A 230686-nucleotide genomic window follows, 5' to 3' on the forward strand; every position below is an offset into this window, starting at 1 on the left:
TCTTTCTTACTTAAACCATCTATTAGGTTTTGTTTTAAAGTTTTGTTACTGTATTCGTTACCAATCATACTTACGACGACAATAGCAAAAAAGAACTTAAAATAAGAGGCGAAAAAGGTAGTGATATGCCAAATAATTGGAAAATTAAAAATACCTAACTCACCTAATTCGAGAGTGAAAAAGCCGAAAAAATTTATTTTAATGGATGATAAAATAAGTACTGTAAATGGTAAAATAAAGGAGATAAATATTAAAACAAGGCTGACTTTATTAAGCCAAAGTTTTTGAAATTCTATTTTTATAAGACGTAACATATTTGATTGGTTTTGCGCACTCTCAAATGATGAGAATTATGCTGTTCTTTGATTGGTTTATTGGTTGTCTGTGAGTTGTAAGAATTGCTCTTCCAAACTTTCTTTACGTTTTACGAGGTGTGATAGTAAAATACCTTTGTCAAACATTAATTTATTAAAATCGGAAGCCGACATTGGTTCGTTTAAGAAAGCAGTAATCAATTCTCCTTCAACTTTTATTTTACCAATATTTGAATGTAACTCTAATAGGCCTATAAGTTCTTGATGTTTTTCAGATTTTAATTCGAAAAAACCATGACTATTAATCATTTCATCTACACGACCTGCATATAATTTTTCTCCTTTACGAAGCACAACCACATGCGAGCATACTTTTTCAACTTCATCCAAAAGGTGAGAAGCCAAAAGAATAGTTGTACCATTGGCAGCAATATCTTTTATAATTTGTCGTATTTGATGGATTCCTTGTGGATCTAAACCGTTAGTAGGCTCATCTAGTATTAAAATTTCTGGGTCATTAAGTAGGGCAGAAGCGATAGCTAAACGCTGTTTCATCCCTAAAGAATAAGTTCTGAACTTATGATCTTTTCTATCTAGCAATCCGACGACAGCAAGTTTTTCTTCAATTTTACTTCGATCCACTCCTTTTATACGGCAAACTAATTTTAAATTTTGTTCAGCCGTCATGTACGGATAAAAGTTTGGACGCTCAATGATTGCACCAACTTGCTTTAAGGCATCGTGAGTTGAGGTATTGCCATCAAACCAATGAAAATCGCCATGTGTTTTGTTCACCACATTTAGAACGATACCTAAAGTTGTAGATTTACCACTTCCGTTAGGACCTAAAATGCCGTAGACATTGCCTTTGTTAATTGTAAAGCTTAGGTTTTTTACGGCAGTGAGATAACCGAATTTCTTTGTAAGATTATTGATAGTAAGGATTGGCTCCAAAATGACTGGTTTTTGAGATGCTGAAGTAAGTTCAGCAAAAGTTGGTTATGTTTATAAGACGATTAATGCTTTTATTTGTTACACGGATTTTTATTTTATAATAATTAATTGGTCAAAATTATTGATTTAATTCGTTTCTAGATCTTTGAAAGATAATTTAATCAAATTTAAAAGTAACTTTTATTATTCATTTTAAAACCCTTAAATTTATCACATGAGTGAGGATTTAAAAATATCAAAACGAAAACCAACATACCCTGTTTCTGAAAAATTGGATACGTATTTATCTAAATATAGAAGAAATATAGATTTACCTATTTTCTATTCTGATTTATTACGCTTTCAAGGTTCTGTGGTTGTTTATGACAAAGATGATGTTGATACGCTTTGGGTGCGCGTGTATTACAATGGATTTGAGCGCGAAGAAATTGATATTAGTTTAAAACAAGTATACTCAAATTTAATTTCAGATGGTGGTACTAGCATCTTAAAATACCTTAGTGTTGATGCCATTGATTTTTGCACATTCGGTAATTCTAAACCTTTCAGAATAAAAGTGAGAAATATTCTCAATGATAATTTTACTTATTTTTATGTCAAAACAGCTGATGCATCACGAGTTTATGGATTAGAATTAGAGCAGATGCTATCGCCATATCAAATTAATTTTTTGGTTTGTAAGGATACGTTGATTGAAGAGCATATTGCAGGTATTCCGGGGGATGAGTTTATAAAGAATATGTTACCCAATTGTAGTTCGTCTGAAAAAGCGCAAATAGCCAAAGAGTTTGTGAAGTTTAATGAACGTTGTTTAATTCGGCTTTTGGGAGACATGCGTTCTTATAATTATGTCATTGTTCCAACACACGATTTTGATCATGTCGTTTTTAAAATTAGAGCCATTGATTTTGATCAGCAATCGTATGAGGGTAATCTTAAGATTTATAGGCCGCAATTTTTTAAAGAGAACTTTAAGATGGTCGAATTGGTGCGTGAAAAAATTCAACACGAATCCATAGATCAGTATAAAATTGAGGAACGCTCTATAGTTGCCAAGCGAATGATTAGTTACCGCTCGCGATTAAAAGCATTATTAAATTGTATGGAAGCGGACGAAATATCGATCCCGAAACATATTGAAATACTAAAAGAAGATATTTACAACTACACCCTTGATATTAACTTTAAAAAAAGCAAAAACATGGGTGAAGTTTTAAAAAATGCACTTGATTTTGTAAAGCGCAACTATGAGGATGTTAATTTAAAGCGATTTAGTTAATTCCAATTTTCATCAAAGTCTAAATCACTGTAATCATCAATATCTAAGTCGTCTTCAAATTCATTATAGTCGTCATCATCTTCTTCAGCTTCAAACGTTTTTTCTGGAGCTTCATCAGGAATTTGACCATGAACAAACATTAGATTCGGGTAATCCGTACCTTCTGCTTCTTCGACGATTTCACCTAGTTCGACATAAAACGTCCACATATTCATAAAATCGTAAAGGTATATGAGACGTGTAGATGCTTCGTGAATAATAGAGTTGATAACCGTTTCGTTCATCATCTTTACTTCATTACCAGCTTCGCTCATGTCCATCATAGCGATTTCTTCACCTTGATTCCACTGCTCATCACTTACATAAAATGAAGCCATTTCCATACCATCAAACCCAAAAGATTGCGTAATGGTATTGTGTAAATCTTCCATAGTGTCATTTTCGCGTATTTCTATATCGCGGAACACATCATCTTCGGTATCGTTATCTAGGATAATTCTAAATCTATAAATCATGCTGCAAAGTTAAATCATTTTTAATTATTTCGTAAAGCGATGTAAGGTAAATGTCATAGCACTTAACAAAATAAATGCACCTACTTGATGCAGTACACCTAACCATACCGGAACTGCTAATAACAACGTAAAAACGCCTAATAAAAATTGAACACCTACCATTACTAAGAGTAAGTTAATCCCTTTCTTCTGAAAACCGGTAAGTGTCATTTTATTAGCTTTGTACCAAATGGCGAGTATAAAAATCACCACGACATAAGCCAAAGTTCTATGCACAAATTGAACACCACTTTTACCTTCTAAAAAGTTGAGGTAAGTTGGGGTGTGTTCAATATAAACGGTTTCGTGAATCCATTTGCCTTCACTCATTAATGGCCAATGGTTATGAATCCAACCAGCATCTAAACCAGCCACGAAAGCACCATATATAATTTGAAGGATAAGAACGGCTAAACCAATTCTAATAAAATTTCTAAATTTTTTATCGATGACTTTTTTCTTAGGAAACATTAAATCTAAAGCCACCCAAAACGTATAAGCAAAGGTTAAGAATGCGGTGGTTAAATGTGCTGCTAATCTAAAATGACTCACATTAGGCTCATCTACTAAACCAGATTTTACCATATACCAGCCCAAAAAGCCTTGAAAACCTCCTAAAAGAAGTAGCACAATTGATTTTTTTATAATAGATGCTGAAAGGCGTTTTTTGATTAAAAAGTAGATGAAAGGAATTATAAAAACTAAACCTATAAATCTCCCAATAACTCTATGAATCCATTCCCAAAAATAAATATCTTTAAACTCTTCTAAACCAAAGTGATTATGTAGTTTTTGATATTCAGGGTATTGTTTATAAAGTTCGAAAGCTTCATTCCATTCTACCTCATTCATTGGTGGAATGGTTCCTGAAATTAACTTGTAATTTGAAATAGATAAACCTGAATGTGTCAGTCTGGTGATACCGCCAACAATAACCATTATAAAAATTAAAGCACAACCTGTCAATAACCAGTATATAACTGCCTTATTTTCTTTTGTTTGATGAGCCATAAATACAAGAATTAATATTATTTTACTGCTTACTGCTTACTGCTTACTGCTTACTGCTTACTGCTTACTGCTTACTGCTTACTGCTTACTGCTTCAAGTCCTAGTTTTTTACCCTTCTCCAACATCAACTCAAAAGCGGCTTCATAGTCATTAGGAATCTCTCCTTCTAAAATGGCTTCTTTTATCGCCTCTTTTATGATTCCGATTTCTCTTGAAGGCTTTAAATTAAAGGTTTCCATAATTTCTTCTCCAGAAACTGGTGGTTGAAAATTACGAACTTGGTCGCGTTCTTCAACTTCAACAATTTTAGCTCTTACCTTCTGAAAGTTATTATGATATTTTTTGAATTTTTTTGGATTCTTTGTAGTGATATCAGCTTCACATAGCGTCATTAAATCTTCAACATTATCTCCTGCATCAAACACCAAACGTCTTACTGCGGCATCTGTTACTTCGGTAGCTAGTACTATTGGTCGCGAACTCATAAAAACCATTTTTTGAACAAATTTCATTTTGTCATTCAATGGCATTTTTAAACGTTTGAAAAGTTTATAGACCATTTTAGACCCTACAAATTCGTGAGCATGGAACGTCCAACCGATTTTTTTATGAAATTTTTTCGTTGGTGCTTTTCCTATATCGTGTAATAATGCAGCCCAACGCAACCAAAGATTATCAGTGGTTTTAGCAATATTATCAACGACTTCTAGGGTGTGATAAAAATTATCTTTATGCCGCTGGCCTTCAATTTCATCAATACCTTTTAAGGCTGTTAATTCTGGTAAAATATAATCTAATAATCCTGTTTTCTCTAAATGAATAAATCCGATAGAAGGTGTTTTACTCTCTAGAATTTTGTTGAGTTCAACCACAATACGCTCTTTAGTAATAATGGTTATACGCTCTTTATTATCGGTAATAGCTTTAAGAGATGCTTCTTCAATTTTAAAATTTAGCTGTGTTGCAAAACGAATCGCTCGCATCATGCGCAACGGATCATCACTATAGGTAATATTCGGATCTAAAGGAGTACGAATAATCTCTTGGTCTAAATCACTAAGACCATTAAAGGGATCTAGAAGCTCACCGAAATTGCCTTCATTCAAACTTAAAGCTAGAGCGTTAATGGTAAAATCGCGACGGTTTTGGTCATCTTCTAAAGTGCCGTTTTCAACCACCGGATTTCTACTGTCTTCATTATAGCTTTCCTTACGCGCACCAACAAATTCAATTTCAATATCCTCGTACTGTAACATGGCCGTTCCATAAGTTTTAAAAACTTGAACTTTTGGTTGATTCGGTAAGTTTTTAGCGACTTGTTTTGCTAATTCAATACCACTTCCAACAGCAACCACATCAATATCTTTTGCATTTCCACGTTCTAAAAAATAGTCGCGTACAAAGCCTCCAATAACGTAACTTTCTACCTGCAATTCTTCTGCAGATTGAGTGATATATTTAAAAATAGGGTGTTTTAATCCTTGTTTGTGATTCATAAGATAATTGAAACTACAGGTGCTCTATAAATGAATTAAAAAGTAACTGTATTTTTAGCTGTGCAAAGATACGACACGTGACTAATCTTTTAAAATGAATACTGCCCTTTTTGGGGTACACAAATTAATTTAAGATTTAGCGATGAAATAGGGGAGTGGAAAAAAACAATGCACTAAAACTTTAAATGTTTAATATCTTGTTGTGCTTTTTCAAAATCTTCAGGTTTTCCGATGTCTAACCAATAATTTAAAATCGGGTAATTGACAATTTTTTTATTCTTAGCCAATAAGATTTCAATTAAATCTGTAGCATCAAAAAAGTCGTTTTCCGGAATAAACTCGAAACACTCCTTTTTAAACATATAAATACCAGCGTTTGAATAATAGGTGTAAGATGGTTTTTCCTTTAAATCGGTAACAAAATCAGCTTTGGTTTCAACGACTCCATGTGGAATATTAACTTTATAAGGTATGGTTGCAATTAATGCATCTCCTTTTTTTGAAAGAAAATTATTGAAAACCGCTTCGAAATTGACGTTAGTGAGTAAATCTGCATTCATCACTAATATATAATCATTTGTAAAATGTTCTATAAGTTTTAAAGCACCAATAGTCCCTAAAGACTTTGATTCTTTTATGAAATTAAAATGAATTTTATGTTTATTGTTTTCTTTAAAATAAGTGATGATCTGATCACTTAAATAATTGACAGCGATGTTTATGTTCTTAATTCCGGAAGATGCGAGGTGATCTGTGTTATATTCAATTATGGGTTTATCGCCTATTTTTAAAAGCGGTTTTGGAGTGTTTAGGGTGAGTGGCATTAAACGTTCTCCTTTTCCACCAGCCATGATTACAACATCAATTTTGTTATGCATCAGTTACATTTTATGATCTAAATACTTACCTGTTTCCTTATGGTTAAAGTTCGGTAATATTTTATAAAATAATTGGGTTAAATCTTCTTTTGTCCAAGATTGTTTTATCTGTAGTTCTTTTATGCCATTTAAAAATGTATCGAGTTCTTTACTGTTATCGCTTACAAGTTTGTTTTCGATTATACCAATGGTATTAAAACGTTCTATGTCTATGGTATCTTGTTCTGTAAAGAATTCTTCAAATTGTTTTTCGCCTGTAGTATCACTTTTTGTCAATAAATAAGGCCATTGTCCTATTTGAGGTAAGGATTTGGAGAGTAACCTTGCTTCATTTTCGTTGTGGCATAAATAAGGGTCGTAACCAAGTCCCTTAATGTATTTTATAGCAATATCAGCGAAGCTAATTGAGTGTAAGTGTTCGTTAAGTTGTGGGAAAAATATTTCATTATTCTCGCCAAAAACACACGACATTAAACAAAGTTCACCAGATTCTTTTGGTGTTATAAAGTATCGTTTTATATCGTTTGGAGCTACAATAGGCTGTTGTTTTTTAATCCGTTGCTCAAAGCTATATAATAAAGACCCATCGGAACATGCCACATTTGCAAAACGCGCAGTAGAAATAATGATGTCTTTGCTTTTTTGCATTAGAAAAAGTTCCATAATGCGTTTTGACGCTCCCATCATATTTACAGGATTTGTAGCTTTATCTGTGGAGACACAGAAATATTTTTTTACGCCGTGAGCAATGGATTGTTCAATGGTTTTTTTAGTATTCAAGATATTAACATCAATCATGCGCATTAAAGTAAAAGCATCTTCTTCGCTTCGCACATGTTTTAATGCAGAAAGGTTTAATACATAATCATAATTACCGTCTGAAGCAATAAACGCATCATATGCCATAGAGCCAATATCTAAAGCGAAGGTTTTAAAATCACCATCAATATAACCATAAGAACTTCGGATATCCCTTACCAATTCAACCAAATTATTTTCACTAATATCTACGATGTGAAGTTTCTTCGGTTGACGGTTAAAAATTTCTTTAGTAATGGCTTGGCCAATTGTGCCTGCTCCACCAAGGACTAGGAATTTAGAGGAGGAAATAATGTTTTTTAATGCGTCAGTGTGCATCTCTACATCATGTGCAAATAATTCGTTCTTTCTACCGATAAGATCTAACAACTGCATTTAAAGTATTATTTATTGTAAATTTAAGATAATGATTTTATAATTTTAGGGAATAACATTAGGAGTTATTAAAACGCCTAGTTTTAAAGTAAAAATAGCGATTTCGATTTAACTTGTAAATACAGAATAGAATATAAAAATATGATTATTTTTGTCAATTAAAGTGACTTATAATAACACGTAAAACAAGTGATTAAACGGTTTAACTATCGTTGATTATACCTTTGTGAATAGAACAAAAAACATACACGATAATTTTAAGCAGCATGAAGCGTTTTTAGACGATATCATTACCAATTATGATATTAAAGGCGAAGATTATGGCAATCAAAAAAGAAATTCTTTAAAGCTTTTTAAACTCGAAGACAAAACACTCAACGTTAAGTCTTTTAGAATACCAAATGTCGTTAATCAGGTTGCTTATCGATTTTTACGAAAAAGTAAAGCGCAACGCTCTTTTGAATATGCAAAAGAACTTCAGAAATTGGATGTAGGAACTCCACAGCCTGTTGCGTATTATGAATATAAATCGCTCTTTCTGTTTAATAAGAGTTACTATATTTCAGAGCAATTAGAATGTGATTTAACCTACCGAGAGCTTCTTACAGATTTTAATTATCCCAATTACGAAGCTATATTACGAGCATTTACAAGGTTTACATTTCAGCTACATGAAAAAGGAATTATGTTTCTAGATCATTCTCCAGGTAATACCTTGATTACCGTTGATAATGATTCGTATGAGTTTTATCTTGTAGATTTAAACCGAATGAAATTTTTACCAATGGATTTTAGTGCGAGAATGAAAAATTTCGCAAGACTATCTAAGTACAAAAATATGGTGGAAATTATGAGTGATGAATATGCCAAATGTTATGGGAAACCATACGATGTTGTATTTCATGCAATGTGGGAAGAAGTACAAGAGTTTAGATCAAAAATAAGACGTAAAAAGAAGATGAAGAAGCTACTTAAGTTTTGGAAATAGATGTTGTTTTTCTTTTTTAAGTTCTCTTAATTTTGCATATTTTAAAAAGGTAAGATGACCAGTTTGATAGCAGATCATAAAACCATTAAATCCATCTAAGAACCCGAAGCGTAACACATACGCCTTAAAAAATGCCCAACTAGGATTCCATATTAATTTATAGAAAGGCGCTGTTTTACCAAGCTCGAAATAGGCATTTGCAGATATGGATGAAAAGGACTCCATCTTTAAATTAAATTCAGAATATGATTGGTAGGTAAGATGTAGTATATCTCCTTTAAGGTGTCCCGTTTTTCCCAGGGACTGAATAACAATCCTGTCATGTGGATTAATACCTTTCCATTGCGCTTTTCGTTTATCAAAAACGCGTAATTTTTTGTTAGGATACCAATCAGAATGTTTAATCCATTGTCCACAAAAATTATTAAAACGGTTGGCATAGTAACCGTCAAATATCCAATTCGATTTGAGGTCAATTATAGATTTTTGTAATGTTTCAGACAAGGATTCGTCACCATCTAATGATACTATATGGTCGTAGCTAGCTTGTGATAATGCAAAATTCTTTTGTTCTATATAACCTAAAAATTCTTGTTCAATAAACACAACATTATATTTGGTGCAGATGGCTTTCGTTTTGTCTGTTGAAAACGAATCAACAACTACAATTTCATCTGCAACATTTATAAGAGACTTGAGGCACTCTTCAATATACCGATCTTCGTTAAATGTTATAATGACAGCAGATAGTTTTATCATGGGTATTTTTTATTGCGTGTAAAATTAATGATTTTTATGGTTATGAAGTTGATGGTTTCATATCGTAAAAGGTTTCTCGTTTTTTTTATTATAATGCATTATTGTTTAATTGTATATGGCTTAGAATAACTCTTTAATGTAAAATAGCCCAGGCGTTTTCTAATTTTATACTTACGAATTAAATTGAGTGGTTTGTTTTTTAAATGACTTTTATCTTCGTGTAGAAAAGATATACAAGTTTCAACAACGCGTTTGCTAGATTTGCCATCAAAATACGGGTGTAATTGATTAATAAATGTATTAATATTTGTAATCAACTCTTCAGGATAATTTAGAGCTTCATCAAAAGCGCTTTCTATAGCATTTGCAGTTTCAATATTTATTAAATAGTCATGATTAAATGTATGTCTATAAGTCACTACAGGTTTTAGTTGAATTAAAAATTCTTGAATAGCAGACGTCGTATCTGCAAACATAATATCGGCTTTTTTTAACAGAGGAGCTAAATCGGTAGTGTTATAATAGGTGAAATGATTGCCGTTTAAATTTTCCCATTTATCTTTTATATCATTAGGCAACTTAGGGTGGAGTACCATGAGAAAATTATATTTTCCTGAGGCAGCTAATTGTTGAATGGTTTTAAAAACATCATCATGAAGTGCTAAACTCAACCGTTTGCTAAATGTAGAAGCAATCATTATCGTTGGCAAGCTGTTTTTTTCTTTTTCAACAATAGGGAACAAAGGGTCTACCTTGCTCCAACCTGTTTCTTTCACTTCGAAATATTGGTGTTTTTTTTGTAGTAATTTAAAAACAGAAGTTGTTGACGGTCCTTGCGTACAGTATAAATCGAAAAAACCACGTAATCTAAAATGGGCAAATTTATTATTTCCCTCTGGTCGTTTTTGAGCATTAAAGCCATGAAAAATTTGCACTTTCAAACCCGAAATAAAATCAGGAACATCATTGGTTGCCGCCAGTACAATATCAGGCTCATAATTTACGACACTTTTAATAGTATCTAAGACATTGTTTTTTCCTTGTAATGCCGTTTTACCATCGTCAAGGTCGCTAAACCACATCACGCTATCTCCTCTGCTTAAAATTTCTTTTTCCAAAGGAGTCCCTATAGGTAAAGCATAACTATAAGATATATATATTAAAAATTTATAATGCATTCTACTTTTATCTTTAATGCCGTAAGTGTTTAGCGCATACGCTTTTCTAACCAACCTAAAATATAATCTAAAATGTGTGGAGGACTACGATCTAAACTTTGAAGTCCTAAGAATAATTTCCCTTTAGACTTTACATTCAATTTGAATCGGTACCAATACAACGGTTTTTTATACGATCTAAAATACATGAGTTGTAAATCACTTTGGAAGTGACAGGTCTTATTTTTTATTTCTAAATGATTTGCTAAGCCTTGAGGTGTAAACTGAGTTGTTTTTCTAAAACGATGTTTAATGTTTTCTATAAGGACGTCCTCGTTGGCATTAAAATAGGTTTCAAATGTCGATTTTCTTAATGGATGCGGAGTGTGCTTAAAGTTATAATACTTGTTAAAGCCCGCTAATTTAGCTGCGTTTTGTTGAATAGATTTATGTCCAACTCTAGGTTTTTTAAATTTTTTATAGAAAATATCGTTATCAAACTTTAGCCATTTTCCTCTTAAAATAGGAAGGCCGTTTTTAAAGAAATCACTTGGTTTAGTCTCATTTATTAAAAAGAAGTCATCATTCATATAAATAAAGTGCTCTGCCAAATCTGGAATTCTGTACAAACAGGTTTCAATTGGTCTGCAATTAAAAGTAGGAAGGTATTCTTCATAACCTTTAAAGACGATCTTGTGATCTACTATAGAAACTTTTTTATAAGTCTCATTATTACTGTTTTTTAAAAAATCTGGTGTTTGATTATCTGTTATAATATGAATATTTCTAATATATGGCGCATACTTTAAAATAGAATCAATGGTGAACTTAATTTCATTGACGTGGTCATAACGTGTTCTAAATTTTTCAGAATTAATTTTAGTTTTATCTTCTAAAAAAGGTAGCATTTTAGCTTTATGGTGCTCGTCATTACCATCTACCCAAAGAATTACAGCATCAATAGCATGTTGGTCTACTTTTTTATTCGTCATAATTTAAGTTCGAATGTGCTAATTATTAGCTCTAAATATCTAAACGAAGTTAATCTATTTTAGTAATAGCTTGTTGTCCATCTTCTAATTTAGGGAGTATAATGTAATCTCCTATAATTTTATTGTATTCCTCTGGAATAAAATCTTTTCTTCCATCAGACGGATAAAACGTCATTTCTCCAAAAATGGTTTTGCCTTCTATAGAATAAAAATCAACACGAACAAAGGGGAAATTTGCCGCTAAAATTTCAGCAAATTTTATCATTTCTTCTAAATTGCTAGGTTTTTTTATATCCGAAGAAATACTCTTTTCAAGAGAGACATACCGATACGGTAAGGGTTTAAAATCGAAATCATAAAAACCTCTTTTATGATTGTCAGCTCTATCTAAGTGTACTTCTAAAAACTTAGCCGTTCCGCTAAAACAATAAAATTTATAATCGATAAGCGAATTCTCTTCATCGTTTTTTAAAAATTTCTCAACGATTAATCTTGGTGGTACATCTTTATAAGCCCATTCTTGCCCAATTCGGTAATATTGATTTTTATTCAGCCATTTACGAAATGACTTAAGTGCTTTTTCCTTATTTAGATTTGTTTTGTCTGTAACAATTAAATTATGACTGCTGGTATGTGTGGCTTTTACCACAAATTTAGCTGGAAACTCATCAAAAGGAATGTCTTCTGGTTTATCATAAACACCGTAAATATCGTTTAGATATTGAGCTCCAATTTTTTCTTCAACATATGCTCTTACAGCATATTTATCAACTAATTGAGTTAGGATTTTTGGGTGATAAAACACCTTCATCCATTGTAATTTTGCATTAAATTCAATAGGGTTTTCTAAATCTAATTTTTTACCAGTATAAAATTCATAAGATATAGGCGTGTAAATTTTGGGCGGTAAAGAACGCATTTTTCGCAAGTGCCTTAAGAAGAATCGACGTATTTTACTTGGCATTATAGTGATGATTAAATGTTAAAATTAAGATTCTTGTCTTTGTTTCCAAAGGTTAGACCAATTTAAATCCTTAAAACATGGTCCTGTAGTGGCTTCACTTAGTTTTATTCCATTATTAATTCCGTTGACCTCTATAACTTGAACTTTTTCTAAATTATCTACCGTTAAATCCCAACCCAAACAGCCCATAAAAGGAATGACACTGTGCATTTCGATAGCCTTATCGACACATTTACTGAAATGAGGAATCGTTTTTTGATGGAATGAAACATTGCTATCTGGATGTTTATCTACTTGAAGCCAATTCATATAACCTACTGAATGAAATTCACCAGTATTAATATCTATCGGAATACTTATAGCAGAGTTAGACATGATATGGGTATCTTTAGTACGACCAAATCTAATATAAGATGCTCTTGCAGAAATATTTCCTAGCTCGTCTGACACAGTTGTAATTCTAATTGTAGCCACAGAGTTATCTGCAAATTCAGAAAAGAAAGGATGCTGTTGTATAAATTTTTGAAAAACACCATTCCCACACTTGTTTGAAGTATAGATAGAAGGATCAAAATTATTCTTGTTAAGAATATAAACCCCTTTACCGCGTTTAGAATTCTCTAGTTTAAAAACTATTTTATCTTGCTTTTCAAAAAGGTAATCTTTAACGGCCATTGGGTCGATAATTTTACTATCTGGACTACAAAATTTACCATTAATAAAATAGGCGACGTCTAATGATTCCATGCTAGGAAGTAGAAATGGAGTTATAAAGTTTCTGTCTGCAACTTTTCCGTAATCTCCATTTAACTTTGGTACGACTTCTTTAGCATAATAATTGTCCGGAATCCATCCGTCTTCAAAACGATTCTGAATAGCAGAATACACATATAACCATGGAGCATAGGCTTTATTTCCTAATACTTCTATTGCATATTCGTCTGATAGTTTTCGGAATTTTGGACTAACCTTACCGTTATAGCTTTCAATTATTTTGAGCGCCTTTAATGCACGACCGTTTGATCTTTTAAGTTTAAAATGCCAATATATATCATGCTTAAGTTGCTCCATATTTAATTCGAATTATTTTGCTTTCAGATTTAAGAATCTCACTCTTATTTTACACGGCAACATCATACTCGCGCAATGCATCATTTAAAGATGTTTTCTTATTTGTACTTTCTTTACGCTTTCCAATAATTAAAGCACAAGGTACTTGAAATTCGCCAGCAGCAAACTTTTTAGTATAACTTCCAGGAATAACTACAGAACGCGCAGGTACAACACCTTTAGTTTCTACAGGTTCGTCTCCAGTAACGTCAATGATTTTTGTACTCATGGTTAAAACAACATTTGCACCTAAAACAGCTTCTTTTTCTACACGTACACCTTCAACAACTATACAACGACTGCCAATAAAAGCACCATCTTCAATAATAACAGGAGCGGCTTGTAACGGCTCTAAAACTCCACCGATACCTACGCCACCAGAAAGGTGAACGTTTTTACCTATTTGTGCACAACTACCAACAGTTGCCCATGTGTCTACCATTGTACCTTCATCTACATAAGCACCAATATTTACATAACTTGGCATTAAAATAGTACCAGCAGAAATATAAGCTCCGTGTCTTGCTACCGCATTCGGGACAACTCTAATTCCTTTAGACGCATAACCTCGCTTTAGGGGAATTTTATCATGATATTCAAAAATACCAACTTCAAAAGTTTCCATTTTCTGAATCGGAAAATATAAAACAACTGCTTTTTTTACCCATTCGTTTACTTGCCATCCATCAGCTGTTGGTTCCGCTACACGTAACGTTCCGGCATCAACAAGATCTATAACGCCTCTAATTGCATCGATAGTGACTTGGTTAGTTAATAAGGAACGGTCGTCCCATGCATTTTCTATTACAGATTGTAGTTGTTTCATGTGTTTGTGTTTATAGTTTTTAATATACGACAGCTGCTGTTAGCTATTAATCATTTTTTTAAATGATAATGCTTTTAACATGGTCATTTTATCTTTTCAATCAAATTTAGACATCAAAGATACTTTTATAATAACTGAAGCTAAAATACTTTTCAAAAAAAATGACCTTTTAATTAAGTTTGTCTTAATAATAATTAAAGCTTTGATATCACTCATAGATATCTTAGAATTTAATTAATAGCTAATTTCGAAAACTCCTCTCCCCACATATTGAGGAGTTTTCTTTTTTTTAGTTCTGATAAAATGTGACCAACAAAATATAGTTGTGTCTTAAGTATAATTATCACAGTGATTTATTTTTTAGAGGGAATATGTCATATGATTAGTTTGGGTTAAATTGATTTTTTTAAAAACGCTTCTTTTATTAAGAAGCGTTTTTTATTATATTATCTTTGTGGTTATGGGACGAATTTTAGCCATTGATTACGGCACAAAACGAACAGGACTAGCGGTTACTGACGAAATGCAAATTATTGCATCAGGACTTACAACTGTTAATACAAAGCAACTACTTGAGTATTTAACAACATATATTTCAACAGAAAATGTTGAAAAATTTGTAGTTGGCTTACCAAAGCAGATGGATAATACAGCATCTGAAAGTGAAGTTTATATTCAAAAATTCTTGAAAGAATTAACAAAAGCAATTCCGCAAATTCCTGTAGATCGTGTAGACGAACGTTTTACTTCTAAAATGGCGTTTCAAACGATGATTGATAGTGGGCTGAAGAAAAAGCAACGTCAAAATAAGGCTTTAGTTGATGAAATTAGTGCAACTCTTATTCTACAGAGCTATCTTTCTAGTCTTTAGTGTCTCTCAAAAAAAATGAAACTAAAATGTATCTGCCTGATAGATTTAGTTTTTGTATTTAGTTTTTGAAATTTGAAATATTATAATAGAATTTGGTACTTTTGCACCCGAAAATAAATGAATTATGATTTTACCTATCGTAGCCTATGGAGATGCTGTATTGAAGAAGGAGGCCAAGGAAATAGACAAAGATTACCCAAAATTAAAAGAGCTTATCGATAATATGTACGAAACCATGTATGGTGCGTACGGTGTTGGTTTGGCAGCTCCTCAAATTGGTTTGGCAATTCGGTTGTTTTTAGTGGATACAAGTCCTTTTGCAGACGATGAAGATCTTTCTGAAAAAGAGAGTGAACAAATGAAAGACTTCAAGAAGACATTCATTAATGCTCGTATTTTAGAAGAGGAAGGTGATGAATGGGCTTTTAATGAAGGCTGTTTAAGTATTCCTGATGTTAGAGAAGACGTTTTTAGAAAACCAAAGATTAAAATTCAATATCAAGATGAAAATTTTGATACACATGTTGAGGAATACGATGGCTTAATAGCTAGAGTAATTCAGCATGAATATGATCATATTGAAGGCATTTTATTTACAGATAAACTATCATCTTTTAAAAAGCGTCTTATTAAAGGACGACTGACAAATATTTCAAAAGGCAAAATAAAAATAGATTACAGAATGCGATTTCCTGCAATGAGCAAGAAACGTTAATATAAGATATATGAGCTTAGATAAAATTTTATCCATTTCTGGAAAACCAGGTTTATTTCAAATTGTAAAGCAAACAAGAACAGGTGCTGTTGTAGAGTCGTTAATCGACCAAAAACGTATCACGGTTGGTGCACACAGTAACATTAGTATTCTTAGTGAAATTGCTATTTATACCTTAGCCGAAGAAGTACCATTAAGAGATGTACTTAAAAAGGTAATGGAAAAAGAAGGAGGACAACCAACTTCGATTAGTCATAAAGACAGTAAAGATGTTTTAGAAGAGTTTTTCTTCGAAGTTTTACCAGATTATGATGAAGATCGTGTGTATCCTTCAGATATAAAGAAAGTTGTACAATGGTATAATTTACTTCAAAAAAACAATCTTTTAGCGTCACTTGAAGAGTCTAAAGATGACAAAAAAACTTCTGAGGAAGAAGAATAAAAATGTCTGATAAAGCAGCCCAATTAAAAGCCTTTGAGCGTTTGTTAACTATTATGGATGAGTTGCGAGAGCAATGTCCATGGGATAAAAAACAGACGATGGAATCCTTACGTCATCTCACCATTGAAGAGGTTTACGAACTTGGAGATGCTATTCTCGATAATGATTTAGACGAGGTTAAAAAGGAATTGGGAGATGTTTTGCTTCACATTGTGTTCTATTCTAAAATAGGAAGTGAAACCAATGATTTTGATATTGCAGATGTGTGTAACAGTATTTGTGATAAACTTATAAGCCGTCATCCTCATATCTATGGGGATGTCGTAGTTAAAGATGAAGAAGACGTAAAGCGCAATTGGGAACAGCTTAAACTTAAAGAGGGTAAAAGTAGTGTGCTCGAAGGAGTGCCAAAAAGTTTGCCTGCTGTTGTAAAAGCTAGTCGCATACAAGAAAAAGTAGCTGGTGTTGGATTTGATTGGGAACACCCAGAACAAGTTTTTGAGAAAGTAGAGGAGGAGATTGCCGAATTAAAAGCTGAAATCCTAAAAGGAGATCAAGATGCTATAGAAAGCGAATTTGGGGATGTCATGTTCTCTATGATTAATTATGCGCGTTTCCTTAAAGTAAATCCTGAAAATGCCTTAGAACGCACCAATAAAAAGTTTATAAAACGCTTTCAATATTTAGAATCTAAAGCTAAAGATTTAGATAAATCTTTAAAAGACATGACGCTTTCTGAAATGGATATCTTTTGGGAAGAGGCAAAATTACTGTAATGCTATAGCATTCCTGCAAAGGCAGGAATCCACTTTGAATGATGCTTTTAATTTTGCAATGAATTTTAAAAATTAAAAAGCTAAATATCAGAATTGTCTGTCAAAACTTGACACGAAAACTATAAGGAATTATTTCTGCTTAAAAATGAATTGCCTTTATTAAAGTGTCAACTCCCTTCTAAAGACGACACTGAAAACAAGCTATTTGTTAAAGTTTTCTAAAATTTACAATCCAAACATCCAAAAGTGCTTTCTGTGCGTAAATACTGTATATAAAAACAAAAGCGTTTTTATAATCTTAGTAGGAAATCTTAATTATTATTTTAAGCGGTTGTAATTAAGGTTAATTTAGTTTAGTTAGGGCAAAACCCACTTGTAAAGCACAGGTGGGTTTTGATATTTTAGAGATTGAATAAAAAAAAATAGTATTTACAAGAATTAAGCAATTCACGCAAATACTATTTTAATAGATTTTCTTAGTTTTATTTAGCTATACATACCACGTACCTTAGTCAACTTAGATTTCCAAGTGTCTAATTCTTTTTTGTGGTTGGCAATATTCTTATGTACATCTTTTACCAATGGATTATCTGATTTTACATTAGAGAAAAACTGTAAGTTATTTTCTAATTGATTGATTTCAGATTTAATTTCAGTAATTCTTTTTCGGATAAAGTTTTGCTCATTATCTAGTAATCGCGTGTCATCAGAATCGGCTAAGTTTTCGAGTTTGCTCTCAAACTTAATCATTTCTAATTTCGATTTATCCATTTTAAGCTTATCGAATTTATCATCAATCGCTTTGTAGAATTTACCATCGATATAACGTTTGTTTTGCGGTACATATCCAATGGTTTTCCACTCGGCAATTTTGTCTTGTAGTATTTTAATATCTGCTTTAGGATCTTCAGTAAGCTCAAGTGTTTTTAACTCGTCAAGAAGCTTTGCTTTCTTATCAAAAGCATCATAAAGGTGCTGATCTTGGGCTTTGCGCTCTGTATGCATTTTGTCAAAATAGTGATTACAAGCGGCTTTAAATTGCTTCCAGATTTTATCGCTATCGCGTCTTGGAACATGACCAATTTTTTTCCATTCATTCTGAATTTTCTTCATCAATGGAGTTACCGTTGCAAAGTCTTCACTGTCTTTATTGTCTTCTGCAATTTGAATTAAATCCTTTTTCTTTTTAAGATTATCGTATTGATCTTTCTTTAAATCTTTGTAAAAACTGTTTTTACCACGATTAAAAGTTCTAACTGCTCCTTTAAATTTTGCCCAAGTACTTTCATTAACTTTTAACGGCACTTTACCTGCCTTAAAAAAGGCATCTCTTAAAACTTCAATGTCTTTAATTTTTTTCTGCCATGCGCTATGTGAGTTGCCTTTGTCTTCTGCAACAGCCACTATTTGTGCAATGATTTCTTCCTTACGCTCAAGATTTTTTTCGTGAGCCTTATCCATATCAGCATAGTAAGATTGACGCTTATCATGGATTGCTTTTGTAGCATTGCTAAAACGTTCCCAAATGGCTTCTCTGTGCTCTTTACCAACAGGTCCAAGTTCTTCTTTCCAAAGTTTATGTAATACTTGTAGTTCTCTAAAAGAACGGTTTGTATTTTCATCTTCTGCTAACTCTTCTGCACGTTCTATGATTTTTAATTTCTGATCATAGTTATGCTTAAAGTCCATATCTCTCAAATCATTATTGAGATGTAAAAAGTCGTAAAAACGCTCTACATGATGATGGTATGTGTTCCAAGCATTATTGTATTTATCTCTTGGAATTGGTCCTGCATTACGCCATTTTTCCTGAAGCTCTTTGAAGGTTTTATAGGTTGTACCCATATTTTCTTCAACACTCAGTAAACCTTTGATATCTTCAATTATTTCTAATCTAGTGTCAAGATTTTGCTTAAGGTTTTGCTCACGTTCTTTATAATAAGCATTTATCGTTTGCTTGTATTCTTTATAATGTGTGTTGAATTGTTTTTTGGTGTCATTGGTATAATAGAAATCTATTTCGTTACCACCATCTTCAATAAATTCTTCCTTTTTTTCATCTAGAAGTTCACTGTATTTCGCATTGAATTCGCCTTTAATCTCATTAACATGTTTAGAGATGGTCTGAATTTTATGAGTTTTCAAGAGTCTACCGATTTCAGCAGTTAACTCATCCATAGTCATGGCATGATAATCTTTTTCTTCTACCTCATGACGTTCAGCATTAGATTCATCTTCAGCATCTTCAGCGTTTGAAGCTTCAATTTCGTCAACAAGTTCATCTTTAGGTGCTTTAGTTGTAGGAGTGTCCTCAACGTCATCGTCTTCAGATTTTACGTTGTCTACAGCTTCAGTTTCAACCGTTTTAATTTCAGAACCTTTTTCAAGATCATTATTTACTTCAGTATCAACGGCATTCGTTTCAATTTCAGTTGGTTGTGTTGGAGTAGTTTCTGTTGATTCTACTTCTTTTTTTCCATCTGCATCTTGCAGGTTATCATTCTCAGACATATGTCAAATATATTTTTATAGATGTTAAAGATACTAACAAGTGGTTTAACTACAAAGGAAATGCGTGTAGAGCTTGTATTTTAGGATTTATTCCAGATCTCCCAAGATTTTTTAGCCTGTAAACTTAACATTTCTAGGCCGTTAATGGTCGTTGCTCCCTTAAGTTGCCCACAGTGTAAGAATTTAGTTTGCTCAGGATTGTAGATAAGATCATATAAAATATGCTCTTTTGTGATGGCATCATACGGAATATCTGGACATGCGTTAACTTTTGGAAACGTGCCAATTGGGGTGCAATTGATAATAATGGTATAATCCGAAATAATTTTTTCTGATAAGTCGGAGTACAAAAAAGTAACGTTTTCTTTTCGAGATCGTGAGACAAAATCATATTTAATTTTTAGCTTCTTTAGCGCATAAGCAATGGCTTTAGAAGCCCCTCCTGTACCCAGAATTAAAGCTTTTTTGTGATGTGATTTTAAATGTGGTTTTATGGAATTTTTAAAACCATAAAAATCGGTATTATAACCTACGAGCTTTTTCTTTTTTGTAATCCGAATGGTGTTTACAGCTCCAATGTCTCTTGCTTTTTTGTTGAGTTTGTCTAGTAAAGGGATAACTTGTTCCTTATAAGGAATAGTGACGTTAAGACCTTTTAAGTTTGATGTCTTTTTTATGATTTCTGAAAGCTCATCTATAGATTGTAAATCGAAATTGACATAGGAATTCGGTAGGTTTTCAGAGTCGAATTTATCTTTAAAATACCCTCTAGAAAAAGAATATGAGATGTCTTTTCCTACGAGTCCGAATTTAAGCTTTGATTTGTCTTGTGCGTTTTCCATACCATTCTAATCCTAAAACTATAAGGATTCCAAGGGCAATATAAACAATTGCGATGTAAGTTTGGGTGCTCAATTCTGGTAAATACCGTTGGTAATTGGTAATGATTTGTTTTCCAGTGGAATCTAAAGTCGCTACGCCTTCTACATTCGTTTTGTATATCGTTTCTTTCCAAGGCCATACAACCCCTAATGAACCGATGATAAAGCCCATGATGGTCGCAAGCGTTATAAATTTATAGTTTTTTAGAATATAACTTAGCATATGAGAAAACGTCACTAAGCCTGTTACTGAACCCAAGGTAAACACCGCTAAGACTTTTAGCATGCGTATGCGATATGCGTTATTGATAAAATCAAAATTACCACTAAAAATATCGAACATAGTATCGTAAAGTGCATTTACAGAATCAACTAATAATAGTACATAATTACCCAGAAGAATAAGTATAAATGAGCCAGAAAAGCCAGGCAAGGTCATGCCTGAGACACTAATTATACCACAGAAGAAAACAAAAAAGAGGTTGTCATTTTCCGTTGCAGGATCTAAAAAACTAACACTAATTCCTGCTATGGCTCCTAGAACTAAAGCTAATAACGTAGTTCTGTTCCATTCTTTAAAATCTTTAGAAATATAATAGATGGATCCTAAAATCATTCCAAAAAAGGTACTCCATACATAGAGTTCATAATGCACAATGAGATAATCTAGTAATTTAGAAACACTAAAGTAACTCACTATCATACCCAAAAAAAGTAAGCTTAAAAATTTGCCGTTTATATAACGATAGAAGCTTTTAAAACGTGCATTAATTAAAAGCTTAAAAGCTGTTTTATTAACGCGTTGTAGTGAGTAGATGAATTCTTCATAAAAACCAGCAACAAAGGCAACAACTCCACCAGATACGCCAGGAACTTTATTAGCAGCTCCCATGGCTAAACCTTTAATGACCAAAAATAAACGATCGATTAGGGTTCTGGTACTTTGCATTACACCTTATTTTTTTGTTTTCCTAAGCCTTCTAATATAAGAATGACTGCAAACCCGATAACAATAAAAACAATTGCCATAACTAATTCATTATCTCCAATATACGTTGTTGGTGAAATACTTCGATCTAATAGCGTCACCACTTCTCCTTCAGAATTTATACGCGTTTTTATAATCTCTTTCCATGGCCAAATTTTATTTAGAGAGCCAATCATAAACCCTGTTAAGATGGCTAGTGTAAGATTCTTATGATGTTTAAACATCCAATTTAAAGCTTTTGAGAATACTTTAAGGCCAATGATAGCACCCACAGCAAGCAATACAAATTTTAAAAATGCATCTTTAAAGAGTTCCATGTTGCCGGTAAGTAAACCATCTCTTAAGTTATTAATGGTGTCAATTGCGGTTTGATACGCCCCTAGAATTAATAAAATGAATGCACCAGAAACTCCAGGTAGTATCATAGCAATAATAGCAATGAAACCACAAAATAATAAATAATATGGACTATCGGGGGAGGCAAAAGGTTCCGCTAAGGTGATATAAAACGATATAATTGTAGTTATAATTATTGCAATAACCAATTTTACAGACCAACCTTTAATTTGTTTAGCGATGTACAAAATACTAGCTAATACAAGTCCAAAAAAGAACGACCAAAGTAAAATAGGTTCGTTGTGTAATAGCCATTTTATGATTTTAGCTAAGGATAAGATACTGATGGCTATACCAGAAAAAAGCGCTAATAGAAAGTTGCCATTAAAGGAGTTCCAAGCGGCTTTAAAACCATCTTGTTTCCATACTTTAATAACACTGAGGTTAACCTTATCAATGCTTTCAATAAGTTCTTCGTAAATACCAGATATAAAAGCAATGGTTCCACCAGAAACACCAGGAACAACATCTGCTGCTCCCATTGCAATGCCTTTAAAAATAATCACTAAATAATCTATAAATCGTCTTTGCATTCTTTGATAAAATAAGAATGCTAAGGTATGATTTTTTTTAGTTTGATGTCTTTTTAGCTTCTGAAATTATAGCTTTAATCAAGGGCTTGTCTGTAAGTTGTGGAAATAATTCTGAAATAATAAAGTTGTAATCAATATTAAGTCGGGTTCCATTTTTAAGGTGAAAACGGCCTTCTTCAGGCTGATGAACTGTGAAATACAAACCTGCTAATCGGTATTCTACTTCGGCATTTTCCGGATAAAATTCTGAAGCCTGAAGTAAATTGAATATAGCTGCATCGTGGTTTCCTAATGTTATAAGCACATCAGTTCTGTTTAACCACGTATCCAATTCAAAATTACCTAATTCTAAGCTTTGTTTGTAGCCACGCTCTGCTTCTTCAAGGAAATTTAAACGTTTATTTACAGCCGCATATAACTTCCAATAGGTGGCATTGTCACCATCTATAATAACCGCTTTATTAATATAGTATAATGCCTTTTGGTAATTAAGACGCTTCATGTAGAACTTGGTAATTCCAATCCAAGCTTTGTCTAACAAAGCATCTTCATCTATTGCTTTTTTGAAGAACTGAACAGCTAAATCTTCCTCATCGAGTTTAGCATAGCACTGACCAATACGCAAAAGCGCAAAAGAGGTTGGGTCGTCTAAAGCCAAGGTGATTTTGTAATTTTCAATCGCCTCTTCATACTGTTTTAATTTCTCTAATACTTTTCCTTTTTCAAGATAAGCGCCTACAAAGGTATCATCCGAAATTATGGCAAAATCTAAAGCTGCATTTGCTTTTGTGTAATCTTTAATTGTAAAGTATTGGCGACCTAGTTGATGCCAGCCAACCTCACAATACGGATTGGTATTTAGAAATATGTTTAAATAGTCAATAGCTTCTGTATGTTGATTTAAAAAATCATAACAATACACAATATTATGTAGCGCAGAATAATCTGAAATATCGCTTTCTAAGCATTTTTTAAAATATATAATAGCACTTTCAAATTGATCTAAAAACAAATACTCCATGCCTACCAAAGCATATAAATCGGCATCATCTTCTGGTGTATTAGATAAATCTATGGCAATTAATAAAGTATCTATAGCTTGTTGATGTTTATCTTGCTTAGATAATACATTTGCTTTTTGAATAAAGATTTCTTCGTTTCTAGGTTCTATATTATGAAGTCTATCTAAAAGATTATTGGCCTCTTTAAACTTGTTTTCAATAACTAAAATTTCAACTTGAAATAATCTTAGATTAATCGAAGAAGGGTGTTGTTCTAAGCCTAATTTAATGGCACGTTTAGATAGCGCAATCTTACCATTCTCTAAATAGTGGTGAATAATGTTTTCAAAATCGTTTGAATCAAAGAACAAAATATTGTTGGTCTTTAACATCGATTCAAATCGAGTAATTGGAAAGTTTTCGTCCTCTTGACTGTAATGCATAAATGATTTAATATTTCGCTGAAATAAAATTACAGCTATCCTTTAGGATACATCGTTTTTAATGGTAATGTTCTTAACAAAATAATTAACATTCAAACCCTTGTTTATGTAGTGGGTCTTAGACGCTTGATGTTAAGTGTGTTGATAGGGTAGTGGTAGGGCTAAATTTCGTCTAGTATTGACGTTATTAAACGACATCCTTCTATTATTTCATCATTAGAAATGGTCATTGGAGGTGTAATTCGGATGGCTTTGGGTTCAAAAAGTAACCAAAACAAGATTAATCCTTGGTCTTGAGCTCGTAAAATTAGGGTACTTGTGAGTTCTGCACTTTCAGTAAAAGCGGCTAACATTAATCCGCGACCTCTAATCGCTTTGATGTGTTTATGCTGAAGATGTTTCCTAATTAATTGTTCCTTTTCTAAGGCTTCAGACATCAGATTTGACTCTGTAATTTCTTTTAAAGTAGCTAAAGCTGCAGCAGCGATTACAGGGTTCCCTCCAAAGGTTGTGATGTGTCCTAATTTTGGATTATCGCTTAAGCAATCCATCATGTGTTTTGAAGCTGTAAAGGCTCCAATAGGTAAACCGCCTCCTAAACCTTTGCCTGTAACCACGATATCTGGTTGGCAATTATAGTTTTCGAATCCGAATAATTTTCCTGTTCGTCCTATTCCTGGTTGGATTTCATCTAAAATAAACACAGCTCCAACCGCATTACAGCGTTGTTGTACTTTAGTTAAATAGTTGTTGATTGGTTCAATAAATCCGGCTCCTCCTTGAATGGTTTCGAGAATAACAGCAGCTGTTTTTTCGGTTATTTGATTTAAATCGTCTTCAGAATTAAATTCAATATGTTTTATATCTGGAATTAAAGGTAAAAAGGGCTGCTTGCGTTCTTCATAATCCATTAAGCTTAATGAGCCCATCGTATTACCGTGATACGCGTTTTTTGCAGCAATAATTTCTGAGCGCCCTGTAAAACGTCTTGCTAATTTAAGGCTGCCTTCAATTGCTTCGGTTCCTGAATTGACTAAGTACGTTGATTCTAATGGCTTAGGTAAATGTTTGGCTATTAACTTCGTTAATTCTAATGCTGGTTTTTGAATGTACTCTCCATACACCATAACATGAAGATATTTGTCTAACTGCTCCTTAACTGCATTTACAACTTTAGGATGCGAATGTCCTAAGCTACATGCTGAAACTCCTGCAACAAAATCGAGATAAGCTTTGCCTTTAGTATCGTAAATATAAGATCCTTTGGCATGACTTATTTCCATTGCCAAAGGGTGAGGAGTAGTTTGAGCCTGGTATTTTAAAAATGCGTCTTTCAATTATTCACCTTCTTTTTTAATAATCGTTTTTAAAGGTTTTGTCTTTGTAGAATCTGCTTTTTTGGTCGTAGATTCTAAAGGTTTTACCGCTGTTTTCTTAGGAAGGTTTCGGGCTGCTTTATTCTCTTTTTCTGGAGTTGCTTTTCCGGCGTCTTCTATACGTTGTGTAATTGCATCACCGATAAATGCTTCTGGTGGAACGTAGTCGTCTAAACCTTTAATTATTGGTAAGTCTAAAGGAGGATCGTCTTTGAATAAATCTTCAACAGATAGTGGTTGTTCTTCACCACGCCAATCGAAGTCTCTTAATTTTCTACCGCTTTTTGGAAAGTCAGATTCAGGAAAAATATTACCATCAATTTGGTTGATAAATCGGACTTCATCAATAGCCTGATCAATAATTTTAACATTAATACTTCCAGATTTTGACTTTTGAATACCTATCAATTCGCCATCATCATTTCTTAAATAACGAATGGTTTCAGCATTTTTAATGATGTCTACATTATAAAGTTCGTTGTCTCTAAACAATCCAATCAGCCGTTGTCCTTTTATTTGGTTAAAAGCATCTTCACTTATTGTATCCTTACTAATTAAAAAGGCGTTTTCAAATACTTTTAGAGAATCTAATTGTTCTGTTTTTGGATTAGAAATTAAGTGAATAGTATCTCCGGTCATTTGGTTGCCTATATTCCAAAGTACGGGTTTTCGTTTGGTAGCAAAAGCATCTGTAGAACTAAATCTATTAAGGTTAATCATTTGGGTAAGCCCTTCTTTATGATTAACGTGAATAGAATCGGATTTACCGGCCATATCACTTTTATATAATCGGGCATTATTATAAGCGCGCGTAATACGATTTTCGGGTTTACCAGTAACCATTAATGTATCTGCATGGATGTAAACAGAATCTTTTTCTTGAACCGTTATAGCCAAAGCACGTTTCGTAATATACATGGAGTCTTGCGCGCGCCAAACTTCTGCGTAATGACCTTTTACGATGCTTTTGTTTAAGGTGTCTGTAACCGTTATATTATTGGTCGCCGAAGCGAAACTTTTATTTCTATCAAAATATAAACTATCTCCTTCTACAGTGCGGTTGTCGTAATCGATTTTGGCATTACGTTGAAAATGTCCAGTGTTGTTGTTAGTGTCATAAAAGCCACGTTCGCTATATATTTTACTAGTTTCTCCAACGATTGTTGAAGGTCCGAAAAGATAAGCATGACCATTTTCTGTAAAGAAATCGAGACGTTCGGTGTTTAGGGTGTAATCAGGATTTACGAGAACGACATCTTGAATAAATTGGTATTTACTAGCATTCATATAATACCTACCGATTTGACTTGTAATTGTTCCTGAAGTATCTCTAACAACAGTGCCTCTTGCATTATAATAGGCTTCTTGCTTTATTCTGTCAAAATAAAGTGTATCGGTTTTTAATATAGATTGTGGTTCTGTTAAAACAACATCTCCTCTGGCAATAGCTAATTGCGATTTACCGCTATATTCTAAATATTTAGCCACCATATTTATGGAGTCACCTTGCTTCATTACAACGTTGCTAAAGGCTTCAATGAAATCTTGATCTTCGTAATAAATAGCTTTATCGCAAAAAAGATCTGCTCCTTTGTGAATAAAATGGACTTGCTGTGACTTGTTCCTTAGAAATACGATTGCTCCATCTTTAACGTCTGGTGACGTTGAAGTTCTACCAGAGTATTTGACAGTGATTTTTTGCTTTTCTTGTCCAAAGCTAAAAAAGACAGACAGGAGGCAAATAATAAATAGAAGCTGTTTAAATCGTTTCAAAGACATATATTTTTTACAAAATAACACTTATTAGATTTGCTTTAGTGTGTGTTAACGTTTTTTTTAACAGAACTGTGTAGCTTACTAAGCATTGTTGTAGATAAAAATATTGGTTTTTTTGAGAAACAGTTTAAAGCTTAGACGCTATGTCTTTACAGTAAATTTCACAAAAAAACCAATACTTTATTTAACGCTTATTATACCGTCTTACGAATAATCGTTTGTTTACGATCTGGTCCTACAGATACAATTGTAATAGGAATATTTAATTCTTTCTCTAAGAATTCAACATAACCATTTAAATTTTCTGGAAGTTGTGATGCTTCAGTCATTCCTGTTAAATCCGCAGCCCAACCTTTTAATTCAGTGTAAATAGGAGTGATGTTTTCCGCCTCGATATTATATGGTAAATGCGTAATAGTTTCACCTTTATATTTATAAGCGGTACAAACTTTCAAGGTTTTAAATCCAGAAAGTACATCACCTTTCATCATAATTAATTGGGTAACACCATTAACCTGACAAGCATAACGTAAAGCCACTAAGTCTAACCAACCACAACGTCTAGATCTTCCGGTTGTTGCGCCAAATTCGTTACCAACGCGGCCCATAGTTTCACCATCTTCATCAAATAATTCCGTTGGGAATGGTCCTGAACCAACACGTGTAGTATAAGCTTTAAAAATTCCGAATACTTCTCCAATTTGGTTTGGAGCAACTCCTAAACCTGTACATGCACCAGCTGCTGTAGTATTAGATGATGTTACGAAAGGATAGGTTCCGAAATCAATATCTAATAAAGAGCCTTGCGCACCTTCTGCTAATATAGATTTACCAGATTGTTGTGCTTGATAAATATATTCTTCAGAGTCAATAAATTTCAATGATTTTAAAGTGTCGATAGCTTCAAAGAAATCCGCTTCTAGTTCTTTTAAATCATATTGAATATCTACGTTGTAAAATTCAATCATTGCTTCGTGCTTATCTGCTAAAGCTCTGTATTTGTCTTTCCAATCGGCTAATTCAATATCACCAACTCTAATACCGTTTCTACCGGTTTTGTCCATATATGTTGGACCAATTCCTTTTAATGTAGAACCGATTTTTGCTTTTCCTTTTGACGCTTCACTTGCAGCATCTAATAAACGATGCGTAGGTAAAATAATATGTGCCTTACGTGAAATGCAAAGGGATTTTTTATAATCAACATTTTGCTCTTCTAACTTATCGAGCTCTTTCTTGAAAATAACAGGATCGATAACAACACCATTACCAACAAGATTCACTTTATTCTCGTGAAAAATACCTGATGGAATTGTATGTAATACATGTTTCTTGCCATTAAACACTAAAGTATGACCTGCATTTGGTCCTCCTTGAAAGCGTGCAATAATATCGTAGTTAGAGGTAAATACATCGACAATTTTTCCTTTGCCTTCATCTCCCCATTGTAATCCAAGTAGTAAATCTACTGCCATTTTAAAATTGAGTTAGTCGTCTTTTTTACGATTACCGTAAAAATATAATGAATGATTAGTTATCTGAATATCAAAAACCTCTTCTATGGTTTTTTTTATGGATTGAATGCGAGGGTCACAAAACTCTATGACTTCACCTGTATCTGTGAGAATCACATGATCGTGGTTTTTATCAAAATACGATTTTTCGTAATGTGCCTGACTTTGCCCAAATTGATGCTTGCGGACCAAAGCACACTCCAGAAGTAATTCAATGGTGTTATATAGCGTCGCCCTACTTACACGATAGTTTTTGTTTTTCATTTTGATATATAAAGACTCAATATCAAAATGTTCTTTGCTATCGTAAATTTCTTGAAGTATAGCGTAACGCTCAGGTGTTTTTCTATGACCTTTATCTTCAAGGAATTGTGTAAATACACGTTTTACAATTTCCTGATTACTTTCTTCTGTGGTTGCATTCATAATTAAGAAGCAAATTTAAGGAAATTTTATAGGATATGAATTATAAATTTAGGTATTAAAACTGAAAGAAATGAACAAGTTTAAAATAATAGTTAATAACATTTATACGCGCGTCACTTTGTCAATTCCATTAATTTTTTTAAGCTTGTCAATTAGCTTTTTAAGCATGGCCTGATTCTTAACCTGAACCGTTATTTTACCAGTAAATACACCATCATCACTAGAAAAGCTAATACTCTTCATGTTAACATGCATATTTTCTGAAATGAGTCTTGTGATATCATTTACAAGGCCTAAGTTATCTATACCAGACAAAATAATCTGTGAAGTATATACTTGTTGAGAGGAATCTATCCATTTGGCCTGCATAATTCTGTAGGCATAATTAGATTGTAAACTTACAGCATTAGGACAGTTTGTTTTATGAACTTTTAAGCCATCGTTAATTGTTAAGAAACCGAAAACTTTATCTCCAGGAATCGGATTGCAGCAATTAGCTAAGGTATAATTAAGTTTTTCTTCTTCTTTACCAAAAACCAACATATCATATTTAGACGTGATTTCTTCTTTATGAATGTCTTTTGGAACAGATGGTTTGTAAATCTTGTTTTTAAAATAACTGACAAAGGCATTACTTCGCGACGATGCAAAGGCTTTTAATTTTGTGTTATCGATACTGCCAATACCAACACGATAGAATAAATCTAAAGAGGTGTTTAGTTTAAAATAACTCACCAATTCATTAATAGAATTTTCATTCAGATTGATTTTAAGTTGTTTTAATTTCCGTCTTAAAATCTCTTTGCCTTCTTCTGCTATTAGTTTAGTATCTTCGTTTAATGCCGATTTTATTTTACTGCGCGCTCTTGCTGTTGTAGCATAATCTAACCAGTTCGCATTAGGTTTGGCATTCTCAGACGTCATGATTTCTACACGATCACCACTTTGTAGCACATGACTCAAAGGCATTAATTTACCATTGACTTTAGCACCACGTGTTTTCATGCCAACTTCGGTATGGATACTAAAAGCGAAGTCGAGAGGAGTAGCTCCTTTAGGAAGCGATTTTAAATCGCCTTTAGGTGAAAAGACAAAAATTTCTTTAGAATATAAATTGAGCTTAAACTGTTCTACAAAATCTACAGCATCTGCTTCATGATTTTCTAAGGCTTCTTGTAAACGGTTAATCCATAAATCGAGATTATCTTCTTTAGCATCTGCATTTTTGTATTTGTAATGCGCCGCATAGCCTTTCTCTGCAATCTCATTCATGCGGGCACTTCTAATCTGAACTTCTACCCAGCGGCTTTTTGGACCCACAACTGTAATGTGAAGGGCTTCATATCCTGTGGATTTAGGAGACGAAATCCAATCTCGAAGTCGAATAGGATTAGGTGTAAAATGATCCGTTACGATAGAATATATTTTCCAAGCTAAGAATTTCTCGTTAGCCAAATCAGAGTTGTATACAATACGAACCGCAAACTTATCATAGACTTCATCAAAAGAAACCCCTTGTTTTACCATTTTTCTACGAATACTAAAAATCGATTTTGGACGACCTTTAATTTCGTAGTTTAAACCTTCGGTATTTAAAGAGTCTTCAATTACTTTAGAAAACGCTTTAATATAAGCATCTTGATCTTCTTTACTATCTTGTATTTTGGCCAGAATATCGTTATAAACTTCTGGTTCGGTATATTTTAATCCTAAATCTTCAAGCTCTGTTTTTATGTTATAAAGTCCAATTCTATGCGCTAACGGAGCGTAGATGTACAAGGTTTCAGAGGCAATTTTAACTTGCTTGTCTGCACGCATGGAGTCCATGGTCTGCATATTGTGCAAACGGTCTGCTATTTTTATAATGATAACTCTAACATCATCATTTAAGGTAAGTAGCATTTTTCTAAAGTTCTCAGCTTGTAAAGACACATCCATGTCCTTTTTTAGCGAAGAGATTTTGGTGAGCCCATCTACAATTCTAGCGACTGTCTCGCCAAATAACTGTTCTATATCATCTATAGTGTAATCAGGATTGTCTTCAACAACATCATGAAGTAAAGCAGCAGCAATAGATGTGGCATCCATACCTATTTCTTGCGCCACAATTCTAGCTACAGCAATCGGATGAAAAATATAGGCTTCACCAGACTTACGTCGCTGATCTTTATGTGCATCCACAGCAACCTCAAAAGCATGACGAATTAATTTTTTATCATCATCAGTTAAAGTTTGGTAGCTTACTTTTAATAATTCTTTGTAAGCTTTGGCGATTGCCTTATTCTCTTTTTCTATCGCTTCCTCAGTCATAGAACTAATGTAATAAAACCATTGGTAATGAGCACTATTTTTTTTGTGGGAATTTTATTTTTTTTTGATCTAATTTAGTATTTGGAAACGTTTTTAGATGATATGAATCATTTTAAGATATTAAAGATTCTTCATTTTTCTAAAAGTTAATAATGCGATTAATTCTTTTTAGTTAGCAGTTCTCCAAGTTCAATGCCGCAACCCCAAGCTACCGTAAATCCGGCACCGCCATGACCATAATTGTGGAAAATATTGCGGAAAGTATCATCAAATTCAAATCGAACACAACGTCGTTTTGGTCGTAAGCCTACAATCTCTTCTAGTATTTCTGGAGGATTCTCATTATAACCAATGGTGTTAAGTCGATTTAAAATTAAGGTAGTGTCAGAGGCCTCTACATTTCTATTCCAATCGTTTTCGTAATCTGTTCCGCCAATTACACAGTCGTTACTTCTATTAATAATATAGCTAAGAGCTCCTTTTTTGGTGGAATCGGCAAAAGAAGGAGTATTCATTTTTTTACAACGTAAAATTTGACCTCGCATCGGTTGTAAATCCTCATCGTTACATAGGTTTTTTGCGCCTAGTCCGGTACAATTAATAACTAAAGTATTTAGTGCTGCTAGTTCTTTAAGGTCTTTAATTTCACGTTCCTCAAAGTGACCTCCGTTTTTAATGAATTTTTCAAATAAATAAGGTAAATATAATCGGGGTTCTGCTAACGGAACTATGGATATGAATGCCGTTTTTATACCTTTAGGAAGCTCTGAAGGTTTCGCTTTTCTAACAGTTTCTTTAGGTAATGTTTGAGTCCAATCATTATTACTGTAGTTGTTATAAGCTGTTAAAAAAGGAATGAAAGCAACTCCGTTTTTAGGTTCTAGGTCATTTTGATAACGCTCATATGCAAGTGATGCCCATGTATTGGTTTTTTCTTTAGGTTCAATTTCAAATGGAAACCAAATGGCTCCAACTTTACTCGATAATGTGTCGTCAAAGCGCTCCTTTGCAACTATAGTGACTTCAAGTCCTTTTTCTTGAAGTATAATTGCGGACGTTAACCCCACAATCCCTGATCCTACAACAGTAACTGATGGCATGCTGATTTTTGTTCTTTGTGCTGGAATTCCTAAAAAATGAAAACCCAATAGCGTTATAATGCAATGAAGTTCGTCTTTTTATTTTAAATAATCAAACGTCTCATATTTGTGTGTATTACTGAAATTTCGAATAGTTTAGAAATAACAAAACCCACAATTAATGTAGGTTTTGTTATTTTGATGTTTAAAACTGAATTACGGATTAGTAGACCATAACGATGCATTTGCCATCATAGCGCGTCGTGGTAATTTTAAACCAGACACAATTAATTCTGCAAAATCTTCGGGTTGTAAAACGCTGTCTTCAGAATCTTTGCTCGCAATACCTAATTCTATAGACATATCTGAAGCAATCGTACTTGGAGTTAAAGTACACACTCTAATATTGTTTTTACGGACTTCTTTCATTAAAGATTGCGACATGCCGATAACTGCAAATTTTGAAGCTGAATATGCTGATGTTGTCGCATTACCGCTTAATCCAGCAGTAGACGATACATTAATAATATCACCTTCATTTTGAGCTATTAAATGTGGTAAAACCTCTTTGGTGACATAATACATTCCCATAACATTGGTTTGTATAATTTGACTCCATTGGCTCACGTCCATATCATTTAATGATCCAAAAGCAGCAATACCAGCATTGTTTACCAAAATATCAATAGATCCTAAAGTTTCAATTAAGGTTTTAATGCTTGCTTGTACTTCCTCGTAGTTGCTAACATCAAATGCCGCGTAAGTAGCGTTTACACCAAATGCCTTTAATTCTGAAACGGTTTCTTTTAAAACGGCTTCATTTCTACCAGTAATAGCGACATCAATGCCTTCTTTAGCAAAAGCTATAGCCGTTGCTTTTCCTAAACCTCTTCCGCCTCCTGTAATTATTGCTTTTCTATTTTTTAAATCTGTCATTATATTATGTTTCTTTTTATTCAAAGTTATAAAAATTGGGTGTCTTTACTGTTATAATAATGTGAAGTTACTGCCTTAAATATTTAATACGTTCTAAAAGTGTGAGATGCTTAATTTTGATGATTATTGGATATCAGTAAATGTTATTTACCATGTTTTTTCCAATAGGATTTGCCGTAGCTACAAAATACTTCTTCACCGTAGTCTATGTTTTTTATAGCTTTAATACAGACATTATTATCATCGTCTAAAGTAATTGCAGCATTGTTTTTAAAATTACTTTGCGATAAGCCTTCTGCATCATTAGCATATTTAGCGTAGCAATCGGTATGCATACTATCCATAATAGTACCATCTAGCAAATTAATAAAGTACCTGTCTTGGTGTTGTTCTGCTCTTAGTGCCGCTTCGTTGTTATCGATAATTTCGCCTTTAAACAACGAGATAATTTCATCTTCATAAATGTCAACTGCCGTAAATAAACCTTGTCCTGCCTGTTTAATTTGTGAAGGTTGAATAAACAAGTAGTCTGATTCTGGAGCTTCAATGGTATTTGTGCTTATATAATGGTCTTCTGTATTGGAGTCGCTCAAGGTTGATGAGATTTATTAACGATGTTAGTTAGTAAAATTTAAAGCGCTTTTATTTTTTCAAATTCTTAACGCGTTCCAAAAGCGTAGGATGCGAATAATGCATAAATACATAGGCTTTATGAGGTGTTAAATTGCTCAAGCTGTTTTTAGATAATTTCTTTAAAGACGTAATTAATGGTTCAGCTTTATAAGTGTTTTTGGCATAATCGTCTGCTTGATATTCAAAAACGCGTGAAACGTAATTCATTATTAAACCTGTAATTTCTGAAATAGGAGAGTAGAGTAATCCAAAAGTAATCAGACCAACATGGAAACTTGGAATTTCAACGCCAATGGCATTCGATAATAACGGATTTGAAATAAAGATGGATAAAATAAAAAGCGTTAATCCCGTAAGTAGAATAGAGGTCACTAAATTAAAAATGATGTGCTTCTTTTTATAATGCCCTACTTCGTGTGCTAAAACAGCAACAATTTCTTCATCGTCTAAATCGTTGACTAAAGTATCATAAAGTGTAACCCGTTTTTCACTTCCAAAGCCCGAAAAATAAGCATTGGCTTTAGTACTTCGTTTTGAACCATCGATGATAAATATCTTTTCGAGATTAAAACCAACGGATTCCGCATACGTTGAAATTTTAGTTCTCAATTCTCCATCTTCTAATGGGGTTTGTTTGTTGAATAATGGCACAATAAGTTTAGAATAAAACATATTCATAAACACGGTGAATACAGTTACAATTCCCCAAGCATATAACCAAAATTGATTTCCTGTTACCTGATAAAACCAAACAATAAGAGCAATGAGACCACCGCCTAAAAGTGCCATCATAACTAAACCTTTCAATTTGTCTAAGATGAATAGTTTCTTGGTGGTTTTGTTAAACCCAAATTTTTCTTCAATTACAAAGGTTTTATAGTAGCCAAAGGGTGTCGTAATAATATCGCTCGCTATCATGATGATACCGAAGAAAATTAAAGCGATGATTATTGGATTGTCTGAATAACTTCGTGCTATGTTATCGACGTATTCAAAACCATCTAAAAGTAAGAAGCCAAGAGTTAAAGCCAATGAAAACACGGACGTTACAAGTCCAAATTTATAATTCACAGTTTTGTAAGCTTGTGATTTTTTATATTCCTCAGCATCATACACATCGTTTAATACTTCAGGAATTGGATCGCTATAATGTTTTGCGTTTATAGCATCGAGCACTTTATCAATTATAAAGTTGATGACGATAATAGCTATGATAATATAGAATAAGGTTTGTGCTGTCATAAAGAATAAAATTCCAATTTTGATAATTTCAAATTCCAAGTTCTAATCAGTAACGTTTTAGAATTTGCGTTTTAGTATTGAGATTCGCGAATTTTCTCAAAGAAAATTCCGCTGTCGTTTCGCTTCAAAAATAAGGATTCCTGCAGCGACAGAAACATTCATCGAGTCAATTTCACCTTGCATTGGTATGCTTATGTTTTTTGTAGCAGCTTCTCTCCATTCTTCTGATAAACCTGTGGCTTCTGTTCCAACCACAATGGCTGTTGGCAAGGTGTAATCTTGTGAATGATACGGTTCTGATTCCTGTAAAATAGCAGAAAATATATTGAAATTATATTTTTTCAGAAACGCAATAGCTTCATCAGAACTCGCCATAGCAATTTCAGTCGTAAATACACAACCTACACTAGAGCGAATAATATTAGGATTGTATAAATCCGATTTTGGATTCGCAATAATCACCGCATCTACATTTGCCGCATCTGCCGTGCGTAAAATAGCTCCAATATTGCCAGGTTTCTCCGGTGCTTCGGCGACTAAAATCAGTGGGTTTTTAGATTCAAATTTTAAATCTTCTAGCGTATGCTTTTTTGAATTCACAACAGCAATCACACCTTCTGTAGTATCGCGATGCGCTAATTTCTGAAACACATCTTTTGATATTTCAATAATCTCAATATTGTATTGTGACATCGCTTGAGCTTCGCTTTCAGAAAATAATTCAGGATAAAATAGTAAGGTGTCAATATTATAGCCACCCTTTATAGCTAATGATAATTCCCGCTTCCCTTCAATTAAAAATTGTCTTGTTTTTTTACGTTGTCTCGATTTTTCTTTGAGCAGAACAAGTTGTTTTATGAATGGATTTTGAACGCTAGAGATGGATTTACTCATTACTATATTATTTAATCTATATTTGAGAGATACAAATTTAACCTATTATGAAACAAAAACTACTTTCCCTATTTCTATTCTTAACAATCAGTACAATTTCATTTGCTCAGGTGGCTAATCAACCAAATGATTACGTGGTTTGCGATGATGACAATGATGGTTTTGCTTTATTCGATTTAACTTATGCAGATGCCCAAGTTTTAGGAAGTCAACAAAGTGCCGTAGATTATACGGTAACGTATCACGAAACAATGAGTGATGCAATCAATGGAATTTATGCGATTAATTATCCTTATGTTAATATTACCAATTGGTTACAAATCATATATGTGCGATTAGAAGCTAATGCTACTGGGAATTATGCTCTAACTGAATTAGCCTTAGTTGTAAATCCAACACCTATTGTAACTGTAGCAACATCTATGATGTTATGTGATGATGATGCCGATGAGACCGCTGTATTTGATTTAACAGTAAACAATTTAGAAATCACACAAGGTAATACTGATTGGACAGTAGCGTATTATGAAACGCAATCGGATGCTCAGGCTCAGATGAATATGATATCTAATTCAATAGCTTATACAAATACCTCAAATCCGCAGACATTATTTGCAGCAGTTACGGATACCAATACGGGGTGTGTAGGTATAACTCCATTAACCATACGTGTATTACCAAATCCTTCTGGTGCTATGGGCACTCCAAGTGATATTATGCTATGCGATGATAATAATGATGGTATAGCAACGTTTGACTTAACTGTAAATGAAAGTGTTATTAATCCGTCAGGTGAGCCTTTTACACTATCTTATTTTATAAATGAAGCTGATGCCTTAGGTAATTTTGCTCCAATTTTAGATCCAACTAATTTTACAAACGTAAGTAATCCACAAACTATTTATGTTAGAGCTGAAACTCTAGACGGCTGCTATGCACTTACTAATTTTGATATTTCTGTTAATCCTTTTCCCGAAATATATTTGGAAAGTAATTATAGCTTTTGCACAGGCAGCACTTTGGTATTGGAAACAGGATTGTCTGTTTTTGATTATTATTTTGAATGGGATCTTAATGGAAATACGATACAAGGCGCAAACCAATCATCACTCACCGTAACAGAACCTGGTGGATATGACGTTGTATTGTATTCTTTAGATTTTGGGTGTTCTAGCAGTACCTATATAATTGTAGAAGAAGTTAGTTGTACAGATACTGATGACGATGGAGTCATTGATAGTGATGAGGATATAAATGGCAATGGTAATTTAGAAGATGATGATACCGATGGTGATGACATTCCAAATTATTTAGACGATGACGACGATGGAGATGGTGTTGCTACTAATTTTGAAATTAATATTGTTTTAGGAAGAAATGTTTCTCATGTCTTTGTAGATACAGACAATGACCTAGTTGAAAACTATTTAGATGACGACGATGATGGTGATGGCGTTCTTACTATTGATGAAGATTATAATAATAACGGAGATCCGACGGATGATGATACCAATTTTAATGGTATCCCAGATTATTTAGAGAATTCAGTAGCGTTGAGCGTTAAGACATTTAATACGGTTGAATTTAGTATGTATCCTAACCCAACAATAAACGTGGTAACTATTAATTTAAAAACGTCTGAGATCGAAAACCTAAAAATTACCATTTATGACGTTCAAGGTAAACGTGTTGCTATTTCTAAACATCAAAATTTAAGTATTATTAATTTAAATACATCTCATCTTAGTTCAGGTTTATATTTTGTAGAACTTGAAAGTAATTCGAATAGAAGTATTCAAAAACTGATTAAAGAGTAATAATTTAAGCTTTATATCCTTAAAAAAGCTTCAGCTAATTCTTGAAGCTTTTTTGTAATGCTTCAAATTTAATTTCGTCAAAGACTTCAACTTAAAACTATATTATGAAAAAAACAATTTACGTATTACTATTAGCTATTTCAATAACTGCTTGTAAAAACGAATCAAAGCAAGAGCCATCTAAAGCTGCAGAAGCTGTAGAGGCAGAAACTATGACAACTAGCATTTACCCCGAAGCTATAACTAAAGTTTTCAATGCACATGGTGGTATTGATACTTGGAATAAAATGCAATCGCTTTCTTTTTCTATTGCAAAACCTACAGGAATAGAAAAGACGACGAAAAATTTAATAACTAGAGCAGAATTAATTGATACACCAACCTATACACAGGGATTTGATGGTGAAATACTTTGGGTTAATGAAAAAGATGGTAATGCATATAGAGGAAAGCCTAAATTTTATAAAGGTTTAATGTTTTACTTCTATGGAATGCCTTTTGTTTTTGGTGATGACGGTGTGGATTATAAAGAAACAGAACCTTTAGTTTTTGAAGGAAAAACATACCCTGGAATTCTAATTTCTTACGAAGCTGGCGTTGGTGAATCTTCAGATGATCAGTATAAGATTTTTTATGATGCCGAAACAGGACAAATGGAATGGTTAGCATACACCGTAACTTTTGGGAAATCTGAGGGAAGTCCAGATTTTCATTTTATAAGGTATAATAATTGGCAAACTGTTAATGGTTTGGTATTACCGAAAAGTGTAGATTGGTATAACTATGAAAATAATTTACCAACAGAAAAGCGAAACACAGTTGAGTTTACAGATGTTATGCTTTCTGAAAAAGCTCCTGATCAGGCAATGTTTACAATGCCAGAAGGGGCAAAAGTGATTGATTAATTAGGAATTTAATTAGAGTAAAAAAAAGCGAGCCATTTGGCTCGCTTTTTTTTTGTATTAAGACGTTACGTAAACGTGCTGATGTAATTTAATAGTAACTTTACTTTGAAAGTAAAAACACCCGATAAGTCTCCTCAAGGGGACATTCCGCCCAAGTTTATTTTTTGGATTGTCCCCTTGAGGGGACTTGAGGGGTGTAAATTAATAATTATTAATCTTCTTGACTAGGTTTCTCAGAAAACCGTTTCCAAAGTTCCGTTTGGTGTGTTTCTAAGCTTAAACGTCTACCATCAATAAAAGCGTGTGTCAATTGATTGGTTCGCATATCTAAAGCATCTCCTTCGCTAATAAACAGAGTAGCGCTTTTGCCAACTTCAAGCGAACCGTACATATTGTCTATACCCATAATCTTCGCAGGATTCTGCGTAATTAACTGTAAAGCTTGTGCTTTTGTTAAGCCATGAGCAACTGTTGTGCCAGCATAAAATGGAAGGTTACGAGAATTCATACGCTCCATTTGTCCGCTTGGTTCTAAAGCAACTAAAACACCAGCATCAACTAATATTTTGGCTTGTTTAAAGGTGTAGTCGTAATCGTCATCTTCTAATTCTGGTCTAGAATGCACACGTCTTAAGAATACAGAGACATCATTTTGTTTTAAGAAGCTTGCGATATTTCCGGCTTGATAAGCACCAACAATAGTAATTTTAGAAACTCCTTGTGACTTTGCTAAATTTACAGCATCGGTAATTCCTTTTTCATCATCTACTGTAATATATAAACGCTTCGAGCCATCAAAGACGCCAGCTAAAGCTTCATACGGTAAGTGACGTTCAGTAGAACTTCCCATACTATAACTTTTAGATTCATTAAAATAATCGCCTAATTCCTTAACTTGAGTGGCATAGTTTTTATTGGGTTTCAATCCTGGATCTTCACCTAACCACCAACGTCCACGGCTAAAACTACTTGGCCAATTCACGTGAATTCCATTATCCTTTTTTATAGTGGCATCTTCCCAATTCCAGGCGTCATATTGTACTACAGATGAGGTTCCTGAGATACGTCCACCTCTTGGTACCACTTGGCCTAGTAATACACCGTTAGGTCGCATCGATTCTGTAATTTTAGATTCTGTGTTATAGGCTATAATACTTCTAATATGTGGATTAAAAGTTCCCAATTCTTCAAGATCATCAGAGGCTTTTACAGCGTCTACTTCAACCAATCCTAAAGTCCCATTAGCCACAATAAATCCTGGATAGACATCTTTGCCTTTTCCATCAATGATGTCCATAGCTTGTCTGGTCAGTGGAGTAGAAGCTTCTGGTCCAATAGTTGTGATTTTTCCATTACTTACTACTATAACACTGTTTTCAATTACGGTGCCATCTCCAATATGTGCGGTTGCACCAACAATAGCAAAATCTTTAGTTTGCTTTGGTGCGGGTGTTTGTTGTGCGAATCCAATAGTGATACACAACATCAATAACACACTATTTATTTTATATAAATTTTTCATTTGTAACTATTTTTAGTTGTGTAAATCCATTGAATCACAATGCATTAATTTTTCCTCTTTCTTCTTAACAGGTTGTGTTTTTAATCCCTTGTTTTTATCTTGAAGCATTAAATTAATGAGTTCGCTTTTCTCTTTTTTGATTGCTTCTCTCATTTCTTTGTCTCGCGCTAAATCGAAATACGTAACACCTTCGATAATGGTTTTTTCAGCTTTAGCATAAATGGATAACGGATGATCTGTCCATAATACCACATCAGCATCTTTACCTACTTTTAGACTTCCAACACGTTTGTCTAGATGTAATAATTTAGCCGGATTTAAGGTGACAAATTTCCAAGCCTCTTCTTCACTAACTCCACCATATTTTACGGATTTAGCAGCTTCTTGGTTTAAACGACGCGACATTTCAGCATCATCACTATTAATAGCTACTGTAACTCCAGCGTTGTGCATAATAGCAGCGTTATACGGAATAGCATCATTGACTTCGTATTTATAACCCCACCAATCGCTAAAGGTCGAGCCACCAACTCCGTGAGCTTTCATTTTATCAGCAACTTTATAGCCTTCAAGAATATGTGTGAAAGTATTTATTTTAAAGTCGAATTGATCTGCAACCTTCATCAGCATATTAATTTCACTTTGCACATACGAATGGCAAGAAATAAAACGCTCTCCGTTTAAAATTTCAGCAAGTGTTTCCATTTCTGCATCATGTCTAAATGGTTTACCACTTTTTTTTGCGTCATCATAAGCTTTTGCTCTAGTAAAATAATCTATAAACACTTGTTCCACTCCCATTCGCGATTGTGGGAAACGTGAATTAGTTCTACTTCGCGATTGTTTAACATTTTCACCTAAAGCGAATTTGATAAACTTTGGAGAATTTTCATAGATTAAATGATCTGCCGCTTCTCCCCATTTTAATTTAATGATGGCCGAACGACCACCAATAGGATTTGCAGAGCCATGTAATATTTGAATCGACGTCACTCCACCAGCTAAATTGCGGTAGATATCAATAGCTTCATCATTTAAAACATCTTCAATAGTAACTTCTGCTGAAGAGTTTTGACCTCCTTCATTTATAGAAGAGGCAGCGATATGTGAATGCTCGTCAATAATACCAGCGGTAATATGTTTTCCCGTGGCATCTATTACTTTCGCGTTTTTACTAGAAAGGTCTTTTCCTATTTTTGAGATTTTACCATCCTTAATTAGAACGTCTGTTTCCTCTAAAACACCTTCGCTTTCATTGGTCCAGACTGTTGCGTTTTTAAATAATAGCGTTTCTGATTTTGGCTTTTCGGTGAAACCGTATGCTAAGTTGGGGTAGGTAATAGGACTCATAAATGGAGTATCAGCATCGTCCTTATCTTTCTTTTTGTCACCCTTCTTTTCGGAATCTTCTTTTTCTAGTTTATTAGCAAAAAAGGATAGCTCATTACCATTTGGTAAAATAGCTTTTCCATTAAGACTACTGTTGCTTGTTGAATTGGCAACAATCCTTATGTATTCTTTTTTAGTACTATCTGCCGTTTTAATTGTAAGGTTTAACCAATCCTCTGTATAACTCGCTTTAGTCCCTAAATTTTTAGCGTTGCTCTCAATTTTAGCATCAGTTTTACTCGTACTGTTTGAGATGGTTAATTTATAGTCGTCACCCGCAAGTTTAAAATCGTAATTACCATCAATATCTTTAGTAGTCATGTTTTCGATAACATGCGCTGAACCTTGAACCCAATTTTCGTAGAGTTTTGTTTTCTTTTCAAAAATGTCTCCATCGGTAATTAAAAAATTAGCATAGCTTCCTGTTTTTAAAGTTCCTAAAACATTTGATTTTCCTAATAAAGAAGCAGGAACTGTAGTTAAAGCTTCTAATGCTCTTTGCTTAGACAATCCATTTTCAATAGCCTTCATTAAATTTGAAGAAAATGTTTTATTCGATTTTAAACCATGTGTTGTTAAGGCGAATTTAATGCCGTTTTCCGCTAGTAATCTTGGGTTGTGTGGTTGTTGATTCCATGATCGCATATCACTTAAAGACAATGTGCTTGCCAAGAATGGATCATCAACATCATACGCCAATTGAAAATCTATTGGCAAAATAATTGTAGCGTTTGTTCCTTTTATTTCATCAATACGTTCGTATTCATCACCACCTCCAACTATAGTATATTGAATGTTAAACGCGTCACCAACTTTATCAGCACGCATTAAATTAGCTCTGCTACCAGCTTCAAAAATTTGAAGTAAGTTCTTGTTTTTATTTAAGGCTTCAAGCGATAAATCTTTAGTGTCAATATTTCCAGCTTCATACCATTTTGCATCATCATACATTTGGCGTAATAGTGCCATGCTTCCCATAATAGAAGATGGATACGATTGGCGAGACGTCACACTTTTACTAAATGATAAATGTTGTGTGGTTTCTCCATCCATAACACGCATAGAATTGTCAGCGTTATTGTTTAGTGCAATTAAAGCACCTGTACCACGAACAACACCATCTGGCATATGTGTATTAACAACACCAAAACCTAATTTATGAAGATCAGAAGCCGATTTAGCGTCGTATTTAAAACTTGCCATAACATCTTGCTCTGGCATAATATGGTCGTTCCAATAATAGCCACTTCGACTCGCACCATATTGTGGACCATTGCCACCGCGCTTTGGTTTTTCTACTCCAAAAGTGGTGTACATGTCAATAAAAGACGGGTAAATGGTTTTTCCGGTAAGATCAATTTTTGTGGTGTTCTTCGGAATGTTTACGGATTTGCCAACACTAACAACTTTACCATCTTTTATTAAGAGTGTAGCATTGTTTATGGTTTCTGTTGGAGATACATGGATCGTAGCATTTGTAAATGCGGTGTAGTTAGAGTTGTTTGCGATGACTCCAGAATTGCTAGGGAAGTAATCTTGTGCAAATACTGAAAAACTGCACATAAAAATGAGCAGTCGTAAATGGACTTTAATCATATGTTTTGGTTAGTTAGATTGAATTCTAAAGATAGGAATTATAGCTAAATGGCTGTGTTTAATGTTAATATTTTAACATTTTCTAAGCAGGAAAAAGGGAGTCTAACTAACCTTATAAAGGTTGATTTTCATAATAATTAACTAAGAGCGCAACGACATAGCTGTAGCTTTTCATGCCAGCGGACTGATTATTTGCTTTTAGAAAATTATCAAAAGTTTTTTCGAAAATAGGTTCTATTGGGTTTTCGTAGGCATCCCAAAATTCTCGAACGTCTTGGTAGTTTTTTAGTATGCCTGTATTCACAGTTAGAATTACAGTGTCATAAAGTTCTGGGTCGCGCTTAAAGAGTTCACCTAAACAATACCGAAGAGCAAATGTATAGCCAGAATATTTAAAATAAACATCATCATTGTGGATAGCAGCTAAACTTCCAATGAAATTAGCTTCGTTTTCTGCGGCATAGCCCAGTTGGTGAGCTGCTTCGTGACACGCTGTTGTTGGAAATTTATAGGTCGAAATCAAGCCGTTGACTTGAGCTTCATTGGTGAAGGGATTTAAATAACCCGAAAAGCCCATATAAGTTAAAGGTAAACTGTATATAGATTTTTTGATGCTCTTTGGATGATATTCAAGGTGCGGATATACTTCTGAGAGTGTTTGGTATCCATCTGTTACCTTGGTTAAAATTTCAGACTTGGTATAAGGTATTTCAACTTTTAAAGTGTCATTTTTTGTCAATTGAAATTGTAAAGCATTCGATTTTTGAATCAGTTGTTCTGTAAATGAAACCAGTTGTTCTGTGGTATAATCGGCTTCAAGGTTTAACGATTTATAAAGTGGTTGTCTGTAATAATTAAAAGCCCAAAGCATATGAAATGCAAAATACGCAACTGATAGGGTGGCTCCGATATCAAGTAACCAATTCACAGTATCTTTAATAATACGTGTTCTGTTTACAATAAGCCATCTGATGAGATAGATTCCTGCTAAAGTGTAAAATATATCTCCAGCTGAAAAGGGTATCCAGCCAAACGTATAGCGCATTAATTTTGAAATAAAAACGTAAAGTCCATTGCTGTAAAATTGCTCAACAAATTCAGGATAGTATTTTAATTGAGATAATAGTAGCAATTGAATTCCGAAGAACACAACAAGAATTAGTTTTTTGTTTTTGCGCATGATTCAAAAATAGGGAAAAGTTTGGATTGCGTTTTTTATTTTTTAATCAAGAGAACAGTGGTTTACTAGAAAGCTTTAGGTTCTAACGAATCCGAAACTATGCAATCACTTTCTTCTTTGCGGTAAGTATTGTGCGAATGTGAAATTTAGATTCTTATTTGTTTCTTATTAATTGTTCATTTTCGTGTTAATAACGAAAATGAACAATTAAATATTAGGGTTGATTTTATACTTAGTTAAGTACCAAATTACAACGTTTCCCTATTTACTTTTTAAATGAATCGTTTGAACAGCTTTAGGTGCAATTTGAGCTGTATAAGTTTTCGTTTCTAATTTGATTGATAGCTCATGTGCTTCTTCATTATTGTTATAAACAACAACTGCGATTGAGCCATCAGGATTTTTAGCCGCTGTATAAATTAGTCCGTTTACATTATCACCTTTTAAAGCAATTCGACGTGCGTCTGGGCGGATAAACTTGCTGAAATGGCTTAGTAAATAATAAAGTGGTGTGTAAATCACTTCGTCAGTGGTTGGATTGATAAGTACTGGAGCACTATTAAAATTATTATAAGGATTTGGTTGTCCTTTGTGGCTCAAAATACTGCACCATTCAATGTAGCCTTGAGTGCCGTGGTTTAAATCTGTAATGATGTCGTTAACGTACGTTTCAAAAGGTACAAACGTACCTGCGTAATCCGTACTTGCTCTCCAATATTGACCAATAGGATCCTTAGCATCAATATCTATGCTCGATTCCGTATGAATCATCCCTTTGTTTGGCCAGTTTTTTTGTAATTCGGCTAATTCTTTAGCATACCAGTTGTTATCTTTTAACTCAGAATTTGTGTACCAATGAAAAGCAGTTCCCCAAGCATACTTAGAAGCTTCAGGATCTTCATACGTTTTTTGAACATAGTCGTTCATCGTAGATTTGTTATGGTCATAAATCAAGACACGTAATCCAGATTCTAAATCATCAAGATTTAAATGACCATCTTTAACAAGTTGCGGACCAAGGTGATCTCTTAAAAAGTCACGACCTTGTTCTGGAGTAAATCCGTTACTATCCCAATGTGCATCATGGGCATGTAATGGTTCGTTTTGTGGTGTAATACCCCAAAGGTTAATGCCCTGTTCTTTGTATGCCGTCACATATTTTGACATGTATTCTGCCCAAAGTCCATAATATTCAGGACGTAAACTACCATTCGTCATTGTAGATGTTTCACCGGTTTTCATCCAAGATGGTGGACTCCATGGAGACGCGATAATTTTAAAGTCTGCACCAGGAATTTTAGAAGCTTCTAAAATCATAGGAATAATATCATAACTAGGTTCTACGAGTTCAATGCCACGAACTTGCTCGTTTTCATCACCACTGAATCCTTTCATGTCTTCATGAATACTAAAAGTTGAAAGATCTTTGTCACCTTCTTCAATATAGGTATAATGATTGTTTGAATAATCGCTACTGTTAATATGTGTTCGAGTAAGCGTGAAACCAGCTCCTTCGGTTGGACTAAAAAGTTTGGTTAAAACTTGTTTGCGAGATTCAACAGGAATTGTAGCCAAATTCCATGCTGAGGACTCAGTAAATGAAGCACCGAAACCATAATATTTTTGAAACTCTTCATTAGGAAGTATTTCTAAAGTTACTTTCTTAATATCATTGGAAGTTGCTTTAGTATCAGCACTAGACAATAATTTGAGGTTGTCCCCCGCTTGAGATGTTTGGTAAACATCCGAAACATAATCGTCGTAAGCGCTTTTTTTTGTTTTGTTAGATGTACAACCAACAAACACTAAAGCTATAACTAAGGCGTATAACCCTGTGGCTTTTGAAATGTGAATTTCGCGGTTTTTTTTAGTCATTATTGCTTTCATTCTTTTAGAGATTTTACTATTAGTTTAGACTGATAAAGATACATAATGAATTTGTAAATTTCCTACAAGATTACAGAAAAGTAGAGCTAAAGATGAGTAACGTATGCGTAACAAATTGAATTCAGTATGACCTGATTTTTGATTCTGAAACAAGTTAAGAATGTCAATAAAGTGATAATCGTATTTTGTACCTTTGCAAATCTAAAAACAAGATTTATGAGTTCAGAAATAAGAGCCTTAGAGCCAAAACAACTATGGAATAAATTCGCAGATTTAAATGCTGTGCCACGACCTTCAAAAAAAGAAGAACGTGTGATTCAATTTATGAAAGATTTCGGGAAAAATTTAGGTTTAGAAACGATAGAAGACGAAGTTGGTAATGTCATTATCCGTAAACCAGCATCGAAAGGCATGGAAGATCGTAAGCCAATTGTAATGCAATCGCATTTAGATATGGTACATCAAAAAAACAACGATACCGTTTTTAATTTTGATGAACAAGGTATTGAAATGCATATTGAAGGGGATTGGGTAAAAGCAAAGGGCACAACGCTTGGCGCTGATAACGGTTTAGGAGTTGCCACTATTATGGCGATTTTAGAAAGTGATACTATTGCGCATCCTGCGTTAGAAGCTTTGTTTACAATTGATGAAGAAACAGGGATGACAGGTGCCAAAGGTTTAAAAGGAGGTTTACTTAACGGTGCTATTCTTTTAAATTTAGATACTGAAGAAGATGATGAAATCGGAGTTGGTTGTGCTGGTGGAGTAGATGTTACTGCAAGACGCGAGTATAAAGAAGAAGAAACTCCTGAATTTAAAATTGGTTATACCATTACTGTAAAAGGATTACAAGGAGGTCACTCTGGAATGCAAATTCATGAAGGTTTAGGAAATGCCAATAAATTAATGAACCGTATTTTATTTGATGGTTTTGAAAATTTTGGACTGCGTATTTCTGAAATTGATGGTGGAAGCTTAAGAAATGCTATTCCAAGGGAAAGTAATGCAATCGTTGTTATTGATGCCATACATGAGGAGGCTTTTGAAGCTGAAATGGTAGAGTTTGCAGAGACTTTGAAAGTTGAGTTTAAAACTATGGAACCAGATTTAGAAATTGTTGTTTCTAAAACGGAGACCCCAGAGAACATCATGGATTTAGGTGTGCAAGAAGGCTTAACAAGAGCTTTGCATGCGGCTTGGAACGGAGTATATCGTATGAGTCCAGATATTAAGGACTTGGTAGAAACGTCTAATAATATCGCTAGAGTTATTGTGAAAGATGGTGCTATTAAAATTGGTTGCTTAACACGTAGTTCTGTAGAAAGTACAAAACTAGATTTAGCTAATACATTACGTTCTGTTTTTGAATTAACGGGATGCGAAGTAGAGTTTTCTGGTGATTATCCTGGTTGGGCACCAAATATGGATTCTGCCATTTTAAAAGTAATGGTTCCTATTTACGAACGCTTAAACAATGGCGAGAAACCACATGTTGCAGCTTGCCATGCAGGTTTAGAATGTGGTATTTTAGGAACTAACTATCCAGATATGGATATGATTAGTTTTGGACCAAATATTAAAGGAGCGCACTCACCAGATGAACGTGCTCAGATTTCTTCTGCTCAGAAGTATTGGAAATTTGTTCTAGAAGTTTTAGAAAATATTCCTAAAGCTTAATTTGCATAAAAAAAAGACCTGTTAGGTTTTGAAAATCTAACAGGTCTAAATACATTAAAAAAAAGCAGCTCTCTAGCTGCTTTTTTTTATGTCTTATTGTAGGTGTTACCTATTTCTTAATGCTTGCCAATTCAATGTCAAAAACTAAGTTGGCGCTTGGTGGAATTACAGGAGGGTTTCCTCTTTCTCCGTAGCCTAAATAATAAGGTATGAATACTCTCGCTTTGTCCCCAATTTTCATATGAAGCATAGCTTCTCTAAATCCTGCGATTAACCCAGCAGTTTCGTTGTAAGGCATATCAAAAGAACTGTAACGACCAGCTTTATCAGTACGCTCGTCGTATTTGCCATTTTTTTCAGCGACATCTTTCCAAGTGGTCCAGAACAACTCTCCGTTTTCTAAATAACCAGCACATTCTATATTTACACGATCTGTAGCCTTAGGTGTCACACCTTTGCTTTCGTGGGTGAAGATCATTGCCATTCCTGTTGGAGATTCAATTTTACGACCTTTTAACTCATCGTTCTTTTTTAAGAACGCAACTTTTGCTGCATCTGCTTTTGCTTTAGCTTCAATTTTAGCTTCTTCGGCTTTCTTTTCTGCGTCAAGTTTAGCTTGCGCTATACGTTCTTTAATTTTTGGAAGTTCTTCTGTAAATACTTTAGGCGCATCAAATTTCTTTGCAGCTGAACCTATGCGAATAATATTTAATTTTTTAATGATGACATCTTCAAGTGGTTTGTTAGTTCTTGGTGCCACTTTTACATTCGATATCGTATCTAGGATATTTAAACCTTTTACTAATTCACCAAATACAGAATGACAAGCGACTCTAGGGTTTTCACAATCTCTTAAAACACCGTTTTCGTCATAACCATCTAGCCATGGAGTGACTTTTTCTGTGATAAAAAATTGACTTCCATTAGAATTGGGACCACTATTAGCCATAGATAATATACCAGGCTTATCATGTTTATATTCTGCTACAAGTTCGTCTTCAAATTTATATCCAGGATCACCAGTTCCTGTAGCTGTTGGGTCACCTCCTTGTACCATAAAATTATTCATTACACGGTGAAACGTTAATCCATCATAAAAAGGCTTTCCTTTTAATTCTTCTTTAACTAACGGGTGATTACCTTCTGCTAATGCTACAAAGTTTGCAACTGTAACAGGTGCTTTTTCATAAAATAGTTTAGCAACCATGGTGTCTTTAGAGGTTACAAATTCGGCATAAATACCTTCTTCTAAATCAGGGTAGCGTTCTTGGCAAGACGTGTTTGATAATACTAATAGTGCAACGAATGCTGTAAGTGCTTGTTTAATCATTTTTTTGAGTTATAGTGTTTAAAGTTACTTCACAAATTAAAGGAACATTGGTTCCGATTTTATGTTCATCTCCATAATATCCAAATGCTTTTTGGGATGGGAAAATAAACGTTGCTGTCTCGCTTGGTTTTAAAAGTTTTAAGCCTTCGCGCAAACCCGTGAACAATTCTTCTTTGTCCATAATATAGGTTTTAGTAGTGTTGGCATAAATTTCGGTGCCTTCAATATCAGAGACATCGAAAGTGAAATTAACAACATCACCAAATTGTGGTTGAATGGTATCCATTTCAACTTTAGTATTGTAATAATACCAAAAGCCACTTTCTGAAGCGATATAATTGTTATTTGGATTGCTTTTAATAATGTCAAGAATTTGTTGCTGCTCTAATTCATTAAGCTTTTTGTTGCGCTCTGCAGATGCTTTTAAAAATGAGCCAGATTGTACAGATTCTGGTAGGCGTGCTTCAGGAGGTTTACAACTGAAACACAGTAATACTACAGTAGAGAGTATGAGTAGGTTTTTCATGTGTTTATATTTATTGCTTTTTAACGGTCACATGCTGTTCGCTATTAATCATCTTTTTGAATGATTGGATTTTAAATATGCTCGTTTCATGTGTTTGTATTTATTGTTTTTTAACGGTCACATGCTGTTTGCTATTAATCATCTTTTTGAGTGATAATATATTAAACATGCTCGTTTCATATTATAATCGTTACCAATTTAGGGGTTTCATTGGTGCAAATCTTGTTTATACTGTGGTAATATACTAATAAATTTATTTAGTGTTGTTTGCATATCATCGTCGCTACGTCCTCCTGCTGCATTTGTATGGCCTCCTCCATTAAAATACGCTCGCGAAAATTCGTTTACCGAGAACTCTCCTTTACTACGTAATGATATCTTTATAATCTGATCTTGTTGACTTTCTATAAAGATGGCAGCAAAAATAATATCTTTTAATGATAATGCATAATTTACAAATCCTTCGGTATCTCCTTTTTTAAAGTTGAATTCATCTAATTCCGCCTGAGATAAGGTCATATAAGCTGTTCTTAATTCAGGAATAACTTTAAGGTTTTGCATGGCTCTACCTAATAATTGTAAACGATTATAACTATTAGTATCGTATATGTTATTATGAATTTGAGAGTTATCGGCTCCTTTTTCAATTAAATTTCCAATAACTTGATGTGTTCGGCTTGTGGTTGCAGGGAAACGGAAAGAACCCGTATCTGTCATAATCCCAACATAAAGGCACGTTGCTATCGTAGCATCAATTTTATCATCATCGCCAAGCATTTCTATGAAATTATAAACCATTTCGCAAGTCGAAGACATACTTATATCCGAGTACATATATTTAGCGTAATCGTCTGGTTGCTGATGGTGATCTATCATTACTTTAATAGCAGTAGATGGCTCTAAAACTTCAGCCATTGCGTGTCCTGCGCGATGAAAAGCATTAAAATCTAAAGTGAAAATAAGATCAGCATTATTAATAAGTGTTGTGCTTTCTTCTTGTTGTGTTTCAAATTTTAAAACGGTATCATCTCCTGGTAGCCATTTTAAAAAATCGGGATAATCATTTGGTGCCATAACGATGGCATTATGATTGTGCAATTTTAGATAATGATACAACGCTAAAGTTGAACCCATAGCATCTCCGTCTGGGTTTCTATGTGGAACAATTACAATGTTCTTAGGGACACTTAAGAGTGCTTTTACTTGTGGAATTTGTGCTTTAATCATAGATGGCGAAGATACGTTTTTTAGCTATTTTGAAGATGGCTTTTAATATGAATTATAAGATTGTTTGAGTTCTAAAATGTATGGCGATGCAAAATTAATGGAAAATCAATTTTACAGGAACAGATAGCGAAACTAAAAATGTGAAATTTTCTCAATGTGATTGCTGTTTATAATTGAATTTGAAAGACGCTTATTTGGTAACATTAATTTAATAAAAACTGCTCTTGATTAATTAAAGAAATACATTACTTTTGCACCTCATTAAAAAAAAATACATGGCAACTAACAGAACATTTACAATGTTAAAGCCTGATGCTGTTGAAAAAGGACACATTGGCGCAATATTAGAGAAAATTTCGGCTTCAGGATTTAGAATCGTAGCGATGAAATTAACACAAATGACTACAGCAGATGCTGAGGAATTTTATGCAATACACAACGAACGTCCATTTTTTGGAGAGTTAGTAGAATATATGACTCGTGGTCCTATCGTAGCAGCTGTTTTAGAAAAAGAAAATGCAGTTGAAGATTTTAGAACTTTAATTGGAGCAACTAATCCTGCTGATGCAGCAGAAGGAACTATCCGTAAATTATATGCAGCTTCTATTGGAGAAAATGCAGCTCACGGAAGTGATAGTGATGAAAATGCAGCTATTGAAAGTGCTTTTCATTTTGCTGGTAGAGATATGTTTTAATACACATTTCAACTTATAATATTATAAAAAGGCTGTCTTTAGGGATGGTCTTTTTTTGTTTTTAAGAGTCGCATTATTCATAGTAATTTGGTTAATTCTTAATGAAAAAATATTTTAATTTTCAAAGTAGGTAATAACAAGCTATTATTTATAGCCATTGTTGGCAGCCATTATTTAATTTTCGTCAAAATTTAATTTTTGGTTTTCCATGTCATTCTTCCAATTATAAGGGAAAATTCCATTTTCGTCTTCTGTTATATTTTTCATTATAAGTTGAACGTTGTCTTGAATTACTTTCGGTAGTTGATAATACGACTCATCTACTTGAGTGTTTCTCTCGAAATCCAGAGTTCCGTTTTGGTGTCTAATCGCGCTCTTTTTTCCCTTATGATACACCAAAATTTTAATTCGCCCATCACTTGTTCCATTCATAGCAAAAGTTCCATACACTATTATCGGGTCAATGAATCCATCGTTGTCATGGTCATTTAACTCAAAATATTTTGTCCAAATAGAAATTGAATATTCCTCTGAAACTTCATTTCCTTTTGGAAGAATAAAGTCAGTCAAATTCCATTCGAGATCGTATTGTCCGTTTTTATATAGAAAGCAAAATACCTTTATAGCGTCAAAACAGTCTTTTCTTTCATCACATTTTACTTTGTTTTCGGTCATAACAATAAAGTGCTTTCCGCCTTTATCATTATACTCATACGCCCTATAAACAGAATAATTGATTTCAAGTTTGGTCTTTAATGAATCTGTGAAAATTGAATTAATTTCATGTTCAGTTAATGGGTTACTTGAAAGGATCGTATTTTGACTAAATCCGATAGTTGAGACTATAAATGTTACGAGTATTGTTACTATGGTTCTCATTGTTTCTTAAAAGGCTGAGGTCGTCTGTGTGACTAATTGTGCGGTTAGGCGAGTAAGTTAGCAAATAAATCACAGATAGAATAGTCCGCAGGAATGTTCGTAAGTCGGCAGTGAACCAAGCAATTAATTATACACGGCTTAAGTTTACAATTCATTAAATTTAAGTATAAATCAGAAAATGAGAAACTTATTATTTATGTGCAGTTTTTATTCAGCTATTCTATTCTTCAAATCCATTCTTTCGTGCAATATTCTCGTTATTTCAACATAATTTTCGTTCAAATTTCTGTAGAATATTATATGTCGATTTGCACTCATTCCGAGAAGCTGCTTTGATATTCCATCGTAGAGTTTTCCTATGTCTGGGTTTTCTGCAATTTCTTGACAATTAGAAATCAGATCACCGTAATATTTGTCAGCTTGTTTTTCCGACCAAATCTCAAATGTATAATCCCAAATCTTTGATAAATCCTCAACAGCTTTATTGGTCAGCTTAAATTGAGCCATTCGAATGCTTTTTCGCTTTTAGAGATTCAAGATGTTTTTTGGGGTCAAAGTCGTGAGCTATTCCACTGTCAACTCCTTCTTGAATTGCTTTTTTCAATGCAATGACTTTACTTTCTTCTTCTTCTAAAAGTCTTAATCCTGCACGAATAACTTCGCTAACGTTTTTAAATCTTCCTTCACTTATGCTACTTTGCACAAATTGGTCGAAATGATTTCCAAGTGATATTGATGTGTTTTTATTCATTTGAGTACTAAATTGAATCAAATATACCAAAAATTGGTATAGTTAACAAATTCCCCAAGTTGCACACAACGTTTATGTATAAGGAAAGTTGCGTGTTTGTGGGCGAGGATTTTCCGCAAGAAAAATCAGACGTAACAAACACGCAACGACCTTTGATTAAGCATTAAACCGCAATTATTTTTATACGGTGTTGTGATGCGTTATTATTTTATTTTCCAATTTTTTAGAATTTTTTCCAATTTCAGTTTGGATAAACCCATTGTGTCAATTTCTAAATCATACATTCCTGTTCCGCATTTCCAATAACCCAATTTATAAAGACTATCAGACTCTAGTTTTTCCTTTTTAATTTTATATTCAGTTTCTAGAGTATCTAATTTAGAGAACCATTTTTTAGTTTCAAAATCATATTGAGTATATAGTTCTTCGTATTCTAATTTTGATATTGGGTTCTGAAAATAATCACTTTCCATTACTATCTTATTTTTCCAAATCCAAAAACTTTTTTGGTAATATATTTCCTTGATTTTATGAAATGCATTGGCAGTGTCTGAATTCTTATTTGACCAAATTTGAAGATAAATATCATTTTCAAATATTGAATTCGATTTAGTGGCTTTATTGTAATCATTCTTTAGAGAACATATACTGTCTAGTTTCCAATTTTCATTTAGATTCAATAACCCTAATTCAGTTCTTTTAGAATTCATTTTTAATCCATAATTATCAGAAAATTTTTCAGGTATAATATTTATTGTAATTAAATATATAATTCCAATTCCTATAATAAGATATATTATGTTTTTTCTTTTCAAATTATATTTCCGATTTTATTTCGAGTGAGCAATGCATCACAACGTGTTTCTTTAGTTTGTATTAAATATCTTTATATAGAAAAAGAGGAGAACTATAACGTGTTTTAGATTAGTGATCCCTTACACGTACGTATATGGTTTGTTGCGAGAAGCCATCAATAAATTATATACGGTGTTGTAAACAATTTTTAATTCAAATATGTAATTATAGCTTCATTATTTTCAGATGCTTTTTTATAAAATTCTTTAAATTCCTTAAAACTGTCAATTAGAAATTCGTGAGATTCTGATTCAGTCCAAACTTCAGGATAAATTCCAATTTCGTTCATTTCAGAACCATTAATTTTACTTTTTAAAACGTCATCTGTTATTTTTTCCAATTCAGAATATGTTTCTTTTACTTGATTCGGATTTAGGTATTGAGCTGGTCCATAACCAAGGTCTTGTCCTTCGTCAATAATCTGAAAACTAAAAAGTGCTCTTTGTAATTCATTCGGTTCGTTTTCAAGTCCTCCAATTATTTCTCCAGTCAGAATATAATTAATTCCGTCCCAAGATTTATCCAAATCAAGAAACCATTCAGCCTCATAACTTTCGTCTGCATAAATTTTATTTTCAAGAGTTTCAGAGTTATTCAAAAAGCCATTCAATTCCTCTTGAGATACTCTGATAACATTTCCAATCATTCCCATATTTCTATTTTGTTTTAGGTTGGTCTAAATTGTTTACAACTCGTTATATAGTAACTTCCATCACCAATACCCCATATTAATGTCGGGATAAGTATAGCTTCTAGTACTACTTATCAGTTAATAAAATTACTGAATAATTTCAACTTTTATATTCGTAAAGTCACGTATGCATTAATCTTCTAGTTTTCGTTTGGCCACAAACGTCCCATTGGGCTGAATAAATTTTACTTCATTAATACTTTTGTCATCACTTGCAAGAAACTCAATCTTAAAGCCTTCGAGTGTTTTAAAATTAAATTTGTGTGTTGCCGTTGGGATTAGAGCATATTCTGGTTGTCCGGGTACAAAAACATAAAGTACATTTTCGTCTTTAATGTAGGCTTTAATTTCTGTGCCCATTAAATCGTATTTACCAACATACTGCTCTAAGGTTTTAGCATCTACATCGATGGTGTTTGGTGTACGTTTAAAAGCAATAGGATCTAATAAGCCTTCAATAGCGATGCGTCCATAATCGATATCTCCTGCAATGTTGGTGCTAAAGTTTATTTTAATTGAGTTACCAGTGTCCGTGGTGTCTACTTTTCCATTTTTAATCTCAAGAAGTTCAAATGTGTCGTAATGAAAATGATTTAAGAATATTTTTTTTCCATTCAGTTTAGAAAATAAGGAATCGTTTTCTATTTCAATTTCAAACTTACCATAGCCTTTCTCTTCATAAGTACCTGTGTAATCTAATTTTGTATGTGATGGTCTCGTGTTTTTTACATTAGATGTTTCCTTCTCGTCTTTAGCTTCTTTCATAGCGTCTAAGGACTTGTCTAAATCTTCCTTGTATTTTTTCGCCCATTCTGTTTTGTCAACATTCAGCATATAATCTGCCGTGATATTTCTAATAAGTCTTGGCACTGGTGAGCCATTTTGATTCGTTAAAACCACAATTCCCAAACTATCTGAAGGATATAAGGCAACACTCGCTGAAAAACCATCAATATTACCACCGTGTTCTACCATGTAATGACCTTTATACGAATGCAAAAACCAGCCATAGCCATAATTAGCGAATTGTGCATCTGGTAATTCTTTAGAAGGAAAGCCTGCAGCAACAACCATTTGAGAACTCATGGCTTCTTTTATGTAATTTTCAGGAATAATTTGTTGGTCTTTGTATTTTCCATCGTTAACCCATGTAATTAACCAGTTACCCATATCATTAACGCTACTGTTAATACTTCCTGCAGGAGACATACCTGAAATATCGTAATAATCCATTTTGGTGATATTTCTATCGGCATCTAACTCGTAACCAAAAGCGGCGTTAGAACTAGATTTCATGCCTGCAATGGTCGTTTTAGAACGAGCCATTCCCAATGGTTTAAAGAATTCGTTTTCAATATTTTCTTCCCACGTTTTCCCTGTAATTCTTTCGGTAATGACCCCTTGTAATAAAAAGCCAAAATTGTTATAGTACCAGTGTTCACGCACTCCGGTAAAAGGTTCATGGTATTTTAGTTTAGTGACTAAACTGTCTTTACTATGACTTGGGAAATAATACCAAGAACCATCGTGTCTTGGTAAACCTGTGCTATGACGCATTAAATCTTTAATGGTAATGGTGTTATCCATCTCATCATTGTAAAATTCTAATTCCGGAATGTGTTTTCTCGGACGATCGTTAAACGTTAGTTTGTCGTCTTCGCGATGTAAGCCTAAAAGAGCCGATGTAAATGCCTTGGTCGTAGAACCAATGGCAAATAGTGTGTTGGCATCTGCTGGGATTTTATTTTCGTAATCAGCATACCCAAAACCTTTGGCATAAATAATTTTATCTCCTTCTACAATAGCTACGGCAAAACCTGCAGCTTTTGTACTTTCTAAAACAGCGTTAAATTGTTTTTCTATACCTTTTAGACGTTTGTCAGTTTGCGAAAACACAAAAGTTGAAACGAGAGTGAACACAAGAAATAGGATGTGATTTTTCATTTTTTAGTTGGTTTTTAGTGATGGTTATAAAATGTTAGTAGGTATAAGCCTCTGTAAGTTACTGATTTTTGACAGAATTTTTGAAAATTACAATTCGTCATTAAAAAATAACATTTCAGTTATTTCAGTTTTTAAAACCAGAACTTGTAATCGATATTTGTATCAAACAAAACCATATACCATGAATATACTCATAAAAATGACTGTTATTGCTTTGATTAGCGTTATCAGTTTTCAGTTAGACGCCCAAGAAAAATATGCTATTACAGTCACTGTTGTAGAGGCTGATAATAATAAAGGGAAAATGTTTATAGCGCTTTATAATTCTGAAATTGATTTTTTAGAGACGTCTTATAAAGGTACCATGAGCAAAATAGAAAATAAAAAGTGTACGGTAACTTTTGATGACATTCCACAAGGAACTTATGCGGTTTCAATTTTTCACGATGAAAATGATAATGGTAAATTAGATACTAACTTTTTTGGTATCCCTACGGAAGATTATGGGTGTTCTAATGATGCCAAAGGATTTATGGGACCACCAAAATGGGCGGACGCTAAATTTGAATTAAAAGACGATAAAACACTAACTATAAAACTGTAATATGAAAACTATAATACTCACTGCTTTGCTAATAATTTCAGGATTTACACAAGCACAAACTAATTTTGAAAAAGGCATGACAAAAGCCTTCGAACTTTGGCAAGCTAATAAAACAGATGAAGCCGAAAATATGTTTGAGCGTATTGCTAAGGCGGAACCTAAAGAGTGGTTACCAAATTATTATATCGCACAGATTAATAGTCTAAAAAGTTGGACAGAAAAAGATGCGACAGTTTTAAAAGCACAATTAGACAAGGCACAAGAACATTTAGATGCTGCTATGTTGAAAAGTGAAAATAATACAGAATTGCTGGTTATGCAGGCTCAAGTTTTTACAAATTGGGTGGCGTTTGATGGTATGACCTACGGTATGAAGTATGGTGGTAAAATAGCGGAGCTTTATGAAAAAGCAACAGCTATTGACCCTTCTAACCCAAGAGCGGCTTTAGGTAAGGCAGAGTGGGCCATGGGAAGTGCAAAATATTTCGGAAAAGACACAGCTCCTTATTGCAAAGACATAGAAGCATCCATAGAACTTTTTAATACCTTTAAGCCAGAGAGTCAATTACACCCTAATTGGGGAAAAGAACGTGCAGAAGCGGTTTCTAAAGATTGTAAATCCTAATAAATTATGTTGAAGTCATTAAAAAAAATTAGTCTAACATTCGCCATTGGATGTGTGGTATTCGTAATAGGTAATCTTTTATCTGATGGTTTTAATTATGACTCATTTAATGACTTTATTATTCAATTTGGGTTTTACCAACTCTACGCCTTTGTTTTAGGGTATTCTAATATGGCGTTTTTCGATTATATGGAAAGACGGACATGGAGCAAAGGAGATTATATTAAACGCATACTTATAGGTATTATCGGGAGTACATTTATCTCTTTAGTAGGTCTCTTTCTTTTACGAGCAGGAACATCAGTATTTTATTATGGGACTGACTTTGATATGTTTATACAAAAGGAATCCTGGAAAGCCTATTCGTTTGGCATCTGGATAACACTAAGTATCGTATCTGTTTTTCATTTTGTTTATTTCTATAATCGCTATCAAAAAAACAAGATAAAGGAGCAGAAGGTAATTGCTGGCACAGCAAGTGCAAAGTTCGATGCTTTAAAGAATCAGTTAGATCCTCATTTTTTGTTTAACAGCTTAAATGTTTTAACGAGTTTAATTGAAGAGAATCCTGTAAATGCACAAAAATTTACCACCTCACTATCTAAAGTCTATCGTTATGTTTTAGAGCAGAAAAGTAAGGAATTAGTGACTGTAGATGAGGAATTGAATTTTGCAAGAACTTACATGTCGCTTTTAAAGATGCGCTTTGAGGATAGTATCATTTTTGAGATTCCGGATAAAGCGTCAAATCCAGAAAGTAAAGTGGTGCCATTGTCATTGCAATTGTTGTTAGAAAATGCGGTAAAGCATAATATGGTAACATCAAGTAAACCCTTGCATATCAAAATATATGAAGATGATAATTATTTAGTGGTGATGAATAATCTTCAACCCAAACAAATCGTAAAGAAGAGTAGTGGAGTGGGGTTAGAAAATATAAAACAACGCTATCAGCTTTTATCAAATAAAAAAGTACACATCAATCAACGAGAGAAGGATTTTGCAGTCGCAATTCCTATGCTCACAAAACAAGTATCAATCATGAGAACAGCACAAAGATCACAAGAGCGTCTTAACGACGATTATGTTAGAGCACGCAAGCGTGTCGAAGAATTAAAGGCGTTTTATTACAGTTTAATATCCTACATATTCGTCATACCGTTTTTAGTATTCATATGGTATACGTATTCTTCTATGACCATCCAATGGTTTTGGTTTCCTGCATTTGGTTGGGGATTGAGTTTAGTGTTTCAGGCATACAGAGTATTTGTAGATGATGGAGCGCTTGGAGCAGGATGGGAAAAACGAAAAATTGAAGAATATATGCGTAAGCAAGATGATAATACACGTTGGAATTAATCTATATAGCAATGGAAAAACAAGATTCTGAATTAAAATATTTAAGAGCGAAAACAAGAGTTGAAAAACTAAAAGCGTTTTATACACACCTTACGGTATATTTTGTAATAAATACAGTGATTACAGCGGTTAAGGTAATGAACAATATTCATAATGGAGAAACCTATAATGAAGCCTTTTTTGACTTTTCTACGGTTGCATCATGGTTAGTTTGGGGAGTCGGACTTGCTTTACATGCCTTTTCTGTATTTGGACTTCCTTTAATTTTGGGAGATGACTGGGAAGCACGTAAAATAGAAGAGTATATGAATGATGAGTTACAACAACATAAAAGCAGCAAATGATGGAGAAATATAGTATAGAACCTTATAGTGAAACAGAAGATACATCTGACTTTAGAAAAGAAGAAGCGTATTTAAGAGCCAAGAAAAAAGTAGATGCACTTGTGGGTTTTTATTGGCACTTGGCGAGTTATGTGATAGTCAATCTCTTTTTAATTATACTGATTGGAGTGAATTCTAATAATGGTTTTACACAATTCGGAACGTATGCCACTGCATTATTTTGGGGTATTGGTTTAGTCTTTCATTTTCTTGGTGTTTTTGGTCCAAATTTCTTTTTTGGAAACAATTGGGAAAAACGAAAAATTGAAGAGTTTATGAATAAAGAAGAGCAGAATTGGGAATAGGTTTTAGTTATGAGTTATGAGTAAAAAGTAAAAAGTAAAATTGAAGAGTACAACTATAAATAACATGAATAGCGACAAAAAAGAGCAATTACGAAAGGCTAAAGATCACCTTAGAAAAATTAAACTTTTCTATATTCATTTGGCCGGTTACATCGTTTTTGTAGCGCTTCTCTTGTATAACCTATATATTGTTGCAGGACCATACAAGAATAATATCATCAGCTTAAACCTCAGTTTAATTGTCGCTTGGACCGTTTTTATTGTTGTGCACGGCTTGAATGTTTTTAAAAGCAAACAGATCTTTAAGAAAAGTTGGGAAGACAAAAAAGCAGAAGAATTCTTAGAGGAAAAAGATAAGAAAACAACCTTTTGGGAATAACCCGTTTTATAAATTTAAGAATCAAAATATATAAATTATAAGTCATGAATGTAATCATAATAGAAGACGAAAAACCATCAGCAAGGCGATTACAACGTATGTTAAAAGTTGTAGATCTAAATGCAGAAACCATGTTACATTCGGTTGAAGAGTCTATAGAATGGTTTCAAAATAATGAGCATCCAGATTTGATATTTTTAGATATTCAGTTGAGTGATGGCTTGTCTTTTGAAATCTTTGAAGCTATTGATATAAAGTCCGCTGTGATTTTTACAACAGCTTATGATGAATATGCCTTAAAAGCCTTCAAGCTAAATAGTATTGATTACTTATTAAAACCCATTGATGATGAGGATCTAAAAACAGCTGTGGAAAAATACAAAGGCAGATTACCTCAAAAACAATCTGTCACCTTAGATTTTAATGATATTAAAAATTTATTGGTGAATCCGATTGAGCGCGAGTACAAAAAACGCTTCTCGGTAAAAGTTGGTCAGCATTTAAAGCTTATTAATATTGAAGATATCGAATGCATTTACAGTGAAAACAAAGGCACTTATGCATTTACCACCGAAGGCCGTAATTATCTTTTAGACGCGACTTTAGATGAGCTAGAAGCGGATTTAGAACCTGATGTGTTCTTCAGAATTAGTAGAAAATTCTACGTGAATATTAATGCGATAAAAGATATGGTGAGTTATACCAACTCACGACTTCAAATAAAACTCAACCGTTTTAACGAGCAAGATATTATAGTAGCTAGAGAACGTGTTAAGGATTTTAAAAATTGGTTAGAATAATATCGGATAGGTTTAAAATTATATGTAACCGATAAAAGTTGTATCTTTGTGATATGTGGGACGTTAATACAGCATATCGCAACGATTTAGAGGCTACATTTAGTAGGTTGTTAGACAAGGTTAAGGTTTTAAATGCAGCCAGACCATTGCCCAATATTGTATTGCAAAATATTAAAGAATCACTCCTTATAGAGTGGACTTATAATAGTAACAGTATAGAAGGTAATACGCTTAGTTTAAGAGAAACTCAAATGGTATTACAAGAAGGTATTACCATAAAAGGAAAATCACTACGAGAGCATTTTGAAGCTAAAAATCACGAAACGGCTATATATAAGTTGTATTCTTTCGTTAAGAGCAATTATGTTTTAAATGCTAAAGATGTTTTAGAGCTTCATGGTTTGGTATTGCGTTCTATAGAAGATGATTATGCAGGGCGTTTACGAAACGCTGCTGTTCGTATTTCTGGTGCTAATTTTATACCTCCAAACGCTCGTAAAGTTTCAGAATACTTAGATACATTAATAAACTATATTAATACAAACCCACAAGGGCTTAATCCTATTGAGTTAGCCACGGTTTTTCATCATAAATTTGTATGGATTCATCCATTTTTTGATGGTAATGGTCGTACCATTCGGCTTGCCATGAATTTATTACTGATGGGCTACGGTTTTCCGCCAGCCATCATTCTTACTAATGACAGAGTTAAATATTACGCAGCCTTAAATCAAGCTAATAAAGGAAATTACAGCAAACTTATGCTATTAATGGCTCAGGCTTGTGAGCGCTCAATAAATATCTATATGAGTGCTATTCCGGGTTCAGATAACGATTATCGGGCAATCTCTAATATTGTTGAAGAACCAGAGGTGCCATATAGCCAAGAGTATGTGAGTTTATTGGCGCGCCAAGGTAAAATAGATGCTCATAAAGAAGGTCGTAATTGGTATACGACTAAAGAGGCCGTTCTTAATTATATTAATGCTAAAGGAAAATAAAGTTGATGTTTTGAATGACAACAGGGATAGCTAATTGTAGTATTAATCGACCTCGCGGTTTTTATATAATTCAATAGCTTTTACATAATCTATAGCACCTTTCATACTTAGGTCGTGAATGAACCCATCCATCTCAGGGTGGTTAATCTTAATCCAATTGGCAAGAGCGTTCACTTCCTTTTGCCATACGGTCCAATCAACATCATTACAATCTAGCTCTTTAATCCTTGATATTTTTCCTGTTGTAAATTGAAACTGATAGCGACAGGTCATTGGGTTATTCTTTAAAAATTCAAGTTTTAAAGAACGCATAGAAACAGTAGCAACAAGTTGTCCGTCCTCATGGTTTAAATCAACTAATTTATAATCGGGTTTAAAGATGGAGTCCCATTTAAATTGTTCGTAATAACTCTGATGTGAATACGTTGTGGTATAGTCTCCAAAGACTGTAGTAAGACTGTCCGCTAATACATTTTTTATCAGGTTGTAATCCGAATTCTTATAACCTTTGTAGAATACTTTTATTTGCTCAGATTCGGTATGTTGTTTTTCAGCACAACTTGTAAATACTATGATTATTAAAAGGAATAAGATGTGCTTCATAATTTGGAGTTTCTTTCAGCAAACTCATACTAAACTTAATCCTTATCGTCTATTCTATTATCATCAAAGGCTGAAGGTAATAACTTAGGAATAAACTTGATAAACAACGGCAAAAGCAACATACCTCCTGGTAACATAAAGATAGCCAAACTTGGTATCGATTTAAAGATATCTATCAGTTGGGTTTGAATTTTTTTCTGTTCCTCGTCCGTCAGATTTCGTTGTGTCGATTGGGTTAATAGGTATAACGCTTCTTTGCTTTCAGATAATTCTTTAATTAAACGTTTACTGTTTCGATTGATAAGCTTTGAAACGACTTTACTACTATTATCATAAAAACTTTGTGCTAAATTCTTAGAGCTTAAAAATGCAACGTCTTCTTTATGCTCATCATAAAACAAGTTAATGTCATTTATTGATCTTACAATAACCGTATTATCGACACCTAAATCGGTTTTTAATTGATTTAAAAAGCTTTTTTCTTCGTTGTCTATAATCTTGTCAGTCCAAGATGCCATACATACTAAATCTATGACGTACAGCTTTTCTAAAGGTTCATTTATAATTGAAATAGCATCATTATAGGTTAGAAGCTCAGGGTTTTTATAGCGAATAGAACCTTCAAACAATTTAATGAGGTTTTCATCGTATTCAGATTTTAAGGTCTTATTCTCAATAACTGAGAATACAATGGTTTCTAATGCAGATTCGAGATTTCCAACATAGTCTTTAACATTGTTTTCATCTTTCAAAAAACGTTGATAACCTAAAACGTCAACGAATAAAAGGGCGTTAATTAAAAAATAATTAAAACTTTTTGAAATAAAATTATCATCAATATGTATACGCTTATGAATGATTTTCTCCAATAAACTATCAGGTGATTTATCGCTAAATAAATCTTCAAAAAACGATCGCTTTTGGTCGGTGATAGACTTGTAATATCTAATGAGACTTTCTGTGAATTTTTCCTCTGGATTTTCCTTGTTGTAAATATAATAGAAGGTAAGAAGTAAGTTAGTCTTACAGCGTTCCTCCTCACTAAGTTCAAAGGGTTTAACAATATCTAATACCACTTTAATATTACTACCATATATAAACCCAGCACGTTTTAAATTAATATAAAACGCATCAGTCTCAGTCTGAGAATACATGGTTTCAGAAACGAGATTAAGTAATTTTTTTATCCAGCCGTTAGCCGATGGATTCATAATATATAATTTGAAGGGTCAAAGTTAATTTTTTATGCCGAGAAATCCTCAATTTATTTCATTAACAAAATTTTAACAAAACCGCTATTTGTATTTTTTCGTAGGTAGAACAGAGACATTAAAACTAACAAAATCTCAAAAATTATGAAAAAAACAAAAATTTTAATCGCAACTGCAATCTTAGGTATTGCAACATTCGTTGCTATTGCAGCAGATCATATCGATGCTCCTGCAGTGCAAGGTGGTACAAGTGATATCACAGACTTTTATGCCTTTAGGGGTGAAAACACATCTAACTTAGTGTTGGTTGCCAACGTGCAAGGACTTTTAACCCCTAGTAATACGGGAGCTGCATCTTTTGATGAGCGTGTATTATTAGAATTCAATATTGATACTGATGGAGATTACATTGAAGATCTCGTAATCCAAGCAACTCCAAGAGATGGTAAAATGTATTTCTTCGGACCTACTGCACCAACATCAACGGGTTTAAACAGTACAATTGTATCAACAACAGCTAATGCAGGTGTTGTAGATATTACAAATTATGGTGAAACTGCTATGATAGAAGAATTTGCAGGTATGAAATTCTTTGCAGGACCAAGAGATGATCCTTTCTTTTTCGATTTTAACAAGTATACAGAAATTATTGCAGGAGATGCAAGCGGATTCGCTAGTCCTGGTGATGACACCTTTAAAGGTTCTAACGTATTATCCATAGTTGTTGAAGTTCCAAAATCTATGATTGGTGGATCTGGTACAATTAACACGTGGGTAGAATCTAAAAGAAAGCAATAATTTAAAATAAATAGTCATGCTGAAACTTTAAGACTTCAGGTTGAACACTAATGTATTCAACATCAAAAGGTTTCCAATGATATTAATTAACACTAAAATTTAAATAACATGAAATTCAATAATATAAAACTATTTGCAGTTGCAATTTTAGCGTCAATGACGGCTATCAACTGTAATAACGACGACGATAATGTAACTGGTCCTACAGGTCCAAACTTTACAGGAACTTATGTTCAGGAAGACCAAATGGGACGCCCAGCAATTAATACGGTTTTTGTAAACGACGGTATGAAAGATGCTTTTAATACCACAATCCCTTCAAATATGGGAGCTGCGTTTCAAGCTGCATTTCAAACTAAATTAGAAACGTTGAGTCCTGCTTACGATCCGGCATCGCCAACGGATGCTAATGCTTTAGGCTTTACAGCGGCACAATTTACAGGTGTTTTAGCTACAGATGTATTAACGGTGTCTTTAGATGCACCAACAACATTTTTTGATGGTACAAATATCTTAACAGGTAGAAACTTATCTGATGATGTTATCGATGTAGAATTGATATTAATTTTCGGTGGTGAAGCAGGTTTAACAGACCCAGAATACCCTGGATTATCAAGTGATAATGTCGCTTCTAATGATAAAGAATTTTTGATGTCTTTCCCTTACTTAGCGTCTCCTTGGTAAGCGATTGATTAGTAACCTAAAATGGGGTCGAAAGATCTCATTTTAGATTATTAATATGGGCTTGCACAAGAATTAACCAAACTCAAAAAACAAATTATTATGAAACTCAAAAACATACTTCCCATTTTTATAACGCTAATAATGCTTAGTTGTAATTCTAATAAAGTTACCGATGAAGCTGATTATAGCCAATACCTATCCACAAAAATAGACCAAACTAAACTTTTAGAAGATGTCGATTTTTGGACTAATAGAATAGAGAATAGTTCTAGTTCTTATACCTATTTAATCAGTCGTGCTAATGCCAATTCAGAGGTGTTTAACGTTACAGGAGAGATTGATTATTTAATTAAAGCCGAAAAGGATCTACTTGAAGCTAATAAAATAGTTAAGGATAGTGACGCCGGACTCTTAAAAAATATAGCTACAAATTACATTTCACAACACCGCTTTAAAGAAGCTCTAGTCTTACTTAAAAAAGCAGAAGCTAATGGTGCAAAACTTAATGGGACTAAAAAAATGCTTTTCGATGTGCATTTAGAGCTAGGGAATTACATCTATGCAGAAGCCTATTTAAAAGACTTAAAAAACAAATCTAGTTTTGATTATTTGATTCGTTTGTCAAAATTAGAAGATCATAAAGGGAATTTAGATGGTGCTATTGAAAACATGGAAAAAGCCATGGCAATCGCAGAATCTTCTAATTTAAAAGGTATGAAACTTTGGTCTTATACTAATATTGCAGATTTTTATGGTCATGCTGGTGACATAGATAAGTCTTACGCTTATTTCTTAAAAGCGTTAGAATTAGATCCTAATAATGCTTATGCTAAAAAAGGAATTGCATGGATTGTGTATTCGCACGAGAAGAATCCAGCGGAAGCTTTAAACATCTTAAACCACGTAACGTCATATCACAATACTCCAGATTACGATTTATTAAAAGCAGAGATTGCAGAATACAATAACGATTCAAAATTAAAAGCAGAATCCTTAAGAAATTACCAAACGGCAGTTAAAAATGAATTGTACGGAGACATGTATAATCAATACAACGTTATGGTTTTTTCGGAAGATTTATTAATGCCAGAGCGTGCTTTAGAAATCGCAATGCAAGAAGTTGAAAATAGACCAACACCACAATCGTATAACTTATTGGCTTGGAGTTATTTTAGAACGGGGAACATTGAGAAAGCAAATGAAATTATGGAAGAGTTTGTAGAAGGTAAAACCTATGAACCAGCCGTAATATACCACATTGCAGAAATTTATAAAGCTGCAGGTAAAACAGCCAAAGTTCAACCTTTAAAAGCTGAACTTTTAGCTAGTATTTATGAATTAGGACCGACTATGGTTTCAAAGATAAATCAGCTATAATTCCTACAAATTTATAACAGATTATTTATGTTTGTTATCCTGTAATTTATAAATTAATTCTCAAAAATTCCCGAATGAAACAGATTAGTATATTGACTCTTATTATCAATTGTTTTGCTTTAACGGCTTACAGTCAAAACGTAAAAGGGCGCGTTGTAAATGAGTTAAATCAACCCTTGGAAGCTGCTTATGTTTATAACCAAACTTCCGAAAGTCATGCACATTCATCAGAAAATGGTGTGTTTGTTATTGCCAATACCAAATTAGGAGATTCTTTAAAAATTGGATTATTAGGTTATAAAACCAGAATTATAGCCTTAGAATCCATTGAGAATCTAAATTTTATTCTAGAAGAAAAAGCCTTTCAATTAGATGAAATGGTAATTACCGAAGAGTTAAATACGGTAAGTACAATTTCGAGATTAGATTTAAATGTCACTCCGGTAAATTCCACACAAGAAGTCTTACGAAAAGTGCCTGGTTTATTTATAGGTCAGCATGCTGGTGGAGGTAAAGCCGAACAATTATTTTTACGTGGTTTTGATATCGATCATGGTACTGATGTGTCAATTTCCGTAGATGGAATGCCTGTAAATATGGTATCTCACGCCCATGGTCAAGGGTATAGCGATTTGCATTTTGTAATTCCTGAAACGGTAAACAAAATTGATTTTGGTAAAGGTGGTTACTATGCGCAAGAAGGTGATTTTAATACAGCTGGTTACGTTAATTTTAAAACAAAAGATTACTTAAAAGAAAGTGAGGTTTCGTTTTCTGTGGGGCAATTTAATACCATGAGAACGGTTGGTTTATTCAATCTTTTAGAAGATACTAAAAACCAAAATGCTTATGTGGCTTTAGAATATATTAATACCGATGGTCCTTTTGAATCTCCACAGAACTTTAACCGTTTAAACCTATTTGGAAAGTACGTTATGTTTTCTCCTGAAAACGACAAACTAACCTTAACCGCTTCACATTTTACAAGCCGTTGGGATGCTTCTGGGCAGATTCCACAGCGCGAAATAGATAATGGAAATATTTCTCGTTTTGGGGCCATTGATGATACGGAAGGAGGACAAACAGAACGTACCAACCTTAATGTGACTTTCGATAAGTATATTGATGATCATACCAGTTTAAGTGCTAATGCCTTTTATTCGCATTATGCTTTTGAGTTGTATTCTAATTTCACCTTCTTTTTAGAAGATCCTATTAATGGAGATCAAATTTATCAGAAAGAAGATCGAAATATTTTTGGTGCAAATACAGCCATTACACACACCACATTTTTAGGTGATACAGAATTGACGCTGACGTCTGGCATTGGCTTAAGACATGATATTTCTGATGATGTAGAATTATCCCGAACCTTAAACAGATCCACAACTTTAGAAAATATTCAATTAGGAGATATCAACCAAACAAATATTGATGCTTTTGTAAATGCAGAATTTGAATTTGGAAAATTTAAAGTGGCACCAGCACTACGTTTAGACTATTTCAAGTTTATGTATAATGATGCTTTGCAGTCTAATTACCAAACTTTAGCAGAAACTAAAACGATTGTAAGTCCGAAGTTGAATTTCTATTACAATGCACAAGATAATCTGCAATTGTATTTAAAATCGGGGTTAGGATTTCACTCTAACGATACTAGAGTGGTGGTTGCTAATGGAGGCGAAGATATTTTACCACGTTCTTACGGAGCCGATTTAGGGTCTGTATGGAAGCCATTTCCAAAGCTAGTAGTAAACTCTGCGTTATGGTATTTGTTTTTAGAACAAGAATTCGTTTACGTTGGGGATGCAGGTATTGTAGAACCAAGTGGAAAAACGAGACGTTTCGGATTAGATCTAGGCTTGCGTTACCAGTTAACCGATTGGTTGTTTTTAGATACCGATGCAACACTGACCAATGCCAGAAGTGTAGATGATCCGGATGGTGAAAACTACATTCCTTTAGCACCAGATTTTACGCTAATTGGAGGTTTATCTGTGGATGATCTTAATGGGTTTTCTGGAGGTTTACGTTTTAGATATTTAGATGATAGAGCTGCAAACGAAGACAATTCAATTGTAGCAGAAGGGTATATGGTTACGGATTTTAATGTGAATTATAAACTGAATAACATCACACTTGGTTTTGCGATAGAAAACTTATTTGATGTGGATTGGAATGAAACACAATTTGCTACCGAATCGCGTTTACAAAACGAAGCACAATCTGTTGAAGAAATACATTTTACACCTGGTACACCTTTCTTTCTAAAAGGAACGGTAAGCTATAGGTTTTAATAAGCTTTCAGCCACTTAATTTGTGGGGAAGCAAATTAAGTTAAGTTGATTGATTGCTAGCAAAAAAGATTAATCTTAAGGGATAAAAAAAGATTAATCGTATTGTGAGTTTCTCATGATGTTTTTTGAGTTTTTTTGTTAGTGATGGCACCCGCTCGAAAGAGTGGGTGTTTTTTTTTAATGATTTACGGCGATTGTGAAGCTGAAATATTATCGGAATTACCAGTCATCGTTTAAAGTATGTAATGTTTGTGAATCAAAATTGAATGACACAAGATTATTACCATACAGTATGCTATTGTAGTTTTTGTTTTTAATTTCGTTAGCTTACTGTATCCAACAAAAATATTATGAATCATTCAGATCAAAACATTTCAGATTTCGAGTTTACACTTTTTTTAGAAATAGAAGGTAATATTGTCGCTAATAGGCATGAGCTTTCTATCGGTGGGCTTACCATGATAAAAAACGATAAAACGTATGTTATTGACTTTAATCAATCGTATACAACATATATTGAAGATAGCGATACTACTATAATTGAGTGCCATTCGCCTCAGCAACATTTTGAAACATTGAAAGACGGCACAAGATATCATGAAGATTTTCCTGATTGCAAATTTGATTTACCGGTTACAGAACTGCCTAATGCTGATAACGTCTTATGGTTAGATGGTGAATTGGAGGCAGAGATAAAGCGTATGACGCTTAAAGGACAACTTAATGACACATATTCATTTTCATCAAAGGTGATAGAATGGAGTGACTATGAATCTTAAAAAAAAGGCTTCATTTTCAAACACCCGATGTTGTATAGTGGAATGATTGCGCAGTTCATTTTAGGGAATAGAACTAAAACAGCTATTATGTTAGTCGTTTTAACAGGCGGTTTTGAACGCTTTTCAAGGGCAAGTGAATTGTGTAGTTATGCAGGTCTAACTCCAATGATTAGACAAAGTGGAAGTAGTGTAAAGGGGAGACCAAGAATTAGTAAAATGGGCAATCAAAACCTTCGGAATTTATTATTTATGTGCAGTTTTACAGCTTGCAAATACAACAAAGCATGTAGAGATCTTTATGAGAGAATAGTGGCCAAAGGAAAGAGTAAAAAATTAGCATTAATCGCAGTGTGTAATAAGCTCCTAAAACAGGCCTTTGCTATAGCTAAATCGGGATTAATATATGATGGAAAGTATAAAAGTACTATAGTAAAAAATTAATGAGGTTTTACTTGTTTTTTGCCACAGTACTTTGTTGGCAAACGTTTATACTTTAATGAATTTAATGGTATTTCCATTTTCAAGAGCTAGTAGGTAAAAACCATTTGCCAAGTTTTCTATATTAATCTTTTTATTATTAGAAAGAGTTCCATTTAATATTTCAATTCCATTAGCACCATAGATTTTATAATTTTGTGAGTTGATTAATCCTGAAACTTGAATATTAGTTTTTGAAGGATTCGGGTATAGTCTAATTTTGAAATTTGATGAATAATCTATTGTTGAAAGTGTTGCATTCTCAAGTTTAGAAATTTTGTTTCCGGCTCTTTCAGAAAAAAATAGGTCATTCCCAAAAAAAATTAAATCAATTGGTTCATTTAATCCAGTGAGAACATCTACTAAATTAGGAGTTACATCGGTAATGTTAATTTTAGAAATTTTGTTTCCCATACCTTCAGCTATGAATAACTCATTATTATCTAATGCTAAAGCCACTGGTCTACTCAAACCAGTGATAACTTCTATTGCAGTTGGAGTAGTTTGACTAATGTCTATTTTAGAAATTTTGTTTCCAGTCCATTCAGCAATGTATAAATCATTTCCATTAAGAACCATTCCATTTGGTTGGTCTAATCCGGTAATAACATCTTCTAAAATGGGTGTGGGATCAGTAATGTCAATTTTGGAAATTTTGCCGGCAGTAGTTTGACTAAAGTATAATTCATTTCCGTTTAGAACAAATTTATTCGGGAAACTTAACCCTGTAAGAATATCTTCTAAAATGGGTGTGGGATCAGTAATGTCAATTTTAGAAATTTTACCATCTAGAGTTTGGCTAATATATAAATCATTTCCATTAAAAATTAGCCCAAATCCATTTGGTTCATTTAAGCCGGTGATTACATCAGTAACTGGGGGTGTTCCTAGAGTAATATCTATTTTAGAAATTCTACCTTCTTGGACAAAGTATAATTCGTTTCCACTAATATCGATTCTAGAGGGTGCATCTAGCCCAGTTACTATCTCAACAGGTTGCGCATTAGTGTTTTGAACCAACATCAATATAAATGCAGTAATAATAAAAGTGTAATGGTTTCTCATCTGTAAATTGATTTATTTTTTTAAAAATAATGTTTGCCAACGGTTTTGTGTATGATTAGTGGCGTGTTTTAAGCACCTAATTTAGCAAGTAAAAACGGAATAAAAAATCCGCGAGGATTTTCGTAAGTAGGCTAGAACAAGCAATAAATTATATACGGTATTGGTAGCAGTACATATTTATTCTTTTATGAATTTAATATTATATTTTTTATCATTGATATATATGTTTAAGATATAAATTCCAGATTGAAATGACTCAACGTTTACTTTAGACAAATGTTGAGTAGTTTCAAAAACTATTTTGCCCAAAACATTAGTTATAATTATTTTTTCAATATTAATTCCATTTGAAATATTAATATAATCATTCGTTGGATTTGGAAAAACTGAAATGCTTTTATATTGTACGTTATTTAGGCCTAGAGATGTGCAATTTACTTGAGTAAGATTTGTTTTATCTGTGGTAGTTCCATCACCTAGTTGACCACTAATATTATTACCAGAAGTCCATAAATTACCATCAGTATTTACAGCTAAAGTAAATAAATCTCCACAAGTAATTGTTTGCCAATTTGCCAAATTATTTATTTGAGTAGGTGGATATGTATGAGTATTTGTTCCGTGTGCTAATTGTCCATAAGAACCGCTTCCCCAAGACCATAAAGTGTTATTCAATTTGAGTGCTATTGCGTGATATTGACCTGTTTTAATTGATTTCCAGTCATTATCTGTTCCAATTTGTGTCGGAATATATAAGTAATCAACTCCGTTATTTACAAAAAAAGCAGGATTGTTCCAACCCCAAGCCCATAATGTTCCATTTGATTTTATTGCTAACGAATGGTAGTCTTCGGCATCAATACTTTGCCAATCCGAACTTAATCCAATTTGAATTGGTAAAAGACTATCTGTAGAGTTGCCATTTCCTAATTGTCCTGCAAAATTTGAACCCCAAGCCCATAATGTTCCATTTGATTTTAATGCAATACTATGGGCATAACCAGCACCAATTGATTGCCAATTTGAATCATTACCAACTTGGTATGGAATATTGCCGTTAATAGTGTTTCCGTTTCCAAGTTGTCCAGAGTTATTTCTACCCCAAGCCCATAATTGACCATTAGAATTTATTGCAAGACTATGATGATCTCCTGCAATAATAGTTGACCAATTTGATGAATTTCCAATTTGTATTGGAATTAATCTATTTATATTTGTTCCATCACCTAATTGACCATAATAATTACTTCCCCAACTCCATAAGGTTCCATTTGATTTTATTGCTAAATTATGATAATCGCCAGCTGCTAACTTTACCCAATCATTATCCATCCCGATTTGAACTGGAAGTGATTTGTTAATTGTTGAGTCATCACCTATTTGACCTGCGAAATTTCCACCCCAAGCCCATAAAGTTCCATCAGATTTAATGGCAATAGTATGATAATATCCAGCAGAAATTGATTGCCAACATTGAGCATACATTGAATGACTTGCAATTAAAAAAAATAAAAGTAATATTAAGTTTTTTTTCATTGATATATTCTTTTCAAACTCATTCGTTATTTTTTCACGAGCAGTATTGCTGCCGTTTATGTATAAGAATAGTTGCGGTTTTGTGTGCGAGGAATTTCTGAAGGAAATTCAGACGTTACAAACACGCAACGACCTTTGATTAAGCCTAAAATAGCAATTATTTTAATACTGTGTTGTACGTAGTGTTTTATAATCCATCAAATACTTTGTCAACCGCATCACTTATAATTTTTTCTTGACTTATCATATTTATATAAGTTTTATCCGATTTCAATTTCAATGTTTTTTCTATATTCGAAAAAGTCCAATCGTAAGTACCGTTAAAAATTTTATTTGTTAATTCCAATTCAGAGTTTGAGTGATTAGAGTTGATTTTTAGTTTTCCTTTCTCAAAAGTGAATTCCGTTTTTAAATGCTCTGATTCAAATCCAGGAAGGGTTATAGTTGAGTCAGACACCTTAAAAGTTATACTTTCAGAATTTTCATATCCAGCATAAATAATTCGGATTGTTTGATTCAGAGTTTTTGGATATACACTTTCGCTATCGTAAGTCATTTCAGTTATTATCCAATTTCCGTCAAGTTCAATTTGGTTATTTGAATCACAAGACAAAAAAGTCAAAAACATTAATAAAAGAAGGAAGTTTCTCATTTTGTTCACATTACGTACAACGGTCGCGGCTATGAGTAGTTGCGTAGTTTAGCGGTTATCTTTACAAGTACACACCAAGTTTGAAATTTCGCAGGAATTTCCAAAGTAGGCGATAACAAGCAATTACATATAGCCATTGTTGGGCATAGGTTTTATATTTTAATTAATTTTCTATTTGTTTCTGTTCGTTCTGTTTTAATTTTAATGAAATAGACACCTGTTGATAAATCGTTTATTTCATAATTTTCAGAGATTGAGAACTCTTTTAGTTTTTTACCAGAAATATTATATAATTCTATTGTTTTAATGTTTGAGCTGCTTAAGTTTTCAATTTTGAAATAATCTGCTGTAGGATTTGGATAAATCTTTATATCAGGTAAATTGAACACATCTATACTTAAATTTTCTTGAATGACAGTGGTTTCATTATTCGTAATAATTGGCGCATTATAATCAAAATAAATATTTGCTTGGTTACTAAAACTATCTCCAACGCTCAAAGTCGGTAATGTTTTTATTTTAAATAGAATATAACCATTATTGTTGTTGCTGTCAGAAGGTAATTGAATGTTCTCAAAAATAAATTCCAACGCATTTCCGTTTCTAATTCTTGTATAAAAATCGTGACTTGCATTGAGTGGAAGCAAAGTAGATATATCATATTTAGATACATCAATCACATCTTTTACTACTATGTTTACAGCACTAGTGCTTCCTGTATTTTCAAATCTTATTAAATAATGAACGTATTTTCCAACTTGGTGTAGTGTTACCGCTTCACCCTCTAAACAGGTTATGTCATTTGGGTCATAAGAATTTACTGCTTCTTGATTTAGATTTGTTGTATTATCATCAGGTGTTTCATCAGAAACGACTGGATTAATTGTCGCAGAATAATTTAAAAAATCACCACTATTTAATGGAAAGTTAGCATCAGCGGGTGTGTTCAAGGTCATTGTGAGGCTAACCTCTCTTATTTCAAATGGTTGTAAGTTGGCATAATTCCATACTAAATTACCAATGGTTTGAGAATCTGCCATTGGATTTGAGGATAGTAAATTCATATAATTATCATCAAAAGTAAAGTCTATACTACCAGATAATGTTGTGTTGCCTTTATTTTTAAAAATAATTTTATAATCTGTGTCAAAACCTGGTCGTGCAGCCTCAATAGGAACAATCATAATTTCTAAATCGTTATAAACTCCGCTTGGTGCAATACAGACATCTTGAATATAAGGGCTTGGGTTTGATGGGAAACTTAAATCAATACTTGATGGCGTAATTGTCCAATAATCAGATTCAACTAGCTGACTGCTTACTGTGTGATTTCCTTCTGGTAGTGTGTAATAATACTCGTTTAAATTATTTACATAAAAAATATCTGAATTGTTATTATCTGTTACGGTAAATTGTAAATCAAAAATTGAACCCGTGGTATATGGTAGACATCCAGTGCCTAAATCGACCAAAATATTACCAGTTATTTCATAATATTCTCCTCCCAAAACAAAAGTACAATAAGGATGTATGACTACAGATGAATTATCATTTTGGTATCCGTTCTCAACTACACTTAACTCATCGATATCTACACATATGAATTGAATATCAGTATCGTAATTGCTGTAAAATTGTTGCAATATATTGCCGTTTTTCAAATTAAGTTCAGTAAGATTACTAGATGATAAAGAAATGCGCTCTGATTTGACTGTAGATAAGTCTAACGGATTGTTAGTTGATACACTCTGAAATGTTAGAAATCTTAAACCTTCAATATTTGTTAAATTTATCTCGTCGGAATTTATATTGCCTACAAAAAGGGAAGCATCTAAAGAACTGTCTATGTAAGTGAAATTACTATTATTAATATTCAACGATTCATTAATATTCCATAATTCCAAATCTCCAATTGCAGCGTTATTGTTACTTAATGAAAAAGAATTAACGCCCCGAATTTCAATATCTGTTAATGCTTGATTATTAAAAACCAAATCTAAATTAGATGGAATGTTATTGTAATATCCATCTTGAATAAAATCTATTTTTTCTAAATAGGCAGATGCATCACTTCCCAGTATTGAGTTTAGATTGTCTGTATATCTAAAGATGAATTCTTCAAGCAAGGTGTTATTTGAAATATCGATGCTAGCGCCAACAAACTCATCAATAGTAAGATACTTTAAAGCAGGCATTCCTGATAAATTTAATGAAGAATACGTGCCAGCAAAAATACGAAGCTCTTCAAGGTTATTGTGAGTGCCAAAAACTAAATTTTCTGTTAAATGAGAGCTTTGAATTTTTACATATTCTAAACTTGGTAAATTTGTTAAATCGAATAAGGGATTGTTAAAACCAACATTTTGTAGCTCGAAATGAGTTAATGAAGGATTGTTAAATGTAAAACTATCAATACTAGAAGATAGTTTTAGTGTTTGTAAAGATTGCCAAATACTAAAATCTAAATAGTTAACATCTATGGTTGTTACTTCCAAAAATATTAGATTACTAAAATTTTCAAAACCTCCTAAACTTTGAATATTATGTGCTAGACTATTAAATTTAAAATGAGTGACTTGATTAGCTTCGCTTAATTGGATTTGATTATCATTGTTGAAATCGGCAGTAGAGTCAAAAACGCCATCTCCATCAGTATCTACACACAATTTAGTTGTTAAATAGGTAAGTAAATCTGAATCGTTAAATGTGATATTTTGACTGAATCCAAATACTGAACATAGTAGTAAAAAATATGTAATTTTATTCATACAATTTATTTTTAGTATTATTCAAATTTTATTTATTTCCTTTTTTTGGTCAACTTATGCCCAACGTTTATGTATAAGAATAGTGCGGTTTTGTGTGCGAGGATTTTCCGCAGGAAAATCAGACGTAGCAAAATTGCACTAACCTTTGATTAAGCACTTACTACCACATTATTTTTATACGGTGTTGTAGGGCGTTTTTTCTATCAGTTGATATATTATTTCAATATTATTTTTCATTTCCGCTACATTCTTTTTTCCGATTCGATATGGTAAATAGGTCAGAAAATAAGCAAATACAGTCAAAATTATTGGTCCGAGTAACATACTGCTGTCGATGTATTTCGCATCTGACGAAAATAACATTAGTAACATTTCAAGTATCGCAACAAACATTAATAAAGCATATATAATAAATAACATTCCAATGATTAAAAATGGTATAATTTCCATTCCTAAAATTTCGGTTTTAACTTTCAGAATATTTTTTTCCGATTTATATTCCGCTTTTATTTTAGATGTATTTATTCCGCCAAAACTTTCAAAATCATACCTTTCTCTAATTTGAAATTTATTTTTATTAATATCTCCAATGTACTTTTTTGTTCTTGAACTAAAAACATCAAATATTCCTAAAATCGGTGAACAATATCCTTTTTCAGTCATTAGCTCAAATTCATTAATAAATACTTCTTTTTCAACATTCAATTCAGTCTCAAATGTTTTAATCAGATTGTATTTTTCTAAAATTTCATTGATTCCCATTAGGTAGGTTTGTTCAAATGCCTTACAACTCGTTATATAAATCAAAACACATTTTTTTATTCCATCCTATTTTATGGATATCAGTAGCTTATATGTTTTGTTAGGTTTTAAAATTACCCAAAATTAATTAATCCTATATATGTAAAGTCACGTATTTTTCTTTCATAAAAAATAAATAGTATCAGTAATTCAATGGCGCTAATAAACTTAGGCTGTTCAAGTTTATAAAAAACTTAATAATAACACTGTTTTAACATATTAGTAGTTTTAAATCGCGCTTAAAATTCAGTATTTTTATGGCCATATTCAAAACAATAAACATGAAGAAAATTTCCCTTACAATTATTGCCTTTATTATTTCTTTTTCGTCTGTAATGGCGAATGAAGGTATGTGGTTTCTAATGCATATAGAGCGTTTAAATCATCGCGACATGCAAAAAATGGGTTTACAATTAACTCCCGAAGAAATCTACAGTGTTAACAACCAAAGTTTAAAAGATGCTATTGTGCAATTCAATGGTGGGTGTACAGCTAGTATCGTTTCAGATAGTGGACTGGTCTTAACAAATCACCATTGTGGTTATGATGCTATTGCAGAATTATCTACAGCAGAACAAAACCATTTAAAAAATGGCTATTGGGCAGGTTCTTTGGCAGAAGAAATGAAGCCAGAAAGTTTATATGTTCGCTTTTTTGTAAGAATGGACGACGTGTCTAAACGTATGTTAGCGCAAGTCAATGATAGCATGAGCGAAAAAGAACGTAGCGCAGCACTTAACAAAGAAATTGCTAAAATAGAACAAGAAAATAGCGAAGGCGGTAAATACACCGTTTCTGTGCGTTCGTTCTATCAAGGTAATGAGTTTTACTACTTTGTTTACGAAGATTATAAAGATGTACGTTTAGTAGGAACACCTCCAGAAAATGTAGGTAAGTTTGGTGGTGACACTGATAACTGGGAATGGCCAAGACATACTGGTGATTTTTCATTATTCAGAGTCTATGCTGATGCGGAAGGACAACCAGCTGATTATTCTACAGACAATGTGCCGTTAAAAGCAAAATACCATTTACCTGTTAATATTGATGGAGTAGAGGAAAACGACTTCGCCATGATCTTAGGCTATCCTGGTCGTACTAACCGTTGGATGCCAGCGCAAGGTGTAGAGCAAAATGTGAAATTCGCTTATCCTGCTTGGGTTGAAGGTTCAAAATTAAGCATGGATGTGATGAAAAAATACATGGATGCAGACGAATCTGTAAACCTTATGTACGCTTCTGGTTATGCAGGTATTGCTAACTATTGGAAAAATAGAGCAGGAATGATTGAAGCCTTAACGCAGCACAAAACCGTAGCGAAAAAGAGTAAAACCGAAGCTAAATTTGATAAGTGGGCAAATAAAAAAGCTAACAAATCCATGTATGGAGATGTTATTTCAAATATTAATACCTACTATAGCTTAACAAACGAAAAAGCAAAACAAACTAATTATTTATTAGGCATTTTACGTTCTAGTAAATTTGCAGTTTTACCTTATAGAGTAGGATCGGCTTTAAAGCAGTATGTTGGTGCTAATGAAGCAGAACGTGCAAACCTTTTACCAAGATTAGAAGCGTTTATAGAGAGTTCTTATCAAGGTTATCACTTGCCTTTAGAAAAAGAAATTTTAGCGAAACAATTAGGATTGTTGGCTTCTAAATCTAATTATTCTTTACCAGAATTGGTAGCTGAATTAGGACAGAAAAATGACAATGATTTTACAGCCTACACTAATGCTATTTTTGATTTAAGTTTATTTTCTTCTAAAGAAGGAGCTTTAGCCTTTTTACAATATCCTGATGAAGCCATTTTAGAGAATGACCCAATGTTTAAATTATCTAATCAATTATTAGATAAGTATAGAGAAAGTCCGGAAGCATTAGAGCAGCCAGAAAATGATTTTGAAGCGTCTTTCCGATTATTAGTAAAAGGTTTACGCGAATCTGGATTAAGTGATATTCAATATCCTGATGCGAATTCTACGTTGAGATTATCTTACGGAAAAGTGAGAGCGTTACCAGCAGATAAAAGAAACGATGCTAAAGTGAACAATTATACTACATTTAAAGGCATGATTAAAAAGTACAAGCCGAATGATAGTGAGTTTGATTTAGACCAAAGCATGTTAGATATCTATGAAAAGAAAGATTACGGTCGTTATGCTAATGAGCGTGGTGAATTGTCTGTAAACTTCTTAACCGATAATGATATTACAGGTGGAAATTCTGGTTCACCAGTAGTAAATGGAAAAGGAGAATTAATTGGTTTAGCGTTTGATGGTAACATTGAAGCGATGGCTGGTGATGTTATCTTTGATAAAGATTTGCAACGTACCATTAATGTGGATATTAGATATGTACTTTGGTTAATTGATAAGTACTCTAATGCCAAACATATTGTAGATGAGTTAACTATTATTACCACTAAGTAATACAAGAAACCATAAATAATAAAAAAAGCGATCTGAAATTCAGGTCGCTTTTTTTGTGGTAAATTTTAGCCAACTATATTGAGGCTTGTTTTGTATTTAAAAAGAACTTTCGTGTTGTTAAAACAAAGACTCTACTTCTTAATGCTGAAGATTAAATATTTTCAACGGTTAAAATTTCTAGTTTTCTTTCTCCATTCTTAAAAGGCCAATCGATAATATCGCCTACTTGTCTACCAATTGTGGCAACAGCAACATCACATAAAATAGATAATTTTCCTTTTTTATTGTTTGTTTTAGTGGTCGCCACAAACGTATATTCTTTTTCTTTGTTTTCCGTATAATCTTTAATTTTTACACGTCTATTTACCGTAACAACATCACTTGGCAAGTCGCGTCTAAGGACTTGTTTGGCGTCTTTTAATTCTAGAAGTAATAGTTCTTCTTCTTGTTTAGTTACTTTTTTTCTTCGAACATGATCTTTAATCATATCGTATATTCCGGTTGTTAAAATTACATTTTTTGACATACTATTATTTTTTGAATTTCCGTCTTAAAACTATGTCGTTGTGACTCAGTCATTCAAAATAGTGCGTCATATATTGAGCTCCTGTTTTGAGTGCTAACGTCGTGTTAAGAAGAAAATAAGATTAAAATTTAAGAATAATAAAGTGTAGCCCTGTTTTGAGTCGTAACAGGGATTAATTAATGAATTCTTTAGAATTTTTCAAAAAGATATCGTCATGCAAATAAGATAATGACCGCGCGATCCCTAAAGTTTCTTTTTCAATGTATAGAAAGTGAAATGCAGTCATTTGTATTAAAATTAACGAGTTACAAAGCTAATGATTATATTCAATACTTACAATTTTAAATCTGCTTAGGTAAATTAAAAAGCGAGTCTTTAAAAGATTTAATAGAAGGTATCATGTTTTTAAAATCAAACGATTTTTATAGATTACTGATAACTCGTTATCTAAATATAAAACATCGTGTCATCACACCATATATCGGGATAAAATTTTTTGTGTAAAAACGATTTAAAAATTCAGATCACTTTTTTTTATAGGCCATTTTATTGAATGGTGTTGAGGTTTGCTTTGTTGTAATGGTGTTGTTTTATTCAGATTCTTTGTTTTTCTTAAACTTTGATTCTGTAATGAAGACTAATACTACTGATGCTGAAATAATAAATGAAGATAAAATCAACGACCAATAATGCTTTGGTTCTGAAATATTAGAAAAATCAATAGTTAGAAGACTCATAATACAGGATATTATTATTAAAATAGATATAAGGTTTCTTTTAATCATTTTTCTGTGTTTTTATTCGAGTATGTTCTAATGATAAATGTCAAAGTGTTAATGTCGGATTCGTTACGGAATTTAAGCCCTTAATTTAATACATAAAAACCGTATATAAAATAGGTGAATTATGGTCTGAAACGATAAAGAGCAAACAATGACTTATAGTCCTTGTTTGCTCTGCGTATTCTTATTTAGCTCTATTTTGGTAGTCCTGTTTAATTTTTAAGAAACTTAAATGTACTATAAGACTCTATATTTATAAAATAGGTGCCTTTAACTAAGTTGCTAATATCAACACGATTTTGATTTTTAGACTGTCCTTTCATCACTTCTTTACCCGTAATATCAAAAATAGAATATTCAAACTCCTCTGACATGCCGTTCACTTGAATAAAGTCCGTTGATGGATTAGGATATACTTTAATTTGTTGTGTAGGTTCTTCAATAGTAACTATACTCAAAGTTTCATTTCTTGCTTGGATATTATCGATATCTAATGTAGCTTCAATAGGATCTCCATCCCAACTAGGTGTGTCATTATGAAGAATACGGAAGCCTTTAACGTCATCGAAAGTACTATTGTAACCAAGACCAGAGGTCGTAATATTGGTTAATGAGTTTTCATCAATCGGGAATACAATGGTTTGCCATCCTTGTCCTGGGATAACAGCAATAGGGTTGGTAGAACTCCATCTTCGACTAGTCGAAAATCCTTCAAAAGCCAATCTTAATATAATTATAGATGAGCCAGAATTTCTAACATCCATAGAAATATAAGTCACGCCAGCAGCATTATAATCTCCTTCCCATTGTGCATTATTAAATGTGACTAATTTAGAATCTGCATCGTTTCCTCCATTAGATTGTACTCTTAGAAAGTTATCGTCTGCACCATCAGGACCATCGGTTAAAATGTTTTGATTTGGTAATGTTGAGTTATCTCCTTTAGTCCAGTTCTCAGTAGTAACACCTTCAAAATCATCAATTAAATTTAAGGATATTTTAGGCTCACCTAAATCAGCTAAGCCCATATCATCGTTCCTTGCCTGCATATTATCGATGTCCAATATTGCCTCAATAGGATCTCCATCCCAACTTGGTACGTCATTGTGAAGAATACGAAATTCTCTAACATCATCGAAGGTACTATTGTAACCAAGGCCCGAAGTGGTAATATTAGTTAATGAATTTGCATCAATTGGGAATACAATGGTTTGCCAGCCTTGTCCTGGTATAACAGCAATGGGATTGGTAGAACTATATCGTCTACTGGTTGAAAATCCTTCAAAAGCCAATCGTAATAACATGATTTCTGAACCCGAATTTCTAACATCCATAGAAATATAAGTCACTCCAGCAGCATTATAATCCCCTCGCCATTGTGCATTATTAAATGTTACTAATTTAGAATCTGCGCCATTTCCTCCATTTGATTCTACTCTTAAAAAATTATCATCTACGCCATCAGGACCATCAGTTAAAATGTTTTGATTTGGTAGTGTTGAATTATCTCCTTTTGTCCAGTTCTCAGTAGTAACACCTTCAAAATCATCAATTAGATTTAAAGCTATTTTAGGCTCACCTAGGTCTGCTAAACCCATATCATCGTTCCTTGCAGTAATATTATCGATGTCTAATAGCGCTTCAATAGGATCTCCGTCCCAACTTGGTACGTCATTGTGAAGAATACGGAATTCTCTAACATCATCGAAGGTACTATTGTAACCAAGGCCCGAAGTGGTAATATTAGTTAATGAATTTGCATCAATTGGGAATACTATGGTTTGCCAACCTTGTCCTGGTATAACAGCAATGGGATTGGTAGAACTATACCGTCTACTAGTCGAAAATCCTTCAAAAGCTAAACGTAATAAAATGATTTCAGAACCCGAATTTCTAACATCCATAGAAATATAAGTCACACCAGCAGCATTATAATCCCCTTGCCATTGTGCATTATTGAATGTTACTAGTTTAGAATCTGCCCCGTTTCCACCATTTGATTGTACTCTTAGAAATTTATCATCTGTGCCATCAGGACCATCGGTTAAAATGTTTTGATTTGGTAATACTGAATTATCTCCTTTTGTCCAGTTCTTAGTCGTGTAATCTTCAAAATTATCGGTTTGATTCAGTGTTATTTGAGATAAAGCAAAGAATGGTAAGAGTAATAAGATGATACATGTAGATGTTTTCATTTTTAATAAGTTTGTGATTGATAGATTTGGTTATGGTATGTTTCGTCTGCGCATTGCGCTAGGGCGTTGCGAGATTAAGCACGAAAGTTAGTAAATATAAACTTAATAGAAAATCCATTAGGGTTTTCGTAAGTAGACTAGGACAAGCAATTACTTCTAAACGGCTTAAGTTTAAAACTTATTAAATTTAAGTATAAAGCGGAAATTGAGAAATGTATTATTTATGTTCGGTTTCTCTGTTTGGGAATAAATAACTTATACCGAGATTTTTACAAGCGAATTGTAGTCAATAGAAAGTGCGAAAAATTAACATTAATAGCGATCTGTAATAAACTATAAAAATGCTACAGCTAAATCGGGATTAATAGTTGAAAGAAGCTATAAGGGGGACTTTAGAGAAGAGTTAATTAGCTTTTACGTGTTTTTTACTAAAGTAGGTTGTTAGGCAACGTTTTTTATTCACTCTCTTTTTCAAAATAATTCCACACTTCATTTCCGAGTTTTTCTCCATACTCTGAATTGGTAAAAAGAATATAACCCCATTTTTTTTCTGTTTCAATAAGATAAAAGCACGTAAATCCGGCGTTGTCTCCTCCGTGAAAATAGGTGTTACTATAAACTTTATCAGCTGTTAAAAAGCCTAAAGCATAATAGACACTAATTCCAGTTGACGATGTAGATATTTTTGAATGTTGTTTTAGCAATTCTGAATAACTTTCTTTAGATAAGATTTTTTTATTCATTAGTCCAATCATCCATTTTGAAAAATCTATTGGTTCGGTTTGCAGTGAAGAAGGTGCGACGAATTTGCCTTTATCTTTTTTAAACCAATAATCATTTTTTAAATCAATCCATTCACCTTGATTGTTATAAGGTTCTGCTTTGTTTTTTTCTGTATAAGATGTTGGTATAAATACCGTATGTTTCATTTTCAATGGTTTTGCTACTTTCTTTTGAAAAAGAGTTTCTAAACCGTCCCAATCCGTATTCTCTATTTTTTTCAAAACCATAGCAAGATATTGATATCCCTCCCCAGAGTATTCATAAGCTGTTCCGGGGTTGAACTTAATTTTAAGTTTTCTGTCATCTTCATTTTCTCTCCAATTTGGAAATCCTGACCTATGGCTTAAAACCATTCTTGCTGTTATTTTCTTATATCTTTCATCATTGGCAATGTCTTCATATGGTAAATATTCGTACAAGGGTTTATCTAAATCTAATTTACCTTCCTCAACAAATTGCATTACAAAAAAAGCAAATACTGATTTCGATATTGATGCAGCTTCGAAAATGGTTTTGTTGGTAACTGGTAATTTTTTTTCTGCGTTGGCAAATCCAAAAGTTTTGTGATAAGCTACTTTACTATCATTTATAACTGCAATCGAAAGTCCGGGAATATTTAATGAATCCATTCTCGATTTGAGAAAAGCATTTATTGAGTCCGTTGAAACTTCAATACCTACCAGGTTTTTGATTTTCTTCTGAGAATGACAACTCGTACATGAGATTGTTAAAACCAAGAATATAGATATTGTCAACAAATTTTCTTTCATTCGATAGTGTTTGTTAAATGTTGTCTAATGGTGTTTTATGTAGCTTGTAGCGTGTGAGTTAGCGATAATTTTTCGGTTAATCATGAGCCAACTTTTTTAATTTTCGTATTACCTTTTCTTTTCGATAAACCAAATTAAAAAAATTGTAGGACTTACAAATATGTATTACCTTAGAGTGGTCCACTATTTTTCTGTGAGCGACGTACGTTATTGTGCTCAGTTATTTTTTCTTAAGTGTCGGGATTATTCTGTCTTGTAAAACGCTATAAGTTGACTTTTGTGGTTCATCATTTATATTCCAACCATTAAAAATGATTATTAAATTGTCTTCAGGTGCCATCATTAAATACTGGCCTCCATATCCGTTGGCGGAATAAATATTGGTTTTGCCATTGTCCGTATATTTAGGAATCCACCATTGATACCCGTATCCCGTAACATTTCGCCATTGGGGTTTTACGTTTTTAAGTAAAGGGCTTGTGGATGTTGTGACCCAACTTTCAGATACAATTTGCTTACCGTTCCATTTCCCTTTATTCAAAAGCAACGAACCAATTTTAGCCAAGTCTTCTGCCTTAAGATATAAACCTCCTTCTGTATCAATTTCTCCATCAGGTGTTTCTTTCCAATAATAGTCTGTAATACCGAGTGGCTCAAATAATTTTTCTTCTGCCCAATGGTCAATGCGCTTGTTTGTAATAGTTCTAATGATTTTACCTAAAAGAACTGTTCCTCCACCATTATACACAAATGTTGTTCCTGGTATGGTATCCATAGGCTTGCTCAAAACATAGTCTATCCAGTTATCGCTTGATTCTAGCCTATAACAGTCATTTGTAGTGTCATTATGGTCAGTCTCTTCATTCCATTGTAATCCACTTCTCATCGTTAATAAATCTTCAATGGATATATTTTGTTTTCTTTTATCTTTAGGGGTAATGTGAGTATCATTTAACAAAGGCATTGCTTTGTTACTAACATTATAGTCTTTGTTTAAAACCAAGGCAATACCAACAAGAATCGAGGTAATACTTTTGGTTACAGATTGAAGTGTATGCAATTCAGTCTCCTTGTAGTAAGGATGCCAATCCGTACTATTGAAATTGTATTGATGATTGGTTGTGTCATATTTTTTAAATATAGATTCATAGTCTTGACCATATTTAAAATCTGCTAATAACTCGTCATTTTTAATAACCATAAAACGGTCAATTAATCCATAATATCCGTTATTTATATCTGAATGAATAGAGTCAATCACAGCTGAAAGGGCATTTTGGGAAGTTGCTTTTTGTGTGTCTTTAATAGACTCTTTGTTTTTTGAATTACAACCAATTAAAGTAATGATGAACAAAGTTAAAAATGATAGCGTTTTAATCATATTTATTAATGTTTTCATGATTTTTGTGTTAGTTAGGTGTAATGGTATTGTGTATGAGTTAGTTGCGTGGTGTGGCAACTAAGTTAGTAAAGATTTCTAACTCTTGAAAATCTCATAGTTATTTTTGTAAGTGGTCTGTAGTCAGTTGATTAATTGTATGCAGCTTAAGTTTACAATTCTTTAAATTTAAGGATAAAACAGAAACTGAGAAACTTATTATTTATGTGCAGTTTTAATGCTTGTAAGCAAAACAAGGCTTGCCGAGATCTCTATGAGCGAATAGTAGCCAAAGGAAAGCGTAAAGAATTAGCATTAATTGCCGTGTGTAATAAACTACTAAAACAGGCTTTTGCACTAGCTAAATCGGGATTAATATATGATGGAAATTATAAAAGTACCATAGTGAAAAATTAATGAGGTTTTACTTGTTTTTTGCCACTGTACTTTGTTATATGCTGGCCTTTATCAGTTCAATTAGTTCATTTTCACTTGGTCTTGGTGCATTTTCGTCAATAATTTTACCATCTTTTCCAAAAAGTAAATATCTAGGAATAGTTTTAATATTATAATTTTTATAAAGATTAGATTTTTCCCAATTTGATATTATATAATTATCTATTTCATTTGACAGATTCTCTAATTTTGATGCTCTTAACCAAGCTGAATAGTCCTTATCAATTGAAATTTCAATAATTTTAAGTTCTGTTTCATTGAACTTTAATTTTAAATCTTTTAAAAATGGCATTTCTTTTCGACAGGGTGCACACCAACTTGCCCAAAAATCTACTAAAACAATTTTCCCTTTATGCTTTGCAAGTACTTGCTCAAAGGTCAATTCATCGTCATTAACAAGATTAGTCAAAATTCCGACAGTTCTATTAGCTGTATTTAGTTTATTTGAATTCGTCTTTTCTTTGTCAACAATAGAATTCCATTTGTTTTTAATTTTATCATTATTGCAAGCAGATTGAAACTTTGTCAGATACTTGTTAAATTTTGGTTTTTCAACGAAGAAAATATTTTTAAGATAAGAGTCCAATAAAACCTCCTTTGCAGATTCGTTCAAAAATGTTTCTTGTTCATTGACAAAGTCGAATAAAACAGAATTCTTAACTCGCTTATCTTCTTTAAAATATTTGTATAAAATCAATGCTCTCAAGAAACTTACATATTCTTTATTGTCAAGTAATTCTTCTTCATTAAGTTTTACACCTAAACTCTCAATTTCTAATACTAGATTTTTATTTTTGGCTTCTCTTATTTTGGAAGTGGCAAACTTTATTTTTTGATTAATTTTAGTTGTTGAATAAAAATTATCTGAAACGCTTTTATTTGACTTTAGGCTATCCAATAATATAATTGAGTTTTTGTATGTTTTTTCTAAATCATACTTGTTATTTTGAAATTTATTTTCATCGATTACTATTGCTTTGCTTTTTAAATTGTAATTGTATAAAAGATAATTGAAGTTTGTTTCACTCCAATTTTTATCGCTATTCAATAATGTAAATATCGGATATTCAATTTGTTTCGATTGGTTAATGACTATGTTTTCAGTTCCTATTAGAAGGCTGTCTCCTTTTTCAAGCTGCAATTCATAGAAAAATGAAAAGAATGGGTCTCCACCAATTATTTTGATTGAATTTTGCGTTGGTATTGTTACTGTTGTTTTATTTTCTTTCTGTCCAAGATATAACATATCAGGTTTGTCCTGCATTTCATCCACGAAAAGGTTTGTGAAAAATGAACTTATAGTATCATTTACGCTAATTACAACTTCATTTTTTTTCTCAATTTTCTTTTCTGTTGTAATTTTAGATCTAATTTCTTTCTTTTTTTCTTGACAGCTAAATACTGTTAGAATTAAAAATGTAAGTAGGATGTTTTTCATAGGCTTGCATATAACGTTTATGTATAAGAATAGTTGCGGGTTTGTATGCGAGGATTTTCCGCAGGAAAATCAGACGTTACAAACACGCAACGACCTTTTAATTAAGCACTAAACCGCAATTATTTTTATACTGTGTTGTGTGTAGTGCTTTTCTGCTACCATATTTTCCAAAATGCTTTTTTACTCTTATCCTCAATATTATCTTTTTCTGGTTTATGGTACTTTTCGATAATCTCAAATACTCGTCCATAATTGTAATCGATATTGTCAACTGTTTTTTTCCAATTGATATTTATGATTTCAATTCGTGTGTCGATTGAACCATTCCATTTAGTTTTAAATCCATTATCTGTTAAAACACTAACAATTTTTTCGGCAACTTCTTTCGCAAGTTCATCATCACGATTATAACTGTCAAAACCTATAAAGAGCATCTTTTCTTCCGCAATTGCTCTTTCTAAATCCTGTGTATGATAATAGCAATATCCTTTAGTACTAAATCCGATTTCTTTCAGTTCGGTAATAATTTCAGAACAATCTTCTTCTCCGTCGCTTTTCGTATAACCAGATCTGTGAAGAGAAACGATTTTATTTTTATTCAGTTCATCAAAGGATTTTACCAATCTATCAAAATCGGTTGGTTTTTCCCATTTTAGACTTTCAGTTTGATGTTTTTTTAATCTAATGTCGATTTCTTTTTTTAACCACTTTTCATCGAAATCACTTTCGTCATAAAACATTTCACTTATACTTTCAAGTAAATCATCTCCATTTTCAAACCCAAAAAGTATATCCTTTTCAAGTTGTTCAATTGCTTCGTCTTTGATTTCTTGTTTCATAATTTATCGCAGTTCGTCGGTTTTTTGCATTACACACAACTAGTATTATAACCCCAAAAGTTACTATTATCCCATTTTAATTTTAGGATAAGAATACTATTAAGCTTATTTACGTTTATAAAAATAACCAAAACAAATTAAACTTCTATACGTAAAGTCACGTCTGATTTTACACAAAAAACCACCAAGTTTTCACAAGGTGGCTTTTATATGTTATGTGTAAAAATACTTTGATTTAAGGCGCACTCGCCACAACACCAAGTGTGTAAAGTTGTTCCATTGTAGGACCATCGCTTCCACCTTCGGGTTCTAAAGTAATACCAAAGGCCTGGCTTTCGTTAGCATTGGCTATGGTAAATATTTTATTGTCGTCGGTATTAAAATCGTCTATGGTTCCTAAACTCGTAGGTGTTAACGGATTTAAGGTTAGCGACCATACTTGCCAAACTTTTCCTTCTGGTGCATTAGGTAGACCTTCTGCATCTAAATAAATAGTATTGTCGGCTTTATTCCAATAAACTTTTGCAAAGCTAGAGGCAAAATCACCTTGGCCACCAAGTGGTACAGCAATAATGTCTTTATCTCTTATTACATTTAATAGGTTTTTAGTGGCTGCCAAATCGGTTCTGGCATCTTCTATCTGTGTTTCGAGATACTGGTTTTCTATATCTGCGGTTTGTAATTGTTGTTCTAAATCGGTGTTCTGATTTAAAGTCCAAAATAAACCTGCGGCTAATAGAATTGAGGCTGCCCAACCTGTATAACTTATCCAATTAGTTTGTCTAGGTGGCAGTTGTACAACTTTAGTGTTTTCGGCATCTAATCTGGCCTTAATAGACTCAAAACCTTTTGCTCTTGGCGATACTGCTGCTGTTAATTTAAGGACAGCTCCTTCTATCTCTAAAACTTCTTGTAACAGTTTTGGGTGCTGTTGTAAAAGTTCATAGATCTCCTGATTTTCTGTTTCAGAAAGTTTCCCAGCTACGTATAGCTCTAAAATACCTGACTCTATGTATGCGTTTATATCCATATTACAATACCATATCTCTTAATTGTTGTATACAGTTCCGGTTTCTCGTTTTAATAGTACCAATTGGCATTTGTAATTCTTCCGAAGCTTCTTTTTGAGTAAATCCTTTAAAATAAAGGAGCTCAATTACTGCTTTGCATTTTTCGCCTAATTGCGTTACAAATTTCTTAATACCAATGGCATCCGTACTGTCGTCTAAATTATCATGGCTGGCTATGATATCTACGAAATAATCAGTGTTTAGGTTTTGTTTGGATTGTTTAAACGCTTTAGAACGTGTCTTATCTATAGCTGCATTGCGCGCTATATTAAGAATCCACGTAAAAAAGCGTCCTTTTTTTGAAGAGTAAGTTTCCGATTTATGCCATGCTTTTATAAAGACATCTTGCATAAGCTCGTCTGCAATAGCAGTATCTTTAACAATATTGTAAACGACTCCATGTATGCTTTTGTGGTACATGCCATAAAGCGTTTCAAAAGCGGCGTGATTTTTATCTTGAAACTGTTTTACCAGTAATTCTAATTCCATGTATTAGCGATTTTTTATTTAGAATCTTTCGCAGTAATGGGGAAGAAGAATCGCCGCAATTATTCTAACAATTTAATGTTATGTATGTATTATGAGGTTATTCAATAATTCCTGCACAACCAACACGTGCACCAGCGGCACCAGTAGGTTGCGTTGTTAAATCATCGACTCCAATATGTACGATAACTGCTTTTCCTAAAATATCTTTGGTCTCGTCTCCACAACCAATACACCACTCATCTGTAGTTTTCGTAATTGTAGCACGTCCGTTAACATTGGCAGTAAGATTACCAATATCACCTTTGTGATAACCAGTCTCTGCTCCCCAAGCACCATGTGGCTGACCTGTAGGATTCCAATGTCCACCAGACGATGTGCCATCTTCTGCAGAACAATCTGCTTTTTCATGGATATGGATGGCATGTTCACCTTCTTCTAAACCGGTAACAGTACCAACCATGGTTACAAAACCATTTTTTTCACTAAAGTTAATAGTACCTTCTACGCTACTACCACTTTTTGGGTATAGTGAAACGGATAAATTTTTCTCAGTAGCATCTTCGTTTACGATTTCTTCAAAATCAGTTTCAACAGTAGTTTCTGTTTCTTTTTTTGTCTCTTTACACGAGGTTGCAAATACTACAGTGCACGCAAGTGCAAATAATCTTATATTTTTCATTGGTTAGTGTTTTGTTAATTAGATATAAAAGTAGTTAGATATTAATAAGAAACCAAATAAGACTAATAGATGTGTTAAAGATATTAGGTATTGAGTTAACAATATGTAATTTTAAGTTTGTAGTACTACAACTAAGGGTTTGTTGGTTAGTATGTTGAAAGTTGAAACTATTATTTATTTTAAACAATAAAAATCTAATATGATAAAAATCATATTTTAAGAGTAGGCTTACTAGTAATTTTGACTTTGAATAAAAAGCTATGTGTCAATCGTTAATTACTAAATATAATGTTTCAGGTCCTCGTTATACGAGTTATCCAACGGTTCCGTATTGGGATTTAGACTCCTTTTCTTTAATCCAATGGAAAGCATCTTTAAAGCGTTCTTTTGAAGAAAGTAATACGTCTGAAGGCTTAAGTTTATACATTCATTTACCATTTTGCGAAAGCTTATGCACCTTTTGTGGTTGCCATAAACGCATTACAAAACGACACGAAGTAGAGTCTCCATACATAAAAGCGGTTTTAAAAGAATGGAGTTTGTATTTGGAGCTATTAGGAAGCAAACCAAAGATTAAAGAATTACATCTCGGTGGAGGCACACCGACATTTTTTTCGCCAGAACATCTTCATTATTTAATTTCTGAATTATTAAAGGATGCTGAATTGGCAGAACACTATGAGTTTAGTTTTGAAGGTCACCCTAATAATACCACAGAAGCACATTTACAAACCTTATATGATTTAGGCTTTAGACGTGTTAGTTATGGAGTTCAGGATTATAATCTTAACATTCAAAAAGCAATTAACCGTATTCAACCGTTCGAAAACGTAAAACGTGCTACAGATTTGGCGCGTAAAATTGGTTATACTTCTGTGGGGCATGATATTATTTTTGGATTGCCATTTCAAACAGAAACCGATGTTATTGCAACCATAAATAAAACAAAATCCTTAATGCCAGACCGTATTGCATTTTATAGTTATGCGCATGTGCCATGGATAAAAGGAAATGGTCAACGCGGATTTAGTGATGCAGATTTACCAACACCAGATTCTAAGCGTCAGCAATACGAAACAGGAAAACAGTATTTTGAAGCAGCAGGTTATGTAGAAATAGGAATGGATCATTTTGCTTTAAAAACGGATTCGCTTTATAAAGCCATAAAAACGGGCACTTTGCATCGTAATTTTATGGGGTACACAGCTTCTAAAACACAAGCTATGATTGGTTTGGGAGTGTCATCAATTAGTGATAGTTGGTATGGGTTTGCTCAAAATGTTAAATCTAATGAGGAGTATTACCATTTGTTAGAGCACAATATTATTCCGGTGTTTAAAGGCCATATTCTAAACGACGAAGATTTAGTGATTAGAAAACACATCCTTAATCTAATGTGTCATTTTAAAACAGATTGGGAGGATCAATCGTTAGTGTTTAAAGAATTACCAGAAGTACTTGTTAAATTAAAAGAATTTGAATTGGACGGTTTACTGCAATTTGAATATAAACAAGTCATTGTAACCGAGAAAGGAAAAGCTTTTATAAGGAATATATGTATGGCTTTCGATTTGCTATTACAGCGCAAAAAACCAGAAACACAGTTGTTTTCAATGACTATTTAATATTAAAAAATGGAACACGCCTATTCAAAATTTAATTATCTTAAGGGGTAATTAATAGCGAACAGCATGTGACAATTAAAAAATAAAAAAACATGAAAAAAATAATTGTACCAGTAGATTTTTCAGAACATTCCGAATTTGCGCTCGAAGCTGCAGCTAGCTTAGCTCAAAAGTATGGATCTGAACTTATTGTATTACACATGTTAGAGTTGTCTAATGCAATTATTTCGTCTGCAAGCGAAGCTTTAAATCAAGAAGCTGTTTTTTATTTAAAACTTGCGGAGCAAAAATTTGAAAGCTTTTTAGATAAACCCTATTTAGAAGGTATTACACTTACACCAATAGTGAAACATTTTAAAGTGTGGAGTGAAGTGAATATGGTGGCTGCTGACCACCATGCAGATTTAATAATTATGGGCTCTCAGGGAGCAAGTGGTTTTAAAGAAGTGTTTGTAGGTTCTAATACCGAAAAAGTAGTACGGCATTCTGATATTCCTGTGTTGGTTATTAAACACAATCCGATTTTAATGGATTTTGAAAATGCAGTATTTGCTTGCGACTTCTCTGAAGAAACTGTGGCGCCTTACTTAAAAGCCAAAGCGATTTTTGACTTGCTTGGTACAAAATTACACTTGGTATATGTGAATTCACCTGATGGGAATTTTAAAAGTTCTTCTGAAATAGATAAACGTGTATCTCACTTTTTAGGAAAAGCAGAAGGAAATTTAGACAACTTAAGCCAAGTTAATATTGTGTCAGATTATTCTATAGAGAAAGGAATTCTCAATTTTTCTAATGTTATTGGTGCAGATCTTATAGCTGTGGCAACACATGGTAGAAAAGGTTTATCGCATTTATTTGAAGGTAGTGTTTCTGAAGATATTGCAAATCATTCCACCTTGCCAGTTATGACCTTTAAAATATAATTGATGATGTTATTATAATAGTTAGTGTTATTAACCATCGTCCTAAAAACGCCATTGATTTCTTCTTTGGCGTTTTTTTATTTAATGATATAAAATGGATTGAAATACTTAAGTCTTTTGAATCTAAAAACGATAGCCAAGTCTTAAATGTAGATTTAATGCGAAATCATTCTTATTGTTTATATAGACATTTTTTTCTTTAATATAATGTATGTATCCTATTCCGATGCCTGTTTCATAAGTGAAATGCTTACCAATATTACGTCTAATTCCCCAAGTTGGTGTGATTGAAATATCACTAATAAAATTAATGTTATCAGCGATAGAGCCTATTACGATATCGGGATGGTAGGTGGTTTTTATTGAAATAAAATTACCACTGTTTCCATCTATGCGTCGCGATTTAGAAACTCTTTTGTTAAGATTGTAATACCAACGTGGTTCTAATGTAATTGCAGGAACCAGAATAAAGCCACGGCTACCGACAAAGCTGTTGCTGAAAAAGCCTGAGTCTAATCCAAGTTCACTTCGTAATGCTATGGAGTTTGAGAGTTTAGATTCATTGTGTCCCCAAATACCAAGAAAACCAGTTTGTACGCCGTAAGTGGATTGTTCTACGCTAGCATCTTGTGCGGTTAATGTTGTGATTGAGAGACTGAAAATGAATAAAAAGAATAGATTTTTCATGGTTTTGATGGATTGATGATGTTGATTTATAGAGAGCTAATATATCAATTATCATTCCACGTTGTAAGAATTTATTTGTGTTTTAATGGCATTCTATAGCACTAACGGCTGTTTCTACAACCGGAGCAGGTGAGAGGTAAGGAATGCCTAAGCCTAGTCCACGAAGAATAAATAATAAACCAATAACCACCACAAAAACAGGAATTGCTTTTTGAATGCGTTGTTTGATAGTTGAATTTAGAAACTTTCCTAAATAGATAGCTGTGGTCATTAAGGGAATTGTACCAAGCCCAAATAAAACCATATACAAACTACCTTCTGATAAACTGCCTGTAGCTACAGCACCAAAAACGGCCATATAAACTAAGCCACAGGGTAAAAAACCATTAAGAAAACCGATAGTTAAAAATGTATCTGCAGTTTTCTTTTTTAAAGCTTTCCCTAAAGACGTTTTTACTTTAGATATGAGTTTGTAAAGTGGTTTTGTAAGGTTGTATTTACCAAAAGCTCTTTGAGGAAGAAGTATGACAACAATCATTAATATTCCTATAATTATTGAAAGCTGTTGTTGAATGCCAAAGATGTAAAGGCTTTTTCCAACAAGACCAAACACCAAACCGATAATGCTATAAGCCATTAGACGACCAAAATGGTATAGGCCAATCTGGCTTATTTTTCTAAATGAATTAGACCGATCTACAGGTAGCATAAAGGCAATTGGTCCACACATACCAACGCAGTGTAAACTCCCTAATAAGCCTAATATGAGCGCCGAGACTAACATTTAATATGTGATTTCAGTTTTATAGATATAAGAATTTGTGTTATATTTCCAATCTACAGTAATGTTCCAACGACCACCTAATAAACGTTTGTCAGGTATGAGCAAATTGTGGTTTGATAGAGAAATTGGAATTTCAAAATCAAATTGTTTATCAGATGGTCTGTATAGGAACACTTTACCTTTAATCGTATTTATATCTAAGTCTTCAGGAAATATAAGGATAACGCCTTCGTCACTCTTTTTCCAAGTAATATTCGTTTTTAAGGTTTTAGAATGTTCTTCTTTATTTAAATCCTCTTGAAACTCTAGTTCTTGACCATAATAATCTTCTGTTACTAAATCAAAATCATACTTATCATCTGTACTCATAGTAATAATAAAGTACATGATAAAGCTAATGAAAGCTACAAACGCGATTACAATTCCTGTTCCCCAATTTATTTTCATAATCCAACTTCCTGCCAAAGCAGGAATCTCTTTTTAGTTAATACACTTCCTGCTATAGCAAGAATCTTTATTTTTTTATGCCTACAAGGTTTTAGAAACCTTGCAGGATTAATCGATTGAGAACTGCTAGGTTTTTATTACACTTCTGTCAAGACGAATCTTCCGCTTTTTTAGACAAGCAAAGTTTTAAAAACATCCCTAAAATTCCTTTAAGGGGACACTACTCATAACTAATTACTCTCATGGAACACCTAAATAATGTCGTGCTTCCAACGTCTCACTTCTAGCTCTTTTTTTAATTATAACTCCGAGGTCCTAAAAAGTTAACTGTTGTGGTCTCAATTAATTCATCCTTACTATAAACCTCAATAATTAATTTAATTCTATCGTCGGACAATTCACTTTTATTAATTTCAATAAATAAAGTACCTTGTTCTAATTCTTGAGCAGGAATTTTAAAATTTTCAGTTGTTGAAACCATCTTAACAGTGCCTTTAAATTTTCTAAGTTTAAAACTAATGTTATTGATGTCTTTTGTGGTTTTATTGACTAATTTGTATGTAAATACATTACTAATCATGTTATTTTCTTTGGTCTCATAAAGTTGACCAGGAAGCCTAAGTATAGTCGCTTCAACATCATTTCTAAGAAATAGTAAGCCAATAAAAATTCCGGTTAAAATGGTTAAAACGGCTATATAGCCTTTCATTCTAGGCGTTATTTTGAACTTTTCTTTTCTTTCAATTTCATCTTCACTAGCAAATCTAATCAGTCCTTTTGGGAGATTGATGCTTTCCATAATATGATCGCATTCATCAATACAAGCCGTACAGTTTACACATTCTAATTGTGTTCCGTTTCTAATATCGATACCTGTTGGACAGACATTAACACATTGCAAACAATCAATACAATCTCCGTGTCCTAAAGCCTCTCGATCTTCGTTTTTTCTGAATTTCTTTCTGCCGTTTTCCGCTTCTCCACGTTTGTGATCGTAAGCAACAACTATAGATTTATCATCTAATAATACACTTTGCAATCTACCATAAGGACAAGCAATAATACAGACTTGCTCTCTAAACCATGCAAACACAAAGTAGAAGACTGCTGTAAAAATGATTAGAGGAAAAAGTGTTCCTAAATGATCTAACGGATTGCCAGTGATGTATTTTATTAATTTATCACTTCCAATTAAATAGGCCAAAAACACATTTGCAATTAAAAACGAAATGATTAAAAAGATAAACCACTTAAATCCTTTCTTTCTTATTTTTTCAGCATTCCAGTCTTGCTTATCTAATTTTCGTTGTTTGTTTCTATCTCCTTCAATCCAGTATTCTATCCGTCTAAAAACCATTTCCATGAAAATGGTTTGTGGACAAATCCAACCACAAAACACACGCCCAAAACTGACCGTAAATAAAGCGATAAATACAATACCAATAAGCATTGATATTACCACTAAATAAAAATCTTGAGGCCAAAATGGTAAGCCAAAAACATTAAAGCGACGCTCTAAAATGTTGAATAATAAAAACTGGTTCCCGTTTATTTTTATAAATGGTGCAGCAAGTAAGAATATGAGTAAACCATAACTTACAAATTTGCGATATTTGTAAAGCTTACCACTTGGTTTTTTAGGATATACCCAAGCACGTTTACCATCTTCGGTTACTGTACCTATCGTATCTCTAAACGATTCGTGTTCTGATGGTTCCAATTTTTATTTGATTTTATTAATCTATTGTTTCTTCTTTCCAAACATCGCCTTCGGCAGGTTTAGGTTGTGCAGGTGTAGTGCCTTGAAATTGTAAAACATAGCTCGCAACTTGTGCTATTTCAGCAGGTTTTAAACTCTGTTTCCAGGCAATCATACCTTTTCCATCTCTACCACCTTCGGATACCGTTTTAAATACGTTTTTAATACCACCACCCAAAATCCAATGCTCATCTGCTAGGTTAGGGCCAATTCCACCACCACCATCAGCTTGATGACAGGCGATACAATTCACTTCAAAAATTTTCTGACCACTACTTAAGTCTGAAGCTTCTGTTAACAATTCAACCGTATTAAAATCTACAAGATCTTTAGCAGTTCTCTTGTATTCTTCGATAGCTATTTTTGCTTCAGCATATTCTGTTGCGAGTTCATCAATCTGACTATCTCCATCAAATACTTCATATTTAAACAAATAGATAACTGCAAAGATTATTGAGGCATAAAACCCATACAACCACCATGGCGGTAAGTCATTATCTAATTCTTTAATACCATCATAGTTATGGTCTAGAATAATTTCATGCTCTTCCTGAATAGGTTTTGATCCTAGTAATTTGATGTATTTTTCATTGATCCAAACAACTAGTTTAGATTCTTTTTGTTTGTTAGCATCATAACGTGCCTTACCTGCGTCGTCTAAACTTTGATAAAGGATATTAGTTAAAGAACTTGCAATAGCTTCAATACCTATTAATACTAAGAGGATTAATAATAGAAATAATAGTATTGCTGGCTGTTCCATAAATGCTGGTTGGTCACCAGATTCTACAAAATATTCTATTAGTAAGACAATGATAAAAAATACAACCGGTATTCTTAACCAGGATGGAATACTGTTTCTCATAGTTCTGTTTCGTTTTGGTTATCTAATTCTAATGGTAAATTACTGACGCGATTAATGTATTCTTTTTTTGCTGTGAAAACCCACCAAAATAGGATGACAAAAAAGCTAAAAAAGATGATTAAGGATATAATTGGGTAGATTTCTATTCCAGAAATACTATCCATATGGTTTTTTACAAATTTTAGCATAGCTTTATTCTTGAGTGGTTTCTAAATCTTTTACTTTTATATCAGTTCCTAAGCGCTGTAGGTAGGCAATTAACGCTGTGATTTCACGATTCTTAACTTCAATGAACTTTTTACCAGTGTCTTCAGCTTCTTTTTTACCGGCTGCAAATGATGTCGATAAATCAGAATCTTCATATAAATTTTGTTCAATTTCAGATCCCTGCTCTAACATATGTTGTTGAGCATTGGCAATGTCTTCATCGGTATATGGAACTCCAAGTGCTACCATGGTTTTCATTTTGGCTTCAGTTTGAGATTTATCTAATTCATCTCTAATTAACCATTGGTATGCTGGCATAATCGATCCACTTGAAACACCTTGAGGATCAAACATGTGCTTAAAGTGCCATGAATCTGGTCGTCCACCTGTCATTTTTCCTCCAACACCTTCTCTGGCTAAATCTGGTCCGGTTCGCTTACTTCCCCAAAGGAAAGGGTGATCGTATACAAATTCCCCGGCTTTAGAATATTCACCATAACGTTCTACTTCACTTCTAAACGGACGAATCATTTGTGAGTGACAGCCCACACAACCTTCTCTAATGTAAATATCTCTACCTTCTAATTCTAAAGGCGTATAAGGTTTTACGCTAGATAATGTTGGGATATTAGATTTTACCATAATTGTTGGTACAATCTGAACAATACCTCCAATTAATATCGCTATGGTAGCGAAGATGGTTAATTTTATTGGTTTACGTTCTAATACAGAATGCCATCCTTCTCCTGCAGTTCTGTGTTTTGAGACACGCTGTAAAGCTGGTGCTTCTGCTAATTCGTCTTCTACTGCGCTACCTTGTCTTATCGTAACATAAACGTTATATATAAGTATTAACATACCTGTAATGTATAGCGTTCCTCCAATAGCACGCATCCAATACATTGGCATAATTTCAGTAACTGTCTCTAAAAAGTTACCATACTTTAAGGTACCGTCTGGATTAAACTGCTTCCACATACTTGCTTGAGTGAATCCTGCAACATATAAGGGTAACGTATAGAATATAATACCTAAAGTTCCTATCCAAAAGTGAGCATTTGCTAATTTGGTTGAGTATAATTTAGTTTTTACTAATCTCGGAATTAACCAATAGATCATACCAAAGGCTAAGAAACCATTCCATGCTAAGGCACCAACGTGCACGTGTGCAATAATCCAATCGGTAAAGTGACCAATGGCATTAACGTTTTTAAGTGATAAAAGAGGGCCTTCAAAAGTAGCCATACCATAACCTGTAAGTGCTACTACCATGAATTTTAAAACAGGATCTGTTCGTACTTTATCCCATGCACCACGCAAGGTTAAAAGTCCGTTGATCATACCACCCCAAGAAGGCATTAATAACATTACTGAAAAAGCAACACCTAAGTTTTGAGCCCATTCTGGTAAGGCTGTGTATAATAAATGGTGAGGTCCTGCCCAGATATAAATAAATATTAAAGACCAAAAGTGAATGATAGATAGTCTATAAGAATATACAGGTCTGTTGGCTGCTTTTGGTACAAAGTAATACATCAATCCTAAAAACGGCGTAGTTAAGAAAAATGCCACAGCATTATGTCCATACCACCATTGTACTAAGGCATCTTGCACACCAGCGTAAACAGAATAACTCTTCATACCTGTTAAGCTTACAGGAAGTGATAAACTATTAAATATATGAAGTACGGCAACCGTAACAAATGTTGCTAAATAAAACCATATAGCAACATACATATGGCGTTGACGACGTTTTAAAATGGTACCGATTAAGTTCCAACCAAAAACAACCCATACCACTGCAATAGCAATATCAATAGGCCATTCTAGTTCGGCATATTCTTTAGAAGATGTGTAACCTAAAGGTAATGTAATTGCGGCAGCGACAATAATAGCTTGCCAACCCCAAAAATTAATTTTACTTAAGGTGTCGTTAAACATTCTGGCTTTTAGTAATCGTTGCGAGGAATAGTAAACACCAGCAAATATGGCATTACCTACAAAGGCAAAAATAACAGCATTGGTATGTAATGGTCTTAATCTACCAAAACTAAGCCATGACACACCATCGGTTAAGTTTGGGAAAACGAACATAAATGCTAGTAATAATCCTACCAACATGCCTATTACACCCCAAAATATAGTGGCATAAAGGAAATTTTTAACGATTTTGTTATCGTAATAAAATTGTTGTACATCCATAATAATTAATTGTTCTTAGTCGTTTTTATAGTTGGTTTTGGTTCTTCTTTTACGAGTTCGTCTTCAAAAAGCATACGAACAGATGGAGTATAGTCATCATCGTATTGCCCGGACTTTACTGCCATTATAAAAAAGACAAAGAAAATCACGCCAATAACAACGCTAACTGATAATAAAATATAAATAACACTCATACCTACTGAAGTTATGGCTCAAAAGTAATATTGAGGCCGGTTTGAAAATATGATAAAAATCATGTTTCCTTATTTTTAATCATTCTAACCGCTTTCCTAAAAGATTTGTAGCAATTGTTGTAAATATAACAATACTAATAGAGCTTAGAGGCATTAATATTGCTGCAACTACGGGTTCTAATTGTCCGGTTGTAGCAAAGTATAGTCCAATAACATTGTAAAAAAATGATAATACAAAGCTCCACTTAATAATTTTTATGGCTGATTTAGATGCTGAAATATAGTTATACAATTGCTTAAATTTTGAAGCATCTAATATGGCATCACAAGCAGGTGAGAAGACGTTTACATCTTCAGAGATAGCTATACCGACATTACTTTGTGCCAATGCACCAGCATCATTTAGACCATCACCAATCATTAAGACTTTGGCGCCTTCTGACTGATGATATTTAATAAACTCTAATTTATCTTCTGGTTTTTGATTGAAAATTAATTTGGTTTTAGCCGGTAATAATTTTTTTAAATTTTCAAGCTCACCTTCATTATCCCCAGAGAGAATAACCAAATCAAAATGTCGCTTTAGCTGATTAAATAATTTTGAAACCCCTTTTCGATAGCTGTTGTAAAAGGTGAATTTCCCCTTGTAAACATTATTGCTACTCACGTGAACGGTAGTATTTAAAATTGTACTTTGATTAGGATTTCCGACAAAACTAGCAGAACCAATTTTCATGTTTACAGCATTGTGCTTTGCTTCAATTCCCTTACCAATGTGTTCTTCAAAAGTATCAAGTGTAATGATATTATGTTCTTCTAAAATAGTATATAATGTTCTACTTAAGGGATGGTTGGATCCTCTGAGTGAATTTTTAAGAACTACATTTTCAGAATCTGAAAGCAAATCACCATCATATTCTGCATTACTATCTTTATTAGACGTAATGGTTCCTGTTTTATCAAAAATCACCATGTTTATTTGGGCTAATTGTTCAATTACAGTGGCATTTTTAACATAGAATTTTTGTTTACCAAAGATCCTTAATAAATTCCCAAAAGTAAAAGGTGCCGAAAGGGCAATGGCACAAGGACAGGCAATTATTAATACTGCTGTAAAGACATTCATAGCTTTACTAGGATCTACAAATAGCCAAAATGTAGTGGCAATAAAAGCAACAGTTAATATCGCTATTGTAAAATGTTTACTGATGGTGTTGGTGATATTTGTAAAACCGTCTTCTTTGTTTTTATTAAAAACATCGTTACTCCATAATTGTGTGAGATAACTTTGCTCAACAGACTTTAGCGCTTCCATTTCAATAACTCCATTGGTTTGTTTACCACCTGCAAATAATTTATCTCCAGATTGTTTGGAGACGGTTTGTGATTCACCAGTAACAAAACTGTAATCTATTTTTGCTTTTCCGTTAATAAGAATACCATCAACAGGAATTAACTCTTCATTCCGAATTAAAATACGGTCACCTTTTTCAATATCGTAAACCTGAATGGAATTCTCGTTACCTGATTTATCAATTTTAGTGATGGCAATCGGAAAGTATGATTTATAGTCGCGCTCAAAGGATAAGAAATTGTATGTTTTTTGCTGGAAGAATTTTCCGGTTAATAGAAAGAATATTAAACCAGCCAAACTATCAAAAAAGCCAGACCCTAAATCGAACATAATTTCAATAGTACTCCTAATGAAAAGCACAGAAACTCCAAGTGCGATTGGAACATCAATATTTAAAATCTTAGCCTTTAAGCCTTTATATGCCGAAATGAAATAATCTTGAGCAGAATAAAAAACAATGGGTAAAGACATGGCAAACATAAGCCATCTAAAGAGCGGTTTGTATTGCTCTAACCAAAACTCGTTGACTTCAAAATACTCTGGAAAAGACAAAAACATAATATTACCAAATCCAAAAGCTGCCACTCCAAGTTTATAGATTAAACTTCGGTTAATATCCTTTTTACCAGAGTTAAAATCTTCTAAACTGATATAAGGTTCGTAACCAATGGAACTTAATAATAATACCACAGATTTTAAATTGGTAGTGTCAGAATTATAGGTAACTCTGACGGTTTTCTTACCAAAATTAACTTGAGAATCAGAAATACCTGGATTAAGCTTGTTTAGATTTTCTAGAATCCAAATACAAGAACTACAGTGAATATGAGGAACGTAAAGCGTGGCAATCTCTAAAGCACCATCTCTAAACTCCGTGAGTTTTTCAATAATGTTTTCTTGAGAAAGAAAATCATATTTACCTTCTATTTCCTTTGGAGTAGCTCCAGGGGAATTTTGTAAATCGTAATAACAGGTTAAATCGTTCTCATTAAAAATCTCGAAAACAGTTTTACAACCGTTACAACAAAAAGACTTTTCTTGAAAAGAAATAACATGATTACCACAGCTATCACCACAGTGAAAACATGTTGCGTTTTCCATTTTTAATTTGCTCAATTATACCTGATACAAAAGTCATTAAACAAGTGAATATAAACTATGATATTTATCATGTTTTCATTAACTTTGACTTTAATAGTTATAGGGATGATAAAATGCGAACAATGTATCGTAAAACAATTTAATGCTTTGAAATCTTTAGAGAAAGATGATTTAATTCGTATCTCTGGTTGTAAGACTTCTAAATTTATAAAAAAAGGTGAAACTTTATTTAGAGAAGGTGAAAGTATAAACGGTGTTTACTGTATTAAGGAAGGAGTGTGTAAGCTAATTAAGTTGAGCGCTAACGGTAAAGATCAAATTGTGAAACTTGTCGTGAGAGGCGATTTATTAGGCCAACGTTCGTTAGTTACAGACGAAAAATCTAACCTTACCGCTATTGCCGTAAATGAGATGGAAATTTGTTTTATTCCTAAAAGTGAGATTCTAAATGATTTATCAAAAAATGCAAATTTTTCTTTAGATATGCTTCAAGATATGGCGAAGGAACTTAGAATTGCAGATAATGTCATTGTAGATATGGCTCAGAAATCGGTAAAACAACGTTTAGCTGATGTATTAGTTTATTTAAACACCACTTTCGATAACGATGAAAAGGGGTATTTAGGTGTAACGTTATCTAGAGAAGATTACGCTAATCTTGTAGGAACTGCAACGGAATCCGCCATTAGAATTTTATCTCAATTTAAAAAAGAAGGTTACATTTCTACGACTGGTAAACAGATAAAAATTTTAGATTTAGAAGGTTTAAAACGTATTGAATAAGGTTATTAATGCTATGATACGTTTCTAAGCGTATTGTTAATTTTGAAATATTTAATCTTCTCAATCCTTCTGTTTTAACACATCTACATAAGTTGATGTGTTCTATGCTGCTTTTATTTGTAATAATTTTGAATATTTCAACTCATTAAATGTGTCTAGTTAAGCTATGCCGTGTTTGAATAGTCTCTCTATTCCTCTAATTAAACCTTAGTTGTTTTTGAGTAATTAAAAAGCAAAAAGTGGAATCCATTTTCTAAAAGTGGAGTTAATGCTTTCGTAAAGGAGTTGGAAAAACATTATTTTTACATAGCTATGAAACGCGCATTCTCAAAATTTCATCACAGAAAGGCTGAGAATAGTAGCGAACTGCATGTGTCAGTTAAAAATTAATAAAGAGAAACACATGAAAGAAAAAACAAATAAATCGGGTTTCGTCTTTAAAACCTACGAAGCTCCGCATCAGTCTCCTTTCGAAAAACTCTTCGAAATTTTTAAGGAGCTTATTACACATACCTCAGGAGATTTTGATGAAGCTATTGAATGGTTACGTAGTCTTGATAAAGAGTATAAGTTAACGACCCCAGAGTATACCATTGATGATTTTATTGAAGACTTAAAGAGTAAAGGTTACATACGAGAAGAACTAGATCCTAACGGAACAGGTGAGGGCGGCATGACCATTACTGCGAAAACAGAACGCGCTATCCGCCAGCAAGCTTTAGATCAAATTTTCGGAAAGATTAAACGCAGTGGTTCGGGTAATCATAAAAGTAAAGGTGTTGGTCTAGGCGATGAACATACGGGGGATTTAAGAGCCTATCAATTTGGAGATGGTTTAGATAAAGTTTCTATGACAGAGAGTTTAAAAAACGCTCAAATCAATAATGGTATTGGAGATTTTAGTCTAACCGAAGATGATTTGGTCGTTGAAGAAACCCTTCATAAGAGCCAAATGAGTACGGTACTGATGATAGATATTAGTCACAGTATGATTCTTTATGGTGAAGATCGTATTACTCCAGCGAAGAAAGTAGCCATGGCTTTGGCGGAATTAATTACCACGCGTTATCCAAAAGATACTTTAGAAATATTAGTCTTTGGAAATGATGCTTGGCCAATTAAAATCAAAGAATTACCCTATTTAAAAGTAGGTCCATATCACACTAATACTGTTGCAGGTTTGCAATTAGCGATGGATATGTTGCGTAGAAAACGTAATACCAACAAGCAGATTTTTATGATAACCGATGGTAAACCCAGTTGTTTGCGTATGCCAGACGGCCAGTATTATAAAAACAGTAACGGCTTAGATCCGTTTATCACTAACAAATGTTATGCAATGGCACAACAAGCAAGGCGTTTACATATTCCGATAACAACTTTTATGATTGCTGAGGATCCATATTTGATGCAATTTATTAGAGAATTTACGCAAGCCAATAGAGGAAAAGCATTCTACACAGGTTTGAAAGGTCTGGGAGAAATGATTTTTGAAGATTACGAAAACAATAGGAAGAAGAGAATTAAAGGATAAATAATTAGCTGTTTGCCTTTAGGTGTTAGCCTTTAGCTTCTATGTATTTGAAGTTACTAACAGCGAAAAGCCAATGGCCAAAAGCTATAAAATGAAAACAGAAAACATAAGCACACTCGGAGAATTAAAAAAAGCAGGATATCAATCAAAGTCGATTAAAGATGAATTGAGGGATAATCTTATTGAAAATATAAAGAATAAAGTCAATACGTTTGAAGGCATTCATGGTTATGAAAATACCGTGATTCCAGAATTAGAACGTTCTATTCTTTCTAGACATAATATTAATTTATTAGGATTAAGAGGACAAGCAAAAACGCGTTTAGCAAGAATGATGGTGAATCTGTTAGATGAATACATTCCAGTCGTAGCAGGTTCTGAAATTAATGATGATCCCTTAGCTCCGATTTCTAGATTTGCGGTAGAATTGATTGCTAAAAAAAGAGATGATACTCCAATAACTTGGTTACATAGAAATGATCGTTTTGCTGAAAAATTAGCCACACCAGATGTAACCGTTGCCGATATTATTGGTGATGTCGATCCGATAAAAGCAGCCAATTTAAAATTGAGTTACGCTGATGATCGGGTCATTCACTACGGTATGATTCCAAGAGCGAACCGTTGCATTTTTGTTATAAACGAATTGCCAGATTTACAAGCACGAATTCAAGTGGCTTTATTTAATATTTTGCAAGAAGGAGATATTCAAATCAGAGGATTTAAATTACGTTTGCCTTTAGACATGCAGTTTGTGTTTACGGCAAACCCTGAAGATTATACCAATAGAGGAAGCATTGTGACTCCTTTAAAAGATAGAATTGGTTCTCAGATTTTAACGCATTATCCAGAATCTGTAGAAACAGCAAGAACCATTACAGCACAAGAGGCTAAGCTAGATTCAAGACAATCGGAATCTGTTTATGTCCCTGAATTAGCGAAAGATTTATTAGAGCAAATTAGTTTTGAAGCTAGAGATAGTGAATATGTAGATGTTAAAAGTGGAGTCAGTGCGCGTATGAGTATTACGGCTTTTGAGAATTTATTAAGCACCGCAGAGCGCAGAGCTTTAATTTCTGGAGATGATACAACTGCTGTACGTTTATCAGATTTTACAGGAGTCATTCCTGCAATTACAGGGAAGGTAGAGTTGGTTTACGAAGGTGAACAAGAAGGTGCTGATTTTGTGGCTAATGCTTTAATGGAATCTGCAGTAAAAACCTTATTTCCTAAATATTTCCCTAAAGTTGAAAAGTTAGAAAAGCAAGGTGATGAAACTCCTTATGATGACTTAATTTCATGGTTTTTCAATGGTGATGGTTTCGAATTGTTAAACGAATATGACGATAAAGCTTATAAAGCAAAATTAGATGAGGTCACTCCGTTAGATGCTCTAATTGCGGATTATCAACCAGAAATTGATCCAAAAGATGTCTATTTTGAAAAGGAATTTATTCTTTGGGGATTAACGCAATTTAAGAAATTGAGCAAGTATAGTTATTCCGAAGGTATGCAGTTTAAAGATCCTTATGGAAGTTATATTAGTGGGTTGTAGGTTATAAAATCTTAAAACACCCCTAAGGTCCCCTCGAGGGGACAATCCTTCAGATAATATTAGCTCTAGATAATATTAGAGCTACTGTCCCCTTGAGGAGACCTAGGGGTGTAATAGTTTATTTTTGAGCTTAATTATGTATAAGCTATAACTTACCAAATATCACGACTTTTAATATTAGCATCGCAGAGTTTAATAATCTCTGCGATTCTTTTTTGTTTTGTCGCTTCGCGTTTAGCTTGGTTTAACCAATACAAATAATGTTTTCTATAACTCGGTGCAAAGTTGAGGTAGTTCTCAAAAGCCTTTTCGTTAGTATCAAAGGCTTGTTGAAGATTACTAGGAATAATTCCATTTTCTACATCATCTAATGCTGTCCAACTGCCATTTTCCTTTGCAATTTGAATAGACTGATGTCCACTTTGGTGGATTAAGTTCGCTTTATGTAATTGCGCTATATGATTTTTGTTTACTGCACTCCAGACACTTTTGGGTTTTCTTGGACAAAAATATTGTCGGCGTTTTCCGTCTCCTAAACTTTTTACTGTGGAATCTATCCAGCCAAAACAAAGGGCCACTTTTACGGCTTCTTCCCAACGCATAGAGTCCTTTTTATGATCGACTTTGTAGAATATTAAATGAACACCTTTTACAGAATCGTGACAGTCTAGTAACCATTCGCGCCATTCCGTATCTGTTTTAAAATATAATTCTTGTAACTCCATGCTTACTTCCCGAGAAAGCGGGAATCTTTTGTTTTCAGACCTGTCAGGTTTTTAAAACCTGACAGGTCTTTTTATATTTTGTTTGAGTTAACGTAAAAATCACGATCAATGTTAAAACTATCCGATTTGATGTTTTTAGTCTGCCATTTTGCTTTTGGGAACAACCATTCGGATTTGCCATCAATGTCAACTTGAATAGGCATATCAAAATCCTCAACAATGTCTGTCCAACGGTATTTTAGTTCTCCCTTTTTTATTTCATATTCCAAAGTCGGAATTTTAATCGTTCTTAAATATTGATTAAAAAATTCAGTTAAATCAATACCTGAGTGCTCACTTAAGTAGTCTTCAATCTGCTTCGTTGTTACCGTTTGATGATAAAATTCTGAATTTAAACCTCTCAGCATTTGTCTCCATTTTTCGTCATCTTCAATGAGTTGACGAAGCGTATGCAACATATTGGCGCCTTTATAATACATGTCGCTAGAGCCTTCATTATTCACATTGTAAGTACCAATTAAAGGTTTGTCATTTTGAATATTAGCACGTGTGCCAATCACATAATCGGCAGACGCGTCTTTACCGTAATAGTAATCTAAAAATAAATTTTCAGAGTAGGAGGTGAAGCCTTCGTGAATCCACATATCAGCGATGTCTTTGTTAGTGATATTGTTAGCAAACCATTCGTGACCAGCTTCGTGGATAATAATGAAATCAAACTTTAAACCCCAACCTGTGCCAGATAAATCGCGACCTAAATAGCCTTGTTTGTATTGGTTTCCGTAGGTTACAGAACTTTGGTGCTCCATGCCTAAATAAGGCACTTCAACCAATTTAAAACTATCTTCATAAAATGGATACGGACCAAACCAATGCTCAAAGGCTTTCATCATTTTTGGAGCATCTTTAAAATGATCTTTGGCGATTTCTAAGTTCTCTTTTAGAACATAATAATTCATATCTAAATCGCCTTTCTCACCTTTAAAGACTTCAGAGAAATTGGTATAGTCGCCAATATTTACATTAACGCCATAATTGTTAATTGGGTTATTTACAAACCAGGTATATATGTTCGCTTTAGGGTGATCTTGAATATGTACTAACCGACCATTGGAAACAGGAATGAGATCTTTAGGCGCGGTAATCCTAATATGCATACTATCCACTTCATCGTACATGTGGTCTTTGTTGGGCCACCACACACTTGCTCCTAAACCTTGACAAGAGGTAGCAATAAAATCCTTGCCATTTTGGTCTTTCTTCCAAGAAAATCCTCCATCCCAAGGGGCGTTAATCGCCTCTTTTGGTTTCCCATCATAAGATACGTAAAGCGTATTAATTGTTCCTGTAGTTTGCGGTTTGATTAACGTTATAAAATGTGCACTTCCATCTCGAGTTACTTTTAGTTTTTTATTATCTTGGTAAACTGAGGTTATACGCATAGGCTCTTGTAAGTCTATTTGCATAACTTGAAAAGGTTTTAAAACGCGATATTGAATGGTGTTTGAACCTGAAATATATTTTTTTTTAGCTAGAACTTTTACATCTAAAAAGTAATAAGTTAAATCCCACCATGCACGCTCAGGAGTGATGCTTCCTCTTAAGGTATCTTGATGTGTGAATTTTTCTTTACCTTGAAGTAATCCTTGACTGTGACAAGTTGAAATTAAAAGTATAGCAGAAAATGCTAATAAAAAATTTTTCATTTTAGAATGGTTTATCGCATGATACTATTAGGAAACACAACAACACTTTCATGGCCATCTGCACTTACCGCTGCGACTCCAAAAAAGAAATTATCAATAACGATACCCTCTAAAGTAAATTCGGTAACACCTTCTACATAACGGCTGTGGTACCAAGTTGGCGATGTGGTATCTCTCCAATAGATTTTATAACCTTTGGCACCTTCGACATTATTCCATTGTAATTTAGCAGAGGCTTGCACAATGCCACCAATACTAACTTCGGTTGGAGACGGTGGAGCAGAAGCAAGGCTTGCCATAGTAATGGCGTTGACAGCGGTTAGTTTTTTGCAATACGGAAAGTTAACATGTTCAAAAGTGTCTCCATATGCAATCCCGTTTTCTGTACGAATATCTTGATGCTGCTGAGTATAATTTTCGTGAGCTTCCATAATTCGGATACCAGCAAAACCCGCATCATTAAAAGGTCTATGATGACCTCCACGTCCAAAACGATCTAAGCGATATACTAGCATTGGGTTCATCTCTGGCATGTAGGTTTTTGTTGTTTTGTATATGAATCGAGCCAATTGACGTGAAATACCATCAACTTCACCACCATAAAAACGTCTTGCTCTCGCTTGTTTTGCTAATGCTTCAGGATCTGTTTCCGACGTTGTAATTGGTTCTGAGAAAATTCGGAAAGTGCGATTATCAATCACACCATCCACTCCAGAGATATTTCCAATCATGTCATTATTTAAAACCCCAATAATATCCCAATTATTCTCTTTTGCATATTTTGCTAAACCTTGACCTCCAAACAAACCTTGTTCTTCACCCGAAAGTCCAACATAAATAATACTACTTTCAAATTGATATTTAGACAATACTCTAGCAGCTTCAATAGCACCTGCCATTCCTGTGGCATTGTCATTAGCACCTGGTGCATCTGAAGTAAAATCATTAGGGTCAGAGACTCTAGAATCGATATCACCACTCATTATAATAAAACGATTAGGATATTTTGTGCCACGTTGAATGGCGACCACATTAACGACCATCACATCTTTAACGATACGTTGATTTTCTCCTTTTTTTACTAAATCCTTTTGGTAGAAGACCTCTAAGCAATCGTTACAATCTTTAGAGATGGTTTCGAATTCAGATTTTATCCAACGACGCGCCGCTCCAATGCCTCTGGTTTTAGAAATGGTGTCGCTTAAGGTGTGTCGTGTTCCAAAATCGACTAAGGTTTGTACATCTTTTTTTAAGCGTTCTTCGGAAACAGCATCAATGATGTCATAAATGTTTTGGTCAGTTTGTGCACCTAGGACGATAGAAACCATTAGAAATACTGAGCTGATTGCGATTTTCATAGTATTGAAGTTGTTAATCGATTAATTGTAAAGTTCCGAAAATATTGGCATCAATCCAACCTCGATTTTTATCTTCACCTTCAACAGGAATCGAACCAATAAAGTTTTCACGTTCTAAACTATTGTCATTGTCACAGTAGGCAATGGCAAAACCTATTTTTTTATTGGCGCTTAAGTTTACAGGTGTATTTTCTCCATGATCATTGTATGAATCGTTGTATAGTGACATTTTTACTTCCCAAATAGTTGTGTTGCCTTCGGTTATGTTTTTAGATTCTATATGCGAATTATAAAGTTTACCTGTTTTTTCCGTAGACATATCAACCACATTGCCATCTAACGCAATATGATACGCAAAGGCATTGTGATTGTATTGGTGTTCGCCACCACTATTGTCTTCATCTATAAAAATTTCTAAGCAATCGTCATCCCACCATCTCACTAAAGGATCTTCTATTTTATCGATTAAAATATCGTCTTTTATTTCGGCTAAAACATAAAGCGCATCATCTGTCCAGCTTAATTTAAAACGTCCAGAATAATCATCTTCAGTTAGTGAATCGCCTAACCAAACTTGGTCTATTGGATACCAAGTGCTTTTTACCCAAGCAGAATCGTTAGCCACGCCATCAATAGTAATGGCGGTTTTGGATTTGTAAACCTGACGTAATTGCTTTTCAATTTTAGTTGATGCTATCTTTTGAGGTGTTTCTTTTAGAGAAGGTTCTTCTGCTTTTTTAGATGTTTCATTTTTACAATTGAAAACTAAAACTAAAAGAAGTAGGAGATAGGTTGCTTTTTTCATGGGTTATTTTTTGTAGTTGAATTTTACGGTTTCTGCAATGCCATCTTCATTTTTTATATCGACATAGATATTCATTTCATTGGATGAAATTTTCTCGAAAGTCATGCCCTCAAAAATAACTTTATTTTCTGTAATTTCTTTTAAAGGAAAGTCTACTGTTTCGTCCTTTGTTTCCCAGCCTTTAAGATCTGGACCGAAATGTTTTAGTTGAAGGATTAATGAATTTTCGACTTCTCTTATGACTTCTATTTCGTAGAAGACTACTTTTCCGTCGTTAATTAATTTAAACGTTGCCATCATGGAACCACCTGATGGTTCGCTCCAGATTTCTTCAGTAATGCCACCAAAAGCTTCACCATGCCATGTGCCAGCAATCCATTTGATGTTTTCTAGTTTAGGCTCTAATGGTTTTGTAAGCTGTGCATGAGATGTTGTAAATGTTAATAAGAAGATGATTAAATATTTCATAGAATGATTGATTTAAGGTGAATTAATCCTATTTCATAATAGCACTAAAGATATATTTTTTTAAACTGAATTTGGATAATTAAATTTTATTACTACATTTGTAGTATTAAAACTATAATTGTGGATATAAAACAACTAAATAAATCTGAGCTTCAAATTATGAAGTATTTATGGATGCTTGAAAAAGGATTTATGAAAGACATTGTCGAGAAATTTCCAGAACCAAGACCAGCTTATACAACGATTTCGACTTTATTGAAACGTATGACAGATAAGGATTATATAGGTTTTGAGCGTTTGGGTAGAGACAAACAATATTTTCCAATTCTTAAAAAGAACGATTATTTCACGAAACAAGTTAATGGAATGATTCAGCATTTTTTTAACGATTCTAAAGCACAATTTGCTTCGTTTTTTGCTAAAAATGCCGATTTATCGATGCAAGAGTTAGAAGAGCTTCAAGCGTTGTTAAAGCAGAAAATGGATCAAAAGAAAGCCAATGATTAGTTATTTTATTTATACCATTATTAGTTTAGGCTGTTCTTATGCGGTTTATGTTTTGTTACTCAGAAAGCAAAAGACATTTCAGTTTAATCGCTTTTTCTTAATAGGTTCTCTGCTTTTGTGTCTAGTCGCACCATTTATGGAAATTGAACTATTTAAGGCTGTGCCGAGTATTACTGAGATTCCTTTAGAGGAATTTACTGCTTCGGTAGTGGAAACTCAGCCTATAGAAGACGTAACTTTTGGTGAGGCTCAGCAAGTCGACCACTCTCAAAAAAGCCCTTTTTTCTATGTCTACATTATTATAGCATTGTTTTTAGTGTTTCGGTTTTTAAAGAATTTATCTAAGATTTATGGATTGACAAGAAACGAATATGAATATGATGGAAAACTTAAAGTGATAAAGAGTACGGACTCTGATATGGTGTCTAGTTTTTTTAATTATATGTTTATTCCTAAACAACACACGCTTTCTAGAGCGGACTACGAAAGCATTATTGCTCATGAAACCGTACATAGTGAAGAATTACATTCTGTAGATATTATCCTTTTAGAATTGCTCAGTTGCATCTTTTGGTTTAATCCATTTATCTGGTTGTATAAGAAAGCCACTTTGCAGAATCATGAATTTAGAGCAGATGAAAAGTCCGTCTTATCAGGCATTGATATCGAAAATTACTCAAATACTATAATAAACTTAGGACAAAAGGAATACCGCGTTCCTCTAACTAGCGGATTTAATTTCATTCAAATCAAAAATCGAATTATTATGTTACATCAATCAAAATCATCAGTATTCAAACGAACTTTAAACATTATATCTGTCAGCTTACTTCTTGCAGGCATCTTTGTATTAAGTTCTTACAAAGATTTAAAAGAACCGCTCGTAGTTGTTATAGATGCTGGACATGGAGGACATGATTCTGGTAATTTAGATGAGAAAAATATTGTTTTAAATATTTCTCATCAGTTATCTCTTTTGAGTAGTGATAATATCAGAATTATTACCACAAGAACTGAGGATACATTTTTTACATTACAAGAACGTGTTGAATTTATTAATACGCAAAATGCAGATCTAGTTGTAAGTTTGCATGCCAATGCACATTCAAATCCATTGACAAATGGAGTAGAGGCTTACTACAACGACAAAGACGAGTTTAAGGATAAATCTTATGCATTTGGCAAGATTTTATTAGAAAACCAGATGGAATTATTTTCAACCAATCGCGGACTTAAAACAGTGCCTATGTATATTTTTAGACATATCAATAGTCCTGGTGTATTATTAGAACTCGGATTTATTACGAATGAAGAGGATCATAAGGTTTTGATGAATGTGGATCGTCAAAAGCAAATAGCAGCTTCAATTTTTGAAGGATTAGAAGAAATTAGAAAGAGTAACTAAATTAAAAAAGCCAACACAACCGAAAATCATGAATCGGAAGTGTTGGCTTTTAACCATTCAACTTAACCTAAATTTTTAAAAGCAGTACTTATTCTCTGCTTTTACTTTTTCTGCGATCTCAATACGTAAATCTACGATATCTGGATAGTTTGCATATTTTGTAAAACGCTTAAGTCCCATTAATAACATACGTTGTTCGTCTCCTTCAGCAAAAGAAATAATACTTTCTTTCCCTTTTTCTTCAACGATATCTACAGCGTGATATAAATATAATTTCGCCATTGCGATTTGTGCAGATTGTTCTGCTTCGCTAGTACGCTTCACATTTTTCTCTGTTCTTAAAATTGCAGATTCTGCCATATAGATTTCAATTAAGATATCTGCAGCAGCAATTAACAATTGTTGGTGTTCTTCTAGTTGAGGTCCAAATTTTTGAACTGCTCCACCAGCAACCATTAAGAATGTTTTCTTAAGTTTTGCAATCATTTGCTTTTCTTCTGAAAATAATTCAGAATAATCAGGAGTTTCAAAAGAAGGAATACCCATTAATTCTTCTTGTACTTTAGAAGCCGGTCCTAATAAATCAACATGACCTTTCATCGCCTTTTTTACTAACATACCAACAGCTAACATTCTGTTGATTTCGTTAGTGCCTTCGTAAATACGAGCAATACGAGCATCTCTCCAAGCCGACTCCATTGGAGTTTCTTCAGAGAATCCCATACCACCAAAAATTTGGATACCTTCATCTGCAGCATTTTGTACATCTTCTGATACAGCCACTTTTAAGATAGAACACTCAATAGCATATTCTTCAACACCTTTTAGTTCTGCTTCTTGATGCGAATTACCTGCAGCTTCGCGCATAGCAATTCTGTCTTCAATATTTTTAGCAGCTCTATAGGTTGCAGATTCACCAGCATAAGCACTAGCAGCCATTTCAGCTAACTTTACTTTAATAGCTCCAAAGTCTGCAATAGGTGTTTTAAATTGTTTACGTTCTTGAGCATAATTTACAGCAGTCGTTAAAATACGACGTTGAGAATCTAAACAAGCCGCAGCCAGTTTAATACGACCAACATTAAGAGCGTTCATGGCGATTTTGAAACCTTCACCACGACCTGCTAACATATTTTCAACAGGTACTACAGTATCATTAAAAAATACTTGACGGGTAGAAGAGGCACGAATACCTAATTTGTGTTCTTCTTCACCTAGAACAATACCATTTGGATTTTCACCATTATATTCTACGATGAAACCTGTAATGTTTTTATCACCTTCAATACGTGCAAAAACAATCATCAAACTACAGAAACCTGCATTTGAGATCCACATTTTTTGTCCGTTAATTTTATAAGACTTACCGTCTTCTGAAAGTGTAGCCGTTGTTTTACCAGAATTGGCATCAGATCCTGCACCAGGTTCTGTTAAACAATACGCTCCAAACCACTCTCCAGAGGCTAATTTTGGTACGTATTTCTGTTTTTGTTCTTCAGTACCATATAAGGTAATTGGCATAGTACCAATTCCTGTGTGTGCACCAAAAGCAGTACTAAAAGAACCTGTTCCACTAGAGATATAATCACAAGTTAATACTGTAGAAACAAAACCCATTCCCATTCCGCCATAAGCTTCAGGAACAGCAACACTTAAAAATCCCATGTCACCAGCTTTACGCATAACGTCTTCAGTTAATGCATAATCTTTAGCTTCAAAACGTGCTTTATGAGGAATAATTTCACGATCATTAAATTCCATTACGGATTCCTTCATCATGGTTTGTTCTTCTGAAAAATCTTCAGGAGTAAACACATCGTCACAATTTGTTTCTTTTACTAAGAACTGACCTCCACGTAGGATGTCTTTTTCTGTATCTGCCATTTTTTTTGTTTTAAGAAAAGAGAAAATAGATAAAAGAGAATAGACTTTAACTGAGACTATTTTGAAACCCCATTGTCATTCTTTGGAATTCTTCTATTTTTTCTTCAAGTATTTTTAAATTGTTTTCGTTTATATAATTTCTATGTTTTGCTACTAAAAGTTGCGTTCCTAATTCGAAAGAAGAACCTAAAGAGATGTCTAAAAAATGACTAAAGGATTTATCTGTTCTAGCAGAACCTTCAGCAATATTACTTGGCATTGAAACCGAGCATCTACTAATCTGAGAACTTAAATCGAATCTTTCGTGCTTCGGAAAATTTAATAATAAGTCAGAAATATCATTGGTGATCTCTAAACCGAGTTTCCAAATTTTTAAATTCTTGTAATTATGTCTCTGTTTAGCACACATCAGTCTTCTCTCTTTGTTCTATGCTCTCTTTTCCCTTTTAATTAAGAAACTCAAATACCCCACAAGCACCTTGACCTGTACCAACACACATCGTAACAGCACCATATTTGCCTTGCATATTTTGCTTACGCATTTCATCAAATAACTGTACCGATAATTTTGCTCCAGTACATCCTAATGGGTGACCCAATGCAATGGCACCACCGTTGACGTTTATAATATCTGGATTAAGACCTAACTCTCTAATTACCGCTAAAGATTGTGATGCAAAAGCTTCGTTTAACTCAATTAAAGCTAAATCGTCTTGTTTTAAACCTGCTTGTTTTAAGGCTTTTGGAATCGCTTTTACTGGTCCGATACCCATAATACGAGGCTCAACACCTGCTGCAGCATAGTTTACCATTCTTGCAATTGGTTCTAAACCTAGTTCCTTTACCATGTCTTCACTCATAACCATTACAAAAGCAGCACCATCACTCATTTGTGATGAGTTACCAGCTGTAACACTTCCACCAGCAGCAAATACGGCTCTAAGTTTTGCTAAGGCTTCTTTACTTGTTCCAGCACGAGGGCCTTCATCTTTAGTTACGGTGTATGTTTTTGTTGCTTTCTTTCCGTTAGCATCAATGTACGTTTGTTCTACTTCAATAGGAACAATTTGATCCTGAAAACGGTTTTCAGCTTGCGCTCTTAATGCTTTCATGTGTGAATTGTAGGCGAATTCATCTTGGTCTTCACGAGATACGTTGAATTGTTTTGCAACAGCTTCAGCCGTATTTCCCATGCCCCAATAATAATCTTCATGACCTGCTTTTACAATAGCGTCGTAATTCAATTCTGGCTTAAAACCTGTCATTGGCACCGCACTCATGCTTTCTGCTCCACCAGCAATAATACAATCTGCCATCCCGGCTTGTATTTTTGCAGTTGCCATACCAATAGTTTCTACTCCAGAAGAGCAAAAACGGTTGACAGTTACTCCAGGAACATCAACAATCTCTAATCCCATTAAAGAGATTAACCGTGCCATATTTAATCCTTGAGAGCCTTCTGGCATTGCGTTACCAACAATAACATCGTCAATACGCTTTGGGTCTAAACCTGGCAATTCCTTCATCATATATTTGATGGTTTCTGCTGCCAATTCATCTGTTCTTTTAAAACGGAACACGCCTTTTGGTGCTTTACCAACTGCGGTTCTATATGCTTTTACTATATATGCTGTTTTCATAATTTTAGATTTTTAGATAATTAGATTTTTTGATATTTTAGATTTCTAAGAGTCTAGAAATCTGAGAATCTAAGTTGTCTAATTTCTTAACGGTTTTCCTTTGGTTAACATATGTTGAATACGCTCTAAAGTTTTACGTTCTGTACATAAACTTAAGAATGCCTCACGTTCAATATCTAGTAGATATTGTTCAGTTACTAAAGTTGGTTCAGATAAATCACCACCAGCCATAACGTAAGCTAATTTATTAGCGATTTTCATATCGTGTTCAGAAATGTAATTAGAGTCTTCCATAGAATCTGTTCCTACCATAAACATACCTAAGGCTTGTTTACCAAGAACTAAAACATCATTTCGTTTTACAGGTTGCGTATAACCAGCGTCTGCCATTAATTTAGCATGCTGTTTTGCGACTGCAATTTGACGGTCTTTATTAACTACTACAACATCTTTCCCTTTTTGAAGTAATCCTAAATCGAAAGCTTCGTAAGCAGAAGTTGATACTTTAGCCATACCAATAGTTAAGAAATACTCTTGTAAAACATTTAACTGTACATCTCCTTTATGGAAAATATCCGATGCTCTTAAAGCCATTTCTTTAGAGCCACCACCACCAGGAATTACACCAACACCAAACTCTACAAGTCCCATGTAAGTTTCTGCTGCTGCTACTACTTTATCTGCGTGTAATGATAATTCACATCCACCACCTAAAGCCATACCGTGAGGAGCAGAAATTGTTGGTATTGATGAATAACGCATACGCATCATGGTATCTTGGAAATATTTGATAGCCATGTTAAGCTCGTCATACTCTTGTTCTGCAGCCATCATAAAAATCATACCGATGTTTGCACCAACAGAGAAGTTGGCAGCTTGGTTACCAACCACTAAACCTGCGAAATCTTTTTCGGCTAAGTCGATGGCTTTATTTAATCCAGCGAGAACATCTCCACCAATGGTGTTCATTTTAGATTGGAATTCACAGTTAAGGATACCATCACCTAGATCTTCGATGACAACACCAGAGTTTTTAAAGACTTCTTTAGATTTTCTGATATTATCTAAAATAATGAAACTGTCTTGACCAGGAATTTTTTCTTGTGATTTTTTAGGAATGTCATAAGCATAAGTCGCTCCCTCTTTGACGGTGTAAAAAGATGTGCTTCCTGATGCTAACATGTCGTTTACCCATGCATTAGGCTCTAAACCTTCTGCTTTCATCATTTCGATTCCTTTTTCAACTCCGATAGCATCCCAAATTTGGAAAGGACCATGTTCCCATCCAAAACCTGCTTTCATAGCATCATCAATTTTATATAAATCGTCTGTGATTTCTGGAATTCTATTAGATACATAAGCAAATAAGGCAGCAAAACTCTTTCTGTAGAATTCACCAGCTTTGTCTTTTCCTTTTACTAATATTTTAAAACGATCTACAACTTTATCGACTGTTTTAGTCAATTCTAAAGTGGCAAACTTTGCTTTTTTAGAAGCTCTGTATTCTAATGTGTTTAGGTCTAATGATAAAATTTCAGAAGAACCGTCTTCTTTTTTTACCTTCTTGTAGAAACCTTGTCCAGTTTTACTTCCTAACCATTTATTTTCCATCATTTTATTGATGAAGTCTGGTAATTCAAATAACTCTAAACGTTCATCTTTAGGGCAGTTTTCTCTTATACCGTTGGCTACATGAACTAAAGTATCTAAACCAACCACATCAACCGTACGGAAGGTTGCTGACTTTGGACGACCAATTACAGGGCCTGATAATTTATCTACTTCCTCAATGGTTAAGTTTAAATCTTTAACCGTGTGAAATAAACTTTGAATGCTGAAAATTCCGATTCGGTTTCCGATAAATGCGGGAGTATCTTTAGCGATAACAGAGGTTTTTCCTAAGAATTTTTCTCCATACTCATTTAAGAAATCTAATACGGCTTGGTCTGTTTTTGGACCAGGAATGATTTCGAACAATTTTAAATATCGTGCCGGATTAAAGAAGTGTGTGCCACAGAAATGTTTCTGGAAATCGTCACTACGACCTTCACTCATAAACTTAATAGGAATACCAGAGGTGTTAGATGTAATTAGCGTGCCTGGTTTACGGTATTTTTCTAGCTTTTCAAAAACTTGTTGTTTAATATCAAGTCTTTCCACTACAACTTCCATAATCCAATCTACGTCAGATACTTTAGCAATATCGTCTTCTAAGTTTCCCGTCGTAATTCGACTTGCAAAAGATTGACTATAAATAGGAGAGGGCTTCGATTTTAAAGACGCTGCTAAAGCATCATTCACAATTCTATTTCGTACAACTTTGTCTTCTAAAGTTAAACCTTTAGCTTTTTCTTTGTCGTTAAGTTCTCTTGGTACGATGTCTAATAATAAAACATCGACACCAATATTGGCGAAATGACAAGCGATACCGCTTCCCATAATTCCAGATCCAATAATTGCTATTTTTTTAATTCTTCGTTTACTCATCTTATTTTAAAATGTGTTCTTTTTTATTGTATATCTGTTTGTTAGAAATCATATTATTAATGATTTCCGCAACCTTGTAAAAATTTGTTAGTTCTTCTGAAGAGACGTTAGTTTTGATAGCCTCATTAAAGGTTAAAACCTTCTCTTTTGATAAAGCTCTTTTCTCTCTACCAAAATCAGTTAGAAATATAAGGACTCCACGACCGTCTTCAGGATTTGGCTTACGTTCTATTAAGCCTTTAGACTCCATTGTCTTTAAGGTTCTAGAAAGGCTTGTCGCCTCCATTCCCATTTTTGGTCCCAACGAAGTTGAAGGGGTTCCTTTTTCTGGATCAATACTTAGTAATGTAAAACCTGTAGCCATAGTGGTCCCAAATTCAGAGGCTTCTTCGTTGTACATTTTATTAACTGCTAACCATGTCGTTCTTAAGACGTAATCAATGGTTTTATCTTTCATGGTCTTAGTTTGAGTACCAAAGATAATAAAAAATACTATGCACGCATAATAAATCTTTAAAATATTATTTACATAATGTTAAAATTGTGTTATTAAAATGAAGGAAACCCTTTTTTAGGTGCTATAAATTATGAATACTTCAATTATAAAATAATTTTAAACAATTACTTAATAGTTGAGAATTATAGTTGTTTAACCTACTTAGGTGCTTTGAAAGCTTGATTAAATGCAATATGAATTGAAGGTTAGTGTAAGTCAAATTTAGATAGACTAAAAAAGGACCCGCTACACTAATTAGTGTTGCTAGTCCTTTTTAATTGTATGTAAAAAAGTTTTAAAGAATTAAGCTCTATAAATCTTATCGTATAAATCTTGATAAATACCAACAATTATAGCACGCTTCATTTTCATAGTAGGAGTGAGGTGCCCACCTTCTATAGACCAAACGTCTGGTGTAAGTTCAAAACGCTTAATTTGTTCCCATTTACCAAAATGTTTATTGTACTTATCTATTTCTTCTTGAATTCTATTAATTACAATTTCTGAGTTGGCAATTTCTGTATCCGTTTTTCCGACACCATTTTGTTTAAAGTCAATCCAATCGCGTATAAAATCGAAATTAGGTTGAATTAAAGCTGCGGGCATTTTTTCACCTTCACCAACAACCATGATTTGTTCTATAAAAAGGGATTGTTTCATATCGTTCTCTAAAAGTGGTGGAATGACGTATTTTCCGCCAGAGGTTTTAAACATTTCCTTTTTTCGACCTGTAATTTTTAAGAAACCATCGGCATCAATTTCACCTTTATCTCCTGTGTGAAAGAAGTCACCTGTCATGACTTCAGCCGTTTTTACAGGGTCTTTATAATACCCCATCATAACATTAGGGCCTTTAATTAAGAGTTCTCCATCGTCAGCAATTTTAACCTCTACATTATCAATTGGCTTACCCACAGTGCCTACTTTATAATAATTATCTTTGTACATTCCAACAGCAACAACTGGCGAGGTTTCTGTTAAACCATAACCTTCCATAATTTGCATTCCCGCGGCGCCAAAGATTCGTGCTAATCTTGGTTGTAATGCAGCACTACCAGAAACCATTGTGCTTAAGTTTCCTCCAAGAGCATCTCTCCACTTACTAAAAATAAGTTTGTTCGCTATTTTTAACTGAAACTCATACCATCCACCATTAGCTCCATAAGGCTCCCAACGTTCCGCTAACCTTACAGCCCAAAAGAATAATCCTTTTTTTATTCCAGATAATTCTTCCCCTTTATGCATTATTTTATCGAAAACTTTTTCAAGTAAACGCGGCACAACACTCATTAAATTTGGTTTTATCTCTTTAGCGTTATCACCGATTTTATCAATGCCTTCTGCATAGTAAATAGACATTCCGGCATATTGATAAACATAAATTAAAACCCGTTCAAAAACGTGACAGATAGGTAAGAAGCTTAATATACGGTTTTCACCTTCTACGTGTGGTACTCTTGGAGAACTGTCTAAGGCATTACTCGTTATGTTCCAATGCGATAACATAACACCTTTTGGTTTACCCGTAGTCCCAGAGGTATAAATTATAGTAGCTAAATCAGATGATTTTACGGCATCTTTTCTTAATTCTACTTCAGGTTGATTGCTTTCATCCTTACCAAGTTCTAGTAATTCTGAATAGTGTTTACAACCTTCAATATGATCAAAAGAATAAACCTCTTTTATTTTCGTATTAGCTTGAACTTTTCTTACTTTTTCTAAGACTTCCACATCAGATACAAAACAGTAAATTGATTCACTGTGATTTAATACATACTCATAATCCTCTGCGCTAATCGTTGGGTATATGGGGATGTTTTGCGCACCTAATTGGAGAATTCCAATATCCATGATGTTCCATTCGGTCCTATTTGCCGTAGAAATAACTGCAATTTTATCATCTTTTTGCACACCCAAACGTAATAGAGCTCTGCTCATTGCATTAGAATTATCGACATATTCTTGTGTGGATGTCGGCTTCCATTTACCATCGTATTTGGTAACCAATGCCTTAGGATTTGGTTTATGTTGTAATTGAAAATATGGAAAATCAAAAAGACGTGTTACTTCTGTCATATTAATTGGCGCTTATTTAGTATAGAGATATTACGAAAATATAAAAATTAAAGTTATAAAATATAAAATTAGTATTATAGGTATAAATAAATTGATAATATAGAAATTGCTTATCGTTATCTTATAATTTTCACATTATTTTAGTGAAATCTACAATATTAATTCTCTTTTTTTATTAAAACTATAATTATTTATTTATATTTGGTTAACCAGTTTGGTTAACCAGTTTCTCTAATAACAATTAATCTCTTTTACTATGAAAACATTTTACATTTTTAAGAACTCATTGTTCTTTACATTTTGTGCATTATTGCTATCAAGTTATAGCGTATTTTCTCAGGAAACCTATGTCATCGATGATCTTGATGAACTTGAAGATTTAGTTGAAACACTCGCTGCAGGAGATACTGTTATTTTAGAAGATGGAATTTATCCTGATAGCGATAGAATAAAATTTTCACCAACGACAGGTACTGCTGCAATGCCTATTACTTTTAGAGCAGAAACGCCAGGAGGTGTTAAATTTACTGGCGGTATGCAAATGAGTATTGGTGGTGATCACGTTATTATTGATGGTTTTTATTGGCAAGGTGGCTATGGATCTAGTGTCGTTATTGAATTCAGAGATGGTACTGATTATGCTAATTATAGTACGATTCAAAATTGTGCAATGGATGGTTTAGCAGTTGAAAGTCCATCAATAGGAACAAGTACAAAACATAATTGGGTAATGTTGTATGGAACTTATAACACGGTTATCAATTGCTCATTTATCAATAAGGCAAGCTCAGGAAATATGATATTGGTAGAGCTGTCATACAATGCATTTCCCACGGTAGAGGATAATGAACCAGAAATAAATACGAGTTGTGATATTGTTGGTCATACCATTAGCAATAATTATTTCTATAAGTATGAAAAGATAGATTCTAACTTAACTAACGCTGGTGATAGCGAAACAATCCGTATTGGAACTAGCTCATATCAAAATGTGGATAGTAGTGTTATGGTGAGTAATAATTATTTTGTTGAAGCTGATGGTGAAAATGAAATTATTACTAATAAAAGTAAAAACAACTCCTATATCAATAATACGTTTAGAAGAAGTAGAGGGTCTTTAGTACTTAGACATGGATCTAATGCTACAGTTGATGGCAATTACTTTTTAGGCGAAAATGTTGATGGCACAGGAGGTATTAGGATTGTGGATAGTGAACATACAATTACTAATAATTACATACAAGATTGTATTACAGTTGTAGATCAGGCAAAGTGGAATAATGGTATCACTTTTTTAGGTGGAAGCGCTAATAACGCTGTGCCATGTACTTCGGATAATAATTCTAGTGATTATCAAAAAGTGGAAAATATTGATGTTTCTAATAATACTATAATAAATACAAATGCTCCTTTGTATTATAACACAGACAAAGGGTCAACTGATCCAACAGGAACATTTTCGAATAACCTAATTTACTATACAGCAGATAACCCTAATGTTACAAATGTTATTAGTGGTGATACTGAAAATTCATATGCTAATCTTGGAACAACTTTAAGTTACAGTGGAAACGTTTATACGGGAGCAGCATTAGGAGAAGCAAATGCAGGTTTTTCTGAAGAAACAGGGATTTTAGCAACTGCGGTCGGTGAAATTTTTACATTTTCAGGTACTGGGGCTTTAGGCAAAGGAGCTGACATGGGTGTGTATGAACCAACGACTGATGCTATGGTTGGACAAGGAATTGGCGCTTGTTTTTTAAACAATTTAGGCGCTAGTATTATTGATGGTGATTGTTCTATTGAAGTGCCAGAGTCGTTAACGGTTAGTGGTTTGCCAACACTAGGCCCAGATGCAGATAGCTATGATGTTTCTGTAAATGCAAATGTAAGTTGGGCAGCTATTTCTAATGATTCTTGGATATCTATTGATCTTAATATAGGTACAGGTGATGCTACAGTTGTCGTTTCGGTTACGGATAATGCAGATACAAGTAGTAGAACTGGTTCTATAACTTTTACTCAAACTTCAGGAGATAATGTAATTATAAGACAATTAAATATAACTCAGAATGGAGCTGATTTAACGGATTTATTCGATCTTATTAATACAGGTGTTGAAGGAGAGGATCCTGTGACGGTTCATTCATTTTCGCAACAAGAAGTAGATCTTAATGCGAATCCTCCAAAAACAAATTATGCAGCTAATACCTTAGATAAAGATACTGGGACGCAGTGGACTGCTGCTGATGGCTCAATTTTACCTGACGAGTATAGATCAGATGGAGAGTTTATTATTTATGATTTAGATGATGAGTATCAACTCGATTTAATACAAATTGCAACAGATGATAAGTCAGATCCTTATGGCATACAATTTTGGGTTTCTACTACAGGAACAGGTCTTTCAGACTTTACAAAGGTTTTACCAATTACAGGTGATTTATTAATTACCACAACAACAGGTACGAGAGATGCTTTTGATCAATATGAAGTTTCTGTTAACGCACGTTATATAAAATTAATAAGTTATGGTAGATTTAATGTTGAAGGAGATAATAGAGTAAGTGCTTGGTCTAATATTACGGAAATAGAGTTTTATGGTTCTCAAAGTTTATCTGTAGGCGAAAATGATTTAGAAAATAATATTTCAATTTATCCAAATCCAGCTCAAAGTAGCTTAAACATTAAAGTTTATAACCATACTAATATTGAATCTTTTAAATTATACAGTATTGATGGAAGATTAATCTTGAAAGGTAAAACAGAAACTATTAATTCTGTAATTAATATAGATGTATCCAAAGTAGTAAGTGGTAATTATATTTTAAAATTATCAAGTCAGGATGGCAGAAGTATTTCAAAAGGAATAATTGTGTCTGAATAGACAAAAGAATTAAATGTAAAAAAAAACAAAGGGTTTCTCAATTTGAGAAACCCTTTGTTTTATGATAATATCACTGGTCCATTTAAAAAATCTTTTTCATTTTAATAAAAAAAAACAGGTTAAGCGCAAAATGTCCTAACCTGATCCCCCTTGATTAATAGCAAATATATAATATTGAAAACTTTTTTATTCTTATTGGTTTATTCTAACCCAAATCATTTTAAATAAATTCAATTGATTTAGCTTGTTATTTAATACGACTAAATTATAGCTTTTATTAAAATATTGCAATGCGTAGGTCTACGTAGTGTTTAATAAAATGTTCTGATATTGACAAAAAGACATTCCTAACGTTGTTTTAAAAAGACGATCAATGTTATTAGGTGTGCATTGATAATGTTTTTGGATTTGAGTTAAAGACATATATTCACTTTTAAAAAACAAATGAATTAAAATGTTGTCTAATATGGTTGGTCTGATAGATTTAAATTCAGCAGAAGATAGATCAGTCAAAAAATCATGTGGTTTTAGAACGCTCATTTTAAATTGTTGATTTTTTAAATAACCCACATAAGTGGGTCTGCATTTGGCGATATAATAAATGATATTATTTTCGGATTTCAGTAACAATTTATTGGCGAATGGTTTATAGTAGGCTATAGTACTTGTCTTTCCTAATTTGTAAATAATATAACTGTATCCGTCTGGCTGTAATGTGTGGCTTTCTCTATTCTGTAATTCAATAGAGAAAACGTTCAATACCCAATAATTATTAGGAGTGTAATAAGAGTGTATAGCAACGATAATACGTTATAGTTTAGTGCGGTTAAAACTATAATTTATTAGATAGTATTAATATACGTAGGTCTACGTATTAAATATATTTGGATGATTTTTTAGCCAAACAAAGAGTGCATTTTGGTTGGTTGTATCTATTTCTAATTTTTTAATAATGTTGCTACGGTGTTTTTCAACAGTACGTTTAGATATAAATAATTCCTCAGCAATTTGAGTGCTGTTAAGGTTTTTGTCTAAATACTTTAAAATTTTGATTTCGGTAGGACTCAATTCTTTAACATTAGAATCGGTATCTCCATTAAAATGGATGCTGTTTTTTAATTTTTCACCAATATAATTACTATTATTCTTTACACTTTCTAAGCAAGCTTCTAATTCTTGTAATGCGCTGTCTTTTGTGACATAGCCATGTATAGATTGACCAATTTCCTGTAAGATGGATTCTTGTTTATGTAAGGTCAAAATAATAACTTTTGTACTTATTTTTTTGCGTTTAATTTGTTGTGCAACTTCTAAGCCGTTTAGTTTTGGCATATCAAAATCGAGAATCGCAATATCGGGTTGTAACTCTATAATTTTATTGTAAGCGGTGTTACCATCAGTAGCGGTATCAATAACGTTATACCATTTTGTTTCTAAAAACTCTTTAGTGCCATTTAATAATAAAGGATGGTCATCAGCAAGAATTATAGTGGTTGACATAGCTTAGTTTTTTTGAACTTTAATTTGAATGGTTGTGCCTTTTCCTTTAACCGAATTAATACTCAACTGCGCACCAATAAGCCGGGCACGCTCTTTTATGGTTTTCATACCTAAACTATTCAGTAATTTAGTGTTTTCAGTAACATCAAAACCAATACCATTATCTTTTACTTGAAAAAGAACGGCATCTTTTAAATTTTCAATACTGACAGCACAGGCTTTAGCCTCAGAATGCTTCTCAACATTATTTAAGCATTCTTGCAGCATTCGATAAATAAATATTTCCTTGTCCTTAGAAATATTCAAAACTTCAATTTCGATATCTTCTGAATAAAAAATATTAGAATTCTTCTGAAAGTTTTCAATCGTATTCTTAATCGAATTTATTAAACCTAATTTTTCAAATTGAAACGGGTGTAGTTGCTGAGATATTGTTCTGACTTCATCAATAGCACCATCGACCAAAGAAGTATCTGTGTTATCTTTATTTTCTAAAAATATTTTATTCTTAATGAGTAATAAGCTTTGTCCAACACTATCATGAAGTTCACTAGATATGCGTTTGCGTTCATTTTCAATACTATGTATAAGATCTTGTGCAAATGCTTTTTGAAGTTGAACACTTTTTTGTGAATACTGTCGTGAACGCCAAAGGTAGATAATTGAAAACAGCGCTATTAAAAGTATAATACTACCCCAAAGTAATTGCGCTTTTCTATGGTTTTGTTCGTCTAACAATTTTATTTCACTGTTCTGTTCCTTTATTTTTTGATCGCGCTTATTGGTTTCATAGAGGGTTTGATAATAACTTAAGGCATTGTTTTTTTGAACAGATTTTAAGGAATCTTCAATTTTTTTTGCAGCCTTTAAATGAGAGTAAGCATAATTATATTCTTTTAGTTCCTCGTAAACCTTGGCTAAAAAAGATTCACCAACTTCTATGTTCTCCATATGATTAGAGGCTCTAACGAGGTCAAGATATTTTAATCCCCATATTAAGGCGGTGTTATAATCTTTTTCAGCAAAAGCTAAATATCCACAAGCCTTATAGTATTTACTCTCATAAATACCTTCCATGTTTTTTGTGTCTTGTCTTAGTGTATTTAAATAAGACTTGGCTTTAGCTATACTGTCGTTTTCAGCATAAGCAATAATTAAGGATTGTAAATGAATAGGGCGGAAATACGCTGCATTATTCGATTTTTCACTTACTGCAATAGCTTTGTGTAAATTTTTTAAGCGTTCTTTTTGTAGTCCTTGCTTGTTATTGTCCGCAGCAGCATTGGAGTAAAGTGAGGTGAGTAAACCATAATTCTTAAATAGTTTTGCTAAGGCAATTGTTTCATCACGTTCTTTCTTCGCTTGGTTTATAAATCCATTGGTACTGTATAAAATGGACAACATATTCTTAGACGCAATTATATTAAAGGTGTCCTTAACTGCAACGAAAATTTTGGAAGCTTCCTGTATGTGTTGAGATGCTTTAACAAACTCTCCTTCGTCTGTGTAAGCATAGCCTTGGTATAAAACAGCGAATGCCTTAACGCGCTCGTTACCTGCTTTTTCTGCATATATTTTAGCCTTCTTGTAATAAGACATGGCGGTGTCTACTTCTTTATCGAAATAAAAGCTGTCACCAACATCGATATAAATACCCGCTAAATTTCTATCTGTAATATGATTTTTTAAGGTGTTATAATAGGTGTTGAATATTATAATGCCTTCTTTAGGTTGCCCTAAAACATTATTGTAATAATTAATAAGGTTTTGAGTTGTACGAGAAGCGAGATTAAAGGAATCTAATTGAATCGCGTAATCTATAGTAGTTCTAGAGATCGAGTCGAATCCTAAAGCTGTTTTATGATAAGTAATGTTTGTTAAACTATCTAGTAATTTTAGTTTCTCACCGTTATTCTTCTCCGATTTTATTTGCGCTTTTAACGCATCAACCTTAGATTGATGCGTTGTATTTTGCGCAAACGTGAAAGTGTAAGTAAATAATAAAAAGTATATAAATACAAATCTCATTGAGTTGTTTTTCACGAAACAAATTCGTGTAGTTTAGGCTTTATTGCCTTCAATCCACAATCTAGCATTCACAAAAGCTTCTAACCATGGAGATACTTCGTCTTTTCTATCTTGTGGGTAATTAGCCCAGTTCCATTGAAAAATTGAGCGTTCAATATGTGGCATCGTTGCTAAATGTCGTCCTGTGGTATCACAAAGCATTGCCGTGTTAAAGTCCGATCCGTTAGGATTTGCAGGATACTCAGCATAACCATATTTAGCAACAATATTATATTTGTCTTCAGAATATGGTAATTTGAATTTTCCTTCTCCATGAGAAATCCAAACCCCTAATGTAGCACCTTCTAGAGAAGAAAGCATCACAGAATTGTTTTTTTGAATTTCAACAGATGTAAAGCCACTTTCGTGTTTTTTTGAATTGTTATAGGTTAGTTTTCCATGAGTCTCGTGCTCAGGATTTACTAAATCTAATTCCATCCAAAGTTGTGCACCATTACAAATACCAACAGACAATGTATCTTCTCTTTTAAAGAAATCCTTAATGACTTTGTTGGCATTGTCGTTATATTTAATAGCTCCTGCCCATCCTTTGGCAGAACCTAGAACATCAGAATTACTAAAACCACCAACAGCTCCTAAAAATTGAATATCCTCAAGCGTCTCTCTACCCGAAATTAAATCCGTCATATGAACATCCTTCACATCAAAACCAGCTAAATACATTGCATTTGCCATTTCGCGTTCAGAATTTGAACCTTTTTCTCTAAGAATCGCGGCTTTTGGTCGTGAACTGTTCTTGCCAAGCGCATCTTTTAATTTCCCTGTAAAATGACTCGGGAACGTAAAATCTAAAGCCTGATGTTTATAATTATCAAATCGATCTTGAGCTAAATTATTAGCGGTTTGTTTTTGGTCTAATAGGAAAGATGTTTTAAACCAAACATCTCTTATTTCAGCGACATTAAAAGCGAAGTTATCTTCATTATTTTTAATGGTTACAGTTCCAGAATTGTTTGCTGTACCTATATTGAAAAATTCAATATTATTTTCTGATAAAGTTGTTTCTACAGAAGTATCTGCTTGAAAAACAATTCCTGAATTTTCTGAGAATAAAACTTTTATAGAATCTTCTTCATTTAGAGAAGTTATGTTAAAATCGGCTCCTAAATTAACATCAGCAAAACACATTTCTAACAAAGTAGTAATTAAACCGCCTGAAGCAACATCGTGTCCAGCTTTAATTTTATCAGCTTTAATTAATTCTTGAATGGTGTTAAATGTGTTTTTTACAAATGCAGTATTTGTAACATCAGGAGTTTCATTTCCAATAGCATTTAATACTTGGTTGAATGAACTTCCGCCTAATTTAAAATCATCTTGAGAAATATTAATATAATAGATGTTTCCTCCATCAACTTTTAAAAGGGGCTCAACAACTTTGCTAATTTCATTACAGTTTCCTGCAGCAGAAATAATCACAGTTCCTGGAGAAATAACATCTCCATCTGGATATTTCTGTTTCATAGATAAGGAATCTTTTCCTGTAGGAATATTGATTCCTAAACCAATAGAAAATTCAGAAACTGCTTTTACAGCTTTATATAAACGAGCATCTTCACCCTCATTCTTACAAGGCCACATCCAGTTAGCAGATAAAGAAATTGAATCTAAATTAGCTTTTAAAGGTGCCCATATGATGTTGGTTAAAGACTCTGTAATTGCATTTCTGCTTCCTGCTTCCGGATTAATTAATGCAGAAATAGGTGCATGCCCAATAGACGTAGCAACTCCTTCTTTTCCATTGTAATCTAAAGCCATTACACCAACGTTATTTAGCGGAATTTGTAATGGACCAACACATTGTTGTTTGGCAACTTTACCACCAACACAACGGTCTACTTTATTTGTTAACCAATCTTTACAAGCTACAGCCTCTAACTGTAAAACTTGTTTCAAATAGACTTCTAAGTTCTTCGTTTTGTAACGTGGGTTTTTATATTTTCTGATGACCGTTTTATCTGTCATTATCGTTTTTGGTGACGAACCAAACATATCTTCTAAGGCTAAATCCATAGGTTTTTCTCCTGTTGATTTAGATTCAAAAGTAAAACGATCATTTGCAGTAACTTCACCGACGTCGTAAATTGGTGAACGCTCTCTATCTGCAATTTTATGTAAAGTTTCTAAATGTTTTTCAGCAATCACTAATCCCATACGTTCTTGAGATTCGTTACCAATAATTTCTTTTGCAGAAAGGGTAGGGTCACCAACGGGTAATTTATCTAAATCGATTTTACCACCTGTATCTTCTACTAATTCTGATAAGCAATTTAAATGTCCACCAGCACCATGATCGTGAATAGAAACAATAAAGTTTTCTTCACTTTCTACCATACCACGGACTGCATTTGCAGCACGTTTTTGCATTTCTGGGTTAGAACGTTGTACAGCGTTTAATTCAATTCCTGAAGCTAATGCACCAGTATCAGCAGAAGAAACAGCAGCGCCTCCCATACCGATTCTGTAATTGTCACCGCCTAGAATTACAATTTTATCTCCTTTTTTAGGGGTGTCTTTTAAAGCCTGATCTGCTTTGCCATAACCAATACCACCAGCTTGCATAATCACTTTGTCGTATCCTAATTTTCTAGCTTCAGATGCGCTAGAGGAAGAATTTTCTTGATGTTCAAAAGTTAATACAGAACCTGTAATTAATGGTTGTCCAAATTTGTTTCCAAAATCAGAGGCTCCATTAGATGCTTTTATTAAAATGTCCATTGGTGTCTGATACAACCAATCTCTAGCTTCAAATTTGTTTTCCCAATATCTGTTTTCTTCTAAACGAGAATAAGACGTCATGTAAACGGCTGTTCCTGCTAAAGGTAAAGATCCTTTTCCTCCTGCAAGTCTATCTCTAATTTCACCACCAGAACCTGTTGCAGCACCATTAAAAGGCTCAACGGTTGTAGGAAAGTTATGCGTTTCTGCTTTTAATGAAATTACAGATTCGTAATCTTTAGTCTGATAAAAGTCTGGCTTATCTGCTGTTTTAGGAGCAAATTGTTCCACTTTAGGACCTTTTATAAAAGCAACGTTGTCTTTATAAGCTGAAACAATGTCATTTGGAAATTGCTTAGACGTTTCTTTTATTAATTTAAATAAAGAAGTTGGCATTTCTTCTCCATCAATAACAAAAGTTCCGTTGAATATTTTATGACGACAGTGCTCTGAATTCACTTGAGAAAATCCAAAGACTTCAGAGTCGGTTAATGGTCGTCCTATTTTTTTAGAAGTACTTTCTAAGTACTCCACTTCTTCGTCACTAAGAGATAAACCTTCTTGTTGATTGTAAGCTGAAATGTCTTCAATATTTAAAATTGCTTCAGGTTGAATGTCAATTTTAAAAACCTCTTGATTCAGACTTTGATACTTTTCAGAAATCATAGGATCGTAATCCTTAAAATCATTAGGAACAGAAGTGAATTCTTCAATTCTTATGATGTCAGAAATTCCCATGTTTTGAGTAATCTCAACAGCGTTTGTACTCCACGGAGTAATCATTGCAGCTCTAGGTCCAACAAAAAAAGCATCGAGAGATGCTTGTTCTATTTTAGGTTGGTCGCCAAATAACCAAGTCAGTTTTGAAATGGTTTCTGTTGATAATTCTTTTGTGGCTTGAACAGCAAATACCTTACTGTTTTGGTTTCCGAAGAAATGAATCATTTATGTCGTGTATTTGAGTTGTGTTTAGTAAAATGCAAATTTACTTTTTTTAAACGTGATTTAGCTTATAATTGCCTATTCAAAATTGAGAGTTGTTCACGATGTTTTAAACATAAAAAAAGCGACTATAGAGTCGCTTATTTTTTTTAAAGTGCAATTATAATTATTGCTTGATTAATCTTTTCGTTTGAGTTCCGTTTTCAGAATTTAACTTTACGATATAAACACCTTTAGTTAATTCTGAGATGTTTAATTTAGATTGGTTAGACGTAATTTTTTGAACGTTTACCTTTTTACCTAAAATATTATAAACTTCAGCGATAATTGCTTGGTTAGATAAAATGGTTACTTCATTACCATTTGCGGGATTAGGAAACATTGTAATACGATTTTGTTCTACATCTGTTACAGAAAGACTTTCCCATCTGTTTTGAGCTTCAGGTCCTCCCCAAATTACTGTAGCTAAATAAGGATTGTCTATAAAAGGGTTTCTGTTACCTTGTGCAAATTCATTATTTGGATTTCCATGATACGCATTTCTAACATCTTCTAAATCTCCTTCAACGACAGGGTCTTCAGCATTCCATTTTAAAAATAAATCTATCATATCGTCTGGAGTAGAAGCACTACTTCCGTTACCGACACCTGTTGGCAGGCAACGTTCACCATAACGTAAGTACATGTACATAATAATTCTTGCACAGTCACCTTTCCATTCGTCACCAGGATACCAACCTCCGTCGGTATTACCAGATTCACCATTAAGGAATTCGCCATTGTTTTTATCTGTAAATCGTAAGCTTCCACGTTGACCATTTCTTTGAACGTCAGTAGGTCTTAACATTTGCGCATCAGAACCAGGACCAGAAGTCCCTAAATTAGGACTTCCTAAAGATTTAGGATATACATGTTCTCTGTTCCAGTCACCAACACCACCACCATTTTGGAACTTGCCTCTAGTTCTATCAGTGGTTACGTTGCCGTCAGAATCATTATAACCATATAGTAAAATGACATTGTTAGAATTGTTTGGATCTAAATCTGTAATCCTAGAAGCATCCCAAACATCACTGTAACTTAAATAGTTGACGTGCTTATCTTCTGTGACATCAATTAAATCATTTTTCAAAGAAATACCAGTAGTGGTAAAATCAACAGTGCTATAGTAAGATTCTAATTCTGCAGGTGGAGCTAATTGAGCAAATGTAAATGAGGTTACAAATACTAATAGTAAAGTGTAAAAGTGTTTCATTAATTTTTAATTTTTTTTTAATAAAGACATGTAGAATACGTAGAAAAAGAATTCATAGGTTTTGTCTGTAACAAAGGTAAATAAAAATACAGATTAGATTATTTTTTAACACCTTTATGGAAAGCACATTTTTAAGTGCTGGTAATTATTGTTTTAACCAAAAAAAAAGCAGTTGCACTTTGACTACGCTAAGTGAGCAACTGCTTTTATATTAAGAATTTTGAATTTATTGTTTAATGAGCTTTTTAGTCACTGTAGAACTACCTTGCGTGATTTTTACAATATAAATTCCTGAATTCAAATTTTGAACGTTTAAGTTACTTGTTTTAGATATGGTATGCTTTAAAACACGTTTTCCTAAAATGTCAAAAATATCTATGCTTGTGCTAACGTCAGATTTTAAATCTATCGTTAATGTATTTTTTACAGGGTTTGGGTGAATCTTAACACTAGCAATATTAAAATCTTCAACATTTAAAGCTGAATAACAGGTGTAAGATAAATCATCAAATACAACTCTATTATTAGTGCCACTATTACCATCTATGACAATAGAAACACTATTTTCTATGTTAATGTTAGGTAATGTAACGGTTTGCTCAGTAGCACTGTAAGCAATTGTACCCACGAACGTTCCGTTAACATTAACATTAAATGTGCCGTCAGAACCACTAAAGACACGTTTCGTTGTTACGGTAAGCGCTCCAATTCCACCAGAGGTTGTAGGTAGTGTTAACACACCATTTCTAACTGTGATAGCAGCAGTTGTAGTTATATTTATTACTTGATCAGTTCTAGCTTCTGTAGCAGTCCATGTGCCGCCTTCGTCACCTGTCCAGCTAACATCTGAATAAGACCCAATAGAGGTATCTAAATTAGCGAAGGTTTCCGTTAAACAATCAGATCCTCCAATTGTCCCATTATTAGTTGTGGTTTCACAATCTTCACTACTAAAGCCAGACTCATTGCCAGCAGCATCTTTCGCTTTAATTGTAAAACAATAGTTGGTGTCAGCTGTTAAACCATTTGCTGTAGTTGATGTGTTACTCGAATTCGAAGCTAATGTTCCGTCAATATATATGTCATAAGATATCACTCCAATATTGTCAGTAGAAGCCGTCCAACTCAAATCAATAGAATTATCAGTAGGATTAGAAGCTACTAGGTTAGTAGGATCTGTTGGTGCTTCCGTATCAGGCGTAGGATTCCAAATCATGTTGGCATACTCTTGATGATCAATAAAAGGGTTTCTATTGCCTTGGTGAATATAGGAAGCGTTGTTTCTGTTTATTTCTCTTTGGTTAACAGCATCGTTATTGTGCCAATCTAAAAGTAAGGTAATAAACCAATCTTCATAAACTTGATTGCTTGTTCCGTTTAACATGCTATGATTCCACGAGGCTACTTGATCTTCGTATCGTACTGCAAAATACAGCAGACATCTAGCAATATCACCTTTAAATTCGTCTATAGGTTCAAATACAATTCCAGAATATCCAGGGGTGCTGTTGTTTCCTTTTTTAGAACCATTCATGTATGTATTTGTAGGAGAATTAGTTTCTCCAAAAGGATAGTTACTTCTCCCTCCATTTACATAGCCATCTGTTGGTATTACTTGATGAATATCTCCAACCATAGGCATATTACTATTATACACACTTTGTGGCATTAAATGTTCACCATTGTAGCAATCCATTTCACTGTTATAATTCCCGCATTTATCACTCGGATTTGCGTAATAGCTATAGTTATATGGATCTGAAGCTGTTGGATTTTCGGAATACATATCCATTACAGAATCATCATCTTCATAAAAATCGTCTACATCTGTAGCGCGGTAACCTGTGTCTAAACTAAATAACTGATCGTAAGATTTTGGGCTATGTCCATTAGTTATAATAGTTTTTAACTGTGTTTTTAATGTGTACCCTGTTCCAGTTGCTGAATTATAATATCCAGAAGGAATTTGAGCAAAACCAATGCTAGTCGTTAGAATTGCGAAAATTAAAAAGTAAAAGTTCTTCATCTATGTTTTTTTAATGATTCTGGTTATTTCTTTTCTAGTAATGCCATGTAAAATCCATCAAATCCAGATTTATAAGCTAATATCTTTTTGTCCTTTACAAGTGTAAATTCTTTTCCTGTTTCCGTAGTTAAGAATTTTTGAACTTGCTCTTGGTTTTCTGAAGGTAAAACAGAACAGGTCGCATAGACCATTTTTCCGCCAGATTTCACCATTTTAGAATATTGCTCTAAAACCTCTTGTTGCGTTTTCTTTATGTTTTCTATAAATTCAGGTTGTAATTTCCACTTCGCATCCGGATTTCGTCTTAAAACTCCAAGTCCAGAACACGGTGCATCAATTAATAAACGATCCGCTTTCCCATGTAATTTCTTAATAGGCTTCGTAGAATCGATAACTTTCATTTCAATATTATGAACACCATTTCTACGCGCTCTAACTTTTAGTTTTCTCAATTTACTTTCGTAAATATCCATAGCTATAAGTTGGCCTTTGTTCTCCATTAAAGAGGCTAAATGCAATGTTTTTCCACCAGCACCTGCACAAACATCAACCACTTTCATTCCTGGTTTAACATCTAAATAGTCGGCAACTAACTGTGATGATGCATCTTGTACTTCAAACCAACCATTTTTAAACGCTTCTGTAACAAAAACGTTAGCACGTTCTTTTAATTTTAAAGCTGAAGGGTGATTTGGTAAAAATTCAGTCTCAATATCTTCAGACTGTAACTTAAGTTGTAAGTCTGTTTTGTTAGTTTTAAGTGTATTCACTCTAAGAATAACATCAGCTTGCTCATTTTGCATGGCTATTTCCTTAGTCCATTCGGCTTCACCTAATTCTTTTACACCTAATTCGTCAATCCAATCTGGTATAGACTCTTTGAATTTCCTAATTTTAGACAATTCATCAAAACGACCTTTAATTTTTCGAGATGGAGTATCTGTGAAATATTTCCAATCTGGTAATTTGATACCTTTTAAGGTCGCCCAAACGGCAAATATTCTCCAAAGATTATCTCTATCGTATGGTGCTTTAACATCTGCTATTTCCGCATAAAGTCTTTGGTAACGCACAATAGTATAAACTGTTTCTGCAACAAAGCCTCTGTCCCTGCTTCCCCAACGTTTATCGCGTTTAAGTAATTGTTGTATAACTTTATCAGCGTATTCACCTTCATTAAAAATAAGGTGTAATCCGTCAATTACGGCAAAGCATAAATTTCTGTGTAATCTCATATTAGGTCTTCTGTTTTCAATATTCATTTTGCAGTAGTTTAATCTCTGCAAAAAAGAACATACAAAGGTAAGAGAAAAGTTTAAGAGTATAAGGTTTTATTGTAAAGTGTTATTTTCTAAAAATAATTAATATGTTCCGCAAGTTTTTTTTAGTAACCGCATCTAAACTAAATTAGCACCTATTAATCAATAGTATTTTTTGAACGAAACCGAATTCATACAAGAATTAAAATTAAAAAGCACGTCAGCTTACAGTCAACTGTTGGATAAATTTCAACAGAAGGTGTTTAGTACTTGTATTTCGTTTGTGCCTAATAGAGAAGATGCTGAAGATATAGCGCAAGATGTTTTTGTGGAAGTTTTTAAATCGATTGATAAATTTAAAGGGGATTCAAAATTATCGACTTGGATTTATAGAATTACAACGAATAAATGCTTAGAATTTATAAGAAAGAAGAACACTAAAAAGCGTTTTGCTTTTTTACAATCTATAACAGGAAATGCCATTCCCATAGATAAAACGGATTATTTTACAGAAATGAATCACCCCGGAATTTTATTGGAGAATAAAGAATTGAATGCCACTTTATTTAAAGCAATTAATGGCTTGCCCGAAAGTCAGACCGTGGTATTTACGCTTCATAAAATAGATGGTAAAAGTTATCAGGAAATCGCAGAGATTACCAAACGTAGTTTGTCATCTGTTGAATCTATAATGTTTAGAGCAAAAAAGAATTTACAAAACACACTAGAAAACTATTATAAAAATGAATATTAGCACAAGTTTTTTTAAGCTTGCGCATCTAAAGATATAATTATCAATGTTTGGTCAACATGTCATTAGCCGACGTAATGACTCATAAAGAGCAACAAATGTCTGTAGAAAGACAAATAAGTATAAACACATTAAATCTAATGTAGAAATGAATAAAAAAGTAAAAGACACCTTTGATTCTATCGCGTCTATTGAAGAGGTTAAAGTGTCTCCGTTTTTTAAGGAAAACGTAATGCATCAAATTCGGAATGTCTCAGAAGACATACAAGACGCAACTTGGTCGTGGTTAACTCCTAAGCTACAATTGGCAACATTGGTTTGTGTTGTGGTTTTAAATCTAGTCGCATTCAATAATCTTAAGAAAACAAATTATGATGAGAATGTTAGTAGTTTTGCAGAATCTTATGGGTTATCTACAAGTACAGAAACTTCTTTAATAGATTAATTATGAAGAAAAATGTAATATTATATGTGCTACTTGTATTTCTTATCGTTGTTAATGGGTTTTTCTTGTTTAATTACATTGGAAATACCAGCGGTAATAACATAAATGAGCCACAACGAAATAGGAACTTTATAGTTAAAGAGCTCGGATTTAATAAAGCGCAATTAGAAGAATTTAAAGAAAAGAGTGAAGGCCATCATAAAACTATGATTCGTTTGTCTGATGAGGTTAAGGAATTAAAAGATGTACTCTTCAGTAAATTGTCTGATGATTTTGTGGATGAATCCGTAATTGATTCTATTTCATCGTTAATTTGTGAAAAGGAAAAAGTAAAAGAAAAAGAAGTTTTTTATCATTTTAAAATGATTCAAGAATTATCTAACGATACCCAAAAAGAAAAATTCAAAACGATAATAAAGGATGCGCTACGCCAAGATGAGCAAGGGCAAAGACCACCTCCGCCAAGAGAGGGTGAAGGACATAGACCACCACCACGAAATCCGTAATTATAAAATAAACCAAAAAGACCTTCAGCTATAGAAGGTCTTTTTTTTGTGTTTTTTTTAACAGAGGTAAGCACAAGTTTAAAGAGAGAAGCTCATCTAAAAGTATATAATCTTAAAACAAATACTTATGAAAAAGCACACAATTAAAACAGTAGTCCTAACATTTGGAATCGCAATTTTTATGTCGAATTCTGTTTTTGGTCAAACGGGTAATAAGCAGGATAGAAAAAAGCCACCAACATTTAAAGAATTAATAAAAGAGATGGATGCAAATGAAGATGGCAAATTGTCTAAATCAGAAATAAAGGGGCCTTTAAAAGAGCATTTTTCTGAAATAGATACCGATGAGGATGGGTTTATCACAGAAAAAGAATTTGAAAAAGCACCAAAGCCAGAACGAAAGGAGAGAAACTAATTCGTATTAATTCAAACTAACTCAAAAAAACTTAGATCCATATGAAGGAGGTTAAAAACAAATTAAGTGTGTTGTATATCGCATTACTATGTAGTATTTCTATAGTGACTTTTAATGCCTGTAGTAATGAAGACGAGACAACAGAAACTGAAGAGGTAAGTGTGACAGACGTCGATGATACCGATTTTGAAGCTACAGATTGGACTACAGAAACACATAGGTTATACATTTTTAAATAGTAGTTCAGATTTTCAAACGGCCGTTAATGAGTTAAATACACATGTGGTTTCTCGGGCAGATGCGGTAAGTAATTATATAAATTAATAGATAGTTTTTTTTGATTGATTTGGTTGTTTATTAAAGGCTTCGTGAGAGATTGCGAAGCTTTTTTTCTCTTCAAGAATAAAAGGATAAGACTTATAATTTAGAATTGGTGATATGAGATTATTTAGAAAAATTAGAAAGAAATTATTGATTTCAGGTAAAATCAAAAATTATGTCATTTATGCGCTTGGAGAGATTTTACTCATTGTTATTGGTGTTCTGATAGCATGGAAAATTAACAATTTAAACGAATTAAGAAAAAATAGAATTGTAGAAGTAAAAATATACGAATCTTTAAATGAAGAGCTAAATTCAAACTTAGTGCTTTTAGATTCTTCCATTGCCAGTTATACTAAAAACAGGGAAGCCATAGAAGCGACTATAGATCTCATTATGACAGAGCAACAGAACGAGTTGGGAACAGATGAAAAAAACACGATTATTAATGTCGATTATAAACCAACACAACTGCATACAGGAGCTATAAATTCAGTGAATACAACTAATAAATTTGAGTTTATAGAAGGTGTGTTGTTGAAAAATCTAATTGCAGCCTATCCTAATGAGTTAGATAATTTTGAAAACCAAGAAGCAAAAATCAAGAACATCATTGTTAACCGATTACAGCCTGCGATAGAAAAGTATGTATCGTTGATTGATATTCTTACGAAGCGTGAATTTAATTTAAACAAACTACAAACATTTTCTGTGGAATCTAATTATGCTCAGTTGCTTCAAAGTAGAGAATATCAGAACTGTTTGGTAGATCGGTTATTGCAAACTGAAATTCAATTAACAAACGCTAAAAATCTAAGAGAGAAAACGAAAATCATGGCGTTTCAGTTACATAAAGAACTCACAAATTAATTTTTAAAAAGTAGCGCAAGTTTTTATTTGTTATGGCATCTAAAAATAAAACCAGAATAATTAATATGAAAAAGACCCATCAATTTATTAGCATCATTTCAATAAGCCTTTTACTAGCTTGTAATGGTCATAAGGGAACTAGTGATCATAGCCATGATGGAAGTGAACCACATTCACATTCAAATAGCATTAGTCACTATTTTGGAGCGTACGATTTAGAAGATGAGAATTTTGGAACTAAAACTAAGGTTACACTTACAGAAGACCGACGTGTTATGGTTACCAATGCATTGCCAAATCATAAAACAGGTGCATTTCCTAATCAAGGCAATCCAAATTCAATTTCTGCTCAAAATAATACTTATAGTTTTCCTTTAAACCCAAAATATACAGGAAAAGCAACATGGTCACGCGAACCAGGAATAGCCTTAAACGGTATTAAGTTTGAACCAGGTACAGCAGAAGTTGTTGTTTGTGATACGGGCGAAAACTATCGTGTTGAAGCACTTCAAGATGTTATAGATTTAGGCTTAGATTTTAATCATGCACATGTGCAACCAACAGGTGCTTATCATTATCATGGCACGCCAACGTCTGTAATTGACGATTTTGATAATGGAGAAGATATGATTCATATTGGTTTTGCTCACGATGGTTTTCCAATGTATTACTCTAAAAGGGGAAAATATAAGCCAAGTTATAAAGCCTTAGATGGAAATAGAGAGGGGGAAGATTGTACTTATGAAAATCCACATCATTCTATGGATCTTTCTGTTGGAGGCCATCATGATGGTACTTTTACTTCAGATTTTGAATATGTAGAAGGCTCTGGTGATTTAGATGAATGTAATGGCATAACCATAAATGATAACTATATGTATTTGGTAACGAATGAATTTCCATATGTAGGGCGTTGTTTAATGGGAGAAACATCAGGAGAGCAACAAGGTCTACCAAATGGAGCACAAGGACAAAAACCAAGTATTACAGATTTAATGAATCAAATGGATACCAATAATGACGGTAAGTTGTCTAAAGCTGAAGTAAAGGGGCCTTTGTCTGACCAATTTTCAAAAGTAGATGTAAATAGTGATGGTTTTATTTCAAAACAAGAATTAGAAGCAGGACAAAGACAAGGTGGTCAAAGACCTGAAGGTAGAAAACTTAGAGGAGGACGAAATTAATTTAGTTTTTAGCGCAAGTTTTATTTTATAAAGACATCTAAAATATTTAAACAAACAAATTAAAGTAAGAAACATGAAAAATTTATTTAAACTATTAGCCTTATTATTAATATGCACCACCGTAAGTTTAGCTTGTTCTAGTGATGATAGTAGTTCTACTGTTGGCACAGATGATGACAGCGGAACGGTAACTGAACTACACAATGCCTTCTCAGAATTTGATGAAGATAATGTAACAGTAATGTTAAGCGGAACTAATGTGGTGATAGAATCCAACGGTTTGCCAAATCATACCTCTCCGTATTGGTCTAATACAACATCGCGAACCATAACAGGGCCAGAAGGTAATTCTATGACTACAGTTTCAAGTTCTAATCATCCATTATGGGTTGAGCCAACCGTTACATCTCACGATCAAATGGCACCAGGAAACATCGATGATTTTAATGGTTCATTTAGTTTAACGGTTTCTGCAAATCCTGCATTGGCTTCAAATACATCATCAACAGGATTAGGGCCAATCGGTATTGCTATAAGTGGTTCTATGATTTATAATGATGAAGAGGGGCCTAATGTTCCATTAGATAATGCAGTGGGGTCTTTAGACTATTCAGCAGCTCATACAGGTCCACAGAGTTACCATTATCATTTGGAGCCAAAAGCATGGTCTAATGACGACGAAGCTTTAATTGGTATCATAGCAGATGGATTTTTCTTATACGGTAGAAAATGTAATGCGACCGGAACATATCCAACAGACTTAGATGCTTCAGGCGGACATATCAGTACAACGCAACATACAACAGAAGCAGAATATCATTACCATATACAGAATGAATTATATCTTAATCAATATTATATCCTTTTTCCAGGTGATTACCAAGGTTCAGCAAGTTCAATCAACTAAGCTTTTGTCATTTTTAGTGTTGTTAATCTCATTTGGTGGTTGCAATTCTAAAAGTGATGACATTAAACAAACCGTTAATAAAACTGTTAAGGTAAAAGCAGGTAGTTTGTTACTAGTAGCAGATGAAGGACTTTTTTATTACCACGATGAACCGTTTTTAGGAATCTCAGAACGTCATTATGAAAATGGTGAGTTGGCAGAAGAAATAGGCTACGTTAATGGTGTAAAAAATGGAGTTTATAAGAAATGGTTTGATGATGGACTTTTAAGTTTTGAGGCCAATTATGTAAATGGAAAACGACATGGTGTGACTACAAGCTGGTGGAGAAATGGAAAACTAAGGTCAGAGTCAAATTATGTAAACGGTATTGCAACCGGTACGCAACGCCAATGGTATATTACAGGTGAGCCATTTAAAGAATTGAATTTAGTAGACGGAAAAGAAGAGGGGTTGCAACGGACATGGCGAAGAAATGGAAAGCTTTACAATAATTACGAAGCCAAAAATGGACGAATTTTTGGATTAAAACGCGCAAACTTATGTTATGCATTAGAAGATGAAGAAGTACAGTATAAAATATTATAGTTTAATTTTTGGGTTGGTATTGTTGGGGTGTAAACAGACCGAACAAGAAAAAACAAGTAGAGTTGAGATGCTGCCTTATTACAGCGATGCAGCATTTACACCGCATTGGTTATCTAAGGGAGATAAAGCTTTAGAAGAGTTTCATACGATACCGAATTATAGTTTAGTAAATCAGTTAGGGGCAACCGTAACCGAAGATACGTTTGAAAATAAAATCTACATTACCGATTTTTTCTTTACGACCTGCCCTGGGATTTGCCCTAAAATGACAGCAAACATGTCCATTTTACAAGACGAATTTTTAAATGATGATGAGGTGCTATTATTATCGCATTCTGTTACACCCGAAACAGATTCAGTAGAGGTTCTAAAAGACTATGCAGAAGCTAAAGGTGTTCTAGCTTCCAAGTGGCATTTAGTCACAGGGGAGCGTCAAACGATTTATGACTTAGGACGACAATCTTATTTTGTAGAAGAAGATTTAGGAGAAGTTAAAACGGATGATGATTTTCTGCATACTGAAAACTTTGTGTTAGTTGATAAGAATAAACATATACGAGGAATTTACAATGGTTTAAATAAAACTGCGGTTGCTCAGTTAATTGCCGATGTAAAAACCCTCCAAAAGGAAAACTAGAGTGATGATCTAGTTTATATGTGATTGATTGGTTATTGATTTGAAAAGCTTTGCGGTTATATCGCAAAGCTTTTCTATTTTTATGGAAAATTGAATAGCATGAGATTAGTTATCGTTTGTTTATTGTTAGTAGGATTTAGTTCTTGTAAATCTGAAGTTCCTTTGAAAATTAGAAATATTTCAAAGGTTGGGATTGAAACTTTGATTCAAGATTCATTATTAAATGTTAGAGCTTTGGAGATTGATGAGAAAGGGGTAGGCTATTTTGCTTTGTCTAATGGGAAAATTGGAGAAATTCGAAAAACCCCTATTGAAGATATAGCTCATTTAACTTTCCAATTGAAACACGATACAATAACACCAAACTTTCGTGCCTTAGCAGTAACTGATAATGCTAGTTTTCTTCTTAGTATTGAATCACCAACGCTTTTATATAAGATTGATAAAGATTCATTGAGGCTAGTCTACAAGGAAAACCACCCAAAAGCGTTCTACGATGCCATGGACTTCTGGAACGATGATGAAGGCATCGCCATTGGAGATCCAACAGACGATTGTATGAGTATTATCATCACCAGAGATGGAGGAGAGACTTGGACAAAATTATCTTGCGACAATTTACCAAAAGCAAAAAAAGGAGAAGCTGCTTTTGCTGCAAGTGATACCAATATTGCTATAATTGGAGACCATACTTGGGTGGCTACAGGAGGTAAAGCGAGTAGAATTCTATATTCTTCAGACAAAGGAAAAACTTGGGAAGTATACAATACACCGATTACTCAAGGAAAAGAAACTACAGGTATATATTCTCTAGATTTTTACGATGATAAAAACGGATTCGCTATTGGTGGAGATTACACCAAACCAAACGATACATTAAACAACAAAATAAAAACGAATGATGGCGGCAAAACTTGGCAAGTTGTGGCTAACGGAAAAGGGACTGGTTATAGAAGCTGCGTGCAGTATATTCCAAATTCTAACGCTAAAGAATTAGTAGCAGTAGGTTTTAAAGGCATTGATTACAGTAACGATGCTGGTAATACTTGGTCGCATTTAAGTGATGAAGGCTTTTATACCATCCGATTTTTAAATGATTCTGTGGCTTATGCAGGAGGAAAAGGTAGGATTTCTAAACTTACTTTTAGAGAATAAAAAAAGGAAGCTATTTCTAGCTTCCTTTTTATATGGTATTAATTTTTTGAATGCCGTTTTTTATACTCATCAAACATTTTTTGTCTGAATGAACGCTCTGCCTGATAGAGCTTTATAATCTTCTTTGCAGAGAGAATTTCAAATAAATCGTTTAACATTTTAGAATGTAATTCCATTTTCTCCTTTTCTATATTTTCAATATCTAACAAAAGTGATTTAGCTTCATTTTCAGATAAATTCTCAGGGCTTATACATTTGCGTTTGTCAGTAGATCGTTCTCTAAGTTTACTTTCAGCATCTTCATTCGCATTATAAATAGGCCAGAATTTTTGAGCTTCGGTTTTTGTTAAATCTAATTGCTCCGTTATATGAGCAATTTTTAGGGCTTTAATTTTTTCCTTATCTAGTTTTTGTGCAAATAAGCTAGCAGAAACCAACAATGTAAGGATGAGTGTGTGTACTATTTTCATAACTTTTTTATTCAAAAATTAGGTCTTCAGGTTCTATGTTTTCTAAATATTGATTTAATGTTTCGTCCGAAATATGAATGTCTATAAAATCGGTTTCTGAAATTTCACTAGTTTTAAACATAGATGCAAAATCCTCATTACTATACTCTTCTTGATATAAGTAACTCTCTAGGATTTCGGTTTCTAAATTGTCTATAGATATATTGTCATTGTTAAATACTAAACTAAATAATAATACAATACTCGCGGCAATACCAGAAAAGTAGTAAAATGTGCTTTTCGGTTTAAGGTTAATAACAGGTTTTTCAGGTTTATTTTGAAGTTTTTCTAAAATTGTATGTTCAACTGCATCAAAATAATTTTCAGGAACAGTGAAACCCGAAAATTCCGAAGCCTTAATCGCTTCTTTTTCGTTTAAACGTTCAAAAAAATCAGCGTCAAACGACTCAAAATAATTATCAGGTGTTTTAAAGCCTGAAGACTTAACGTTATGTAAATTGTTTTTTTTCATGTTCACTTTTCGGTATATCCGAAATCATTTAAACTGTTTTCTAATACTAAGACTTCAGATTACTAAAATAGTTTAATCTGAAGTTAAAATCGCTTCTATCTTTTTAGATGCAATATGATAGGATGCCTTTAAAGCACCTTCACTTGTTTCTAATATATCTGACATATCTTTATATTTTAAATCATCAAAATAGCGCATATTAAATACTAATTGCTGTTTCTCTGGCAACGTAGCTATGGCTTTCTGTAATTTGAGTTGAATGTCATCGCCTTCAAAATAAACATCTGCTTGTAAATTATTAATAGCTCTTGTTTGGTGTTCTTCGTTACTAATTTGTAAACGTTTGGCATTTTTGTTTATCAATGTAATCGATTCGTTAGTCGCAATCCGATATAGCCATGAAAACAATTTACTTTCTCCTTTAAAATTATCGATGCTACGATACACCTTTATAAATGTATTCTGAAGCGCATCATCAGCATCATCATGGTTGATTACAATTTTACGAATATGCCAATACAAACGTTCCTTATAGAGTTGTAGTAACTCTCTATAAGCAGCTTCTTTTGTTAAAGGATTTTTTAAACGGGTTATAAATTCCGATTCGTTAATCAATTGATTTCATTTGATATTAAGACCTCTCAAATTACTAAAAGTTTAATCGTTTTTTTTGATTAAATAGATTGATTTAATTTTTTATTGAGAATCAGCAGATTAAAACCTGAAATTTCGATGAAATACAAAAATAAACGACAAAATGCATTTTTTTCTTGTTTTCTAGTTTTATTTAGTATATGTTTGTTTAAGCTTAACCTATTATGGTTATCAGTCTCCCAAATCTGATAACAAAAAGAAAAGGATGTATATAACTATACATCCTTTTTTTATTAATTATTATCGCTTAGCGTGGCTGTCTAATTACGATTCAAAACTCTGCATTTCTACTAGTTTTTTATAAACTCCATTTTTAGCAATTAATTCTGCATGAGTTCCTTGTTCTGCTATTTCACCTTTATTCATAACCACAATTTCATCAGCGTTTTGAATAGTAGATAATCTGTGAGCAATAATAATGGAAGTTCTGTTCTTCATCATTTTTTCTAAAGCATCTTGAACTAAACGTTCGCTTTCTGTATCTAAAGCTGAGGTAGCTTCATCTAAAATCATGATTGGAGGATTTTTAAGAACAGCTCTGGCAATACTTAAGCGTTGCTTTTGGCCACCAGAAATTTTACCACCAGCATCTCCAATATTATAATTTATTCCACCTTTTAAATCTTTTACAAACTCCCAAGCATTGGCAATTTTTAAAGCTTCAATAATTTCTTCATCTGTAGCATTTTCTTTGCCTAAGAGAATATTATTTTTTATAGTCTCATTAAAAAGAATAGAATCTTGCGTTACTAAACCCATTAAGTTTCTAAGGGAGTGTTTGGTTATATCTTTTATGTTTTCGTTGTCAATGGTAATGCTGCCTTCGTTTACATCATAAAAACGCGTTACAAGATTGGCAATAGTACTTTTTCCACTTCCAGATTGTCCCACTAACGCGACACTTCTTCCTTTTGGTACTGTAATTGAAAAGTTCTTAAGTACTAAATCATCTTCGTATTTAAATGAAATGTTATTTAAACTGATACTAGTATTGAAACTGTCTTTAATTTTAGCATCAGGAAGATCTTCCAAACTACTTTCTGTTTCTATAATCTCTAATACACGTTCTGCAGCTGCATTTCCGGATTTTACTTGGTAACTAGCTTTACTTATCGCTTTTGCTGGTGTTAATATTTGATAAGATAAAGCCATATATGCAATAAATGAACCTCCGGATAAAGTTTGTTCTACCATTACCATATTACCACCATACCACAATAATGCCGCAATAGTTGCAATACCAAGAAATTCACTTGTTGGCGATGCTAAATTTTGGCGATTCATTAAGGTGTTTGAAAAGTTATAAAATCTATTGGTTGATTCTTGAAACTTAGCACTAAAACGTTTTTCAGCATTAAAGCCCTTTATAACTTTAAGACCTCCTAACGTTTCTTCGAGGGTAGAAAGAAATAAACCTTGTTCGCGTTGCACTTTTTCGCTTTTTCGTTTTAAGCTTTTACCAATTCTAGATATTATAAAACCTGCAATAGGAATAAAAATAAACACGAAAATTGTCAATTTTACAGAGATTAAAAACATCGCAACAATAGCAAATAGGATAGTTAAAGGTTCTTTTACAATAAGTTCTAAAACCGAAAGCATAGAATTTTTAACCTCATTAACATCTCCAGAAATTCTGGCAATAATATCTCCTTTCTTTTTTTCAGAATAATAAGAAATAGGAAGTGTAATGACTTTAATATAAATTTCGTCTCTTAAGTCTCTAAGGACACCATTTCTTAAAAAGGTAATAAAGAATAGCGCTAAATAATTGAATAAATTTTTAAGAAGGAAAAGCCCAATGATCAGCACAATCATATAGAGCAATGCTTGTTGAGGACCTTCGCTAGCTGTTGTTTTGGTAATGACGTAATTGAGATAATTTTCTGTAAAATCTAAAAACTCACCAAATCCTGTAAAAACAGGTTTTTCAGTAATTTTCTCGCTTTCACCAAATAACACATTAATCATTGGCATTAATGATAGCATGGCTAATGTGCTGAATAGGGCATAAAAAATATTACATATAATATTTAGAATAGCATAGCGCTTATACGGTAATATAAACCGAGATAACTTTTTTATATAATCCATTAATTATAACTTCATATCCTTGAGGATAGCATTAATTCTATTATCCAACAATTGCTCCGTTGTCGCAAAGTCTGACGAATTGTCTAATTGTGCGTTTACGCTGATGTAGAATTTTATTTTTGGTTCTGTTCCACTAGGTCGTAGTGCAATTTTACTTCCGTTTTCTGTGTAATAAATTAAAACGTTAGATTTCGGAATGTCTATAGCTGTTTCTTCGTTAGATTGAAGGTTTTTAGAAACGGACAATTGATAATCTTCAATTAAGACTACTTTTTCTCCATTGATTTCTTTTAATGGATTGTTTCTAGCATCAACCATCATTTGTTTAATTTCTTCTGCTCCTTCAATCCCTTTTTTAGTTAAAGACACTAAATGTTCTTTAAAGAACCCATGCTCAACATATAAGTCAATTAATTCTTGATATAATGTTTTTCCATTTGCTTTTGCTTGCGCAGCAATTTCGCAAGCTAAAAGGGTAGAGGTTACTGCATCTTTATCGCGTACAAAATCACCAACCATAAATCCAAAGCTTTCTTCGCCACCACCAATAAAATCAAGCTCTGGGAAGTCTTTGATCATTTTAGCAATCCATTTGAATCCTGTTAATCCAATTTTAGATTCAACATTATAAGCATTACCTAGAACGCTCGTCATCGGAGTCGATACAATTGTAGATGCTATAAATTGATTCCCATTAATTTTGCCCTCTTTTTGCCATTGTTTTAAAAGAAAGTTCGTCATTAAAACCATGGCTTGGTTCCCATTAAGAATTACCAATTCATTATCTAAGTTTCTTACAACAACACCTAAACGGTCACAATCAGGATCCGTACCGATAACAATATCTCCATCTACTTTTTCTGCCAATTCCATGGCCATTTTTAAAGCCGCAGGCTCTTCTGGATTTGGAGATGCTACTGTTGGGAAATCACCATTAGGTACACGTTGTTCTTCAACAATATGAACATTAGTATAACCGGCACGCTTAAAAGTTTCAGGAATCGCCGTTATAGACGTCCCGTGTAACGAGGTAAATACAATATTTAAATTTTCTTTTGCAGCTTTTGGGGTATCAAAACTGCCGTTGCTTACGCAAGCATCAATAAAAACATCATCAACGTCTTTTCCTATATATTGAATTAAATCTGAATGGGCTTCAAACTTAATTTCAGAATAGTCTAAACGATTTATTTCAGCGATTACAGCTGAATCTTGAGGTGGTACTAATTGACCGCCATCTTGCCAGTAAACTTTATATCCGTTGTATTCTGGCGGATTATGAGACGCTGTTAGTACAATACCACAATGACAATTTAAATGTTTTAAGGCGAATGATAATTCTGGTGTTGGTCTTAATTCCTCGAATAAAAACACTTTGATACCATTGGCTGAAAATACATCAGCGACAAGCTTTCCGAAGGATTGGCTATTATGTCTACAATCGTAAGCAATTGCAATCTTTATATCTTCATTAGGAAACGATTCTTTTAAATAATTACTTAAACCTTGTGTGTTTTTTCCTAAGGTATATTTATTGATTCGGTTCGTTCCCAATCCCATAATACCACGCATTCCACCAGTTCCAAATTCGAGATCTTTATAAAAACTTTCCTCTAATTCTTTAGGGTTAGAAGCTATCATGTTTTTAATTTCCTTTTGAGAGTCTTCATCAAAAGTTGGTGTTAGCCAAGAATTTACACGTTCTAAAATTTCTGGTTTAATATGTATCATGGATAAAGTGGATTTATTAACAAAAATAAACAATTCAAAATTTTAATAAGTCTTGTAAATAATAAAATTAGCTTATCAAGAAAGATTCAAATTTTCTTTTATAAAATAGCGTTGTTGTTGACGATTAGTGCGTAAAATAAGCTCTCCTAAGAAGCCTGCGATAAATAATTGTGAGCCAATAATCATGGTCGATAATGCAATGTAGAATTGTGGTCGGTCTGTAATAAGTCTCCCTGTTGGGTTTAAAAATAATTTGTCGATACCTAAATAAAAGGAAAAACAAAACCCAATAAAAAACATAATGACGCCAAGTGCTCCAAATAAGTGCATTGGTCGTTTACCAAAGTGAGACAAAAACCAAATGGTGATGAGATCTAAAAAACCATTTACAAAACGGTTCATTCCAAATTTAGTATGCCCATATTTACGCGCTTGGTGCTGTACTATTTTTTCTCCAATATTAGTAAATCCTGCATTTTTAGCGAGGACAGGGATGTAACGATGCATTTCGCCATACACATCAATATGTTTTACAACGGTATTGCTATAGGCTTTTAAGCCGCAGTTAAAATCATTTAAAGTAACACCAGAAGTACGTCTTGCTGCCCAATTAAATAATTTTGAAGGTAAATTTTTTGAGAAATAAGAATCGTAACGCTTCTTTTTCCAACCAGAAACGAGATCAAAACCATCAGTCTTAATCATTTTAAAGAGTTCTGGGATTTCTTCAGGGTTATCTTGTAAGTCGGCATCCATTGTAATAACCACATCTCCTTCTGCTTTAGCAAAACCAGCATGCAAGGCTTGTGATTTTCCAAAGTTTTTAAGAAACTGAATACCTTTTACTTTGGGATTAATTTCGCCTAGTTCAGAAATTATTTGCCACGATTTATCAGTGCTACCGTCGTCTATAAAAAGAATCTCATAAGAAAACTGATTGGATAGCATCACTGATACTATCCAATCGTGTAATTCTTTTAAAGAGTCGCGTTCGTTAAGTAGTGGAATTACTACTGATATATCCATATGATTTTAGTCTAATTTCTAGTCTCCAAAAATAAAGAAATTATTTAATGATCCTTTTTCAAAATAGCAGATATTATTAACGACACGATAAAACCAAAAAATAAACTTCCAAGGAGCATCATAGTTGAAATAAAAAAAGTAGAGGCTGTAATATCTATAAAGTTCATTGCCATATCTAACTGTTCTCCTTGCATATTTGGATTTTGAGACATCATTTCAGCGATTGCTTCGTCCTTTTTTCCTGATAAAAATTCAGGCATAATATAAGAATAGTGTATTGCAGCGTAAAGAGCAGAAATTAGTCCACCGATTAAAGCAATTCCCATTCCTGTTTTTAAGCCATCTCTTATGCTTAATAGGTTAGAGTTCAATTTTTTGTAAGAGTCAATTCCAAAATAGTAAATTGCAATTGTGGCAACTGTGCTTATAACACTAGCTATCCAATGACTTTCTATATTTAATGCATATAATATAATAAGTACTGCTATGGAAATAAGTGCTAAGTAAATTCCGTAATTGTAAGCAATTGGTTTAATAGAGGGTTTATTGTTTTCCATATTTAATTTGTAGTTTTTTTGGTTAATTTATCAGTTAGTATCCAAAGTTACATAAATGTTACATACTTTTACTAAATAAAATTTACCAAAAAGATTGTAGATTTATAAAAAATGATTAAATTTGCACCTCGAAAAATCGAATACATTTAAAGCATTTAGTGATGAAAGCAGGAATACATCCAGAAAATTATAGAGTAGTAGCATTTAAAGATATGTCTAATGAAGAGGTATATTTAACTAAGTCTACAGCAGATACAAATGAGACTATCGATGTAGATGGTACTGAATATCCATTAGTAAAATTGGAAATTTCTAGAACATCTCATCCTTTCTACACAGGTAAATCTAAATTAGTAGATACAGCTGGTCGTATTGACAAGTTCAAAAACAAATACGCAAAGTTTAAAAAATAAACTTCGCTTACCAATACACACAAAAGCCTTTCTGTTATCAGAGAGGCTTTTTTATTTTCAACAATTAAGCTATTTTTGATGTCATAATTAAGTTGAATTTTAGAATCTTAATCGTTTTAATGCCAACTTCTAACTTTAAATCTTACCATGAACTATATATTATTTGACGGTCCTTATCGTAATAATCTTTTACCATTTACATTTACAAGACCAGTTGCAGACCTAAGAGTTGGTATTTTAACCATACGCCAAAAATGGGAATCGTATATAGAATATACCACTACAACGGTTACCGAAGATTATTTAGCAGATAAGTTTCCTATGGTAGAAATGGAAAATAACATTATGATTAATGCTTCTTTTCTACCTAATATGGAAGTTGCAGAGGTTGTAAAAAACTTAAGCGAAAATCAAGCTTTATTTAAAGGGGAAGATGTCATTGCATTCTATATTAAAGAAGGAGAGGAAGTAAGTGATTTTTCAACGTTTGAAGCTATAGAGTTTGAAGGCGATCTTTTAAAAATTGAACATACTTGGGATATTTTTGCACTTAATGGTGAGGCGATTATCGAAGATTTTAATTTAATCACTAAGGATAGAGAGTCACAACCCATTCCTGTGACAATCAACACCATTAATCCTGAAAATATTTTTATCGAAAAAGGAGCAACTTTAAATTTTGCAACTTTAAATGCGAGTTCTGGACCAATCTATATTGGTAGAGATGCCGAAGTTATGGAAGGATCTATTGTAAGAGGTCCTTTTGCGTTATGTCATAATGCCACCTTAAAAATGGCTAGTAAGATTTATGGACCAACGACTGTTGGACCTCATAGTAAAGTTGGAGGAGAGGTTAGTAACTCTGTCATATTCGGATTTTCGAACAAAGGTCACGATGGCTTTTTAGGAAATTCAGTTATAGGAGAATGGTGTAATCTAGGTGCAGATACGAATACGAGTAATTTAAAGAATAATTACGCAGAAGTTAGACTTTGGGATTACCAAACGGAAGGCTTTGCTAAAACCGGACTTCAATTCTGTGGATTAATGATGGGAGATCATAGTAAATGTGGCATTAACACCATGTTTAACACAGGTACAGTTGTAGGTGTTAGTGCTAATATCTTTGGAAGTGGTTTTCCTAGAAACTTTGTGCCAAGTTTTTCTTGGGGCGGAAGCAAAGGTTTTGTAACTTATAAAACAGACAAGGCGTTTGAAGTTGCGGAAGTGGTGATGGCTAGACGCAAAGAGGAATTTACAGAAATAGACAAAGCAATTTTAAATCATATTTTCGAAGAATCAAAACAATATAGGAAAGACTAATATCTCGGTAAAAGCTTAATTCACAATATTATTTATGTTTTATAGGTCTTGAACGTGCTGAATATGTTGAAGCATAAGTTTAGATGTTTTTTTTGGAGTTACTATTTTTCGCGATTTAAGAGTAAAAATTAATTATCATCTTTAATTTTTAAGTTCACTTTTTTTAACGGATTTCAGTTCCAACAAATTAGTCGCATTAATACCCAGGCCAGTCACATTCTTTCTTGTAAATCGAACAACTTCATCATAAAACATAGGCACTATTGGTGCAGAAGCCATAAGTAAAGAGTCCATTTTAGTATAGAGTTCTATACGTTTGTTATAATCCGTTTCTAAATACGCAGCTTCATACATGTCATCGAATGTATCATTCTTAAAATGCGTGTAATTAGGACCCTTTGGAGCAAAGTTTTTGCTGTAGTATAAGGATAGGTAGTTTTCAGCATCTGGATAATCGGCAATCCAACTCGCTCTGAAAAAATCGACTTGACCATTCGCTTTAGCATCTTTAAGACTCGACGGAGGTATAACATCAATAGAAACCATTAAGCCTGTTTTTTGTAGTTCTCGTTGAATAAATTCACAAAAACTTAAATAATTACTTGTAGTCGTTAATGTAATTTCAGGATTTTTAATTCCTGTTTCTGCTTTAAATTCGGACACCAATTGTTTTGCCAAATCCGGTTGATAGTTAAAACCAATTGTAGCATCAAAACCAGGTAAACCTTTGGGGATAAAACCACCATTTGCAGGGATTCCGATACCATTTCGTAAATACATCATCATTTTATTGCGATCAAAACCTACATTAATTGCTTTTCGCAGTTTTAAAGACTGAATGGTACTAACCTCACTTTCCATAAAAAAGGCTAGATATTCGGTGTTGAGATAGGGACCACGAATCATATTTACATCAGCTATATAATTTGATTTTAATTGCCCAACGGTAGTTAAAATTTCATCTTTATAAGAGCCGTCTAAACCCGATACAAAATCAATGTTACCCTGTGCAAACTGTAGAAATTCACTTTGCTTATCTGGTAAAAAAGTAATAGCAACCGCTTCAAGATATGGTAGCTGTTGGTTTATAGAATCGGTTTCAAAATAGTTATTGTTTCTTCTGAATACTAATTTTAAATTTTCTTCCCAACGCTTAAATTTAAAAGGACCAGTTCCAATGGGGTGAGACCTAAAATCATTCCCATAATGTTCCACAACTTCCTTTGGTACCACAGAACAATATTTCATGGTTAACAAGCCTAAAAACGCAGGAAAAGCTTGTTTGAGTTTAATTTGAAATGTAGAATCGTTTATAGCAGAAAAGCCTTCAACCTTATTTAAAACCCAACTTCCTGGTGACGCAATCGCTTTATTTCTTAAACGGTTAAAGCTATATTCAAAATCAGATGCCGTTACAAGCCTTGTAGAATCTTGGTTACTGAGCGAAGTCGAAGTATCAAATAATTCATGTTTATGAAAAAACACATCATCTCTAAGTGTAAATGTGTAGGTTTTTGCACTATCGGTAATTGACCAATGTTTAGCAATAGAAGATTGTACATTGAGTTGGTCGTCCATTTGTACCAATCCATTAAATAACTGATGTGTAGCCCAAATGTCGGCTAAGTCTTTAGAAAAAGCCGGATCTAAAGAGCCTATGTTTTTATGTTCGTTATATCTAAAAACAAGATGGTCTAATGGCGCGCTTTCTTTTGAAGTACAAGAAAATGTCATTAAAAATAAGGCTCCAAAAAGTAAACTATTGAATAAGAATCGTACGAGCTTTAGCATATAAGTTATATGTTGTAAATTTGCCAACTTGGTAAAAGTACAAGAATGAATCCAACAAAAAAAGTCGCATTTTATACATTAGGTTGTAAACTGAATTTTTCAGAAACATCTACAATCGCAAGAGGTTTTGCAGATGAAGGTTTTGATCGTGTAGATTTTAAGGAATCGGCAGATATTTATGTCATAAATACCTGTTCGGTAACCGAAAATGCAGACAAGCGTTTTAAAACCATTGTAAAGCAAGCTCAAAAAAGCAATCCAGATGCTTTTGTTGCGGCGATTGGTTGTTACGCACAGTTGAAACCAGAAGAATTAGCAGATGTACATGGTGTAGATTTGGTTTTGGGAGCCACAGAGAAATTCAAGATTACAGATTACTTAAATGACTTAACTAAAAACGATTTTGGCGAAGTCCATTCTTGCGAAATAGAAGAAGCAGATTTCTATGTTGGTAGTTATTCTATTGGCGACAGAACTAGAGCATTTTTAAAAGTACAAGATGGTTGCGATTATAAATGTACGTATTGTACTATTCCTTTGGCTAGAGGAATTTCTCGTAGTGATACCATGACCAATGTTTTGAAGAATGCTAAAGAGATTTCTGAACAAGGTATAAAAGAAATTGTACTAACAGGAGTCAATATTGGTGACTACGGAAAAGGGGAATTCGGGAATAAAAAACACGAACATACTTTTTTAGATTTAGTTAAAGAATTGGATCAGGTTGAAGGTATTGAGCGTTTGAGAATTTCATCTATTGAACCCAATTTATTAAAAAATGATACCATTGATTTGGTTTCAAATTCGAGAGCATTTGTACCTCATTTTCATATTCCATTACAAAGCGGAAGTAATGAGATTTTAAAGAAGATGAAACGTCGCTACATGAAAGAATTGTATGTAGACAGAGTTTCAAAAATAAACGAAGTGATGCCTCATGCTTGTATTGGTGTGGATGTGATCGTTGGATTTCCTGGTGAAACCGACGAATTGTTTTTAGAAACATATAACTTTTTAAATGCATTAGATATTTCATATTTACATGTATTTCAATATTCAGAACGTGATAATACTGAAGCTGCAAAAATGCCTAATGTCGTTTCTAAAGCAAAAAGAGTAAAACGCAGTAAAATGTTGAGAGGTTTATCTGCTAAAAAGCGTCGTGCATTTTATGAAAACCAATTAGATACAGATCGCATTGTGTTATTTGAAAGTGAAAATAAGGAAGGTTATATACATGGGTTTACAGAAAACTATGTCAAAGTAAAAGCACCTTGGAATCCTGAGTTGGTAAATACACTAGAAAAAGTGAGATTGACTAAAATTGATGACGATGGTTTGGTTCGATTTGAGTTTCAAGAGAATTTGACACTAAACTAGTCGATTTTTTATGGTTTTAATAATAGGTATTTTCCTATAAATTAGTTATTTCGTTTTATCTTTGAACTTATTAAGGGATTATACATTGAAAAAAACAACATTAATTTTTACTCTTATTTTTTTATTGTACTCTGTGATGTCTTGTTCAGATAAAAGTGAGCATGATGTTATTGGAGTTTGGTTACTAACGACGCGTACAATTGACCTTCCATTTGATGTAAACCAAGATGGTGTGTCTAACACGAATCTCATAGCCGAAATAGATTGTAATAAGACAGAAACACTAACGTTCGATAATAATGGAACGGTATCTTCTGGTAATGAATTTTCTAATCCACTGAAGTATTATATAGAGAATGATACAAATGTGTACAGAATTATTTCGGATTGTAATACGGAAGGTATAATTAGTTTCGCTTCAGAGTTTGAAATCGCTGAAGAGCGTATAATTAAAATTTCAGACAGAGTATATGTGTTAAGTGGAGACACCTTAACGACGGTATATGAAAATTCTGTAAAAATTTATAATGAGGACTTTACTGAAGTTATAGAAACGAAAGATTTAAAATTGACTTACACGAAGCAGTAATTAGCTTAAATTAAAATCATAAAAAAAACCGAAACTTTTAAAAGCTTCGGTTTTTTTATGATTTTTTTCTACAGTTATATTCTAATCCCTACAGGAAGCATGCGCTTATATTTTCTGTTGCGTCTTACAAACTTAGCTATTTCAGGACTTGTTGGTACTACACTAATGTTTCTTTCTTTAATGTTTGAAAAAACTAAATCAATAAATTCTAATTCAAACTCTTCTGTCCTAATAGTATCAGGAATAACCATTTTCGTTAAGAATATCTTCCTTTCCTGCAAAGAATATTCAATAATTGCCATTTCGTTTTCAACATTTAATTCAAATTGACGCAGGAAGTCGTTGTCAATTAATTGAGCAGTTTCTGTCATAATTTCTTTTTATTAAATTCAGCGGTTGGCAGTGTAGATACTATATTTTATATAGTTTTGCTGTGCAAAGGTACAAAAAATCAACGAATGTTTCAGACTGTCGATGTTAAAACCTTAAATTGTAATTAATTAAGACGAGCACTTAAAAAGTTTTAAGACCTATGAACAGTAAATTAACACATGTTTATTTAATGCCTGGTATGGCTGCAAACCCAACTATATTTGAGCATATTAACCTACCCGAAGAAGCGTATAAAATTCATTGGTTAGAGTGGCAAATTCCCGATATTAACGAAACACTTAATGCGTATGCACAGCGTATGTGCCAATTTATTAAACATGATAATATCGTTTTACTAGGGGTCTCTTTTGGCGGTATTTTGGTTCAGGAAATGAGTAAATTTTTAAACGTAAAAAAATTGATAGTTGTTTCTAGTGTTAAGTCTCATCACGAACTTCCAAAACGGTTAAAACTACTTAAAGTAACTAAAGCTTATAAAATATTACCGACCTCATTAGTGAGTAATATCGATTTACTTGCAAAATATGCTTTTGGCGAGACCATAAAGAAACGTGTAGATTTATATAAAAAATACCTTTCTGTTAGCGATAAAACTTATTTAGATTGGGCAATTAAGCAAGTGGTTTGTTGGGATCAAGAAGAACCACATCCAGAGGCTATTTATATTCACGGTGATAATGATGCCGTTTTCCCACATTCTTGTGGCGGCAATTGCACAGTGGTTAAAGGCGGAACGCATATTATGGTGATTAGTAAGTATAAATGGTTTAACGAAAATTTACCAAAACTTATTGAAGCCTGAACTTGAATTCTGTTCTTAGATTGATTACATTTATAAAAAAAGAAAAATTAAGAATGCCTATATTAAAAAGACAGTTATTCAAAGGAATGAATAATTATGAACGATAAATGGCATTCAATTCACTTTAAATTAAAACACATGAAAATCATAAAAAATAGTTTAGCTCTAATAGGTGTGATTTGTATATCAGGCTTATTTATTTTTTCAATGCAAAAGTCTCCAGATGAAATGGCAATACCAGATCATTTATTAGGAAAAGAGGATCCTCTTGTAAATAGTTACAATGTATACGCCTTAGAAATGCCAGAAAATTTAAACTTTGCAGGTGAAGCTGTACCAGTTAATGATCCGGATATTTATGAGCGTATGGACAGAGAGTTGTTAGTAAATACCTATTGGCAGTCTAATGGACTTTTAATGTTTAAACGTGCTCAAAAGTATTTTCCAATTATTGAGCCTATTTTGAAGAAAAATGGCATCCCAGATGATTTTAAATACCTCGCTGTAATAGAAAGCGGATTGGTACAAACTGCAAAATCACCAGCAGGTGCAAGTGGTGTTTGGCAAATTATGTCAGCAACAGGAAAAGAAAATGGTTTAGAAGTTAACTCTAACGTCGATGAACGCTATAATATTGAAAAGGCGACAGAAGTTGCTTGCGATTATTTAAAGAAGGCTAAGGAAAGCTTAGGGTCTTGGACGAAGGCTGCTGCAGCATATAATGCAGGTAATTATGGAGTGTCTCGACGATTAAAAGAACAGGATGTTAATGGATACTACGATTTATTATTAGGTGAAGAAACCGGTCGTTATGTGTTTAGAATTGTAGCTTTAAAAGAAATACTTTCTAATCCAGATAGGTATGGCTTTAATTTTAATAAATCGCATTTATACAAAGAAGTACCAACGTATAAGGTTGAAGTTGATACAGCAGTAACTGATTTTGCAAAGTTTGCTAAACAATTTGGAATTAACTATAAAATTCTAAAACTTCATAATCCATGGTTAAGAGAGCCACATTTAAATAACAAATCTAGAAAATCATATTTTATAGAAATTCCGAAAGAAGGGTATTATAACACCAATCCATAAATTTTGGAGTTCGTAAAAAATCATATTTGGCAGATTTTATTTGTTCTCAATTATACGGTTGCTTTATCTGCTGTGGTTACCATTTTACTTAAAAAGGTAAATCCAACAAAGGCTTTAAGTTACATTATTGGTCTATTGGCTTTACCTTTTTTAGGTTTAATTGTGTATTATCTTTTCGGGCAAGAATACCGAAAGAATAAAATTTTTTCTAGAAAAAATGTCTTAAACCAGTCTATTGTTAAAAGGATTCAAGACGAATTAGAACTTGAAGCTAAAGAGGTAAATGAAGTAGATGACCTACTCGATCAAAAATCGAAAGTGATTCCTTTATTGTATAATAATGAAAACTCAAAACTCACTATTAATAATGATATAAAGCTTATTAAAAATGGTGATGAAAAGTTTAAATTATTATTTAAAGACATTGAAGAAGCTGAACATCATATCCATCTTGAATATTTTATAATTAAAGATGATAAAATAGGAAGAGAACTTCTAGACCTATTATGCAAAAAAGCAAGTGAAGGCCTCGAAATTAGAATAGCCATAGATGATGTTGGAAGCTCTATAACATCGAAGATGAAGCGCAAGCTAAAAGATTGTGGTATAGCAATGCATCCTTTTATGCCTGTTCGATTTTCAAACTCAACAGGTAAGATGAATTATCGCGATCATCGTAAAATCGTTGTAGTTGATGGAAAGATAGGTTATGTTGGCGGCATTAATGTTTCGGATGCTTATGTTAATGCTAACAATGACAGGTATTGGAGAGATACCCATGTGCGTATCGTTGGGGAAGCTGTAAAACAACTACAGATTTTATTCTTTACAACTTGGGATTTTGTTAGTGGCGATGAATTAGAAATTTCTAAGACGTATTTTCCAGATCATAACTGTAAAGAAAACATACCGCTTCAAATTGCTGCTAGTGGTCCGGATACAGATTGGTCTAATATTATGGAGGCTATTTTTGTAGCTATTACAAATGCTGAAGACCATGTTTATATTACCACACCATATTTTATTCCAAATAGCGAAATCGTAACTGCGCTTCAGGTATTAGCAAGAAGTAATAAAGAAGTTAAGATTATTGTACCAAAGAAGTCGGATTCTTGGATTGCAGAATATGCTACAAATTCTTATTTAGAAATGCTTTTAGAAGCGGGAGTAGAAGTGTATCGCTATACTAAAGGATTTATTCATGCTAAAACAATGGTTGTCGATGGCGTATTTTGTACGGTGGGCACAACCAATATGGATTATAGAAGTTTTAATATTAATTTTGAAGTCAATGCCTTAATCTATAATAAGAAAATAAGTAGTGAGCTAACAGAATTCTTTAATGAGGATTTAAAGCATTGCGAAAAGCTAGAACTAAATTCTTGGAAAAATCGCTCTAAACGCACAAAGCTCATAGAAGCAGTTGCGCGTTTAATGGCACCTATATTGTAAGATATTAACGTCTACTTCTTCGGTTTTGTCTCGCAGATGTTGGCTGACCGTATTGCTGTTTAGGCATAGTTGCTTTTTTCATTTGCTCCTTCATCATCTTAATTTGCTCAGCAAGCATATCTCTTTTATCTAATTTTTGAGCTTCCGCTAATAATTTTTGAGCTTCTGGCTTTCTACGTTTAGAAAAAGCAATTCCTGCTAAATTCAATTTAGCCATAGCTAAATCGTGGTCCATTGACAACCCTAAACTAATCGCTTTCTTAAAATAACCTTCAGCTTCATTCATATTAGTCTGAGAGACCATAATACCATAAAGGTAATTTAAATAGCCTTGTTGTTTTTTAACTAAAGCGCCTTCTGGGTTCTTTATTTTGTCTAACCATTTTTTAGCGCCTACAAAATCTTGTTTTCTAAGTTTTAAAAATGCTAGTAAAATCATTTCATTTTTAAAATAAAGAAAAATGAATATCGTAGAAAGTAAGAGGTACATAATACCATTACCAATGTTACCTTCAGTGAATTGATAGATGCCGAAACCAATAATTAATACGGCGATGACTAGTTTTATATTTTTATTAAACATATTTCTGTGTATTTTTGCAGAGCGCAAAGATAATAAAATCTAAGAGTTAAAATTCTAAACAAAATTTTTCTTTTGCTCCTTGCTAAAGTAAAAACTTGTTGTATATTTGCACGCAGTTTTGAGAGACCTCTCAGATTTCAAATAAGATTATTAGTTTATAAAATATATAAGACATGCCAAAAAGAACGTTTCAACCGTCAAAAAGAAAAAGAAAAAACAAGCACGGTTTCAGAGAAAGAATGGCTTCTGTTAACGGAAGAAAAGTTTTAGCGCGTAGAAGAGCTAAAGGAAGAAAGAAATTATCTGTTTCTACAGAAACTAGACATAAAAAATAATGATTAACAATTGTTAATATATTAGGGCGTTACTTAGGTGTAACGCCTTTTTTTGTATCCTATTGATAACTATTTTTGCATCTGCAAATGATATATGAAACACATTTGCAATTTCACTAAACATAAAGTCTCATGCCAAAAAACAACAACATTAAATCTGTATTACTCATTGGTTCAGGCCCTATAGTCATTGGGCAAGCTTGTGAATTCGATTATTCAGGATCTCAAGCTCTTCGATCATTAAGAGAAGACGGAATTGAAACCATTCTTATTAATTCTAATCCTGCAACAATAATGACTGATCCTACGATGGCGGATCATGTGTATTTGTTGCCATTAACTACTAAATCTTTAATTCAAATTTTAAAAAATCATCCGCAAATTGATGCTGTTCTGCCAACTATGGGTGGACAAACAGCGTTAAATCTTTGTATCGAGGCTGATGAAAAAGGCATTTGGAAAGATTTTGGTGTAGATATTATCGGTGTAGATATTGACGCCATTAATATCACTGAAGACCGAGAACAATTTAGAGAGTTAATGCTAAAGATCGGTGTTGGTATGGCGCCTCAAGCAACAGCAACCTCTTATCTTAAAGGAAAAGAAATTGCACAAGAATTTGGTTTTCCTTTAGTTATTAGAGCGTCGTACACCTTAGGTGGCGAAGGAGCTTCTTTTGTATATAAAGAAGAAGATTTTGACGAAATGCTAACGCGTGGTTTGGAAGTTTCTCCAATTCACGAAGTCATGATCGATAAAGCCTTAATCGGTTGGAAAGAATACGAATTAGAGTTATTACGAGATAAAAACGACAACGTTGTGATTATCTGTACCATTGAAAATATGGATCCGATGGGAATTCATACCGGTGACTCAATTACGCTAGCACCAGCAATGACATTATCTGATAAAACATATCAGAAAATGCGAGATATGGCCATTCATATGATGCGAAGTATTGGTGATTTCGCAGGTGGTTGTAATGTGCAATTTGCAGTGAGTCCGGATGATGAAGAGGAAATAATCGCCATTGAAATTAATCCACGTGTATCTCGTTCTTCTGCATTAGCAAGTAAAGCAACAGGGTATCCTATTGCTAAGATTGCATCAAAATTAGCTATTGGTTATAATTTAGATGAATTAGATAATCAGATTACAAAATCAACGTCTGCATTATTTGAGCCAACTTTAGATTACGTTGTTGTAAAGATTCCACGTTGGAATTTTGATAAATTCGAAGGTTCAGACCGTACACTAGGCTTACAAATGAAATCTGTAGGTGAGGTGATGGCAATAGGTCGCTCATTTCAAGAAGCACTTCATAAAGCCACCCAATCTTTAGAAATTTCAAGAAACGGATTAGGAGCAGATGGTAAAAGTTGTAAAGATTACGATACTATTATAGAGAAGTTAACACATGCAAGTTGGGATCGTGTATTCGTGATTTATGATGCTGTTGCTATGGGTATTCCATTGAGTCGTATTCATGAAATTACAAAAATAGACATGTGGTTTTTAAAGCAATATGAAGAATTATTTCAACTTGAAAAAGAGATTTCTACATTTAAAATCAATACGATTGAGCGTGAATTATTGTTGGAAGCTAAGCAAAAAGGCTATGGTGACAGACAAATAGCACACATGTTAGGTTGTTTAGAAAGTGAAGTTTATAATAAGCGAAGCGAACTAAATATTAATCGTGTATTTAAATTAGTAGATACTTGTGCTGCCGAGTTTAAAGCACAGACACCATATTATTATTCAACTTTTGAAAGTGAAGTTGAAAAACCAGATGGAACCGTTTATGTACAAAACGAGAGTGTCGTTACAGATAAAAAGAAAATTATTGTTTTAGGTTCTGGTCCAAATAGAATTGGTCAAGGTATTGAGTTCGATTATTGTTGTGTGCACGGTGTTTTGGCAGCTGCAGAATGTGGTTATGAAACCATCATGATTAACTGTAACCCAGAAACGGTTTCTACCGACTTCGATATTGCAGATAAATTATATTTTGAACCTGTATTTTGGGAACATATCTATGATATCATTCAACATGAAAAACCAGAAGGTGTCATTGTTCAACTAGGTGGTCAAACAGCCTTAAAGCTTGCTGAAAAGCTAGAGCGTTATGGTATTAAAATTATGGGAACTAGCTTCCAATCTTTAGATTTAGCTGAAGATAGAGGAAGTTTTTCAAACATATTAAAAGAACATAATATTCCGTATCCAGAGTTTGATGTTGCTGAGTCAGCGGATGAAGCATTAGCTATTGCAGATGTTTTAGATTTTCCGATTTTAGTAAGACCTTCTTATGTATTAGGAGGACAAGGGATGAAAATTGTGATTAATAAGCAAGAATTAGAATCTCATGTTATCGATTTACTAAAATCGATTCCTGGTAACAAGTTATTGTTAGATCATTATTTAGATGGAGCGATAGAAGCAGAGGCAGATGCTATTTGTGATGCCGATGGTAATGTTCATATTATTGGTATAATGGAGCATATTGAGCCATGTGGAATTCACTCAGGTGATAGTAATGCCTTATTACCAGCCTTCAATTTGGGGGATTTGGTAATGCAGCAAATTATAGATCATACACATACCATTGCCAGAGCGTTACATACAGTAGGTTTAATTAATATTCAATTCGCTATTCAAGATGATATTGTTTACATCATTGAAGCGAATCCTAGAGCCTCACGTACAGTGCCTTTTATCGCGAAAGCATATAAAGAACCTTATGTAAACTATGCAACCAAAGTAATGTTAGGTGAGAAAAAAGTGACTGATTTTAACTTTAATCCACAGCTTGAAGGCTATGCAATTAAGCAACCGGTATTTTCGTTTAATAAGTTTCCGAATGTGAATAAACAACTGGGACCAGAAATGAAAAGTACAGGAGAAAGTATCTTATTTATAGAGAATTTGAAGGACGATCAGTTTTATGATTTATATGCTAGAAGAAAAATGTATTTAAGTAAATAATGGCATGGTTTTCGATTAAGTGTAAGTGTTATTCATTAATAATTATTAACTTAGCATTAATCAATGCCCTACTTATATGAAATTAAAATTACTTTTTTTGCTTTTTTTTATGGCAGCATATTCGTTTGCTCAGGCACCGACAACCTTAATTTCTAATATTGGATCAGGCTTAAGTGCAATGGAAATTCAAGATAATGAATTCACTATTGCTCCTAATCCGGCTAAGAATAAACTTAATATTAAGTTACTTAGTACAAGTGAAGATTTGAAATTAGAAGTCTTTGATGTTTTAGGGAAACGAATCTATAAAGGTTTAATTACAAAGTTAGAATCATCAATTGACGTTTCTAATTGGAAAAGTGGAGTCTATTTAGTGAGAATAACTGATGATACAGTAACACATACGAAGCGTTTTATTAAACAATAAGACACCCATAGTTCTATATACTAAAAAAGCTAGTTCATTTTTGAACTAGCTTTTTTTTATTTAAAGTCAATTTGTACTTTGTAATCCTTTAGTTTTTCTAAATGAAGATCTAGATTTTTATAGAGGTTCTCTAAATCCATACTGCGTTTAGTATCACTTTCTTGTCTAATAATAGATTTAATGAAGCGTTTTGCAGCTAGTTTATTTGTTAAAATAAGACCAGGAACCGAAACTTTGTTTCCTTCTTCATCAACCGCTACCATTATAAAATAAGACGAATTACAATGTTTTGTTTCACCCGTTCTTATATTTTCAGATTCTACTCTGATGCCTACAACCATAGACGAGTTACCAACGTAATTAACCGACGCTTTCATGGTTACTAATTCTCCTACTTCGATCGGGTTTAAGAAGTTGACTTTATTAACGGATGCTGTGACACAATAACTGCGAGAATGTTTTGATGCGCACGCAAAAGCCACATTATCCATTAAACTTAAAATATAACCTCCATGAATTTTTCCACCAAAATTGGCGTGAGATGGTTTCATTAATTCTGAAATCTGAATTCTAGAATCTTCAGTGGGTCTAAACATAATTTATAAGATTTAAGTAGAGCAAGCTAGTCATTATAGCAATGCCAAAACTGATTAATGTACCAATTAAAATGTATTCGGTTAGTTTTCGTTCTTTAGAAGCAGTCAGATCTCCAAATCTAAAAACGGATTTTGCTGTTATTAAAAAACCTACGGCTTCCCAATGGCCTAAAATGACAAAGACAAATACTAAAAGGCGTTCTAAAACACCAATATAGTTTCCTGCATCTTTTAAGGATTCGTTGTCTTTCGTCAGTTTTGAAATGTTCCATTTAGAGAAAATGGTTTTCATTATTATAGATGTAGGCTTGGTTAAAAAGGCCACACAAATTATCAAGAGTAAAAGCTGAGCATCTAAAATTAAAGAGAAGTCAAAATCATCAACATATAGAAGTGCTGTTAACCCAACGATTGAAATAATATGGAATACCTGATCTAATAAAAAATATAAGCGTTTTGTTTTTTTACGTTGAAGAATAAGCTTTAAGCCATCGATAATTAGGTGTAACAAACCAATACCTAATATTAATGGAGTGTATGATAAATCCCAAACGAATACAAACATTAAGGCCAGATGAACCGCAACATGTACATACAACCAAACGGATTTTAGTTTCTTTTTCTCTTTATATTTTACCCATTTTAGAGGTTGAAGAAAGAAGTCACCTATGAGGTGCGCCAAAAAGAGTTTTAAAATGAGTAGCATCATAATTGGTTTATTTTCTGTCTATATAAATGGTCTAATTCTAGAATCTCATCTAAATACGCTCGTTTTTGGCGTTTACTTACGGCATCTTGACTTATGTCAATAAGCTTAGCTAAGTCAGATTGAATCATATTTGGATGTTCTATGCTGAGTTTCATAATTTCTGCAGAGTTAACCGTCCAATTATCCATGGCAATTAAAGCAAGTTTAAAATAAAGATTAAGCTCTGTATTTATCATATCGCTTTTGGTCTTAAGTTTTAAGTTTACTTTCTCTTTTTTTAAGGTTTCAAGGGTTTCACCAGAATATATAAAAGCTTCACCATTAGATTCGCTTACTGTTTTACCTTGATACGTTTTGTCTCCGATACCAATAGCAAGTCGCACATCTAAACCTTTTATCGTTTTAATACAAGCTTTTAAATATACAGCATTTTTAAAACTGTTGAGCGCATCACTACATTCAATTTGAAAGCTATCTCCTCTGTAGATTTCGTAGTCAGAAGTACGCGTAGATAGCGTGCTTAAAGCCGTTTTTAAGGTGTCTAACCATAAACTTTGACTCGTTGCTTCTCTAGATTTTATAATATCACCAGTAATTATACTTGTCATATATTCTTATATTACACTCAAATATATGCCTTTAAAACAGAATAATCTAATTTATGCCTTTATTATGGCATATTTGTAATTATGCCTTTAAATAGGACTATTTTATAAATCATCTTCTGTGGCACGTTTTATAATACTTTCCGGAAGTGATTTCTTAGCTTTGGCTCCCATTTTTTTAATCTTCTCGACACGAGAAATAAGATTACCTTTTCCGTCCACCAATTTATTCATAGCAGAAGAATAGTCACTTTTAGCGGCATCAATCTTTTTGCCGACGCCAGTTAAATCAATGACCAAGCCTTCAAATTTATCGTAGAGTGCACCAGCTTGCTTCGCGATTTCTAAAGCATTTTGTTGCTGTTTTTCGTTATTCCACATGGAATCTATAGTGCGCAAGGTTGCTAGTAGGGTAGAAGGTGTTACAATGACTATGTTTTGTTCAAAAGCTTTATTATATAATGAATTGTCTTCATTTATGGCGACTGCAAAAGCAGGTTCGATAGGAATAAACATCAATACAAAATCCGGTGATTCAATATCATATAAATCTTGATAATTTTTAGCAGAAAGCTGATCGACGTGTTTTTTTATAGAATTCACATGCGCTTTTAAAAAGAGAGGACGTTGGTCGTCTTCAGCATTTACAAACTGCTCGTAAGCAGTTAATGACACCTTAGAATCGATGATCATTTTTTTAGAATCTGGAAGATGTAATACCACATCTGGCATCACACGAGAACCATCCTCACGCTGAAAGTTTTGTTGTACAAAATATTCTCTATCTTTCTCTAATCCGGATTTTTCTAGGACACGCTCTAATACCAATTCTCCCCAGTTTCCTTGCGTTTTACTATCCCCTTTTAACGCTCTAGTAAGATTTGTGGCTTCTTTAGCCATGATTTGGTTAAGGTCTTTAAGCCCTACTAATTGCTCTTTTAAAGCCGAGTGCATGCTGATGCTTTCTTTTTGAGTATCATCTACTTTTTTCTCAAAGAGTTGTATTTTTTCTTGCAAAGGATTTAATATGTTTTTGATGTTCTCTTTATTCTGAAGTGTGAATTTTTCAGATTTTTCATCTAATATTTTAGAGGCCATCAATTCAAAATCTTTCCGTAATTGCTCTTGTTGTATGGCTAATTCTTCTCCGCGTTTGAGGTTGGCTTTTTCAAGATTTTCGTATTCCGAATTACGTCTCGAAAGTTCTGTATTTAAAAAGTCCTTTTCTCGTCTAATCGCTTCACGTTCAATTTCAATTTTAGAAATTGTTTCTTTTAAATCCGTTAATTGCTGATTAAAATACTGATCTTGTTTTTGGATTTCGGTTTCTGAATGGATTTTGAATTCATTGAATTGTTGCTGAAGATTAGCATTACGCTCTTCTAAAGTACTCTTGTCACTTTTACTCTTTAATTGAGAAAATTTAAGTCCAATAAATGCGCCAATACCTGCAGAAATAATAATAGCTAAAAATAGAATTAGTGAGTCGTTCATAGTTTGAAAATGGATATTTTTCAAAGATAATTTATAAAAAGGAAATTGAAGTTGAAAATGAAAATGAAAATAAAATTGAACTGAAGAAACAGTAAAATTATTTCGTCACTCTAAAGCTTCCTGTTTTATCATCAAACACAATTAGGTCTTTAGGGAAAAGGGATTCAAAAACACCTTCAGTAATTAAATGACAAGGTTGATTGCAGACCACATTATCCTTTTGCATTACAATCATAGTATCACAAAGTTGAATGGCTAAATCAATTTCATGCGAAGAAAATAAAATGGTTTTACCGGTTTCTTTGGTTAACTTTTGAAGCAGTTTTAAAATGTAGGCTTTATGATACATATCGAGATGCGACGTAGGTTCATCTAAAACAATAACATCGGTATCTTGGGCTAAAGCACGAGCAATCATAACTTTTTGTAGCTGTCCATCACTAAGCTCGTAGCATTTTTTATCTTTTAATTCTAAAATATTGACCAGTGTCATAGCCTTTTTTATAATCGTAGTATCGTTTTCGGTTAGGTTGCCAATCCAATTCGTATACGGATGCCGTCCTAAAGCAACAAGCTCAAAAACCGAAAGATTTTTAGACGATAACGGTTCTGTTAATACAATACTTAATTGTTTGGCTAGTTCTAAAGTTGAAGTTAATTTAAGATCTTTATTATTAAGACGTATAGAACCCGATAATTCTGGCTGTACTTTAATTAGTGTCCTTAATAAGGTCGATTTACCAATGCCATTAGCTCCAACTAAGCCAATGAGTTGCCCTTTTTGCAATTCAAAATTAATATTTGAAGCAATGACAGTTTCAGCTTTCTTGGTTTTATAACCAATTGAAAGTTGATGTGCTTTGAGGATGGTATGTTGCTTGTTTTCTTTCACTAAATTGATTTACAGACCTGTCAGGTTTTTAAAACCTGACAGGTCTCCGTAATATTAAAACATCATTTTTCGTTGTCTCACTAATAACCATATTACTACCGGAGCTCCAACTAAAGCGGTAATCGCATTAATGGGTAGGGTGTAATCACTATTTGGAACTTGCGCAATAGTATCGCAAATAAGCATTACAATACCACCAAATAAAAATACGGCAGGTAATAATATTTTATGGTTTGTGGTTTTAAAAATTTGACGTGTTAAATGCGGAATTGCCAAACCAATAAATGCAATTGGGCCAGAAAATGCTGTGATGGTTCCTGCAATTAAACTGGTAGCGACAATGATGATAAATCGGGTTTGTTTTAAATTTAAACCCAAACTTTTGGCATAATTATCACCAAGTAATAAACTGTTTAGTCCTTTTATGGAGGCGACACTCAATATGAGTCCGATAGCATAAATACAGAAGAAAATTAAAAGCTCACTCCAAGATAGGTTACTCAAACTTCCAAATCCCCAAAAGATGTATTGTTGTAATTGTTCTGCGGAACTAAAGTAAGAAAGTACACTCACAATAGCCGCTGTAATACTTCCAAACATTAATCCAATTATAAGAATAGCCATAGTGTCTCTCACTTTATTAGAAACGGCTAAAACAGCTAAAAGCACTAGAAAACTTCCTAAACTCGCTGCAATAACAATGCTCCATTTCGTTGCTAGAGCAGTAGCAAATAAGCCACCGAACAATCCTGAGCCTAAAATAACCAAAGCCACTCCTAAACTAGCGCCCGAACTGATACCTAAAACAAATGGTCCTGCTAAGGGATTTCTAAATAAAGTTTGCATCAATAATCCAGAAATACCCAAACCTGAACCCACCATAATAGCTGTTATGGCTTTTGGCAATCTATAATCCATGATGATGACGTTCCAGTTTGAAGAAGATTCTACAGATGCGAAAAAGCTTCCAAATATACTTTTTAAGGGAATATTGATAGAACCCAAACTGATATTCACCACAAAGCAAACCAATAAAGCGAATGCGAGCAAGGTAAATTGAAATCGATATGTTTTTTGTTCACCCAATTAATTAAGACGTTTAAAGAAATAAGGAGTATAGTCTGTTAGCAATTCGGGATGGCAAATTTTTATTAAATCTTTTAAAACTAAATCGGGCCTAGCTGTTCCTAATTCATAATATAAAACTCCACCCGTTTCCCCTGTTGTATTAGCGAAGCTGTAGATGTTTTTGGTTTTAAAAGCTTCAAAATTGGTATATAATGCATTCGTTTCTTCTAATTGTTTTAAGCTAGAATAGTACGAAGGACTCAACCATAAATCAGCATCCTTAGCTTTGTCTAATACCACTTCGAAACTTAAAGCTAAACTACCATTACCTGTGGTGCCGCTCCATAAATAATTAACATTGGCATCTTTTAAAAATTGGGCTTCAGGACTAGAACCATTAGGTAAATACCATACGTCTTTATGCATCGCTCCACTTAAAATTGTGGGTTGATGTTTCGCTTGTTTTGCAATTGCTTTTGCCGCTAAATAATCGCGTTCAATAGTATTAAAAATAGAATCGGCTTCTTTTTCTTTATTAAAAAGTACACCGAAGAATTTTATCCATTCCGCTTTTGCTAAAGCTGAAGATTCTGCCCAATCCCCATTATAAATGACAGGAATACCTGCTTTTTTTATGGTTTCAAAGGTTTTGTTTACACCATCAACACCAAAACCAACAACTACATCTGGATTTAGAGCGAGTAAAACTTCTGTATTAATACCTTCATTTTTCCCTAGTTCCCTTACTTTTCCAGCGTTAATTAACATTCTTGTTTTTTCGGAGGACACATAATCTGAACCAGGAAAACCAATTAAGGTTTCTTCAACCCCTAAAAGTTCTAAAGCAGGAATATGGGTTGTAGACGTCACTACCGTTTTAGTAATTGGAGTAATAATAACACCATCATAATCGGCTTTATTATAAGTGGTTTTTGCCGCTTGTTCTTTTGTGAGTAATAAATAGGTATATGTTTTTTCTGCTTCTGGCCACGCTTTAGTGATTTCTATGGTTTTACTATGATCTGATTGCGACATTTTAAAACCTTCAGCATATTTTAAAGCGATGGATTCGGTTTCAGGTGACGGTAAAATAGTGTTGTTCTTAGTTTCATTTTTACAGGCGCTTACGATAAGCAGAAGAACGAAGAATTTAATAATTTTCATAGGTAACTTTTGTAACTACTGTTTATATATTGAATTGGTAATTTTGTTAAAATTAGAGTCATGAGAGACAATTCAAATTTAACACTATATATCGTTGCAGGAATAATCATAGCACATTTTTTAAGTGGTTTTATTTATTTGATTTTTAAAATGAATAAAAAGAAGTCATGTAAATAACCTTTGTGATGTGATTAAAAGTCTATTTTTGCATCGAAATTAGGTTCTAATTATTAAGCGATTAGATTAAAAGGGAATCAAGTGAAAAGAGGCACGATTTATAACCGGAAATCTTCATTCTTGTACTGTTCCCGCAACTGTAAGTTTTATGTTCAAAGATTGAGCATCTCATTTTTGAGAGTTATTATTTTCTTCAAAACCACTGACATTTATGTTGGGAAGGTGAACCAATAAGAAACAAGTCAGGAGACCTGCCAATTTCAACTAATTAGTCAAACTTTCGGGATAGAAGTGATTGCAGTATGAAACGTGTAGTTCTCTTTTTTTTATTACTAGTATTTAGTGGCGTTGTTAGGGCACAAATAACCGCTGACTCTATTCAGCGATTAGATGACGTTGTATTGAGTGATGTAAAATTGAAACGTTATTCTCATGGCTATAAAGTTTCGGTTCTTAGTGATTCCTTACTTCAAAAGAATAGAAGCTCATTTACCGATCTTTTACGTTTTAATTCCAATCTTTATTTTAAAGAAAATGGTTATGGAATGGTGTCTTCTCCGTCATTTAGAGGAACCAATGCTTCGCAAACGGCTGTGATTTGGAATGGCATTTCTATTAATTCGCAACTCACGGGGCAAACCGATTTTAATACTATTAATACTACGAATTTTAAAAATGTGGTGATACGTTCTGGTGGAGGCTCTGTTCAATATGGTAGTGGAGCCATTGGTGGTAGTATCCATTTAAATAACACTTTAAGTTTTAGTCCTCATTTTGACAATACGGTAACCTTATCGTATGGAAGTTATGACACTAAAAATGTCAGTTATTTGTCGTCTTATGCCAATGAGAAATTGTCTTTTAATATTGGGGTGAATTATATTGATTCTGACAATGATTATAAATACCTAAATACAGATAAACGCAATACAAACGGAGCGTATCATAATGGGAGTATAAATGCTAATTTGGGATATATTTTAAATGATAAAGACGTATTAAAACTTTATCATCAAACTTTTATAGGGGAACGCGAATTTTCAGGAACAAGTTCATCTTCATCATTAGCGAAATACGACGATCAAAATTTTAGAACCATGGTAGAATGGTCGCATCAAGGAGATCAAACGTTTTCTAAATTGAAAGTGGCGCATTTACAAGAGCATTTTAAATACTTTGGAAATAAAAACACGGAGAATTATACCTTCGGAAAGGTGAATACCTACCTTATTAATTATACAGCAGATATTGATATATTAACGGATTTAAAATTGAAACCGATAGTGTCTTATAATTATTACGAAGGCAGTGGCAGTAGTTTTGATGATCCTAACCGAAAAGAATTTTCAACCACAGCGTTACTTCAATATACACCAAATAATCAATGGCAATATGGCTTAAACTTAAGACAAGATATAACCTCAGGTTTTGAAAGTCCATTGTTGTTTTCTTTTGATGTAGCGTATGAGGTTTCAGACTATTATACCTTGAAATTAAATGGATCAAAAAACTACCGTGTCCCAACGTTTAACGATTTGTATTGGCAACCCGGAGGCAATTTAGATTTAGTGCCAGAAAATTCTTATCAGATTGATTTAGGACAAGAAATATCTTATAAAAGTGCTCAACTTAATCTAAACGCTTTTTATATAAAAACAACCGACCTTATCCAATGGGAACCTAATACTTCGGGATTTTGGAGTCCAGAAAATATTGCTAAGACTCAAAATTATGGGGTAGAAGCAAGCTTAGATGTTTCAAAAAAAATTAAAGAGCATCATCTATCATTGCAATTCAATTATGCATATACCGTTTCAGAAGATTTAGAAACCAATGCCCAATTAATTTATGTGCCTTACCATAAAGCAAATTTCAATTTGGCTTATGCCTATAAGCGTATGTCCTTATTTTTTCAACATTTATATAACGGAGAAGTATATACAACCCCAGAAAATTTGTCTGGCCGTTTTTATAGTGTAGAGGCTTATCAGGTAAGTAATTTAGGTGTTAGTTATCAGTTATTCAAAACAAAATCACAGCAAATAGATGTAAGTTTAAAGGTGAATAATCTATTTAATACAGCATACGAGAACGTGGCATTTAGACCAATGCCAGATCGTAATTTTAATTTTCAAATTCAATATAAATTTTAAAACAAGTACAATGAAAAGAATCATTTTATCAATTTTTGCAATGTCATTATTAATCGTTTCGTGTTCTGAAGACAATGATGATAATATATCTACGGAACCTTTAGGTGCCTACGAAGATGGAATTATAATTAGTGGTGAAGGATCACCATCTTCTATTTCTTTTATATCAGAAGATTTAACGACCTCAGAAAATCAAATTTATTTCAATGCTAATAATGAAGCTACTGGGGTGTATTTACAATCTTTAGGCTTTAATGATGATAAAGCATATATTGTAGTAGATGCTGGTACAATTACGGTTGTTAATCGCTATACTTTTGAAAAGTTAGCAACTATTTCTACAGGATTAACTTATCCAAGGTATATTGCTTTTGCAAATGATAAAGGCTATGTTACAAATTGGGGAGATCCCAATGATGAAACTGATGATTTTATAGCTGTGGTAGACCTAACTGCTAATACAGTAATTAATACTATACCTGTTGGTAATGGACCTGAGCAAATTTTAGTTGAAGATAATGTTCTGTATGTGTCTCATAAAGGAGCCTTTAGTACAAACAATATTGTTTCAGTGATAAATACGTCTTCAGATGTTCTAACAACAACAATCACTGTAAACGATAATCCAGATGAAATGATTGTGGATAATAATGGTGATTTAGTGGTTTTAAGTAGTGGGAAACCAGCTTGGACAGGTGATGAAACAAAGGCTGCAATAACAAAAATAGATATGGATACAAATACGGTATCTACAACACTAGAGTTTTCAGATGGACAACATCCTGAATTAATGATGTATTTAAATGGAAATCTGTATTACAACTTAGGAAGTTCAGTTTTGAGTATAACGGATGATGCTACGGCTGTAACATCAACACCTCTATTTACAACAGGAGCAACAACTTTATATGGAATGGCAGCAAAAGATGATCGTTTGTATTTTGTAGATGCAGTTGATTATACTAGTGCAGGGCAATTGTTTATCTATGATGAAACGAGCTATTCTTTAATAAATAGTTTTACAGCGCCGGTAGTAGCTTCAAAAATATATTTTAATTAACTATAAATAGGACCTTAATCGTTACGTCTGTTTCTTTTTGAATCAAAAAAAAGCCGCTTTCTACAATTTGTAGAAAGCGGCTTTAATTTTTTTGTTGAATAACTTAATCAATATACATATCCTGTTCTAAAGCAGAAATTGGTTTTTCGATTTCTATTAATTGAAGATTTTCGTTAACAAGAGATCGGTTTGCAGGTCGGTCAGTTGTTGTTATTTGCGCGATAGCTTCAGCCAAAAGCGGTTCGTTTATATCACCTAAAGTTCCTAGTGTGTTAAAGGCTTCACTAATGGCTATATCAGGAATAATTCCGTTTGGTGGCACAAGTAAATCATTTACATTAGTAGAATTTGCAATTAAAGGTTGCATTGCATACGTATGACCTTGGTTCACATTTTCGAAAGAAAAGTCAGGTGAATCATAGATTGTTCTTGAGGCTTGCGTTTTTCCCACGGTATTTTCGCCAATAACTACGACTTCGATATAAGGTTTTAAACTATTAATAATTAATTCGCTAGCAGAAGCTGTTCTTCTATTGGTCGTTAATACATATACTTTAGATAAATTAAGGCTGTTAATTGCACCAACATTTTCGATAGAGTTGGTAAATAAATAGTTTCGATCGTTGTTGCTTAAATTTTCATTGTAAAATAACTTTGAATAAATCTCTCCATTAAACTGCCCAGTAACCATACTTCCTAAATAGGCAGCTGTTTGTACAGAGCCACCTCCGTTATAACGTAAATCGAGAACTAATTCAGTTACGCCTGCAGACTTAAACTCTCCAAAAGCGTTATTTAAATCACTATCAAAATTTTGATTAAAACCATTGTACATTAAGTAACCAATATCGACGTTATTAACATTTAAAACCTCTGAAACATGTACTGGGTTTTCGGTATATGTTACCTTAGTTAAATCTGCACTTTCTCCATTTAATTCGAACGTATCATCTGCTGTGTCGGGTGTGCCATTATCATTGTAGGTCGCAAAATTTAAGGTGTTAGAATTTTGTCCATAAACTAAATTAATGTAGTTAGAGTCCGTAAGGTTGGTGTTGTTAACAGCTCTGATAATTTGTCCGCGTTTTAAACCCACATTATCCGCGACACTATTATTCAATACTAAAGTAATGACTCCGAAGACTTCAGTACTACTTCCGGGTACACGGTAGAAGTTAAATTCTAAACCATCAGTTAAAGTTGTACCAGACTGTTGATTTTGCAAATCAAAATAGTTCTCGTAGATTCTACTAAACCGATCAACAGTATCTGGATCGTATTTTAAGGATTCAAATAAATCTTCAGGACTATTAAAACCCGTTAAATAGTTAGTGTAATCTTCATCAGAAATAAATCTGCTATCGGCTAAATCGGGGACTTCAGACTTATATAAATACACAATATTCATTCCTCGCCAAACAAAATCATTAATGTTTAATGTAGAAGATGGTATAATATTATCATCCATATCTTCAAAACAACTTGTCAATGCAAACATTGCAAAACAAGAGAGTAGCAAAACCTTAAATTTTTTCATAGTTATTTTTCTTTAATAAGTAGCAAATTTCTTTTCTTACTGTAAAACTCTAAATTTACTTACATTATTGTTAAATAAAAAAAATGAAGTCATATTATCTTTTTATTTGTGACCGAGAATAAAGGCTTTTCTGCCCTAATGAAATCATTTTTTGACTGCATCGTTTGATCTAAGAAATTAAAAAACGGTAAAATTAGAGGCAAAATGCAAATTTGTAGGGAAAAGAAAAAGATAAAATGACTTTATGATGTAACAAAACATAAAGTGTATCGTCGTAATAATGAAGGCGAGTAAAATTGACTTCACCAACCAATCAAAAATATAATGAAGCAAGCAGATTTTGTAAGCTTAGTAATGCCATTTAAGGATAAAGTATATCGTTTAGCAAAACGATTACTGGTTTCCCGTGAAGAAGCAGAAGATGCCACACAAGAAATATTGTTGAAATTATGGAAGAATAATAAAAAGATTGGGGACTATAAAAATGTAGAAGCGTTTTCAATGACGATGACGAAAAACTTTTGCTTAGATAGATTAAAATCGAAGCAAGCGTCTAATTTAAAAATTGTTCATAGTAATTATACGGATAACAATTCGTCATTACAACATCAGGTTGAAGCAAAAGATAGTGTGGATTGGGTTTCTAAAATAATGGAAGACCTACCAGAACAACAAAAAATAATAGTGCAATTAAGAGATATTGAGGAATATGATTATGAAGAAATCGCTAAGATGTTAGATATGAATGAAACAGCGATTCGCGTAAATCTATCGAGAGCACGAAAAACAATACGAGAAAAATTAACTAATACACATCAACATGGTATTAAATAATATAGAAAAATTAATAGAAAAGTATCATAACGCAGAAACATCTCTGCAAGAAGAAGCGCAGTTAAAATCGTACTTCAACGGAGATAATGTGGCGCCTCATTTAGAGCATTACAAGCCTATGTTTCAATACTTTTCGCTATCACAAAAAGAGCAGTATACCAAAGACGTTCCATTAAACACTAAGAAAACAAAATTGTATCAATGGATTTCTGTCGCAGCTGTTGCCGTTCTTATGATTGGTTTCTTTATTCCGAATTGGAATAACGAACCAAAAACTCTAGCGGATTATTCGCCAGAAGAACAGAAATTATATTTAGAGACCAAACAAGTACTCTCTTTAATTTCTGCTAATTTAAACGAAGGCATGCTTGGGTTATCTGCACTCGATTTAGCGGGAGACAACCTAAATGTAGGCCTCGAAAAAGCAAATTATATTACCGTTTTTGGAAACACAACAAACAAATTATTAAAAAATTAAAACAACAATTCTTAAAATTAAAAATTATGAAAAATTATAATAAATACTTAAACATGGGTAAAACTACCATTTTAATTGTAGCACTTATGCTAACGTCAATGGTGTCGTTTGGGCAGAATGCAATAGATAAATTAGAAGACAAAGAAAACGTAACTTCTTTCATTTTAAATCAAAAAATGTTCAGAATGTTGGCAACCATGGGAATGAATGTCGAAGATTCTAAGGACAAAGAATATGTAAATATGGTTAACAATATTACAGGACTTAAGGTGTTTACTGCAGGTGATGAAGTTACCTCGAAAGACATAACAAATACAGTAACCAGTTATATTAAATCTTCTAAACTAGATGAATTAATGCGATTTAAAGATGGTGATAAAAATGTTAAGTTTTATGTAAAGGAAGGAAAAGACGAAAACCATGTTAAAGAGTTAGTTATGTTTATGACTGGCATGAATGAACTTGTCGATGGAGAAGATATAAAAATAAATGGTAAAGATTTTAAATTTGAGACCATAGTTATTTCGTTAACAGGAGAAATAGACTTAAGACAAGTTTCTAAAATTACAAGCCAAATGGATATTCCAGGAGGTGAGCAGTTAAAGAAAGCAGGTGATAAGAAAAACTAATATTAACTAAAAAAGACAACCACTTTTGTGGTCGATAATCATGATACAATCAATCAAAAAATCAATAGTAATGTTGCTTTTGGTTACCGCTTTTACCAGCTGTAACCAAGGGCCTACATTACAAACGTACTATGTGGATAACGAATTAGAACCAGGTTTTGCTTCGTTCGATGTGCCAACAAGTTTTGTCAACGTTGAAAATGTTGATATGACTGAAGACCAGAAGGAAGCTTACGACTCTGTAGATAAATTGAATGTCTTAACATTTATGAAAGATGATACAGATACTGAAGACTATAAACTAGAATTAGAGAAGGTGAATACCATTCTTAAGGATGCTAAATACGAAGAATTAATGCGTGGTGGTAATGCTGTGGATGGAAAATTTGTGGTGAAGTTTTTAGGCGATATCGATAATATAGATGAGCTTATAATTTTCGGAAATGCTAAAAACAAGGGTTTTGTAATCGCCAGAATTTTAGGTGACGATATGAACGCAAGCAAATTGATGTCTTTAAGCTCCGTATTGGATAAGGCAAATTTTGATAAAGCTCAATTAGAAGGATTAACAGACTTTTTTAAGTAAACTGAAATATGCCCAAGTGTAATTGGTCTTAATATTTAAATGTTAATGTGAATCGTCTTGAAGAGTATCTTTAAGGCGATTTTCTTTTCTTTTATTTTTCAGAGCATAGCTAACCGCAAAAACAAACATAGTTCCAAACGCTATAAATAGAACTCCCTTTATAATTATATAATCGAGCACATCTAATAAACCAGCTATAAATATGCTTAAAGTTATAAGCGTTACGCAAATTAAGGCAATAGCATCTGTTGATAATGGGAAAAGTTTCACAAATTTAAAATTAGATTCCAGTATAATTACTTGGAGTAATCGCTTTTAATTCCGATTTAATAGTATCAGAAACCTCTAAGGTATCAATAAAATTTGAAATAGACGTTTGTGTTATCGCTTCATTAGTTCTTGTAAGTCCCTTTAATGCTTCGTAAGGATTAGGATAACTTTCGCGTCTTAAGATCGTTTGAATCGCTTCGGCAACCACAGCCCAATTATTCTCTAAATCTTGAGCAAATTTTGGTTCGTTTAATAATAATTTCCCTAAACCTTTAACTGTAGATTTAAAAGCAATTAGTGTATGTCCAAAAGGGACACCTACATTTCTTAAAACTGTACTATCCGTTAAATCACGTTGTAATCTAGACAATGGTAATTTAGCAGACAGATGCTCAAAAATGGCGTTTGCTATTCCTAAATTTCCTTCACTATTTTCAAAATCAATCGGGTTTACTTTATGTGGCATTGCAGAACTTCCTACTTCACCAGCTTTAATTTTTTGTTTAAAATAATCCATCGACACATACGTCCAAATATCTCTATCCAAATCGATGATTATGGTATTAATACGCTTTAAACCATCAAACAAAGCAGCAACATGATCGTAGTGCTCAATTTGTGTTGTTGGAAACGAGTGGTGTAAGCCTAATTTTTCTTGAACAAATTTAGTTCCGAAAGCTTTCCAATCGATATTAGGATAAGCTACTTTGTGAGCGTTGAAATTTCCTGTTGCACCACCAAATTTTGCAGCACTAGGTACATCGTTTAATAAATTGAATTGCTCTTTTAATCGCACAGCAAAAACTTCAATTTCTTTTCCTAATCGTGTAGGCGACGCTGGTTGACCATGTGTTCTTGCTAACATTGGGATATGTGCCCAATCTGAAGCGAGATTTTCTATCTTTTCTAAAAGTGCAAGATATTCAGGAACGTAAACATCATTCATCGCCTCCTTAATACTTAAAGGAATAGCTGTGTTATTGATGTCTTGAGACGTTAATCCGAAGTGAATAAATTCTTTATACGCTGATAACTCTAAAGCATCAAATTTATCTTTAATAAAGTATTCAACGGCTTTTACATCGTGATTGGTAACTTTTTCAATCTCTTTAATTGCAGAAGCATCGACAGCTGTAAAGTTTGTATAAATAGCTCTTAAATCTTCAAAAACAGAATTAGAAACAGATTCTAATTGAGGTAATGGTAATTCACATAAAGCAATAAAATATTCAATCTCAACTAAAACTCGGTATTTAATCAGTGCTTCTTCTGAGAAATAATTGCCTAAAGCTTCAACTTTAGATCGGTATCTACCATCGATTGGTGAAATTGCATTAAGAGGTGAAAGTGCCATTTATTTTGGTTTTTTTGAAGCTTCAAATATAAGAAAGTTAGTTGGAATAAGCAGTGTTGAGTGACAGTATTCATTTTAAAGTATTTTGTCGCAGTTATCAGCTTTGCGTGAAAGTATAAGGCAGCGTTTACAAATAGAAGCGCACATAAAAACATCATAAATATGAGGTTATGAACTACATTTTAAAATAAAGATTTTACCAACAACCAACAACCAACAACCAACAACCAACAACAACCATTATGTTCTAATCTTCTTCAGAATATGTTTTGCTCTGGCCTTAAATCCGGAACTTTGCATCTCATAATCCCGTTCTAAAATAATAGCGAGTTCAGGGTGAATCCAATCATACTCAGTTCCTAAAAGATACAAACTATTCATGCTATACGCTTTAGGTGCAATTTTTTCGTCATTAATCATCCAATCAAAACAAGCTTCTACGATTCTTTCTTTATGCGGTTCAGACAGTTCTTTTTTTATCAGATTTTCTGTTTTAGAATAATGAGCTTTGGTTAAGTATTCGCAAATCTTAGCGATTGGCCTCACAGCCGGATCTAAATGTACTTTTGAAATATTCTTGGTAAATGTATCGAGATGTGGAATAATAGCGTCGAGATTTTCTCCGCACATAAATTCAAAAACCCAAGCCGCTCTGCACGAAATTTTATCATCCACATCAAAAAGAATCTCTAATAGTGGTGCAATCAATTCCGGATTGTCAATAACCAAATTGGCATACTTCAATCGCATGTCGCGCGAATGATTTACGTAATTTAATTCCTTATAGAGTTCTGCTTTGGTCAATTGAAAATTGGTTATTTTAGAGCTTTAAAATTAATCAAAAATGAAGATTATAAAAAAAATAGGCTTGCTACTTTTAATAGTATTTGTCGTTGCTCAGTTTTTTGGACCTGATAAAAATGAAGGAGATATGACTTCGGTAGATGCTTTTTTTACGGATACTAATCCACCAGAAGATGTTAAAATGATTCTGAAAAATGCCTGTTTAGATTGTCATAGCGATAGCACACGCTATCCTTGGTACAATAACATTACTCCTGTGAATTATTGGTTGGCAGATCATGTAAAAGATGGAAAAAAACATTTTAACATGTCTAAATGGAGTGATTATTCTGATAAGAAAAAAGATCATAAACTCGATGAATTAATCGAAATGGTCGAGGATAAAGAAATGCCGTTAGACAGTTATACTTTGACGCATGGTGAAGCTAAATTATCAGCAGCGCAAATAGAATCGGTTGTTGCTTGGGCAAATACAGTCCGTTTAAAATATGTATTTCTAAAAGAACCTCAGTAAATAAATCCAAATTCCGAAAACAATCTTAAATTGGAATTTTAGAATTAATTCATGACGAAAAAATTATTAGTTATCGGTTTTGTTTGGCCAGAACCCAAAAGTTCTGCGGCAGGAACTCGGATTCTTCAGTTAATATTACAATTTCAAAATCAAGGATTTGAAGTCACGTTTTCTTCTGCAGCTAAAACGTCTGACAATACCTTCGATTTAAATACTATAAATGTTGAAACGAGACCAATTCTTTTAAATGATTCATCTTTTGATGTATTTGTAAAAGACTTGAATCCAGATGTTGTGTTGTTTGATCGGTTTATGACTGAAGAGCAATATGGTTGGAGAGTTGAGGAGCAATGTCCTAATACAATTCGTGTTTTAGATACTGAAGATTTTCATGGTTTACGAAAGGCTAGGGAAGTGGCTCTAAAACAAAATGAAACCGTTAGTGTCTCTCATTTGCAAAATGATATTACCAAACGCGAAATTGCAAGTATATATCGTTGCGATCTCAGCTTAATAATTTCAGAAGCTGAAATAGATATTTTAACCAATCAGTTTAAAATAGATAAAAATTTACTGTATTATTTACCTTTTCTATTAGATCCTATTTCTGACCTTGAAACGAAACACTTACCAACTTTTGAAGAAAGACATCATTTTGTAACGATTGGTAATTTTCTTCATGCTCCAAATTATGATGCGGTGTTGTATTTAAAGCAAACGATTTGGCCATTAGTAAGACAACAATTACCAAAAGCAGAACTTCATATTTATGGTTCTTATGAATCACAAAAAGTAGCACAGCTGAATAAGAGTAAAGAAGGGTTTTTGATAAAAGGCTTTGCTGAAGATGTTAATGAGGTCATGCAAAATGCAAAAGTTTGTTTTGCATCTCTACGTTTTGGAGCGGGACTTAAAGGAAAACTTGTGGATGCAATGCAGAACGGAACACCTTGTGTTATGACGCGTATTGCAGCAGAGGGTATGTTTGGTGATTTTGGTGAGAATGGGTTTATAGCAGATAAACCTGAAACTTTCGCAGAGAAAGCCGTAGCCCTTTATACCAAAGCAGAACTTTGGCAAGAGAAGCAGCAAAATGGATTTGCAATTTTAAACCAACGCTTTAATAAAACTGATTTTCAAAAGGCATTTACATCTAAAATAATAGAACTGTCTACCCATCTAAATGCACATCGAGAAAACAATTTTATAGGGCAATTATTTATGCATCAATCTATGCAGAGCTCTAAATATATGAGTAAATGGATTGAGGCTAAGAATAAGTAAGACTGTCTTAGGGTAAACAATAATTGATCTTTTTAGCTATTTTAATATGTCAAATATTTTTTTGAAATTTTCAGGAAATTCATCTTTTAGATAAAGAACTTCTTTTGTAAATGGGTGTGTGAATTTTAAAGAATAGGCGTGTAGATACAACCCTTTTCCATTTAAAATTAGCGATTCCTTTCCATAATCTTTATCTCCTAATATAGGATGTCCTATGCCAGATAAGTGTTTACGTAGTTGATGTCTGCGTCCTGTAAAAGGTTCTAGTTCTACGAGATTTAGTTGTCCAAATCGTTTAGAACTAACTGATTGCTGGACTTTGTAGTTGGATTTGGAAGGTTTTTCATCGACTTCCGTAGTAATGCTACCTTCGGTTTTCATGTTACCAATCGTAACCGCGTAGTATGTTTTCTTAATGGCTCTATCTTCAAAAAGTTTATTTAAAACACGAATGCTACTGCTTGTTTTTCCAACCAATAAAATACCAGTGGTTGCAAAATCTAAACGGTGAATAGGTTGTGGTTGTGTTGTATCTTCAAGTGGACTTCGTTTTAAATTCTGAACTAAAGCGTTGGCAATCGTTTTAAAATGATTGCCACTTACTAAAATCCCACCAGGTTTATGAATGACAGCTAAGTAATCATCTTCAAACAAAACCTTGAGCTTAAATAATAATCGTTTCTTCGGACTGATATTTTCAGGAACAGATAATGTAATAGATTCTCCACCATTTATATAGGTTGCAGACGTTGCTATGACACCATCTACAGCGATATACTCTTTTTTTAAGGCTTTCTTTAAAGCTGATTTTGTGGGAAACGCATCAAAAATCCCAACACCATATTCCTGTAGTCGAATAGAAGTAGAGCGTTTAGGGGCAGTATGGGTTTCGGTGTGTTTGATGATTTTTAGTTAGGCTTATTAATGTCTATATGAAAATTGTTTCCATAAATTGTTGTTTTCGCTAAGTGAATGGAACGTATATGAGGCGTCAAATGTTCTGTAAAGCATCATAATTCATGAAAAGTACGTTTTATTTCTCAATCCCAATTCATTTTTTGTAATCGAACCGCATTCAAAATAGCTAACAATGCCACACCAACATCGGCAAAGACAGCTTCCCACATAGTTGCTAAACCTCCAGCACCTAAGATTAGTACAATCACTTTGACTCCGAATGCTAATGCAATATTTTGCCATACAATTTTCCGCGTTGAACGACTGATTTTAATCGCTTTTACAACTTTTGAAGGTTGATCAGTTTGAATAATAACATCAGCAGTTTCAATCGCAACATCACTTCCTAAGCCACCCATGGCAATACCAACATCGCTGGCTGCTAAAACAGGGGCGTCGTTAATGCCATCTCCTATAAAAGCAATCTTATTTTTAGGATTTTGTTTTAATCGTTCTACTTCATTCAGCTTATCTTCAGGTAATAAACCACCTTTTGCATTTTTAATTTGTAATTCGGAAGCTACTTTTTGTGTCATAGAATCTTTATCTCCCGAAAGCATCATGATATTTTCAATACCTATGTTCTTTAAGTTGATAATGGTTTCTTTAGCATCGTCTTTTAGTTCGTCTGCAATAACCACAGAACCTGCAAACGCATTATCGATAGCCACCAGAACTATAGATTCTACAATCGTTTCTGTTTCTTTTGTAACACTGATGTTATGGGCTGTCATTAAAGCTTTGTTTCCTACTAAAACAGTTTTACCATTCACAATTCCTTTTAAACCTTTACCTGCAATTTCGGATACTTCTGTAGCTTTAAAATCGATTTCTTCAGTTTTGTATTCTAAAATAGCTTTAGCAATAGGATGTGTGGATTGTGCTTCTATTGCCATGAGGTAATTCATGAATTCTTTTTCCTCCCAACCAATAGATTCTATCGTTTTAATTTTGAAAAGACCTTTGGTAACGGTTCCTGTTTTATCCATGACCAACATATTTATTTTGGTCATGGCATCTAAGAAAGAAGCGCCTTTAAATAAAATTCCGTTTTTTGAAGCCGCTCCTAATCCACCAAAATAGCCTAGAGGAATAGAAATGACTAAAGCACAAGGGCAAGAAATTACTAAGAAAATTAAAGCTCTATACAGCCAATCTCTAAATACATAATCATCAACAAAGAAGTAAGGTAATAAAGTAACTCCAATTGCTAAAAACACAACAATAGGCGTGTAAATGCGGGCAAATTTTCGGATGAATAATTCTGTTTTAGATTTACGAGCCGTAGCATTTTGAACTAAATCTAAAATTCTAGCAATAGAACTGTCTTTAAATGCTTTGGTGACTTCAACTTCAATGACACTTTCTAAATTAATGCTTCCTGCAAATACATTTGCTCCTTTAGCTATAGTGTCTGGTTTGCTTTCTCCTGTTAAGGCTGCCGTATTTACGGATGCTTTTTCGGAAATTAAAATACCATCAAGAGGAATTTTTTCTCCAACTCTAACTTGAATGTTTTCACCAATCTCAACTGTTTCTGGTGCTACACTTTCAATAGTTCCATTCCTAAAAACATTCGCTTCTTTAGGACGAACATCTAATAATGCTTTTATATTTCCTTTGGCTTTGTTGACTGCTGCATTTTGAAACAATTCACCAACGGCATAGAATAACATTACAGCAACACCTTCTGGATATTCACCAATTATAAATGCACCAATAGTAGCGATGGACATTAGAAAAAATTCAGTGAAAACATCGCCTTTTTTTATGCTGTCCCAACCTTCTTTAACCACAGGAAGTCCAACAGGTAGATAAGCGATGCCATACCAAACAATGCGAATCCAATCTTTAAAAAATGCAAACTCAAAATAATCTAATGCAATACCAATAATAAGCATTACAAAACTGATTACTGCTGGAGTGTAAGCTTTAAAACCGCTAGATTCACCACCATGATTATGACCATCATCATGGCTGTGTTCTTTATTCGAATTTGGTTTTATATCTCTTAAATTGAGTTTTTCTTTTTTCATTTTAATTAAACTTTAAGTCAAAGATGCCATAAAATGAAGTGCAATGGAAGTGCAATTATTCGCCACTACACTTGTCGCAAATCCCTTTTACAACCAAGTTTACATTTTCGGAAACAAAACCTTCTGGGACTTTAATTTGTGGAATTTTATGGTCCGTTAAGCAAATGGTTTCATTGCAATTATTACAGTGAAAATGTAAATGTAAATCGGTTTCAATTTCACAGTTACAGCCTTGTTCACAAAGCGCATATTTTGTTATTCCTGTGCCATCATCAATTTGATGTACAATGGCTTTGTCTTCAAATGTTTTTACGGTTCTGTATAGTGTGGTTCTATCTGCTTTATCAAAAGCATTCTCAATATCGGTTAATGTAACGGCAACACGTTTTTCTGCAAGAAACTTATAAATAAGTAATCGCATTGCCGTAACACGTATATTGTTTGACTGTAATAGTTGTTCTATCGACTGCATAATTAATGAGAGTGTTCAGATTCGCCTTTTTTCATTTCAGCAATAAGATAATACGCATTATTGTATGCGAATTTTACATCGGCTTCTAGTTCTTCTGTAAATTTAACTTCCACCCAATTATCATCTTTAACACCTATAAGTACTTCAATTGGTGTAAAAGCCCATTTGTCATCTTCTTTTTCTGCTTTAAAGACATAAAATTTATCACCATCATTTGTTATGGCACTTTCAGGTAAAGCAGTTGTTTCATTGTTTTCTATTTGAATTTTCCCTGTAATATACATGCCAGGAATTAAGGTCTTCGTTTTATTTTCAATTTCAGCATGAACATGAACTCCTTTAGGATTGTCTTCAAAAGTTTTACTTACCGATAGTATTTCTGCCACTAAATCTTCATCAGAATTAGATTGTATATTAAATATTACTTTTTGACCTTTCTTAACTTTGAAAACGTCTTTTTCGAACACGATTAAGTCGGCATGAACATCATCGGTGTTTACAATATCGAAAAGTTCGGTTTGTGGATCTACATATTGACCTGTCTTAACTTCAACTTTTTTAACAAACCCTGCAATTGGACTTCGTAATGGTACGCGTTGCGCTATGGTGCCGTTACGAACAGTAGATGGATTTATGTTTAAAATTTGTAATTGTGCAGCCAATCCACTAGCCATTGCTTTTGAAACATCGTACTCTGCTTTTGCCTTTTGAAAATTGGCACCAGAACCGACACCGGCATCATACAATTTTTGCTGGCGTTCGTAACTTTTCTTTAAAAAATTACTATTACTAGTCGCATTCAAATAGTCTGTTTGCATATTAATTATATTAGGATGTGATAAGTAGGCTACCACCTGACCTTTGTTGACTTTATCACCTTCTATAACTTCAATAGAAACGACATTGGCACCAACAACCGACGTAATTGCAGCCTCACTCTGCGGTGGCACTTCTAATGTACCATTAGCACTTACGTAGCCACTTAAATTTCTAAGGGAAAGTGTATCTACTTTCATTTGTAACGCATCAAATTGTTTTGCGGTTAACATAACATCGTCACCTTCGCTATGTGCTTCTTCAGTTGATTCATCATCGTTGAGACTGACTTTAGTGGTTTCTTCACCATGGCTATCTTCTTTTGTATGACTAGTGTTTCCGCAAGCGACTATTGAAAAAGAAGCAATAAATAGGGCTATAAGTTTATAATGTATATTTTTCATTCTATTAGTTTTTATAATATTGTAATTGAAAAGTGCTTTCTAAGTAATTGGTTAAAGCGGTTTCAGCTTCAACTTCCAATTGAATAGCATCCTTAATGAGTTGCGTAAAGGCAGAATAGTCTATTTCACCTTCTTTATAAGCAAATAAAGCACCTGCCTTTTGATCTTTAACAAGAGGAAGAACTTCGTCTTTATAAAAAATCCATGTTGTTTTCCATTTTTGATAATTTTCTTGACTTTGTGTGTATTTTGATACGACTTCCTTTTTCTTAAAGTCGCTATTTACAAGAGCGATTTCTTTATCTATCCGAGCCGTTTTTATACGTGCTTTATTTGTACCAGATAAAAAAGGTATTGAAACACCTGCTTGATATGTAACATAACCTGAGTTTCCATTCACTTTTTGCAAACCACCTTGAAGATTAAACTTAGGAAGGTTATCTGCCTTTGCAGCCTTATAATTCGCTTCTGCTTCTGCAACTTGTAATTGAGAGATACCATACAATGGATGCATTTCTGCATTGAAATTGTCAATTTCTAAGCCATCGACTTCAATTGAATCAGGAACCGTATAGAAATCATCAGAAACCAGCCATAAATTTAATTGCCGCAAGGCTACATTGTATTGACTCATAGCTTGTACTAGTTTATTATGCATTTGTAAAGCTTGCGTTTTAGCTGCTGAATATTCTAATTTTGAAATGGCTTCTACCTCGTAATTTAAAGTCACTGCGTCTTCGAATTTTGTATAAATAACAGCTAATTCTTTATATAACAAATAGTTTCTCTTGCTTCTAAGAGCATTTGCCCAAGCTTGTTTAACTTCTCGTTCTAATTCTAATTCAGAAAGTTGAAATGCTTTTTCGGCTAATTGAATGCGTTGATTTTGTAATTCTTGTTTAGGAGCAATACCAAACAAATCAATATTAGTCTGACCAGCACCAATGGTTGTATAAATACCTGCACCGTTATTAATTTCTTCCCCACCTGTAAAAATCTGTGTCGTTCCTAAATCAAAAACTGTACTTTTTAGTTGCTTTTGTTTACTGATTTTTAACTGCATTACTTTTAAATTCGGGTAGTTCTCTTTTGAGAGTTTTACAGCTTCATCTATAGTGATTTGAGGCAATTCACTGTTTGCTTCTTGTGCATTTATAGTTGCAGGTATGGCAAGCATAAGTGCTAGCATTGCAGTAGCCATAATTACTTTTTTATTTCCTTTAAAGGTGAATGTTTTGTTTTCAACCCAATGGTATAATATTGGTAAAACAAACAGTGTAAGTAAGGTTGCTGTTAGTAAACCTCCAATAACAACAGTAGCTAATGGGCGTTGTACTTCTGCTCCTGACCCAGAAGAAATAGCCATTGGTAAAAACCCTAATACATCTGTAAAAGCAGTTAGCATAATAGGTCTAATACGTCGTTTTGTACCTTCTATAATTCGGTCTTTAAGATTGGTGACGCCTTCTTCTTTTAATTCGTTTAATCCACTAATCATAACCAGTCCATTAAGAACAGCTACACCAAATAGTACAATAAAACCTACACCTGCAGAAATGCTGAAAGGCATATCTCGTAACCATAAAGCAAAAACACCACCAATGGTTGCCATTGGAATAGCGATGTAAATCATTAAGGTTTGTGGCAAGGATTTTAAAGCAAAGAATATCAATATAAAAATGAGCAGCAATGCTAAAGGCACAACTGTTTTTAATTTATTACTGGCGCGTTCTAAATTTTCAAATGCACCACCATAACGAATGTAATACCCTGCTGGTAACTCTAATTTTTCGTCTAAGATATCTTGAATATCTAACACCACAGATTTCACATCACGATCTCTAATATTGATACCAACATAGGTTCTTCTATTTGTATTGTCTCTACTAATTTGCATCGGTCCAGGTTGAAAACTAACGTCAGCAACCTCGCTTAATGGTATTTGTGTTCCAGAAGGAAGATTTATAAACAAATTCTGAAGATCTGAAATATCAGTACGATTTGATTTGTCTAGTCTTACCACTAAATCAAAACGTCGTTCCCCTTCAAAAATAACACCAGCTTGTCCTCCTGCAAAAGATGCTTCAACAATCGTATTTAATGTTTTTACATTTAAGCCGTATTGCGCTAGTTTATTTCTCTTATAGTGAATTGAAATTTGAGGTTGTCCAGTAGTGGCTTCCACTTTCATATCACCAACACCTTCTACATTAGCAATTAGTTTTCCTATGTCATCTGCTTTTGCTGCGAGTATATCTAAATCATCTCCAAATAATTTGATAGCGACATCTTCACGGACACCAGTAAGTAACTCATTAAATCGCATTTCGATAGGTTGGGTAAACTCGAAATTCACACCAGGAACGATACTTACGGCTGCTTTCATTTTATCTACCAAATCTCCTTTTGATGACGCTGAAGTCCATTCGCTACTCGGTTTTAGAATAACAAAAACATCAGCAATGTCCATGGGCATTGGATCTGTTGGTACATCTGCAACGCCAATTCTACTGACTATATTTAAAACCTCTGGAAATTCAGCTTTAACAATTTGCTCAATTTTTGTAGTGGTTTCAATGGTTTCGGTTAGTGAACTTCCTGGTTTTAAAATAGCGTGAAATGCAATATCACCTTCATCTAAATCTGGAATAAATTCACCACCCATTCTGGTAAACATAAAAACAGCTACAGCAAATAAGCCAACTGCAAGAAGCACTATCGTTTTTCCATTACGGATGGCTTTTGTTAATAATGGTTCGTATTTACGTTCTATCCAGTGAACAAAACGGTCTCCATAAGAAATTTTATCAGATTTAGGCGCTCTTAAAAACAACGCCGATATCATAGGCACATAAGTCAAACACAGAATCATGGCGCCAATCATTGCGAAAATAAATGTTAATGCCATTGGCTGAAACATCTTACCTTCAACACCTTCTAAAGCAAGGATTGGGATAAATACGATTAAGATTATTAATTGACCAAAGAAGGCGGCATTCATCATCTTTTTTGATGAGACAGATGCAATACTATCACGTTCTTCTGGCGTTAATTTTTTCTTCTTTATTTGTGAGTATATCAGAAAAACGGTGCTTTCAACAATGATTACTGCACCATCTACGATGATTCCAAAATCAATGGCACCTAAACTCATTAAGTTTGCCCATACTCCGAAAGCATTCATCAATATAAATGCAAACAAAAGGGATAGCGGAATGGTTGAAGCTACAATTAATCCACCTCTCCAGTTTCCTAATAATAATACCAACACAAAAATGACAATTAAACCACCTTCTAATAAGTTGCCTTTTACGGTGCCTGTTGTTTTTGCAATAAGCTCGCTTCTATCTAAAAAAGGTTTTATGGTAACGCCTTCTGGTAATGATTTTTGAATTTGAACAATGCGTTCTTTAACGTTTTCTATAACTTCATTAGAGCTGGCGCCTTTTAGCATCAAAATCATTCCTCCTACAGCTTCTCCTTTTCCGTCTTTTGTTAATGCTCCGTATCGCACTGCACTACCAATCTGTACTTCAGCGATATCTTTAATTATAATAGGAAGATTATTAACATTTTTAACGACGATGTTTTCTATATCAGAAACGGTTCTAGCCAAACCCTCTCCACGAATAAAATTGGCTTGATGATTTTTTTCAATATAAGCTCCACCTGTATTTTGGTTATTGTTTTCTAGTGCTTCAAAAACATCCGAAATTGTAATACCAATAGCTCTTAAATTGTCTGGTTTTACAGCAACTTCATATTGTTTTATTTTTCCTCCAAAGGCATTAACTTCAATAACACCAGGAACCATAGCCATTTGTCGTTTAACAATCCAATCTTGAATGGTACGTAATTCTGTAGGATCATATTTTGACCTATAAGCGTCTTCTACTTCTAATGTATATTGATAAATTTCGCCTAACCCTGTTGAGATAGGCCCCATAGTCGGTGTACCAAAGCCTTCAGGAATTTGTTCTGCAATTTCTGGTAATTTTTCGGAGACTAATTGACGCGGTAAATACGTGCCTACTGCGTCGTCAAAAACAATAGTAACTACAGATAAGCCAAATCGAGAAACAGAACGAATTTCGGTAACATCGGGTAAGTTGCTTAAGGCTAACTCTACAGGATAAGTTACAAATTGTTCAATTTCTTCTGTTCCTAAATTAGGGGCTTGGGTAATAACCTGAACTTGGTTATTGGTAATATCTGGTACAGCATCTATAGGTACTTGGGTCATACTCCAAAGTCCTGCACCAATAATGACGAGTGTAAACAAGCCAATAATGAATTTGTTATTGATTGAAAAATCAATGATTTTATTAATCATAAAAAATGGTATTAATTCAGTTAAACGTCTCGATATAATTCTGATGTAAACACTTAGAATTATTCAAAATGAGAAGAACCTTAGCGGTCCCTGTTAGGATATAGTTATCCTATAAAAAACTGAATTATGCCCTTGGTGGTTGTAAAATTGAAGTAGAGAAGTCTTTTTCCGTTCCATTTAAATAGAAAAAGTCTTGCGTTGAAATATAAGAATTGTCAATCTTTATGCTGACTAATTTGAAATGTGTAGCATTGATATGACAACATTGGCAAATACAAAATGGCGAACATGAATCAGACGCGTCTTGGTGCTGGTGATCGTCTTGAATGACTTGAGAAATTTCGGTTGTAACATCATTATCAGGCAACACAAAATCAGCACATGGAGCTAGATTAAGCGCGAAAATATAAAATGACAATAAAAATGCTAAGTTTTTCATTGCGACAAATATATGAATTTATTGATGCACTAGTATTGCAAAAAGGGTAATGGAGTTAAAGAGATATCAAAAACGAGCTGTAATCTTAATAATTAAGCATTCGGAATTGAAGTGTAATACAAAGAATTGTCTTTTAGTGATTTCTGAAATTTATGTTATAGTAAAAGCCATGAATAATAATACTATCATGGCTTTGTTTATTGTGTATGAATTCAGTTTCTATTTTTAGATTCTAATTCAACGGGTATTTTATACTAAAGCTCCGTTGGCACCGATAACCTGACCAGAAATCCATTTAGAGTCATCACTTGCTAAAAATACAGCCACTCTTGCGATGTCTATTGGTTTTGCTAATCTGTTAAAGGCATTCATGCTACTCAGCTTATCGATAAATTCTTGAGATTTACCATTCATAAATAATTCGGTTTCTGTAGCTCCTGGTGCAAGGGCATTTACAGAAATACCACGCCCAATCTCTTTAGAAAACACACGTGTCATTTGTTCAACAGCTGCTTTTGATGCTGAATATAATGCGTAAGTAGGAAACATTAATTTCACAGTACTCGATGACACGTTAATGATGTTGCCGTTGTCAGCAAGTTTAGAATGTGCTTCTTGTAAGGTGTTAAAAATACCTCTAACGTTAATATCAAATTGTTTAGAAAAATCATCTTGTGTATTATCTTTTATTTCTTTCGAAATCATAACACCTGCATTATTTATTAAAACATCGACTTTGCCGTATTCCGCAATGGTTTTGTCAAATAATTGTGTAACATCATCTCTATTGCTCACATCTGCTTTTACGGCGAATGCAGTTCCGCCATCATTAGTGATTTTTAATACAGTGTCTTCCGCTTCAGTCGTGCTATTAGAATGATTGACTACAACTTTAGCACCATTTTTAGCTAATTGAATGGCGATTTCTTTTCCAATTCCTCTTGAAGAACCTGTTACTATAATTACTTTATTTTCTAATTTCATATACGTATTTAATTAATTTTAGGGTTTTATCATTAGTTTTGTGTGGCATTTTCTAAAAGGTGTAATAAGGTTTTAACACCTTCTGTTGCGGATTCAGCAATAATATGGACTTTACCATTTTTATCCATAGCAGGTTTTGGATCAATATAATAAATTGGTGTTTGGGTAGGTGCGAAATCTAGTAATCCTGCAGCAGGATATACTTGCATACTCGTCCCAATAATCACTAAAATATCGGCTTGCTGGCAAATTTCTACGGCTTTGTCAATCATAGGAACAGCTTCGCCAAACCATACGATATGTGGTCGGAGTTGATAGCCGCTTTCACAATTATCGCCTAAATGAATGTCTTCGGTCCATACTTTGATGTCATTTTCATTTTTAGTGCTTCGTATTTTACGCAGTTCACCATGTAAATGAATAACGTTACTACTACCTGCGCGCTCATGTAAGTCATCTACGTTTTGGGTAATAATACTGACTTTATAATTGTTTTCTAAGCGTGCGAGATCTTTATGTGCTTGGTTAGGTTCAACTTCGTTTAATTGTTTTCTCCGTGCGTTATAGAAATTTAAGACTAATTCAGGATTGCGTTTAAAACCTTCTGGTGTAGCGACTTCCATAACATCGTGTCCTTCCCAAAGTCCATCAGCATCTCTAAATGTTTTTATGCCACTTTCGGCACTCATGCCAGCTCCTGTTAGTACAACTATATGTTTCATGAGGTTAAATTTAAGGTTGATTTTAATGTTTTACTTCAATTTTTGCGCTTTTAACATACGCGTTTCATATTATAAAATTACTATTTTTGGGCTATGCAAGACCTGAAACTTCTAGAATACTTAGAAACATTCCTCACTGAAAGCCGTATTGAGCGGTTTAATAGTGTTTTACCAAAACGTACTAAACATTTTACGGTGGCCACTGAAGATGTTTATCAGTTACATAATACGAGTGCAGTGATGCGTTCTTGTGATGTATTTGGGATACAAGAATTGAATATTGTAGAAGAGGTGAATTCTAAAAGTATTGATAGAGAAATTGCTATGGGAGCCCAGAAGTGGGTGGATTTGAATCGCTATAGTTCTATTACAGATTGTATTACCGATTTAAAAGCTAAAGATTATCAAATAGTCGCTACAACCCCTCATGTTGAGGATTGTGAGTTAATAGATTTTGATATCACTAAGAAATCATGTTTTTTCTTTGGTAGAGAAACTGAAGGCTTATCACAACAGGTTATTGATAATGCAGATTGCTTTTTAAAAATACCAATGGTTGGTTTTACTGAAAGTTTAAATATTTCAGTTTCTGCTGCCATTATCCTTCAACATGTCACAGCACAATTACGAAAATCATCAATAGAATGGCAATTAACTGAAGAAGAGATTATTGAAAAACGGTTTGATTGGATTAATAAAACTTTAAAAGATTATGATGCGATTGTGGAGCGTTATAACTTAAAAGGATAAATGTTGTAATTTTAAGGAACTAAAAACACATATTATGGTAGGTTGGTTTGAGATTCCCGTAAACGATATGAATCGTGCTAAAGCGTTTTATCAATCGGTTTTTAAAGTTGAAATAAAAGATGTAGAATTTAACGGTTTAAAAATGGGTTGGTTTCCTGATAATAATGGAGGGTATGGAGCAACCGGAACACTGATTAAGCAAAATTCTTATATACCGAGTAAGGAAGGTACATTGATTTATTTTATATCTAAAGATGTGCAAATAGAACTCGATAGAGTGGAAGCAGCAGGTGGAAAAATAGGCCTGGAAAAAACCAAAATTTCTGATGAAAATGGTTTTATGGGAATGTTTATAGATACGGAAGGTAATAGAGTGGCTTTGCACTCAGATGCTTAGAGGTTAAGTTTTAATTTTTTTTGTTTTTTCGCTCTTTACTTCTTTTAATCACTTTATATTCTTCGTAACATTCGCTGATAGCATCCAATATTTGAAGATCATTTGCGGTGTTAATGAAATCTTTAGAGTAGTTACATTGGTTAACTATTTCGTCTAAATCAAATTTTGTGACTTGTAAAAGCACTAATAACATTTCCCTATCAAAACGTTTAGATAACTGATTTCTAATCTCGTCATCTTCTTTCATTTTCTTTAATCTGTGCATTTCGTTAGGCTTTCGGCCAAACATATTATACAAGAAATCTGCAGGATTAAATATGGCACCAAGTACTTTAGTGGCGATGTTTGGTTTGCCAGCTTCATAACCTTGGCCAGGTAAACCAGAAATACGGTAACGGTTATTAGACGTCACAGGAACCTGATTCATATCAACTTTTAAATACCCTGTGAGTTCTAGTTGTTTTACTGTTACTTCTTCTAATGCTAAAGCAAGTTCGGTCATTTCTATTTTGGTATTCCCAAATTTTAACCAGTCATTAGTTACTCTAACTTTAATAGATTTATAACCTAAATAAGATAAATGTAGCGTATCGTTAACTTTAGCTTTTATTTCAAACACACCATCATCGTCTGTTGCCGTTCCTATAACTTGATTAATGTTTACAATATTCGCTTCAGTTAAAGCTAAGCTCGTCGAAGCACTAACTATTGTTCCTTTAACTTTAGTAGGTGTTTGGGTTGCTGTACTGTCTTGGCTAAAACCACTGACCGTACTTACGCAAAAAATTAAAATAAGTAGATATCGCATGCACATGTGTTACGAGGTAAAGGTAATAAAGAAAACGGATTTAACAGTTTGCGGGGGTAGATTTGACTTAAAATTAACTTTTTTAAGCATTAGACATTCTTTTTTGGTCTTCAAAAAAAAATCCAAAACCTGAAAATTGTTTTTCATGTTTTGGATTTTACTATTTATATTTTTTGAAATTTTCTATAGTTTCAAAAGCTTAATCGCGACGTCTAGAACGTCTTGGTCTTTCTGATCCAGAGGTACTAGATTCAGAAGAACGTCTATCTCCTCTAGAGTCGTTGAACTTTCTATCTCCTCTGTCACTTCTATCACTAGTTCGTCTGTCACCTCGGTTTCCAGATCCACTATCGTCAGAGCGTCTACCGCCAGAGCGTCTTTCGCCTCTTGGTTTATCATCGCGTCTGCGACTTCCACCACCGCCACCAGAGCGTCTTTCGTTTCCACCGCGACTTCTTCCTCCGCCACCGCGACTTCTTCCACCTTTATCTTCACTCACTTCTACGTTAACAAAACGTCCGTCGTGTTTGAAATCTGTGAAAAAAGCAAGTACTTTTTCTTGTAATCCTTTTTCTGTATTAAAGAATGAAAAACTTTCTTTAACATCTACTTTAAAGACATCATCACGTCCTAATTCTAATTGTTCTTTTAAGAAATCTTTCAATTTCATCCAATCAAAACCATCTTTACTTCCTACGTTAATGAAATAACGAGAATCGTTAGATTGCTTACTGTAATCGCGTCCACCATCATCTCTATCGCTTCCACGAGATTCTACCACACCTAAACCTTTCGATTTTTGATAATAATTGAAGAAACGGTTAAATTCTACAGAGAAGAATTTTTTGATTAACTCCTCTTTATCTGTATCTGCGAATAATTCGTTGATGCTTTCTAAATGCTTATCAATTTCATGATTCGTTTCAGTAGTGTGTATTTTATTAGCTAAAGACATTAACTGCACTTCAACGATATCACCTCCAGAAGGAATTTCTTTCTTCTCAAACTGCTTCTTAATGATACGCTCTATGCTCTTTATCTTTCTAACTTCACTTTTAGAAACAATAACCATTGAGATACCAGTTTTACCAGCACGTCCTGTTCTACCAGATCTGTGTGTGTAAATTTCAGGTTCATCTGGTAATTGGTAGTTAATAACGTGTGTAATATCGTCCACATCAATACCACGAGCTGCAACATCTGTAGCAACTAACATTTGTATTTGGTTATTACGGAAAGATTTCATCACCAAATCTCTTTGGTTCTGACTTAAATCTCCATGTAATGCTCCCGCAGAATAACCATCTTCAATTAAGTTTTCGGCTACTTTTTGAGTATCACGCTTTGTTCTACAGAAAATCACAGAAAATATATCTGGATTAGCATCTGCCAAACGTTTTAAAGCTTGGTAACGGTCTCTTGCATTTACTAAATAGTATTCGTGCGTTACGTTACTTGTACTTTCATTTTTATTACCAACAGTAATTTCTGTTGGATTGTCCATGAATTTCTTTGCAATCGTAGCCACTTCTTTTGGCATTGTTGCAGAGAATAACCATGTGTTTTTATCTTCTGGTGTATGCGAAAGAATATCAGTAATATCTTCTTTGAAACCCATGTTTAACATCTCATCAGCTTCATCTAAAACGCTGTACTGTATTTTAGAAATGTCAACCATTCTACGGCTAATCATATCTTTCATACGTCCAGGAGTTGCAACAATAATTTGTGCACCACGTTTTACTTCTCTTGCTTGGTCTGAAATGCTTGATCCACCATAAATGGCTACTACATTTAAGCCCTTACAGTATTTACCGTAAAGTTTAAGTTCGTTAGTGATTTGTAAACAAAGTTCACGAGTTGGAGATAAGATAAGTCCTTGAGTGGTTCTGCTATCAATATCTATTTTTTGCAACATCGGAAATCCGAATGCTGCAGTTTTCCCTGTACCAGTTTGTGCCAAAGCAACTAAGTCTTTGTCTTCTTCTAATAAAAGTGGGATTGCTTTTGATTGTACTTCACTTGGTTTTTCAAAACCTAAGTCCGTAATAGCTTTAAGAAGGTCTTCATTAAGACCTAATTCTTTGAATGTGCTCATTCTTGAGTATATGTATTCGATTATGTTCTGTTGGTGTTACAAAAGAAGCGAATCGACATACTAAACACTTAAACTTCTAGGTAACACATCCTCACTCTGAGGAATTTACAAAAGCCTATAATAGGTTTTTTGCAAGGTGCAAAGGTACAACAATTAATTGAATAATCAATTGTTGCGGTGTTTATTGCTCTTATGTATTAAAAACAGTGGTGTCACGCACAAATTTGATGCCTTTAAATTCGATTATATGAGGATAAATTTTCTTGAATTTGATGAATTTTAAGCTATTTCTTTCAATCAAAGGGCCATTCTTTTTTGATGAAATTTCCGTCTTGTTTTTATGAGTTTATATCTCAAATCATCATAGAATAAACTTACTAATAAAATGATGGCTCCAATAATTAACGTGTTTAGTTTTAAATTGACTTTAGAATAAAAGAAACCTCCTGCCAATCCACCTGCAAAAAAGAATAAAATGATGTAAATACGCAGTTTTATATTTGATTTTAATTTTTCTTTTTGTGCATTATATTTAGTAAAAAACAATTGAGAAATATCGATGCCCAAATCAGTAAAAAGACCTGTAAGGTGCGTAGTTCTTACTACTGCATTCGAGATTTTGGTGACAAATGAGTTTTGAAGACCCATCGCAAAAAGTAGTGTACAAATAATTAAATCAGGGTATTGCATTTCTACAAAATTGCTCACGATCCCGATGGTTATTAAAATTAGACATTCGATGAGTGTTGGAAGCGCAAATACATTGAGACGTTTGTTTTTTCTGTATTTTTCAATTAAAAAACTAGATGAAAACGACCCAAATAAAAACGAAAAAATATAAAGAAAATATATCGTGCCTTTCCAAAACTCAAAATTAGCTACGTCATCAATAAAGAGTGCAAAATGACCAGTTACATTTGTCGTTAATTGTTTAAAAGCTAAAAATCCTGAAACATTAACAATTCCAGCAACAAAAGATAAAATAATCGCAATTCGAAGATTGTGTTGTAAAGTTCTACTTTTTCCTTGATGTCTAAACATTACAGCTTCATTTAGTGGGGTTCAAAAAAGTGATCACACTGATGTTAGTCAGAAGTAATGACTGCTATCAAATTATAAAAACGAGTTCAGTTTGCGTAAGCGAAGTTAGGTGTTTAAAAACTGTAACGTCAATAGAATAGTTATTTTAAAAATTCTACGAGTTGCTTTACAGCTAAGCCTCTGTGGCCTATCTTGTTTTTTTGTTCTAAAGTAATTTCAGCAAACGTTTTATCTAAACCATCAGCTTTAAAAATCGGGTCGTAGCCAAAACCACCTTCACCATGTTTTTCTGTTGTAATACTGCCTTTGCATATGCCTGTAAAAGTGTGAAGTTTTCCATTAAGGTGTAATGCAATTACGGTTTTAAATTGGGCATTTCTGTTGGGTTTACTTTTTAGTTCTGTCAGCAATTTGTTGGTGTTATCTTCAGCATTTCGTTGTGGACCCGCGTATCGTGCAGAGTACACGCCTGGTTCTCCGTTTAAAGCGTCGACTTCTAAGCCTGTATCATCAGCAAAGCAATCGTAACCATAATGCTTTTTTAAGTATTCTGCTTTTTGTATCGCATTACCTTCAATGGTAGGCTGGGTTTCAGGAATGTCTTCATTACAAGTAATATCTTTTAAACTTAAAAGTTTAATATGTTCTGGTAACATCGATTGTACTTCTTTTAGTTTGTTTAAGTTATTAGTTGCGAAAACAAGTTGCATATTTTGAGCTTATTTAGTTTAATTTTACTTTTGTAAAAATAGCAATCTATTTTAGTATCATTTATCAAAACAAACATTTTAATCTAATAACAATGCTGAAACCTATTATGCTTTTCGTTTTTTGTTTGAGTTGCTTAAGTCTTAGTGCTCAAGATTTGGATGATTTAGATTCGCTATTGGTCGATAGAGATATTGAAAATTATTCTCTGCGTGTATTTTCTAATTTTAAAGTTAATAAGTTCAGTATTTCCGATGATGATTCTAAAGCTAAATTTGTGCCTAATAATAGATATGGTCTCGGGTTAGGTTTTGCTACTAAAAAAATTATACTAGACATTGCTATTAACATTAAAAACCCAAATAAAGAAAAGACTTCTAGATTCGATTTACAAGCCACAACCATCTTAAAGGATAAAAATTATGTAAAAATTTTTACGCAAGTGTATAGGGGGTTTAATGCTAAAAATAACTTTGATGAACCTACCGTATTTAGAGACGATATTAGATCTGTAAGTGTTGGGCTGAATTATATGTACACTTTAGACAATATAGAGTTTTCATATTCCCAATTAAAGGCGGGCTTGTCTAATAAGAATTCCGATAATATATTCATAACAGGAGGTGTGGGCGTCTTCGGTAGTTTTGATTATTTTTCTGCAAAGCCTAGTATATTATCTGAAACCACGAGTCCTTATTTTAATGAGGAAGGCGATATTAAAAGATACCAAGGCTTGTCTTTCGGTGTTTTAGCCGGCATCATCTCTTATTTTCAACTGCCAGAAAATATCACAGCAACGGTTAACGTTATGCCAGGAATAGGTTTGGTAAATAAAAAAGTGACCTTACAAGATGGAGGCTACAAACCAAGTAATCCAATGCTCTATAAGTTAGATTTTCTCATTGGTTTAAATTATAATTTAAAACAGTTTTATGTCAGTGTAAGCTATAATAATAGTCTGTATAGTACCGATTTGGATTATGGTAATAACTATCTTCTAAATCTTACAAAAGCAAAATTAGCTATTGGTTATAAGTTTAATAAAAAGAGTAAGTGATTCTATTGATTAATGAAATTTCATCAACCTTGTGAAAAGGCCTTCTTTATTAAATGAATTTATAATTTTATCAATTAATTATGATATTTATCAGTGATTAGACTGACTAAATCTTGTATCTTAGTGAAAAGAATAACTCATTAAAACAAGATAGATTATGACGGTAAATTTTCAATATGTAGACATTGATGTAAGTGACACACTTTCAGACCTAACAACAGAAAAATTAGAAAAATTAGCTAATAAATTCGAATTTCTTATTTCGGCTCAAGTATATTTTAAGCATAATGATAACGATCATGATGCAGGTAAAATTTGTAACATTGAATTAAGCTTACCAGGACCACGTATTTTTGCAACGTCTAACGAGAAGAATTATGAAATGGCTATGAATGAAACGATTAACGATTTAACAAGACAACTAAAAAAACGAAAAGAAGTTTATAAAACACATTAGTCATAAGCTTTCAGTTGGAGGCACAGTTTTTATACACTAAATTATGGTGATTCGTTAGAACTGAAAGTAGAATAGTATAAATCTCAGGTTAATTATAAATCTGAGATTTTTTTTGTTTTTTAAAGTAAAAGTAAGCTTTGAAACTGCACAATGTGCCTGAATACTTATTTATGGTGATAAGGTTCATTTCTAAGAATTGTAAACCCTCGGTACAGTTGTTCTATAAAAAACAAACGTACCATTTGATGTGAAAATGTCATTTTTGATAATCCTAATTTTCCATTGGCTCTATTGTAAACTGCATCCGAAAAACCATAAGGACCTCCAATTACGAAGATTAAAGTTTTAATACCAGAATTCATGTGTTTTTGTAAATAACCAGAAAAGGCTTCAGAATCCATTTGTTTTCCGTTTTCATCGAGTAGAATAAGTACATCAGAAGTTTGTGTTTTAGCTAAAATAAGCTCTCCTTCCTTTTCTTTTTGCTGGGCTTCAGATAAGTTTTTCACCTTTTTTAAATCCGGAATTACTTCAAATTCAAACTTAATATAAAAACTAAGGCGTTTAGAGTAATCTGAAATTAATGCAATGAGGTTCTTATTGTCGGTTTTGCCTATCGCAATGAGTTTTATATTCATAATTCAAATTTACGATTTACAATTTAGGATTTTAGATTTTTTTCCAATTTGTAATTCATAATTCTAAAATCGGATATCGTTAATCAATTTCCTATTTTTACACTAAATATGTATTCAGATGATTTCAAAAGCACAGTTCGATAAAGAAATAGAATTAATAATTTCTAATGCCATTAGAGAAGATGTCGGTGATGGGGACCATAGTTCTTTGGCGTGTATTCCTGCTTCGGCTCAAGGAAAAGCAAAATTATTGGTAAAAGATAAAGGTATCATCGCCGGTGTAGAGTTTGCAAAATTGGTGTTCGCTTATGTGGATGCTAATATGAAAGTTGAAACCTTAATAGAAGATGGTCAAAAAGTGAAGCATGGCGATATCGTTTTTTATGTCGAAGGAGCTTCGCAATCTATTCTTAAAGCAGAACGGTTAGTATTAAATGCTATGCAACGTATGAGTGCAATTGCCACTAAAACGAGAGAATTTGTAGATTTATTAGAAGGTACAGGAACAAAAATTTTGGACACACGAAAAACCACTCCAGGTATTAGAGCTTTAGAAAAATGGGCTGTAAAAATTGGAGGTGGAGAGAATCACAGATTTGCCTTATACGATATGATAATGCTAAAAGATAATCATATTGATTTTGCTGGTGGAGTTTCAAAAGCTATTAATTTAACAAAACAGTATTTAAAAGATACCAATCGCGATTTGAAAATTATTGTTGAAGCCAGAAATCTCGAAGAAATCAAAGAAATTTTAGACTGTGGAGGGGTTTACAGAATTCTTATCGATAATTTTAATTATGAAGATACGCGTAAAGCCGTAAAGCTTATTGGTGACCAATGCTTAACGGAGTCTTCAGGAGGCATTAACGAACATACACTTAGAAAATATGCGGAATGTGGTGTCGATTTTATTTCGTCTGGTGCTTTAACACATTCGGTACATAATAAAGATTTAAGCTTAAAAGCAGTATAATTTAGTTTGTAGTTAGTACAATTAATTGGAGATAATAAAGATGAGCTAAAGGCTAACAGCCAACAGCTAAAAGCTAAACAATGACTAAACCAATAGAAGATAAATTAAATAAGATTCCGGTAGTAAACTTACTTGTGCGTTTTTTTAAGCAAATTAAGTTACCAGGATTTGAGGGTTTGTCTGTGTACGATTTGCTAGAGCTTTATATCATGGGAATTGTAAATGGGGCTCTAACCACAAGAGCAAGTGCTATTGCATTTAGTTTCTTTACCGCTATTTTTCCGTTTTTGCTTTTTGTGATTATTGTGATTCCGTATATTCCTATAGTTGGTTTTAGAGCTGATTTCTTAGATTTTTTAAATTCAATTTTACCGCCTCAAACTTCAGAATTTTTAATAGACAGTATTTTTAAAGATATGAGCAGTAATACAAGTGGGGGCTTAATTTCTACCGTGTTTTTGTTGTCAATGTTTTTAATGGCAAATGGTGTTAATGCTGTTTTTTCGGGATTTGAAACCTCATATCATAAACAACTGTATCGTAATGTTTTTAAGCAATATATGTTTGCACTTGGTGTGGCTTTAATACTTGTATTTCTTCTATTACTAACCGTAGCTGTATTTGGGTATTTTCAGATTTATATCATTCAACCTTTATATGAAGGTTTTAGTGGTCATGCGTTTTCAGAAGATGACCAGGGATTGGGTTGGATTATTTTTGCAAAGTATTTATTCTTCGTTATAATGACTTATTTAGCAACAGCTACATTGTATTATTTTGGAACTAAAGAAGGAAAAGCATCCAAGTTCTTTTCCGTTGGGGCATTACTTACCACGTTGCTAATAATGTTAACGTCTTTTTTATTCGGTATTTATATTGACAATTTTTCGCAATACAATGAGCTTTATGGTTCTATAGGAGCGTTATTGATTTTGTTACTTTACCTATGGTTAAATTCTAATATTATACTTTTAGGTTATGAACTCAATGCATCACTTCAGTTTTTAAGGAAGAACCCAAGAGCTAGAAAAGAAATTAAACAAAAAGATGTTGAAGAGTTAATTAAGTAAAATGCATCTTTACATCTTATGGAATTTTGCACGTTTTTTTAAAACCATCTCTAATCGCGATGGTTTTTTAAATTAAACCAATTACATTTGAACTACAAACTTCTAAAACAATAACTATGATTAAAAACACTCTAGCATTTTTTATTTTGTTCACCGTGTTTTTTAATTTGCCAGCTCAGAATATTTTAGGGAAGTGGAAAACCATAGATGATAATACAGGTGACGCGAAATCTATAGTTGAAATTTATGAAGAAGACGGTAAAATATATGGTAAAATCATAGCTGTAACTAATCCAGATGTTGAATCTAGAACTTGTAATGACTGTAGCGGTGCTCACAAAGATCAACCAATTGTTGGGTTGGTTTTTATAGAAGGTTTAACCAAGAACGGAAAGGTTTATGACGGAGGCACCATACTCAATCCTGAAAATGGTACCACTTATAGATGTCGTCTTAAGCTTGAGGATGATCCAGACACCCTTCAGGTAAGAGGTTATCTGGCCTTTTTCTACAGAACGCAATATTGGAAACGCGTAAAATAATGCTACATTTTATAGACGTCATATTGCCAATTCCGCTTCAAAAAGCGTTTACCTATCATATTACAGAAGCAGAATCTGAGTTTTTATCACCAGGAATGCGTGTTTCTGTACCTTTTGGTAAAAGTAAGATTTACACAGCATTAGTGTATAGTATTCACCAAAATCCACCAACAGCTTACGATGCCAAAACCATTCATCAGATTATGGATGATGCGCCTGTTATAACAGAAACGCAATTAAAGCATTGGAAATGGATCTCTAGTTATTACATGTGTAGTTTAGGCGAGGTGATGCGAGCTGCTATGCCAAATGCATTTTTATTAGAAAGTGAGACAGTCATTTCTAGAAATGAGAAAGTGACTATTGAAGCGTCTGATTTAAAAGACGAAGAATATTTGATTTATGAAGCCTTACAGCATCAATCCTCATTAAAGATAAATGATGTCGTTTCTATATTAGATAAAAAGCGTGTACTGCCTATTATCAATAGCTTAGTAGAAAAAGGTGTTTTGAATTTACAGGAAGAAATGTACGAAAAGTACACTCCGAAATTAGTACGTTATGTAAAGTTGCATCACAATCATAAATCACAAGAAAAATTACAACTATTACTCGAAGAATTGAGTCGTGCTCCAAAGCAGCGCGAAGTGGTACTGACATTATTCACCATGGAAGCATCGCTGAAGCAACCTATTAAAGTGTCAGATTTAACAGAGCGCAGCGGTGCATCTAATTCGATAGTTAAAACCTTAATTGATAAAAATGTATTAGAGGAATATCACATTCAAGTCGACCGTGTTCAGTTTGATGGAGATGGAGATTCGGAAGCCAAACGGTTGAGTGAAGCGCAACAGAATGCTTATAATGAAGTTGAGGCTATCTTTAAAGAAAAATCAGTTGCCTTATTACATGGAGTGACGTCTTCAGGTAAAACTGAAATTTATGTACAACTCATTCAAGATCAATTAGACTTAGGAAAGCAAGTATTGTATTTATTACCTGAGATTGCGTTAACAACGCAGTTGGTAAATAGACTTCAAGATTATTTTGGAGATAAAGTTGCTGTTTTTCATTCTAGATATTCAGGAAATGAAAGGGTAGAGGTTTGGCAAAATATGTTAGCTAATTCTGAAAAAGCCCAAGTTGTTATTGGTGCGCGTTCCTCATTGCTATTGCCATTTCGTAATTTAGGGTTGATCATTGTAGATGAAGAACATGAGTCATCTTATAAGCAATTCGATCCTGCGCCTCGCTATCACGCAAGAGATGCAGCAATCGTATTAGCAAACATATTTAAAGCAAAAACACTCTTAGGATCTGCGACTCCAAGTTTAGAAAGCTATTTTAATGCGAGCCAAGGTAAGTATGGTTTGGTGGAATTAAATACACGTTACAACAATGTGTTAATGCCAGATATCGAACTGGTAGATTTAGCTGATAAGTACAAGCGTAAACGCATGAAAGGGCATTTTAGCGATAGGATGATCCAAGAAATGACTGAAACGCTAGAAGAAGGTTTTCAGATTATACTGTTTCAAAATAGACGTGGTTTTTCTCCGATCATAGAATGTACTAGTTGCGGGACATCTCCTCAATGTCCTAATTGTGATGTGAGTTTAACGTATCACCAATATCGCGATCAATTGCGCTGTCATTATTGTGGGTATAACTCAGTCATGCTAAAAAGTTGTCAGGGTTGTGGTAATGCGACTTTAGATACTAAAGGTTTTGGTACAGAGCAAATAGAACAAGAGGTCAAAGTTTTATTTCCGGATAAGAAAGTGGCACGTATGGATTTAGATACGACACGAGGAAAATACGGTTTTGAGAAAATAATAAATAGTTTTGAGCAGCGAGAGGTTGATATTTTAGTAGGAACACAAATGTTAACCAAAGGTCTCGATTTTAGATTTGTAAAGTTAGTAGGCATCATGAATGCTGACAACTTACTTAACTTCCCCGATTTTAGAGCGCATGAGCGTAGTTACCAACTCATGGCGCAGGTGTCTGGTAGAGCAGGTCGTACAGATTTGCGAGGAAAAGTGTTGATTCAAACCTACAATCCACATCATAATATTTTACAACAAGTCTCTACAAATGCTTATAAGGAAATGTTTACAGAGCAGATGAATGAGCGCTATAATTTTAAATATCCGCCTATCTTTAGGTTGATTAAAATTACGTTTAAGCATAAAGATTATGATCGTGTGAATTTGGCTGCAGATTGGTATGCTAAATCATTAAAACAATTATTTAAGCATAATGTTTTGGGTCCAGAATTCCCGCCAGTATCAAGAATTCGAAATTTATATCATAAAAATATTTTGGTAAAAATCCCTCAGAATCAATCTTTAGGGAAAACAAAAGAGGCGATAAGGAAAATAGATAACAGTTTTAATGCTGTAAAGGATTTTAGGCCTGTGAGAGTGGTTATTAATGTAGATAATTACTAATACCTAGCAGATTTAGAACTAGTAAGTAATCAATTTTATAATGATTTTTATGGCTCTCAGGCAATATTGTTCCTTTGAGGGGGACTTTAGGGCTGTTAAAATCCAATAATTTGTTAACCATAAATTTTTAAATAAAAAAAAATCCTAAGCAAGTGCTCAGGATTTTTTAAAATTATAATGTAATGCTTTTAATGTTAATGTAATGTTCTACATATTATTTAAAGCATCTACTAATTGGGTCTTTTTATTTCGACTCAATGGAATCTCATACGCGCCGACTTCAACATTTTTACTGTTAAATCGGTCAATTTTATCGAGATTCACAATATAAGATTTATGAATTCTTAAAAATTTACCTTCGGGCAATTCGCTTTCAAACGCTTTCATTGTCGATAAAACAACTAAGCTGTTTTCTTCTGTTACTACTTTAACGTAATCACCAAGGGCTTCAATCCATTTAATATCCTTAATATAAACTTTACGTTTCTTAAGATTACTTTTTACGAAGATATGCTCGCCATCAGTTTCATTAAAGTCTAATTTTAATTTGTGTTGCTCAATAGCTTTTTCTACGGCAACATTAAAACGTTCTTTTGTGATTGGTTTCTGAAGATAATCGGTGGCATCGTAATTAAATGCTTTAAAAGCATACTCGGTTTTTCCGGTAACAAAAATAATTTGGGGTTTGTTGTTGAGCACATCTAGCAACTCAAAACCGTTCAATACCGGCATCTCTATATCTAAGAAGATAAGATCAACTTTATGGGTATTAAGACCGTTTTTTGTTTCTAACGCACTGCTGTACTCTGCAATAAGGTTAAGCGAAGAATGATTCTCGATTAACTTTACTATAGAGAGGCGCTGAATCGCAGAATCATCAACAACTACACAGTTTAAAGTCATAACATTATTAATTTTAGGTTAAGATATCGACAATAGTACGATAAATTCGGTTAAAAAACAAATAATGCCGACAAACCGTAGTATTTAACACTATTTATATGCCGTAAAATCCTTTTAAATTTTACAGTCAAAAACGTTGTCAAATATAGAAATTATATGTATTTTTGCAGCCGTTTTAACAATAAACAAAATTATTTATTATGAATCATTATGAAACTGTTTTCATCTTAAATCCCGTTTTATCTGAAGACCAGATAAAGGAGACAGTAAAGAAATATGAGGATTTCCTCGTTTCTAAAGGAGCTAAGATGGTATCAAAAGAAGATTGGGGACTAAAAAAATTAGCCTACCCAATTCAAAACAAAAAAAGTGGTTTTTACCATTTGTTTGAGTACACTGTTGCTGGAGAAGCAATTGAGCCTTTAGAGGTGGAATTTAGACGTGATGAGCGTTTTATGCGTTACTTAACTGTGAAATTAGACAAACATGCTATTTCATGGGCTGAGAGAAGAAGAGAAAAACTGAAAGTTAAAGCAAAAGCAAAAGCGTAATTATGTCATCAATAGAACAACAAGCAAAAGGAAAAAAAGACGGCGAAATTAGATATTTAACTCCGTTAAATATTGAGACGTCTAAGACAAAGAAATATTGTCGTTTCAAGAAGTCTGGAATCAAGTATGTAGATTATAAAGATGCAGATTGGTTACTAGGTTTTGTAAACGAGCAAGGTAAATTATTACCAAGACGTTTAACAGGAACGTCTTTAAAGTATCAAAGAAAAGTATCTGTGGCAGTAAAAAGAGCTAGACATTTAGCGCTTATGCCATATGTTGCTGATTTATTAAAATAAAATATCATAACACGATGGAACTTATATTAAAACAAGACGTTGAAAATTTAGGATTTAAAGACGATATTGTATCTGTTAAGAACGGTTATGGTAGAAACTTTTTAATTCCTCAAGGACAAGCTGTAATGGCGACTTCTTCTGCTAAGAAAGTATTAGCAGAAACTTTAAAGCAAAGAGCTTACAAAGAAAAAACTATTATTGCTGAAGCGGAAAAAACTGCTGATGCTATTAAAGGTTTAGATATTAAAATTACAGCTAAAGCTGGAACTGGTGCAACTGCTGGAGATAAATTATTTGGTTCTATAACCACTATGGATTTAGCTGCTGCATTTAAAAATGCTGGTCACGATGTTGATAAGAAATTTATTTCTATCAATGGTGGTAACATTAAGCGTTTAGGTCAGTACGAAGCTGCAATTAGATTACACAGATCAGTAACTGTAGATTTAACTTTCGAAGTTATTGCTGACGCATAATCTCTTTATTACAATTTTAAAAAACCGTTTAGTTTACTAAGCGGTTTTTTTATAGTTTTTTTTCAGAAAACGATCAGTTCTTTAATCAAGCAGTTTTTTAAACGGTTTAAACATGAAATACTTTCTATTAATTTTTGCCTTTTGCACTTTAATTAGTTGCAAACAATCTACAGAATCGACCAAAAGTTCAGAGGTACAACCTTCTAAGCTTATAGCGCTTTTTAAAGCTTCTAATTCTGGTTATCCAAATATTAGTGTGCATCGCGGGGGTAAAGGGCTTGTAAACTATCCTGAAAACGGTTTAGAGACTCTAAAATATGTTAACGATAGTATTGTGGCAGTTTATGAAGTTGATGTCGCACAAACTAAAGATGGGCATTTGGTTTTACTTCACGATAAAACGATTGATAGAACCACCACAGGAAGTGGAAACGTTGATGAATTAACATACGATGAATTGAAGCAATTTAATTTAGTCGATGATTATGGTAATGAAACCACGTTTAAGATTCCTTTGTTTTCAGACGTATTAGACTGGTGTGTAAAACATAATGTGATACTTACTGTAGATATCAAAAAAACGGTGAGTCAAAAAGTCGTTATAGACGCTATTAAAGCGGCTAAGGCAGAAGATCATAGTATCATTATAACGTACGATGTAGAACAAGCGGTCTCCGCATATCAATTAGCGCCACAATTATTACTATCTGTTTCAGCTAGAAATAATGATGAATTTGAACGTTTATTGGATGCCAAAATACCAACGGAAAACATGTTAGCTTTTACCGGAACACGTTTGTCTGAAGATGCCTTTTTTAAAAGATTACACGATAATAACATTGTTTGCATGTTAGGTACGTTAGGAAACTTAGATAAAAGTGCAGCAGCCAAAGGCGATGAATTATATCGTCAATGGAAAGAAAAAGGAGTCGATATTATAGCAACCGATAGACCTTTTGAAGCTTCTAAAGCTATAAATTAATTTTTTAAAAGAATTTACTGAAGATGAAACGTTAAGTTATCAACTTCTAAATTGAGAAATAGCTCACAGTACTTGATTATAAAAACAGTAATTATTTAAACACATGAAATATTCAAGATTAACCAAAGAACAATTTGAAGAATTACACCAAGAATTCATCAACTTTTTAGCAACACAATCTATTACAGGTGATGAGTGGGAAGATATTAAAAAGAATAAACCAGAAGCTGCAGAACAAGAATTAGATGTGTTTAGCGATTTAGTTTGGCTTGGGGTTTTAACAAAAGTAAAATATCTAGAACATATTTCGCCAAACCAAATTCATCTTTTTGAATGTAATGAAAAAAGCATGCGTTTAATTGCTTTAAGAATTGAAAATGAACATGTAGATTTTACAACAAAAGAAGGATTTAATTGGTTGAGAGATAATTTACTATCAGATTCTGTTGAGTTTTTTAATGCAAAAAAAGACTATTCAGAAGATAAGTATTTAGATATATTCAAAATGATTCAATCTGGTGCGAGTATTACAAAAGGAGAATTATTCAATTATTTTTCTAAATTAGTTAAAGGTTAGATTCCTTAGAAAAAAAACGACACTCGTTTCGTCACTTCGAGTGATTTATGAGGAGCGAGCAAATTGTATCGAGAAGCTTTGTTTAGATAATTCGACTTTAAAAAGCTTCTCGATATAAAATTGCGGAAAGAGCAGTGTCGCTCTAACTGATACTTAGTTGTAAATAGAATTTAAGTTACTGATGTTATTTGAAATTTCTGTCTTCGCAGGAATGTATTACTCATAACGTAAAGACTCAATAGGGTCTAATTTAGCTGCTTTCGTTGCAGGGTATAAGCCCGAAATAACAGCCACTATAAAGGCAATACTCGTTGCCCAAATCATCGCCACCCAAGGTGTTGAGAATTCAAGATCAAAACCATTAGCGACGGCTAAACCAATTAAGATTCCAAGAATAGTTCCTAACAGACCACCAAGCTGACCGATAATTATAGTTTCCATAAAAAACTGAAAGGCGATTGTTTTGCTTTTCGCACCAAGTGCTTTTCGCACCCCAATTTCACGTGTGCGCTCACTTACCGAAACTAACATTATATTCATAAGTGCAATCGTAGATCCAAAAATGGTGATAATACTAATAATCCAAGCAGCTACATACAGTGCCGCTGTATTTTGTGCCACCTGATTCAATAAATCTTCACTGCGTTCAATACCAAAATCATTTTTTTCAATAGGGTTAAGACCTCTAATATTTCGAAATGTTAATATGGCATCATCTTGCGCAGCTTCAAGCATCTCAGACTTATCAACTTTAACACTTAGACTGTAATTAATATTGGGATTCGTAAAAATAGAACGCGCTTTCTGAAGCGGCATAAATACTCGTAAATCTTGATTATTACCAAACGTGGCTCCTTTTTCTTTTAGGACACCAACCACTTTAAATTTAGAACCTCTAATACTTATAGTTTTTCCAACAGGGTTTTCAACAGGAAATAAAGATTTTTGCAAATCGCTACCAATAACACAAACAGCATTACTGTTTTGAATATCAAATACATTTAACGAACGACCATTTTCAACCTCTAAACCAGAGTTTTCGAGATAAAATTCATTGGCCCCTAATACAGCGACTTCTGGATCTGTTTTTTTATTCTCGTATTTTACTTCAGCAGCAGAAGTTCCATAGAATGATACGGCCACTTTTGTGAAGGGAAAGTTGTAATTATCTTCAAAATCTTTAACATCACGATAATCAATTACAGGATTTATTTTTTGACGCTCTCTACTGCTTTGGCGCTGTGCCGTAAATTCATAACGTTGAAAATTAAAGGTATTAGAACCCATAGAAGAGAAATTACTGGCAATAGTATTCTCTAAGGCAGATACTCCACTTAAAATCCCCACCAAAGCCATAATACCAATTGCAATAATTAAAACCGTAAGAATGGTTCGGAGCAGTTGACTTTTTATAGAATCGAAAGCAATTCTAATATTCTCTTTAGCTAATGAAAACATAGTTTTTTGGCGCGTTAGTTGGGTTGTTTAATCGATAAGACGACTTAAACAGCATAAAGTTACTATAAAAATGAATTATCTTAGTAAGACCTCTAAAAATTATAATATTTTTGTGACATCGGAGTCGGATTTTAAAATTCAAACTACTGTCACATTGAGCGCAGTCGAAATGCTTTGGAACTAAGAATTTTCAAAGGTAATTGATGTGTGTAATTAAATAAAGTTTCACTAAAAGAGATTCCTGCTTTCGCAGGACATATTATGGCACAAAAACCAAGCATCCCAAAAGGTACAAGAGATTTTAACGCAGAGGAAGTTGCAAAGCGTTCTTATATCATGGAAACGATAAAAGAACAGTTTCAAATTTTTGGATTTCAACCGATAGAAACTCCAAGTTTTGAAAACTCAGAAACCTTAATGGGAAAATATGGTGATGAAGGTGATCGCTTGATTTTTAAAATTTTGAATAGTGGAGAGTTTTTGAAGAAAATTTCAGACGACGATTATAATCAAAAATCGGAAAGTTTAATCACACCAAAAATATCTGAAAAAGCCCTTCGTTACGACCTCACAGTGCCGTTCGCAAGATACGTCGTGCAACATCAAAATGACATCGAATTCCCTTTTAAACGCTATCAAATACAACCGGTTTGGCGTGCAGACCGTCCACAAAAAGGACGTTTTAGAGAATTTTTTCAATGTGATGCCGATGTGGTAGGTTCTAAATCGTTGTTTCAAGAAGTGGAATTTGTACAGTTGTATGATGCGGTATTTTCGGCTTTAAAATTAGAAGGTGTTACTATTAAAATCAACAACCGTAAAATCTTATCTGGTATTGCTGAAGTGATTGGGGCACAAGATAAACTCATCGATTTTACCGTGGCTTTAGATAAGTTAGATAAAATAGGAGAGGAGAAAGTAAAGGAAGAAATGCGAGGTAAAGGTATTTCGGAAGATGGTATTACGAAGCTTCAACCTTTATTCACCTTAAAAGGAGATTTCGGTAACCAGATTGAAAGTTTAAAATCTATTTTAAGTACTTCTGAAATTGGACTAAAAGGAATTGAAGAACTCGAATTTATAAACACAGCCATTTCAAACTTAAAACTAAAAACAGCAACCTTACAATTAGATGTGACTTTAGCGAGAGGTTTAAATTATTACACAGGAGCTATTTTTGAAGTCTCTGCGCCAGAAGGTGTAAAAATGGGATCCATTGGAGGAGGTGGTCGTTACGACGATCTTACCGGAATCTTTGGTCTTAAAGATATGAGTGGAGTAGGGATTAGTTTTGGTTTAGATCGTATTTATTTGGTCTTAGAGGAATTGAATTTATTTCCATCAACCATAGCAGAATCTACAAAAGTACTCTTCATTAATTTTGGAGATAAAGAAGCGATGTTTAGCTTGGGAGCTGTAACCAAATTAAGACAAGCTCATATAAAAGCAGAACTGTTCCCAGATGCTGCGGTTTCTGGTAAGCAAATGAAAAAACAAATGAATTATGCGAACCGTCGTAACATTCCATTCGTTGTAATTATGGGTGAGGAAGAATTGAAGTCCGAGGTGTTTACATTAAAAAACATGGCTTCAGGTGAACAGCATAAAGTGGAATTTGGCGCGCTTTTAGACTTGTTAAAATAAAGAAAGCCTCAGCTTTTTACAAACTGAGACTTTCTAATCATCACTAACTAACTAAACTAATCAACTATAAATTTTTTGGTTGTTGTGAAGCCTGAAGTCGTTTGTAATTTAACGACATAGGTTCCAGTGCTTAAAATCTTTATATTGTATTCTGAATATTTTTGAGGTTCAACGGTATTGATATTGTAAACGGATTGTCCTAACATATTATAGACACCAATCATTTTTACATCGATTTGATTGGGATTAACGACGACAATTTTTTTAATTGCATTAGAATATAAAACATCAATAGGATTTATGGTATAATCATCAATACCTAATACATCATCTTGTGTGCCGAATGTAATTTCAAAACGATTGAGATAATCACCTTTGATTAAGAAAATATCGTAACTGCCTGTTCTTAAATCATGATAGATGCCTAATTCATTATCATGTAAATACACATTCATAGCATCAGGAACATTTTCTAAAGCATCAATCAGTATAGAATTGATACCATCTGTTTTTGTTTTTATACCTAAAGGATAAGTTGCGGAAATGCCAGACTCATTACTGGCTTGGATAATGTAGGCTTCATCATTAATAAGCCAAAACATATCATCAATTTGTGTTTCGTTAATTTCCCCATCATAAGCCCAATCTACGCCTGATGATGCATTTTCGTCTATCGTTAATAATAACTGACGACGAATTGTATTTACAGAATTGAAACCTATTCTAAATTTCATACGTTGATCTTCAGTTTGGATGGTTTCGTTGGTTTCTGTAGTCGAAGAATTAGAATTCCTCATAAATATAGATGCGTTTCCTTCCTTTTTAAAAGTACGTTGGCCGTTATTAAAATTAATTGTTCCGGTGTTTTGTCCGATCACAAAAAAGCCTTGTCCAACAGGAATATGGCGTTGTGGTGCTTTGGTTGGTTCTCCATCAGATTCTAAAGTAGAAAGATTACTTCCTTTATAAGCTGCAGCAACAGAACCAGAAAAATTGTATGTGGCATAGCCTCCGTCGTAATCTTGCGCCGCATGCGTACCTCCACCCCAATGATTCCAAAAGTATAGCGTTCCACTAATTAATGGTGAGCCATCAGGTGTTGCATCTGGACCATTATCTTTAATAAATTGTAAGGCATCTATTGCCGAAGGATATGGATTACCCACTAAATAATCGCTATTGGAAAGTAATGGCAGATCAATATCCCCATTATTTGGTTTCCCCGAAAACACATAGTTTTGAGGTGACGAAACCGAACCTGTCCCTGGTCCCTTCATTGTAAAACCTTCGCCAGGCAAGATAGTGCCAGTACGTCTAATATGTTGCCATGCGGAATAGTTGTTGCTTGGCAGATTGGTATATTTCCAAATCCAGTAATCTGCAATTTTAATAGGATGCGTAGCTGCTCCGTTATATCCTGAAGACAAAAATTGAATATCTGCAGGGGCATTAGGATTTGTGCCATCTTTTAAAACATCCATAACTCTAAAGTTTTCAACTTCAGAATTTATACGTCTTACAGGAGATGACCAATAATTATAGGTGTAGGTATCAGCAGTTCCTTGTTGGTCGCGTTCAATTTTACCATTAGCAATAACCTCTAAATCACTTCCTAATGTTTGAATTAATTGTGATTCGCCTTCCAAATCTATAGTTCCGGTAAGACCTAAATGGTGCGTAATGGTTAAGCCATTTCCAAGGTAGAATTCTGTGTCGCCAGCAAGTGTTAATTCATTAGCGTCAACAAATAATCCAAGGAGAGTTCTGTTATTATTTTTTTGAGTTGGTAAATACGTATTATCCATGGTTAACCTATGAGAAGTTCTAACGATATTCCAATCTATGGTTTCTTCAGGATTAACGATAGATTTAGATCCAGGTACATTTTGGAGATGTCCATTAAGCCACGAAGTGTCAGCAAGCCAATCTCCATCTTGCTTTGATGTGTAAGGTAAAGGAGCTGTTTCTTTATCAACAGTTAAAAGATGTTTTAGGTAGCCGTTATTATTGTTTCCAGAAGCGTCAATAGTATTTTTATAAGTGAAATTAGACATTGGGTAATACGCCGCTAAATCTGACCAAGGAATTGTATTAATTTCATTTTTAGAAACTGAAATTGGTAACGCTTTCCCAATAACTTGTCCAGAATCATTAGTAATTTCCTGATTCATTATATAACGTAATTGGTCTTCAGTTAGAGATGTATTCCAAATTTGGACTTCATCGATATGACCTTTAAAATGTTGAATCGGTAATCTTTTTCCGGCAGCTGCAATATGAAACGATTCATTTGTGGCTGTAGGAGCCGTTTTTTCAGCAGTATTATCTAATACACCGTCAATGAATATTGAGACTTGTGAGCCATCATACGTAACAGCAATATGGTGCCATTTGTTATTTGGGATTGAAGTGAAAGATGTAAGTGATTGACTATGCTCATTTTTCCACTTTATATTGATTTTATTGGTATCGGTCAATGTTAAGTCATAACCTTCAGTAAATGCGATATCTCTTTTAGAAAGTATAGAAACATGACCAGTATTTGAGGTCTCAGACTTAATCCATGCAGAGATAGTAAAGCCAGAAGGATTTAAATCTAATGTGTTTTGCATATCGATATAACTATCTGTGCCGTTAAAGTATATGGCGCGTTCTTCTGCAATCTGAGGTGAAAAACCAAAGGTTATATAGGATGAGTTATTAAAGTTGTAATCGGTTTCTAAGTACCCATTGTCATCTAAGTTGAGAATTCTAAAATCGACATTAGATTCAAAGGTGTTCGAATTAGAAATAAGCATATAGTAACTACCCAAAGTACTTGCGTTATTTATCGCTTCTTGTGGTATTTTAATATTTAGCTTTGGAATGAGTTCACCTTGTTTTACAATTTTCCAAGTACGTTGTATAGCCGTATATGAGACATTGGTTGTAAGCTCTGAAGGTGTTTCAGAACTAAGATTAACGCTTACAGGCAAGGATCTTGGGTTTAAAGAAGCACCGTTATTTCCCCATATAAAAGAATTATGAATGGTACTCGCTAAATTATTAAAGCTTGTGGTGTTTGCAGTAAAATCGTCGGCTAAGCTAATGATAAGCATATCAGGGTAATTGCTGAAACGAGAAGTTCTTGTTGAAGAAGATAAAAATGTGTTTGTGTTTTTTAGATTTTGTATTGACGAGACGTTATAATTATAACCTTCTAATTGCGATAAATCGCTTTGATCAATAGTTTTAGAATTTAACTTTTTAGCCCCATCTAACTGCTGAGCATAACTAGAGATAACAACTAGTCCTAAAAGGTAAAAAAATGATGTAATTCTTTTCATTAGGTTTGGGGTGAATGAAATAATTATGGTGCGAATATAATATTATTTTTGGATTTTAATCCATAAAAGGTAAAAAAATCCGACGAAATGCGTTTTTATGAAGGATTAAAGCTTGAAATAGGAATGAGATCCATATCTTAATTTTATAATTACAACCTCTACATTGTGGGGAAATGAATGCGTCACATTAAAAAATTCTCTGAAGTTTTGTTTTTATAACCTCACTTTGGCAGATCAAATAAATATTAATTCGGGTGTTGTGAATCCTGTGTCTGTAGACCCACTGAGTAATACGGTAGACAATGTGTTTTTTGGGGATATTTCTGCGGGCTTTGTTTTTGAAAGAGAAGAATTTAATGGGTTAACTTATTGGTTTGGAGCTTCTGCTAAGCATCTCAATCGTCCTAATATTTCATTTGTAGATGGAGAAGAAGTGCCCTTAGATATTTTCTATTCCTTGCATGGTAATTTTAGATTTCCATTTATGAATGATTACAGCATCATGATGACCGCTAATTACATGCAACAAGGCGAATATAATCGTTTAGATATCGGGGCATTGTTTGTTGTTAATCAATTCCTTGTTGGTGTGACTGCAGCTACCAATCCGGCTAAAAATGATGAGAACAGTCACATTTTAACCTCTGTCAATGGGTTCTTTGGGTTAGAGTTTACAGAGTTTAGGTTCGGGTTGTCGTATGATATGAATACCTCTAAAATAGGAAGAACCAATGGAGTCTATGAGGTGTCAGTAACCTATTTATCACCATGTAGACGTTGTAAAACGAATTGTAGTCGAAAACGCTAAAACCACTTTAGACTAGTTAAACTTTCGTTTTTGAAACCATAAATCAGATAATGAAATATTAATGTTTAAGGTGTTTACATATTCTTGAATTAGAATACTATCTGTAGTCCCTTTTTTAGCTAGGGTATAAGAAACATTTAATAGCGATTGTTTACCAATAGGCAAACCAATACCAAAGGAAGCGGAATAGGTGTCAATATTGGTGTCATCGACTTTAAGGTAACCCGAATTGTAATTTAATCCCATTCTAAAATCCACACGTTTCCAAAATTTATAACTCGTTGGGTCTACAGCATAAGACGCTCCTAAGCCAAAAATATTTTGATCGGTATAATCTCCTATGGCATCAGACTGATTTGTAGCTCCCCAGAAATTTTTCTTATAATCAGCAGTTAATAGTAGATTCTTAAATTTTGTGCTATAACCAAAGCCTAGTTTTAAAGGGAGATAAAAACTATCAACGGATTCGTCTTCTGTTTCTTCCAATATACTGTACGCGGCATTTGAATATTTGCCAACAAGAACATCTTTTGTGCCTTTTAATACAGTAGGTAAATCTAAAGTCAAGCCAAAATTATGTCTGTCTAATAACTTGTATTGTAAACCGACCCCCAATTGCGCACCACTATAATAATTCGTTTCGTTAATTTCTAAATAACTGTTTGTGGTTACTATGGATTCATTTTCTTCTATTTTTCCAAATAAATACGATGCTTTTATACCTACATTAAAATTTTTGAAGACTGTTCTGGCATAATCTAATCGTAATTCACTTATACCACCATTACCGCCTATGTTCGTTGTAAATTGTTCTGAACTACCTTCAATATTATTCTCCAAACCAATTAAGGAGTACCCAACAGTAGTAGATGGTTTTAGAGTTAAACCAATACCGTAGTCGTTGTTATGATTAAAGGCTATTGAGATATTGGTAAAATTGTAGGTTGTTCTTTGTTCACTGACGTCGTCGCCCGTAAGATTATTGAATTCCGCAGCACCACCAAAATCAAAGGTGACTTCATTTTCTTTTAGAGTAGCAAAAGCAGCAGGATTATAGAGGTTAATACCATAGTTAGCATCTAAGGAAATACCAGTATTACCTAGTCCACTATTTCGACCTGTACCAGAATTACTTTCTACACCCAAACCAAAAAGCGAGTATGGTGAGCCCGTTAAGTTACTAGACTGAGAGTAACCTTGTAACCCAAACAGTAGTACGAAAAACATTAGGGATGGATATTTATTCATATAGTGCATAGGTTATAACTAATTTGGTATTAAAGCCAGATCGCTGACTGTCGTTAAAAATGGTTTTATTAATAGTAGAATTATAGTCTGTAGGAATTAAAATAAGGGCATCTTTAGTCACAGGACTCTCATTTAGTTTTTGATCTATAAAATCTATAACAGGTACTGTAAATACAATTTGATTAAATTCTGAATCTACATTAGTTGTAGTTGCGGTGACCACATCTACACTATTACTAATTTGACTAGCTAAATCATTATTTTGATCTATAGTATATAGTAACAATGTTTCGCTTAAAGGGTGAATATCAGAATGTGAGGCTGAATTCGGTTCTATATAAAGTGTGGCATCTAATATGGTGCCTTCTACACCTAAATTATATAACTCTTTAATTGTTGGAAATTCAATTCGAGTTACATACCCTGTGCCAGCTTGGTTGTAACTAATATTTCCACTTTCCGATGACGATAAATTGTATTCTTGGCCATCAATAGCTTCTAGAGGTAAGCCTGTAACATCACTTTCTATGTGATTATAATAGGTGTTAATCGACATGTCATAGGTGTATTCATCGGTTACTAACTCATCTGGAATGGTATAATAAAATCGAAGGTAACTAGTGCTAATGTCTGTTGAAAAGCCAATGACAGAAGCATTGTCATCTGTGCCAGGTTGTATGGTTAGTCCTTTTAATTGCTGGTATAAGGATTCTTGATCTGTAATATTGTTATCTCTAATAGCATTAAATAGGTTTTCACCAAAGCTGTAAGGTAGCGTTATAGAAATCGAATCTCTATTTGGAGTTGGGTAGTACGTTTTCTGGGCTAAAGGAGTTGTTTCGTAAGCCGTCTCTGTGGTGTTGTAGAAAAAGGTGTCATCAGAACTCATTTTGTCGGTGAGTTTATGAATATTAAGAGTGGCCACCTGCGTGGTGTCATTGTAATAGTAGGTGTCATACCCAAGCACTAAACCAACACTATCTAAAATAGCATCATTATCTAAGTAATAAGAAGAAGGACTAACCTGAATATAAGTTGAGGTATTTGCAATTCCCATATCATCATCCTGATATTTACCAACTAATAAGCGCTCGCTTGTTGAGGTTGTAATAGAATCAAATTTCATAGTCGATAGTTTTACAGAAAACGTATCAATAGATAACACCCTTATATTGGTACCTGTAAAGTCTTCACCTGCAACTAAGTTTTCATCTTCAGCGTCTGCAGAACAAGATATGATGACCATTAAAGTGATAATAACTGTCAGTAATTTTAGAAAGGATTTCAGCATTTGTTTTGTATAATTTCTACAAATCAACTACCCAATTGAGGTAATAAAAAGTCTAATATACCTATGGCATATATGTATCTACAAAAAGGGACATTTATACGATTAAAATTCATAATTGGTTTTGTAGATTAAAATTTGGGGTTTGTCTATAAAAAAAGAGTCTAGGTATATTTTGTAATTGTTGTAAAAGATTGTGGTAGTAAGTTAGCAGCCGATGAGAAAAAAGACATTACATTATTTAACCTTTAGCCTAGTCTCTATGGTGTCGTATGGGCAAAAAATGTTCACTACTACCCATGCAGGAGATGTAATGGCATTAGAGTATAGCAGTTATCTTAATTTGAACGACGTTCAATTAGATACGAAATCAGTAACTATAGATTTTACATCTGTATTAGATAAACCAACCATTGGTTTTGGTATGAGCTACACTAATAATAGTTTAGATTTTGTTGCGTACGATCGGTTTCACGATTATAGTGCATTTGAAGAATTACACAGTATAGAGCTATTTGCAAGGTATAAAAAAGCGCTACGTAATAATTGGGATGTAAATGTCACTGTAGCACCGTATGTGTCTTCAACATTTAATGAAGCCATTTCTAGCGACGATTTTATATTGAGTTATGCAGGAAGCTTTACAAAGACTTGGGATAAAGACGGACTTAAATCATCCTTAAAAATAGGTGCAGGTTACGGTTCATTGTTTGGTAAGCCAAATTTTTACCCTTTACTATCGTATTCTAAACATGTCAATGACAAATTGAGATACGAAATAGGAATGCCCGTAACAGGTGTGTTTTATAAACTAAACGAGCAGAATAGTTTTGATTTTAAAGCAGAACCCGAATCTATTTATGCTAATAATACTTCAGACTTTAGCATGACAAATAATGAGGTCGTTTATAATTCTGAACTAGAATTTAAAGCCTTGAAATTAGGATTGGGATATCAATTCCGTTTTGATGATAATTGGTCTACCCATTTTAATATGGGGTATTTATTAGCAAGTGAGCTGACGTTAAGTGAAAACGATAATACCATATATGATTTTGATTCTAAGGAATCATTATCCTTAAACATAGGAATTAGTTTTAATATAAATAAGAAGTAAAATGAGAAAAATGAATAACAAATCAGCCATAAGATTACTTTATTTCGGTGCCGTATTGGCGTTGTTTTCTAGTTGTAATAGTGATGACGATGATGATGACACTTTAGGAAACTGGGTAAAGAAATCGACATTTAATGAAGAGTCGAGAAGCAGCTCTACGGCTTTTACTATTGGCAATATTGGCTATATGGGAACCGGTTATGATGGTAGTGATTATTATAAAGATTTTTGGGCTTATAATATGGACACCAATTCTTGGCAACAATTATCAGACTTTCCTGGATTAGAAAGAAGTTCTGCAACATCTTTTGCTATCGGTAACGATGGTTACGTGGGTACAGGTTATAATGGTGATACTAATGATGAGCTGTCTGATTTTTATAAATATAATGTAGATACTAATAGCTGGACAACCATTGCCGATTTCGGTGGTTCAGCAAGATACGGTGCCGTTGGATTTGGATCTGATTCCTATGGTTATGTAGGTACAGGAAACGACGGAAGTGATAAAAAAGACTTCTGGAAATACAACCCAATTTCAGATTCGTGGGAGGAAGTATTTGGCTTTGGAGGAGACAAAAGAAAAGATGGTGTCACCTTTACAATTGGCAACGACGTCTATTTAGCAACAGGTGTCAGTAATGGAGTGTACGAGACTGATTTTTGGTCATTTAATCTAGATACTGAAGCCTGGACGCAACTTACAGATGTTGATGACGATGACGAGGACTATGTGTACCGATCCAATGCTGTAGCTTTTACAATGAATGGTAAAGGCTATGTGGCCTGTGGTGAATATTCCGGAAGTTTAAGCACGGTTTACGAATATACTCCATCGTCTGGAAGCTGGGTAGAAAAAACACCTTTTGAGTTGTTTGCAAGGCGTGATGCTATAGCGTTTAGTGATGGTGCCCGTGCCTTCGTAGCCCTAGGTAGAAACGGTACTTTGTATTTAGATGATAACATGGAGTTTTTCCCTAATGCAGAACAAGACGACGACGATAATTAAAATATAAAGGGAGATTAGATTGGTTGATGGGCTATTACTTTAGTGATTGAGAGTAATAGCCAACTTAGAGTCAGGAGAATGTTGATATCCTTCATTAATTCTGACTCTTTTTTTAATAATAAATGAGATGAAAAATAAGTATAACAGTAAAGCTGTATTTTTAGGCATTATAATTTTATGTGTAGCATTCTTTTATTTCCCACCCGGAAATGTTGAAAAGAATGCCGTAAATGAAACATCTTTTGCTTTACAGGTAATAGAACAAGATAACTTTTGGATCTATGAGGTGTATAATGACGATAATTTATTTATTCGTCAAGAATACATTCCTGCTGTAAAAGGACAACAAGGTTTTACATCTAAAGCAGATGCCGAAAAAATCGGAAATCTTGTAATGCGTAAGCTTATAGAAAATAAAATGCCTGTGGTTAGCATAAAAGATTTAGATGCTAATGCCATACATTTTAAGCGAATATAAAAGACTTTATTAAATAGTACATGCTAACTAAAAACATATCTTATAAAGAATTTATTGTACATATCCTTGTTTGGCTTTGTATTAGTATATTTCCTTTATTAACGGCTTATCTAAATTTAGGTAAAATTCCTCATGAGGTGTTTTTAAAACAATTAATGAACCCCATTTTGTTTTATGTTAACTACTTAGTTCTAGTACCCTATATTTTACTAAAACGCAAACTGTTCCTCTACATTGTAGTGTCTATTTTATTTTTGGCACTCTATAATTATGTGAGTGAAGTGTTAATTTCAAACCCAATAAGAGATGAGTTCAGAAATATGGGTATGCGTCCTAATAGACCAGAAGGGCCTTTTGGTATACGACATGCTATACCTTTAGTCTTTTCATTAACTATTTTTCTTTTAGGTGGTATTTTTAGTTTGGTCGTAGACTTTTATAAACGCGATCGGTTGTCTAAAGAATTAGAAAATGAACAAAAAGAGATTAAGTTACAGTTTTTAAGAAATCAATTAAATCCACACTTTTTATTCAATTCACTTAATAGTATTTATGCTTTAGTGAGAAGTAAATCTGATGATGCACCAGAAGCAGTAATAACATTATCAGAGTTAATGCGCTATATGCTTTATGAAGCAGGAAACGAACAGGTAACATTAGAGAAAGAAATAAATTACATTAAGAATTATATTGCGTTACAGCGGTTGCGACTCAGAAATACTGAAGCTGTTAAACTTAACATAAAAGGAGAGACAAGAAATTTAAAAATCTATTCTTTGTTATTAATTTCCTTTATCGAAAATGCTTTTAAGTACGGCACAGATTATAAAGGAAATACACATATAGATATAAAAATAGTCGTCGACAATAATAAATTAAGCTTAAACGTAGAAAATATAATAGGCTTATATAAACGCGACGATAAAAACTCTGGAGTCGGATTAGAGAACATAAAAAATCAACTTAATTATTTGTATAAAAACAATCATGAGTTGACCATAGAAGAAGACAATTCGTATTACAGAGTGCATCTAACCTTAAATTTAAATGACAATGAAGTGCATAATAATTGATGACGAGCCGTTGGCAATAGATGTCATCGCATCCTACTGTCAGGCTTTAGGAGCAGTAGAGGTGATTAGCACATTTACAAATGCCATTGAAGCTTTAGATTTTATAAATAATAACCGTATCGATTTGGTGTTTTCTGATATTGAAATGCCAAATATTTCGGGTATTGAACTGATACGATCTTTAGAAGGTAAAGTCCCTTACTTTATTTTTACAACTGCTTACCCAGAATATGCTTTAGAAGGTTTTGACCTCAATGCTGTGGACTACTTAATGAAGCCCATTCCGTTTCCCAGGTTTTTAAAAGCGGTAAACCGCGTTAAAGAGATGATGAAGCTAAATGAAGTGAGTACATCTGTCAATGTGTCTTCAGCAGGTGGTGAGGCTCCAACGCACGAAGATGATTTCATTTTTGTAAAATCGGAGTACGAAAACGTAAAAATAGACATTAAAGAGATTAAACATATTCAAGGTTTAAAAGACTATTTGAAGATTCATTCAGAAAACGCGAAACCTATTTTAACCTTAATGAGTTTCAAAGAGATGCAATCTAAGTTACCCGAAGCAATGTTTATAAGAGTGCATCGCTCGTACCTTGTTAATGTCAATAAAATCACCTCTATTCAAAAAAATAGAATTATAATTAAAGAAGAACGCATTCCAATAGGTGAAAGCTATAAATCCATGGTGTATAGTCGCTTAAATATCTAGTGTTTAATTCAAATCCCAAATTAAAGGTAGTATAAAATAGACAATTAATGTGATGAGTAAAATCGAAATCACATTCATCCAAATGCCTTTTTTAACCATATCTTCTATTTTTAAATAGCCCGATCCAAAAACCACCGCATTTGGAGGCGTGGCAACAGGAAGCATAAAAGCGCATGAAGCTGCTAAAGTTGCACTTACCAGTAAAATATAAGGATGCACATTTATAACGGCAGCTAAGGATACCAACACAGGCAATAGCATTGCTGTAGTCGCCATGTTAGATGTAATTTCAGTTAGAAAGTTAACCGAAGCAATTAAGACTAGTAGCAGAATAAAAAGAGAAACGCCAATTAAAGAGGTTAGTTGATTGCCAATCCAGATGGCTAAACCACTCGATTCAAAGCCATTGGCTAAAGCCATACCACCACCAAAAAGTAGCAAAATACCCCAAGGTAATTTTACAGCATCTTCCCAAGAGATTAAAGCCTCATTTCCTTTTTTATTAGGAATTAAAAACAAAATAACAGAGGCCATCATTGCAATAATAGTATCGTCAATTGCAGGTAACCATTGCGTTAATATAAACGATCTGCTAATCCATGCTATGGCTGTAATGGTAAAGACTATGAGAATCACTTTTTCCTCATAAGACGTTTTCCCTAAAGCATTCAGTTGATTTTCAATTTCTTTTCGACCACCAGGAAACTCTTTTTGTTCAAATTTAAAGGCGAATCGGGTTAAATAAAACCAACAAATAATCAGCAAAATAACACTTATAGGAAATCCAAACATAAACCATTGCGAAAATGTAATTTCGGTATTATAAGTACTTTCAACCACACCAGCTAAGACTAAATTTGGTGGTGTACCTATGAGTGTGGCCATACCGCCTATGGACGCACTATAGGCAATAGCCAGCATTAAGGCTTTTCCAAATATTAAATTCTCATTAGCTTTTGTTTTGGGGTTATCCTGTAGTTGTAAAACAATAGCGATACCAACAGGTAAAATCATTACTGCTGTGGCGGTATTAGAAATCCACATGGATAATAAGGCCGTCGCCACCATAAATCCAAGAATTATACGACTGACATTAGTCCCAACAATTTTAATGATGTTTAGGGCAATCCGTTTGTGTAAGTTCCATTTTTCAATGGCAATAGCGAGTATAAAACCTCCTAGAAATAGGAAGATGTACTTATGACCATAAGCCGCTGTAGTACTACTTAAAGATAGGCCACCAGATAAAGGAAACAATACAATAGGCAATAAAGCGGTGACAGGTATTGAGATCGCTTCAGTAATCCACCAAACGGCGATCCAAGCAGTAGAGGCTAGAATAGCATTTGCGGACTCTCCTAAGCCTTCAGGGTAACAAAAAAGCTTAATCAGTATAAATAATAATGGGCCTAAAACGAGACCAATCTTCTGTTTTGTTGATTTCATAACTTTTATAACGAATGGTTAGTAGTTTTTAAGGTACTAATTTTCCTATTTTTTATTGAATTTCTTTTATGGTGAAATTCTAGCTGTAAGGTATTGTATTATCCCGATATTTCAATTTAGGCGGTTAAATAAAAGATGTAATTTTTCCTACTTCTGAGAGTTAAGTAATTGAAATTCAGTTAAAAATAAATGATAACTTTTTAGTTTTAATTCGAGTAACTGATGTTTATACTGTTCCTTTGTAATCCCAAATCTACTAAAAATGAAACTATTTTACCTTACAGCCATGGCTGTGGCTTTTTGTTACACAACAAAAGCTCAAGACTTATCTAGTACTTTGCATGTAAGTGCTGGTACAACAGTTACTGTGTCATCGGGCACTAAAATTTCTACAGAAGAAGTAAACCTCAAATCCACATCAGATAGCTTTGCATGCTTATTTCTAAATGGGGATTTAGACGCCTCTACAGTAGTTAATTATGATCGTTATGTTAATGTTATTGGTATATCTGGTGAAAACGGAGGTAACGATTTAATTTCGTTACCAGTAAAAACAGTGGCAGATGCTACTTTTGCTGATTTTTTAACCTACACTGATGGACTAAATGCAAATCTAACGATTATACCCAACTCACCATCGCTTCCAACGTTATTTGCCTTTGGGCCTTATAACAACACTAATCAATCCTACACCAATTATAATTCAGTTACAGATGCTGGTGTTATACTTAAAAGAGGAGTAGGGTATAGAGCTGCTAGTTATAGCGGGCAGACCGTAAGATTTACGGGTACAGTATCTAAGGTGTCAGAAACTGTTGAGATATCTACAACTAATAATGCATGGAACTCAATAGGTAATCCCTACCCAACATTTATAGATTCTCAAGCTTTTCTATCTGCAAATTCTGCAGTATTAGATCCAAATGCAGTAGCGATCTATGCTTATAATAATGGTGCGGATACCGATATAGGAGCCGGAACCTTTGGAAACTTTACAATTATTAATGGACTAACGGAAACAGTTGTAAATATTGCACCAGGACAAGCATTCTTAGTTGCAAATGATCCTGCTGATCCAACAAACATAATAAGCTTCACTACGGCTATGAGAACTTATGAAGGAACGGATGATTTTATATTAGGTAGAGCGACCAATCAAAATCAAATGCTACGCCTTCAAGTTGAAAATGGTACGGATGATTTTGCAACAGAAATTTACTATAATGCTAATTCAACTTTGGGTTTAGATCCAGGATACGATGCAATACTTTATAATGGAGTTGGTTATAATTTATTAGTGTATTCTCATTTGGTAGAAAATAATCTTGGCAAAAATATGGCTATTCAAAGTCTTGGGTTTGACAATCAAAATGATGTTAGCATTCCTCTTGGACTAAAAGCAGCGCAAGGGCAGCAGATTACATTTAGTATTGAAGCATCTACATTGCCAAGTGAGATCGAAGTCTATTTAGAAGATACCCAAGCCAATACGTTTACCTTATTGAATACTAATACGTATTCAGTTACCACGAATACCGCTATTTCTGGTACAGGACGATTTTATCTAAGAGTTGAAAACAGTTCATTATCAACGATAGATCTAATTAGTGAAAGCCTACAAATCGTTGCAAGCGAGCAGACCCTTTTTATCAATGGAGCACTTTTGGCCGACACAGAAGTTTTAATTTACGATATTCAAGGACGATTAGTAATGTCTTCGCTCTTAAAGGAAGCGTCAGACAGAAACATAATTGATGCGGCAAGTTTAAGCCAAGGCATTTATGTCGTAAAGTTGAATAACGAAGAGCAACAGCAAATAAAGAAAGTGATTTTTAAATAAGTTTCAATTCACGGTTTTACACATTTTAGGTATAGCACTATTCACGCGATACAATTATAAGTTTGTAACACGGTAGTTTAATTATTTAAATTAAAAAAAGAACAAAATACATTCCTTTTAAGATCCCTTTCAATTGGTCCTGCACCATTAACTAGTACACAAAATTTTAATAAAATAGTCATCGTAAGGATGAATACGATTTAACTACCCCAAATATTTATTAACCTCACAACCCTAAATTTATGAGACATTTTAAAACATTACTTTTTAGTTTATTACTTACAGTTACCGGAGTAACCACTGCACAAGTAGGAATCGGTACAGAAGTACCAGATACTTCATCGCTTTTAGATTTACAATCAAATTCTCAAGGTTTGCTAGCACCACGAATGACAACCTTAGAACGCGAAGCAATTGTAAGTCCGGCAGAAAGCTTATTAGTTTTTGACACAGACTTAGATGCCTTTTATTATTATAATACCACAACGAGCACGTGGGTAGAATTAGCGAATAACAACGCTGTTAAACGAAACAATTACAAACTCATAAAATCTGCAGACGATTTAGCTGCAGAGTTAATTGCAGGTGGAGGCTCTAGTTATCAACTAGAAGAAAACACCTATTATGAAATCAACGGAACGATAACATTATCATCTCCTATTGATTTAAATAACGCCTACATTTCTGGTTTAGATGCTAATGAAGATGTGCTCTCTGCAACAGGAGTTGTTTTTAAAGGTAGTACAGGGGGAGGTGTTAGAAATGTAACGCTGAAAGGAACTAAAGCTTTTGAAATTACGGGGCCAGGTTTAGCAACCACTGCAACGCTTTTAGTTCAAAACGTAGTTATTGATGGTATGACCTCAAGTGTAGGAAGCGTTTCAGGATTAGGATTATATTTTGGAAATATCAATCAATTTATAAATAATACGAATGGAATTACGTTTTCTAATATTGGTAACTTGTTACTAAATACCCAAGCATGGTTAAGTAGCAATAATGGTACTTTTG

The 230686-nt window shown here is 33.4% G+C and carries 207 protein-coding genes, 2 pseudogenes and 1 riboswitch (2 of these 210 only partly in view); of the genes and pseudogenes, 85 read left to right on the forward strand and 124 right to left on the reverse strand.

The window, feature by feature from the left end; genetic code table 11:
* Positions 1-314, reverse strand: partial view of an ABC transporter permease gene (locus DFQ09_RS07630; RefSeq protein WP_115809070.1) — the 5' portion only. 514 nt of this gene lie to the left of the window's left edge; only the first 314 of its 828 coding nucleotides appear in the window; its start codon is at positions 312-314; the stop codon falls past the left edge of the window.
* 57 nt (positions 315-371) lie between these two features.
* Entirely contained in the window at positions 372-1268 is an 897-nt protein-coding gene (locus DFQ09_RS07635; protein ID WP_115809071.1) for an ABC transporter ATP-binding protein, read from the reverse strand.
* A 214-nt stretch (positions 1269-1482) separates the two neighbouring features.
* Here DFQ09_RS07635 and DFQ09_RS07640 point away from each other — a divergent pair, with 214 nt between their 5' ends.
* On the forward strand, positions 1483-2547 hold the full coding sequence (locus DFQ09_RS07640) for a hypothetical protein (RefSeq protein WP_115809072.1): 1065 nt from the start codon (positions 1483-1485) through the stop codon (positions 2545-2547).
* On the opposite strand, the gene DFQ09_RS07645 is transcribed toward DFQ09_RS07640, so the two are convergent.
* The 5 genes from DFQ09_RS07645 to DFQ09_RS07665 all read right to left on the reverse strand — a co-directional run bounded on the left by DFQ09_RS07645 (position 2544) and on the right by DFQ09_RS07665 (position 7680).
* Positions 2544-3062, reverse strand: coding sequence for an IS1096 element passenger TnpR family protein (locus tag DFQ09_RS07645; RefSeq protein WP_020894948.1), 519 nt, complete (start codon positions 3060-3062; stop codon positions 2544-2546). The genes DFQ09_RS07640 and DFQ09_RS07645 overlap by 4 nt on opposite strands.
* A 24-nt stretch (positions 3063-3086) precedes the next feature.
* Complete coding sequence (locus DFQ09_RS07650; protein WP_115809073.1) at positions 3087-4112, reverse strand: COX15/CtaA family protein; 1026 nt, start codon at positions 4110-4112, stop codon at positions 3087-3089.
* Between the two features lie 71 nt (positions 4113-4183).
* Positions 4184-5608, reverse strand: coding sequence for a CCA tRNA nucleotidyltransferase (locus tag DFQ09_RS07655; protein ID WP_115809074.1), 1425 nt, complete (start codon positions 5606-5608; stop codon positions 4184-4186).
* A 173-nt stretch (positions 5609-5781) separates the two neighbouring features.
* The gene (locus tag DFQ09_RS07660) at positions 5782-6486 is read right to left on the reverse strand and encodes a nucleotidyltransferase family protein (protein ID WP_115809075.1); all 705 of its coding nucleotides are present in this window, start codon (positions 6484-6486) and stop codon (positions 5782-5784) included.
* A 3-nt stretch (positions 6487-6489) separates the two neighbouring features.
* Positions 6490-7680, reverse strand: coding sequence for a UDP-N-acetylglucosamine 4,6-dehydratase (locus DFQ09_RS07665; RefSeq protein WP_115809076.1), 1191 nt, complete (start codon positions 7678-7680; stop codon positions 6490-6492).
* A 226-nt stretch (positions 7681-7906) separates the two neighbouring features.
* Here DFQ09_RS07665 and DFQ09_RS07670 point away from each other — a divergent pair, with 226 nt between their 5' ends.
* Entirely contained in the window at positions 7907-8668 is a 762-nt protein-coding gene (locus tag DFQ09_RS07670; protein WP_115809077.1) for a lipopolysaccharide kinase InaA family protein, read from the forward strand.
* Here the strand turns inward: DFQ09_RS07670 and DFQ09_RS07675 are convergent.
* The 6 genes from DFQ09_RS07675 to DFQ09_RS07700 all read right to left on the reverse strand — a co-directional run bounded on the left by DFQ09_RS07675 (position 8648) and on the right by DFQ09_RS07700 (position 14476).
* Complete coding sequence (locus DFQ09_RS07675) at positions 8648-9427, reverse strand: glycosyltransferase family 2 protein (protein ID WP_115809078.1); 780 nt, start codon at positions 9425-9427, stop codon at positions 8648-8650. The genes DFQ09_RS07670 and DFQ09_RS07675 overlap by 21 nt on opposite strands.
* A gap of 98 nt (positions 9428-9525) precedes the next feature.
* Complete coding sequence (locus DFQ09_RS07680; protein ID WP_115809722.1) at positions 9526-10605, reverse strand: UDP-N-acetylglucosamine 2-epimerase; 1080 nt, start codon at positions 10603-10605, stop codon at positions 9526-9528.
* Between the two features lie 29 nt (positions 10606-10634).
* On the reverse strand, positions 10635-11576 hold the full coding sequence (locus DFQ09_RS07685) for a Stealth CR1 domain-containing protein (RefSeq protein WP_115809079.1): 942 nt from the start codon (positions 11574-11576) through the stop codon (positions 10635-10637).
* A 49-nt stretch (positions 11577-11625) separates the two neighbouring features.
* Positions 11626-12540: an ATP-grasp fold amidoligase family protein gene (locus DFQ09_RS07690; RefSeq protein ID WP_245940325.1), complete on the reverse strand. Its 915-nt coding sequence runs from the start codon at positions 12538-12540 to the stop codon at positions 11626-11628.
* A gap of 24 nt (positions 12541-12564) precedes the next feature.
* On the reverse strand, positions 12565-13611 hold the full coding sequence (locus DFQ09_RS07695; RefSeq protein ID WP_115809081.1) for a sugar-transfer associated ATP-grasp domain-containing protein: 1047 nt from the start codon (positions 13609-13611) through the stop codon (positions 12565-12567).
* 49 nt (positions 13612-13660) lie between these two features.
* Entirely contained in the window at positions 13661-14476 is an 816-nt protein-coding gene (locus DFQ09_RS07700) for a 2,3,4,5-tetrahydropyridine-2,6-dicarboxylate N-succinyltransferase (RefSeq protein ID WP_115809082.1), read from the reverse strand.
* A gap of 460 nt (positions 14477-14936) precedes the next feature.
* Between DFQ09_RS07700 and ruvX the strand changes: the two genes are divergently transcribed.
* From ruvX to mazG, 4 genes are all read left to right on the forward strand, one after another.
* Positions 14937-15347, forward strand: a complete 411-nt coding sequence (ruvX, locus tag DFQ09_RS07705; RefSeq protein WP_115809083.1) for a Holliday junction resolvase RuvX — start codon at positions 14937-14939, stop codon at positions 15345-15347.
* A 124-nt stretch (positions 15348-15471) separates the two neighbouring features.
* Positions 15472-16062, forward strand: coding sequence for a peptide deformylase (gene def, locus DFQ09_RS07710; RefSeq protein WP_115809084.1), 591 nt, complete (start codon positions 15472-15474; stop codon positions 16060-16062).
* A 10-nt stretch (positions 16063-16072) separates the two neighbouring features.
* Positions 16073-16504: a DUF5606 family protein gene (locus DFQ09_RS07715; RefSeq protein ID WP_115809085.1), complete on the forward strand. Its 432-nt coding sequence runs from the start codon at positions 16073-16075 to the stop codon at positions 16502-16504.
* A 2-nt stretch (positions 16505-16506) separates the two neighbouring features.
* On the forward strand, positions 16507-17280 hold the full coding sequence (gene mazG, locus DFQ09_RS07720) for a nucleoside triphosphate pyrophosphohydrolase (protein ID WP_115809086.1): 774 nt from the start codon (positions 16507-16509) through the stop codon (positions 17278-17280).
* 486 nt (positions 17281-17766) lie between these two features.
* Here mazG and DFQ09_RS07725 read toward each other — a convergent pair whose 3' ends face one another.
* The 15 genes from DFQ09_RS07725 to DFQ09_RS07795 all read right to left on the reverse strand — a co-directional run bounded on the left by DFQ09_RS07725 (position 17767) and on the right by DFQ09_RS07795 (position 36219).
* Positions 17767-19791: a DUF349 domain-containing protein gene (locus DFQ09_RS07725; RefSeq protein WP_115809087.1), complete on the reverse strand. Its 2025-nt coding sequence runs from the start codon at positions 19789-19791 to the stop codon at positions 17767-17769.
* Positions 19792-19871: 80 nt separating this feature from the next.
* The gene (locus DFQ09_RS07730) at positions 19872-20633 is read right to left on the reverse strand and encodes a shikimate dehydrogenase family protein (RefSeq protein WP_115809088.1); all 762 of its coding nucleotides are present in this window, start codon (positions 20631-20633) and stop codon (positions 19872-19874) included.
* Positions 20602-21621 carry a DUF368 domain-containing protein gene (locus DFQ09_RS07735; protein WP_115809089.1) on the reverse strand — a complete coding sequence of 340 codons (1020 nt, stop codon included), beginning with the start codon at positions 21619-21621 and terminating at the stop codon, positions 20602-20604. Before DFQ09_RS07735 ends, DFQ09_RS07730 begins: the two co-directional genes overlap by 32 nt.
* Positions 21621-22589: a DUF368 domain-containing protein gene (locus tag DFQ09_RS07740; protein ID WP_115809090.1), complete on the reverse strand. Its 969-nt coding sequence runs from the start codon at positions 22587-22589 to the stop codon at positions 21621-21623. Before DFQ09_RS07740 ends, DFQ09_RS07735 begins: the two co-directional genes overlap by 1 nt.
* A gap of 37 nt (positions 22590-22626) precedes the next feature.
* Entirely contained in the window at positions 22627-24033 is a 1407-nt protein-coding gene (locus DFQ09_RS07745) for a tetratricopeptide repeat protein (protein WP_115809091.1), read from the reverse strand.
* Between the two features lie 161 nt (positions 24034-24194).
* Positions 24195-25370, reverse strand: a complete 1176-nt coding sequence (locus tag DFQ09_RS07750) for an aspartate aminotransferase family protein (RefSeq protein WP_115809092.1) — start codon at positions 25368-25370, stop codon at positions 24195-24197.
* Entirely contained in the window at positions 25371-27188 is a 1818-nt protein-coding gene (locus DFQ09_RS07755) for an OstA-like protein (RefSeq protein ID WP_181897157.1), read from the reverse strand.
* 191 nt (positions 27189-27379) lie between these two features.
* Positions 27380-28660, reverse strand: a complete 1281-nt coding sequence (locus DFQ09_RS07760) for an adenylosuccinate synthase (RefSeq protein ID WP_115809094.1) — start codon at positions 28658-28660, stop codon at positions 27380-27382.
* Positions 28661-28672: 12 nt separating this feature from the next.
* A complete protein-coding gene (locus DFQ09_RS07765) occupies positions 28673-29125 on the reverse strand; it encodes a Fur family transcriptional regulator (RefSeq protein WP_020894917.1) in 453 nt (150 codons plus the stop codon).
* 102 nt (positions 29126-29227) lie between these two features.
* Entirely contained in the window at positions 29228-31435 is a 2208-nt protein-coding gene (locus DFQ09_RS07770; protein ID WP_115809095.1) for a RelA/SpoT family protein, read from the reverse strand.
* Between the two features lie 158 nt (positions 31436-31593).
* On the reverse strand, positions 31594-32535 hold the full coding sequence (locus DFQ09_RS07775) for an FAD-dependent oxidoreductase (RefSeq protein ID WP_115809724.1): 942 nt from the start codon (positions 32533-32535) through the stop codon (positions 31594-31596).
* 195 nt (positions 32536-32730) lie between these two features.
* Entirely contained in the window at positions 32731-33450 is a 720-nt protein-coding gene (locus DFQ09_RS07780) for a 3-ketoacyl-ACP reductase (protein WP_115809096.1), read from the reverse strand.
* A 143-nt stretch (positions 33451-33593) separates the two neighbouring features.
* Positions 33594-34043, reverse strand: a complete 450-nt coding sequence (locus DFQ09_RS07785) for an SET domain-containing protein-lysine N-methyltransferase (RefSeq protein WP_245940326.1) — start codon at positions 34041-34043, stop codon at positions 33594-33596.
* Positions 34044-34092: 49 nt separating this feature from the next.
* The gene (locus DFQ09_RS07790) at positions 34093-35325 is read right to left on the reverse strand and encodes a M48 family metallopeptidase (RefSeq protein ID WP_115809097.1); all 1233 of its coding nucleotides are present in this window, start codon (positions 35323-35325) and stop codon (positions 34093-34095) included.
* Between the two features lie 96 nt (positions 35326-35421).
* Positions 35422-36219 (reverse strand): TrmH family RNA methyltransferase, encoded by a 798-nt coding sequence (locus DFQ09_RS07795; protein WP_115809098.1) that lies wholly within the window; start codon positions 36217-36219, stop codon positions 35422-35424.
* A 47-nt stretch (positions 36220-36266) separates the two neighbouring features.
* On the opposite strand from DFQ09_RS07795, the gene DFQ09_RS07800 reads away from it, so the two are divergent.
* Positions 36267-38036, forward strand: coding sequence for a T9SS type A sorting domain-containing protein (locus DFQ09_RS07800; RefSeq protein ID WP_115809100.1), 1770 nt, complete (start codon positions 36267-36269; stop codon positions 38034-38036).
* A gap of 104 nt (positions 38037-38140) precedes the next feature.
* Positions 38141-38941 (forward strand): DUF6503 family protein, encoded by an 801-nt coding sequence (locus DFQ09_RS07805; RefSeq protein ID WP_115809102.1) that lies wholly within the window; start codon positions 38141-38143, stop codon positions 38939-38941.
* A gap of 211 nt (positions 38942-39152) precedes the next feature.
* On the opposite strand, the gene DFQ09_RS07810 is transcribed toward DFQ09_RS07805, so the two are convergent.
* From DFQ09_RS07810 to DFQ09_RS07825, 4 genes are all read right to left on the reverse strand, one after another.
* Entirely contained in the window at positions 39153-40463 is a 1311-nt protein-coding gene (locus DFQ09_RS07810; protein WP_115809104.1) for an amidohydrolase family protein, read from the reverse strand.
* A gap of 12 nt (positions 40464-40475) precedes the next feature.
* Entirely contained in the window at positions 40476-43448 is a 2973-nt protein-coding gene (locus tag DFQ09_RS07815; RefSeq protein WP_245940327.1) for an amidohydrolase family protein, read from the reverse strand.
* Between the two features lie 112 nt (positions 43449-43560).
* Entirely contained in the window at positions 43561-44628 is a 1068-nt protein-coding gene (locus tag DFQ09_RS07820) for a DUF3810 domain-containing protein (RefSeq protein ID WP_115809108.1), read from the reverse strand.
* A gap of 261 nt (positions 44629-44889) precedes the next feature.
* Entirely contained in the window at positions 44890-46503 is a 1614-nt protein-coding gene (locus DFQ09_RS07825; RefSeq protein WP_181897158.1) for a glycoside hydrolase family 30 protein, read from the reverse strand.
* 228 nt (positions 46504-46731) lie between these two features.
* Here DFQ09_RS07825 and DFQ09_RS07830 point away from each other — a divergent pair, with 228 nt between their 5' ends.
* The gene (locus DFQ09_RS07830) at positions 46732-48195 is read left to right on the forward strand and encodes an aminoacyl-histidine dipeptidase (protein WP_115809111.1); all 1464 of its coding nucleotides are present in this window, start codon (positions 46732-46734) and stop codon (positions 48193-48195) included.
* A gap of 109 nt (positions 48196-48304) precedes the next feature.
* On the opposite strand, the gene DFQ09_RS07835 is transcribed toward DFQ09_RS07830, so the two are convergent.
* From DFQ09_RS07835 to DFQ09_RS07845, 3 genes are all read right to left on the reverse strand, one after another.
* Positions 48305-49525 (reverse strand): peptidylprolyl isomerase, encoded by a 1221-nt coding sequence (locus DFQ09_RS07835; protein ID WP_115809113.1) that lies wholly within the window; start codon positions 49523-49525, stop codon positions 48305-48307.
* Complete coding sequence (gldI, locus tag DFQ09_RS07840; RefSeq protein ID WP_115809115.1) at positions 49518-50051, reverse strand: gliding motility-associated peptidyl-prolyl isomerase GldI; 534 nt, start codon at positions 50049-50051, stop codon at positions 49518-49520. The genes DFQ09_RS07835 and gldI overlap by 8 nt, the downstream gene beginning before the upstream one ends.
* A gap of 207 nt (positions 50052-50258) precedes the next feature.
* Positions 50259-51278, reverse strand: a complete 1020-nt coding sequence (locus DFQ09_RS07845) for a DHH family phosphoesterase (RefSeq protein ID WP_115809117.1) — start codon at positions 51276-51278, stop codon at positions 50259-50261.
* A 275-nt stretch (positions 51279-51553) separates the two neighbouring features.
* Here DFQ09_RS07845 and DFQ09_RS07850 point away from each other — a divergent pair, with 275 nt between their 5' ends.
* Positions 51554-51973 carry a nucleoside-diphosphate kinase gene (locus DFQ09_RS07850; protein WP_115809119.1) on the forward strand — a complete coding sequence of 140 codons (420 nt, stop codon included), beginning with the start codon at positions 51554-51556 and terminating at the stop codon, positions 51971-51973.
* A gap of 174 nt (positions 51974-52147) precedes the next feature.
* On the opposite strand, the gene DFQ09_RS07855 is transcribed toward DFQ09_RS07850, so the two are convergent.
* The 6 genes from DFQ09_RS07855 to DFQ09_RS07880 all read right to left on the reverse strand — a co-directional run bounded on the left by DFQ09_RS07855 (position 52148) and on the right by DFQ09_RS07880 (position 57093).
* Positions 52148-52852 carry a M949_RS01915 family surface polysaccharide biosynthesis protein gene (locus DFQ09_RS07855; protein ID WP_115809121.1) on the reverse strand — a complete coding sequence of 235 codons (705 nt, stop codon included), beginning with the start codon at positions 52850-52852 and terminating at the stop codon, positions 52148-52150.
* Between the two features lie 207 nt (positions 52853-53059).
* A complete protein-coding gene (locus DFQ09_RS07860; protein WP_115809123.1) occupies positions 53060-53359 on the reverse strand; it encodes a type II toxin-antitoxin system RelE/ParE family toxin in 300 nt (99 codons plus the stop codon).
* A complete protein-coding gene (locus DFQ09_RS07865; protein WP_115809125.1) occupies positions 53346-53603 on the reverse strand; it encodes a type II toxin-antitoxin system ParD family antitoxin in 258 nt (85 codons plus the stop codon). The genes DFQ09_RS07860 and DFQ09_RS07865 overlap by 14 nt, the downstream gene beginning before the upstream one ends.
* A 203-nt stretch (positions 53604-53806) precedes the next feature.
* Entirely contained in the window at positions 53807-54313 is a 507-nt protein-coding gene (locus DFQ09_RS07870; RefSeq protein ID WP_147298337.1) for a hypothetical protein, read from the reverse strand.
* A gap of 293 nt (positions 54314-54606) precedes the next feature.
* Complete coding sequence (locus DFQ09_RS07875) at positions 54607-55110, reverse strand: YfbM family protein (RefSeq protein ID WP_115809129.1); 504 nt, start codon at positions 55108-55110, stop codon at positions 54607-54609.
* A 171-nt stretch (positions 55111-55281) separates the two neighbouring features.
* Positions 55282-57093, reverse strand: a complete 1812-nt coding sequence (locus tag DFQ09_RS07880) for a serine hydrolase (protein WP_115809131.1) — start codon at positions 57091-57093, stop codon at positions 55282-55284.
* A gap of 181 nt (positions 57094-57274) precedes the next feature.
* Between DFQ09_RS07880 and DFQ09_RS07885 the strand changes: the two genes are divergently transcribed.
* The 8 genes from DFQ09_RS07885 to DFQ09_RS07920 all read left to right on the forward strand — a co-directional run bounded on the left by DFQ09_RS07885 (position 57275) and on the right by DFQ09_RS07920 (position 62549).
* The gene (locus tag DFQ09_RS07885) at positions 57275-57697 is read left to right on the forward strand and encodes a DUF2141 domain-containing protein (protein WP_115809133.1); all 423 of its coding nucleotides are present in this window, start codon (positions 57275-57277) and stop codon (positions 57695-57697) included.
* Position 57698: 1 nt separating this feature from the next.
* Positions 57699-58322 (forward strand): tetratricopeptide repeat protein, encoded by a 624-nt coding sequence (locus DFQ09_RS07890; protein ID WP_115809135.1) that lies wholly within the window; start codon positions 57699-57701, stop codon positions 58320-58322.
* Between the two features lie 6 nt (positions 58323-58328).
* Positions 58329-59681 carry a histidine kinase gene (locus DFQ09_RS07895; RefSeq protein ID WP_115809136.1) on the forward strand — a complete coding sequence of 451 codons (1353 nt, stop codon included), beginning with the start codon at positions 58329-58331 and terminating at the stop codon, positions 59679-59681.
* An 11-nt stretch (positions 59682-59692) separates the two neighbouring features.
* Positions 59693-60025, forward strand: coding sequence for a 2TM domain-containing protein (locus DFQ09_RS07900; RefSeq protein ID WP_115809728.1), 333 nt, complete (start codon positions 59693-59695; stop codon positions 60023-60025).
* A complete protein-coding gene (locus tag DFQ09_RS07905) occupies positions 60022-60369 on the forward strand; it encodes a 2TM domain-containing protein (protein WP_306455284.1) in 348 nt (115 codons plus the stop codon). The genes DFQ09_RS07900 and DFQ09_RS07905 overlap by 4 nt, the downstream gene beginning before the upstream one ends.
* 64 nt (positions 60370-60433) lie before the next feature.
* Positions 60434-60748, forward strand: coding sequence for a 2TM domain-containing protein (locus DFQ09_RS07910; RefSeq protein ID WP_115809140.1), 315 nt, complete (start codon positions 60434-60436; stop codon positions 60746-60748).
* Between the two features lie 44 nt (positions 60749-60792).
* A complete protein-coding gene (locus DFQ09_RS07915) occupies positions 60793-61548 on the forward strand; it encodes a LytR/AlgR family response regulator transcription factor (protein WP_115809142.1) in 756 nt (251 codons plus the stop codon).
* 53 nt (positions 61549-61601) lie between these two features.
* Complete coding sequence (locus DFQ09_RS07920; RefSeq protein ID WP_115809144.1) at positions 61602-62549, forward strand: Fic family protein; 948 nt, start codon at positions 61602-61604, stop codon at positions 62547-62549.
* Positions 62550-62591: 42 nt separating this feature from the next.
* Here the strand turns inward: DFQ09_RS07920 and DFQ09_RS07925 are convergent, their stop codons facing one another.
* Both DFQ09_RS07925 and DFQ09_RS07930 read right to left on the reverse strand, forming a co-directional pair.
* A complete protein-coding gene (locus DFQ09_RS07925; RefSeq protein WP_115809146.1) occupies positions 62592-63152 on the reverse strand; it encodes a hypothetical protein in 561 nt (186 codons plus the stop codon).
* Between the two features lie 35 nt (positions 63153-63187).
* Positions 63188-64363 (reverse strand): LETM1-related biofilm-associated protein, encoded by a 1176-nt coding sequence (locus tag DFQ09_RS07930; RefSeq protein WP_115809148.1) that lies wholly within the window; start codon positions 64361-64363, stop codon positions 63188-63190.
* 144 nt (positions 64364-64507) lie between these two features.
* Here DFQ09_RS07930 and DFQ09_RS07935 point away from each other — a divergent pair, with 144 nt between their 5' ends.
* From DFQ09_RS07935 to DFQ09_RS07960, 6 genes and pseudogenes are all read left to right on the forward strand, one after another.
* Positions 64508-65161, forward strand: coding sequence for a DUF4331 family protein (locus DFQ09_RS07935; protein WP_115809150.1), 654 nt, complete (start codon positions 64508-64510; stop codon positions 65159-65161).
* Between the two features lie 108 nt (positions 65162-65269).
* On the forward strand, positions 65270-65845 hold the full coding sequence (locus DFQ09_RS07940) for a DUF4331 family protein (RefSeq protein ID WP_115809152.1): 576 nt from the start codon (positions 65270-65272) through the stop codon (positions 65843-65845).
* 99 nt (positions 65846-65944) lie between these two features.
* Positions 65945-67222 carry a tetratricopeptide repeat protein gene (locus tag DFQ09_RS07945; RefSeq protein ID WP_115809154.1) on the forward strand — a complete coding sequence of 426 codons (1278 nt, stop codon included), beginning with the start codon at positions 65945-65947 and terminating at the stop codon, positions 67220-67222.
* Positions 67223-67296: 74 nt separating this feature from the next.
* Complete coding sequence (locus tag DFQ09_RS07950) at positions 67297-69519, forward strand: TonB-dependent receptor (protein ID WP_115809156.1); 2223 nt, start codon at positions 67297-67299, stop codon at positions 69517-69519.
* Between the two features lie 350 nt (positions 69520-69869).
* On the forward strand, positions 69870-70298 hold the full coding sequence (locus DFQ09_RS07955; RefSeq protein WP_115809158.1) for a hypothetical protein: 429 nt from the start codon (positions 69870-69872) through the stop codon (positions 70296-70298).
* A gap of 57 nt (positions 70299-70355) precedes the next feature.
* Positions 70356-70739 (forward strand): annotated as a pseudogene (locus tag DFQ09_RS07960) (transposase); the annotation flags it as partial.
* A gap of 45 nt (positions 70740-70784) precedes the next feature.
* On the opposite strand, the gene DFQ09_RS07965 reads toward DFQ09_RS07960, so the two are convergent.
* The 5 genes from DFQ09_RS07965 to DFQ09_RS07985 form a co-directional block, all read right to left on the reverse strand.
* On the reverse strand, positions 70785-71840 hold the full coding sequence (locus tag DFQ09_RS07965) for a T9SS type A sorting domain-containing protein (RefSeq protein WP_115809160.1): 1056 nt from the start codon (positions 71838-71840) through the stop codon (positions 70785-70787).
* Positions 71841-72017: 177 nt separating this feature from the next.
* Positions 72018-73376, reverse strand: a complete 1359-nt coding sequence (locus tag DFQ09_RS07970; protein ID WP_115809162.1) for an RCC1 domain-containing protein — start codon at positions 73374-73376, stop codon at positions 72018-72020.
* A 187-nt stretch (positions 73377-73563) separates the two neighbouring features.
* On the reverse strand, positions 73564-74028 hold the full coding sequence (locus DFQ09_RS07975) for a hypothetical protein (protein ID WP_115809164.1): 465 nt from the start codon (positions 74026-74028) through the stop codon (positions 73564-73566).
* A 152-nt stretch (positions 74029-74180) separates the two neighbouring features.
* A complete protein-coding gene (locus DFQ09_RS07980; protein ID WP_115809166.1) occupies positions 74181-76796 on the reverse strand; it encodes a T9SS type A sorting domain-containing protein in 2616 nt (871 codons plus the stop codon).
* 174 nt (positions 76797-76970) lie between these two features.
* On the reverse strand, positions 76971-77558 hold the full coding sequence (locus DFQ09_RS07985; RefSeq protein ID WP_115809168.1) for a hypothetical protein: 588 nt from the start codon (positions 77556-77558) through the stop codon (positions 76971-76973).
* Positions 77559-77878: 320 nt separating this feature from the next.
* Here DFQ09_RS07985 and DFQ09_RS07990 point away from each other — a divergent pair, with 320 nt between their 5' ends.
* Positions 77879-80029: a S46 family peptidase gene (locus DFQ09_RS07990; protein WP_115809170.1), complete on the forward strand. Its 2151-nt coding sequence runs from the start codon at positions 77879-77881 to the stop codon at positions 80027-80029.
* A 151-nt stretch (positions 80030-80180) separates the two neighbouring features.
* Here the strand turns inward: DFQ09_RS07990 and DFQ09_RS07995 are convergent, their stop codons facing one another.
* From DFQ09_RS07995 to DFQ09_RS08010, 5 genes are all read right to left on the reverse strand, one after another.
* Entirely contained in the window at positions 80181-80555 is a 375-nt protein-coding gene (locus DFQ09_RS07995; RefSeq protein ID WP_115809172.1) for a GreA/GreB family elongation factor, read from the reverse strand.
* A gap of 590 nt (positions 80556-81145) precedes the next feature.
* Positions 81146-81292, reverse strand: a complete 147-nt coding sequence (locus DFQ09_RS18890) for a hypothetical protein (protein WP_181897159.1) — start codon at positions 81290-81292, stop codon at positions 81146-81148.
* 257 nt (positions 81293-81549) lie between these two features.
* Positions 81550-83532 carry a T9SS type A sorting domain-containing protein gene (locus DFQ09_RS08000; protein ID WP_115809174.1) on the reverse strand — a complete coding sequence of 661 codons (1983 nt, stop codon included), beginning with the start codon at positions 83530-83532 and terminating at the stop codon, positions 81550-81552.
* A gap of 455 nt (positions 83533-83987) precedes the next feature.
* Positions 83988-85085 carry a serine hydrolase domain-containing protein gene (locus DFQ09_RS08005; protein WP_115809176.1) on the reverse strand — a complete coding sequence of 366 codons (1098 nt, stop codon included), beginning with the start codon at positions 85083-85085 and terminating at the stop codon, positions 83988-83990.
* Between the two features lie 220 nt (positions 85086-85305).
* Positions 85306-86484, reverse strand: coding sequence for a serine hydrolase domain-containing protein (locus DFQ09_RS08010; RefSeq protein ID WP_115809178.1), 1179 nt, complete (start codon positions 86482-86484; stop codon positions 85306-85308).
* Positions 86485-86664: 180 nt separating this feature from the next.
* Between DFQ09_RS08010 and DFQ09_RS19085 the strand changes: the two are divergent.
* Positions 86665-86880 (forward strand): annotated as a pseudogene (locus DFQ09_RS19085) (IS110 family transposase); the annotation flags it as partial.
* Positions 86881-86914: 34 nt separating this feature from the next.
* Here the strand turns inward: DFQ09_RS19085 and DFQ09_RS08020 are convergent.
* The 5 genes from DFQ09_RS08020 to DFQ09_RS08040 form a co-directional block, all read right to left on the reverse strand.
* Positions 86915-88357, reverse strand: a complete 1443-nt coding sequence (locus DFQ09_RS08020) for a TlpA family protein disulfide reductase (protein WP_115809180.1) — start codon at positions 88355-88357, stop codon at positions 86915-86917.
* Positions 88358-88512: 155 nt separating this feature from the next.
* Entirely contained in the window at positions 88513-89196 is a 684-nt protein-coding gene (locus DFQ09_RS08025; protein ID WP_115809182.1) for a DUF6891 domain-containing protein, read from the reverse strand.
* Positions 89197-89431: 235 nt separating this feature from the next.
* Entirely contained in the window at positions 89432-90226 is a 795-nt protein-coding gene (locus DFQ09_RS08030) for an anti-sigma factor (RefSeq protein ID WP_115809184.1), read from the reverse strand.
* Between the two features lies 1 nt (position 90227).
* Positions 90228-90755: an RNA polymerase sigma factor gene (locus tag DFQ09_RS08035; protein ID WP_115809186.1), complete on the reverse strand. Its 528-nt coding sequence runs from the start codon at positions 90753-90755 to the stop codon at positions 90228-90230.
* A gap of 97 nt (positions 90756-90852) precedes the next feature.
* Positions 90853-91434 carry a superoxide dismutase family protein gene (locus tag DFQ09_RS08040; RefSeq protein WP_115809188.1) on the reverse strand — a complete coding sequence of 194 codons (582 nt, stop codon included), beginning with the start codon at positions 91432-91434 and terminating at the stop codon, positions 90853-90855.
* Positions 91435-91694: 260 nt separating this feature from the next.
* On the opposite strand from DFQ09_RS08040, the gene hemN reads away from it, so the two are divergent.
* A complete protein-coding gene (gene hemN, locus DFQ09_RS08045) occupies positions 91695-93059 on the forward strand; it encodes an oxygen-independent coproporphyrinogen III oxidase (RefSeq protein ID WP_115809190.1) in 1365 nt (454 codons plus the stop codon).
* Between the two features lie 92 nt (positions 93060-93151).
* The gene (locus DFQ09_RS08050; RefSeq protein ID WP_115809192.1) at positions 93152-93985 is read left to right on the forward strand and encodes a universal stress protein; all 834 of its coding nucleotides are present in this window, start codon (positions 93152-93154) and stop codon (positions 93983-93985) included.
* A gap of 123 nt (positions 93986-94108) precedes the next feature.
* Here DFQ09_RS08050 and DFQ09_RS08055 read toward each other — a convergent pair whose 3' ends face one another.
* The 9 genes from DFQ09_RS08055 to DFQ09_RS08095 all read right to left on the reverse strand — a co-directional run bounded on the left by DFQ09_RS08055 (position 94109) and on the right by DFQ09_RS08095 (position 103585).
* Complete coding sequence (locus DFQ09_RS08055) at positions 94109-94672, reverse strand: hypothetical protein (protein WP_115809194.1); 564 nt, start codon at positions 94670-94672, stop codon at positions 94109-94111.
* A gap of 82 nt (positions 94673-94754) precedes the next feature.
* Positions 94755-95456 (reverse strand): sulfite exporter TauE/SafE family protein, encoded by a 702-nt coding sequence (locus DFQ09_RS08060; protein WP_115809196.1) that lies wholly within the window; start codon positions 95454-95456, stop codon positions 94755-94757.
* A complete protein-coding gene (locus DFQ09_RS08065) occupies positions 95457-95903 on the reverse strand; it encodes a FixH family protein (RefSeq protein ID WP_115809198.1) in 447 nt (148 codons plus the stop codon).
* A gap of 295 nt (positions 95904-96198) precedes the next feature.
* Entirely contained in the window at positions 96199-97623 is a 1425-nt protein-coding gene (gene ccoG / locus DFQ09_RS08070; RefSeq protein ID WP_115809200.1) for a cytochrome c oxidase accessory protein CcoG, read from the reverse strand.
* Between the two features lie 16 nt (positions 97624-97639).
* Positions 97640-98527 carry a cbb3-type cytochrome c oxidase N-terminal domain-containing protein gene (locus DFQ09_RS08075; protein ID WP_115809202.1) on the reverse strand — a complete coding sequence of 296 codons (888 nt, stop codon included), beginning with the start codon at positions 98525-98527 and terminating at the stop codon, positions 97640-97642.
* Positions 98524-98715, reverse strand: a complete 192-nt coding sequence (locus DFQ09_RS08080) for a CcoQ/FixQ family Cbb3-type cytochrome c oxidase assembly chaperone (RefSeq protein ID WP_115809204.1) — start codon at positions 98713-98715, stop codon at positions 98524-98526. Before DFQ09_RS08080 ends, DFQ09_RS08075 begins: the two co-directional genes overlap by 4 nt.
* 4 nt (positions 98716-98719) lie before the next feature.
* A complete protein-coding gene (gene ccoN, locus DFQ09_RS08085; RefSeq protein WP_115809206.1) occupies positions 98720-100936 on the reverse strand; it encodes a cytochrome-c oxidase, cbb3-type subunit I in 2217 nt (738 codons plus the stop codon).
* A gap of 5 nt (positions 100937-100941) precedes the next feature.
* The gene (gene ccoS, locus DFQ09_RS08090) at positions 100942-101130 is read right to left on the reverse strand and encodes a cbb3-type cytochrome oxidase assembly protein CcoS (RefSeq protein WP_020896805.1); all 189 of its coding nucleotides are present in this window, start codon (positions 101128-101130) and stop codon (positions 100942-100944) included.
* A 79-nt stretch (positions 101131-101209) separates the two neighbouring features.
* Complete coding sequence (locus DFQ09_RS08095; RefSeq protein ID WP_115809208.1) at positions 101210-103585, reverse strand: heavy metal translocating P-type ATPase; 2376 nt, start codon at positions 103583-103585, stop codon at positions 101210-101212.
* Between the two features lie 105 nt (positions 103586-103690).
* Between DFQ09_RS08095 and DFQ09_RS08100 the strand changes: the two genes are divergently transcribed.
* The 3 genes from DFQ09_RS08100 (at position 103691) to DFQ09_RS08110 (ending at position 107457) form a co-directional block, all read left to right on the forward strand.
* Entirely contained in the window at positions 103691-104368 is a 678-nt protein-coding gene (locus tag DFQ09_RS08100) for a Crp/Fnr family transcriptional regulator (RefSeq protein ID WP_115809210.1), read from the forward strand.
* A gap of 403 nt (positions 104369-104771) precedes the next feature.
* A complete protein-coding gene (locus tag DFQ09_RS08105; RefSeq protein WP_115809730.1) occupies positions 104772-105902 on the forward strand; it encodes a vWA domain-containing protein in 1131 nt (376 codons plus the stop codon).
* A 91-nt stretch (positions 105903-105993) separates the two neighbouring features.
* Entirely contained in the window at positions 105994-107457 is a 1464-nt protein-coding gene (locus DFQ09_RS08110; RefSeq protein WP_115809732.1) for a MoxR family ATPase, read from the forward strand.
* Between the two features lie 152 nt (positions 107458-107609).
* Here the strand turns inward: DFQ09_RS08110 and DFQ09_RS08115 are convergent, their stop codons facing one another.
* The 5 genes from DFQ09_RS08115 to DFQ09_RS08135 form a co-directional block, all read right to left on the reverse strand.
* The gene (locus DFQ09_RS08115; protein WP_115809212.1) at positions 107610-108182 is read right to left on the reverse strand and encodes a YdeI/OmpD-associated family protein; all 573 of its coding nucleotides are present in this window, start codon (positions 108180-108182) and stop codon (positions 107610-107612) included.
* Positions 108183-108253: 71 nt separating this feature from the next.
* Positions 108254-109888, reverse strand: coding sequence for a M1 family metallopeptidase (locus DFQ09_RS08120; protein WP_115809214.1), 1635 nt, complete (start codon positions 109886-109888; stop codon positions 108254-108256).
* An 11-nt stretch (positions 109889-109899) separates the two neighbouring features.
* Entirely contained in the window at positions 109900-111246 is a 1347-nt protein-coding gene (locus DFQ09_RS08125) for a M28 family peptidase (RefSeq protein WP_115809216.1), read from the reverse strand.
* Between the two features lie 13 nt (positions 111247-111259).
* The gene (locus DFQ09_RS08130) at positions 111260-112051 is read right to left on the reverse strand and encodes a sugar-binding protein (RefSeq protein ID WP_115809218.1); all 792 of its coding nucleotides are present in this window, start codon (positions 112049-112051) and stop codon (positions 111260-111262) included.
* A gap of 3 nt (positions 112052-112054) precedes the next feature.
* Positions 112055-112519, reverse strand: a complete 465-nt coding sequence (locus DFQ09_RS08135) for a DUF6265 family protein (protein WP_115809220.1) — start codon at positions 112517-112519, stop codon at positions 112055-112057.
* Positions 112520-112639: 120 nt separating this feature from the next.
* On the opposite strand from DFQ09_RS08135, the gene DFQ09_RS08140 reads away from it, so the two are divergent.
* Positions 112640-113026 (forward strand): BlaI/MecI/CopY family transcriptional regulator, encoded by a 387-nt coding sequence (locus DFQ09_RS08140; RefSeq protein WP_020896819.1) that lies wholly within the window; start codon positions 112640-112642, stop codon positions 113024-113026.
* Positions 113019-114431, forward strand: coding sequence for an N-acetylmuramoyl-L-alanine amidase (locus DFQ09_RS08145; RefSeq protein ID WP_115809222.1), 1413 nt, complete (start codon positions 113019-113021; stop codon positions 114429-114431). Before DFQ09_RS08140 ends, DFQ09_RS08145 begins: the two co-directional genes overlap by 8 nt.
* Before the next feature lie 75 nt (positions 114432-114506).
* On the opposite strand, the gene DFQ09_RS08150 is transcribed toward DFQ09_RS08145, so the two are convergent.
* The 6 genes from DFQ09_RS08150 to DFQ09_RS08175 all read right to left on the reverse strand — a co-directional run bounded on the left by DFQ09_RS08150 (position 114507) and on the right by DFQ09_RS08175 (position 123014).
* A complete protein-coding gene (locus DFQ09_RS08150) occupies positions 114507-116315 on the reverse strand; it encodes an acyl-CoA dehydrogenase family protein (RefSeq protein ID WP_115809224.1) in 1809 nt (602 codons plus the stop codon).
* 46 nt (positions 116316-116361) lie between these two features.
* Positions 116362-116724 carry a four helix bundle protein gene (locus DFQ09_RS08155; RefSeq protein WP_115809226.1) on the reverse strand — a complete coding sequence of 121 codons (363 nt, stop codon included), beginning with the start codon at positions 116722-116724 and terminating at the stop codon, positions 116362-116364.
* A 37-nt stretch (positions 116725-116761) separates the two neighbouring features.
* The gene (locus DFQ09_RS08160; protein ID WP_115809228.1) at positions 116762-117955 is read right to left on the reverse strand and encodes an acetyl-CoA C-acyltransferase; all 1194 of its coding nucleotides are present in this window, start codon (positions 117953-117955) and stop codon (positions 116762-116764) included.
* Between the two features lie 78 nt (positions 117956-118033).
* A complete protein-coding gene (locus DFQ09_RS08165) occupies positions 118034-120442 on the reverse strand; it encodes a 3-hydroxyacyl-CoA dehydrogenase/enoyl-CoA hydratase family protein (RefSeq protein ID WP_115809230.1) in 2409 nt (802 codons plus the stop codon).
* A gap of 1 nt (position 120443) precedes the next feature.
* Complete coding sequence (locus DFQ09_RS08170) at positions 120444-120899, reverse strand: MarR family winged helix-turn-helix transcriptional regulator (RefSeq protein WP_115809232.1); 456 nt, start codon at positions 120897-120899, stop codon at positions 120444-120446.
* A gap of 342 nt (positions 120900-121241) precedes the next feature.
* Positions 121242-123014: an AMP-dependent synthetase/ligase gene (locus tag DFQ09_RS08175; RefSeq protein ID WP_115809234.1), complete on the reverse strand. Its 1773-nt coding sequence runs from the start codon at positions 123012-123014 to the stop codon at positions 121242-121244.
* Positions 123015-123270: 256 nt separating this feature from the next.
* On the opposite strand from DFQ09_RS08175, the gene DFQ09_RS08180 reads away from it, so the two are divergent.
* Positions 123271-125901: a chondroitinase-B domain-containing protein gene (locus DFQ09_RS08180; RefSeq protein WP_115809236.1), complete on the forward strand. Its 2631-nt coding sequence runs from the start codon at positions 123271-123273 to the stop codon at positions 125899-125901.
* Positions 125902-126768: 867 nt separating this feature from the next.
* On the opposite strand, the gene DFQ09_RS08190 is transcribed toward DFQ09_RS08180, so the two are convergent.
* The 6 genes from DFQ09_RS08190 to DFQ09_RS08215 form a co-directional block, all read right to left on the reverse strand.
* The gene (locus DFQ09_RS08190; RefSeq protein ID WP_115809240.1) at positions 126769-127401 is read right to left on the reverse strand and encodes a response regulator; all 633 of its coding nucleotides are present in this window, start codon (positions 127399-127401) and stop codon (positions 126769-126771) included.
* 3 nt (positions 127402-127404) lie between these two features.
* A complete protein-coding gene (locus DFQ09_RS08195; RefSeq protein ID WP_115809242.1) occupies positions 127405-129429 on the reverse strand; it encodes a sensor histidine kinase in 2025 nt (674 codons plus the stop codon).
* Positions 129430-129462: 33 nt separating this feature from the next.
* Positions 129463-133152: a phosphoribosylformylglycinamidine synthase gene (gene purL / locus DFQ09_RS08200; RefSeq protein ID WP_115809246.1), complete on the reverse strand. Its 3690-nt coding sequence runs from the start codon at positions 133150-133152 to the stop codon at positions 129463-129465.
* Between the two features lie 163 nt (positions 133153-133315).
* On the reverse strand, positions 133316-134404 hold the full coding sequence (locus tag DFQ09_RS08205; protein ID WP_115809249.1) for an endonuclease: 1089 nt from the start codon (positions 134402-134404) through the stop codon (positions 133316-133318).
* Between the two features lie 226 nt (positions 134405-134630).
* Complete coding sequence (locus DFQ09_RS08210) at positions 134631-136430, reverse strand: endonuclease (protein ID WP_115809251.1); 1800 nt, start codon at positions 136428-136430, stop codon at positions 134631-134633.
* A gap of 23 nt (positions 136431-136453) precedes the next feature.
* Complete coding sequence (locus DFQ09_RS08215; RefSeq protein ID WP_115809734.1) at positions 136454-137665, reverse strand: RsmB/NOP family class I SAM-dependent RNA methyltransferase; 1212 nt, start codon at positions 137663-137665, stop codon at positions 136454-136456.
* A gap of 199 nt (positions 137666-137864) precedes the next feature.
* Here DFQ09_RS08215 and DFQ09_RS08220 point away from each other — a divergent pair, with 199 nt between their 5' ends.
* The 11 genes from DFQ09_RS08220 to DFQ09_RS08265 all read left to right on the forward strand — a co-directional run bounded on the left by DFQ09_RS08220 (position 137865) and on the right by DFQ09_RS08265 (position 145466).
* The gene (locus tag DFQ09_RS08220; RefSeq protein WP_115809253.1) at positions 137865-138443 is read left to right on the forward strand and encodes an RNA polymerase sigma factor; all 579 of its coding nucleotides are present in this window, start codon (positions 137865-137867) and stop codon (positions 138441-138443) included.
* Between the two features lie 145 nt (positions 138444-138588).
* On the forward strand, positions 138589-138885 hold the full coding sequence (locus DFQ09_RS08225; RefSeq protein ID WP_092466947.1) for a hypothetical protein: 297 nt from the start codon (positions 138589-138591) through the stop codon (positions 138883-138885).
* Positions 138886-138887: 2 nt separating this feature from the next.
* The gene (locus DFQ09_RS08230) at positions 138888-139391 is read left to right on the forward strand and encodes a hypothetical protein (RefSeq protein WP_115809255.1); all 504 of its coding nucleotides are present in this window, start codon (positions 138888-138890) and stop codon (positions 139389-139391) included.
* Between the two features lie 127 nt (positions 139392-139518).
* A complete protein-coding gene (locus DFQ09_RS08235) occupies positions 139519-139806 on the forward strand; it encodes an EF-hand domain-containing protein (RefSeq protein ID WP_115809257.1) in 288 nt (95 codons plus the stop codon).
* Between the two features lie 41 nt (positions 139807-139847).
* On the forward strand, positions 139848-140045 hold the full coding sequence (locus DFQ09_RS18770) for a hypothetical protein (protein WP_147298338.1): 198 nt from the start codon (positions 139848-139850) through the stop codon (positions 140043-140045).
* A 199-nt stretch (positions 140046-140244) separates the two neighbouring features.
* On the forward strand, positions 140245-140997 hold the full coding sequence (locus DFQ09_RS08240) for a hypothetical protein (RefSeq protein ID WP_115809259.1): 753 nt from the start codon (positions 140245-140247) through the stop codon (positions 140995-140997).
* A gap of 65 nt (positions 140998-141062) precedes the next feature.
* The gene (locus tag DFQ09_RS08245) at positions 141063-142181 is read left to right on the forward strand and encodes a YHYH protein (protein ID WP_115809736.1); all 1119 of its coding nucleotides are present in this window, start codon (positions 141063-141065) and stop codon (positions 142179-142181) included.
* Positions 142182-142254: 73 nt separating this feature from the next.
* Positions 142255-143088 carry a YHYH protein gene (locus tag DFQ09_RS08250; RefSeq protein ID WP_115809261.1) on the forward strand — a complete coding sequence of 278 codons (834 nt, stop codon included), beginning with the start codon at positions 142255-142257 and terminating at the stop codon, positions 143086-143088.
* A 4-nt stretch (positions 143089-143092) separates the two neighbouring features.
* The gene (locus tag DFQ09_RS08255) at positions 143093-143674 is read left to right on the forward strand and encodes a toxin-antitoxin system YwqK family antitoxin (protein ID WP_245940329.1); all 582 of its coding nucleotides are present in this window, start codon (positions 143093-143095) and stop codon (positions 143672-143674) included.
* A complete protein-coding gene (locus DFQ09_RS08260; RefSeq protein ID WP_115809265.1) occupies positions 143646-144311 on the forward strand; it encodes an SCO family protein in 666 nt (221 codons plus the stop codon). Before DFQ09_RS08255 ends, DFQ09_RS08260 begins: the two co-directional genes overlap by 29 nt.
* A gap of 99 nt (positions 144312-144410) precedes the next feature.
* Entirely contained in the window at positions 144411-145466 is a 1056-nt protein-coding gene (locus tag DFQ09_RS08265; protein ID WP_115809267.1) for a WD40/YVTN/BNR-like repeat-containing protein, read from the forward strand.
* A 38-nt stretch (positions 145467-145504) separates the two neighbouring features.
* Here the strand turns inward: DFQ09_RS08265 and DFQ09_RS08270 are convergent, their stop codons facing one another.
* The 7 genes from DFQ09_RS08270 to DFQ09_RS08300 form a co-directional block, all read right to left on the reverse strand.
* Positions 145505-145936, reverse strand: coding sequence for a Spy/CpxP family protein refolding chaperone (locus DFQ09_RS08270; RefSeq protein WP_147298339.1), 432 nt, complete (start codon positions 145934-145936; stop codon positions 145505-145507).
* A 7-nt stretch (positions 145937-145943) separates the two neighbouring features.
* A complete protein-coding gene (locus tag DFQ09_RS08275; RefSeq protein WP_115809271.1) occupies positions 145944-146447 on the reverse strand; it encodes a hypothetical protein in 504 nt (167 codons plus the stop codon).
* Between the two features lie 72 nt (positions 146448-146519).
* On the reverse strand, positions 146520-147062 hold the full coding sequence (locus DFQ09_RS08280) for an RNA polymerase sigma factor (protein ID WP_115809273.1): 543 nt from the start codon (positions 147060-147062) through the stop codon (positions 146520-146522).
* Positions 147063-147365: 303 nt separating this feature from the next.
* Positions 147366-149195 (reverse strand): ABC transporter ATP-binding protein, encoded by a 1830-nt coding sequence (locus DFQ09_RS08285; protein WP_115809275.1) that lies wholly within the window; start codon positions 149193-149195, stop codon positions 147366-147368.
* Positions 149196-149198: 3 nt separating this feature from the next.
* Positions 149199-150926 carry a phospho-sugar mutase gene (locus DFQ09_RS08290; protein WP_181897160.1) on the reverse strand — a complete coding sequence of 576 codons (1728 nt, stop codon included), beginning with the start codon at positions 150924-150926 and terminating at the stop codon, positions 149199-149201.
* A 75-nt stretch (positions 150927-151001) separates the two neighbouring features.
* Entirely contained in the window at positions 151002-151952 is a 951-nt protein-coding gene (locus tag DFQ09_RS08295; protein WP_115809277.1) for a glycosyltransferase family 2 protein, read from the reverse strand.
* Positions 151953-151996: 44 nt separating this feature from the next.
* Positions 151997-152509 (reverse strand): DUF4199 domain-containing protein, encoded by a 513-nt coding sequence (locus DFQ09_RS08300; protein WP_115809279.1) that lies wholly within the window; start codon positions 152507-152509, stop codon positions 151997-151999.
* 161 nt (positions 152510-152670) lie between these two features.
* Between DFQ09_RS08300 and DFQ09_RS08305 the strand changes: the two genes are divergently transcribed.
* Complete coding sequence (locus tag DFQ09_RS08305) at positions 152671-152922, forward strand: type B 50S ribosomal protein L31 (RefSeq protein WP_092443965.1); 252 nt, start codon at positions 152671-152673, stop codon at positions 152920-152922.
* Positions 152923-153069: 147 nt separating this feature from the next.
* The gene (locus tag DFQ09_RS08310) at positions 153070-154245 is read left to right on the forward strand and encodes a GlmU family protein (protein WP_115809281.1); all 1176 of its coding nucleotides are present in this window, start codon (positions 153070-153072) and stop codon (positions 154243-154245) included.
* Positions 154246-154386: 141 nt separating this feature from the next.
* Here DFQ09_RS08310 and DFQ09_RS08315 read toward each other — a convergent pair whose 3' ends face one another.
* Positions 154387-156036: an ABC transporter substrate-binding protein gene (locus DFQ09_RS08315; protein ID WP_115809283.1), complete on the reverse strand. Its 1650-nt coding sequence runs from the start codon at positions 156034-156036 to the stop codon at positions 154387-154389.
* A gap of 45 nt (positions 156037-156081) precedes the next feature.
* Here DFQ09_RS08315 and mtaB point away from each other — a divergent pair, with 45 nt between their 5' ends.
* Together mtaB and DFQ09_RS08325 are read left to right on the forward strand one after the other, a co-directional pair.
* Positions 156082-157416 (forward strand): tRNA (N(6)-L-threonylcarbamoyladenosine(37)-C(2))-methylthiotransferase MtaB, encoded by a 1335-nt coding sequence (gene mtaB / locus DFQ09_RS08320; RefSeq protein ID WP_115809285.1) that lies wholly within the window; start codon positions 156082-156084, stop codon positions 157414-157416.
* 136 nt (positions 157417-157552) lie between these two features.
* Positions 157553-158005 carry a hypothetical protein gene (locus DFQ09_RS08325; RefSeq protein ID WP_147298340.1) on the forward strand — a complete coding sequence of 151 codons (453 nt, stop codon included), beginning with the start codon at positions 157553-157555 and terminating at the stop codon, positions 158003-158005.
* Between the two features lie 74 nt (positions 158006-158079).
* Here DFQ09_RS08325 and DFQ09_RS08330 read toward each other — a convergent pair whose 3' ends face one another.
* Positions 158080-158376, reverse strand: coding sequence for an N-acetyltransferase (locus tag DFQ09_RS08330; RefSeq protein ID WP_115809289.1), 297 nt, complete (start codon positions 158374-158376; stop codon positions 158080-158082).
* Positions 158377-158537: 161 nt separating this feature from the next.
* Here DFQ09_RS08330 and DFQ09_RS08335 point away from each other — a divergent pair, with 161 nt between their 5' ends.
* The 3 genes from DFQ09_RS08335 (at position 158538) to cls (ending at position 161744) form a co-directional block, all read left to right on the forward strand.
* Complete coding sequence (locus tag DFQ09_RS08335; protein ID WP_115809291.1) at positions 158538-159200, forward strand: alpha/beta hydrolase; 663 nt, start codon at positions 158538-158540, stop codon at positions 159198-159200.
* 138 nt (positions 159201-159338) lie between these two features.
* On the forward strand, positions 159339-160292 hold the full coding sequence (locus DFQ09_RS08340) for a lytic transglycosylase domain-containing protein (protein WP_115809740.1): 954 nt from the start codon (positions 159339-159341) through the stop codon (positions 160290-160292).
* Positions 160293-160295: 3 nt separating this feature from the next.
* Complete coding sequence (cls, locus tag DFQ09_RS08345; protein WP_245940330.1) at positions 160296-161744, forward strand: cardiolipin synthase; 1449 nt, start codon at positions 160296-160298, stop codon at positions 161742-161744.
* Between the two features lie 4 nt (positions 161745-161748).
* Here cls and DFQ09_RS08350 read toward each other — a convergent pair whose 3' ends face one another.
* A complete protein-coding gene (locus DFQ09_RS08350; RefSeq protein ID WP_115809296.1) occupies positions 161749-162327 on the reverse strand; it encodes a tetratricopeptide repeat protein in 579 nt (192 codons plus the stop codon).
* 173 nt (positions 162328-162500) lie between these two features.
* Between DFQ09_RS08350 and rpmH the strand changes: the two genes are divergently transcribed.
* From rpmH to DFQ09_RS08365, 3 genes are all read left to right on the forward strand, one after another.
* Positions 162501-162662: a 50S ribosomal protein L34 gene (gene rpmH, locus DFQ09_RS08355; protein WP_115809298.1), complete on the forward strand. Its 162-nt coding sequence runs from the start codon at positions 162501-162503 to the stop codon at positions 162660-162662.
* Positions 162663-162794: 132 nt separating this feature from the next.
* Positions 162795-165650: a carbamoyl-phosphate synthase large subunit gene (gene carB / locus DFQ09_RS08360; protein ID WP_115809300.1), complete on the forward strand. Its 2856-nt coding sequence runs from the start codon at positions 162795-162797 to the stop codon at positions 165648-165650.
* A 109-nt stretch (positions 165651-165759) separates the two neighbouring features.
* Entirely contained in the window at positions 165760-166077 is a 318-nt protein-coding gene (locus DFQ09_RS08365; protein WP_181897161.1) for a T9SS type A sorting domain-containing protein, read from the forward strand.
* Positions 166078-166133: 56 nt separating this feature from the next.
* On the opposite strand, the gene DFQ09_RS08370 is transcribed toward DFQ09_RS08365, so the two are convergent.
* The 7 genes from DFQ09_RS08370 to DFQ09_RS08400 form a co-directional block, all read right to left on the reverse strand.
* Complete coding sequence (locus tag DFQ09_RS08370; protein WP_115809304.1) at positions 166134-166673, reverse strand: acyl-CoA thioesterase; 540 nt, start codon at positions 166671-166673, stop codon at positions 166134-166136.
* Positions 166666-167382 (reverse strand): DUF3307 domain-containing protein, encoded by a 717-nt coding sequence (locus DFQ09_RS08375; RefSeq protein WP_317124899.1) that lies wholly within the window; start codon positions 167380-167382, stop codon positions 166666-166668. The genes DFQ09_RS08370 and DFQ09_RS08375 overlap by 8 nt, the downstream gene beginning before the upstream one ends.
* Positions 167379-167990 carry a transcriptional regulator gene (locus DFQ09_RS08380; protein ID WP_115809306.1) on the reverse strand — a complete coding sequence of 204 codons (612 nt, stop codon included), beginning with the start codon at positions 167988-167990 and terminating at the stop codon, positions 167379-167381. The genes DFQ09_RS08375 and DFQ09_RS08380 overlap by 4 nt, the downstream gene beginning before the upstream one ends.
* Before the next feature lie 102 nt (positions 167991-168092).
* Positions 168093-169481: a DNA recombination protein RmuC gene (gene rmuC / locus DFQ09_RS08385; protein WP_115809308.1), complete on the reverse strand. Its 1389-nt coding sequence runs from the start codon at positions 169479-169481 to the stop codon at positions 168093-168095.
* 97 nt (positions 169482-169578) lie between these two features.
* A complete protein-coding gene (locus DFQ09_RS08390; protein ID WP_115809310.1) occupies positions 169579-170373 on the reverse strand; it encodes an ABC transporter ATP-binding protein in 795 nt (264 codons plus the stop codon).
* 54 nt (positions 170374-170427) lie between these two features.
* The gene (locus DFQ09_RS08395; protein ID WP_115809312.1) at positions 170428-171459 is read right to left on the reverse strand and encodes a FecCD family ABC transporter permease; all 1032 of its coding nucleotides are present in this window, start codon (positions 171457-171459) and stop codon (positions 170428-170430) included.
* Entirely contained in the window at positions 171460-172605 is a 1146-nt protein-coding gene (locus DFQ09_RS08400) for an ABC transporter substrate-binding protein (RefSeq protein ID WP_115809314.1), read from the reverse strand. It abuts the gene before it with no gap.
* A 201-nt stretch (positions 172606-172806) separates the two neighbouring features.
* Positions 172807-173055, forward strand: a riboswitch (cobalamin riboswitch).
* Positions 173056-173084: 29 nt separating this feature from the next.
* Here DFQ09_RS08400 and DFQ09_RS08405 point away from each other — a divergent pair.
* Positions 173085-174935 (forward strand): TonB-dependent receptor plug domain-containing protein, encoded by a 1851-nt coding sequence (locus DFQ09_RS08405; protein WP_115809316.1) that lies wholly within the window; start codon positions 173085-173087, stop codon positions 174933-174935.
* A gap of 10 nt (positions 174936-174945) precedes the next feature.
* Positions 174946-175995 (forward strand): YncE family protein, encoded by a 1050-nt coding sequence (locus DFQ09_RS08410; RefSeq protein WP_115809318.1) that lies wholly within the window; start codon positions 174946-174948, stop codon positions 175993-175995.
* A 103-nt stretch (positions 175996-176098) separates the two neighbouring features.
* On the opposite strand, the gene DFQ09_RS08415 is transcribed toward DFQ09_RS08410, so the two are convergent.
* Positions 176099-177532: a S41 family peptidase gene (locus tag DFQ09_RS08415; protein ID WP_245940331.1), complete on the reverse strand. Its 1434-nt coding sequence runs from the start codon at positions 177530-177532 to the stop codon at positions 176099-176101.
* A 324-nt stretch (positions 177533-177856) separates the two neighbouring features.
* Between DFQ09_RS08415 and DFQ09_RS08420 the strand changes: the two genes are divergently transcribed.
* From DFQ09_RS08420 to DFQ09_RS08435, 4 genes are read left to right on the forward strand one after another with little or no spacing between them, the layout of a single operon-like run.
* Positions 177857-178366 carry an RNA polymerase sigma factor gene (locus DFQ09_RS08420; protein ID WP_115809320.1) on the forward strand — a complete coding sequence of 170 codons (510 nt, stop codon included), beginning with the start codon at positions 177857-177859 and terminating at the stop codon, positions 178364-178366.
* Positions 178353-178844 (forward strand): hypothetical protein, encoded by a 492-nt coding sequence (locus DFQ09_RS08425; RefSeq protein WP_115809322.1) that lies wholly within the window; start codon positions 178353-178355, stop codon positions 178842-178844. Before DFQ09_RS08420 ends, DFQ09_RS08425 begins: the two co-directional genes overlap by 14 nt.
* A gap of 26 nt (positions 178845-178870) precedes the next feature.
* Positions 178871-179473, forward strand: coding sequence for a DUF4252 domain-containing protein (locus tag DFQ09_RS08430; RefSeq protein ID WP_181897162.1), 603 nt, complete (start codon positions 178871-178873; stop codon positions 179471-179473).
* Positions 179474-179513: 40 nt separating this feature from the next.
* Positions 179514-180059 (forward strand): DUF4252 domain-containing protein, encoded by a 546-nt coding sequence (locus DFQ09_RS08435; protein ID WP_115809324.1) that lies wholly within the window; start codon positions 179514-179516, stop codon positions 180057-180059.
* 42 nt (positions 180060-180101) lie between these two features.
* On the opposite strand, the gene DFQ09_RS08440 is transcribed toward DFQ09_RS08435, so the two are convergent.
* The 3 genes from DFQ09_RS08440 to DFQ09_RS08450 form a co-directional block, all read right to left on the reverse strand.
* Positions 180102-180329, reverse strand: a complete 228-nt coding sequence (locus DFQ09_RS08440; protein ID WP_115809326.1) for a hypothetical protein — start codon at positions 180327-180329, stop codon at positions 180102-180104.
* Between the two features lie 10 nt (positions 180330-180339).
* Positions 180340-181683, reverse strand: a complete 1344-nt coding sequence (purB, locus tag DFQ09_RS08445) for an adenylosuccinate lyase (RefSeq protein ID WP_115809328.1) — start codon at positions 181681-181683, stop codon at positions 180340-180342.
* A 240-nt stretch (positions 181684-181923) separates the two neighbouring features.
* On the reverse strand, positions 181924-182487 hold the full coding sequence (locus DFQ09_RS08450; RefSeq protein ID WP_115809330.1) for an adenylosuccinate lyase: 564 nt from the start codon (positions 182485-182487) through the stop codon (positions 181924-181926).
* Positions 182488-182527: 40 nt separating this feature from the next.
* Here DFQ09_RS08450 and DFQ09_RS08455 point away from each other — a divergent pair, with 40 nt between their 5' ends.
* Positions 182528-183001 (forward strand): heme-binding domain-containing protein, encoded by a 474-nt coding sequence (locus DFQ09_RS08455; RefSeq protein WP_115809332.1) that lies wholly within the window; start codon positions 182528-182530, stop codon positions 182999-183001.
* Between the two features lie 51 nt (positions 183002-183052).
* On the forward strand, positions 183053-184285 hold the full coding sequence (locus DFQ09_RS08460; RefSeq protein WP_115809334.1) for a glycosyltransferase: 1233 nt from the start codon (positions 183053-183055) through the stop codon (positions 184283-184285).
* Between the two features lie 36 nt (positions 184286-184321).
* Here DFQ09_RS08460 and DFQ09_RS08465 read toward each other — a convergent pair whose 3' ends face one another.
* From DFQ09_RS08465 to DFQ09_RS08500, 8 genes are all read right to left on the reverse strand, one after another.
* Positions 184322-184939 (reverse strand): RluA family pseudouridine synthase, encoded by a 618-nt coding sequence (locus DFQ09_RS08465; protein WP_317124900.1) that lies wholly within the window; start codon positions 184937-184939, stop codon positions 184322-184324.
* A gap of 386 nt (positions 184940-185325) precedes the next feature.
* A complete protein-coding gene (locus DFQ09_RS08470; protein WP_115809338.1) occupies positions 185326-187278 on the reverse strand; it encodes a heavy metal translocating P-type ATPase in 1953 nt (650 codons plus the stop codon).
* 55 nt (positions 187279-187333) lie between these two features.
* Positions 187334-187750 carry a Fur family transcriptional regulator gene (locus DFQ09_RS08475; protein WP_115809340.1) on the reverse strand — a complete coding sequence of 139 codons (417 nt, stop codon included), beginning with the start codon at positions 187748-187750 and terminating at the stop codon, positions 187334-187336.
* A 2-nt stretch (positions 187751-187752) separates the two neighbouring features.
* Positions 187753-188970, reverse strand: a complete 1218-nt coding sequence (locus DFQ09_RS08480) for an efflux RND transporter periplasmic adaptor subunit (protein ID WP_115809342.1) — start codon at positions 188968-188970, stop codon at positions 187753-187755.
* 4 nt (positions 188971-188974) lie between these two features.
* Positions 188975-193303, reverse strand: a complete 4329-nt coding sequence (locus DFQ09_RS08485; RefSeq protein WP_115809344.1) for a CusA/CzcA family heavy metal efflux RND transporter — start codon at positions 193301-193303, stop codon at positions 188975-188977.
* 124 nt (positions 193304-193427) lie between these two features.
* Positions 193428-193742 (reverse strand): DUF6660 family protein, encoded by a 315-nt coding sequence (locus DFQ09_RS08490; RefSeq protein ID WP_115809346.1) that lies wholly within the window; start codon positions 193740-193742, stop codon positions 193428-193430.
* 249 nt (positions 193743-193991) lie between these two features.
* Positions 193992-194726, reverse strand: coding sequence for an SDR family oxidoreductase (locus DFQ09_RS08495; RefSeq protein WP_115809348.1), 735 nt, complete (start codon positions 194724-194726; stop codon positions 193992-193994).
* 32 nt (positions 194727-194758) lie between these two features.
* Positions 194759-195448: an SIR2 family NAD-dependent protein deacylase gene (locus tag DFQ09_RS08500; RefSeq protein WP_115809350.1), complete on the reverse strand. Its 690-nt coding sequence runs from the start codon at positions 195446-195448 to the stop codon at positions 194759-194761.
* 93 nt (positions 195449-195541) lie between these two features.
* Here DFQ09_RS08500 and DFQ09_RS08505 point away from each other — a divergent pair, with 93 nt between their 5' ends.
* Both DFQ09_RS08505 and DFQ09_RS08510 read left to right on the forward strand, forming a co-directional pair.
* Entirely contained in the window at positions 195542-196198 is a 657-nt protein-coding gene (locus tag DFQ09_RS08505) for a TrmH family RNA methyltransferase (RefSeq protein WP_115809352.1), read from the forward strand.
* 34 nt (positions 196199-196232) lie between these two features.
* Positions 196233-196595: a VOC family protein gene (locus DFQ09_RS08510; RefSeq protein WP_115809354.1), complete on the forward strand. Its 363-nt coding sequence runs from the start codon at positions 196233-196235 to the stop codon at positions 196593-196595.
* A 10-nt stretch (positions 196596-196605) separates the two neighbouring features.
* On the opposite strand, the gene DFQ09_RS08515 is transcribed toward DFQ09_RS08510, so the two are convergent.
* The 4 genes from DFQ09_RS08515 to DFQ09_RS08530 all read right to left on the reverse strand — a co-directional run bounded on the left by DFQ09_RS08515 (position 196606) and on the right by DFQ09_RS08530 (position 201252).
* On the reverse strand, positions 196606-197409 hold the full coding sequence (locus tag DFQ09_RS08515; RefSeq protein WP_115809356.1) for a carboxypeptidase-like regulatory domain-containing protein: 804 nt from the start codon (positions 197407-197409) through the stop codon (positions 196606-196608).
* A 193-nt stretch (positions 197410-197602) separates the two neighbouring features.
* Positions 197603-199501, reverse strand: coding sequence for a DEAD/DEAH box helicase (locus DFQ09_RS08520; protein ID WP_115809358.1), 1899 nt, complete (start codon positions 199499-199501; stop codon positions 197603-197605).
* Positions 199502-199798: 297 nt separating this feature from the next.
* The gene (locus DFQ09_RS08525) at positions 199799-200542 is read right to left on the reverse strand and encodes a YoaK family protein (protein ID WP_115809360.1); all 744 of its coding nucleotides are present in this window, start codon (positions 200540-200542) and stop codon (positions 199799-199801) included.
* A gap of 140 nt (positions 200543-200682) precedes the next feature.
* Complete coding sequence (locus DFQ09_RS08530; protein ID WP_115809362.1) at positions 200683-201252, reverse strand: non-canonical purine NTP diphosphatase; 570 nt, start codon at positions 201250-201252, stop codon at positions 200683-200685.
* A 92-nt stretch (positions 201253-201344) separates the two neighbouring features.
* On the opposite strand from DFQ09_RS08530, the gene DFQ09_RS08535 reads away from it, so the two are divergent.
* Together DFQ09_RS08535 and hpf are read left to right on the forward strand one after the other, a co-directional pair.
* Entirely contained in the window at positions 201345-202307 is a 963-nt protein-coding gene (locus tag DFQ09_RS08535) for a DUF4421 family protein (RefSeq protein WP_245940332.1), read from the forward strand.
* Positions 202308-202464: 157 nt separating this feature from the next.
* Entirely contained in the window at positions 202465-202764 is a 300-nt protein-coding gene (hpf, locus tag DFQ09_RS08540; protein ID WP_115809366.1) for a ribosome hibernation-promoting factor, HPF/YfiA family, read from the forward strand.
* Between the two features lie 164 nt (positions 202765-202928).
* Here the strand turns inward: hpf and rlmH are convergent, their stop codons facing one another.
* Positions 202929-203402: a 23S rRNA (pseudouridine(1915)-N(3))-methyltransferase RlmH gene (gene rlmH / locus DFQ09_RS08545; RefSeq protein WP_115809368.1), complete on the reverse strand. Its 474-nt coding sequence runs from the start codon at positions 203400-203402 to the stop codon at positions 202929-202931.
* A 118-nt stretch (positions 203403-203520) separates the two neighbouring features.
* Between rlmH and nadC the strand changes: the two genes are divergently transcribed.
* From nadC to priA, 4 genes are all read left to right on the forward strand, one after another.
* Positions 203521-204378: a carboxylating nicotinate-nucleotide diphosphorylase gene (gene nadC, locus DFQ09_RS08550; RefSeq protein WP_115809370.1), complete on the forward strand. Its 858-nt coding sequence runs from the start codon at positions 203521-203523 to the stop codon at positions 204376-204378.
* Between the two features lie 80 nt (positions 204379-204458).
* Positions 204459-205448, forward strand: a complete 990-nt coding sequence (locus DFQ09_RS08555) for a YihY/virulence factor BrkB family protein (RefSeq protein WP_115809372.1) — start codon at positions 204459-204461, stop codon at positions 205446-205448.
* 116 nt (positions 205449-205564) lie between these two features.
* Entirely contained in the window at positions 205565-205990 is a 426-nt protein-coding gene (locus DFQ09_RS08560; RefSeq protein ID WP_115809374.1) for a DUF2147 domain-containing protein, read from the forward strand.
* Entirely contained in the window at positions 205990-208443 is a 2454-nt protein-coding gene (priA, locus tag DFQ09_RS08565; protein ID WP_115809376.1) for a replication restart helicase PriA, read from the forward strand. Before DFQ09_RS08560 ends, priA begins: the two co-directional genes overlap by 1 nt.
* 207 nt (positions 208444-208650) lie before the next feature.
* Here priA and DFQ09_RS08570 read toward each other — a convergent pair whose 3' ends face one another.
* Positions 208651-209346 carry a LytR/AlgR family response regulator transcription factor gene (locus tag DFQ09_RS08570; protein ID WP_020894444.1) on the reverse strand — a complete coding sequence of 232 codons (696 nt, stop codon included), beginning with the start codon at positions 209344-209346 and terminating at the stop codon, positions 208651-208653.
* A 200-nt stretch (positions 209347-209546) separates the two neighbouring features.
* Here DFQ09_RS08570 and rpsF point away from each other — a divergent pair, with 200 nt between their 5' ends.
* The 5 genes from rpsF to DFQ09_RS08595 all read left to right on the forward strand — a co-directional run bounded on the left by rpsF (position 209547) and on the right by DFQ09_RS08595 (position 212231).
* Positions 209547-209897, forward strand: a complete 351-nt coding sequence (gene rpsF, locus DFQ09_RS08575; RefSeq protein ID WP_092467019.1) for a 30S ribosomal protein S6 — start codon at positions 209547-209549, stop codon at positions 209895-209897.
* Positions 209897-210196, forward strand: a complete 300-nt coding sequence (rpsR, locus tag DFQ09_RS08580) for a 30S ribosomal protein S18 (protein WP_172837628.1) — start codon at positions 209897-209899, stop codon at positions 210194-210196. The genes rpsF and rpsR overlap by 1 nt, the downstream gene beginning before the upstream one ends.
* Positions 210197-210210: 14 nt before the next feature.
* Complete coding sequence (rplI, locus tag DFQ09_RS08585; RefSeq protein WP_115809378.1) at positions 210211-210672, forward strand: 50S ribosomal protein L9; 462 nt, start codon at positions 210211-210213, stop codon at positions 210670-210672.
* Between the two features lie 112 nt (positions 210673-210784).
* The gene (locus DFQ09_RS08590) at positions 210785-211654 is read left to right on the forward strand and encodes a glycerophosphodiester phosphodiesterase family protein (protein WP_115809380.1); all 870 of its coding nucleotides are present in this window, start codon (positions 210785-210787) and stop codon (positions 211652-211654) included.
* A 103-nt stretch (positions 211655-211757) separates the two neighbouring features.
* On the forward strand, positions 211758-212231 hold the full coding sequence (locus tag DFQ09_RS08595) for a DUF6495 family protein (RefSeq protein ID WP_115809382.1): 474 nt from the start codon (positions 211758-211760) through the stop codon (positions 212229-212231).
* A 216-nt stretch (positions 212232-212447) separates the two neighbouring features.
* Here DFQ09_RS08595 and DFQ09_RS08600 read toward each other — a convergent pair whose 3' ends face one another.
* Complete coding sequence (locus DFQ09_RS08600; RefSeq protein WP_115809384.1) at positions 212448-213689, reverse strand: ABC transporter permease; 1242 nt, start codon at positions 213687-213689, stop codon at positions 212448-212450.
* Between the two features lie 261 nt (positions 213690-213950).
* Between DFQ09_RS08600 and hisS the strand changes: the two genes are divergently transcribed.
* A complete protein-coding gene (hisS, locus tag DFQ09_RS08605) occupies positions 213951-215333 on the forward strand; it encodes a histidine--tRNA ligase (RefSeq protein WP_115809386.1) in 1383 nt (460 codons plus the stop codon).
* A gap of 56 nt (positions 215334-215389) precedes the next feature.
* Here the strand turns inward: hisS and DFQ09_RS08610 are convergent, their stop codons facing one another.
* On the reverse strand, positions 215390-218659 hold the full coding sequence (locus DFQ09_RS08610) for a LamG-like jellyroll fold domain-containing protein (protein WP_115809388.1): 3270 nt from the start codon (positions 218657-218659) through the stop codon (positions 215390-215392).
* A gap of 163 nt (positions 218660-218822) precedes the next feature.
* Between DFQ09_RS08610 and DFQ09_RS08615 the strand changes: the two genes are divergently transcribed.
* Positions 218823-219467 carry a PorP/SprF family type IX secretion system membrane protein gene (locus DFQ09_RS08615; RefSeq protein ID WP_262511074.1) on the forward strand — a complete coding sequence of 215 codons (645 nt, stop codon included), beginning with the start codon at positions 218823-218825 and terminating at the stop codon, positions 219465-219467.
* Positions 219468-219479: 12 nt separating this feature from the next.
* On the opposite strand, the gene DFQ09_RS08620 is transcribed toward DFQ09_RS08615, so the two are convergent.
* Both DFQ09_RS08620 and DFQ09_RS08625 read right to left on the reverse strand, forming a co-directional pair.
* On the reverse strand, positions 219480-220715 hold the full coding sequence (locus DFQ09_RS08620) for a hypothetical protein (RefSeq protein ID WP_115809392.1): 1236 nt from the start codon (positions 220713-220715) through the stop codon (positions 219480-219482).
* Positions 220708-222006 (reverse strand): DUF4270 family protein, encoded by a 1299-nt coding sequence (locus tag DFQ09_RS08625; RefSeq protein WP_115809394.1) that lies wholly within the window; start codon positions 222004-222006, stop codon positions 220708-220710. Before DFQ09_RS08625 ends, DFQ09_RS08620 begins: the two co-directional genes overlap by 8 nt.
* A gap of 280 nt (positions 222007-222286) precedes the next feature.
* On the opposite strand from DFQ09_RS08625, the gene DFQ09_RS08630 reads away from it, so the two are divergent.
* The 5 genes from DFQ09_RS08630 (at position 222287) to DFQ09_RS08650 (ending at position 226389) form a co-directional block, all read left to right on the forward strand.
* Positions 222287-223120, forward strand: coding sequence for a DUF6268 family outer membrane beta-barrel protein (locus DFQ09_RS08630; protein WP_147298341.1), 834 nt, complete (start codon positions 222287-222289; stop codon positions 223118-223120).
* Between the two features lie 10 nt (positions 223121-223130).
* Entirely contained in the window at positions 223131-224129 is a 999-nt protein-coding gene (locus DFQ09_RS08635; protein WP_245940333.1) for a Kelch repeat-containing protein, read from the forward strand.
* Positions 224130-224256: 127 nt separating this feature from the next.
* Positions 224257-224607 carry a DUF4907 domain-containing protein gene (locus tag DFQ09_RS08640; protein WP_115809400.1) on the forward strand — a complete coding sequence of 117 codons (351 nt, stop codon included), beginning with the start codon at positions 224257-224259 and terminating at the stop codon, positions 224605-224607.
* A 20-nt stretch (positions 224608-224627) separates the two neighbouring features.
* A complete protein-coding gene (locus DFQ09_RS08645) occupies positions 224628-225680 on the forward strand; it encodes a sensor histidine kinase (RefSeq protein ID WP_115809402.1) in 1053 nt (350 codons plus the stop codon).
* Positions 225661-226389, forward strand: coding sequence for a LytR/AlgR family response regulator transcription factor (locus DFQ09_RS08650; protein WP_115809404.1), 729 nt, complete (start codon positions 225661-225663; stop codon positions 226387-226389). Before DFQ09_RS08645 ends, DFQ09_RS08650 begins: the two co-directional genes overlap by 20 nt.
* A gap of 3 nt (positions 226390-226392) precedes the next feature.
* Here DFQ09_RS08650 and DFQ09_RS08655 read toward each other — a convergent pair whose 3' ends face one another.
* Positions 226393-227835 carry an SLC13 family permease gene (locus DFQ09_RS08655; RefSeq protein ID WP_115809406.1) on the reverse strand — a complete coding sequence of 481 codons (1443 nt, stop codon included), beginning with the start codon at positions 227833-227835 and terminating at the stop codon, positions 226393-226395.
* Between the two features lie 262 nt (positions 227836-228097).
* Between DFQ09_RS08655 and DFQ09_RS08660 the strand changes: the two genes are divergently transcribed.
* A complete protein-coding gene (locus tag DFQ09_RS08660) occupies positions 228098-229675 on the forward strand; it encodes a T9SS type A sorting domain-containing protein (protein ID WP_115809408.1) in 1578 nt (525 codons plus the stop codon).
* A 242-nt stretch (positions 229676-229917) separates the two neighbouring features.
* Positions 229918-230686, forward strand: the 5' portion of a protein-coding gene (locus DFQ09_RS08665; RefSeq protein ID WP_115809410.1) for a hypothetical protein. 683 nt of this gene lie beyond the right edge of the window; the window shows 769 of its 1452 coding nt (coding positions 1-769); it begins with the start codon at positions 229918-229920; its stop codon lies off the right edge, out of view.

Source organism: Winogradskyella pacifica, from assembly GCF_003386275.1.
Lineage (GTDB): Bacteria > Bacteroidota > Bacteroidia > Flavobacteriales > Flavobacteriaceae > Winogradskyella > Winogradskyella pacifica.

Bases quoted from the DNA above. Each gene is read 5' to 3' on its own strand.
- DFQ09_RS07965 (WP_115809160.1), bottom strand. From the start codon at position 71,840: ATGAGAAACCATTACACTTTTATTATTACTGCATTTATATTGATGTTG.
- DFQ09_RS08595 (WP_115809382.1), top strand. From the start codon at position 211,758: ATGAAATATTCAAGATTAACCAAAGAACAATTTGAAGAATTACACCAA.
- DFQ09_RS08305 (WP_092443965.1), top strand. From the start codon at position 152,671: ATGAAAGCAGGAATACATCCAGAAAATTATAGAGTAGTAGCATTTAAA.
- DFQ09_RS08420 (WP_115809320.1), top strand. From the start codon at position 177,857: ATGAAGCAAGCAGATTTTGTAAGCTTAGTAATGCCATTTAAGGATAAA.
- DFQ09_RS07725 (WP_115809087.1), bottom strand. From the start codon at position 19,791: ATGTCTGAGAATGATAACCTGCAAGATGCAGATGGAAAAAAAGAAGTA.
- DFQ09_RS07740 (WP_115809090.1), bottom strand. From the start codon at position 22,589: ATGCAAAGACGATTTATAGATTATTTAGTGATTATTTTTAAAGGCATT.
- DFQ09_RS07940 (WP_115809152.1), top strand. From the start codon at position 65,270: ATGAAATTCAATAATATAAAACTATTTGCAGTTGCAATTTTAGCGTCA.
- DFQ09_RS08190 (WP_115809240.1), bottom strand. From the start codon at position 127,401: ATGTCAACCACTATAATTCTTGCTGATGACCATCCTTTATTATTAAAT.
- DFQ09_RS07975 (WP_115809164.1), bottom strand. From the start codon at position 74,028: ATGAGAAACTTCCTTCTTTTATTAATGTTTTTGACTTTTTTGTCTTGT.
- DFQ09_RS07825 (WP_181897158.1), bottom strand. From the start codon at position 46,503: ATGACTAAAAAAAACCGCGAAATTCACATTTCAAAAGCCACAGGGTTA.
- DFQ09_RS07665 (WP_115809076.1), bottom strand. From the start codon at position 7,680: ATGCAGTTGTTAGATCTTATCGGTAGAAAGAACGAATTATTTGCACAT.
- DFQ09_RS08425 (WP_115809322.1), top strand. From the start codon at position 178,353: ATGGTATTAAATAATATAGAAAAATTAATAGAAAAGTATCATAACGCA.
- DFQ09_RS08025 (WP_115809182.1), bottom strand. From the start codon at position 89,196: ATGAAACAAGAAATCAAAGACGAAGCAATTGAACAACTTGAAAAGGAT.
- DFQ09_RS07685 (WP_115809079.1), bottom strand. From the start codon at position 11,576: ATGACGAATAAAAAAGTAGACCAACATGCTATTGATGCTGTAATTCTT.
- DFQ09_RS08010 (WP_115809178.1), bottom strand. From the start codon at position 86,484: ATGAAAACATTAATAAATATGATTAAAACGCTATCATTTTTAACTTTG.
- DFQ09_RS18770 (WP_147298338.1), top strand. From the start codon at position 139,848: ATGAAGGAGGTTAAAAACAAATTAAGTGTGTTGTATATCGCATTACTA.
- DFQ09_RS08480 (WP_115809342.1), bottom strand. From the start codon at position 188,970: ATGAAAAATATACATTATAAACTTATAGCCCTATTTATTGCTTCTTTT.
- DFQ09_RS08510 (WP_115809354.1), top strand. From the start codon at position 196,233: ATGGTAGGTTGGTTTGAGATTCCCGTAAACGATATGAATCGTGCTAAA.
- DFQ09_RS08500 (WP_115809350.1), bottom strand. From the start codon at position 195,448: ATGAAACATATAGTTGTACTAACAGGAGCTGGCATGAGTGCCGAAAGT.
- DFQ09_RS08125 (WP_115809216.1), bottom strand. From the start codon at position 111,246: ATGAAAATCGCAATCAGCTCAGTATTTCTAATGGTTTCTATCGTCCTA.
- DFQ09_RS07700 (WP_115809082.1), bottom strand. From the start codon at position 14,476: ATGAAACAACTACAATCTGTAATAGAAAATGCATGGGACGACCGTTCC.
- DFQ09_RS08120 (WP_115809214.1), bottom strand. From the start codon at position 109,888: ATGAAAAATTTTTTATTAGCATTTTCTGCTATACTTTTAATTTCAACT.
- DFQ09_RS07985 (WP_115809168.1), bottom strand. From the start codon at position 77,558: ATGGGAATCAATGAAATTTTAGAAAAATACAATCTGATTAAAACATTT.
- hpf (WP_115809366.1), top strand. From the start codon at position 202,465: ATGACGGTAAATTTTCAATATGTAGACATTGATGTAAGTGACACACTT.
- DFQ09_RS08215 (WP_115809734.1), bottom strand. From the start codon at position 137,665: ATGAGATTACACAGAAATTTATGCTTTGCCGTAATTGACGGATTACAC.
- DFQ09_RS07730 (WP_115809088.1), bottom strand. From the start codon at position 20,633: ATGGAAAACGCACAAGACAAATCAAAGCTTAAATTCGGACTCGTAGGA.
- DFQ09_RS07735 (WP_115809089.1), bottom strand. From the start codon at position 21,621: ATGCAAAGTACCAGAACCCTAATCGATCGTTTATTTTTGGTCATTAAA.
- DFQ09_RS07925 (WP_115809146.1), bottom strand. From the start codon at position 63,152: ATGAAGCACATCTTATTCCTTTTAATAATCATAGTATTTACAAGTTGT.
- DFQ09_RS08040 (WP_115809188.1), bottom strand. From the start codon at position 91,434: ATGAAAAATATAAGATTATTTGCACTTGCGTGCACTGTAGTATTTGCA.
- DFQ09_RS07835 (WP_115809113.1), bottom strand. From the start codon at position 49,525: ATGATTAAACAAGCACTTACAGCATTCGTTGCACTATTAGTATTATCA.
- ccoN (WP_115809206.1), bottom strand. From the start codon at position 100,936: ATGGATGTACAACAATTTTATTACGATAACAAAATCGTTAAAAATTTC.
- DFQ09_RS08635 (WP_245940333.1), top strand. From the start codon at position 223,131: ATGAATAACAAATCAGCCATAAGATTACTTTATTTCGGTGCCGTATTG.
- DFQ09_RS07920 (WP_115809144.1), top strand. From the start codon at position 61,602: ATGTGGGACGTTAATACAGCATATCGCAACGATTTAGAGGCTACATTT.
- DFQ09_RS08650 (WP_115809404.1), top strand. From the start codon at position 225,661: ATGAAGTGCATAATAATTGATGACGAGCCGTTGGCAATAGATGTCATC.
- DFQ09_RS08410 (WP_115809318.1), top strand. From the start codon at position 174,946: ATGAAAAGAATCATTTTATCAATTTTTGCAATGTCATTATTAATCGTT.
- DFQ09_RS08520 (WP_115809358.1), bottom strand. From the start codon at position 199,501: ATGAGCACATTCAAAGAATTAGGTCTTAATGAAGACCTTCTTAAAGCT.
- DFQ09_RS08435 (WP_115809324.1), top strand. From the start codon at position 179,514: ATGATACAATCAATCAAAAAATCAATAGTAATGTTGCTTTTGGTTACC.
- def (WP_115809084.1), top strand. From the start codon at position 15,472: ATGATTTTACCTATCGTAGCCTATGGAGATGCTGTATTGAAGAAGGAG.
- DFQ09_RS08210 (WP_115809251.1), bottom strand. From the start codon at position 136,430: ATGAAGAACTTTTACTTTTTAATTTTCGCAATTCTAACGACTAGCATT.
- rlmH (WP_115809368.1), bottom strand. From the start codon at position 203,402: ATGAATATAAAACTCATTGCGATAGGCAAAACCGACAATAAGAACCTC.
- DFQ09_RS07910 (WP_115809140.1), top strand. From the start codon at position 60,434: ATGAATAGCGACAAAAAAGAGCAATTACGAAAGGCTAAAGATCACCTT.
- DFQ09_RS08645 (WP_115809402.1), top strand. From the start codon at position 224,628: ATGCTAACTAAAAACATATCTTATAAAGAATTTATTGTACATATCCTT.
- DFQ09_RS07875 (WP_115809129.1), bottom strand. From the start codon at position 55,110: ATGGGAATGATTGGAAATGTTATCAGAGTATCTCAAGAGGAATTGAAT.
- DFQ09_RS07900 (WP_115809728.1), top strand. From the start codon at position 59,693: ATGGAAAAACAAGATTCTGAATTAAAATATTTAAGAGCGAAAACAAGA.
- DFQ09_RS08375 (WP_317124899.1), bottom strand. From the start codon at position 167,382: ATGATGCTACTCATTTTAAAACTCTTTTTGGCGCACCTCATAGGTGAC.
- DFQ09_RS07715 (WP_115809085.1), top strand. From the start codon at position 16,073: ATGAGCTTAGATAAAATTTTATCCATTTCTGGAAAACCAGGTTTATTT.
- DFQ09_RS07905 (WP_306455284.1), top strand. From the start codon at position 60,022: ATGATGGAGAAATATAGTATAGAACCTTATAGTGAAACAGAAGATACA.
- DFQ09_RS08490 (WP_115809346.1), bottom strand. From the start codon at position 193,742: ATGAAAAACTTAGCATTTTTATTGTCATTTTATATTTTCGCGCTTAAT.
- DFQ09_RS08035 (WP_115809186.1), bottom strand. From the start codon at position 90,755: ATGGAATTAGAATTACTGGTAAAACAGTTTCAAGATAAAAATCACGCC.
- DFQ09_RS08235 (WP_115809257.1), top strand. From the start codon at position 139,519: ATGAAAAAGCACACAATTAAAACAGTAGTCCTAACATTTGGAATCGCA.
- DFQ09_RS08055 (WP_115809194.1), bottom strand. From the start codon at position 94,672: ATGAAAAATCTATTCTTTTTATTCATTTTCAGTCTCTCAATCACAACA.
- DFQ09_RS07805 (WP_115809102.1), top strand. From the start codon at position 38,141: ATGAAAAAAACAATTTACGTATTACTATTAGCTATTTCAATAACTGCT.
- DFQ09_RS07915 (WP_115809142.1), top strand. From the start codon at position 60,793: ATGAATGTAATCATAATAGAAGACGAAAAACCATCAGCAAGGCGATTA.
- DFQ09_RS08100 (WP_115809210.1), top strand. From the start codon at position 103,691: ATGATAAAATGCGAACAATGTATCGTAAAACAATTTAATGCTTTGAAA.
- DFQ09_RS07970 (WP_115809162.1), bottom strand. From the start codon at position 73,376: ATGAAAAAAAACTTAATATTACTTTTATTTTTTTTAATTGCAAGTCAT.
- DFQ09_RS08275 (WP_115809271.1), bottom strand. From the start codon at position 146,447: ATGAAAAAAAACAATTTACATAACGTTAAGTCTTCAGGCTTTAAAACA.
- DFQ09_RS07770 (WP_115809095.1), bottom strand. From the start codon at position 31,435: ATGACTGAGGAAGCGATAGAAAAAGAGAATAAGGCAATCGCCAAAGCT.
- DFQ09_RS07695 (WP_115809081.1), bottom strand. From the start codon at position 13,611: ATGGAGCAACTTAAGCATGATATATATTGGCATTTTAAACTTAAAAGA.
- DFQ09_RS07640 (WP_115809072.1), top strand. From the start codon at position 1,483: ATGAGTGAGGATTTAAAAATATCAAAACGAAAACCAACATACCCTGTT.
- DFQ09_RS07820 (WP_115809108.1), bottom strand. From the start codon at position 44,628: ATGCGCAAAAACAAAAAACTAATTCTTGTTGTGTTCTTCGGAATTCAA.
- DFQ09_RS08160 (WP_115809228.1), bottom strand. From the start codon at position 117,955: ATGAAAACAGCATATATAGTAAAAGCATATAGAACCGCAGTTGGTAAA.
- DFQ09_RS07650 (WP_115809073.1), bottom strand. From the start codon at position 4,112: ATGGCTCATCAAACAAAAGAAAATAAGGCAGTTATATACTGGTTATTG.
- DFQ09_RS07765 (WP_020894917.1), bottom strand. From the start codon at position 29,125: ATGAATGCAACCACAGAAGAAAGTAATCAGGAAATTGTAAAACGTGTA.
- DFQ09_RS08515 (WP_115809356.1), bottom strand. From the start codon at position 197,409: ATGTGCATGCGATATCTACTTATTTTAATTTTTTGCGTAAGTACGGTC.
- DFQ09_RS08105 (WP_115809730.1), top strand. From the start codon at position 104,772: ATGAAAGAAAAAACAAATAAATCGGGTTTCGTCTTTAAAACCTACGAA.
- DFQ09_RS08560 (WP_115809374.1), top strand. From the start codon at position 205,565: ATGATTAAAAACACTCTAGCATTTTTTATTTTGTTCACCGTGTTTTTT.
- purB (WP_115809328.1), bottom strand. From the start codon at position 181,683: ATGGCACTTTCACCTCTTAATGCAATTTCACCAATCGATGGTAGATAC.
- DFQ09_RS07945 (WP_115809154.1), top strand. From the start codon at position 65,945: ATGAAACTCAAAAACATACTTCCCATTTTTATAACGCTAATAATGCTT.
- DFQ09_RS07645 (WP_020894948.1), bottom strand. From the start codon at position 3,062: ATGATTTATAGATTTAGAATTATCCTAGATAACGATACCGAAGATGAT.
- hemN (WP_115809190.1), top strand. From the start codon at position 91,695: ATGTGTCAATCGTTAATTACTAAATATAATGTTTCAGGTCCTCGTTAT.
- DFQ09_RS08060 (WP_115809196.1), bottom strand. From the start codon at position 95,456: ATGTTAGTCTCGGCGCTCATATTAGGCTTATTAGGGAGTTTACACTGC.
- DFQ09_RS07655 (WP_115809074.1), bottom strand. From the start codon at position 5,608: ATGAATCACAAACAAGGATTAAAACACCCTATTTTTAAATATATCACT.
- DFQ09_RS07860 (WP_115809123.1), bottom strand. From the start codon at position 53,359: ATGGCTCAATTTAAGCTGACCAATAAAGCTGTTGAGGATTTATCAAAG.
- DFQ09_RS08130 (WP_115809218.1), bottom strand. From the start codon at position 112,051: ATGAAAAAAGCAACCTATCTCCTACTTCTTTTAGTTTTAGTTTTCAAT.
- purL (WP_115809246.1), bottom strand. From the start codon at position 133,152: ATGATTCATTTCTTCGGAAACCAAAACAGTAAGGTATTTGCTGTTCAA.
- DFQ09_RS07850 (WP_115809119.1), top strand. From the start codon at position 51,554: ATGGCAACTAACAGAACATTTACAATGTTAAAGCCTGATGCTGTTGAA.
- rpsF (WP_092467019.1), top strand. From the start codon at position 209,547: ATGAATCATTATGAAACTGTTTTCATCTTAAATCCCGTTTTATCTGAA.
- DFQ09_RS08020 (WP_115809180.1), bottom strand. From the start codon at position 88,357: ATGAAAAACATCCTACTTACATTTTTAATTCTAACAGTATTTAGCTGT.
- nadC (WP_115809370.1), top strand. From the start codon at position 203,521: ATGATTTCAAAAGCACAGTTCGATAAAGAAATAGAATTAATAATTTCT.
- DFQ09_RS08460 (WP_115809334.1), top strand. From the start codon at position 183,053: ATGACGAAAAAATTATTAGTTATCGGTTTTGTTTGGCCAGAACCCAAA.
- DFQ09_RS08110 (WP_115809732.1), top strand. From the start codon at position 105,994: ATGAAAACAGAAAACATAAGCACACTCGGAGAATTAAAAAAAGCAGGA.
- DFQ09_RS08080 (WP_115809204.1), bottom strand. From the start codon at position 98,715: ATGCTAAAATTTGTAAAAAACCATATGGATAGTATTTCTGGAATAGAA.
- DFQ09_RS08050 (WP_115809192.1), top strand. From the start codon at position 93,152: ATGAAAAAAATAATTGTACCAGTAGATTTTTCAGAACATTCCGAATTT.
- DFQ09_RS08295 (WP_115809277.1), bottom strand. From the start codon at position 151,952: ATGGATATATCAGTAGTAATTCCACTACTTAACGAACGCGACTCTTTA.
- ruvX (WP_115809083.1), top strand. From the start codon at position 14,937: ATGGGACGAATTTTAGCCATTGATTACGGCACAAAACGAACAGGACTA.
- DFQ09_RS08620 (WP_115809392.1), bottom strand. From the start codon at position 220,715: ATGAATAAATATCCATCCCTAATGTTTTTCGTACTACTGTTTGGGTTA.
- DFQ09_RS07990 (WP_115809170.1), top strand. From the start codon at position 77,879: ATGAAGAAAATTTCCCTTACAATTATTGCCTTTATTATTTCTTTTTCG.
- gldI (WP_115809115.1), bottom strand. From the start codon at position 50,051: ATGAAAAACCTACTCATACTCTCTACTGTAGTATTACTGTGTTTCAGT.
- rplI (WP_115809378.1), top strand. From the start codon at position 210,211: ATGGAACTTATATTAAAACAAGACGTTGAAAATTTAGGATTTAAAGAC.
- DFQ09_RS08335 (WP_115809291.1), top strand. From the start codon at position 158,538: ATGAACAGTAAATTAACACATGTTTATTTAATGCCTGGTATGGCTGCA.
- DFQ09_RS08230 (WP_115809255.1), top strand. From the start codon at position 138,888: ATGAAGAAAAATGTAATATTATATGTGCTACTTGTATTTCTTATCGTT.
- DFQ09_RS08240 (WP_115809259.1), top strand. From the start codon at position 140,245: ATGAGATTATTTAGAAAAATTAGAAAGAAATTATTGATTTCAGGTAAA.
- DFQ09_RS08660 (WP_115809408.1), top strand. From the start codon at position 228,098: ATGAAACTATTTTACCTTACAGCCATGGCTGTGGCTTTTTGTTACACA.
- DFQ09_RS07795 (WP_115809098.1), bottom strand. From the start codon at position 36,219: ATGAGTAAATCCATCTCTAGCGTTCAAAATCCATTCATAAAACAACTT.
- DFQ09_RS08000 (WP_115809174.1), bottom strand. From the start codon at position 83,532: ATGAAAACATCTACATGTATCATCTTATTACTCTTACCATTCTTTGCT.
- DFQ09_RS08165 (WP_115809230.1), bottom strand. From the start codon at position 120,442: ATGAGTAAACGAAGAATTAAAAAAATAGCAATTATTGGATCTGGAATT.
- DFQ09_RS07955 (WP_115809158.1), top strand. From the start codon at position 69,870: ATGAATCATTCAGATCAAAACATTTCAGATTTCGAGTTTACACTTTTT.
- DFQ09_RS08145 (WP_115809222.1), top strand. From the start codon at position 113,019: ATGATTAGTTATTTTATTTATACCATTATTAGTTTAGGCTGTTCTTAT.
- DFQ09_RS08170 (WP_115809232.1), bottom strand. From the start codon at position 120,899: ATGAAAGATAAAACCATTGATTACGTCTTAAGAACGACATGGTTAGCA.
- DFQ09_RS07880 (WP_115809131.1), bottom strand. From the start codon at position 57,093: ATGAAAAATCACATCCTATTTCTTGTGTTCACTCTCGTTTCAACTTTT.
- DFQ09_RS07800 (WP_115809100.1), top strand. From the start codon at position 36,267: ATGAAACAAAAACTACTTTCCCTATTTCTATTCTTAACAATCAGTACA.
- DFQ09_RS07865 (WP_115809125.1), bottom strand. From the start codon at position 53,603: ATGAATAAAAACACATCAATATCACTTGGAAATCATTTCGACCAATTT.
- DFQ09_RS08415 (WP_245940331.1), bottom strand. From the start codon at position 177,532: ATGAAAAAATTTAAGGTTTTGCTACTCTCTTGTTTTGCAATGTTTGCA.
- DFQ09_RS08290 (WP_181897160.1), bottom strand. From the start codon at position 150,926: ATGATACATATTAAACCAGAAATTTTAGAACGTGTAAATTCTTGGCTA.
- DFQ09_RS08095 (WP_115809208.1), bottom strand. From the start codon at position 103,585: ATGGAAAACGCAACATGTTTTCACTGTGGTGATAGCTGTGGTAATCAT.
- DFQ09_RS08640 (WP_115809400.1), top strand. From the start codon at position 224,257: ATGAAAAATAAGTATAACAGTAAAGCTGTATTTTTAGGCATTATAATT.
- DFQ09_RS08405 (WP_115809316.1), top strand. From the start codon at position 173,085: ATGAAACGTGTAGTTCTCTTTTTTTTATTACTAGTATTTAGTGGCGTT.
- DFQ09_RS08075 (WP_115809202.1), bottom strand. From the start codon at position 98,527: ATGAGAAACAGTATTCCATCCTGGTTAAGAATACCGGTTGTATTTTTT.
- DFQ09_RS08555 (WP_115809372.1), top strand. From the start codon at position 204,459: ATGACTAAACCAATAGAAGATAAATTAAATAAGATTCCGGTAGTAAAC.
- DFQ09_RS08495 (WP_115809348.1), bottom strand. From the start codon at position 194,726: ATGAAATTAGAAAATAAAGTAATTATAGTAACAGGTTCTTCAAGAGGA.
- DFQ09_RS08430 (WP_181897162.1), top strand. From the start codon at position 178,871: ATGAAAAATTATAATAAATACTTAAACATGGGTAAAACTACCATTTTA.
- DFQ09_RS07690 (WP_245940325.1), bottom strand. From the start codon at position 12,540: ATGCCAAGTAAAATACGTCGATTCTTCTTAAGGCACTTGCGAAAAATG.
- DFQ09_RS08630 (WP_147298341.1), top strand. From the start codon at position 222,287: ATGTTCACTACTACCCATGCAGGAGATGTAATGGCATTAGAGTATAGC.
- DFQ09_RS08380 (WP_115809306.1), bottom strand. From the start codon at position 167,990: ATGACAAGTATAATTACTGGTGATATTATAAAATCTAGAGAAGCAACG.
- DFQ09_RS07890 (WP_115809135.1), top strand. From the start codon at position 57,699: ATGAAAACTATAATACTCACTGCTTTGCTAATAATTTCAGGATTTACA.
- DFQ09_RS07950 (WP_115809156.1), top strand. From the start codon at position 67,297: ATGAAACAGATTAGTATATTGACTCTTATTATCAATTGTTTTGCTTTA.
- DFQ09_RS08245 (WP_115809736.1), top strand. From the start codon at position 141,063: ATGAAAAAGACCCATCAATTTATTAGCATCATTTCAATAAGCCTTTTA.
- DFQ09_RS08350 (WP_115809296.1), bottom strand. From the start codon at position 162,327: ATGTTTAATAAAAATATAAAACTAGTCATCGCCGTATTAATTATTGGT.
- DFQ09_RS08155 (WP_115809226.1), bottom strand. From the start codon at position 116,724: ATGTGTGCTAAACAGAGACATAATTACAAGAATTTAAAAATTTGGAAA.
- DFQ09_RS07680 (WP_115809722.1), bottom strand. From the start codon at position 10,605: ATGCATTATAAATTTTTAATATATATATCTTATAGTTATGCTTTACCT.
- DFQ09_RS08175 (WP_115809234.1), bottom strand. From the start codon at position 123,014: ATGACAGAAGTAACACGTCTTTTTGATTTTCCATATTTTCAATTACAA.
- priA (WP_115809376.1), top strand. From the start codon at position 205,990: ATGCTACATTTTATAGACGTCATATTGCCAATTCCGCTTCAAAAAGCG.
- DFQ09_RS08180 (WP_115809236.1), top strand. From the start codon at position 123,271: ATGAAAACATTTTACATTTTTAAGAACTCATTGTTCTTTACATTTTGT.
- DFQ09_RS08265 (WP_115809267.1), top strand. From the start codon at position 144,411: ATGAGATTAGTTATCGTTTGTTTATTGTTAGTAGGATTTAGTTCTTGT.
- DFQ09_RS07845 (WP_115809117.1), bottom strand. From the start codon at position 51,278: ATGATTAAAGCACAAATTCCACAAGTAAAAGCACTCTTAAGTGTCCCT.
- DFQ09_RS07775 (WP_115809724.1), bottom strand. From the start codon at position 32,535: ATGCCATCAGTTACTGTTGTAGGATCAGGGATTGTGGGGTTAACGTCC.
- DFQ09_RS08315 (WP_115809283.1), bottom strand. From the start codon at position 156,036: ATGCTAAAGCTCGTACGATTCTTATTCAATAGTTTACTTTTTGGAGCC.
- DFQ09_RS08325 (WP_147298340.1), top strand. From the start codon at position 157,553: ATGTCTTGTTCAGATAAAAGTGAGCATGATGTTATTGGAGTTTGGTTA.
- DFQ09_RS08530 (WP_115809362.1), bottom strand. From the start codon at position 201,252: ATGCAACTTGTTTTCGCAACTAATAACTTAAACAAACTAAAAGAAGTA.
- DFQ09_RS08005 (WP_115809176.1), bottom strand. From the start codon at position 85,085: ATGAAAGAAAATTTGTTGACAATATCTATATTCTTGGTTTTAACAATC.
- DFQ09_RS08485 (WP_115809344.1), bottom strand. From the start codon at position 193,303: ATGATTAATAAAATCATTGATTTTTCAATCAATAACAAATTCATTATT.
- DFQ09_RS08525 (WP_115809360.1), bottom strand. From the start codon at position 200,542: ATGTTTAGACATCAAGGAAAAAGTAGAACTTTACAACACAATCTTCGA.
- DFQ09_RS08310 (WP_115809281.1), top strand. From the start codon at position 153,070: ATGAACTATATATTATTTGACGGTCCTTATCGTAATAATCTTTTACCA.
- DFQ09_RS08115 (WP_115809212.1), bottom strand. From the start codon at position 108,182: ATGGAGTTACAAGAATTATATTTTAAAACAGATACGGAATGGCGCGAA.
- DFQ09_RS08205 (WP_115809249.1), bottom strand. From the start codon at position 134,404: ATGAAACACTTTTACACTTTACTATTAGTATTTGTAACCTCATTTACA.
- DFQ09_RS07995 (WP_115809172.1), bottom strand. From the start codon at position 80,555: ATGTCAAAAAATGTAATTTTAACAACCGGAATATACGATATGATTAAA.
- DFQ09_RS07870 (WP_147298337.1), bottom strand. From the start codon at position 54,313: ATGAATTCTAAAAGAACTGAATTAGGGTTATTGAATCTAAATGAAAAT.
- carB (WP_115809300.1), top strand. From the start codon at position 162,795: ATGCCAAAAAACAACAACATTAAATCTGTATTACTCATTGGTTCAGGC.
- DFQ09_RS08030 (WP_115809184.1), bottom strand. From the start codon at position 90,226: ATGGATATAAACGCATACATAGAGTCAGGTATTTTAGAGCTATACGTA.
- DFQ09_RS07660 (WP_115809075.1), bottom strand. From the start codon at position 6,486: ATGCATAACAAAATTGATGTTGTAATCATGGCTGGTGGAAAAGGAGAA.
- DFQ09_RS08570 (WP_020894444.1), bottom strand. From the start codon at position 209,346: ATGACTTTAAACTGTGTAGTTGTTGATGATTCTGCGATTCAGCGCCTC.
- DFQ09_RS08285 (WP_115809275.1), bottom strand. From the start codon at position 149,195: ATGGATTATATAAAAAAGTTATCTCGGTTTATATTACCGTATAAGCGC.
- DFQ09_RS08610 (WP_115809388.1), bottom strand. From the start codon at position 218,659: ATGAAAAGAATTACATCATTTTTTTACCTTTTAGGACTAGTTGTTATC.
- DFQ09_RS08135 (WP_115809220.1), bottom strand. From the start codon at position 112,519: ATGAAATATTTAATCATCTTCTTATTAACATTTACAACATCTCATGCA.
- DFQ09_RS07780 (WP_115809096.1), bottom strand. From the start codon at position 33,450: ATGACAGATTTAAAAAATAGAAAAGCAATAATTACAGGAGGCGGAAGA.
- DFQ09_RS08400 (WP_115809314.1), bottom strand. From the start codon at position 172,605: ATGAAAATTATTAAATTCTTCGTTCTTCTGCTTATCGTAAGCGCCTGT.
- DFQ09_RS08340 (WP_115809740.1), top strand. From the start codon at position 159,339: ATGAAAATCATAAAAAATAGTTTAGCTCTAATAGGTGTGATTTGTATA.
- DFQ09_RS08065 (WP_115809198.1), bottom strand. From the start codon at position 95,903: ATGAAAATAAATTGGGGAACAGGAATTGTAATCGCGTTTGTAGCTTTC.
- mazG (WP_115809086.1), top strand. From the start codon at position 16,507: ATGTCTGATAAAGCAGCCCAATTAAAAGCCTTTGAGCGTTTGTTAACT.
- DFQ09_RS08505 (WP_115809352.1), top strand. From the start codon at position 195,542: ATGCAAGACCTGAAACTTCTAGAATACTTAGAAACATTCCTCACTGAA.
- DFQ09_RS07855 (WP_115809121.1), bottom strand. From the start codon at position 52,852: ATGAGAACCATAGTAACAATACTCGTAACATTTATAGTCTCAACTATC.
- DFQ09_RS07790 (WP_115809097.1), bottom strand. From the start codon at position 35,325: ATGACAGCACAAACCTTATTCTATATTATCATAGCTATTATCGTCATC.
- DFQ09_RS07980 (WP_115809166.1), bottom strand. From the start codon at position 76,796: ATGAATAAAATTACATATTTTTTACTACTATGTTCAGTATTTGGATTC.
- DFQ09_RS08590 (WP_115809380.1), top strand. From the start codon at position 210,785: ATGAAATACTTTCTATTAATTTTTGCCTTTTGCACTTTAATTAGTTGC.
- DFQ09_RS07885 (WP_115809133.1), top strand. From the start codon at position 57,275: ATGAATATACTCATAAAAATGACTGTTATTGCTTTGATTAGCGTTATC.
- DFQ09_RS07935 (WP_115809150.1), top strand. From the start codon at position 64,508: ATGAAAAAAACAAAAATTTTAATCGCAACTGCAATCTTAGGTATTGCA.
- DFQ09_RS07745 (WP_115809091.1), bottom strand. From the start codon at position 24,033: ATGCATTACAGTCAAGAGGACGAAAACTTTCCAATTACTCGATTTGAA.
- DFQ09_RS07755 (WP_181897157.1), bottom strand. From the start codon at position 27,188: ATGTCTTTGAAACGATTTAAACAGCTTCTATTTATTATTTGCCTCCTG.
- DFQ09_RS07810 (WP_115809104.1), bottom strand. From the start codon at position 40,463: ATGAAAAATTTATATAAAATAAATAGTGTGTTATTGATGTTGTGTATC.
- DFQ09_RS07930 (WP_115809148.1), bottom strand. From the start codon at position 64,363: ATGAATCCATCGGCTAACGGCTGGATAAAAAAATTACTTAATCTCGTT.
- DFQ09_RS08260 (WP_115809265.1), top strand. From the start codon at position 143,646: ATGAAGAAGTACAGTATAAAATATTATAGTTTAATTTTTGGGTTGGTA.
- rpmH (WP_115809298.1), top strand. From the start codon at position 162,501: ATGCCAAAAAGAACGTTTCAACCGTCAAAAAGAAAAAGAAAAAACAAG.
- DFQ09_RS08625 (WP_115809394.1), bottom strand. From the start codon at position 222,006: ATGCTGAAATCCTTTCTAAAATTACTGACAGTTATTATCACTTTAATG.
- mtaB (WP_115809285.1), top strand. From the start codon at position 156,082: ATGAATCCAACAAAAAAAGTCGCATTTTATACATTAGGTTGTAAACTG.
- DFQ09_RS07895 (WP_115809136.1), top strand. From the start codon at position 58,329: ATGTTGAAGTCATTAAAAAAAATTAGTCTAACATTCGCCATTGGATGT.
- DFQ09_RS08475 (WP_115809340.1), bottom strand. From the start codon at position 187,750: ATGCAGTCGATAGAACAACTATTACAGTCAAACAATATACGTGTTACG.
- DFQ09_RS08370 (WP_115809304.1), bottom strand. From the start codon at position 166,673: ATGTTTAGACCCACTGAAGATTCTAGAATTCAGATTTCAGAATTAATG.
- ccoS (WP_020896805.1), bottom strand. From the start codon at position 101,130: ATGAGTGTTATTTATATTTTATTATCAGTTAGCGTTGTTATTGGCGTG.
- DFQ09_RS08250 (WP_115809261.1), top strand. From the start codon at position 142,255: ATGAAAAATTTATTTAAACTATTAGCCTTATTATTAATATGCACCACC.
- DFQ09_RS08270 (WP_147298339.1), bottom strand. From the start codon at position 145,936: ATGAAAATAGTACACACACTCATCCTTACATTGTTGGTTTCTGCTAGC.
- DFQ09_RS08330 (WP_115809289.1), bottom strand. From the start codon at position 158,376: ATGACAGAAACTGCTCAATTAATTGACAACGACTTCCTGCGTCAATTT.
- DFQ09_RS07760 (WP_115809094.1), bottom strand. From the start codon at position 28,660: ATGGCAGTAGATTTACTACTTGGATTACAATGGGGAGATGAAGGCAAA.
- DFQ09_RS08535 (WP_245940332.1), top strand. From the start codon at position 201,345: ATGCTGAAACCTATTATGCTTTTCGTTTTTTGTTTGAGTTGCTTAAGT.
- DFQ09_RS08150 (WP_115809224.1), bottom strand. From the start codon at position 116,315: ATGGCAGATACAGAAAAAGACATCCTACGTGGAGGTCAGTTCTTAGTA.
- DFQ09_RS07675 (WP_115809078.1), bottom strand. From the start codon at position 9,427: ATGATAAAACTATCTGCTGTCATTATAACATTTAACGAAGATCGGTAT.
- DFQ09_RS08195 (WP_115809242.1), bottom strand. From the start codon at position 129,429: ATGAGATTTGTATTTATATACTTTTTATTATTTACTTACACTTTCACG.
- DFQ09_RS18890 (WP_181897159.1), bottom strand. From the start codon at position 81,292: ATGAGTCTTCTAACTATTGATTTTTCTAATATTTCAGAACCAAAGCAT.
- DFQ09_RS08655 (WP_115809406.1), bottom strand. From the start codon at position 227,835: ATGAAATCAACAAAACAGAAGATTGGTCTCGTTTTAGGCCCATTATTA.
- DFQ09_RS07830 (WP_115809111.1), top strand. From the start codon at position 46,732: ATGAGTTCAGAAATAAGAGCCTTAGAGCCAAAACAACTATGGAATAAA.
- DFQ09_RS08600 (WP_115809384.1), bottom strand. From the start codon at position 213,689: ATGTTTTCATTAGCTAAAGAGAATATTAGAATTGCTTTCGATTCTATA.
- DFQ09_RS08365 (WP_181897161.1), top strand. From the start codon at position 165,760: ATGGCAGCATATTCGTTTGCTCAGGCACCGACAACCTTAATTTCTAAT.
- DFQ09_RS08225 (WP_092466947.1), top strand. From the start codon at position 138,589: ATGAATAAAAAAGTAAAAGACACCTTTGATTCTATCGCGTCTATTGAA.
- DFQ09_RS08470 (WP_115809338.1), bottom strand. From the start codon at position 187,278: ATGAAAAAAGAAAAACTCAATTTAAGAGATATAAAACCAAATTCGAAT.
- hisS (WP_115809386.1), top strand. From the start codon at position 213,951: ATGGCACAAAAACCAAGCATCCCAAAAGGTACAAGAGATTTTAACGCA.
- DFQ09_RS07815 (WP_245940327.1), bottom strand. From the start codon at position 43,448: ATGATTAAAGTCCATTTACGACTGCTCATTTTTATGTGCAGTTTTTCA.
- DFQ09_RS08300 (WP_115809279.1), bottom strand. From the start codon at position 152,509: ATGGAAAACAATAAACCCTCTATTAAACCAATTGCTTACAATTACGGA.
- rmuC (WP_115809308.1), bottom strand. From the start codon at position 169,481: ATGAACGACTCACTAATTCTATTTTTAGCTATTATTATTTCTGCAGGT.
- DFQ09_RS08455 (WP_115809332.1), top strand. From the start codon at position 182,528: ATGAAGATTATAAAAAAAATAGGCTTGCTACTTTTAATAGTATTTGTC.